This is a genomic window from Kitasatospora sp. NPDC088351, assembly GCF_040685575.1.
Classification (GTDB): Bacteria; Actinomycetota; Actinomycetes; order Streptomycetales; family Streptomycetaceae; genus Kitasatospora.
The window spans coordinates 54,921-235,704 of sequence record NZ_JBFBIL010000005.1; the positions used below are offsets into that span (position 1 = coordinate 54,921).

The 180,784-nt window shown below is 70.7% G+C and carries 175 protein-coding genes, 1 tRNA gene and 7 pseudogenes (1 of these 183 running past the window's edge); 63 read left to right on the forward strand and 120 right to left on the reverse strand.

What is annotated here, in order from left to right; genetic code table 11:
* Positions 1–966: the 3' portion of a hypothetical protein gene (locus AB0P06_RS05390; RefSeq protein WP_363605251.1), read on the forward strand. 117 nt of this gene lie to the left of the window's left edge; 966 of the gene's 1,083 nt are visible here — the last part of the coding sequence; its start codon lies beyond the left edge, outside the window; it ends in the stop codon at positions 964–966.
* A gap of 31 nt (positions 967–997) precedes the next feature.
* Here AB0P06_RS05390 and AB0P06_RS05395 read toward each other — a convergent pair whose 3' ends face one another.
* Genes AB0P06_RS05395 through AB0P06_RS05415 form a run of 5 tightly spaced genes read right to left on the reverse strand, consistent with a single transcriptional unit; the run spans position 998 to position 5,739 of the window.
* Positions 998–1,690, reverse strand: coding sequence for a hypothetical protein (locus AB0P06_RS05395; protein ID WP_363605252.1), 693 nt, complete (start codon positions 1,688–1,690; stop codon positions 998–1,000).
* On the reverse strand, positions 1,687–2,256 hold the full coding sequence (locus AB0P06_RS05400; RefSeq protein WP_363605253.1) for a hypothetical protein: 570 nt from the start codon (positions 2,254–2,256) through the stop codon (positions 1,687–1,689). The genes AB0P06_RS05395 and AB0P06_RS05400 overlap by 4 nt, the downstream gene beginning before the upstream one ends.
* Positions 2,253–3,008 (reverse strand): hypothetical protein, encoded by a 756-nt coding sequence (locus tag AB0P06_RS05405; protein ID WP_363605254.1) that lies wholly within the window; start codon positions 3,006–3,008, stop codon positions 2,253–2,255. The genes AB0P06_RS05400 and AB0P06_RS05405 overlap by 4 nt, the downstream gene beginning before the upstream one ends.
* Positions 3,005–5,293, reverse strand: coding sequence for a hypothetical protein (locus AB0P06_RS05410; RefSeq protein ID WP_363605255.1), 2,289 nt, complete (start codon positions 5,291–5,293; stop codon positions 3,005–3,007). The genes AB0P06_RS05405 and AB0P06_RS05410 overlap by 4 nt, the downstream gene beginning before the upstream one ends.
* Before the next feature lie 14 nt (positions 5,294–5,307).
* Positions 5,308–5,739, reverse strand: a complete 432-nt coding sequence (locus AB0P06_RS05415) for a type VII secretion target (RefSeq protein WP_363605256.1) — start codon at positions 5,737–5,739, stop codon at positions 5,308–5,310.
* A gap of 194 nt (positions 5,740–5,933) precedes the next feature.
* On the opposite strand from AB0P06_RS05415, the gene AB0P06_RS05420 reads away from it, so the two are divergent.
* The 4 genes from AB0P06_RS05420 to AB0P06_RS05435 all read left to right on the forward strand — a co-directional run bounded on the left by AB0P06_RS05420 (position 5,934) and on the right by AB0P06_RS05435 (position 9,591).
* Positions 5,934–6,950 (forward strand): ABC transporter ATP-binding protein, encoded by a 1,017-nt coding sequence (locus AB0P06_RS05420; protein ID WP_363605257.1) that lies wholly within the window; start codon positions 5,934–5,936, stop codon positions 6,948–6,950.
* Entirely contained in the window at positions 6,934–7,836 is a 903-nt protein-coding gene (locus tag AB0P06_RS05425; RefSeq protein ID WP_363605259.1) for an ABC transporter permease, read from the forward strand. The genes AB0P06_RS05420 and AB0P06_RS05425 overlap by 17 nt, the downstream gene beginning before the upstream one ends.
* Positions 7,837–7,845: 9 nt before the next feature.
* Complete coding sequence (locus AB0P06_RS05430; RefSeq protein ID WP_363605261.1) at positions 7,846–8,808, forward strand: ABC transporter ATP-binding protein; 963 nt, start codon at positions 7,846–7,848, stop codon at positions 8,806–8,808.
* 66 nt (positions 8,809–8,874) lie between these two features.
* Positions 8,875–9,591 carry an ABC transporter permease gene (locus AB0P06_RS05435; RefSeq protein WP_363605262.1) on the forward strand — a complete coding sequence of 239 codons (717 nt, stop codon included), beginning with the start codon at positions 8,875–8,877 and terminating at the stop codon, positions 9,589–9,591.
* Between the two features lie 73 nt (positions 9,592–9,664).
* Here the strand turns inward: AB0P06_RS05435 and AB0P06_RS05440 are convergent, their stop codons facing one another.
* The 12 genes from AB0P06_RS05440 to AB0P06_RS05495 form a co-directional block, all read right to left on the reverse strand.
* Entirely contained in the window at positions 9,665–10,897 is a 1,233-nt protein-coding gene (locus AB0P06_RS05440; protein WP_363605264.1) for an MFS transporter, read from the reverse strand.
* Between the two features lie 83 nt (positions 10,898–10,980).
* Positions 10,981–11,712: a FadR/GntR family transcriptional regulator gene (locus AB0P06_RS05445; protein WP_363605266.1), complete on the reverse strand. Its 732-nt coding sequence runs from the start codon at positions 11,710–11,712 to the stop codon at positions 10,981–10,983.
* 184 nt (positions 11,713–11,896) lie between these two features.
* Entirely contained in the window at positions 11,897–13,672 is a 1,776-nt protein-coding gene (locus AB0P06_RS05450; protein WP_363605267.1) for an LCP family protein, read from the reverse strand.
* Between the two features lie 236 nt (positions 13,673–13,908).
* Positions 13,909–14,760 (reverse strand): HAD family hydrolase, encoded by an 852-nt coding sequence (locus tag AB0P06_RS05455; RefSeq protein WP_363605268.1) that lies wholly within the window; start codon positions 14,758–14,760, stop codon positions 13,909–13,911.
* Between the two features lie 49 nt (positions 14,761–14,809).
* Entirely contained in the window at positions 14,810–16,084 is a 1,275-nt protein-coding gene (gene serS / locus AB0P06_RS05460) for a serine--tRNA ligase (RefSeq protein WP_363605270.1), read from the reverse strand.
* 516 nt (positions 16,085–16,600) lie between these two features.
* On the reverse strand, positions 16,601–17,536 hold the full coding sequence (pheA, locus tag AB0P06_RS05465; protein WP_363605271.1) for a prephenate dehydratase: 936 nt from the start codon (positions 17,534–17,536) through the stop codon (positions 16,601–16,603).
* A 118-nt stretch (positions 17,537–17,654) separates the two neighbouring features.
* Positions 17,655–18,965: an iron uptake transporter deferrochelatase/peroxidase subunit gene (gene efeB, locus AB0P06_RS05470; protein ID WP_363605272.1), complete on the reverse strand. Its 1,311-nt coding sequence runs from the start codon at positions 18,963–18,965 to the stop codon at positions 17,655–17,657.
* 5 nt (positions 18,966–18,970) lie between these two features.
* Positions 18,971–20,947 (reverse strand): FixH family protein, encoded by a 1,977-nt coding sequence (locus AB0P06_RS05475; RefSeq protein WP_363605274.1) that lies wholly within the window; start codon positions 20,945–20,947, stop codon positions 18,971–18,973.
* A gap of 14 nt (positions 20,948–20,961) precedes the next feature.
* A complete protein-coding gene (locus AB0P06_RS05480) occupies positions 20,962–21,501 on the reverse strand; it encodes a copper chaperone PCu(A)C (RefSeq protein WP_363605275.1) in 540 nt (179 codons plus the stop codon).
* Positions 21,498–22,169 carry an SCO family protein gene (locus AB0P06_RS05485; protein WP_363605276.1) on the reverse strand — a complete coding sequence of 224 codons (672 nt, stop codon included), beginning with the start codon at positions 22,167–22,169 and terminating at the stop codon, positions 21,498–21,500. The genes AB0P06_RS05480 and AB0P06_RS05485 overlap by 4 nt, the downstream gene beginning before the upstream one ends.
* Before the next feature lie 76 nt (positions 22,170–22,245).
* Complete coding sequence (locus tag AB0P06_RS05490) at positions 22,246–23,007, reverse strand: YcnI family protein (protein ID WP_363605278.1); 762 nt, start codon at positions 23,005–23,007, stop codon at positions 22,246–22,248.
* Between the two features lie 178 nt (positions 23,008–23,185).
* Positions 23,186–24,025: a hypothetical protein gene (locus AB0P06_RS05495; RefSeq protein ID WP_363605279.1), complete on the reverse strand. Its 840-nt coding sequence runs from the start codon at positions 24,023–24,025 to the stop codon at positions 23,186–23,188.
* 228 nt (positions 24,026–24,253) lie between these two features.
* On the opposite strand from AB0P06_RS05495, the gene AB0P06_RS05500 reads away from it, so the two are divergent.
* Positions 24,254–24,925: an ATP-binding protein gene (locus tag AB0P06_RS05500; protein ID WP_363605280.1), complete on the forward strand. Its 672-nt coding sequence runs from the start codon at positions 24,254–24,256 to the stop codon at positions 24,923–24,925.
* A gap of 42 nt (positions 24,926–24,967) precedes the next feature.
* Here the strand turns inward: AB0P06_RS05500 and AB0P06_RS05505 are convergent, their stop codons facing one another.
* Positions 24,968–25,882 (reverse strand): LPXTG cell wall anchor domain-containing protein, encoded by a 915-nt coding sequence (locus tag AB0P06_RS05505; RefSeq protein WP_363605281.1) that lies wholly within the window; start codon positions 25,880–25,882, stop codon positions 24,968–24,970.
* A gap of 114 nt (positions 25,883–25,996) precedes the next feature.
* On the opposite strand from AB0P06_RS05505, the gene AB0P06_RS05510 reads away from it, so the two are divergent.
* Positions 25,997–26,227 (forward strand): hypothetical protein, encoded by a 231-nt coding sequence (locus tag AB0P06_RS05510; RefSeq protein ID WP_363605282.1) that lies wholly within the window; start codon positions 25,997–25,999, stop codon positions 26,225–26,227.
* A gap of 28 nt (positions 26,228–26,255) precedes the next feature.
* Positions 26,256–27,671 (forward strand): amidase, encoded by a 1,416-nt coding sequence (locus AB0P06_RS05515; RefSeq protein ID WP_363605283.1) that lies wholly within the window; start codon positions 26,256–26,258, stop codon positions 27,669–27,671.
* On the opposite strand, the gene AB0P06_RS05520 is transcribed toward AB0P06_RS05515, so the two are convergent.
* On the reverse strand, positions 27,656–28,321 hold the full coding sequence (locus tag AB0P06_RS05520) for a TetR/AcrR family transcriptional regulator (RefSeq protein ID WP_363605284.1): 666 nt from the start codon (positions 28,319–28,321) through the stop codon (positions 27,656–27,658). The genes AB0P06_RS05515 and AB0P06_RS05520 overlap by 16 nt on opposite strands.
* A 185-nt stretch (positions 28,322–28,506) precedes the next feature.
* On the opposite strand from AB0P06_RS05520, the gene AB0P06_RS05525 reads away from it, so the two are divergent.
* The 3 genes from AB0P06_RS05525 to AB0P06_RS05535 all read left to right on the forward strand — a co-directional run bounded on the left by AB0P06_RS05525 (position 28,507) and on the right by AB0P06_RS05535 (position 31,161).
* Positions 28,507–29,373 carry an alpha/beta hydrolase gene (locus AB0P06_RS05525; protein ID WP_363605285.1) on the forward strand — a complete coding sequence of 289 codons (867 nt, stop codon included), beginning with the start codon at positions 28,507–28,509 and terminating at the stop codon, positions 29,371–29,373.
* Positions 29,370–29,993 (forward strand): TIGR03086 family metal-binding protein, encoded by a 624-nt coding sequence (locus tag AB0P06_RS05530; protein ID WP_363605287.1) that lies wholly within the window; start codon positions 29,370–29,372, stop codon positions 29,991–29,993. The genes AB0P06_RS05525 and AB0P06_RS05530 overlap by 4 nt, the downstream gene beginning before the upstream one ends.
* Positions 29,994–30,339: 346 nt before the next feature.
* Complete coding sequence (locus AB0P06_RS05535) at positions 30,340–31,161, forward strand: integrase (protein ID WP_363605288.1); 822 nt, start codon at positions 30,340–30,342, stop codon at positions 31,159–31,161.
* 42 nt (positions 31,162–31,203) lie between these two features.
* Here the strand turns inward: AB0P06_RS05535 and AB0P06_RS05540 are convergent.
* Positions 31,204–31,878 (reverse strand): annotated as a pseudogene (locus AB0P06_RS05540) (pirin-like C-terminal cupin domain-containing protein); the annotation flags it as partial.
* A gap of 14 nt (positions 31,879–31,892) precedes the next feature.
* On the opposite strand from AB0P06_RS05540, the gene AB0P06_RS05545 reads away from it, so the two are divergent.
* Positions 31,893–33,608: a recombinase family protein gene (locus AB0P06_RS05545; RefSeq protein ID WP_363605289.1), complete on the forward strand. Its 1,716-nt coding sequence runs from the start codon at positions 31,893–31,895 to the stop codon at positions 33,606–33,608.
* A gap of 264 nt (positions 33,609–33,872) precedes the next feature.
* On the opposite strand, the gene AB0P06_RS05550 is transcribed toward AB0P06_RS05545, so the two are convergent.
* The 3 genes from AB0P06_RS05550 to AB0P06_RS05560 all read right to left on the reverse strand — a co-directional run bounded on the left by AB0P06_RS05550 (position 33,873) and on the right by AB0P06_RS05560 (position 36,394).
* Complete coding sequence (locus tag AB0P06_RS05550) at positions 33,873–34,481, reverse strand: excalibur calcium-binding domain-containing protein (protein ID WP_363605290.1); 609 nt, start codon at positions 34,479–34,481, stop codon at positions 33,873–33,875.
* 105 nt (positions 34,482–34,586) lie between these two features.
* Positions 34,587–35,282 carry a hypothetical protein gene (locus tag AB0P06_RS05555; protein ID WP_363605291.1) on the reverse strand — a complete coding sequence of 232 codons (696 nt, stop codon included), beginning with the start codon at positions 35,280–35,282 and terminating at the stop codon, positions 34,587–34,589.
* A 554-nt stretch (positions 35,283–35,836) separates the two neighbouring features.
* On the reverse strand, positions 35,837–36,394 hold the full coding sequence (locus tag AB0P06_RS05560; protein ID WP_363605292.1) for a helix-turn-helix transcriptional regulator: 558 nt from the start codon (positions 36,392–36,394) through the stop codon (positions 35,837–35,839).
* A 241-nt stretch (positions 36,395–36,635) separates the two neighbouring features.
* Here AB0P06_RS05560 and AB0P06_RS05565 point away from each other — a divergent pair, with 241 nt between their 5' ends.
* The 4 genes from AB0P06_RS05565 (at position 36,636) to AB0P06_RS05580 (ending at position 41,791) form a co-directional block, all read left to right on the forward strand.
* Positions 36,636–37,571: a DUF2637 domain-containing protein gene (locus tag AB0P06_RS05565; RefSeq protein ID WP_363605293.1), complete on the forward strand. Its 936-nt coding sequence runs from the start codon at positions 36,636–36,638 to the stop codon at positions 37,569–37,571.
* A gap of 427 nt (positions 37,572–37,998) precedes the next feature.
* Positions 37,999–38,562 (forward strand): plasmid mobilization relaxosome protein MobC, encoded by a 564-nt coding sequence (gene mobC, locus AB0P06_RS05570; RefSeq protein WP_363605294.1) that lies wholly within the window; start codon positions 37,999–38,001, stop codon positions 38,560–38,562.
* Positions 38,559–40,328 carry a relaxase/mobilization nuclease domain-containing protein gene (locus tag AB0P06_RS05575; protein WP_363605295.1) on the forward strand — a complete coding sequence of 590 codons (1,770 nt, stop codon included), beginning with the start codon at positions 38,559–38,561 and terminating at the stop codon, positions 40,326–40,328. The genes mobC and AB0P06_RS05575 overlap by 4 nt, the downstream gene beginning before the upstream one ends.
* Before the next feature lie 512 nt (positions 40,329–40,840).
* On the forward strand, positions 40,841–41,791 hold the full coding sequence (locus tag AB0P06_RS05580; protein ID WP_363605296.1) for a hypothetical protein: 951 nt from the start codon (positions 40,841–40,843) through the stop codon (positions 41,789–41,791).
* Positions 41,792–41,817: 26 nt separating this feature from the next.
* Here the strand turns inward: AB0P06_RS05580 and AB0P06_RS05585 are convergent, their stop codons facing one another.
* The 3 genes from AB0P06_RS05585 to AB0P06_RS05595 are packed head-to-tail and all read right to left on the reverse strand — an operon-like array spanning position 41,818 to position 44,211.
* Entirely contained in the window at positions 41,818–42,180 is a 363-nt protein-coding gene (locus tag AB0P06_RS05585) for a hypothetical protein (RefSeq protein WP_363605298.1), read from the reverse strand.
* Positions 42,181–42,184: 4 nt separating this feature from the next.
* Positions 42,185–42,784 (reverse strand): GNAT family protein, encoded by a 600-nt coding sequence (locus tag AB0P06_RS05590; protein ID WP_363605299.1) that lies wholly within the window; start codon positions 42,782–42,784, stop codon positions 42,185–42,187.
* Between the two features lie 23 nt (positions 42,785–42,807).
* Positions 42,808–44,211 (reverse strand): hypothetical protein, encoded by a 1,404-nt coding sequence (locus AB0P06_RS05595; RefSeq protein WP_363605300.1) that lies wholly within the window; start codon positions 44,209–44,211, stop codon positions 42,808–42,810.
* A 379-nt stretch (positions 44,212–44,590) separates the two neighbouring features.
* On the opposite strand from AB0P06_RS05595, the gene AB0P06_RS05600 reads away from it, so the two are divergent.
* The 6 genes from AB0P06_RS05600 (at position 44,591) to alaS (ending at position 51,031) form a co-directional block, all read left to right on the forward strand.
* Positions 44,591–45,424: an aspartyl/asparaginyl beta-hydroxylase domain-containing protein gene (locus tag AB0P06_RS05600; RefSeq protein WP_363605302.1), complete on the forward strand. Its 834-nt coding sequence runs from the start codon at positions 44,591–44,593 to the stop codon at positions 45,422–45,424.
* 36 nt (positions 45,425–45,460) lie between these two features.
* Positions 45,461–46,333 carry a hypothetical protein gene (locus AB0P06_RS05605; RefSeq protein ID WP_363605304.1) on the forward strand — a complete coding sequence of 291 codons (873 nt, stop codon included), beginning with the start codon at positions 45,461–45,463 and terminating at the stop codon, positions 46,331–46,333.
* Complete coding sequence (locus AB0P06_RS05610) at positions 46,330–46,929, forward strand: LOG family protein (protein WP_363605306.1); 600 nt, start codon at positions 46,330–46,332, stop codon at positions 46,927–46,929. Before AB0P06_RS05605 ends, AB0P06_RS05610 begins: the two co-directional genes overlap by 4 nt.
* Entirely contained in the window at positions 46,926–47,477 is a 552-nt protein-coding gene (locus AB0P06_RS05615) for a phosphoribosyltransferase family protein (protein WP_363605307.1), read from the forward strand. The genes AB0P06_RS05610 and AB0P06_RS05615 overlap by 4 nt, the downstream gene beginning before the upstream one ends.
* Positions 47,474–48,142, forward strand: a complete 669-nt coding sequence (locus tag AB0P06_RS05620) for an HAD family hydrolase (RefSeq protein ID WP_363605308.1) — start codon at positions 47,474–47,476, stop codon at positions 48,140–48,142. The genes AB0P06_RS05615 and AB0P06_RS05620 overlap by 4 nt, the downstream gene beginning before the upstream one ends.
* A gap of 228 nt (positions 48,143–48,370) precedes the next feature.
* Positions 48,371–51,031, forward strand: coding sequence for an alanine--tRNA ligase (gene alaS, locus AB0P06_RS05625; protein WP_363605309.1), 2,661 nt, complete (start codon positions 48,371–48,373; stop codon positions 51,029–51,031).
* A gap of 57 nt (positions 51,032–51,088) precedes the next feature.
* On the opposite strand, the gene AB0P06_RS05630 is transcribed toward alaS, so the two are convergent.
* A complete protein-coding gene (locus AB0P06_RS05630) occupies positions 51,089–51,550 on the reverse strand; it encodes a GNAT family N-acetyltransferase (protein WP_363605310.1) in 462 nt (153 codons plus the stop codon).
* A 183-nt stretch (positions 51,551–51,733) separates the two neighbouring features.
* Positions 51,734–52,792, reverse strand: a complete 1,059-nt coding sequence (locus tag AB0P06_RS05635) for a phosphotransferase (RefSeq protein ID WP_363605311.1) — start codon at positions 52,790–52,792, stop codon at positions 51,734–51,736.
* A gap of 161 nt (positions 52,793–52,953) precedes the next feature.
* On the opposite strand from AB0P06_RS05635, the gene AB0P06_RS05640 reads away from it, so the two are divergent.
* Together AB0P06_RS05640 and AB0P06_RS05645 are read left to right on the forward strand one after the other, a co-directional pair.
* Positions 52,954–54,012, forward strand: a complete 1,059-nt coding sequence (locus tag AB0P06_RS05640) for a hypothetical protein (protein ID WP_363605312.1) — start codon at positions 52,954–52,956, stop codon at positions 54,010–54,012.
* A gap of 588 nt (positions 54,013–54,600) precedes the next feature.
* Positions 54,601–55,122, forward strand: a complete 522-nt coding sequence (locus AB0P06_RS05645) for a hypothetical protein (protein ID WP_363605313.1) — start codon at positions 54,601–54,603, stop codon at positions 55,120–55,122.
* A gap of 134 nt (positions 55,123–55,256) precedes the next feature.
* On the opposite strand, the gene AB0P06_RS05650 is transcribed toward AB0P06_RS05645, so the two are convergent.
* Together AB0P06_RS05650 and AB0P06_RS05655 are read right to left on the reverse strand one after the other, a co-directional pair.
* Complete coding sequence (locus tag AB0P06_RS05650) at positions 55,257–55,760, reverse strand: hypothetical protein (protein WP_363605315.1); 504 nt, start codon at positions 55,758–55,760, stop codon at positions 55,257–55,259.
* A 123-nt stretch (positions 55,761–55,883) separates the two neighbouring features.
* Entirely contained in the window at positions 55,884–56,813 is a 930-nt protein-coding gene (locus tag AB0P06_RS05655) for a DUF6192 family protein (RefSeq protein WP_363605317.1), read from the reverse strand.
* Between the two features lie 249 nt (positions 56,814–57,062).
* Here AB0P06_RS05655 and AB0P06_RS05660 point away from each other — a divergent pair, with 249 nt between their 5' ends.
* The 4 genes from AB0P06_RS05660 (at position 57,063) to AB0P06_RS05675 (ending at position 61,164) form a co-directional block, all read left to right on the forward strand.
* Positions 57,063–57,431, forward strand: a complete 369-nt coding sequence (locus AB0P06_RS05660) for an NUDIX domain-containing protein (RefSeq protein ID WP_363605318.1) — start codon at positions 57,063–57,065, stop codon at positions 57,429–57,431.
* Positions 57,432–57,600: 169 nt separating this feature from the next.
* A complete protein-coding gene (locus AB0P06_RS05665) occupies positions 57,601–58,209 on the forward strand; it encodes a hypothetical protein (protein ID WP_363605319.1) in 609 nt (202 codons plus the stop codon).
* Positions 58,206–59,630 (forward strand): hypothetical protein, encoded by a 1,425-nt coding sequence (locus tag AB0P06_RS05670; RefSeq protein ID WP_363605320.1) that lies wholly within the window; start codon positions 58,206–58,208, stop codon positions 59,628–59,630. The genes AB0P06_RS05665 and AB0P06_RS05670 overlap by 4 nt, the downstream gene beginning before the upstream one ends.
* 205 nt (positions 59,631–59,835) lie before the next feature.
* Complete coding sequence (locus AB0P06_RS05675) at positions 59,836–61,164, forward strand: hypothetical protein (RefSeq protein ID WP_363605322.1); 1,329 nt, start codon at positions 59,836–59,838, stop codon at positions 61,162–61,164.
* Between the two features lie 332 nt (positions 61,165–61,496).
* On the opposite strand, the pseudogene AB0P06_RS05680 reads toward AB0P06_RS05675, so the two are convergent.
* The 3 genes and pseudogenes from AB0P06_RS05680 to AB0P06_RS05690 form a co-directional block, all read right to left on the reverse strand.
* A pseudogene (locus AB0P06_RS05680) lies at positions 61,497–62,315 on the reverse strand (MFS transporter); the annotation flags it as partial.
* Between the two features lie 122 nt (positions 62,316–62,437).
* Positions 62,438–63,166 (reverse strand): hypothetical protein, encoded by a 729-nt coding sequence (locus tag AB0P06_RS05685; protein ID WP_363605323.1) that lies wholly within the window; start codon positions 63,164–63,166, stop codon positions 62,438–62,440.
* Between the two features lie 208 nt (positions 63,167–63,374).
* Complete coding sequence (locus tag AB0P06_RS05690) at positions 63,375–64,508, reverse strand: hypothetical protein (protein WP_363605324.1); 1,134 nt, start codon at positions 64,506–64,508, stop codon at positions 63,375–63,377.
* A gap of 194 nt (positions 64,509–64,702) precedes the next feature.
* Between AB0P06_RS05690 and AB0P06_RS05695 the strand changes: the two genes are divergently transcribed.
* Positions 64,703–66,835: a tetratricopeptide repeat protein gene (locus AB0P06_RS05695; RefSeq protein WP_363605325.1), complete on the forward strand. Its 2,133-nt coding sequence runs from the start codon at positions 64,703–64,705 to the stop codon at positions 66,833–66,835.
* Here AB0P06_RS05695 and AB0P06_RS05700 read toward each other — a convergent pair.
* Positions 66,786–68,267 carry a hypothetical protein gene (locus AB0P06_RS05700; RefSeq protein WP_363605327.1) on the reverse strand — a complete coding sequence of 494 codons (1,482 nt, stop codon included), beginning with the start codon at positions 68,265–68,267 and terminating at the stop codon, positions 66,786–66,788. The two genes, AB0P06_RS05695 and AB0P06_RS05700, sit on opposite strands and share 50 nt — an antisense overlap.
* Positions 68,268–68,795: 528 nt before the next feature.
* Between AB0P06_RS05700 and AB0P06_RS05705 the strand changes: the two genes are divergently transcribed.
* A complete protein-coding gene (locus tag AB0P06_RS05705; protein WP_363605328.1) occupies positions 68,796–70,478 on the forward strand; it encodes a PE-PGRS family protein in 1,683 nt (560 codons plus the stop codon).
* Here the strand turns inward: AB0P06_RS05705 and AB0P06_RS05710 are convergent.
* From AB0P06_RS05710 to AB0P06_RS05720, 3 genes are all read right to left on the reverse strand, one after another.
* Complete coding sequence (locus tag AB0P06_RS05710) at positions 70,408–71,250, reverse strand: PE-PGRS family protein (protein ID WP_363605330.1); 843 nt, start codon at positions 71,248–71,250, stop codon at positions 70,408–70,410. The two genes, AB0P06_RS05705 and AB0P06_RS05710, sit on opposite strands and share 71 nt — an antisense overlap.
* 136 nt (positions 71,251–71,386) lie before the next feature.
* Positions 71,387–72,346 carry a pirin family protein gene (locus tag AB0P06_RS05715; protein ID WP_363605332.1) on the reverse strand — a complete coding sequence of 320 codons (960 nt, stop codon included), beginning with the start codon at positions 72,344–72,346 and terminating at the stop codon, positions 71,387–71,389.
* A gap of 122 nt (positions 72,347–72,468) precedes the next feature.
* The gene (locus AB0P06_RS05720; RefSeq protein WP_363605487.1) at positions 72,469–72,903 is read right to left on the reverse strand and encodes an SseB family protein; all 435 of its coding nucleotides are present in this window, start codon (positions 72,901–72,903) and stop codon (positions 72,469–72,471) included.
* A 284-nt stretch (positions 72,904–73,187) separates the two neighbouring features.
* Between AB0P06_RS05720 and AB0P06_RS05725 the strand changes: the two genes are divergently transcribed.
* Complete coding sequence (locus AB0P06_RS05725; protein WP_363605334.1) at positions 73,188–75,017, forward strand: acyl-CoA dehydrogenase; 1,830 nt, start codon at positions 73,188–73,190, stop codon at positions 75,015–75,017.
* A gap of 128 nt (positions 75,018–75,145) precedes the next feature.
* Here the strand turns inward: AB0P06_RS05725 and AB0P06_RS05730 are convergent, their stop codons facing one another.
* From AB0P06_RS05730 to AB0P06_RS05750, 5 genes are all read right to left on the reverse strand, one after another.
* Positions 75,146–76,393 carry an ABC transporter permease gene (locus AB0P06_RS05730; RefSeq protein ID WP_363605336.1) on the reverse strand — a complete coding sequence of 416 codons (1,248 nt, stop codon included), beginning with the start codon at positions 76,391–76,393 and terminating at the stop codon, positions 75,146–75,148.
* Positions 76,393–77,160 carry an ABC transporter ATP-binding protein gene (locus AB0P06_RS05735; RefSeq protein ID WP_363605337.1) on the reverse strand — a complete coding sequence of 256 codons (768 nt, stop codon included), beginning with the start codon at positions 77,158–77,160 and terminating at the stop codon, positions 76,393–76,395. Before AB0P06_RS05735 ends, AB0P06_RS05730 begins: the two co-directional genes overlap by 1 nt.
* Positions 77,157–78,737: a peptidoglycan-binding domain-containing protein gene (locus AB0P06_RS05740; RefSeq protein ID WP_363605338.1), complete on the reverse strand. Its 1,581-nt coding sequence runs from the start codon at positions 78,735–78,737 to the stop codon at positions 77,157–77,159. Before AB0P06_RS05740 ends, AB0P06_RS05735 begins: the two co-directional genes overlap by 4 nt.
* Before the next feature lie 85 nt (positions 78,738–78,822).
* Positions 78,823–79,755, reverse strand: a complete 933-nt coding sequence (locus AB0P06_RS05745; RefSeq protein ID WP_363605339.1) for a hypothetical protein — start codon at positions 79,753–79,755, stop codon at positions 78,823–78,825.
* An 83-nt stretch (positions 79,756–79,838) separates the two neighbouring features.
* Positions 79,839–80,096: a beta/gamma crystallin domain-containing protein gene (locus AB0P06_RS05750; protein WP_363605489.1), complete on the reverse strand. Its 258-nt coding sequence runs from the start codon at positions 80,094–80,096 to the stop codon at positions 79,839–79,841.
* Between the two features lie 186 nt (positions 80,097–80,282).
* Between AB0P06_RS05750 and AB0P06_RS05755 the strand changes: the two genes are divergently transcribed.
* On the forward strand, positions 80,283–80,771 hold the full coding sequence (locus AB0P06_RS05755) for a helix-turn-helix transcriptional regulator (protein WP_363605341.1): 489 nt from the start codon (positions 80,283–80,285) through the stop codon (positions 80,769–80,771).
* A 7-nt stretch (positions 80,772–80,778) separates the two neighbouring features.
* Here AB0P06_RS05755 and AB0P06_RS05760 read toward each other — a convergent pair whose 3' ends face one another.
* Positions 80,779–81,723, reverse strand: coding sequence for a hypothetical protein (locus AB0P06_RS05760; RefSeq protein ID WP_363605343.1), 945 nt, complete (start codon positions 81,721–81,723; stop codon positions 80,779–80,781).
* 312 nt (positions 81,724–82,035) lie between these two features.
* Between AB0P06_RS05760 and AB0P06_RS05765 the strand changes: the two genes are divergently transcribed.
* Positions 82,036–83,331 (forward strand): M18 family aminopeptidase, encoded by a 1,296-nt coding sequence (locus AB0P06_RS05765; RefSeq protein WP_363605344.1) that lies wholly within the window; start codon positions 82,036–82,038, stop codon positions 83,329–83,331.
* Positions 83,332–83,397: 66 nt separating this feature from the next.
* Here AB0P06_RS05765 and AB0P06_RS05770 read toward each other — a convergent pair whose 3' ends face one another.
* Together AB0P06_RS05770 and AB0P06_RS05775 are read right to left on the reverse strand one after the other, a co-directional pair.
* Positions 83,398–85,227, reverse strand: coding sequence for an NHL domain-containing thioredoxin family protein (locus tag AB0P06_RS05770; protein WP_363605346.1), 1,830 nt, complete (start codon positions 85,225–85,227; stop codon positions 83,398–83,400).
* 14 nt (positions 85,228–85,241) lie between these two features.
* On the reverse strand, positions 85,242–85,754 hold the full coding sequence (locus AB0P06_RS05775) for a GNAT family N-acetyltransferase (protein WP_363605347.1): 513 nt from the start codon (positions 85,752–85,754) through the stop codon (positions 85,242–85,244).
* A 103-nt stretch (positions 85,755–85,857) separates the two neighbouring features.
* Between AB0P06_RS05775 and AB0P06_RS05780 the strand changes: the two genes are divergently transcribed.
* Positions 85,858–86,346: an LURP-one-related family protein gene (locus AB0P06_RS05780; RefSeq protein WP_363605348.1), complete on the forward strand. Its 489-nt coding sequence runs from the start codon at positions 85,858–85,860 to the stop codon at positions 86,344–86,346.
* Between the two features lie 121 nt (positions 86,347–86,467).
* Positions 86,468–86,890, forward strand: a complete 423-nt coding sequence (locus AB0P06_RS05785) for a DUF350 domain-containing protein (protein ID WP_363605349.1) — start codon at positions 86,468–86,470, stop codon at positions 86,888–86,890.
* Between the two features lie 107 nt (positions 86,891–86,997).
* On the opposite strand, the pseudogene AB0P06_RS05790 reads toward AB0P06_RS05785, so the two are convergent.
* A pseudogene (locus tag AB0P06_RS05790) lies at positions 86,998–87,255 on the reverse strand (helix-turn-helix domain-containing protein); the annotation flags it as partial.
* Positions 87,256–87,352: 97 nt separating this feature from the next.
* Between AB0P06_RS05790 and AB0P06_RS05795 the strand changes: the two are divergent.
* Positions 87,353–88,252, forward strand: a complete 900-nt coding sequence (locus tag AB0P06_RS05795) for an NAD(P)-binding domain-containing protein (protein ID WP_363605350.1) — start codon at positions 87,353–87,355, stop codon at positions 88,250–88,252.
* 42 nt (positions 88,253–88,294) lie between these two features.
* Here the strand turns inward: AB0P06_RS05795 and AB0P06_RS05800 are convergent.
* Positions 88,295–89,226: pseudogene (locus tag AB0P06_RS05800) on the reverse strand (aldo/keto reductase).
* Here AB0P06_RS05800 and AB0P06_RS05805 point away from each other — a divergent pair.
* Together AB0P06_RS05805 and AB0P06_RS05810 are read left to right on the forward strand one after the other, a co-directional pair.
* Positions 89,136–90,101 (forward strand): NAD(P)/FAD-dependent oxidoreductase, encoded by a 966-nt coding sequence (locus tag AB0P06_RS05805; protein ID WP_363605352.1) that lies wholly within the window; start codon positions 89,136–89,138, stop codon positions 90,099–90,101. The pseudogene AB0P06_RS05800 and the gene AB0P06_RS05805 sit on opposite strands and share 91 nt — an antisense overlap.
* 39 nt (positions 90,102–90,140) lie before the next feature.
* Positions 90,141–91,040 carry a methyltransferase domain-containing protein gene (locus AB0P06_RS05810; RefSeq protein ID WP_363605354.1) on the forward strand — a complete coding sequence of 300 codons (900 nt, stop codon included), beginning with the start codon at positions 90,141–90,143 and terminating at the stop codon, positions 91,038–91,040.
* Here AB0P06_RS05810 and AB0P06_RS05815 read toward each other — a convergent pair.
* Both AB0P06_RS05815 and AB0P06_RS05820 read right to left on the reverse strand, forming a co-directional pair.
* Complete coding sequence (locus AB0P06_RS05815) at positions 91,037–91,897, reverse strand: alpha/beta hydrolase (protein ID WP_363605356.1); 861 nt, start codon at positions 91,895–91,897, stop codon at positions 91,037–91,039. The two genes, AB0P06_RS05810 and AB0P06_RS05815, sit on opposite strands and share 4 nt — an antisense overlap.
* 118 nt (positions 91,898–92,015) lie before the next feature.
* Complete coding sequence (locus AB0P06_RS05820) at positions 92,016–92,321, reverse strand: DUF6087 family protein (protein ID WP_363605357.1); 306 nt, start codon at positions 92,319–92,321, stop codon at positions 92,016–92,018.
* 225 nt (positions 92,322–92,546) lie between these two features.
* Between AB0P06_RS05820 and cutA the strand changes: the two genes are divergently transcribed.
* Positions 92,547–92,891, forward strand: a complete 345-nt coding sequence (gene cutA, locus AB0P06_RS05825) for a divalent-cation tolerance protein CutA (protein ID WP_363605359.1) — start codon at positions 92,547–92,549, stop codon at positions 92,889–92,891.
* A gap of 20 nt (positions 92,892–92,911) precedes the next feature.
* Here cutA and metG read toward each other — a convergent pair whose 3' ends face one another.
* On the reverse strand, positions 92,912–94,669 hold the full coding sequence (gene metG, locus AB0P06_RS05830; RefSeq protein WP_363605360.1) for a methionine--tRNA ligase: 1,758 nt from the start codon (positions 94,667–94,669) through the stop codon (positions 92,912–92,914).
* Between the two features lie 591 nt (positions 94,670–95,260).
* Between metG and AB0P06_RS05835 the strand changes: the two genes are divergently transcribed.
* Entirely contained in the window at positions 95,261–95,425 is a 165-nt protein-coding gene (locus tag AB0P06_RS05835) for a hypothetical protein (protein WP_363605361.1), read from the forward strand.
* Positions 95,426–95,468: 43 nt separating this feature from the next.
* Here AB0P06_RS05835 and AB0P06_RS05840 read toward each other — a convergent pair.
* A pseudogene (locus AB0P06_RS05840) lies at positions 95,469–95,717 on the reverse strand (GNAT family protein); the annotation flags it as partial.
* 206 nt (positions 95,718–95,923) lie between these two features.
* Between AB0P06_RS05840 and AB0P06_RS05845 the strand changes: the two are divergent.
* The gene (locus AB0P06_RS05845; RefSeq protein ID WP_363605362.1) at positions 95,924–96,316 is read left to right on the forward strand and encodes a GNAT family N-acetyltransferase; all 393 of its coding nucleotides are present in this window, start codon (positions 95,924–95,926) and stop codon (positions 96,314–96,316) included.
* 315 nt (positions 96,317–96,631) lie between these two features.
* Here AB0P06_RS05845 and AB0P06_RS05850 read toward each other — a convergent pair whose 3' ends face one another.
* Positions 96,632–97,045, reverse strand: a complete 414-nt coding sequence (locus AB0P06_RS05850) for a hypothetical protein (protein ID WP_363605363.1) — start codon at positions 97,043–97,045, stop codon at positions 96,632–96,634.
* A gap of 214 nt (positions 97,046–97,259) precedes the next feature.
* Here AB0P06_RS05850 and AB0P06_RS05855 point away from each other — a divergent pair, with 214 nt between their 5' ends.
* Positions 97,260–97,469: a winged helix-turn-helix domain-containing protein gene (locus AB0P06_RS05855; protein WP_363605490.1), complete on the forward strand. Its 210-nt coding sequence runs from the start codon at positions 97,260–97,262 to the stop codon at positions 97,467–97,469.
* A 220-nt stretch (positions 97,470–97,689) separates the two neighbouring features.
* Here AB0P06_RS05855 and AB0P06_RS05860 read toward each other — a convergent pair whose 3' ends face one another.
* From AB0P06_RS05860 to AB0P06_RS05890, 7 genes are all read right to left on the reverse strand, one after another.
* Positions 97,690–97,893 (reverse strand): DUF397 domain-containing protein, encoded by a 204-nt coding sequence (locus AB0P06_RS05860; RefSeq protein ID WP_363605364.1) that lies wholly within the window; start codon positions 97,891–97,893, stop codon positions 97,690–97,692.
* Between the two features lie 127 nt (positions 97,894–98,020).
* Positions 98,021–98,146: a hypothetical protein gene (locus AB0P06_RS05865; protein WP_363605365.1), complete on the reverse strand. Its 126-nt coding sequence runs from the start codon at positions 98,144–98,146 to the stop codon at positions 98,021–98,023.
* Positions 98,147–98,376: 230 nt separating this feature from the next.
* The gene (locus AB0P06_RS05870; protein WP_363605366.1) at positions 98,377–99,222 is read right to left on the reverse strand and encodes a cupin domain-containing protein; all 846 of its coding nucleotides are present in this window, start codon (positions 99,220–99,222) and stop codon (positions 98,377–98,379) included.
* Between the two features lie 84 nt (positions 99,223–99,306).
* Positions 99,307–99,552, reverse strand: coding sequence for a DUF397 domain-containing protein (locus AB0P06_RS05875; protein ID WP_363605367.1), 246 nt, complete (start codon positions 99,550–99,552; stop codon positions 99,307–99,309).
* A gap of 123 nt (positions 99,553–99,675) precedes the next feature.
* Positions 99,676–100,056, reverse strand: coding sequence for a hypothetical protein (locus AB0P06_RS05880; protein ID WP_363605368.1), 381 nt, complete (start codon positions 100,054–100,056; stop codon positions 99,676–99,678).
* 651 nt (positions 100,057–100,707) lie between these two features.
* On the reverse strand, positions 100,708–100,977 hold the full coding sequence (locus tag AB0P06_RS05885; protein ID WP_363605369.1) for a hypothetical protein: 270 nt from the start codon (positions 100,975–100,977) through the stop codon (positions 100,708–100,710).
* Entirely contained in the window at positions 100,978–101,409 is a 432-nt protein-coding gene (locus tag AB0P06_RS05890; protein ID WP_363605371.1) for a hypothetical protein, read from the reverse strand.
* A gap of 281 nt (positions 101,410–101,690) precedes the next feature.
* Here AB0P06_RS05890 and AB0P06_RS05895 point away from each other — a divergent pair, with 281 nt between their 5' ends.
* Positions 101,691–102,563: a helix-turn-helix transcriptional regulator gene (locus tag AB0P06_RS05895; RefSeq protein ID WP_363605373.1), complete on the forward strand. Its 873-nt coding sequence runs from the start codon at positions 101,691–101,693 to the stop codon at positions 102,561–102,563.
* The gene (locus AB0P06_RS05900; protein WP_363605375.1) at positions 102,520–102,726 is read left to right on the forward strand and encodes a DUF397 domain-containing protein; all 207 of its coding nucleotides are present in this window, start codon (positions 102,520–102,522) and stop codon (positions 102,724–102,726) included. The genes AB0P06_RS05895 and AB0P06_RS05900 overlap by 44 nt, the downstream gene beginning before the upstream one ends.
* A 100-nt stretch (positions 102,727–102,826) precedes the next feature.
* Here AB0P06_RS05900 and AB0P06_RS05905 read toward each other — a convergent pair whose 3' ends face one another.
* The 20 genes from AB0P06_RS05905 to AB0P06_RS06000 form a co-directional block, all read right to left on the reverse strand.
* Positions 102,827–103,156 (reverse strand): hypothetical protein, encoded by a 330-nt coding sequence (locus AB0P06_RS05905; RefSeq protein ID WP_363605377.1) that lies wholly within the window; start codon positions 103,154–103,156, stop codon positions 102,827–102,829.
* Positions 103,153–103,380 (reverse strand): hypothetical protein, encoded by a 228-nt coding sequence (locus AB0P06_RS05910; protein ID WP_363605378.1) that lies wholly within the window; start codon positions 103,378–103,380, stop codon positions 103,153–103,155. Before AB0P06_RS05910 ends, AB0P06_RS05905 begins: the two co-directional genes overlap by 4 nt.
* A gap of 64 nt (positions 103,381–103,444) precedes the next feature.
* On the reverse strand, positions 103,445–104,569 hold the full coding sequence (locus AB0P06_RS05915) for a peptidoglycan-binding protein (protein ID WP_363605380.1): 1,125 nt from the start codon (positions 104,567–104,569) through the stop codon (positions 103,445–103,447).
* Positions 104,570–104,647: 78 nt separating this feature from the next.
* Positions 104,648–105,379 carry a hypothetical protein gene (locus tag AB0P06_RS05920; RefSeq protein WP_363605382.1) on the reverse strand — a complete coding sequence of 244 codons (732 nt, stop codon included), beginning with the start codon at positions 105,377–105,379 and terminating at the stop codon, positions 104,648–104,650.
* A complete protein-coding gene (locus tag AB0P06_RS05925) occupies positions 105,380–105,979 on the reverse strand; it encodes a hypothetical protein (RefSeq protein WP_363605383.1) in 600 nt (199 codons plus the stop codon).
* A complete protein-coding gene (locus tag AB0P06_RS05930) occupies positions 105,976–106,491 on the reverse strand; it encodes a hypothetical protein (RefSeq protein WP_363605384.1) in 516 nt (171 codons plus the stop codon). The genes AB0P06_RS05925 and AB0P06_RS05930 overlap by 4 nt, the downstream gene beginning before the upstream one ends.
* 27 nt (positions 106,492–106,518) lie before the next feature.
* Positions 106,519–107,667, reverse strand: a complete 1,149-nt coding sequence (locus tag AB0P06_RS05935) for a hypothetical protein (protein WP_363605385.1) — start codon at positions 107,665–107,667, stop codon at positions 106,519–106,521.
* An 11-nt stretch (positions 107,668–107,678) separates the two neighbouring features.
* Entirely contained in the window at positions 107,679–108,626 is a 948-nt protein-coding gene (locus tag AB0P06_RS05940; protein ID WP_363605386.1) for a hypothetical protein, read from the reverse strand.
* Between the two features lie 4 nt (positions 108,627–108,630).
* Positions 108,631–111,075, reverse strand: a complete 2,445-nt coding sequence (locus AB0P06_RS05945; RefSeq protein ID WP_363605388.1) for a phage tail tape measure protein — start codon at positions 111,073–111,075, stop codon at positions 108,631–108,633.
* 231 nt (positions 111,076–111,306) lie between these two features.
* On the reverse strand, positions 111,307–111,783 hold the full coding sequence (locus tag AB0P06_RS05950; protein ID WP_363605390.1) for a hypothetical protein: 477 nt from the start codon (positions 111,781–111,783) through the stop codon (positions 111,307–111,309).
* The gene (locus AB0P06_RS05955) at positions 111,780–112,274 is read right to left on the reverse strand and encodes a hypothetical protein (RefSeq protein WP_363605391.1); all 495 of its coding nucleotides are present in this window, start codon (positions 112,272–112,274) and stop codon (positions 111,780–111,782) included. Before AB0P06_RS05955 ends, AB0P06_RS05950 begins: the two co-directional genes overlap by 4 nt.
* A gap of 11 nt (positions 112,275–112,285) precedes the next feature.
* A complete protein-coding gene (locus tag AB0P06_RS05960; protein ID WP_363605392.1) occupies positions 112,286–112,705 on the reverse strand; it encodes a minor capsid protein in 420 nt (139 codons plus the stop codon).
* Positions 112,698–113,054, reverse strand: a complete 357-nt coding sequence (locus AB0P06_RS05965; RefSeq protein ID WP_363605393.1) for a hypothetical protein — start codon at positions 113,052–113,054, stop codon at positions 112,698–112,700. The genes AB0P06_RS05960 and AB0P06_RS05965 overlap by 8 nt, the downstream gene beginning before the upstream one ends.
* The gene (locus tag AB0P06_RS05970) at positions 113,051–113,371 is read right to left on the reverse strand and encodes a hypothetical protein (protein WP_363605395.1); all 321 of its coding nucleotides are present in this window, start codon (positions 113,369–113,371) and stop codon (positions 113,051–113,053) included. The genes AB0P06_RS05965 and AB0P06_RS05970 overlap by 4 nt, the downstream gene beginning before the upstream one ends.
* Positions 113,368–113,760, reverse strand: coding sequence for a hypothetical protein (locus AB0P06_RS05975; protein ID WP_363605396.1), 393 nt, complete (start codon positions 113,758–113,760; stop codon positions 113,368–113,370). The genes AB0P06_RS05970 and AB0P06_RS05975 overlap by 4 nt, the downstream gene beginning before the upstream one ends.
* A gap of 17 nt (positions 113,761–113,777) precedes the next feature.
* The gene (locus AB0P06_RS05980) at positions 113,778–114,032 is read right to left on the reverse strand and encodes a hypothetical protein (protein WP_363605397.1); all 255 of its coding nucleotides are present in this window, start codon (positions 114,030–114,032) and stop codon (positions 113,778–113,780) included.
* Complete coding sequence (locus AB0P06_RS05985) at positions 114,032–115,042, reverse strand: major capsid protein (RefSeq protein WP_363605398.1); 1,011 nt, start codon at positions 115,040–115,042, stop codon at positions 114,032–114,034. Before AB0P06_RS05985 ends, AB0P06_RS05980 begins: the two co-directional genes overlap by 1 nt.
* A gap of 12 nt (positions 115,043–115,054) precedes the next feature.
* Positions 115,055–115,786 carry a hypothetical protein gene (locus AB0P06_RS05990; RefSeq protein ID WP_363605400.1) on the reverse strand — a complete coding sequence of 244 codons (732 nt, stop codon included), beginning with the start codon at positions 115,784–115,786 and terminating at the stop codon, positions 115,055–115,057.
* 88 nt (positions 115,787–115,874) lie between these two features.
* Positions 115,875–116,036 (reverse strand): Rmf/CrpP fold protein, encoded by a 162-nt coding sequence (locus AB0P06_RS05995; RefSeq protein WP_363605402.1) that lies wholly within the window; start codon positions 116,034–116,036, stop codon positions 115,875–115,877.
* 11 nt (positions 116,037–116,047) lie between these two features.
* The gene (locus AB0P06_RS06000) at positions 116,048–118,264 is read right to left on the reverse strand and encodes a phage minor capsid protein (RefSeq protein ID WP_363605404.1); all 2,217 of its coding nucleotides are present in this window, start codon (positions 118,262–118,264) and stop codon (positions 116,048–116,050) included.
* A 73-nt stretch (positions 118,265–118,337) separates the two neighbouring features.
* Between AB0P06_RS06000 and AB0P06_RS06005 the strand changes: the two genes are divergently transcribed.
* Complete coding sequence (locus tag AB0P06_RS06005; protein ID WP_363605405.1) at positions 118,338–119,342, forward strand: hypothetical protein; 1,005 nt, start codon at positions 118,338–118,340, stop codon at positions 119,340–119,342.
* Here AB0P06_RS06005 and AB0P06_RS06010 read toward each other — a convergent pair.
* From AB0P06_RS06010 to AB0P06_RS06020, 3 genes are read right to left on the reverse strand one after another with little or no spacing between them, the layout of a single operon-like run.
* Positions 119,335–120,801: a phage capsid protein gene (locus AB0P06_RS06010; RefSeq protein ID WP_363605406.1), complete on the reverse strand. Its 1,467-nt coding sequence runs from the start codon at positions 120,799–120,801 to the stop codon at positions 119,335–119,337. The two genes, AB0P06_RS06005 and AB0P06_RS06010, sit on opposite strands and share 8 nt — an antisense overlap.
* The gene (locus AB0P06_RS06015; RefSeq protein WP_363605407.1) at positions 120,788–122,059 is read right to left on the reverse strand and encodes a terminase family protein; all 1,272 of its coding nucleotides are present in this window, start codon (positions 122,057–122,059) and stop codon (positions 120,788–120,790) included. Before AB0P06_RS06015 ends, AB0P06_RS06010 begins: the two co-directional genes overlap by 14 nt.
* A gap of 3 nt (positions 122,060–122,062) precedes the next feature.
* Entirely contained in the window at positions 122,063–122,578 is a 516-nt protein-coding gene (locus AB0P06_RS06020) for a helix-turn-helix domain-containing protein (protein ID WP_363605408.1), read from the reverse strand.
* A 458-nt stretch (positions 122,579–123,036) separates the two neighbouring features.
* On the opposite strand from AB0P06_RS06020, the gene AB0P06_RS06025 reads away from it, so the two are divergent.
* Entirely contained in the window at positions 123,037–123,186 is a 150-nt protein-coding gene (locus AB0P06_RS06025; RefSeq protein ID WP_363605410.1) for a hypothetical protein, read from the forward strand.
* Positions 123,187–123,474: 288 nt separating this feature from the next.
* A complete protein-coding gene (locus AB0P06_RS06030; protein WP_363605412.1) occupies positions 123,475–123,822 on the forward strand; it encodes a hypothetical protein in 348 nt (115 codons plus the stop codon).
* A gap of 425 nt (positions 123,823–124,247) precedes the next feature.
* Here AB0P06_RS06030 and AB0P06_RS06035 read toward each other — a convergent pair whose 3' ends face one another.
* Positions 124,248–124,667, reverse strand: coding sequence for a hypothetical protein (locus AB0P06_RS06035; protein ID WP_363605414.1), 420 nt, complete (start codon positions 124,665–124,667; stop codon positions 124,248–124,250).
* A 266-nt stretch (positions 124,668–124,933) separates the two neighbouring features.
* Here AB0P06_RS06035 and AB0P06_RS06040 point away from each other — a divergent pair, with 266 nt between their 5' ends.
* Positions 124,934–125,746, forward strand: a complete 813-nt coding sequence (locus AB0P06_RS06040) for a hypothetical protein (protein WP_363605415.1) — start codon at positions 124,934–124,936, stop codon at positions 125,744–125,746.
* Between the two features lie 36 nt (positions 125,747–125,782).
* Here AB0P06_RS06040 and AB0P06_RS06045 read toward each other — a convergent pair whose 3' ends face one another.
* The 7 genes from AB0P06_RS06045 to AB0P06_RS06075 form a co-directional block, all read right to left on the reverse strand.
* Complete coding sequence (locus tag AB0P06_RS06045; protein ID WP_363605417.1) at positions 125,783–126,619, reverse strand: hypothetical protein; 837 nt, start codon at positions 126,617–126,619, stop codon at positions 125,783–125,785.
* Positions 126,620–126,704: 85 nt separating this feature from the next.
* Positions 126,705–127,175, reverse strand: a complete 471-nt coding sequence (locus AB0P06_RS06050; protein WP_363605419.1) for a hypothetical protein — start codon at positions 127,173–127,175, stop codon at positions 126,705–126,707.
* 256 nt (positions 127,176–127,431) lie between these two features.
* A complete protein-coding gene (locus tag AB0P06_RS06055; RefSeq protein ID WP_363605420.1) occupies positions 127,432–127,857 on the reverse strand; it encodes a hypothetical protein in 426 nt (141 codons plus the stop codon).
* Complete coding sequence (locus AB0P06_RS06060; RefSeq protein ID WP_363605422.1) at positions 127,854–128,540, reverse strand: hypothetical protein; 687 nt, start codon at positions 128,538–128,540, stop codon at positions 127,854–127,856. The genes AB0P06_RS06055 and AB0P06_RS06060 overlap by 4 nt, the downstream gene beginning before the upstream one ends.
* The gene (locus tag AB0P06_RS06065; RefSeq protein WP_363605423.1) at positions 128,537–128,878 is read right to left on the reverse strand and encodes a hypothetical protein; all 342 of its coding nucleotides are present in this window, start codon (positions 128,876–128,878) and stop codon (positions 128,537–128,539) included. Before AB0P06_RS06065 ends, AB0P06_RS06060 begins: the two co-directional genes overlap by 4 nt.
* A gap of 631 nt (positions 128,879–129,509) precedes the next feature.
* The gene (locus tag AB0P06_RS06070; protein ID WP_363605425.1) at positions 129,510–129,701 is read right to left on the reverse strand and encodes a hypothetical protein; all 192 of its coding nucleotides are present in this window, start codon (positions 129,699–129,701) and stop codon (positions 129,510–129,512) included.
* A 160-nt stretch (positions 129,702–129,861) separates the two neighbouring features.
* Positions 129,862–130,329 carry a hypothetical protein gene (locus tag AB0P06_RS06075; protein WP_363605426.1) on the reverse strand — a complete coding sequence of 156 codons (468 nt, stop codon included), beginning with the start codon at positions 130,327–130,329 and terminating at the stop codon, positions 129,862–129,864.
* A gap of 699 nt (positions 130,330–131,028) precedes the next feature.
* Here AB0P06_RS06075 and AB0P06_RS06080 point away from each other — a divergent pair.
* Both AB0P06_RS06080 and AB0P06_RS06085 read left to right on the forward strand, forming a co-directional pair.
* Complete coding sequence (locus AB0P06_RS06080; RefSeq protein WP_363605428.1) at positions 131,029–131,427, forward strand: hypothetical protein; 399 nt, start codon at positions 131,029–131,031, stop codon at positions 131,425–131,427.
* A gap of 64 nt (positions 131,428–131,491) precedes the next feature.
* Positions 131,492–131,719: a hypothetical protein gene (locus AB0P06_RS06085; protein WP_363605430.1), complete on the forward strand. Its 228-nt coding sequence runs from the start codon at positions 131,492–131,494 to the stop codon at positions 131,717–131,719.
* A 66-nt stretch (positions 131,720–131,785) separates the two neighbouring features.
* Here AB0P06_RS06085 and AB0P06_RS06090 read toward each other — a convergent pair whose 3' ends face one another.
* The 3 genes from AB0P06_RS06090 to AB0P06_RS06100 all read right to left on the reverse strand — a co-directional run bounded on the left by AB0P06_RS06090 (position 131,786) and on the right by AB0P06_RS06100 (position 135,342).
* The gene (locus AB0P06_RS06090) at positions 131,786–133,507 is read right to left on the reverse strand and encodes a recombinase family protein (protein WP_363605431.1); all 1,722 of its coding nucleotides are present in this window, start codon (positions 133,505–133,507) and stop codon (positions 131,786–131,788) included.
* 38 nt (positions 133,508–133,545) lie between these two features.
* The gene (locus AB0P06_RS06095; RefSeq protein WP_363605433.1) at positions 133,546–133,920 is read right to left on the reverse strand and encodes a GNAT family N-acetyltransferase; all 375 of its coding nucleotides are present in this window, start codon (positions 133,918–133,920) and stop codon (positions 133,546–133,548) included.
* Between the two features lie 138 nt (positions 133,921–134,058).
* Positions 134,059–135,342: an adenylosuccinate synthase gene (locus AB0P06_RS06100; protein WP_363605435.1), complete on the reverse strand. Its 1,284-nt coding sequence runs from the start codon at positions 135,340–135,342 to the stop codon at positions 134,059–134,061.
* 126 nt (positions 135,343–135,468) lie between these two features.
* Between AB0P06_RS06100 and AB0P06_RS06105 the strand changes: the two genes are divergently transcribed.
* The 3 genes from AB0P06_RS06105 to purM all read left to right on the forward strand — a co-directional run bounded on the left by AB0P06_RS06105 (position 135,469) and on the right by purM (position 139,380).
* Positions 135,469–136,320 carry a diacylglycerol kinase family protein gene (locus tag AB0P06_RS06105; protein ID WP_363605436.1) on the forward strand — a complete coding sequence of 284 codons (852 nt, stop codon included), beginning with the start codon at positions 135,469–135,471 and terminating at the stop codon, positions 136,318–136,320.
* Between the two features lie 316 nt (positions 136,321–136,636).
* Entirely contained in the window at positions 136,637–138,217 is a 1,581-nt protein-coding gene (purF, locus tag AB0P06_RS06110; protein ID WP_363605438.1) for an amidophosphoribosyltransferase, read from the forward strand.
* A gap of 77 nt (positions 138,218–138,294) precedes the next feature.
* Positions 138,295–139,380 (forward strand): phosphoribosylformylglycinamidine cyclo-ligase, encoded by a 1,086-nt coding sequence (gene purM / locus AB0P06_RS06115; RefSeq protein ID WP_363605440.1) that lies wholly within the window; start codon positions 138,295–138,297, stop codon positions 139,378–139,380.
* Positions 139,381–139,585: 205 nt separating this feature from the next.
* Here purM and AB0P06_RS06120 read toward each other — a convergent pair whose 3' ends face one another.
* Together AB0P06_RS06120 and AB0P06_RS06125 are read right to left on the reverse strand one after the other, a co-directional pair.
* Complete coding sequence (locus AB0P06_RS06120; protein WP_363605442.1) at positions 139,586–139,843, reverse strand: DUF3073 domain-containing protein; 258 nt, start codon at positions 139,841–139,843, stop codon at positions 139,586–139,588.
* A 381-nt stretch (positions 139,844–140,224) separates the two neighbouring features.
* Positions 140,225–141,340, reverse strand: coding sequence for a Glu/Leu/Phe/Val dehydrogenase dimerization domain-containing protein (locus tag AB0P06_RS06125; protein ID WP_363605492.1), 1,116 nt, complete (start codon positions 141,338–141,340; stop codon positions 140,225–140,227).
* A gap of 243 nt (positions 141,341–141,583) precedes the next feature.
* On the opposite strand from AB0P06_RS06125, the gene AB0P06_RS06130 reads away from it, so the two are divergent.
* On the forward strand, positions 141,584–142,480 hold the full coding sequence (locus AB0P06_RS06130; RefSeq protein WP_363605444.1) for a hypothetical protein: 897 nt from the start codon (positions 141,584–141,586) through the stop codon (positions 142,478–142,480).
* 544 nt (positions 142,481–143,024) lie between these two features.
* The gene (bldC, locus tag AB0P06_RS06135) at positions 143,025–143,231 is read left to right on the forward strand and encodes a developmental transcriptional regulator BldC (protein WP_014137253.1); all 207 of its coding nucleotides are present in this window, start codon (positions 143,025–143,027) and stop codon (positions 143,229–143,231) included.
* 383 nt (positions 143,232–143,614) lie between these two features.
* On the opposite strand, the gene AB0P06_RS06140 is transcribed toward bldC, so the two are convergent.
* The 4 genes and pseudogenes from AB0P06_RS06140 to AB0P06_RS06155 form a co-directional block, all read right to left on the reverse strand.
* Positions 143,615–143,688, reverse strand: a tRNA-Asp gene (locus AB0P06_RS06140).
* 106 nt (positions 143,689–143,794) lie between these two features.
* Positions 143,795–147,733, reverse strand: coding sequence for an ATP-dependent RNA helicase HrpA (gene hrpA / locus AB0P06_RS06145; protein WP_363605493.1), 3,939 nt, complete (start codon positions 147,731–147,733; stop codon positions 143,795–143,797).
* 216 nt (positions 147,734–147,949) lie between these two features.
* The gene (locus AB0P06_RS06150) at positions 147,950–148,300 is read right to left on the reverse strand and encodes an SgcJ/EcaC family oxidoreductase (protein WP_363605494.1); all 351 of its coding nucleotides are present in this window, start codon (positions 148,298–148,300) and stop codon (positions 147,950–147,952) included.
* 90 nt (positions 148,301–148,390) lie between these two features.
* Positions 148,391–148,657: pseudogene (locus tag AB0P06_RS06155) on the reverse strand (muconolactone Delta-isomerase family protein); the annotation flags it as partial.
* 207 nt (positions 148,658–148,864) lie between these two features.
* On the opposite strand from AB0P06_RS06155, the gene AB0P06_RS06160 reads away from it, so the two are divergent.
* Entirely contained in the window at positions 148,865–150,145 is a 1,281-nt protein-coding gene (locus AB0P06_RS06160) for a GNAT family N-acetyltransferase (protein WP_363605445.1), read from the forward strand.
* Between the two features lie 589 nt (positions 150,146–150,734).
* Here the strand turns inward: AB0P06_RS06160 and AB0P06_RS06165 are convergent.
* From AB0P06_RS06165 to AB0P06_RS06175, 3 genes are all read right to left on the reverse strand, one after another.
* Positions 150,735–152,180 carry a hypothetical protein gene (locus AB0P06_RS06165; protein WP_363605446.1) on the reverse strand — a complete coding sequence of 482 codons (1,446 nt, stop codon included), beginning with the start codon at positions 152,178–152,180 and terminating at the stop codon, positions 150,735–150,737.
* A 109-nt stretch (positions 152,181–152,289) separates the two neighbouring features.
* Positions 152,290–152,520, reverse strand: a complete 231-nt coding sequence (locus AB0P06_RS06170; protein WP_363605448.1) for a helix-turn-helix domain-containing protein — start codon at positions 152,518–152,520, stop codon at positions 152,290–152,292.
* A gap of 44 nt (positions 152,521–152,564) precedes the next feature.
* Entirely contained in the window at positions 152,565–153,740 is a 1,176-nt protein-coding gene (locus AB0P06_RS06175; RefSeq protein WP_363605449.1) for a hypothetical protein, read from the reverse strand.
* Positions 153,741–153,925: 185 nt separating this feature from the next.
* On the opposite strand from AB0P06_RS06175, the gene AB0P06_RS06180 reads away from it, so the two are divergent.
* Together AB0P06_RS06180 and radC are read left to right on the forward strand one after the other, a co-directional pair.
* Complete coding sequence (locus tag AB0P06_RS06180) at positions 153,926–155,593, forward strand: DUF262 domain-containing protein (RefSeq protein WP_363605451.1); 1,668 nt, start codon at positions 153,926–153,928, stop codon at positions 155,591–155,593.
* Positions 155,594–155,637: 44 nt separating this feature from the next.
* Positions 155,638–156,327, forward strand: coding sequence for a DNA repair protein RadC (gene radC / locus AB0P06_RS06185; RefSeq protein WP_363605453.1), 690 nt, complete (start codon positions 155,638–155,640; stop codon positions 156,325–156,327).
* Here the strand turns inward: radC and AB0P06_RS06190 are convergent.
* The 12 genes from AB0P06_RS06190 to AB0P06_RS06245 form a co-directional block, all read right to left on the reverse strand.
* Positions 156,298–157,434 carry a restriction endonuclease subunit S gene (locus AB0P06_RS06190; protein ID WP_363605455.1) on the reverse strand — a complete coding sequence of 379 codons (1,137 nt, stop codon included), beginning with the start codon at positions 157,432–157,434 and terminating at the stop codon, positions 156,298–156,300. The two genes, radC and AB0P06_RS06190, sit on opposite strands and share 30 nt — an antisense overlap.
* A gap of 2 nt (positions 157,435–157,436) precedes the next feature.
* Entirely contained in the window at positions 157,437–158,930 is a 1,494-nt protein-coding gene (locus AB0P06_RS06195; protein WP_363605457.1) for a class I SAM-dependent DNA methyltransferase, read from the reverse strand.
* Positions 158,931–159,165: 235 nt separating this feature from the next.
* Positions 159,166–159,765: a hypothetical protein gene (locus tag AB0P06_RS06200; protein ID WP_363605459.1), complete on the reverse strand. Its 600-nt coding sequence runs from the start codon at positions 159,763–159,765 to the stop codon at positions 159,166–159,168.
* A 269-nt stretch (positions 159,766–160,034) separates the two neighbouring features.
* Complete coding sequence (gene hsdR, locus AB0P06_RS06205; RefSeq protein ID WP_363605461.1) at positions 160,035–162,503, reverse strand: EcoAI/FtnUII family type I restriction enzme subunit R; 2,469 nt, start codon at positions 162,501–162,503, stop codon at positions 160,035–160,037.
* A 327-nt stretch (positions 162,504–162,830) separates the two neighbouring features.
* Positions 162,831–163,814, reverse strand: coding sequence for an NUDIX hydrolase (locus tag AB0P06_RS06210; RefSeq protein ID WP_363605463.1), 984 nt, complete (start codon positions 163,812–163,814; stop codon positions 162,831–162,833).
* Between the two features lie 28 nt (positions 163,815–163,842).
* Positions 163,843–164,622 carry a hypothetical protein gene (locus AB0P06_RS06215; protein ID WP_363605464.1) on the reverse strand — a complete coding sequence of 260 codons (780 nt, stop codon included), beginning with the start codon at positions 164,620–164,622 and terminating at the stop codon, positions 163,843–163,845.
* A gap of 275 nt (positions 164,623–164,897) precedes the next feature.
* Positions 164,898–165,944 carry a hypothetical protein gene (locus AB0P06_RS06220; protein ID WP_363605465.1) on the reverse strand — a complete coding sequence of 349 codons (1,047 nt, stop codon included), beginning with the start codon at positions 165,942–165,944 and terminating at the stop codon, positions 164,898–164,900.
* Positions 165,938–166,960, reverse strand: a complete 1,023-nt coding sequence (locus AB0P06_RS06225) for a glycosyltransferase (protein ID WP_363605467.1) — start codon at positions 166,958–166,960, stop codon at positions 165,938–165,940. The genes AB0P06_RS06220 and AB0P06_RS06225 overlap by 7 nt, the downstream gene beginning before the upstream one ends.
* The gene (gene serS, locus AB0P06_RS06230) at positions 166,961–168,253 is read right to left on the reverse strand and encodes a serine--tRNA ligase (RefSeq protein ID WP_363605469.1); all 1,293 of its coding nucleotides are present in this window, start codon (positions 168,251–168,253) and stop codon (positions 166,961–166,963) included.
* Positions 168,246–168,956, reverse strand: a complete 711-nt coding sequence (locus AB0P06_RS06235) for a histidine phosphatase family protein (RefSeq protein WP_363605470.1) — start codon at positions 168,954–168,956, stop codon at positions 168,246–168,248. The genes serS (AB0P06_RS06230) and AB0P06_RS06235 overlap by 8 nt, the downstream gene beginning before the upstream one ends.
* Positions 168,953–169,912 carry an aminoglycoside phosphotransferase family protein gene (locus AB0P06_RS06240; protein ID WP_363605472.1) on the reverse strand — a complete coding sequence of 320 codons (960 nt, stop codon included), beginning with the start codon at positions 169,910–169,912 and terminating at the stop codon, positions 168,953–168,955. Before AB0P06_RS06240 ends, AB0P06_RS06235 begins: the two co-directional genes overlap by 4 nt.
* A complete protein-coding gene (locus AB0P06_RS06245; RefSeq protein ID WP_363605474.1) occupies positions 169,912–171,162 on the reverse strand; it encodes a methionine adenosyltransferase in 1,251 nt (416 codons plus the stop codon). Before AB0P06_RS06245 ends, AB0P06_RS06240 begins: the two co-directional genes overlap by 1 nt.
* Before the next feature lie 211 nt (positions 171,163–171,373).
* On the opposite strand from AB0P06_RS06245, the pseudogene AB0P06_RS06250 reads away from it, so the two are divergent.
* From AB0P06_RS06250 to AB0P06_RS06265, 4 genes and pseudogenes are all read left to right on the forward strand, one after another.
* Positions 171,374–171,592: pseudogene (locus AB0P06_RS06250) on the forward strand (helix-turn-helix transcriptional regulator); the annotation flags it as partial.
* A 186-nt stretch (positions 171,593–171,778) separates the two neighbouring features.
* Complete coding sequence (locus AB0P06_RS06255) at positions 171,779–172,765, forward strand: hypothetical protein (protein ID WP_363605496.1); 987 nt, start codon at positions 171,779–171,781, stop codon at positions 172,763–172,765.
* Positions 172,762–173,646, forward strand: coding sequence for an aminoglycoside phosphotransferase family protein (locus AB0P06_RS06260; RefSeq protein WP_363605475.1), 885 nt, complete (start codon positions 172,762–172,764; stop codon positions 173,644–173,646). The genes AB0P06_RS06255 and AB0P06_RS06260 overlap by 4 nt, the downstream gene beginning before the upstream one ends.
* Before the next feature lie 31 nt (positions 173,647–173,677).
* The gene (locus tag AB0P06_RS06265) at positions 173,678–174,841 is read left to right on the forward strand and encodes a damage-control phosphatase ARMT1 family protein (RefSeq protein WP_363605477.1); all 1,164 of its coding nucleotides are present in this window, start codon (positions 173,678–173,680) and stop codon (positions 174,839–174,841) included.
* A gap of 93 nt (positions 174,842–174,934) precedes the next feature.
* On the opposite strand, the gene AB0P06_RS06270 is transcribed toward AB0P06_RS06265, so the two are convergent.
* The 6 genes from AB0P06_RS06270 to AB0P06_RS06295 form a co-directional block, all read right to left on the reverse strand.
* Positions 174,935–175,270, reverse strand: a complete 336-nt coding sequence (locus AB0P06_RS06270; RefSeq protein WP_363605478.1) for a hypothetical protein — start codon at positions 175,268–175,270, stop codon at positions 174,935–174,937.
* A 280-nt stretch (positions 175,271–175,550) separates the two neighbouring features.
* Positions 175,551–177,311: a relaxase/mobilization nuclease domain-containing protein gene (locus AB0P06_RS06275; protein ID WP_363605479.1), complete on the reverse strand. Its 1,761-nt coding sequence runs from the start codon at positions 177,309–177,311 to the stop codon at positions 175,551–175,553.
* On the reverse strand, positions 177,308–177,880 hold the full coding sequence (locus tag AB0P06_RS06280) for a hypothetical protein (protein WP_363605480.1): 573 nt from the start codon (positions 177,878–177,880) through the stop codon (positions 177,308–177,310). The genes AB0P06_RS06275 and AB0P06_RS06280 overlap by 4 nt, the downstream gene beginning before the upstream one ends.
* A gap of 449 nt (positions 177,881–178,329) precedes the next feature.
* Positions 178,330–179,307 (reverse strand): DUF2637 domain-containing protein, encoded by a 978-nt coding sequence (locus AB0P06_RS06285; protein ID WP_363605481.1) that lies wholly within the window; start codon positions 179,305–179,307, stop codon positions 178,330–178,332.
* Between the two features lie 121 nt (positions 179,308–179,428).
* Positions 179,429–180,058 carry an ATP-binding protein gene (locus AB0P06_RS06290; RefSeq protein WP_363605498.1) on the reverse strand — a complete coding sequence of 210 codons (630 nt, stop codon included), beginning with the start codon at positions 180,056–180,058 and terminating at the stop codon, positions 179,429–179,431.
* A 77-nt stretch (positions 180,059–180,135) separates the two neighbouring features.
* Positions 180,136–180,450: a hypothetical protein gene (locus AB0P06_RS06295; RefSeq protein ID WP_363605482.1), complete on the reverse strand. Its 315-nt coding sequence runs from the start codon at positions 180,448–180,450 to the stop codon at positions 180,136–180,138.
* Positions 180,451–180,620: 170 nt separating this feature from the next.
* Here AB0P06_RS06295 and AB0P06_RS06300 point away from each other — a divergent pair.
* A partial coding sequence (locus AB0P06_RS06300; protein ID WP_363605500.1) for a transposase occupies positions 180,621–180,784 on the forward strand: 164 nt, incomplete at its 3' end.

The following is a 180,784-nucleotide window of genomic DNA, read 5'->3' on the forward strand; positions in this document are numbered from 1 at the left end:
AACGTCTGGAGCGCCCCGGAGGCGCCACTCCTGCCGCCTCCGCCGGCGGAGACGCCCGAGGAGCGCGCGGCCCGTCGTACCCGCCGGCGCAAGGCGGCGCTGCGCTGGAGCGCGGCCGTCCTGGTGCTGGCCCTCGCCGGTACCGGCGCCGCGGCGGCCGTCACCGCGCCGGACCGCACCGACCTCCCGGGGCTGGCGACCGAGAGCGACGGCCGGTACACCTTCCCGGCGCTGGCCCTGCCGCCGCTGCCGTCCGGCAAGGCCGCGCCCAGTGCCAAGGAGAGCAAGGGCCGGCACGCCGCCGACCTGCGCCATCTGCTCCTGCCCGTCCCCAAGGAGGCCGGTGGCTCCCTGGCGCCGGTGGTCTTCCCGACTCCGACCGCGAGCGCGGGTTCGAGCGCGGGCGCGGATGCGACCGCGAGCCCGTCGGCGAGTCCTTCCGGGACGGCGGCCCCGAGCGCGAGCCCGTCGGCCGGGGGCACCGCCACCACGGCGGCACCGTCCGCCGGTCCGGCCGTCGCCGACTGGGTCGCCTGCGACGCCGCCGCCGCGGACCAGCTGGACCCGGCCAGGACGCGGGCCCTGCTGCTGCAGGACGCCTGCCGGGCGGCCACCGTCCGGGAGTGGACCGCCTCCGACGGCACCCGCACCCAGATCCGGCTGCTCCGCTTCGGCTCCTCGCCCGAGGCCTGGGACGTCTTCGCCGACCTGCGTTCCAACGGCGAGTGGAAGGACCTGCCGGGTCTCAAGACCGGCTCCGCCCAGGGCTGGGACGACGTCTCCGGGGTGGACCGCACCATCCGGGAGAGTCCGGTGATCACCACCAAGTCCCGGACCAACGGATACCTGGCCTACCTGAACGCCGGGGACGTGGTCGGCATCGTCGTGATGACCAACCCCACGGACGGCGTTCCCGAGGCCGCCTTCCGCCAGGTCGTCACCCTCCAGTCCGACCTGCTGGGCTGACGGACCGGCCGCCACCGTGCGACCGGGCCGGTCACTCCACCGTGACCGGCCCGGCCGGCAGCCCGACGGGGGCGGTGCAGCCGAGCGCCCGTTCGGCGGCCCGGCGCGCGAAGTCCACGGCCAGCCCGGCCGTGCGCTGTCGGCCCGGTCCGGCGGCCGTACCGCCGCCGGCCCCGGCCAGCCGTACGGTCGCCAGGTAGTACCAGGTCCGACCGGCGCCCGCGCCGCCCGATCCTGCCACCCCGCCCGACCCCGCCTCGCCGTCCGCGCCGCCCGACCCCGCCGTGCCGTCCGCCGGACCGGTGGCGCAGGTGAAACGGACCACCGCCCCGTCGGCACCCGCCCGGCCGGCGCCGAACGGGCGGAAGTCCGCGCGCGCCGACGCCGCCTCGTCCCTGTCGCGCTCCGCCTCGGTGGCGGCGCCGCGCGCCGTGACGGTGAGCGTCCGCCCGCCCGGGCCGGTCACCACACAGGCCAGTACGGTGGCGGACTTCGCGTCGCCCGGCCGGTACTGGGTCTCGACCCGGACGCGGTGGGTGGCGCCGAGCAGTCCGGTGAAGCCGGGGCCGTCGAGCGCGCCCCGGCACTCGCCGTGCGAGAGGTCGACGGCCGGCGGCCGGTCCTCGACGGCGTCGAGATGGCGGTGCCAGCCGAACAGGCCACCGCCCAGGACCAGCAGCAGCGCGGCCGGGACCGCCAGGACGGAACGACCGGGCCCGTTCATCCGCAGACGTCCTTCCGCTGCTGCGCCAGCGCGTCCCTGGCGACGGACTCGAGCTCGGCCCGACCGACGCGGGCCGCCGCACCGGCGGTGACCTCCAGCCGTACATGGCCGACCGGCTGGTCCTTGCCGGGGCAGTAGTCGGCGACCGCGGCCCCCCGGGCCCAGGAGGCGGAGAGGCTGCCCGCGCCGAAGCCGTGCGCGTCCGGCTGCCCCGCGGCGGCGGGGGAGAGCGCCGCCGAACCCTCGTGCCGGGCCGCTGTGACGGTCAGCGCGGTCCGCCCGTCGACCCGGATCACGCAGGACCGCGGGCCGGGGCCGCCGTAACCGTTCGCCTCCCGCTCCTCCACGTCCTGGGCGCCCGGGGGCAGCAGCCGCCCGAGCGGGGTGCCGTCGCCGGTGGACAGGCCGCAGAGCCGGGCGGCCCGTCCGGGCTCCTCCGCCGGCTGGTGGGCGCGCCAGTCCAGGTAGCCGACCGTCCCGGCGGCCGCGACCGCCAGCCCGAGCGCCACCGGCAGCGCCCGGCCGACCGGCAGCCGCCCGCGCCGCGGCCGCCCACCGGTGCTCACGCGGTCGGGCTCGCCGAACTCCCGCCGCCCGAAGGCGAACTCGTACCACCCGAGGACGAACCCTCGCCGCCCGCAGCCGAGTTCCCGCCGCCCGCCGGAGTGAGCACGGGCTCCCCGGTGGGCCAGTCGACGGGCGCGGTGCAGCCGAGCGGGCCGCGGGCGGCCCGCTGCGCGGTGTCGGCGGCGAGCCGGGCCCAGTGCTCCGGGGTCCACTTGGGGGAGCCGGCCGGATTGGCCTGCCCCGCCGAGGCGTTCGGGCCGACCTGCACGGTGAAGTACAGCCCCTTCTCGCTACCGGAGCGCCGGTAGGTGCCGTCACAGCGGAAGGTGAGCTCGGCCCGCCAGCGGGTGACCTCGCTGCGGTCGCCGAAGCCCAGGGTGAAGACCGGCTCGCCGGGGAGCGGGGCGTTGGCCCTGGGGCCGCCGCCCGGGGTCTCGCTCCCGGCCAGTCGGACGAGCAGGCCCGGCCCCCGCTTGGCGTCGACCGCGCAGTCCAGCAGCTGGAGCCCGGCCTGGCGCTGCGCGTCGAGCTGCTTGTCCAGCTTGTACGCCGCCGAGGCGCCGTCGCTCAGTACGGCCTCGGCGTAGCTCTCGCGGACGACGCCCTCGCAGGCCGTCTTCGCCCCGGCGCTGCTGCCGCCCTCGCCGCCCTCGCCGGTACCGCCGTCGCTGCCGCACCCGGCCAGGGCCAGGGCCAGGGCGGCGGCCACGACCACCGCGGCGGCGGCCGGTCGGCGCTGTTCGCTCATCATCCGGAGACCTTCCCGTTGGAACTCTGGCTGCCCGAGGAGCCGTCGGTGTAGCCGTCGAGCACCCGGTCTCCGGCACTGTCGGCCAGTCGCCGGATGTCGTCGGCGCTGAGGGCCGTCCCGAACGCGGCGTCGGTGACGGCCTGTTTGGCGCCGAGCGCCGCGCTGCCGCGGCCGTCGGCGACGTAGTCGCGGCCCTGTTGCCGGGCCTCCCCGGTGGTGTCGCGCTCGTTGGCCTTGACCACGCTGTCGGTGATCTCCTCGACCAGGAAGTTCGCCACCTCGCCGGCGACCGGCACCTTCTCGGTGACCGCGCCGATCGTGCTGCTGAAGACCGTCTTGGCGTAGCCGGCGTTCTTCTCCAGCGCCTCGTTGTACTCCTTGTCGGAGGCGGCGTGTTCGCTGTGGACTTCGTTGATCCGGGCCTCGTTGAGGATGCCGCTGACCACGCCGCCGGCCCGCGAGGTGGAGTCGATGTCGGCCTCCAGCCGGGCGAAGTCGGTCTGCCCGCTGTCGATGTGGCCGCGGATGACGGCGGTGGAGTAGGCCTGGTTGGCGTTGACGACGGCGCCGTAGGCGTCCGGGTCGCGGCCGAGCGCGTCCAGCAGGCCGCGGACCGGCGCCTCCCTGAGGTTGGCGGGGGCGCCGTTGACCGGCAGGTCGTCCTTGTGCGGGGAGAGCGCGCGCTGGGTGTCGCCGATGTAGTCGGCGGTCATGTGCCCGAGGCTGTCCCGCAGCGGGGCGAACTTGGCGTCCTCGCCCTTGAGATCGTCGAGGACACCGCCGTTGCCGTGGGTGCCGAAGGTCTGCACGACCCGGTTCATCACGTCGGCCTGGTCGGCGGTGTGCTTGGCCGGCGGGCCCGACGGATCGTCGTACGGGCGGCCGGTGGTGGCCGCCTCCAGGGCGTGGCCGAGGGCGTCGGGGCCGCTGTGCATGCCCTGCCGGCGCAGCTCGTTCTTCTGCGAGACGGTGTCCGGCGTGTACTCCTTGTCGTGCGTGAAGTACGTCAGGTAGTCCGCCGGGGTGGTCCTGCCGTTCGGGTTGACGGTGCCGTCGGTGTTGTACGCGGTCGGCCGGTCGTGGAAGAACCTGGTGGCCGCCTCGGGGCTGTGGCCCAGCGCCTCCAGGATCGCTGTGGTCGGCTCGAAGCCCGAACCGCCTTCCGGGCCCAGCAGGTTGTAGCCGCGCCGGTCGCTGCGCGGGCCGAAGACCGGGGCCGGCCAGTACTTCTCGTCGGTGTCCAGCTGGGTGATGTGCTCGGCGATCGGGTTGAGGAAGTGCGGGTCGTAGTCGCCGGTGCGCAGGATGCCGGAGAGCACCTGGTAGCCGTACGGCGCGTAGTCCATGCCGCTTTGGCGGTAGGGCTTGTCCCACATCGTCTCGGAGCCGGCCTTGCGCAGGTCGGCGGCCCACTGGTCGGACAGGTGCGGCTCGTTGGTGGTGCGGGTGGCGGTGGCCAGGTTGAGGCCGAGGTTCTTCTGCAGCTCCTGGTACTGCTTCCACCGGGCGTCGCTCGCGCCGTTGAACTGCTGTTCGTCGCCGACCATGCTGTTCCAGGCCTGTAGCGTCCCCTTGGGGCCGAGGTCCTGGTAGAACCTGGTCGAGAACTTCGGGTCGTTGGCGTTGGCGGCCAACAGGGAGTTGAGCTCGGTGAGTTCGGCATCCGAGATCTTTCCGCCCTTGGCGGCCAGCTGGGCGGCGCGGTCGCCGTCCCCCTCCGGGCCGCCGCCGATGGCCCTGGCGTTGAAGGACTTCACGTTGTCGGTGGCGGTGTCGGAGCCGAGCGCCCAGGCGGCGCGTTCGTCGGCGGCGGTGGCCTCCTGGACGGCCGCGTCGATCGCCTTCCGGGCGGCTTCGGCCTTGCTGCGGTACTCCGCCTGGTAGGCCTGGTTGGCGTCCGGGTCGTGCCGGGTCGCGTGGTCGGCCGGGGGCCAGCTGACGGTGCCGGTGTCGCTGACGGTCAGTCCGGCGGCCCTGGCGTCGGCCACCGCCTTGTCGAGTCTGGACCTGGCGGCCTGGAAGTCCTGGCCGGCGTCCTTGAGGATCGAGGCGATCGCGCCCGCCTCGGTCACGGCGGCGGTCAGCTGTTCGTTGACGCGCTGGAGTTTCGGCCTGGCCTGATCGGCCGAAGGGCCGGTCCAGTTCGCGGAGTCGACCTTGGCGATCACCGCGTTGTCCCAGTCCTGGTCCATCGACCGCAGCTTCTTGACGACGTCCTCCCAGGCGGAGGCGGCGGTGCCGAGGACGTCCAGCTTGGCGGTGCTCAACTCGTGGAAGTCGACCATCTCGTCCGGCCCCCTCAGGCGCTCAGGTCGTGCTTGACGGCCGATTCGTTGCGGCGGTAGTTGCCGGCGGTCTGGTGCAGCGCCTGGGTGAGCTCGCCGATGGTGCCGCCGAGTGCGGCGATCTGCTGGTCCCAGGTGGCGGCGGCGGCCTGGGCGGCCTTGCCGGTACGCCAGTTGGCGAGCGAGGTGGCGACGGTGGCGGTCTCGTCGTCGGCGGACCGGCCGTCGCCGTTCAGCCGCCCGTGGATCTGGTCGGAGGAGCCGGCGGCGGCCTCCAGCGCGTCCGGGTCGACGGTGACGGTGCTCCCGCCGCCGCCCGGGGCGCCGGCCGAGTTGATCCTGGTGTGCGCGGTCTCCTGCCGCTGGGCCTGTACCGTGAGATTGCCGTCGGCGTCGTAGGCCCAGGGGTTCATCATCCGGTCGAACTCGGTCGCACGATCCGACACTGTGCTCACGTCTCCCTCTCACGCCGGGAGTTGATCCCGACGGCCCCCTGTTAGGAATCTGACAAGAGTACAAGCCGGGTTGGCCGATTCCGACCCTTAGGGGATCAGTACGGGAGTGTCATACCGAAGCATCATGCCGGGTTCGTCATTCCAGCTCATGGCGGGCACGGCGTGCGCACACTACGTTGAGCCCTGTGTCCACTGTCATCAAGACGGACGGCCTCACCAAGAGGTTCCCCCGGGTCACCGCCCTCGACCAGCTCACCGTAGAGGTGCAGCCCGGGGTGGTCGGTCTGGTGGGGGCCAATGGTGCGGGCAAGTCCACACTCATCAAGATCCTGCTCGGGCTCGCCCCGGCGACGTCCGGGAGCGGCCAGGTCCTCGGTCTGGACATCGCCACCCAGGGCTCGGAGATCCGCGAGCAGGTCGGCTACATGCCGGAGCACGACTGCCTGCCGCCGGACGTCTCGGCCACGGAGTTCGTGGTCCACATGGCGCGGATGGCCGGGCTGCCGGCCGCCGCCGCGCGCGAGCGGACGGCGGACACGCTGCGGCACGTCGGGCTGTACGAGGAGCGGTACCGCCCGATGGGCGGGTACTCGACCGGCATGAAGCAGCGGGTCAAGCTGGCCCAGGCGCTGGTGCACGACCCGAAACTGGTGCTGCTGGACGAACCGACCAACGGGCTCGACCCGGTCGGCCGGGACGACATGCTGGCGCTGATCCGCCGGATCCACTCCGACTTCGGCATCTCGGTGCTGGTCACCACCCACCTGCTGGGCGAGCTGGAGCGGACCTGCGACCACCTGGTGGTCATCGACGGCGGCAAGCTGCTGCGCTCCTCCTCCACCGCCTCGTTCACCGAGGCGACGGCGGTCCTCGCGGTCGAGGTGACGGACCATCCGGACGACCTCGCCCTGGACGCGGGCGCGGCCGTGTACGAGCGGCTGGCCGCCGCCGGGCTGTCGGTACAGCCGGACGGCACCCGTGTCCTGCTGGTCCGGCTCGCGGGCGACGACACCTACGACACCATCCGCGACGCCGTCGCGGACCTCGGCCTCGGGCTGGTCCGGCTGGAACAGCGCCGCCACCGGGTCTCCGAGCTCTTCACCGAGCAGGCCGGTACCGGGCAGGCCGGCACCGACGACGCCGGCACCGTGCCGGCCGGCACCGCACCCAGGGGAGGTACCGCAGATGTCGCTGCCTCCTGAGACCAGGCCGGCCGACACCGGCGTCATCCACGACATCGGCTACCGCGGCTACACCGGCCCCCGGCTCGGCCGGGCCTACGCCACCCGCTCGCTGTTCACCCAGAGCCTGCGCGCCGCGTACGGCCTCGGGCGCTCCGGCAAGTCCAAGGTGCTGCCGATGCTGGTGCTCGGCGTGGTCACCACCCCCGCCGTGGTCATGGTCGCGCTCACCCTCGCCATGAGCCGCACCGATCTTCCGGTCGACTACCCGCAGTACCTCGGCTCGTTGGGGCTGGTCGTCTCGATCTTCCTGGCCTCGCAGGCCCCCGTCCTGCTCTCCCGGGACCTCCGCCACCACACCGTCCCGCTGTACTTCTCCCGCCCGATCACCCGCGGCGACTACGTCCGGGCCAAGTTCGCCGCGATGGTCTGCGCCCAGCTGCTGCTGATGACGGCTCCGCTGCTGGTCCTCTACATCGGCGCGCTGCTCGGTGGGCTGGACTTCGGACACCACACTGCGCACTTCCTCTACGGCCTGGTCACGGCCGTGCTCTACGCACTGGTCCCCACCTCGGTCGCGCTGGTGATCGCCGCCACCACCCCGCGCCGGGGCTTCGGGGTGGCCGCCATCATGGGCTACCTGGCGATCAGCACCACCGTGGTGGCCATCATCGTCGGGATCTCCAGCGTCGGCTCCGTCGGGATCCCGGACTCCGCGCAGTGGATCGCGCTGCTCTCGCCGAACGGGCTCGTGGAGAGCCTCACCAACCAGCTGTTCGACATCGGCGGCGACTTCGACCGGATGCACGCGCCCGGTGCGCTCGGTGTGGTCGCCTTCGCCGCCACCGCCGGCGCGATGGTGGCCGGCTCGTACGGGCTGCTGCTGCGCCGCTACCGGGACATCTGAGAGGGCACCATGGCCACCATCACCATCGACAAGGTCTCCCGCTGGTTCGGCAACGTGGTCGCCGTCAACGACATCAGCATGACGATCGGCCCCGGCATCACCGGTCTGCTCGGGCCCAACGGCGCGGGCAAGTCCACCCTCATCCACATGATGAGCGGCTTCCTCGCCCCCTCCACCGGGGCGGTCACCCTGGACGGCGCCCCGATCTGGCGCAACCAGGAGGTCTACCGGCAGATCGGGCTCGTCCCCGAGCGCGAGTCGATGTACGACTACCTGACCGGCTGGGAGTTCGTTCTCGCGAACGCCGAACTCCACGGCCTCGCCGACCCGGCCGCCGCCGCCAAGCGGGCGCTGGGCCTGGTCGAGATGGAGTACGCCCAGGACCGGAAGACCGGGACGTACTCCAAGGGCATGAAGCAGCGCGTCAAGATGGCCTCCGCGCTGGTCCACGACCCGTCCGTGCTGCTGCTCGACGAGCCCTTCAACGGGATGGACCCGCGCCAGCGGCTCCAGCTGATGGAGCTGCTGCGGCGCTTCGGCGCGGACGGCCGGACGGTGCTGTTCTCCTCGCACATCCTGGAGGAGGTCGAGCAGCTGGCCCGGCACATCGAGGTCGTGGTCGCCGGGCGGCATGCCGCCTCCGGGGACTTCCGGAAGATCCGCCGGCTGATGACCGACCGCCCGCACCGCTACCTGGTCCACTCCAGCGACGACCGCAGGCTGGCGGCCGCGCTGATCGCCGACCCGTCCACGGCCGGCATCGAGCTGGACTGGCAGCCGGGGGCGGGCGCGCGGCGCCCCGGTGGAAGGGCGGCGGGCGACGGGAGCGGACTGCGGATCCAGGCGGTCAACTTCCAGGGCTTCACCACCCTGCTGCCGAAGGTCGCGCAGCAGGCGGGCATCCGGCTGTACACCGTCGCACCGGCGGACGAGTCGCTGGAGAGCGTCTTCTCCTACCTCGTCTCCGCCTGACCGCCCGACCGCCCGTACACCTGATCGCCTGATCGCCTGAACCGGACCCAGGAAGGCCGACCAACCATGAACCCGACCGTCGCCAGGCTGACGCTGCGTGGCCTGCTGGGCCGCCGCCGCGGCATCCTGCTGCTGGTGGTCCCCGCCCTGCTGCTGCTCGTCTCGGCGATCGCCAGCGGCTCCAGCGGGGACGAGCACACTCTGACCGTCAGGATCCTCGGCCAGCTGGGCCTCGGCACCCTGGTGCCGATCCTCGGCCTGGTGGTGGGCACCGGCGCCATCGCCACCGAGATCGACGACGGCTCGATCGTCTACCTGCTCGCCAAGCCGCTGCCCCGCTGGAAGATCATCACCACCAAGCTGGTGGTGGCGATCGGCACCACCTGGGTCTTCGCGGGCATCCCCACCCTGCTGGCCGGCCTGCTGATGTACGGCACCAAGGAGAACCTGGCGCTCGGCTACACCGTGGCCACCCTGGTGGCCGGTGCCGTGTACAGCGCGCTCTTCCTGCTGCTCGGCGTGGTCACCCGGCACGCGGTGGTGGCGGGTCTGGCGTACGCGCTGATCTGGGAGTCGCTGATCGGCAACTTCGTGACGGGCGCCCGGACGCTGAGCGTCCAGCAGTGGGGCCTGTCGGTGGCGAAGGCGGTGGCCGCGGACGGCGCGATCACCGCGGACGTCGCGCTCGGCGTGGCCGTCCCGCTGCTGCTGGTGTTCACCGTGGTGGCGACGGCGCTGGCCTCGGTGAAGCTCGCCGGGCTGACCCTGGCCGCCGAGGAGTGACCGGCCAGGGGGCCGCGGCCGGCGGCCTCCCTGGCGGGTGCCCCTGAGTACCTGGGCTGAGTACCTGGGCGCCTCAGAGCGTCCGGTTGCGGCCGGCGCCCCAGCCGGCCACGGCCGCGACGGCGGCCAGCGCCAGCATCAGCGCCAGCGGGGTGTTCCAGTCCCCGGTCAACTGGTGCAGCGCCCCGGCGCCGACCGGGCCGGCCGCCGCCACCAGATAGCCGACCGCCTGCGACATCCCGCCCAGCTGGGCGGCGCCGGCCGCGCTGTCGGTCCGCAGCACGATGAAGGCGAGCCCGAGGCCCAGCGAACCGCCCTGGGCGACGCCCAGGATGGTGGCCGACACCCAGGCGCAGGGCACCGGAGAGATCAGCAGGACGGCGATCCCGAGCCCGTTGAGCGCGGCCATCACCACGGCCAGCGCCCGCTGGCTGGTCATCCGGCCGGCCATCAGCGGCACCAGGAAGGCGCCGGCGACCTGCACCAGGTTGGAGAAGGCGAAGACCAGGCCGGCCTCGCCGCGGTCCATCCCGTGGTCGGCCAGGATGGTCGGCATCCACGCCACCAGGGTGTAGACCAGCAGCGACGAGATGCCCATGAAGAGGCTGATCTGCCAGGCCAGCGGCGAGCGCCAGATCCCCTGGATCGGCCGCCCGGCCGGAGCCCCCACCGCCACCTCCGCCTTCTCCTGCCGCGAGCGCAGCACCTGCGGCAGCCAGGCCACCGCCGCGACCAGCGCGAGCAGCGACCAGGCGCCCAGTGAGGCCTGCCAGCCGCCGCCGAGCGCGTGCTCCAGCGGGACGGACATGCCGGCCGCGAGGGTCGCGCCGACCAGCATGGTGGTCGAGTAGACACCCGTCATGGCCGCGGCCCGGCCCGGGAACTCGCGCTTCACCAGACCCGGCATCGAGACGTTCAGGACGGCGATCGCCACGCCGATCACCACGCAGCCCGCGTACAGCGCGGCCACCGACGGCAGCACCCTCAGCAGCACGCCCGCGCCGAGCACCAGCACCGCGCCCAGAACCACCCGCTCGGTGCCGAACCGCCGGGTCAGCCGGGGGGTGAGCGGCGCGCCGACGCCCTGGAACAGCACCGGGACGGTGGTGATCAGACCGCTCGCGGTGGCGGAGAGGCCGAAGGTGTGCTGGATCTCGCCGACCATCGGCGAGACCGCTGCCAGGCAGGCGCGCATGTTGAGCGCGACCAGGAGGATGCCGGTCAGCAGCAGCGCGGGGTGGGCCGGCCGGGAGCGGACGGGAAGCGGATAGGTGACCACCGGCTGCTGGGCACGGGTGACTGCCATGGGTGCTGCTCTTTCGTGAAACGTGAGATCACGCGAAACGTGAGATCAGGGGCGCGGATCGGGGAAGGAGGGCTCGCGCCGTCTCACTTCCGGGCCGCGATGGCCGCGAGGAGCTGCTCGACGGCCGCGGTCGGCTCGGCGAGCAGCGCGCGACAGGCCGCCTCGGCGCGGTCCGGGTCGCCGCTCTCGATCGCGTCCACCAGCGCCTCGTGGGTGGCCACGACCACCTCGGGCATCTCGTGGTCGCCGAAGGCCGTCCGCATCGACTCGCGCACCGAGGCGCCGAAGTAGCGGTACACCTCGGTCAGCGCCGGGTTGTGCGCGGCCTCGACGACGGCGGTGTGGAACTCCAGGTCGTGCTCGACGGTCGCCTCGCGACCGGTCCGCTCGGGCTGCGTCGCGATCACCTCGGCCTCGTGGGCCAGCGCGGTCCGCATCCGGACGATGTCCTCGGGGGTGTGCCGCAGCGCCGCCAGCCGGGCGCCCTCGGCCTCCAGCGCCGCGCGGACCTCCAGCACGTCCCGGATGCCGGAGCGCTGCACGCCCCGCAGGACGGAGGCCGGGTCGCTGGTGCTGCGGACGAACGTTCCCTCGCCCTGCCGGGAGACCAGCATGCCGGCGTGCACCAGCACCCGGATCGCCTCCCGCACGGTGTTCCGCCCGACCTGCAGCCGCTCGGCCAGCTCGTGCTCGGTCGGGATCCGTGCCCCTACCGGCCAGACGCCGGCGGCCAGCTGCTCGCGCAGCTGGTCGATGGCGGTGTCCACCAGGGAGCGCCGCCCGGCTGCCTGCAGGCTGTCGTTGCCGCTGGTCACGGGGGCTCCTCTCGGGCGGGGACGGCTGGTCATCGGTCATCCTACAACCGCTTGCCCGGTCATCCTACAACTGGAGATGAACGCCCCCGGAACCCTCCGGGACGGGTCGGCTGGGACGACGGGTCGGTCGGGTCGGCCGGGGCGACGGCGGGGCGGGAGGCGGGAAGGCCCGCCTCCCCGGCGGTCAGCCGTAGGAGACGTTGTCGCAGATGTCGTCGTCGGCGGAGCGGGCGTCGTTGACGACCTCGGTGGGCAGCGGGGCCGGGGTGCCGGGCGTGCCGGCGGCGGTGCCGCCGCTGGCGGCGGCGTAGTCCTTGCCGACGATCAGGCTGATCCCGGTGGCCGAGGTCGGCGTCAGGGTGGCGCCCGGGAACATCGCCTGGATCTTCTCCGCGTTGGCCTTCTGGCCGGAGCCGTACTCGATCGTGGTGGTGGCGCGGTTGGTGTTCTTGGCGTCGGTGACGCCGGTGACGGTGACCTTGGCGGCCTTGAGCGTGTCGGCGGCCTTGCCGGCCAGCCCGGTGGCGGTGGTGCCGTTGTAGACCGCGACCTTGATCGGCGCGCCGTTCGCGGCGACCGGCGGGGGCGCGGCCGGGGTGGTCTCGGGTGCGGCGGCCGGGGTCTCCGGCGCGTCCTCCTGCTTGCCGGTGGCGTCCTGGCCGTCGATGGTCCGGTCGGCCTGGAGGGTCTTCCAGAGGTTGTCGACCGCCGGGTGGACCAGGTCGATCCGTGGACCGTTGTAACGCCAGGGCGTGGTGAGGAACTTGACGTCGTGCAGGTCGATGTCCTTCATCGACAGCGCGAAGTCCATCAGCTTCTTGGCCGAGTCCAGACCGGGGTCGACGGTCATCGACTTGGTCGCCGCGTCGGCCAGCGGCAGCAGGGTGGTCGGGCTCAGCCCCTGACTCTTGACCTTGGCCATCAGCGAGCCGAGGAAGGCCTGTTGACGCTTCATCCGGCCGACGTCGGATTCGTCGCCGACGCCGTGCCGGAGCCGGACGTAGTCCAGCGCCTTCTGACCGGAGACCTTCTGCTTGCCCTTGGGCAGGATGACCTTGCCCTTCCTGCCCAGTTTGGGGTTGATGTGCCCCTCGTAGATGTCGTTGGGCAGGCAGACGTCCACCCCGCCGACGGCCTCGGTCATCGCCGCGAAGCCCTCGAAGTTGACCTCTATGGTGTGGTCGACCCGGATGCCGGTCAGTTTCTCCACGGTGTTCTGGGTGCAGGCCGGGTTGCCGGTCTCCGCGTTGCCCACGGAGAAGGCCGAGTTGAACATCTGCCCGGGCGCTTCCTTGCTCCACTTGCCGTTCGGCAGCTTGCACGAGGGGATGGTGACCAGGGCGTCGCGCGGGATGGAGATGCCCACCGCGTGCTTGTGGTCGGCGTAGACGTGCAGCAGGATCGTGGTGTCCGAGCGGGCGCCGCCCTCGTTGCCGCCGCCGAGGTCGCTGTTCTTGCCGGCCCGCGAGTCCGAGCCGATCAGCAGGATGTTGACCGGCTTGTTGCCGTTGGCGTCGGCCTGGGCCTCCGGCGGGCGGTCGGTCGAGATGGCGTCCGCGTCGAAGGACTTGATGTTGCCGTTCAGCTTGTAGTAGATGGCGCCGCCGGTGCCGGCCAGCACCACCAGGACGCCCGCCACCGACCAGGCGGCGATCTTCTTCACCTTGCGCTTGGGCTTGCGGCTGTTGCGCGCGGCCGCGCGGCCGCCGCCCTCGGCGGCGCCGCCCGCCTTGGTGCCGTCCGTCTTGCCGCGTCCGCCCTTGCCCTGGGCGGCCCGTCGGGCCTCGGCGCGGCCGCCGGGCCTCGGCGCGGGGACACGGCCGGAGCCGTCGGACGCCCGTTCGGTGTGCACGTCGCCGCGTGAGGCGCCGGTGCCCGGGGTGTCTCCACCGCGCGAGCTGCCACCGCCGCGTCGCCGCCCGTCCGCGCCCGACGTGCTCTCGTCCCACTGGCCTGACATGCGCGTACCTCTCAGCGGCGGAAGCAGCAATGCTGTGCGTGTCCGGCGGGCACGGCCCGGGCCGGCCGGGAGCACCGCACAGGGGCACCGCACCGGGAGACGCGGGGCTTCAGCGGAGCATACAAACACTTCCGGACGGGTCGGCAGCCGGGTGGTGGTGCAGGCCTGTGGGACAACCGCCGGACAACCGCCGGACAACCGCCCGATGTCTGTTCGACGTCGGCCCGGTGGGTCGGTCAGGCGAGCGGGTAGAGCCGCTCCAGGACGGCGGCCACGCCGTCCTCGTCGTTGCTGACGGTGACCTCGTCGGCGACCGCGAGCAGTTCCTCGTGCGCGTTGGCCATCGCGACACCGTGCCGGGCCCAGCCGAACATCGGCACGTCATTGGGCATGTCGCCGAAGGCGATGGTGTCGGCGGCCCGGACGCCGAGGCGGCGGGCGGCGACGGCCAGCCCGGTGGCCTTGGAGAGGCCCAGCGGCAGCAGTTCGACGATGCCGGCGCCCGCCATGGTGACGCCGACCAGCCCCCCGGCCGCCTGCCGGGCCGCCTCGGCGAGGTCGTCGTCGGTCAGTCCGCGGTGCTGGATGTACAGCTTGCTCACCGGGGCGGCGAGCAGTTCGTCCCTGTCGACCCGGACCACCGGCAGGTCGGAGCCGATCACCAGCTCGTAGCCGGGACCGGCCAGCACCTCGCCGTCCAGGCCGTCCTGGTTGGCCGCGACGGCCATCGGACCGGTCTCCGCCTCGATCTTGGCGATGGCCAGCGCGGCCAGCCGGCGGTCCAGGGTGAGCGAGGTGAGCAGCTTGTGCGCGCCCGCGTCGTAGACCTGCGCGCCCTGGCCGCAGACGGCTATGCCGGTGTAGCCGATCTCGTCGAAGACCGGGCGGGCCCAGGCGGCCGAGCGGCCGGTGACGATGATGTGCAGCGCCCCGGCGCCGGTGGCGGCGGCCAGCGCCGCGCGGGTGCGCTCGGAGACGCTCTCCCCGCTGGTCAGCAGGGTGCCGTCGAGGTCGGTGGCGACCAGCCGGAAGGGCAGGCCGCCACCGTCGTCGACGGGGGAGACGGGGCTGGGGCTGATGCTGCTCATGGGCCGTGCGTCTCCCGGGAGTTGCTGGTGCTGCGGGTGCTGCGGGGTGCTACTTGACGGGCGGGAGGACGGAACGGCCGCCGAGGTACGGCCGCAGCGCCTCCGGGACCACCACAGAGCCGTCGGCCTGCTGGTGGTTCTCCAGGATCGCCACGATGGTGCGCGGGACGGCGACCAGGGTGCCGTTCAGCGTGGCCAGCGGGCGGACCTTGCCCTCCTCGCGCATGCGGATGGAGAGCCGGCGGGACTGGTACTCGGTGGTGTTGGAGGTCGAGGTGACCTCGCGGTACTTGCCCTGGGTCGGGATCCACGCCTCGATGTCGTACTTGCGCGCGGCCGAGGCGCCGAGGTCGCCGGAGGCGACGTCGATCACCCGGTACGGCAGCTCCAGCGCGTTGAGGAAGTCCTTCTCCCACTGGAGCAGGCGGCGGTGCTCGGCCTCGGCGTCCTCGGGCGTGGTGAAGACGAACATCTCCACCTTCTCGAACTGGTGGACGCGGATGATGCCGCGGGTGTCCTTGCCGTAGGTGCCGGCCTCGCGGCGGAAGCAGGACGAGTAGCCGGCGTACCGCAGCGGCAGCTTCTCGGCGTCGATGATCTCGTCCATGTGGTACGCCGCGAGCGGGACCTCGCTGGTGCCGACGAGGTAGCGCTCCTCCTCTTCGAGGAAGTAGACGTTCTCGGCGGCCTGGCCGAGGAAGCCGGTGCCGTCCATGGCGGCCGGGCGGACCAGGGCCGGGGTGATCATCGGGGTGAAGCCGGCCGCGGTGGCCTGGGCGATCGCCATGTTGATCAGGGCGAGCTCCAGCAGCGCGCCAACACCGGTCAGGTAGTAGGACCGCGCTCCGGCGACCTTGGCACCGCGCTCGGTGTCGATCGCGCCGAGGATCTGGCCCAGCTCGACGTGGTCGCGGGGCTCGAAGCCCTCGGCGGCGAAGTCGCGCGGGGTGCCGATCTCCTCCAGGGTGACGAAGTCCTCCTCGCCGCCGACCGGGGCGGCCGGGTCGATGAGGTTCGCCAGCGAGCGGAGCAGGCGGTCGGCCTCCTCCTTGGCCGCGCCCTGCTCGGCGTCGGCGGCCTTGACCTCCTCGGCGAGCGCCTTGGTGCGCTGCAGCAGGGCGGTCTTCTCCTCGCCCTGGGCCTTGGCGACCTGCTTGCCGAGCGTCTTCTGTTCGTTGCGCAGCTCGTCGAAGCGACTGCCCGAGGACCGGCGCCGTTCGTCGGCGGAGAGGAGGGCGTCGACCAGGTCGACGTCCTCGCCACGGACGCGCTGCGAGGCGCGCACTCGGTCAGGGTCCTCACGAAGCAGGCGAAGGTCAATCACGGGCCCAAGCCTACCGGGCGGGGGCCCTTCCACCGGTACGGGTTTCCGGCTGGGGATAACTCCACGGATCCTGTGGATAACTTCTGTGGAGAGCCGCCTCGGGCAGGGTTATCCACAGGCTTGGGGCCGGGGTTGTGGATTGTTGGGCGGCGGTGAGGGGCGGCGGGCAGAACCGGGGAATTGAGGTTTCAAACCTCGGCCGCCCTTCCCGAGTGGGGGAATTGAAGCACTCGGGCGGGTGATTTGATGGCACACGGGTGACTCTGGTCCGATTAGTCATCTCTGCGCCACTAACCGGTGGTCCGACCGATGTGGGCGATGGCTATACCGGTTTGTCGATTCATCCCCAGGCCTGTGGATAACTTTCGGCTGTGGACAGTCCACAGCCCTGTGGACAGCCGCTTCCGGTGGTGGCGCGCCTGTGGACGACGGGTGCGGTGACCCCGACCGCCGTCCGGGCGCTGGGAAAAACGGTCGGAAACAGTCGAATACGGTCGGGAAAACGAAAGCCGTCGATCAGATGTCGCCGCGCCCGTCGAGGCAGCGGGAGAGCCAGTCGGCGGCCTCGGTGAAATCGGTGTCCGAGGTCCCCGGCCGCTGGTGCCTGGAGGTCTGCCGGTCGGCACGCGGATAGGAACCGAGGAAGCGCACCTGCGGGCAGATCCGCTTGAGGCCCATCAGCGCCTCGCTCACCCGGCGGTCGGCGAGGTGCCCCTCGCAGTCGATCAGGAAGCAGTAGTTGCCGAGCCCCTCGCCGGTCGGCCGGGACTCGATCCGCATCAGGTTGACCCCGCGCACCGCGAACTCCTGGAGCAGCTCCAGCAGCGCGCCCGGATGGTCGTCCGGCAGCCAGACCACCATGGAGGTCTTGTCCGCGCCGGTCGGCGAGGAGACCCGCCCCGGCCGGCCGACCAGGATGAAGCGGGTGGTCGCGTTCTGCGCGTCGGCGATCTCCTTGACCAGCGGGTCCAGGCCGTAGATCGGTGCCGCGAACTCGCCCGCGAACGCCCCGTCGAAGCGGCCCTCGGCGACCAGCCGGGCACCGTCGGCGTTGGAGGCGGAGGACTCCCAGCGGGCGTCCGGCAGGTTGGCCGCCAGCCAGCGGCGCACCTGCGGCTGTGCCACCGGGTGGCTGGTCACGGTCGCGATGTCGGCGAGCTCGGTGCCCGGCCGCACCAGCAGCGCGAAGGAGATCGGCAGCAGCACCTCGCGGTAGATCATCAGCGGGGAGCCGGCGGCCAGTTCGTCGTTGGTCGCGGTGACGGCCCCCTCGACCGAGTTCTCGATCGGCACGAACGCGCCGGACGCCTCGCCGCCCCGCACCGCGTCCAGCACCAGCGGTACCGAGGACAGCGGCACCAGCTCCCGGGTCGCCGCCTCGGGCAGGGTCCGCAGGGCCGCCTCGGTGAAGGTGCCCGCCGGGCCGAGATAGGTGTAGCGGGTCGCCGACATACCGCCTCCGTCGAAAGGGGTTACAGAGCAGTCACCTTAACCACTTCGTCCCCGGCCCATGAACGCGTTTCAGCCCCTGGGCAGGGGACGGAGCGGACGGCGGCGGGGGCGGGAGCGGCTACCCCTCCAGCAGCGGCTGGCCCACGTAGCCGCCCTCCCGGGCGCCCGGCGGGACGGCGTACAGGCCGCTGGCCTCGTGCCGCAGGAAGCGGGAGAGGCCGTCGCCCCGGGCGAGCTTGCGCTGCACCGGGGTGAAGCCCTTGCGCGGGTCGGCCTGGAAGGCCAGGAAGAGCAGCCCGGCGTCCGGGGACCCGTCGGCCAGCAGGCCGTCGTGGTACGAGAAGCCGCGCCGGAGCATCGCCGCCCCGCCGTTGGCGGCCGGTGCGGCGACCCGGATGTGCGCGTCGGCGGGGACGGCCAGCGAGCCGTCCGGGCCCTGCGCGGCCAGGTCCACCGGGCTGGACTCGCCGCCCGGGGCGGGCGCGTTCAGCGGGGCGCCGTCCGACTTGCGACGGCCGATCACCCGTTCCTGACGGTCCAGCGGGAGCGCCTCCCAGTTGTCCAGCAGCATCCTGATCCGCCGGAACACCAGGTACGAGCCGCCGGCCAGCCAGTCGGGCCGGTCCGGCCCGGCGGTGCAGAACACCGTGGTGTCGAAGCCGTCCTGGCCCGGCTTGGGGTTGTTGGTGCCGTCGATCTGGCCCATCAGGTTGCGGCCGGTCATCGGCCGGGCGGTGGCGCCGGGCGTCCGGGCGAAGCCGGACATCTGCCAGCGCAGCGCCGCCGTCCCGGCCGCCTGGCGTTGCAGCACCCGCAGCGCGTGGACGGCGACCAGCGCGTCGTCGGCGCCGATCTGCACGAAGAGGTCGCCGTCGCCGCGGGCCGGGTCGAGGGCGTCCGCCGGGAAGGCCGGCAGCGGTTCGAGCGCCGGCGGGCGGTGGTCGGCCAGCCCGGCCTTGTCGAACAGGGGGGCCCCGAAACCGAAGGTGACGGTGAGCGAGCAGGGCCCGGCGTCCAGCGCGACCTGGTTCTCCTGCTCGTCGGTCGGCTCGCCGACGGCCAGCCGGGCGGCCGTCCGGGACCAGCGCCGCAGCAGTGCGCGCAGCCCGTCCCGGCCGGCGCCGTCGGCCAGGTCGAACGCGGCCAGCTGGACCCGGGCCTGCTGCGGTTCGAGGATGCCGGCCTGGTGCTCGCCGTGGAACGGCACCCGGGCCGCGCCGAGCGCCCCGCCGCCCGCCGCGGGCGCGGCGGGGGAGGTCCGGTCCAGGGCGGTGGCCCCGGCCGCGCCGGCGCCCGCCCCGATCACCAGGCCGGCCCCGGCGGTGCCCAGCAGGGCCCGCCGGGTGAAGCCGGTACCGGTCGGCCTGGCGGCGGAGCTGTCGGCGGAGGTACCGGCGGACGCGGTGTCGGCCGTGGTCTCGGTGTTCATCGCGTTCACCCGATCTTCAGCTGCTTGATCTCGGTGGCCTGGTCGATGTCGGAGGAGCGGACCGCCACCGAGACCACCCAGTTCCCGGCCAGCGGCAGCTGTGCGGTGCCGCTCCAGCGCCCGGTGCCCTCGGGGGTCAGCGCGACCGGCAGCGGGCCGAGGTCGCGGTCCGGCAGGGTGAAGGCGAGCTGCACCTCGGGGACCTCGGCCGGCTGCCCGTCCGTGCCGTCCAGTGCGAGGTGCACCTCGTTGGAGCCGGTCCCGGCCGGGTTGAGGGTGACGGTCGCGGTGCCCTTGGCGTTCGGGGTCCGGCCCTTGGTGTCGTACGGGAGCTTGAGCTCCAGGGTCTTGCCGGGCACGGTCTGCGGGGCCTCCGCCGAGCCGCCGGCCGGGGCGGTGCCGGCGGTCGCCGCCGCCGCGACCTCGCCCGCCACCCGGCCGGGCGGCGAGTTGGTGAGCATCGTGGTGACCACCAGCACGGCCACCGCGACCAGCGCCTCGATCAGCACCGAGCGGCGCAGCCCGGCCCGGGTGGGGGTGAGCCCGCGGTCGCGCCCGGCGTTCTCCCGGGCGGCCTGCTGGCGGGCCAGCTGGGCCTGCCGGACGGGGTCGTCCGAGTGCGCCGTGACGGCGACCGGTTCGCGGGCCTCGACGGGCGCGGCGGTCGGCGCCTCGTCCGGGGCGGTCCGCAGCCGGGCCAGCCAGGAGCGGGTGAACCAGGCGACCCCCAGCATGGCGGCCACGCAGCCGGTCTTCACCAGCAGCAGCCGCCCGTACTCGGTGCCGGTCAGCGCGCCCCAGCTGCCGAGGCCGCGCCAGGACTGGTAGACGCCGGTGACGGTGAGCACCGTGACCGAGCCGATGGCGACCTTGGAGAAGCGGCCGACGGCGTCCGCGCCGAGCCCGTGCCGCAGGCCGACCAGCAGCGCGGCCAGGCCGCCCAGCCAGAACGCCATGGCGATCAGGTGCAGCATGCCGAGCGGCAGCGCCAGCCAGACCTGGATGCCCACCGAGGCGTGGTCGGCGCCGGCCCAGGTCGCCGCGAGGGCGACCGCCAGCACCAGCCCGGCCACGCCGAGGCCGAGCCGGGCGTCCCGCTCCGGGCGTTCGGCGGCGCGCTGTTCCAGCCGCCGCAGCTCGGCCTCCTCCGGGTCCTGCGTCCCGGTGACCGCGGGCACCGCGCGCGGCGGCTGGCCGAGCTGGCCGACCAGCAGCGACAGGAACACCCCGCTCGCCGCGAGCAGCAGCAGCCGGGCGGCCAGCGCGGTGCCGATCCGCTCGTCCAGCGTGGCGCGCACCAGCGACAGGTCGAAGGCCTGTCCGAGGCCCGAGCCCCGCTCGTACGGGCCGCGCAGCATCAGCACCGCGACGGTGGAGAGCAGCAGCGCCACCCAGCCGGTCATCAGCAGACGCTGCACCGAGCGCCGGGCCGCCCCGGCCGGCCAGCAGATCAGGACGAACGCGGCCGCGCCGGCGAGCAGGGCGAACGCCCCGTACGCGACGGTCCGGCCGGTGCCGTAGAGGGCGGCGACCACGTCGTCGGCGTCGGCGCTCTGCAGCGAGCCGGCCGAGACGGAGGTGTCCGAGGGCGCGCCGATGGAGAAGGTGAACGCCCCGCCGATCGGGTGCGAGTCCTCGGAGACGGTGCGCCAGGCGACCGTGTACGTGCCGTTGGCCAGCCCGCTGTTCAGCCCGACCCGGACGGTGTTGCCCTTGCCGTCGGCGTGGGCCGGGTTGCCGCTGTCGACCGCCTTGCCGGCCGGGTCGAGCACGCGCACCGAGTCGGCGGAGAGCGAGACGGTCTCGCTGAAGGTCAGCGTGACGGCCTGCGGCGCGGTGGGGACCACCGAGTTCTGGCCCGGGTCGGCGGACTGGAGGGCGGCGTGGGCGGCGGCCGGCCCGGCACCGCCGAGCAGCAGCGCGAGCAGCGCGCCGAGGACGCCCAGCAGTCCGCCGAGCCGGCGGTGACTGACCTTCAGCATGTCGCGGATCCCCTTTACTGCTGACCGGGGCGGTAGGTGAGTTCCTTGACCGGCACCTTGACCGAGATGGTTCCGGCCTTGGCGAAGGTCAGGTCGAGTTCGAGCTCGTCACCGAGGGCGGGGGCCTTCTGCCATCCCATGATCATGAGATGCGTGCCGCCCCGGGCGAGCTGCAACGCGCCGTGCGCGGGGACGTCCAGTCGGTCGACCTGCTCCATGGTGGAGGCGGTGGAGCGGTGCATGGTGACCGACTCGGCGGCCGGGCTGGAGACCTTGACCAGCTGGTCCCCGCCGGTGCCGTCGTTGCGCACGGTCAGGTAGCCGGCCGCCATCCCGCCCGCCGGGGGCAGCGGTATGTAGGAGTCGGCGACGCTCAGCCTGGCGGCTCCGCCGTCGGAGGCGGTGGCGGTGGTGTCCGTGCCGCCCGCACCGCAGGCGACCAGGATGGCGCCGCCGCCCAGTGCCGTCGCCAGTACCGCTCCGGCGAGTGCCGTCCGCCGGAAGCCGAGTGCCTCGCGCCGGCCGGCGGGGCGCCCGGTGCCGGGGCCGTTCATGCCGCGACCCCCTTGGCGAGCAGCGGCAGGTCGTGCTCGTAGGTCTTCTCCTCGGTGCCGCTGAGGTAGAGGACGTGGGCCTTGTCGTCGGAGGGCAGGAAGGCCAGCACCTGCGCGCCGTGGGTGGAGGTGACGGTGCCGTCCGCGTTGACCACCGGGTCCTCGATCATGATGCCGAGCGACCGGGCCGCGGTCTTCACCTTGGCGAGGTCCCCGGTGAGGCCGATGAAGTCGCTGCCCATCGAGTCGAGCCAGGTGCGCAGCACCTGCGGGGTGTCGCGCTGCGGGTCGGTGGAGACGAAGACGACGTTGATCTTCTGCCGTTCCTCGGCGGAGAGCTTCTTCATCGCGACGCCGATGTCGCCCATGGTGGTCGGGCAGACGTCCGGGCAGCTGGTGTAGCCGAAGAAGAGCAGGGTGGTACGGCCGTTGGTCTGCTGGCGCAGGTCGAACGGCTGGCCCGCGGTGTCGGTCAGCTGGAGGTCGGGCTTCTCGAAGTGCTTGCTGAGCACGGTGCCCTGGTAGGGCGAGTCGGCCTTCTGCTGGGTGACCTTGGCGGGGCTGTTGCCGCCACCGCCGTCGGAGCCGCAGGCGGTCAGGGTGAGGGCGACGGCGAGCGCGACGGCGGCGGCGCCGGCCAGACGGGTGGTGCGGGGGGTGCGGGGCATGGGAGTTCCGATCGTGCGCGGTGGTTCACCGGCGGGGCCGTACCCGGGTGCGGGTACGGCCCCGCCGGTGCGAGGGTCAGGAGGCGGCGCTGCCGTCCTTGCGGCGCAGGCCGAGGATGCCGAACGCGGCGCCGATCACGCCGACCACGATGCCGACCACGCCGAGCACCCGGGCGGTGGAGTCGCTGCTCTTGGCGGTGGAGCCGGACGCCTCCGAGGAGGTGCTGCCGCCGCCCATGCCGTGGCTGTCGGCCGCGGCCGGGGCGGCGGTGACGCCGTGGTCGTCACCGCCGGTGGCCTTGGTCAGCTTGAGCACGGGGGCGGGCTTGGCGGGCTCGGGCTGGCCGTCCTTCGCCTCGTCGATCCAGCGGACGACGTCGCCGTTGTCGTAGCTCTGCAGGGCCTTGAAGGTCAGCGTGTCGGTGTCGGTCGGCAGCGGGCCGAGCGAGACGCGGAACTCCTGGAACTGGCCGGGGGCGATCTTGATGCCCGCGTCGGCGGTCCAGGTGATCTTGGAGATGGCCTCGTTGACGTCGCTGCCGTGCACCTTGATCGGCTTGTCGAGCTTGGACTTCTCGACGGTCGTGGTCCACCCCGGCAGCGGGAGGGTCCGGACGGAGGCCAGCGGGTGGTCCAGCGGGAGGTTGATCTCCAGCTTCACGGTGCCGGCGGTGTCGCTCTCGTTCGGCACCCGGAAGTCGACGGCCGTGTAACCGCCCTGCTCGGCGCTGCCCGGGTTGACGGTGACGTGGGCGAAGGCGGGGCAGGCCAGCACCACGACGGAGGTCGCGGCGGCGAGGGCGACGGCGGCGATACGGCGGGTGGGAAGGGAACGCATGATGGGGGGCTCCGTTCGGAGGCTCGGCGGGCAGGCCCGCTCCCGGGCACGGACGAACCGTGTCTCGGCGGGGCCGCGCGGCGGGGGGACGTGGGGGGCCGCAGGCCCGGGTGGGGCGGTTACGGCTCGGCTGATGCGTAGCCCGGAGCCCGGTACGGACGGGGGTACCGAGGTCGGGTCAGTACGCGAGCGCGCCGAGCGGAGGGCCGCGCCGCACCACGCTGTGCCGCAGCGCGGCACCGGCCGGCGGCGGGTTCTCCCCGCCCCGTGCGCCGTACCGGCGGGCCGGGCCGCCTGAGGTGCCGATCAGCCCGCGCAGCAGCTCCGCGACCAGCGCGAACGCCGTCCGCAGCGGCGTCGCCCAGTGCTCCCGGGCGGCCTCGGCGGTGATCCGGAGCAGCCGCCAGAGCGCCGCCTCGCCGCGCCGCAGCCACCAGCCGGCCACCAGGGCGGCGGCCAGGTGGGCGGCGAGCATCGACGAGGTCATGCCGAACACGCCGCCCTGCCACCAGGGCACGACGGCGTACGCCTGCGGGTCCAGGCCCGCGCTGGAGACCAGCTGTTCGACGGAGGGGTTGCCGGGCAGGCCGGTCAGTGTGCCGGGGCGGGCCTCGTTGCAGATCAGCCGGCCGGCCACCTGCGGCAGGGTCAGCGGCCCGGAGCCGCCGTGCTGCATCCCCGCCATGGCACCGGCCGCCGTGCCGGCGTGGCCGCCGAAGGCGTGGAAGAGGCCGTGCAGGCCGAGCTGGCCCGCACCGAGCGCACCGGCGATGGCGGTGAGCGAACGCTCCCGCCCGCCGAGGGCCACGGCGAGCACCAGGACCGCCGCGAAGCCCGTCGCGAGCGCGGGCAGGGCGACGTTCCCGCCGCCGGCCAGCGCGTGCCCGCCTGCCGCTATCAAGGTGCAGACCAGCGCGAACGGCACCGCCCGGGCAAGCCGCAGATCCCAGGCGGCGGCCCCCACCGGCGCATCCGGTGCGGGGGCGCCCGGGAGCGGGGCGGCGGCGAGGGCAGTCATGGCCGGGCCATCATCTCATCGCCTGCCTCGCCCCCGTGGGCAGGGTGGGAAATCCCTACGAATGCCCCGTTCGGTCCCGCGTGCACGCCCCCGCGTGCGCCGCTCGGCACAGACCACGGCGGCAGTCCATCCGCCGAACGGGCGGTAGCGGACCTTCGGCACGGTTCACCACCGGAACGCCCGGAGATACCTAGTTGTATGTGGAGCCGCAGCCAGGAGGGACTTCCCGTGGACATCTGGTGGACTCTGCACCTCAAACGCGACCCGGCCAGCGTGCCGCTGGCGCGGCGGATACTGCTGGGCGCCATGGCGGCGGCGGGCGTCGATCCGCAGATCGCCCAGGACCTCGGGGTCGCGCTCAGCGAGGCCTGCGCCAACGCCGTCGAGCACGGGGCCGGCGGCCGACCGGGCGAGGGCTTCCAGGTGACCGCCTCGATCGGCGGCGACCGCCTGCGGATCGAGGTGACCGACTCCGGCCCCGGCCTGCCCGCCTCGGCCCTGCCGGCCTTGCCGCCCCTGCCGTCCGCAGTGCTGTCCGCGCCGCCGTCGCGCCGGCCGACCGCTCCGCCGTCCCGCCCGGCCGCGCACCGGCACAGCCGCCGGGGCCGCGCCGCCGTCCCGGCCCGCGTCCTCACCGGCCACCGCGTCCGCCACGCCGACCGCCCCTACGACACCCATGTCCTGCCGTCCTGCGGACCGGCCGACGCGGTGCCCGGCCTCCGCCCGGTCGACCTCGACACCCTCCCCGACCTCACCGCCGAGTCGGGCCGCGGCCTCTTCCTCATCCACGCCCTCACCGACCACGTCCAGCTCCGCAACCACCCCCTCCGCGGCGCGATCGTGAGCTTTGACAAGATCCTCCGGTGGCCGGACGACACCCTGCTCCGGTCGGTGTCGTAGCGCGGCTCCGTCCCGGCCGGTCCGCCGCGGGCGGCGCCGGGGTCAGACGTCGGTGCGGGGGCGGCGGCGGGCGAGGAACAGCAGGGCGGCGCCGAGGGCGAGGGCGGCGGCGCCGGTGAGGGCGATCGGACGGGTGCCGGTGCCGGCGCCGGTGTCGGCGAGGTGGGCGGCCGGGGGCGTGGTGGCCGGGCCGGTGGACGCCGGGGTGGTGGCCCCGGTGGCGGGGGCGCGGTCGGCGACCATGAGGGTGCCGGTGGCGGAGCCGGTCAGCTGGGGGCAGGTGTACTTGCGGGCCGGGGCGGAGCCGGACGGCAGGGGCTCGGTGAGCGCGGCGAAGGCGAAGCGGTACTGACCGAGCGGGGCCTTCGGGTCGGCGGCGATCCGCAGCTGGAGGGTGAGCTTCTCGCCCCGGGCGAGCTGGAACGTGCCGGTGTCCAGCGGCTTGCCGGTGAGCCGGACGGGCTTCCAGTCGGAGCCGGGTGCGCGCAGCCGGAGGTCGAAGGAGTCGGCCGGCACCGTGCCGGCGTCGCCCTGGGCGGTGAGCGTCAGGGCGGTGGCGAGCTGTCCGATCGTCGCCGTGCTGCTGTTCTCGAACACCGCGGTGATCTCCTGGGCCTCCCCGCCCGGGACGAGGACACCGGCCGGTCCGGTGACGGTGGCCGGCATCGGGGACTGCGTCACGCCTTCCGGGCAGCCCGGGATGGTGGAGGGTGAGCCGGGCGACTGCGTGGCCGTGGCCGTGGCCGTGGTCGTGGCAGTGGCAGTGGCGGACGGACCGGCGGTCGCGGTCGCCGACGGGCTCGCGGTGGCCGACGGACCGGCGGTGGCCGTGGCGGTGGCGGTGGGGTTCGGTGAGGCGTCGGCGGCCAGGGCGGCCGCCGTGCCGGTGGCCGTCGCGCCGACGGTGAGCACGAGCAGCGTGGACGCGGCCAGCAGGCGGGAGGTGCGCACGGTCATCGCTCCAACGGTGGGTTCGGTGGACGGTCTTCGGGTCGGAAGACCACCGAGAGGCGCGAACGGTTGTCCGTACCCCCGGTTGCCGGTGCCGCACGGCCGCCGGACGATGGGGGAATGATGCACCAGATGCGAGCCGAGTACGGCGCCGACGGCCCGGCCGCCGGGGTGCGGCTCTGGCACATGGTCCGGGCGTCCGAGAGCGTGGCGATGTGCGGCCGGGAGCTCGATCCGGACGCGCCCGTGCGGGAGCCGGCGGACTGGGGGAAGACCCCCGAGCTCTGCTGCCACACCTGCGGCGCGTACTTCCTGCGCGAGACGCCGTATCTGGCCACCGAGCACCCGTGACGCACCGGCCGGGTCTACCGTGACCGGTATGGACGTGATCGGCAGGCAGACGCCCCTGGTCCGGCCCCGGTCACTGGTCCGGGAGGCCGCCGGGCTGCGGGCCGGCGACCCGGACCTGGCGGTCCACGTCGACCGGCTCTGCGCCCGGATCGAGCGGGTGGACCCGCTGGTCCGGGCGTTCCTGCCGGAGTCCGGGCGGCTCCACCGGCTGCGCGCCGAGGCCCGCGCGCTCGCCGCCCGCCACCCCGACCCGGCGACCGCGCCGCCGCTGTACGGCGTGGCGGTCGGCGTCAAGGACATCGTCCATGTGAACGGCCTGCCCACGCACGCCGGTTCGGCGCTGCCGCCGGGCGTGCTGGCCGGGCCGCAGGCCGCGGTGGTGGACCGGCTGCGGGCGGCCGGGGCGCTGGTCGCGGGCAAGACGGTCACCGCCGAGTTCGCGGCCAGCGCCCCCGGTCCGACCCGCAACCCGCACGACCTGGGGCACACCCCGGGCGGGTCCAGCAGCGGTTCGGCGGCGGCGGTCGCGGCCGGGCTGGTGCCGCTGGCGATCGGCACCCAGACCGTCGGCTCGGTGATCCGGCCCGCCGCCTACTGCGGGGTGGTGGGTTTCCGGCCGACGTACGGGCGGATCCCGATGGACGGGGTGATCCCGAACGCGCCGAGCTTCGACACCCTCGGCCTCTTCACCGCCGACCTGGCGGGCGCCGTGCTGGCCGCGCCGCTGCTCTGCGACGACTGGCGGGCCGACGGCTGGCCGGTCGACGACTGCCAGGCCGACGGCAACGGGCTTGCCGGCGAAGGCCGGTGGACGGGCGAGGGGGCCGCGCCGCCGGTGCTGGGGGTGCCCGTCGGACCGTACCTGGAGGCGGCCCGGCCGGAGGCGCTGAAGGCCTTCGCGGAGCAGCTGGAGCTGCTGGCCGCCGAAGGACTGACGGTGCGCCAGGTCGATCTGCTGCCGGACATCGCGGAGTTGACCCGGCAGTTGCAGACGGTCAACCGCTTCGAGCTGGCCCGTAGCCATACCGACTGGTTCACCCGATTCGGCGGCCTCTACCGGCCGGAGACGGTGGCGGGCATCCGGCACGGCCAGAGCGTCGCGCCGGAGGACCACGAGGCGGCGCTGCGCGCCCGTGAGCACTTCCGTGACCGGATCGCCGAGGAGACCGGGCGGGCCGGGGTGGACCTCTGGCTGGCGCCCTCCGCCACCGGGCCGGCGCCGCTCGGGCTGGACAGCACCGGCGACGCCGTGATGTCGCTGCCCTGGAGCTACGCCGGGCTGCCCGCGCTCAGCCTGCCCGCCGGGCCGGCGGCCGGCGGTCTGCCGCTCGGCCTCCAGGTGGTCGGCGCGGCCGGCGCCGACGAGCGGCTGCTGGCCCAGGCGGCCGTGCTGGAAAGGGCGTTGGGCCGGGTCCGGGGGGTCTCGGGTCAGGGCGTCCGGTAGGCGTCGCCCTGAGCGAGCACGGGTGTCGCCGGGTCGGTGGCGTCCGCCCGGAGCAGGCGCAGGGCGGCCAGGGCGGCCCGGTCGTACGGCGTCGCCTCGTCGAACAGCACGGCCTGTGAGTTGGCCGTCTCCAGGACGGCGACGAGACAGAACGCCAGCCCCTCCAGGTCGGCGTCGGCCCGCAGTTCGCCGGTCGCGCGGGCCTCCGCCAGGGTACTGAGTACCAGGGCGTGCCACTCCCGCGCGCAGGCGGCGAGGGCGTCGCGCACCGGGCCGGGGCGGGCGTCGTATTCGGCGGTCACCTCGAAGAAGAAGCAGCCGCCGGGGAAGACCCTGGCCCGCGAGTACGCCAGCCAGCCCTCGCAGAGCCGGCGGGCCCGGTCGAGCCCGGGAGGGAGGTCCGCCACGGGCGTGATCACGGCGTCCGAGAAGATCCGCCGGGCGGCCCGGACGGTGGCCAGTTGCAGCTCCTCCTTGGAGCCGAAGCCGGCGAACACCCCGCTCTTGCTCAGTCCGAGGTCGGTGGCGAGCCGGCCGATCGACAGCGCGTCCAGACCCTCGACGGAGGCGATCTCGACCGCGCGGCGCAATACCGTCCGGCGGGTCTCCTCGCCGCGCAGGACCCGTCCGTCCGTGGTCGAACCGGCCACCGTCCACCTCGGTCTCTCGTCGTGTTCCGTGCCGCCAGGGTAGCGGGGCGCCCGTGCCGCCCGGCCCGGAAGAGCGGAGGAAGGGCCGGGGGCGGCCCTGAAAATGTACGAACGGTCGTGCTAATATCCTCGCGAGTTCGGCCCCCGCACCCAGGCACGCCCGTCAGACCCGACAGGGAGACCCCATGGACCCGGCCGTCGCACTGATCCGCACCACGCTCAACACCACCTCGCTGCTCGCTCCCCGGCTGGCCGGGCGCGGCGCGTTCGAGCTGTTCCGGCACCCGGTCCGGCGCGGCCGGCTGCGCGAACGCGAACGCGACGTCCACCGGCAGGCCGCCACCGAGCGGCTCACCGTCAACGGCAAGCGCGTGGTCGTCTACCGCTGGGGCGACGGCACCCGGCCCGTCCTGCTGATGCACGGCTGGCAGTCCCGGGCCTCCCGCTTCGCGGCCTACGTCCCGCGGCTGCGGGCGCTCGGCCTGAGCCCGGTCGGCTTCGACGCCCCCGGGCACGGCGAATCCGGCGGCCGCGCCACCACGGTGCTGGAGTACCGCGAGATCGCCGGGCGGCTCCAGGAGCGGTACGGCGACTTCGAGGCCGTCGTCGCGCACTCGCTCGGCGTCGCCGCCGCGTTTCTCTCGCTGCGCGAGGGCCTGCGGGCCGGGCGGCTGGTCGCGCTCTCCGGGGTCAGCGAGTTCTCCGGCCTGCCCACCGCCTTCTGCGCCGGCCTCGGGCTGAACGCCCGGATCGCACGGGATCTGCGGCGCCGGGTCGGCGGGGAGATGTTCGCGGGCGTCGACGACGTCTGGGAGTACTTCGACGCCGCCCGCCGGCCCGAGGAGATCGGGCTGCCGATCCTGGTGGTGCACGACGAGGGCGACGACGTGGTCGGCCTGGACCACGCCCACCGGCTGAAGGCCGCCTACGGCGACCGGCTCGAACTGCTGGTCACCCGGGGGCTGGGCCACCGCAGGATCGTCGCCGAACCCGCCGTCGTCGACAACGCCGTCGGCTTCCTGGCGGCGCGCCAGGAGGTGGCATCCGCATGAAGGTGCTCGAACTGCACGCCCGTTCCCTGGAGTTGGCCGCCGAGGTGGTCGACGCCGTCCGGCCGGACCGGTTGGCGCTGCCGACGCCCTGCGCGGGCTGGACACTGGGCCGGCTGCTGGCGCACGCGGTCGGCCAGCACCGGGGCTTCGCCGCGGCGGCGCGCGGTGCCGGCCCGGACCTCGCGCTCTGGGCGGACGCGGAGCTCGGGGGCGACCCGGCGGGCGCGTTCCGGCGCTCGGCGGACGAGCTGGTGGCCGCGTTCGCCGGGGCGGCCTCGGCCGGACGGGAGTTGTGGCTGCCCGAGATCCGGGCCGGCGGCACCTTCCCGCTGCGGCAGGCGGCCGGCTTCCAGTTGCTCGACACGCTGGTGCACGGCTGGGACGTCGCGGCCGCCCTGGGGGCGCCGTCGGGTCTGGTGGCGGCGGTGGAGGCCGACCGTCCGCTGGCCGCGGCCCTGGTGGCGGTGGCGGAGCTGGTCCCGGCCGAGCCGCAGGACCGGGGGCCGGGGCGGGCGTTCCGCGAGCGGCGCGAACCGGGCGGGCTCGCCGGGTCCGCCGGGCCGTTCGACCGAGCGCTCGCGCTGCTCGGACGGGACCCGGGCTGGACGCCCGCGGCCTGAGCGCCTGCGCGGGTGTTTTCAGCGGTCGTCGCGCCGCTCGTCGGGGAAGCGGGGCCCGCCGATCAGGAACAGCAGCGCGGCGGTCGGAAAGCCGGTCGAGGCGGCCAGCAACACGATGAACTGCCAGACCATCCCGTGCTCCTCGTCAGTCCCGGGCCGCCGGAACCCCCGAAGGAGATCCCAAACCTGACAGGCCCTGATCGGCCGAATTGTCCACTCGATATCCGACGGTATGGCCGAATCACCCCGGCTGCCACCGGACGCCGGGCGGCCAGTGCCCCGTCGTCGGCGCCACACCGGTGCAGCGGTCCGGGCACGGGCGGCGGACGGCGGCCACACTGTCGGGATGCAGGTACAGCTCGCAGGGGAAGCACAGCGGCCGGACCGGGAGAACGAGGACTTCGCGGCGGTCTCGCCGGAGGCGTTCGTCCTGCTCGACGGTTCGAGCACGCCGCCCGGCCTGGAATCCGGCTGCCGCCACGGCACCGCCTGGTACGTCCGCCGGCTGGGGGTGCATCTGCTGGCCCGGCTCACCGACCGCGCGGACCGCTCGATCGCCGAGTGCCTGGCCGACGCCATCGTGGAGACGGCCGCGCTGCACGGCGGCCGCTGCGACCTCGCCCACCCCAACACGCCCGCGGCCATGGTGGTCGCGGCCCGGCGGCACGGCGCCTCGCTGGAGTACCTGGTGCTCGGGGACTCCCTGCTGGTGCTGGAGCCCAAGGACGGCCCGCCGAAGGTGATCGGCGACAACCAGCGCTTCCCGGACGGCGAGGAGCTGCGCCGGCAGGTCTGGTCCGCCGTTCCCGGCTCGGTCGAGCGCGCCGCGCTGCACCTGGAGTACGCGCTGGCCGTCCGGGCCGTGCGGAACACCGGCGACGGTCCGTGGATCGCGGCGGCCGGCCCGAAGGCCGCCCAGCACGCCGAGACCGGCTTCGTCGGCCTGGACCGACTGCACGCGGTGGCCGCGCTGACCGACGGAGCCGCGCGCTACACCGAGCGCTTCGGCCTCGGCGGGTGGGCGGACGTGCTGCGGCTGCTCGCCGAGTCGGGCCCGGCCGAGCTGATCGCCCGGGTGCGGGCGGTCGAACGGTCCGACGCCGCCTGCGAGCGCTGGCCGCGCGGCAAGACGCACGACGACGCCTCGGCCCTGTACGCCGTGCTCTGAGGCCTCAGGGCTTGGGCGTACAGGGCCGGGGGAGGTGCCGGGTCAGTCGACCGGGTGGCCGAACGAGCCGGACTGGAAGTCCCGCATGGCCTGCTCCAGTTCGCGGTGGCTGTTCATCACGAACGGTCCGTACCAGGCGACCGGCTCCCGGATCGGCTGCCCGCCCAGGACGATCACGTCCAGGTTGGGGTGCCGGGAGTCCTGCTTGGCGTCGGCGGAGATGGTCAGGGTGTCGCCCTCGCCGAACACCGCGGCCTGCCCGGTGTGGACCGGCCGGCCCTCGGCGCCGACCGTGCCGTCGCCGTTCAGCACGTACACCAGCGCGTTGAAGTCGGGCCGCCACGGGAGGGTGACCTGCGCGCCCGGGGTGATGCTGGCGTGCAGCAGGGTGATCGGGGTGTGGGTGGCGCCCGGACCCTGGTGGCCGTCCAGCTCACCGGCGATCAGCCGGAGGATCGCGCCGCCGTCCGGGGTGGAGAGCAGCTTGACGTGCCCGCCGTGGATGTCCTGGTAGCGCGGTGCGGTCATCTTGTCGGACGCCGGGAGGTTGACCCAGAGCTGGATGCCGTGGAACAGGCCGCCGGTCAGCACCAGCGACTCCGGCGGGGTCTCGATGTGCAGGATGCCGGAGCCGGCCGTCATCCACTGGGTGTCGCCGCCGCCGAGGTGGCCGCCGCCGCCGTGCGAGTCCTTGTGGATGAACTCGCCGTCGATCAGCCGTCATCTCCGGTATGAACGTTCACGCCGGCGTCTACGCCCGTCAGTCCGACGCGCGGGAGAACGGGAGCGAGACGTCCACCACGACCCAGCGCGAGAAGGGCTTCGAGGAGGCCCGGAAGCGTAACTCCGTGTCCATCAGCTACTTCGAGGACCTCGGGATCTCCGCCTTCACCGGTGTGGAGCGACCGGACTTCGAGAAGCTGTTGAAGGCGTGCCGAGAAGGCCGGATCAACCTGCTGATCGTCTACTACATCAGTCGGCTGTCCCGCCTCGACCCGCTCGACGCGATCCCGATCGTCGTGGAGTTGCTGAACCTCGGCGTGACCATCGTCAGCGTCACCGAGGGTGAGTTCCGCAAAGGCAACATGGTGGATTTGATCCACATCTTCATGCGGCTCGACCAGTCCCACAACGAGAGCAAGAACAAGAGCATGGCCGTCAGCGGGGCCAAGGCCACCGCGCGCGAACTCGGCGGCTACCTCGGGGGCAAGGCCCCGTACGGGTTCGAGCTGAAGGCCGTGACCGTGTTCACGGCGGACGGCAAGCCGATCGTCATTCAGACCCTGGTGCACACCGCGGACGAGCCCGAGGTCATCCGTGGCTGGTGGGCGACGATCAAGCGGCACAAGGACGAGCCCTACGACCCCAAGCGGCGGAGGCACCCCGGATCGCTGGGCGGGATCGTCAACAGCATGAACAACGAGGACATCGTGCCTACGCGAGGGGCGACGCACGGGAAGCTGACCAAGGACAGCGCCTGGGACACCAAGACCGTCAAGCGCATCCTGCGTGACCCCCGGATAGCCGGGTTCGCCGCCGTGCCGGTGTACAAGGTCGCGGAGAACGGCAAGGTGACGAGCCAGATCGAGAGTTACCGCATCCTGCGCGACCCCGAGACGATGCTTCCGCTCCGGATCTACGACCCGATCATCCCGTCGGAGGAGTGGTACGAGTTGCAGGAGTGGCTCGACAGCCGAGGGCGTGGAAAGGGCCTGTCACGAGGTCAAGCCCTGTTGTCCGCCATGGACCGGCTGTTCTGCGAGTGCGGAGCGGTGAAGACCTCGCACGCGGACTCCAACGCGATCAAGCGGTCGTACCGGTGTCGTCGCCGCAAGATCCTTCCGGGGCAGCACGCCGGCGACTGCACCATCAGCCAGGCTGCTCTGGACGACCACGTGGTGAGGAGCGTCTTCGCGCTGCTGCGCGAGGTCGAGCACGATCACGAGGCGCTGGCCGTGCTGGCGGAGGCCACCCGTCGATTCGGCGTCGCCAACGAGAAGCCAGAGCGGGTCCGGGAGCGGTCGATGCTGGTCGCGGAGCGGGCCGACGCTGCGCGGGCGCTCGAGGAGCTGTACGACGACCGCAAGGCAGGTGGCTACCGGGGCGACATCGGCCGGCGTCGGTTCCTCAGCGAGGAGTCCGCACTGCTGGCCCTGTTGGAGGCGGCGGAAGAACGAATCGCGGTGCTGCAGGAGGCCATCACGCCGGTGATCCCCATCGCCGAGTGGCTGCCGCAGGACACATCGGCGGACCCGATCGGCCCGGGCTCCTGGTGGCACGGCGCGGACATTGCCGAGCGCCGGAAGTTCATCAAGTTGTTCGTGGACCGGATCACCGTCTTCAAGTCCAAGGAGCGTGGCGGACGGGCACCTGTTCAGGAGCGGGTGAAGATCGAGTTCGCCAAGCGGAACGAGTCGGCCGACGAGAGCAGCGGCCGGAAGCTGTAGCAGTCGACACAGAACAGGCCGTGCCCCCGAACGGAGATGTTCGGGGGCACGGCCATGTCTTGCGACCGGCTGAGATCCAGCCAGGGTGCCCGGGCGCCAGCCCTGCCAGCCGGCGATTTCCGCGCCCACGGTGGGGCGGTAGGGCACCACGGTGGGCGCACCTTGCCCATCATGGCGCGCGCGTTGGGCCTTCTATCCCTGGCTCAGCTCGTCTAGGAGGCTGGACGCGGACCAGCGGGTGGGAGTGCCGGTGGCGATCAGTGGCTACTTCTCGCAGGCGATCCCGTCGCCGTCCCGGTCCAGTGCGGGGCGGTAGCCCGGCTGTCCCCGGTAGATCGGAGCGGCGCCGGCAGCCTTTGCTTCCGTGCAGTTCTTGTAGTAGGCCGCCGGCGGCGCTGCAGTGGGCTCGGACTTGGGGGCGGTCTCGGGTGCCGGAGTCACAGCGGGTCGCGGAGCCTCGGCGACGGCCGGTGCCGTGGGGTGGGGCTGAGCCGGAGCCGGGTTCTCTTGAGCCGGGGCCGGGTTCTCCTGGGTGGGGATGGGCAACGGCTCGGGCGGTGCGGTGGTGGGCTCGGCCGTGGGGCTGGGGCTGTCGCTGGGAGTCGCCTCCGGACTGCTGCTCGGCGGGGCGGTGGTGATGACGGGGGCCGGGGTGTCCTTCTTGGCCGGGCCGGTGATCGTCCCAATCCAGAAGAGCGACATGAACACGCACCACACGGTGAGCAGCACCTTGGCGACGACGTGCACGCGGCGCGACCGCCACGTCATCACGGCGGCGATCGGGGGAAGGAAGATCAGCAGAGCGATCCGTACCAGTCGGTTCCTCGGGGTGCGCTGATGGGGATGAGCGGACGGCGGCTGGTACGGCTGCACTGCGGATCCTCTGGTTTTGTGGAGATACGGTGATCGCATTCTCCCGTATCGACACGACCAGGCGGTCGCAGCAGCACACCAGGTCGACTCCCACGCCGTGGGGCCCTACTGAGCAGAGGGCCGCACGACTGTCAGCCGAGGTGTCCGAAAAGAAAGCTCGATGCCGCCGGTGGCCGGAACAGTGATCAGTTCGAGAGCCAGTTCACAGCGGGTTTCGCCCACAGCCTCAGCGAGCTGGGCACGGACCTCGGCCGCCGAGTCGGCGAACAACCGCGAAGGTGACCGGAACTCGAACCGACCGAGGTACCGGTGCCCGGCGAGCCGGAAGCTCACCGTGGTGTCCGGTTGAGGGGCTTGCAGGGCCTTGGCGAGCGCGGCTCGTTCGTCTGGTGCAGTAGGGCAGCCACACACCGTTCCGTGCCGGTCGGAGGGAGACAAGAATCGCTCCCCGTCGCAGTGGTGGATCAGCCCCTTCGGGCCCCACAGCCGGAACTGGGTCGTGACGGAGTCCGCGCTGTCGAGAACGATCGGCAGCACGGGCGAAGTAGTGATTAGGTCGGCGAGGGCGCCGTCAGTCATCGGCACACCGCCGAAGGCGCGGGCGACCGCCTCGGCGATCTCCTCCGTGGTGTCCGTCAGGCGCCAATTCGGCAGTGACTCGGGCCGGTTGCCGACCCGTCGACCAGTGTGGAACTGCCCAGCAGGTGGAGGGGTGGCTACAGCGCATTGCTCGCGTGCGCCGTGAACCGGTGCGGACGGGATGGTGACGTGGGGATTCCGCGCTACGGCGGTGATGGGCATGGGTCTCCTGTCCGGGGTCGGTTCCCTGGCGGGCAGCGCGAAGGGGCCGATGACGATGTGGGTGGTGTTGGGGTGGTGTTCGCTCCAAGCCGGGAGCGGAGAGACGCGCCGGCTGCTGGGCGTCGTCGTGAAGCCGGACCACGCGACAGACGTCGGGTGCGGCGGAAAAGCTGCGTCGTAGAGCGGGCAGAGTGGAGTCCTGTGCGCGCAGGCGGCGGCTGGGGAGGACCGTCAGACCGGTCTGGGCGCTCCGAGGGCGAAGGCCGAAGAGGCCGGCCGTGGTGAAGGCCTGGTCGCCGTGCGGGGAGCGGTGGTGGTGCGGCGCTTGGTGGGCGGCACGCGGTTCCTTCCTCGGTGGCTGGTGGGCTGCAACCCTGCACCGGGGTCGATCGTCGTGGATGGGCGGTTCGTGCGGTCGGTGGCCGCGTGGGGTGTGACGTTAGCTCTGCTTCCCGGCCGCGCCAAGTGGCGCTTCCGTGGTGCAGTGGGGACTGTAGACGGGGTCCGGCTCGCTCCGAAGAACGATCATGGTCGCGTCGTGGATCGGCCGGTGACTACTCCTGCGCGGCGGCGTCCGACGGCTTCTCGGCCTGCTGGAAGGCCGGGTAGCGCAGGAAGACCATGGGGCTCTCGCGGACGGGGCCGCGGCGGCGGTTCTCCTCGGCGATGGCGCGGGCGATGCGGTTGTTCAGCTCCTGGGCGTGCTGGGGGAGCATCGCGTTGTACTGGTCGACGGCCTTGAACACCGAGCTGGTGCTCTGCATGAGGTCGAGCAGGAAGCGGTATCTGGCGACCACCTCAGTGGTGAGCTGGGTGATGTGCTTGTCGGAGGAGGACTCGGGCGGGCCGAGGAATTCCTCCAGCGGCAGGTCGAAGACCTTGGCGAAGCCGATCGCCTCGTCGAGGTTGATCCGGCGGCGGGGCTCGCCGCTCTCGATCCGCCAGACGGAGGACTGGTTCATCGGGTAGCCGGCAGCAGTCATCCGCTTCGCGAGTTCGCCCGTGCTCCACCCCAGGTACTCGCGCTCCAGGCGGACCCGTTCGGCGGCGTGTTCCTCGCTCAGCGAGGGCGGCGGCGGTGGGCTTTCCGGAGTGGCCGGCTGCTCGGACATTCGATTCACCTCGCATCGATGAGTGATGGCATTTGCATGAGAGCGAGGTCGACTATAGGGTGATCCGCATAGGATCGCAAGTCGATGCAAAGTGCATCGCCTGGGGTCTCTGCTCGCGGAGACGGCGAAGGCCCCCGGCGCTACCAACGCCGAGGGCCTGAAAGGTCCCCAAAACCGCCCATCCACGACGATCGACCCCGGTGCAGGGTTGCAGCCCGAGCGCACCGAGGAAGGAACCTGCGTGCTCCAGCGTACGGTGTTGCCCACCGCCGACGCAGCCGTCCGGCTCAGCCCCCTTGTTGTCTCCCGTCCCCGTGCCACCTTCTGGGACCGCCTCGCCGTCGCCTTGATCGGCCTGGCCGGCTTCGCCCTGTCCTTCGACGCCCTCCAGCAGATGGCCGTCGCGATCCACGTACGCGGACCGCTGACGTACGTCTTCCCGTTCACCCTCGACGGCTTCATCGCCTACGGCGTGCGCGCCCTGCTCGTTCTGCGCGCCGCTCCCTGGACCGCCCGGGCCTACGCCTGGCTGCTGTTCGCCGGAGCGACGGCGGCGAGCGTGTGGGCGAACGCCCTGCACGCGGTCCGGCTCAACCACGTGCTCGACGACGGCGGCCAGCTCCGGCTCGGGGACGCTGCGGTCGGCGTGCTCGCCACGCTCTCGCCGATAGCCCTCGGCGGGGCGGTCCACCTCTACATCCTCATCGCCCGGCACATCCCGGACGGTCCGGTTGCTGATGGCGGACCGTCCGGCGGGACTTCTGCCGACCCCCTGCCGCCGGCCGTCGATGAGCCGGACGGTCCGGTCGTGACCGGACCGGGTTCGGCGCCACGTGATGCCGACGGCCAGCCGTCCGCCGGGACGGACGGTCTCCAGGCGGAGGGGGCGGCGGAACTGCCTGGCCCCGAGAAGCCGGCGGACGGTCACCGTTCGGACGACGGCGAGGAGGTCCGGACGCGGCGGACCGGGCGGCCTCCGGGTGCGTCGATGGACCGGCTGCTGGAGGTTAGCCGTCCGGCGGTCCGGGCGCACGGGCGTCCCAGCCGTCCGGTCGTCGAGCGCGCGGTCCGCGAGGCCAACCTGCCGCTCGGCAGTACGCGCTTCACGGCTTTGATGGACGAACTCCGCAAGGAGTTCCCCGACGATCAGGTCCGCCAGCACCCGCCGGTCGACTGACCGGACGGTGGTGACCGACCGGCCCGGTCCGGTCGGTCACCACGACTTCTGCCGATGCGCGGAAGTCTCCCCGCTCGCCGGTTCCGCCTGCGGTCGATTCCTGACCGGACGGGACCGGCCGCTCTCCCGTCGACCGCGCGGTTCCCGATACCGAGGGGCCGCCAGCCCCTACCAACGATGTTCGGCACCGCCAAGCCGGAACCTGCGCGGATACTGCCTCCGCTTCCCACACACCCCCGTACCCGAGGACCATCCCCTGACCGACATCCGACCCACAGCGTGTCCGCACCCGGCAGGCGCCATCGACTCCGTCGACCGCAACGAGGCCGACCGCCCGCAGGCCGACAGCGGAGCAAGCAAGTGGCTGCGCCCGTCCTACGGACGGTCGCAGCCGGAGGCCCCCGCCCAAGGGGGCGAGGGCCGACCGGTGTTGCCGCGCGCGAGGGCGCACGCGGCAACACCGACCCAGTACTGCGAGGGCGCGGCACAGGGAGAGGAGAAGCCCGACACCCTCGCAGCATCGCCCGCTGCCCCGCGCCCGCTGCGCGCTACCGAGATCGCCGCGAAGCGTCGAAAGCCCAAGCGCCGTACGCGCGATGCCGCGAACCTGAAGAACGCCAAGATCACGGTCCGCTTCAACCCCGACGAAGCCGCGGTCCTCCGCCAGCATGCTGGCGAGCGGGGCATCTCGGTCTCCGCCTACATCGCCCGCAAGGCCCTGGCCGAAGACGGCAGCCTCGCCGACTCCCAAGACGAGCAGCTGGACGCGGCGATCGACGAGCTGGCCGAGACCCGTAAGCAGCTCGCGGGCATGGCCCGGAACATCAACCAGATCGCGCACCAGGGCCACATGGGTATCGCCCCGGAACCCGGTCCGGTCCGCGACGTCTTCATCGCCGGGACGGTGCTGTCCGTCGCGGTGCGCGAAGCGGTGGCGGACATCGACCGTACGGGGATGCGGCTGGCGAAGGCGAAGGCCGGTCGCAGTTGATCAGCAAGCCGGTTCGTGGCAGCAACACCCTTGGCGCGCTGCAGTACCTGTACGGGCCGGGTAAGACCTACGAGCACACCGACCCGCACATCGTCGCGTCCTGGGACGGCTTCGCGCCGGACCCGGGGCGCGACCCGGCGGCGACCCTGGAACAGCTGAGGGATGCCCTCGACCTCCACGTCGTCCGCTACCAGGCGAAGAGGAAGTTCGAGAAGCACGTCTACCACCGACCGGTCCGCGCTGCCCCCATCGACCGGATCCTGACCGACGAGGAATGGGGCGACATCGCCCGCCGGGTCGTGGCCGCCGCCGGCATCGCCCCCGATGGCGACGAAGACGGTTGCCGCTGGGTGGCCGTTCGCCATGCCGACGACCACATCCACATCCTGGCCACGATGATCCGCGCCGACCTCACCCAGGCCGAAATCTGGGGAGACCAGTACCGCGTCGAGGACGAACTCACCAAGATCGAGCGCCAGTACGGGCTCAAGGACCTCTCCGACACCCGGACCCGCGAGTACCGGAACGCGATCCCCAAGCGTGCCAAGGGCGCCGAACTGCGCAAGGCCCAGCGCCTCGGCCGGGAAGGCACCGACCGTGACCGCCTGCGTACCGCCGTCCGCCAGGCGCTTGCCGGGGCCGCGGACGAGGAGGAGTTCACCGCTCGGCTCGCCGCGAAGGGCGTGCTCCTCGGCGTGCGCCGGGCGCCGTCCGGCGACGTGACCGGCTACAAGTTCGCGCTCACCGCCGACGACGAGACTGAGCCGCTCTGGTTCTCGGGGAGCAAGCTCGCCTCCGACCTCACCCAACCCAAGATCCGCGCCCGCTTCACCGCCGGCATCGACCAGCCCACCCACCCCGCGCCCGAAAGCACCACCCGGACCGCCATCGGCCGCCATCGGGCCAGCACCACTGTCGAACTCGCCTACCCGGCCTTCGATGACGAGCACGATGCCGCCCGCGCAGAGGCGGTGATCCGAGGCGGCCTCGAAGTCCTCGACACGCTCGCCGCCACCAGCCCGACCCTCAGCAGGAAGGAGATCAACCAGGCCGCACGGGCCCTGGAGTACACCCGCATCGCCCACACCCGCGCAGCCGACACCGACCTGCGCACGATGCGCTCCGCCGCCCGCGAAATCCTCTACGCCGGCCCCAGCACCGGCCGCGGCGAGGACGGCACGGCCGCCGCCACGATCCTCTCCAGCCTCGTGCTGCTCGTGATCGTGATCGCCAAGTGGCATGCCGCCCAAGGCCACCGGCACCAAGCCGAAGCCGCCCACGCCGCAGCAGGACACCTGCGCGCCGCCTACTTCCGGCACGCGGCCAAGTCGATCGCCCACCTGACCCTCGAAGGCCGGCTCCTCCCGAAGACCGCCCAAGACCGGCAGGCCGACGCCATCCGCCGCACCCTGCCCGCCGACCAGGCAACCCGCCTGCTCGCCGAGGACAACTGGGCAGCCCTCGCCGCCACCCTCGCCCAGGCCGAAGCGGCCGGCCACGACCCGACCGTCCTGCTCACCCACGCGGCCGGACGACGCGAACTGGCCACTGCGGACTCGCCCGCCGCCGTGCTCACCTGGCGCATCCGCCGCGACGCGGGCCTACCCGCTCCGGCGCTGGCAGCCCCCCAGGACGAACTGCGCACCCGCGCAGCCCTGTCCAGGACCTCCACCCGTCGCACCATCGACCCCGCAGCGGGCACAACCGGCCCACCGCCCACGCCACCGGCGCCGCCAGTGTCCGGGCCGTATCGCCCCAAGCGGTAATCGCCACTTACCAGGCCGGGGTGGGAGCGATCCCACCCCGGCCTGGCGGGCCCGAGCATTGCGCCGTCCTCCATGAAGACCCAGACCGCTTGTCCGGTGCCGTCGTTCGCCGAGTGAACGGGTGTGCTGTTCTCTCGATGAACGGCCGCCGTGTTCACCGGGCGAATCGATAGTTCTGTTCAGAGTCCGAACGACGGGGCTGTTCAGTTTCTGAACGGTCGCCCTGTTCAGAAACTGAACAGTGGCTTCTCGGTAAACGTCCATACCCGTGGAACACTCCGGGGTCCTTACCGTCGAACCGTGAGATGGCGGGCGGTGGGAACACCAACTGGACTTTCACCTTTGCCGTTTGGAGATCGAGTTGAGCCGGATCGAGTGTGATGCTGATCGCTCGCCGATCGTGTCGATCTTCGAACGGCGTGTGTGCTACGTTCCGTGGTCCAATCGAAAATAGGCGACCCCGGCAGCGCGCCAACGCTCCGGGGTCCGGCAACAGGAGTCTCAACCTCCCGATGCGCGTCCATCGTAGCGCCCACGTGCGCAACTTCACCGTGCTGCCCAACGCCGTCCTGCAGTACCGACGGCTCTCCTACACCGCCCGCGGCCTGCTCGCGGACCTCCTCTCCCGGCCCGACGGCTGGCGCGAGGACGGTCGGCACATGGCCGACACCAGCCCCCAGGGACGCGGCGCGATCCGCAAGGCTCTGAAGGAGCTGACCGACGCCGGCTTCTACCGGGTCGAGAAGATCCGCATGGCCGACGGCACGATCATCACCGAGACCCACGTCTACGACACCCCGCAGCTCGCGGTGCCGGGTGCCACCCGTCCGGTCGCCGGTGAAGCGACCACCGGCGGTGCTGACGCCCTTGTAAAGGACCTGGTGAAAGAACCCACCCTCCCTGCCGACCGCGTCGACGGCCAGGTGGCCGACGACGCAGTGGAGGAACCGGGCGGGCGGGAGGATGAGCGGCAGGAAGCCGATGAGGCTGCCCCGCTGCCGGACGAGCAGGTCCGTGCGGCGGTTGCCATGCTCTTCCGGGCAATCCGCCCCGAACCGCGCCTGCGCCTCGGTGAGGCCGAGGCCCGGAAGCTCGCCCCGCTGGTCGCCCAGTGGCTGGAGCGCGGCGCGAGCGACGCTGACCTCGCCCAGGCTCTGCTGCCTGGCCTTCCCATCCCGCTTCACTCGGCAGCATCGGTGGTCCGCTACCGCCTGGAGCACAAGATGCCGCCTGTTCCAGCCCCTGCCCGCCCCACAGCGGCCCGCTACGCCGAGTGCGCTATCTGCCACGACCCCGTGCCGCAACCGGGCATCTGCCGCCCGTGCGCCGGCCTCGGCGAGCGCAAGCCCACTGTCGGGGGAGGGGAAGCGGTCGCCCGTGGCGGAGCGGCCCGTGCCCGGGCGGCTCTGCGGGCTACCCGACCGATCGGGCTGGGCCTCGGCACGCTGGTCCCGGTCGGCTGACCGGCGCGTCCGTCCGGCGGCAGGCGCTACCGGGGGATCAGCGACCAGCGCGAACGGCGGTGCCGCCCCGGGCGCCTTGTAGCTGCCCGGGAGCCTCCGCCCTGCGGGGTGGGCTGGGTCGAGCAGGGCGGCTCGTCGTTGAGCAGGATCGAGCGCCAGACCCGTTCCTGGAGTTCGCGGATGCAGGGTTCGCAGGCGTACATGGGTGCCTGGGCGCCGGCGACGTGAGCGGGGCCGATCCACAGGACACGGGTCCACTGCTGGCCGCAGTACAGCCAGCAGAAGCCGTCGACCCAGGTGTTGCCGTCGTCGGTCGCGGGCGGGTCGGGTACGTCGCCGCGGGCGAACCCGGCGATGCCGGGGATCACGATGTGTGGCTCGGGCAGCATGGGATCACCTGCCCGGACTGTGTCCGCCGTCGGCTTCGGCAGCTCCGTCGGAGCCCACTCCGTCGATCGGCGCCCACTCGTGTTCCAGGATCGAGTAGGTGATCGAGTCGCGCCAGGCTCCGTGGACGAAGACGTGGTCGCGGATGCGTCCGTCCTCGGTCATTCCGGCGCGCAGGAGGGTGCGTGCGGAGGCTTCGTTGAGCGGGGAGCGGGCGGCCCAGATGCGGTGCAGGCCGAGGACGTTGAAGCCGAGCGCGCACAGCAGGTGGACGGTCTCGGTGCCGTGGCCCTTGCCCCACGCGGCCTGGTGGAGGGCGAAGCCGATGGTGGCGGCCTGCTGAGGCTCGGTGGCCAGGCGCGCGTAGCCGATCAGCCGGTGTTCGCCGAGGAGGGTGACGGCGAGGCAGTACTCGTCGCGCGGGGTGGCGTGCGCGGAGGCGATGGAGCGGGCGGTGATCGCCTCGACCTGCTGGCGGGTGCGGGGTTCGAAGCTGAGGTGGCGGGTGGCCTCGGGATCGCCGTAGATGGCCAGGAGGTCGTCGGTGTCCTCGGCTTCGACCTCGCGCAGTGCCAGGTTGGGGCCGGTCAGGTGAACTGGGGTCATGGCTGCGGAGCCTATCCGCGGGGTCACCGGACGAGGACCGAGGTCGGGGTGGCGGTGAAGGCCTCGATCTCCTCGCGCAGACCGGCCGCCGCGCCGCTGCCGCTGCGGCGGCCGTCGCCGTGCAGGGCGGCGTGGACGCGCTGGGCGCTGCTCACGATGCCGAAGTTCCGCTGCTCGACGGGGAGGTCGAGAACCGGACGGACAGCCTCGGCGGCGCCCTCGATCTCGCCGCGGGCGATGCGGGCCAGTGCGAGGTCGGTCTGGGCGCCGGCCTGGTCGCCGAAGGCCCACTCGTCCTCGGAGGCGCTGCGGTAGGCGGCGACGGCCGCTTCGGACTGGCTCTCGCCGAGCGCGGCGTCCTGGCCGAGCTGCACGGTGGCCTCGGCGACGTAGTACAGCTGGCGGGGCACCGGGAAGGTCATGATGCCGCCGAAGGCGTCGAGGTCGTCGGGTTCGACGGTCGCGCGGGCGCCCTCGGCCTGCTGGATGGCCGCACGGGTGGCCTCGCCGTCGCCGAGGAGGGAGTGGGCGCGGGCGGAGAGGCAGGCCAGCCAGACGCCGGTGGTGCCGTGGACGTCGCCAGCCACGCTCTGCCCGAGGGCCGCGTACTTGGCGGCCTCGCCGGGGCGGCCGGCCCAGTAGGAGATGAGCGACTGGAGCGAGCGTACCCAGGCACGCATGGCGTGGTGGTCGGCGTTGTCGGCGCAGACGAAGGCGGTACGGGCCTGCATCATCGCGGCGCTCGGGTTGCCGAGGTCGTGGCTGGCCTTGGCGAGCATGCCGGAGGTGATCCCGGCGAGCAGGTACAGCTCCCGGGCCTGCAACGGCTTTACGCGGCCGTGTTCCAGCAGCCGGAAGGTGAGGTCCTGGACCTCGACCAGGTCGCCGAGCAGGGTCGGCAGTGCCAGTTTCGGGTAGGCGGCGGTCAATCGCCGTACCTCGTCGTGGATCTGGCCCAGGGTCTCCGAGCCGATGCTGCTGCCCTCCGCCATCGCGGTGAACCGAAGTGCGCGACGAGCCGCCATCATGACCTGCCTTTCCAATTCCGTGGTGCCCGCGTCGAAGCGGGGTTCGCTGCTGGACGGGCCACCGGCAGGCAGTGCCGCTGCCTGCTCGGGTGGGAGGAGGACAGGGACCGGCCGTGGTGGCGGGACGACGAACGAGGTGGTGCTGGCGTGCGCGGGGCCGGCCGGTGCGGGGGCGAGGAGTTGGTCGACGCCGACGCCGAACATGGCCTCCAGCACCCGGCACTGGTCCGGGTAGGGGCGGGTCTTCACCGCTCCGCCGTACCAGCGCTCGAACTGCCGCTTGGAGACCGACAGTCCCCGGAGCCGGGGGTCGCGTTCCTGCTCGGCGGCCGAGTTCGCCGTCGCCTCGAACCGAAGGCGGAAGGTCTCGTAGACCTGCCAGTGTCGCTGAAGCGTCAAAACCCTTAGGAGTGTGGGAGTTTCAGCCACCGCGGATCATCTCCGTCCCCGTTCGTCTGCTCTGACGATAGCCATGGTTCCTCGACAGGAAACCCGTTCGAGGCCGTACCGGACCAGATGGCGGCGGCCATGACGGCAGTCATGACGCACACCGCCATGACGCCGGTCTCACCGCCCTCAAGGCGACGGGATGGCGACGGCAGCCGTGTCGTATCGGTGCCGCACCCGGCGCCGCCATCCTGAACGCCGCTTCGCTGTCCGTGCATCGTCGACAGCGAAGCGTGAGATCAAGGGCGCTGGGACCGGCGCCCGATCGACCCCATCCAGCACCACGTGCATTCCGGCTCGCCATGCAGTGAGCCGGCCCGGGAGGGAACCGATGGACAGCACCCTGATCGCTCTGGCCGGGCAGATCGCCCAGCTGGACGCCGTGGACTCCGCCCATCTGGAGCGGATGCGCCACGAGGCCCTGACCGCCCAGGCGCCGTGGAAGGCGGAGTACGGCGCCTACCAGTCCGGCGGCTGGTGGACCACCTCGCTGATGAACGCCTCCGGCGACGCCGCCGACGTGACGATCGGCGACTGCGCCGCCAAGCCGACCGACCTGCTGGGGCGGATGCCGGCCACCGCCGCGTTCCTGGCCGACCTCGGCCTGAACTTCATGGGGGTGCGGCTGGCCCGGCTGGAGGGCAACGCCTTCCTCTGGGAGCACCGCGACTACGACGAGCTCCACCAGGTCGAGCGGCACCGGCTGCACGTCCCGCTGCACACCAACACCTCGGCGTTCCTGGTCACCGGTGGCACCAAGGTGCATATGGCCGGCGGGCGGATCTGGCGGCTCACCCCGACGTACGCCCACGGGGTGTGCAACCTGCTCGGCCCCGACCGGATCCACTTGATCGCCGACGTGTACGCCGACGGCGCCTACCGGCACCTGGCCCGCCGGCCGGCGCTCAGCCCGACGGTCGCGGAGCCGTTGCCCGTCGCCGACCAGACGGTCCTCGCGGAGCGGCTGGAGAGCGCCCGCAACATGGCCACCCTCGGCTACACGGAGGCGGCCGAGCGGATGCTGCTGCGGCTCTTCTACACCTACGCCCTGCCGGAGGGCACGGCGTACGACCTGATCGCCGAACTGCACACCTCCCTCGGCGACATGGAGGCCGCGACGCGCTGGGAGACCGCCAAGCGCCGCCTGCTCGCCCTCCCCGCCTGATCCCAGCCCGCACCCACGCCCGGAAGGAAGAAGCGCATGCCCACCCTGCAACTGGCGGCGATCACCCAGGCCAACCGGCCCGCACAGCTGCCGCTGCTGTCGAAGCTCGCCGACATCCTGGCCACCTCCCTGTCGGTGACCCACCTGATGGTCCGCGGCTCCTTGGCCCACGGCACCGCCGACCGCCTGTCCGACGTCGACTTCGTCGTCGGCGTCCACGACGCCCAACTCCCGGCCTTCGTCGAGGCGCTGGACACCCTGATGCCCGTCGAGGCCGGCGCCCTGCTGCCCGGCTGGCGCGACACGATCGTCGCCGACCTCGGTGGAGTCGGGATGGTCTTCCTCGTCCCGGACGAGGGGAAGCTCCACCAGATCGACCTCTACGTCGCACCGGCCTCCCGGATCCCGCGGCTGCAGGCGATGGTCAGCACCGCCGTCCTCCTCGACCGCCGGTCCGGACCGGTTGCCGCGTCGGACATCGCGGCGGCCGAGAGCTTCGTCGCCGCCTTCGCCGCCCGGCCGCGCTCCTGCACCGAGCTGCTGATCGAGCACCTGGTGCTGGCCGTGCTCCTGCACAAGCGGATCCGGCGCGGCCAGCGGTTCGTGGCGTACTCCGAGTGGCACCGACTGCACACGGCGACGAAGGACCTGATCAAGACGGCCCTGGCCCCGGCCTCGCGGTACTGGGGCTGGTACCAGCTGCGCGAGGAGATCGCCGTCACCCCGATCGGCCGGGCCTGCCTGGGCGACCTGGATGCGGCGATCGGCGGCCCGGCCGTCCCGGAGGCGGCCGACGTCACCGAGGCGATCGAGCGGGTGCTCGCCCTGACGGAGCGGGCCTGCCCGCAGGCGCTCGACGGTCTGCGGGACGCTGTCGCCGCCTACCGCACCTACCAGGAGCTGGTGTGAACGCACTCCACCTCGCGGGCCCGGCCGCCAGCCGGGCCCGCGAGGGCCTGAGCGCCGTCTTCTTCGGCGGCGTCGTCCCCACCTCGCACGAGGAGGAGACGCTGGCCGAGGAGATCGGCCGGAGCTTGGCCCAGGCCGGGTACCAGCTCCTGCACGGCGGCTACAACGGGCTGATGGAGGCCGCCGCCCGTGGAGCCGGAGGCCAGGGAGCCACGGTCACTGCCGTCACGCTGATCGGCAAGCACGACGAGTGGGGCGCGTTCAACCCGCACACCACCCTGTCCGTGCACCTGCCCGACCCCGGTGCCCGGCTCAACCACTACCTGGAGAACGCCGACCTGATCGTCGCCATGGGCGGCGGAGTCGGCACCCTCCACGAGCTGACCGCCGCCCTCTACTACGCGACCGTCATCCGGCCCGTCCCGGTCTGTGTCGCCGGACCGGCAGCACTTCGGCTGCTCGCCTTCCTGCGCGAGGAGCGCTGGCTGTACGAGGCCCCGACCCGGCCGCTCGGCTTCCTCGCCACCGCGGAGTCCGCCGACGCCTTCCGCGCCCACCTCGCCACGCTCGACACCGCCCCGATCGGAGGAGCATGACCACCCGCACCCCGCCGGCCGGCCTCGCCGCCCGGCTCGCCGAAACCGCCTGCGTCGACGCCCCGTTCAAGCTCGCCAACGGCACACAGCTCGACGCCTACTTCGACGAGTACCGGATGGCCTCCGACCCCGCGCTCCTTCGCGACACCGCCACCGCCCTGGCCGGCCTGGTCCCCGATGACGCCCAGGTGCTCGCCGGCATCGAACTCGGCGGCGTCCCCCTCGTCGTGGCGCTGTCCGCCGCCACCGGCCTGCCCGCAGTCTTCGTGCGCCGCAAGCCCAAGAGCTACGGCTCGCGACACCAGGTCGAGGGCCTCGCCATCGACGGCCGCCGCACCGTACTCGTCGACGACGTGGTCCGCTCCGGGAGCCAACTGCTCCACATGGCACGCATCCTGCGGATGACGGGCGGACCGGTCACCCACGCCCTGTGCGTCCTGGAACGCCCGCTCGGCGGCCGGGCTCTGCTCGCCGACCACCGCGTCACCCTGCACTCCCTGCTCACCGAGGCCGACCTGCCGACGCCCCGGACGGGTGGTGCCGCGTGAAGCGGGCCGTGCTCTTCGACCTCGACGGCGTCCTCGTCGACAGCCAGGCCGCCCAACTCGCCACCCTGGCGGGCTACGCGACCTCGGCTCTCGGCAGGCGCGTCACCATCGCGGACCTCCCGCCCGCCGCCGCGATCACCCCGCACGAGTACGTCCTCTCCGACCTCGGGCTGGACGGGCCGATCAACGAGGACGGCTGGGCGGCGGCGAGCGCCACCGCCACCCTGACCGCCGAGGTGTTCCCGTACGTCGCCGAGACCCTCGCGTCGCTCCGCGAGGCCGGCGTCGGCACCGGTGTCGTCACCCTGCGAAGCCGCGAACGGGTCAACTGGCTTCTGCCGCAGGACATCCTCGACCAGCTGGACACGGTCGTCTGCTACGAGGACGCCCAGCCCAAGCCCGCCCCCGACGGCGTACTGCTCGCCCTCGACCGGCTCGGCGTCACCCCGAGAGCGGGCATCTTCGTCGGTGACACCGAGACCGACATCCACGCCGCGCACGCCGCGGGCGTCACCGCCGTCGGCGCCGGCTGGGGTTTCGCCGGCCCTGAAGCGCTCACCCGGGCCGGAGCCCACCTCGTGATGCCCCGCGCCGACCACGCCGCCTTCGTCCTGCCCCTCCTGGTCGGCATCGGCCGACAGGAGGACAACTCCAAGCGATCTTGACCCCGGACCCGCTACTGTTGGTGGCGCAGTCGCAGCGGACCGTTGCGTCCCATGTCGGCTGCGCCACCTCAGAGCGACGGATACCGGAGTCATGGTCTACACCGTGGGGGCGCGAGCTATCTGCGCCGAGCTGGAGAACTGAGAACCACTCAGTCCTCGTTCTCGGCCCGGCTCGGCGTGTGATCACCCCACATCTCTCCGCGACTCTTCCGTGAGGGCCATACCGCCATGCGCTCGACGCAGATCCGCTCCACCTTCCTGGACTTCTTCACCTCGCGCGGCCACCGCCACGTCCCGTCCAGCCCGCTCATCCCCTCCGACCCGACCCTGCTGCTGGCCAACGCCGGCATGAACCAGTTCAAGCCCTACTTCCTGGGCGAGGTCACCCCGGAGTACCCCCGCGCCACCACCATCCAGAAGTGCGCCCGCACCTCCGACATCGACAACGTCGGCCGCACCAACCGGCACGCCACGTTCTTCGAGATGATGGGCAACTTCTCCTTCGGCGACTACTTCAAGGCCGACGCCATCGCCTACGCCTGGGAACTCCTCACCAAGGGCTACAACCTGGAGAAGGACCGCCTCTGGATCACCGTCCACCAGGACGACGACGAGGCCGAGCAGTTCTGGCGCAGGATCGGCGTCCCCGCCGACCGCATCCAGCGCCTCGGCGCGGACAACTTCTGGGACATGGGCGTCCCCGGGCCCTGCGGCCCCTCCTCCGAGCTCAACTACGACCGGGGTCCGGCCTTCGGCCGCGAGGGCGGACCGGCCGTCGACGGCGAACGCTACGTCGAGATCTGGAATCTCGTCTTCATGCAGTCCCTGCGTGGCGAGGACGACGACAACGGCACCTTCCCCATCCTCGGCGACCTCGCCCGGCAGAGCATCGACACCGGCCTCGGCCTGGACCGCCTCGCCGCGATCCTTCAGGACGTCGAGAACGTCTGCGGCACCGACCTGCTCCTGCCCACCCTCACCGCCGTCCAGGAACTCGCCGGCCGCGACTACCCCGGCAACGGCCCCGGCGGCGAGGAGAAGGTCTCCTTCCAGGTCGTCACCGAGCACGCCCGCTCCATCGCCTACCTCATCGCCGACGGTGTCCTGCCCGCCAAGGACGGCCGCGGCTACGTCCTGCGCCGTCTGATGCGCCGCGCGATCCGCCACGCCCGCCTGCTCGGCATCGACCAGCCCGTCCTCGCCCCGGCCACCGCCAGCGTCATCGCCAACCTCGGCGACGTCTGGCCCGAACTGGTGGGTCAGGCCTCCCTCATCGAGCAGGTCGTCACCGCCGAGGAGGAGTCCTTCACCCGCACCCTCACCCAGGGCACCCGGCTGCTGAACGCCGCCATCACCCGCAGCCGCGAGGGCCGCTCCACCACCCTCACCGGCGATACCGCCTTCGAACTGCACGACACCTACGGCTTCCCCGTCGAGCTGACCATCGAGGCCGCCCGCGACGCCGGGTTGAGCGTCGACGAGGACCGCTTCACCACCCTGCTCGCCGAACAGCAGAAGCGCGCCAAGACCGGCGGCAAGGCAAAGACCGCCGAAGCCCTGCGCCGCCAGGACGCCTACCGCGAACTGTCCTCCCGCCACGGCCGCACCGACTTCGTCGGCTACGACCGCCTCGACACCGAAGCCACCATCCTCGGCCTCATCGCGGACGGCACCGTCGTGCCCGGCGCCGACCAGGGCAGCACCGTCGAACTGGTCCTGGACCGCAGCCCGTTCTACGCCGAATCCGGCGGCCAGGTCGGCGACACCGGCACCATCCGCACCGCCTCCGGTACGCTCCTGGACGTTCTGGACACCAAGCTCGGTCTGGAGGGCTTCCACGTCCATACCGTCCGCATCCGCGAGGGCGAGATCCGCACCGGCGAACAGGCCGAAGCCCTCGTCGACGGCCCACGGCGCGACGCGGTCGCCCGCTCCCACTCCGCCACCCACGTCCTGCACGCCATGCTCCGCCGCACCCTCGGCGACCACGCCCGCCAACACGGCTCGCTAGTCGACGCGGGCCGCCTCCGCTTCGACTTCGCCCACTTCTCCGCCCTCGACCGCACCCAGCTCGCCGCCATCGAGACCCTCGTCAACGACCACCTCCTCGACGACCCCGAAATCCGCATCTGGCACGCCACCCGCTCCGAAGCCGAGGCCGCCGGAGCCACCGCCCTGTTCGGCGAGAAGTACGGCGACCACGTCCGCATCGTCGACATCGGCGACTTCTCCCGCGAACTCTGCGGCGGCACCCACATCGGCCACGGCGCGGGCGCCGGCCCCGTCCGCATCCTCGGCGAAGCCTCCATCGGATCCAACCTGCGCCGCATCGAAGCCCTTACCGGCCGCGACGCTCTCACCCACTACGACACCGAACGCCGCCTCCTTGAAGAACTCTCCACCCTCCTCGGCACCCGCCCCCAGGACGCCCCCGACACCCTCCGCAAGCGCCTCGAAGCCCTCACCACCGCGCAGCAGGAACTCGCCCGCATCCGCGATGCCGAGCTGCACACCCGAGCCCAGCAGCTCGCGGCCTCCGCCCGCACCGTTCCCGGTGGCAGGATCCTCACCGAGAAGCTCACCGGCCTCAGCCCGGACGAACTCCGCACCCTGGCCACCAATACCGCCGACCTCCTCAACGGCGACCGCGCCGTCGTCGTCCTCTGCACCGAGCACGGCGGCAAGGCCCTCCTCGCCGCCGCGATCACCCGCAGCCTTCACGACACCGGCACCCACGCCAGCCAGATCCTCAGCCCGGCTGCCCGCACGGTCGGTGGCGGAGCCGGCGGCACGGGCCCCGTCGCCAGTGCCGGCGGACGCCGCCCCGAGGCCCTCGACGAGGCCCTCACCATCGCCGGTCAGGACGCTGCCCGAGTCCTCGGCCAGTAGCGTCGGCCGCTGACCTGCGGTCGGTGCCTTTGTTGGGGAGGCACCGACCGCACGTTCTCACCGCTCTCGTCCGGCTGCGGCAAGGTCTTTCAGCAGGACCACGCTCTCGTAGTTGGTCACACCCCACCGCCACGTCCCCACGGGGACGTACCCCCGCCGGCGGTACCAAGCGACCAGCTCAGTGGCCTCGGCCGACGTATCGATGACTGCTTCCGCGGCCCCGAGAGCGAGGATGCGGTCCTCCGCCACGGTCAGCAGCCGGTGCCCGAGGCCTGTCCCCTGACACACGGGATCCACCGCGAGCTGCCAGAACGAGCCCGCATCGGCTGGTGCTGGATACCCCGTGGGCACCGTGTACGGCGCGGCCACTGTCACCGACCCGACCAGCTCAGCACCCCGGAAGGCGAGCCAGCACTCCCCCCTCCCCACCCGGGTAGCCGTGTCCTGCACGGACTGATACGACGCGAAGAAGACCCTGCCAGCCGCTGCATGGGCGGCGTACGCGCGGTGCAGGAGCATGGTGAGCTCCTCGGCCGAATCGCCATCGATGAATCGCCGTATCGAGATGCCTCCGCCGGAGCCAGCCGAACGGCCATGAACGCTGCGCAAGATCACAACGAACAGTCTCGCTCTGATACAGCCGGAGGGCCTCCGGGGACCCGCCGCCCGGTGACCGGTCAGCGCGTAGCGACCGGACACCACTCAGGGCATAGCCGCGAACGCCTCCTGCACGTCCTCGCGCCGCTCCGTCCACCAGGCCAGGAAGCGCTCGGCGGGCAGGAACAGGTGGTCGAAGGAGTGGTCGTCGCGGTCGTAGTGGAAGACCAGCTGCCAGTAGTCCGACATGCGCTTCCACCACAGCCGGTCCACCGCGTCCGCCAGCGCCGGCACGGGAAGCGGCACCACCGACCGGTAGCCGGCCACGAACGCGGACGTCAGCTCCAGATCGAGGAAGCCGTCCTCACCGCCGAACTGCACCGTGGCGGTGCGGGCGACCTCCTCGCCGAACGGCCGGACCCGGATCCGGTCCCAGTCGATCACCCCGACGATCTCGCCGTCCTGCCACAGCACGTTCCGGTGCTGCACGTCACCGTGCGTCCACCCCACCGGGCCGATCGCCACCTCGCCGGCCGGGTGCTCATGCCCGTACGTCTCCAGCAGCACCTTGCGCTCAGCCAGCGCCGATGCAGCCTCGACGTCGAACGCCGTCCGGCTCTCCAGTCCCGCGATCAGGGCGAGGAAGCGATCCGTCTCCTGGTGAGCCTCGGCGGGCGTGGTCACCGAGACGGTCACCTGCTCTGGCCCCGGTGGCAGCAGGCCGGCCGGCCGCTCACCGTTCAAGCGCCGATGGACCTGCCCGAGGAGAACGCCGAGGTCACCGGCCTGCCCAACCGAAAGCGCCGTACCCGGTAGATGGCTCCCCTCCATCCACGGAAGCAGGCAGTACCCGCGGCCGGCGACATCGACCACCGCGTCCCCAGCCGAGGAAACCCGCGCCCTACCCACTGGCAGGCCGTCGTCGGCCAGCTCCGCCAGCGCAGCCAGGTTCCGGCGAGCCAGCGACAGTGGCACATCCATGATCCGCTTTAACGCGAACGAGCCCTCGGCCGTATCCAGCCGCCAGTTCCCGTTCATCAAGCCGTCCGACAGGAAGCGGCACTCCCGCACCTCACCCAGCCCGAAAGCCCGGCCGAGAACCGCCAGATCCTCCGCGATCTCGCTGTAGCGCGCGCCACTTCGGGCGTCGTGAGTCGCTTCCATCACCCCAAGCAGGCTAGTGGAGCAGGGACGCCGATGCGGCCAGTTCGAGAGGTATTCCAGTCGACCTTGTCGTGGTGGATCCGGGCTTAGTCGCGCTCTGTGATCGGCGTGTCAGAGCGAGCCGATAGCTTCGTACGGTCCCATGTAGGAAGGAGTCGGACTTGGCAGGGTTCAAGATCAATCAACGCGGGATCGACCAAATGATGCGCGAGATCCAGAAGGGGGTGGAACGCTCGGCACGGCGTCATCCGATTCGAGTCCCAGTCAGTACGGACCCGTCCAACGGCACGGGCCCGCATGCGCACGGCGGGGTCGCGGAGGACCCGTACCTGTCCAAAGCCCTGCTGTGGTTGGACGATCCGACAGGACGGCAGCGCGGCGGCCTCCGAGACCTGCTGAGCTTCGCTGAGCTGGAGGACCTTCCGAGGGAGGACACCGCTGAACTCGCGCTCCAGTTGGAGCAGCACGGCCTGGTGCAGATCGTTCGCAGCTGGGGCGGAGAACAGACCACAGTTCGACTGATGGATGCCGGCCGAGTTGAGGTGCGGCGGTTGAAGAAGCTTGCTGGTGACAGCGTCGCCCGCGCCAACTACGCCGCTGACGCGGTCCTGCGGTGGCTGTACGACCAGGGTGCCCCGGTGGAGCCCAGCCAGTTCGCCGACGCCCCGGCTGCGTTCTTCGCCGGCACCGTACTCACGGTCGCCGAGATCGCGGAGGCTGCCGTCGAACTCGGAGCACACGGTCTGGCGGACGGCGAGGCCGACTCAGAAGGCACCGGTTCATGCCGGCTGCGGATCACCATGGCCGGCACCGCCTGTATCCGTGGCGGCCACACTGTGAGGAGTTACATGGACAGCCAGCACACCGCATCCACGACGACCAACTACCACGGCACGGTCGTGCAAGGCGGAGTCAGTGGCGGTGTCGTTTCCACCGGCGACCACAACTCGATCAACGTGGGCAACGGGATCGATGCCCAGGCCCTCGCAGGCTTGGTGCAGGGTCTGCGCGATGTCGCCCCGCAGCTCGGCCTCGACCCGGTCGACGCCGAGGACTACGTGGCTGAGGTCGAAGCCCTCGAACGCGACGGCCATGACCCCGAGCAGGGCGGCCGTATCTGGCGCAGGATTATGCGTCTGGCCGGCTCAGAGCTTACGGCTGCTGTAGCTACCGGCGTCGGACAGCAGCTCGTCGAAGTCGGAGCCAATCTCTACAGCTGACGCATGGGCCCGCTCTTGCCCGCGGGACCGGCACAGCCCGGTAGCTCCTTCGGCCCTCGGTCCTCAGCCCCGGGGCCGGGCCAGCTGAGCGACCGGGGCCTCCGACCGCGAGGACACGAACTCGCACACGTCCCCACCGACGACAACGACTGGCACACGCCATCCAGCGAGACTGCAACTGGCCCACAACTGAACCGTCGGGACCGGCCCGATTTCAACCGCTGCCGACAGCCGGGTTGGTCAGCTTGGGCGGGCGTTGGAGTGTCTTCAGCCGAAGTCGGAATGCGCAGTTTCCTCAGGACAAGAGCACCCGCCACAGTGATCACTGGGACGATGGGGACAGGGTCATATAGTCGCGGAATGCGAGTCACTGACATAGCCATGCCGTCCGGTATCACTGCACGTCCACGCGACCCCCGCGGGTACCCCGTCCCGGCGATCACTCCGTGGGAGGACGGCGTCCCGCAGTTTGCCAGCACGAGCATGCGCCGGGTGTTCCTGTGCGTCGAAGAGCGCCGATGCACGGTCTGCGGTAGGGAGATGCAGCCGGGACCAGTGTGGCGCGTCGTGGACGGAGAGGAGGCCGAGATGATCAGCGCGCTGCTGGGCATCGGGAAGGCGTACCGCAACTCTGCGCCCACCGGTGAAGCCCCCGGCCATCGGACCTGCATGATCTACGCCGCTATGGTCTGCCCGTATCTGAGCAGCCCAGAAGGCCGCCGAGGCGAAGCCTCGAACATGTACGGGGCCGAGATCCCCAAGGGGGATGCGCGCGGTATTGGCGGTGGGATCGTGGCCTACAACGACTACGGGTTCGAGCAGACTCCGGCCGGCCCCGGGGTCGTCTACGGCGCGCCCGTCGAGATCATCACGTACAACCGCGCTGAAGACTTGCAGGACGAGATCGCTGCTTCCATCGCGGCCGACGAAACGGTAAGTGGCAAGGCACCGAACTGGCTTGGCGAAGATGAGCAACTGGTTGAGTCCGCGTTCCGCCGTGCCATGCTCTCGCCGGCAGAGCGGCGGGCGCTGGAGGCACAGAAGCGCGCCGCACAAGCCAGGAAGCGGCAGCAGAAGCAAGCGAGGGCGTCTCGCAAGAAGAACCGTTAGAGATGCGCTTGGTGCTCGTTCTGGCCTGGCGCAGTGAGTTAAGCCTTGAGTTGCGTCGGCCCCTGTAGCCAGGGACGCTCGACGTTAGCGGGTCGGGCCCACCCTACCTGTGGGCCCGGCTCGTGCCCTCGGGTTCAATGCCGCCTGGCGGTGCCCGACGTCTTCCGGCCCCTACCCGATGCCGTGGACGTCTTGGCTTTCTCCTGGGAGACTTCCCCAGCGACCTGTGCCGAGAATCCGGCCTCCTTCAGGAACTCCATGGCAGCGAAGATGTCCCTGCACGTCTTCATCAACACCATGACCGACAGGTCGCTCTGCGCCTCAGGTGGCAGGTTGGCCAGCGCGCACTTGTACACGCGCTCCGTGGCCTTGAACAGGCTTCCCAATCTGATCGAGGCGTACAGCTTGCTCATGTCGACGTTGTTGGTGGCCGCGTACCGGCCGTGTACTAGCACGAAGCCCGTCTTTTTGTTCGCGCACTGGTGGTCGCGAATCCATGACTTGCCTCGTTCGAACTGGGCTGTTGTGTTCTCGCCGATGGCCTCCTCTCGGGGAAGGCCGTTGTCACCGGCCTTTGCTACCCGGTTCCAGATATCCTCTCCGCTGTCGTGCGCCGCCTGGCGGCGCGTGGTGGTCATGGCTGCCACCTTCTTTTTAGTTGCCGTTGTCACCCCTTGGTGGCCCGGCGCCCGGACGAACGTCCTTCCGGGCGTGGCCTTTCAGGCAGATGACCCTGTTGTTGCAGCAGCCACTGCCTGCGGCTACTCGCCCTCCTCGTCCTTCAGAAGGCTCGCCAGTGCCTTGTCCATGTCGGTGCGGCCTGTCGTGATTGCGCTCTCACACCAGTCGAGGAGCATCCGCGCTTTGTGGACGTTGTCGAGCACTGCTGCCTTCGTGTCCTCGTTGTAGTCCTGGGCATGGACCTCGGGGATGATCCGCTGCAGGGAGACGAAGAACGATGCGAAGCTTCCGATCAGCCTGAGGATCTCCAGGGGCGCCTCTCTGCCGACCCCTGGGAGGGCCGTCTCCTCGACGACTTCCTCGACCTCCTCGGCCTCTTCAACCGAAGCAAGATCTTCCTCAGCTTCGATCTCGCGGTCGACCTGCCGCCAGTGCTCTCGCTGTGCCTCTCGCAGCATGTTGCGCGAATGAGGGTCGGCCACGACCCGACTGCGCACCTCAGGCCGGGCGATCATCTCCTTCACGGCCTCAGCAGCATCCTCGTCGCTGTGCAGCAGTCGCCGCGTCTTCGCCAGCCGCTCTTCCGAGTTCGTCGGCGTCAGGGGCATGGTTCTGCCGATACGCTGCGCTTCGTTGACCGTCCACCGGTTCTCTTTCGAGAACGGGTCATACGGGTCCTTCCGGATCAAGATAAACCGACTTCGCACCCGTGCGAGTTCTTCGTGGACGGTGAAGCAGACATCCGGGCGCCGCTTCTCCTCAGGCCACTGCGAGGCCACCGAGTAGTACCGACGCAGGGTGGCCTCGTTGACACCAATCTGGTGGGCGAGCAGCTCAATGACCTGCCCCACCTCGCCGTGACCTCGGGGATGGCCGACCAACGCGTTGATCACGAGATCGCCTAGATCGAACTGAATGCTGCTCCTCTGTTTGACCAGCTTCCGGCCCTTGCGAACAATCGGCTCCCACTCAGCGTTCGTGTAGCCCGTGGGAAGTGTCAAGGTTGCCACGAGGCGCCTCCTCACCCGTGCCGCGCACGTGCTGTCGAGCGGGCACCTACCCGCTCGTCTGCCGTCCCGGCTGCCAGAAGCAATAACAACCCATGGCGGCTCTGTGTGCCGTCTACGAATCAATCTACTCCGGCAGTCATGGCCATGCCGGGCGAGCGCCATTGCTCCTGGCTCCTGCCCTGAAGGCACGGGAGAGACCGTGGAAGCACAAACGCACATACCAGCAGCATCGAGGAGGCGCCTTCGTGGATGAGCACTCCGGGATTCCCCAGCCAGACTCTGTCCAGTGGGGGAATTGCGGCTGGCGAGGCCGAGCCCGGCGAAGCCCTCGACGAGGCCGCCGCCCGCGAGCTCAAGGAGGAAACCGGCCTGCTCGTCGACCCTGCCGACCTCCACTTCGTTCACGTCGCACCGGGCTGGGACCAGGTCGATCATTTCGTTCTCTTCGTCGTTGCCACCGACAAGTGGGCCGGCGCCCTCACCAACACCGAACCCGACAACCACCTCACCGCCCGTTGGGTTCCCGCCAGCGACCTCCCCGAGCCGGCGTTCCCCACAGCTGTACAAGCACTCGCCGCCTACCGTAATGGCGGTCCCACCTTCTCTCGCTACGGCTAGGAGCCGACTGCGGCATGACGCGGCTCGTCGAGGATTGTCTCGGCGAGCCAACCCAGCCCTACACGCGCCTCAGGCGACAGCACTGGTCGCTGCCAATCGGACCTTGAGAGCAGCCGTTCCAGTGCCCCGCCCGTGGTGTGAGCTGCTGGAGTCCTCTACGCTGATCAACGTGGCAGTGGGGGAAGACGCCCACCTCAAAGGATTCTCAGGCGCCCGCCGGGCAAAGATGTGGCTTGAGGGCACCATGAGAATCTCGGGCGCGTATGCGAACACCGACTCGCCGTCGTGCGCCCGACGGCTGACTCTGGCATGGCCTCATGGCGGGCAGACGTTCTCCTTCGACCTGGGAGGCGCCATGCGCGGCGCTCCCTACCACGGGGACATGTTCTGTGCCGAGGTGAAGAACTACCAGCAGCCCAGCGACCAGGGAAATCAGTTCGACGAGTTCGTTGCGAAGTGTTACGTCGCGTGCCAGAACGGCCATCTTCTGAGTGATCACCTCATGTGGATCACATGGGCTCCCTTCCGCGCCAACACCTGGTCGCAGTTGGACTCGCCGAAGCATGTCGAGACGGCGGTTCTGCTCCACCACGACCGCGTCTTCGGAACGGCTGACCGAGCTGCCGCTGAGGCGGTGATCGACCCCGAGATCGTTGCGATGGTCGCGTCGCGGCTGTGGCTGATCGTGCTGTCAGAGAAGCAGGAGACGCTGGTCCCCCTCAAGGACTGGGAAGCCATCGTGGCTGCCGAACTGATCCGCAAGGGAGAGCAGTGGTGAATCAGGCATCGCGGGCGATCATGGCCGCGCTCGACGACACGGACCCAAGGCAGCCCTTCGGCCGGGTCAAGGAGATCATCGGGCACCAACTGCGCCGGATGGACCCCCGGGCCGAGGTCATCGCGACGGGCTTCTTCAACCACACCTACGCCCCGGACATGGTGATCCGCTGGCCGCAGGCGACCCGCACCCCAGACCGACACGTCTATCTCCGGACAACGGCCAACCCGGCGGAGCTCCAGGACGACATCGCTCGGCTGCAGACCAAGGACCGACCGATGATCGTGTCCCTGGGGCAGCTCGAAGCGTCCCGTGCGGCGGCAGATCTCCAACCGTCAGCCACCGAACACCAAACTCTGCTTCTTGACACTCCGGCCTTCGGTGAGCTGGTTCCCACCCAGGACACCCCGAGCGTCCCTCGGCTCATCTCCAGCTCGGTGATCGAAGGCGGGCATGGCGCCCTGGACGGCCCTGCGATCACCCGGTTCAGGAGCGCTGTCGTCACCGGCGTGGAAGCTGCCCGTGAAGGAGATGTCGCACCGACGCGTGTGGCAGTGGAAGCGGTATCCGCCCGGATGGTGCCCTTGGTCGCGGACCGGATGACGGCCTTCATGGCTGCTCTGTGGCAGGGCGGAGGCTCCACCCTGGCCAGTTTCCCGGGCACGCTTCGACGCTCCGGCCGTCTGGACGAATCCACCCTCGCTTACCTTCTCAGTGCTGAGGAGATTCCTGACAGCGGCTTCTGGGGTCGCCTGCTTCCCTTGATCAGCCTGCCGCTCCTACTCCGCACACCGGTCCGTGACCCGGAGAACCTTCAGCACCTCATGCGGCCGGCGGCTCAGCAGTGGCAGAGCCACGTTTGCGTGCTTGCTCCGGGGAGCACGTCCAACGCGCCGATTGGCCCTTGGCGCTGGGCAGTGGATCACGGCAACCTCGTTCTGCAGATGTCGCGCTTTCGGGCGTACGTCGCCCAGACGCAGAAGGATCTCGACACGACCGAAAGGTACGACGAGCCCACTCTGGACGAAGTGCGCGCCCGGGCCGACCGGTTCTCCGTCCCGCTTACGTCGATCCGTATGCTCGTCACCGATCGCCGCATCGGTTACGACAGCCCTGGAGACAATGTCGTTCACGACTCCCAGCTCGCCGGCATCAGCGAGGCGCTGGGCCGGGCTGAGGCGGTCATCGAGGCGGATGCGCCAACACCGTCCGGCGCGGTCTTGCACTGCAGCTTCACCTACCGCTTGGCCAGTGCACGAGGTGCCCGCAGCCACGTTCCCCTTGATGAACTCATCGGCACAACGGCGCGCCTCCTCTCCGACCTCACCGAACACGAAGCCGACCAACTGGTACGCCTACTCGGCCCTCAAGGGCAACCCATAGCCTCGCCCTGGAACCAGCCGACCCTGTTCGAGTCGTAATGGCGAGGCGCACAGGAGTACAGCGCTTCGCTCCGGAGAAGGCGCGGATCGAACTGGCGAACCACGGCTCCAGCGTGATGATCTGATCTCAGACAGTAATCGATACGATCTCGACAGTCCCCGCCATCTCCTCATCACGCACTGGCCCTTGCCGCCACGCTGTACCCGCCGCGAGCCCGACAGGCGCGCGAGATCGGGAGGGAATATGGCGAGGGGCACCGCCCATCAGGTCGAACTGCTGCGTGTAGAGGTCGGGGCGGCCCTGCAGGCCGGCCTGGAGGAGATCCGCAACAACACTGACAACCTGCGGACCGAACTCAGCGCCACGCTGGCGGCCGGCCTGAGTGAACACCGCGACGAGTTCTTCGAGGCGATCGCCCGGGAACAGCAGGAAGCCAGCCGCGCCCATCAGGACAACCGCAGCCTCCACCGCCAGCTGGGCAACCTGCGGGCTGAGCTCAGCGCCCTGCAAGACAGCAGCCGATCCTCCTTGGGAGTCGGCCACGACGAGCCGCCTCGGTCCTCCATTGACTCCCCCGAGGCCGTAAGCCAGCCCGCGGGAACCTCCTCGGAGGCGGACGACCAGAACGACGCCGTTCACCCTCCCGGCGACGACGACAGGGACGGTCCCGTCGACATCACCGAGCTTCCCAGCGCCGAGCCCCCGGCATCCGAACAGGCCGCAGAGTCGGCCACCCCCACCGTGACCGGCGAGGCCGCGGAATCCGACAGCGAGGAGACGACCGTGTCCGAGACCACCCCCGCCGACCACACGCCGGTTACCCCGAACGCTCTCACGAAGGACCAGCTCAGCCAGATCGCCGCCGAGGTGGCCGCCAAGCTCGCCGAGCACCAGGGTGCCCTTCCGGAGCCTTCCGCACCCGAACCGGAAGCGCAGCCCGCAGAAGCGCCCGAACCCCAGCCGACCACCGCCACCAGCCCTCCGGAGGGCCAGGCACGGCTGATCGCAACCGAGGTCGTTGCTCAGCTCGCAGATCTCCTGTGCCCCTCCGTCGCCACGGTGCAGGACACGGAGGTCGAACCCGAGCGTACGGATGCAGTCGCACAGGAGCAGGCAGCAGTCGACGATCTCCCGAGCAGTTGCGCCAACGACGTGTCCGGCCTGATCCCGGAGCCCTTCGTCTGGGAGAACCACGTCAACACTCTCCGCAAGGCCGCCGCGGTGAAGACCGTCGCGATCTCCTGCCACCCCGAGACCTGGGACTTCCTGGCTGCTCAGGTCGAAGGCACCGACCACTTCTCGAAGCCGGCCAACGACAGCAACGAGGACACGATCCTCTCCGGCCGCAGCACCCTCGCCCTTCTCAACGCGCTCCGGGAGACCGTGTGCGGCGGCCTCGGCAAGGACACCGGCATCGAGACCTGGACCCTCGCCGTCACCAGCTACGAGCGCATCGCCGCCGTCATCAACAGCACCCGACCCGCTGACGAGGAGGTCGGCAGCGACCGCCTGCAGCAGCCGCACATCGTCCTCGACGACCGCAGCAGCAGCGGCTCGCCCGCCGCCGGCTGACCTGCCGATCAGCGGTCTCGGCCTCCTCGCAAGGCGCTGAAAACCGGCGCGAAGCGAGGGCACATCCAGGGCACATGAGGGTGGAAAACGCCGCTGACCAGCGTCAACCACTGAAGGTAGTTTTCGCTGGTCAGTGGCACTTTGGCAACAAAAGCGCAGGTTGCGGGCTTGCGGGGACCAATAGCTGCACGAGCGGCAGGACTTCGCCAACCGGCTGGACGAGGCGGGCACCAGCTGTACTGCCTGGTCTGGCCGTGACGCCGGGCTCCCCGGGCCGCGCCGAACGCGGGCCGAGGCAAGGCTTGCTGGCCTGGCTCCAACTGCGGCCCTCCGGTCGGGCGCAGGACCGTGGCGGCAGGCAGCAGAGCCACCGTCAGCAGGTCCGTGGACACCGCTAAGGCGAGCCGGAACACGGCTGTGAGCGCCTCGCCCGCCGGGTGCCCGGCCGCCGCGAGGGCCCTGTACGGCCGTCGGCGAGGGTGGTGAGGACAGCGACCCCGAGCGCGCCGCCGACCTGCTGGGTGGTGTTGGAGAAGCCGGAAGCGGTGCCCGCGTCTGCCGGTCCCGCGCCCGACATGCCGAGCACGGTGAGCGCCGAGATCGTCAGGCCGAAGCCGGCCGCGAGCAGCATCGTGGGCGGCAGGTCGAGGATGTAGCTCCCGTCCGCGGGCAGCCGGGTCAGCAGCGCCAGGGCGGCGACCAGCAGCACCAGCCCGGTCAGCAGCATCGGGCGCTCGCTGAAGCAGGCGTTCAGCCGGGCGGACAGCGCGAGCGAGACGGTGCCGATGGTGAGCGCGGCCGGGAGTAGCGCGAGGCCAATCGCGGCGGCGCATAGCCGCGGACGATCTGGAGGTAGAGCGCGACCAGGATCTGGAAGGCGAACAGAGCGGAGATCGTCAGCACCTGCACGGCGTTGGCGCCGGAGACCTCGCGTGAACGGAACATCCGCAGCGGGAGCAGGGGTTGGGCGGTCCTGGCCTGGCGGAGCAGGAAGCCGGCCAGCAGGGCGAGCGAGAGCGCGCCGAGGCGAGGGTGCGGGCGGAGCCTCAGCCGTGCTCGCCGGTGCCGACGATGGTGTAGATGCCGAGCATCAGCGCGGCGGTAATCAGCGCGGCGCTGAGGACGTCGGCGCCGGCCCGCAGGCCGCCGCCGACAGCCGGATGGCCTCCTGGGGTGTTGTCGGGCCCGCCGAAGTCGAGCCGCCCTTTCCGTTGGCCTGGCTCGGTTGTCTTCGAGAGGGCTCTCGATCCCGTAGGTGCCGACAACCGAGCGCTCAAGCCGAGATTCCTTGAGTAGCCGAACTCCGGATCTCAGCGTCAGCAAGCTGCGCAGCGACGATCCGCAGCTTCGGGAGGTAGGTCTCGATGTCGTCGATCACTCGACGGAGGTCGGCGGCGTTGAGGTCCGTCCAGTTGTCGAGGAGCATCCCACAGGTCGGTACGCCGTCGTAGGTTGCCAGGCGCGCGCTGAGATAGGGCCCACCTTGGCCGGGGTTAAGGGAGTCGACGGCCTCAAGGGTGATCTCTGTCCCCTCGCAGTCCGCGTGCGGTGCGGTGCCCTTCACGCACCACGGATGAGCACCGCAGCCGTCGGTGGCTCGCGGGGAGTGGGCGGCGGCGAGGCGCTCGGCCTCTTCGTCGATCCGGGAGGCTTGGTCGCGTAGTTGTGCGGCGAAGTCATGAGCCCCGGCCTGGTTCATCTCCAGGCTGGCGCCGTAGCCCCAGCCTTCGATGATCGGTTCGCAGCCTTCCGCTGCCAGCCAGGTGCGACGGACGGTGAAGACCGGATATCCGGAAGGATCACGGATCGTGTGCTCAGGTCCGTGGTGGTCGAACTGGTTGCACGGAACCACATAGCTGGCCGGGTCCGAGTGATCCATGATGCAGCCGAGCATCTCGGTGCAGGGCTGAGCGCCCGACAGGACGGCCTTTGCACCGGAAGTCGGGCGAGGTGGCACTGATGCCTGCGCAGGGAAGCTGGCGAGGAAGACATTGTCCGGCATATCGCTCCGTAGGTAGCGGGAATCGACGCATTCGTGACTCTTGCATCTGCCATCGAGCGACTGGATCTAGATTGGGAAACCGTGCTGACGCGCGTCGCCGGATAGGTACGCTGCTCGGGCTGTGAGCCGCCTTCGGCTGACGAATTCCGGCACTGCCGGATCCGGACTCATCTGCCGGCGCCTGCGCCAGCGGGGCGGCGGAGACAGGTCACCTCTCGATCCGCGTTGGCGGAACATCCTGTCGTGGAACCTCAGTGTGTTCCGCCGGGGTGCCGGGCTGGTCAGTTTGGGCGGCCGTTGAAGGGCTCTCCGCCGTTGTCGGAATGCGTAGTTTCCTCAGGACGAGGGCACCCGCCACAGTGATCACTGAGACGATGGGGGTCGCCACCACGTCGGGCAGTCCGATGAGATTGATGGCTACGCCTGTGCCGACAAGTGCCGCGACCAAGGCCAGGTTGCCGATCGCGCTGGTCATCGCGGAGGCAGGGCGTGAGTCCCGGTGCCACGCAGGGTCGTCGCTCAGGACCTCATCGTCGGCGAGCTTCACGGTGGCGCCGATCACGTTGGCTGGCCGGGTTGCGTGCCGGAGGACGGACGCCAGGATCCTGGCCAGGTCAGTCCGGGCCACAGTGTCTTCGGACAGCAGCCGGATCTTGGCTGCCTGCACATTGCGGACGATCAGGTAGGCGCGGTCCCGGACCCGCTGTCGGAGGATGTGATCGGCATCCTTCGGCACGAAGCGTGCTTGACGTTCCAGGGTCGAACAGAGCTCACCCATGGCCTTGGACACAGAACCGTCCGCAGTTCGGCCGCGACGCTCAGGCTTGTCCTCGGTGCAACTCTCCAGAGCAGCCAGGGCCGTGTGAACCGTCCACTCCCTCGGAACGGAACGCGTGGTTGCTCTGCGGTCTGCCTCGGCGAGGCACAGGGAGAGGAAGAGCAAGCCCCAAGGAAGCAGGGGCGCAGTGCTCTTGAAGGCATGGTGATCCGGGTCGCCAATGGAAAGACCCAGCCACATGGCGAACGAAGCAAGGAGTGGGGGAGCCCAGACCACACCCATGCCGACCAAGGACCGTGACCGGTCGGCGATGACTCGTTCCAGCAAGGCGACATCGGGGAGTTTGTCGGCACTCACCCCGCTGTCCTCCAGGAGGCGGCGAGCAGTCTGCGCGCGTCTGCGAGCCATGGAACGGAGAAGGGAATCGAGAGGGCGCAGACGGCGGAGCCAGTTGCCGGGCACGCGAGGCCCGCTGATCCACGCAGAGCTCACGGAGAACATGGCGAAGAGCAGGTAGATGCTGACGCAGTAAAAGGTCAGTTCGAGGGCGATGTTTGCTGACATGGGCAGAGCTTCGCAGGTAGGCCTGACACCGACAGAGGAACGCCCGGCGGAGTTCTGGGCGCGTCGCGGAGCAGGATCCTCTCTGCCGTATCGGCGGCCCGCGTTCCTTCGACTGCTTGCTTCGGCAGGCTACCGTTGGGCCGGACGCAACAGGCTGGGGCAGTGGTGAACCTTGCCCCACGAAGGACCGGGGGGTGGGTGCGGTGGATCCGTTGTCGTTGTCGATGGTGACGGCTTTCCTGGGCGCGGCCGGCGCGGGGATGGCCAACGAGGCGGGGAAGCGGGCCTGGGAGACGGTCGGCGGGCTGGTGGCCCGGGCGGTGGGGCGGGAGGTGTCGGCGCCGGTCGGGCAGGCCGAGCGGGAGTCCGTGGCGGGGCTGCTTATGGCGGAGGCGATGCGCAGCCCCGAGCAGGCCAGGGCGCTCGCCGCCGTGATGAGCGGGAAGGGCGCCGGTGGGGCGGCGGCGCACGGGGTGCCGCGGCTGCTGCCGGCCTCGGCCCGCTTCTTCACCGACCGGAAGGGGCCGTTGACGCTGCTGGACCGTGAGGCAGAGCGGAAGCCCGACGGTCTCCCGAAGGTGGCCGTCCTGCACGGCCCGTCGGGGATCGGTACCAGCGCGCTCGCCTTCCACTGGGGCGGCCTCGCGGCCGGCCGGTTCCCGGACGGAACCTTGTACGCGGACCTGCGGGGCGGATCGGCGAGCACCGCTCCGACGGCCGCGACGGTCCTGCGGCACTTCCTGCTGCGCTTGGGCGTGCCGGCGGAGTACGTTCCGCCCGCCTTGGAGGACCGGGTCGACCTCTTCCGCTCCCTGCTCTCCAATCGGCGACTGCTGGTCGTGCTCGACCACGCGCAGTCGGCGGCCCAGATCAAGCCGCTGATCACGGCCGCGCCCGGAGTCTTCACCCTGATCGTGGCCCGCCGTCCGCTCACCGGACTGGACGCGGTCACCATCCCGGTCGGCCCGTTGTCCGACAAGGACGCCAAGCGGCTGCTGGCCGACCTGGCGGGCCGACCGGCCATGGTGACGGCCCGCGCCGCGCTTCCCTCGGTGCTGGAGCGGTGTGCCGGCTCCCCGTTCGCCCTGCGGGCCGCGGCCCCGTACCTGGCGACCGGGCCGATCGGCAACGGCAGCCCGGCCGGCCCGCTGCCCCCGGTTCGGGCGGCGGCCGAGGACGCCTACCGGCGTCTCGGGGCAGAGACGGCGAGGATCTACCGGCTCGGGTCGCTGTGTCCGTGGCCCTCGCTGAACGCGGCCGCGGTGGCGGCGATGGCCGAAGTCCAGGAGGCCGAGGCGGAATCGGCCCTGGCCGAACTGGTGGAGCTCCAGCTGCTGGAGAGCACCGGGGACGGCCGCTACCGGTACCGGCCGGCGGTGCGCGCCCACGCGGAGGAGGCGGCGGCCCGCGAGGACGGCCTGGCGGGGTGTGCCGCGACCGTGGCCCGCGCCGTGGACTGGTACCTGCACTTCGCCGTCCGAGCGGACTATGCGGCGCTGAAGGAGCGTTGGCACCTCGGCCCGCTGTACGCAGAGCTGGGGCCGGGCCCGTACGAGGACGAGGGCGCGGCGGTCGCCGCGCTGGTGGCCGAGTCGGGCAACCTGGTGGAAGCCGTACTCGCCGCCGAGGAGTTCGGCCGCTTCGATACCGTCTGCCAGCTGGTGGAGGCGCTCTGGGCCGTCCAGCTCAAGGCGGGTTGCCACGATGCCCTGCTGCCCGCGCTGAGGGCCGGGGCCCGTACTGCCGGCCGGCACTGCCCGGGCACCCGGACGGCGGGCCGGATGCACACCCAACTGGCCTTCGCGCTGATGGAGTTGCGGCAGGACGAGGAGGCCGAGCGTGAGCTGCTGACCGCTGCGGACGACGAGGCCAGGGCCGGGCACGCCCGCGGCCGGGCGACGGCGGTCGAGTCGCTGGGGCTGCTGCGGCTGCGCCAGTGGCGGTTCCGGTCGGCCTTGGAGTGCTTCGAGGAGGCGGACAGACTGCTGGATGGGATCGGCCCGGCTGGCGACGGTGCCGCCGACGTGCCGCGGGCCCGTGCGCTGCTGCACCGGCACCGGGGGCGGGCGCTACGAGGCCTTGGCCGGTTCGAGGAGTCGGAGCAGAGGCTCACCACGGCACGGGAGTTCTTCCGTGGCAGCGGCGAGCGCTACAACACCGCCCGGGTGTTGACGGATCTCGCGGAGCTTCACCTCGACGTGGTCGATCACGTCGGGGCGCTTCCCCTGATCGACGAGGCCGTCGCGCTGCTGAGCCGGGAGAACGCCACCATCCATCTCACCTACCTGGCCGGGCTGCGTGCTCAGTGTCTTCCCGAACAACCGTGACGTGCACTCGCGCGAGGTGGCTGCCGGTCTTGACGGTCAGGGTGGTGTCCTCCGGTGTCACGATCGGCGGGCCGGTGTGCAGCCGGGCGTAGAGCGCTGAGGCGTGCGCGGCCGGGTCTCCGGCGGTGTCGGAGGTTAGCTTGTACCGCAGTCCGCCGCGGTGCAGCACCTCGCATTCGTGAGGGCTGGTGACGTAGGCGGCGAGCGAGGCGGAACGGTACCGGTCGAGGACGTCGGCCGCCCACTCGTGAGGTGAGTCGAACCGGGGGTCGTCGGCCGCGCCGTACCGGAGGATCACATCGGCAATCGTCAGCGCGCCGGGATCGATGGTTTCCTCGTGCACGGCGAGGTGGCCCTCGCCTTCGGCGTCGTCGGGTTCGTACCGGGGCTCGGCGAAGCGCTGGACGGCGATGGTGTCGTCCGCGGTGGCGCGGGTCAGGACGCGCAAGGGCGCTGTGCGGAGCGGCGGCTCGTACGGTGGCAGCGGCAGCGGGTCGAGCACTGCCGGGGCGGCCGGTTCGGGGATGCCGATCATCCGGTAGAAGAGGTCGCGCAGCAGGGCTGCCGACTCTCCCGGCACCGAGCTGGTCAGCGTGGCCGGCCCTGCGAGGGGACGGTGTTCGGCCACCAGTTCGTCCAGTTGGGGCGGCAGCGCGCTGTACGGATCGAGGCGGGGCGCGTCCCGGACGAACGCCGCCACGGGGGACTCGGGTCCGAGTGCCTCCGGGTCGGCGGCGCCCAGCAGGACCGGCGTGCCGCAGGCGGCGGCGTAGTAGCTGACCGAACCGAAGTCGCCGAGGACCACGTCCGCGGCGATCAGGGCCTGGCGCCAGCCTTCGAGCGGGTCGACGAGGGCGAGCCCGGCTCGACGGGCCTTGTCCAGCCAGAGGCGGACCTGGCCGGGGCCGTGGCCGTGCCAGATGTTCGGGTGGAGGACGGCTGCGACCCGGTACTCGTCGGCGGGGAGCTCGGACGTCAGCCTGGGTAGTAGGAGTGGGAGGACGTCCTCGGGGCCGGAGTCGCCGAAGAGTGAGGTCGGGTTCCAGGTGGAGTTCAGCAGGACGAGACGCTGCCCGGGACGGACTCCCAGGGCCCTGCGGTAGCGGTCGCGGTGGTGCCGGGCGGCGAGGATGCGGTCGAAGCAGGGGTCGCCAGCCAGGACGGCGGTCGACAGGGCCGTGGGGCAGGACTCGGCGAGTCGGTCGATCTGCTCGGGGTGGGAGAAGACCATGGCGTCCGCGATCGGGACGCCTTCCGAGGTGAGGATCCACTCGGGCCCGAGCCCGAAGACGGCGTCCGGCGTCCGGCGTCCGGCGTCCGGCGTCCGGCGTCCGGCGTCCGGCGTCCGGCGTCCGGCGTCCGGCGTCCGGCGTCCGGCGTCCGGCGTGGCCAGCTTCTTATTATATCCGACACCGTGAGATAGGACGGTCAACTTTCCCTTAATGCCGGCAAGTTGGCCGCCGAAGCTTGCCGATATGGCCAAGTCCACAGGAGTCGACATCGCTTGTTCCCAGGGCAGTACCGAAATGCCCGTCGATGCGAGCAGCTCTGTCACACCGGACTGGAATGGGGAAGACCCGGTACAGGTGGCCAGCAGTTGAAGGCGCAGATCGTCGCGGAACAGCGGAAGCACATCGAGCAGCCGCGTCGCGGACGTCACGTTGTGGACGACCAGCAGGACCCGTCGGCACCGCCCGCGGGTGGCCCATCGGGCCGCGTCAGGCCCCACCGGTACGCGAACCCAGTGCTTCAGGTCCTCGCCCACGTTGCCATCCCAACCCTTCCGCTTCGACGTCTGTGCAGCCACCGTGCCCGATCTTGGAATCGGAAGTGCCAACGTATCGCGTTGAGGGGTGAAGCCATGGCGGCTCCGGCATTCCGGCCCTTGCGCTGATGACGTCTCCTGGCTGCGGAGGCAGCACCGAGCCCGGTTCCTGGGGCGACGCAGTTGTCTCCGCTGATGCTGATGGGGTACGACGGCAACATGCTTCGTTGGTCACCGCTCAATGAGCGTCAGCTCGGTCTTCTTGCCCGCATCGGTGGGAGTGGGAGCCCGGTCACTTCTGGTGAGCCTGAGCTCGCCCTTACCGCTCGTGCCTTGAAGGGGCGCGGCCTCATTGCCATGCCGAAGGGCGAAGGGGTGAAGTGGCGGGCGGAGATCACCGATGCAGGCCGGTTCTACCTGGATCACGGGCGTCATCCGGATCGCCCGGCTGCGGCACCCAAGCCCGTGACCAAGGCCAAGGGCCTCGCCGGCCCGGCGCCCCAGAGCAGATCTGCGGAGGCGGGCCCGCCGGAAGCCCAGGCAGGCGCCCAGACGCCGACAGTGCGACAGCAACCGAAGACACCGAAGGAATCCAGGGCGGCGAACGGTCAGGCACTGATCGAACAGGTCCAGCAGGCAGGGGGAATCCTGAAGATCTCCGACCCGTCGCCGGAGGAACGGGCCAGGCTGCGCCGGGCCTTCGACGCGGCTCGTACATGCGCGCCCGACGGCTACCAGCTGAAGTACAGCGGCCGGGAGAAGGGTGACTTCTTCCTCGGTCTGCTACGCGACAACGGGCTGGACGAGACCGAGTGGAACCGGATCCGGCTCCAGCGCAGCCGGGTCATCACGGACGTGGACGATGTGATCGCAGCTCTGACGGCAGACCACAGCGCCTTCGAGATCTCCGAGGAGGTGCTCCCTCGCGTCCTGTCGATCGTCCGCCTCATCGCCCAGGAGGCGCTGGCACGCCATGGTGACGTGACGATCTCCAAGAAGCGGAAACAGCCGCGGCCACTGCTCTCGGTCCACGGCAGGACATGGGAGTTGAGCTTCAAGGAGCGGCAAAAGCAGGTCCAGTTCGTGCCCCGGGCCAATGGACGGCGCAAGACGTACGACTGGCAGCGGGTGACTCCGGCCTACCGATCCGAGCCGTCCGGCGAGCTCGACCTTCAGCTGGTGGAGACGCATGCCGGCGGTTACGGATACGGCGGCGGCTGGAAGAAGGACTGCGCCGACTCGCCGAAGCGGCCGTTGGAGGAGCAGATCACATCGCTCTTCCGGGCGCTGAAGGCACGCGCCGAGGAACAGGAGCGCCTCCGACTGGAGCGCGAGGCCGAGCAACGCCGACTGGGGGAGGAACGGGAGAGGGCCGAGGCCGAGCGACGGCGGCTGGCCGCCGAGGAGAAGGCGCGCAGGCAGCGGGACTGGGAAGCCGTCGTTGCCGCAGCCCGGGGCAAGGCCGCGGAGGCGTCACGCCTGGAGAGGTTCGGGTCAGCTCTGGAACGCTGGCAAGGCGCGCGCGAGATCAGGGAGTTCTGCGCTGCGCTGGACGAAGCCGCCAGCCGGGCCGACGCGGTGGAGGCGCAACGATTCCGGGAATGGTCCGCCTGGGGAAGGGCCGAGGCAGACCGGATCGATCCGACGGCTCCCCGGAGCGGACTCGGCGTCGAGGTCTTCGACACCGAGCCCACCGGTGATGAGCTTCGCCCCTTCCTCGACGGGTGGAACCCGCACCGGCCGGAGAAGGAGGTGGCGCCCGCCGAGCCCGCCGTGTCACGGCAGCAGACCGATCCGTGGCGTGGTGTCAGCGCCGGACCTCGGGACCAAGGGTGGAGGCCCGGACCCCAAGGTCGCGCTCAATGGTGGAGGCGATGACGCCGTGTCCCCGATCGCGCAGCGCTTTCAGCGCCCGTTCGACGATCGTTCCGAGTCGCTCGACTTCGGCCCGCAGAGCAAGCAACTCATCGAAGCGGTCGACCCGATCTTGGCCGCACCACTCCCGGACGGTCCGGAGCATGTCGTCCTCGGCCTGCAGCTTCCGGTCGTCGCGGCGGTTCCACGATTGCCATGAGGGCTGCGCACGGTCTCGGTCGAGAACTTCCTGCCTGCGTTCGACCTCCGGGAGGAGGTCCTCGGCCAGGACCTCTGCGGCGCGCCGGGCGATTCGCTCGGTGACCGGCCAGCCTGCCAGGAACAGGCCGGTCCGGTTCTCATACAGCATCGGGTCGGCCCGGAGCGCGGCAGCATCGAGCCCGAACTGCTCGGCGACGGCGGCCAGAGAGGTGAGCTCCAGAACACCGGCATCGGCCACGGTCGTGCGCAGTCGCAATCGGCTCTTGGGCCGGACGAAGCCGAGAACCATCCGGGCGGTCTCGAACTCCACAGTCTTCCGCACCTGCCGGGACGCCTCGGCCAGGGCGAGTTCGGCATTGTCATCGGCCTGGAAGGCCGCGACGCCGTCCCATGGCGAGACCAGGGATGCCGGAGCGACCCAGTCCTGTAGACCGGCATCCTCGCCTTCGAGGAACCGGACATGCACCTGCGAGGAACGGCGTGGGCCGCCGACACGGACGATCTCCACTTGACGGACCGCACTGCCGAGCAACTTGGGCTGGGCTCGGTAGGCCCACTTCTCGCCGATCTCCATCCTGCTATTGAGCCAGGTCAGGATGGATCTCCGCTACCACTTCCCGGTAGTTCGTCGTGCACGGGACGCCCGCACACGACGGAGCGGCGTACCGGTAGAACCGGTACGCCGCTCCGCCGTTCCGGCTCCGGAGCCCTCAGTGGCCGTCGGCGGGGATGGTGCCGAGGCGGCCGGCCTGGAAGTCCTCCATGGCCTGCTGGAGCTCGCGGTGGCTGTTCATGACGAACGGGCCGTAGTGGGCGACGGGTTCGCGGATCGGGAGGCCGCCGAGGAGGACGACCTCGAAGTTGTTGTCGCGGGAGTCCTGCTTCTCGTCGGCGCGGATGGTGATCGAGTCGCCGTCGCCGAAGACGACGGCCTGGCCGCGGTGGAAGGGGCGGTGCTCGGTGCCGGCCGAGCCGTTGCCGGCGAGGCCGTAGGCGAGGGCGTTGAAGTCGGAGCGCCAGGGGAGGGTGATCTGGGCGCCGGGGCTGATCGAGGCGTGGATCATGGTGATCGGGGTGAAGGTGGTGCCGGGGCCCTGGTGGCCGTCCAGCTCGCCGGCGATGACGCGCAGGAGCGCGCCGCCGTCCTCGGTGCTGAGGAGCTTGACGCTGCCGCCGCGGATGTCCTGGTACTTCGGGGCGATCATCTTGTCCGAGGCGGGCAGGTTCACCCACAGCTGGAGGCCGTGGAAGAGGCCGCCGGACTGCACCAGCGACTCCGGCGGGCTCTCGATGTGCAGCAGGCCGGAGCCGGCCGTCATCCACTGGGTGTCGCCGTCGGTGATGGTGCCGCCGCCGCCGTGCGAGTCCCGGTGGATGAACGTTCCGTCAATGATGTAGGTGACGGTCTCGAAGCCGCGGTGCGGATGCCAAGGGGTCCCCTTCGGCTCCCCAGCGGCATAATCCACCTCGCCCATCTGGTCCATCATGATGAACGGGTCGAGGTACTTGGTGTTGATCTTGGCGAAGGCGCGGCGGACCGGGAAGCCCTCGCCTTCGTAGCCCTCGGGCGCGGTGACCACGGTGAGGACCGGCCGGGCGCTCGTGACGGCGGGGTCGGGGGTGGCGACGCGCGGGAGGGTCAGCGGGTTGTCGACGGTCACGGCGGGCATGTCGGCCTCCTTCGGGAGTTTGTGGCCTGCATGCACGAGATTAGTTCAATCCTCAACAAGAAGCAAGTTGAATTTTGAACCATGTGGTGACGGGGGAGTCCCTGGGCTCCCGTCGCGGCGGATCAGCCGTACATGCGGCGCATGGTGAAGTCGACCATCTGCTCCACCGCCTTGGCGTCGAAGACCATCCGGTGCTCGCCCTCCATGTCCAGCGCGAAGCCGTACCCGGTCGGCAGCAGGTCGAGGACCTCCGCGCCGGTGACGGTGAAGTGCTTGGAGTCCTTGCCGGCGTAGCGGCGCAGCTCCTTCAGGGAGCTGAACATCGGGATCACCGGGGTCGGCGTGTTGTGCAGCGCCAGGAAGCCGGGGCGGTCGCCGCGCGGGCAGTGCACCCTGGAGGTGATGAAGATGGCCTGGAAGTCCTCCACCGCCATCGACCCGGTGGTGAAGGCCCGGACCGCGTCCGCCAGTGAGGGCGGCGACGGCTCGGGGTAGAGGGACTGCTGCGGCGCCTGCTGCTGCTCGCCGTACGGGCCGGGGCCGGGCATGCCGTTCATGCCCGGCTGCGGACCCGCCTGCTGCTGGTAGGGGTCGCCCGGGTATGCGTTCTGGTCATATCCGTACACACGGACAGGCTATCGGGAGCGCACCCGCCCGTGCGGGCGTCGATCCTGACAATGAGTGGTCGTCCCGGCTTGTGGGACGTGACCACGTTCATAGCGGATTCACCGCCAGGGGCTTGAAACAAGTTACCGCTGGGTAGCATCATGATGCTTACTGGTGGGTACGGGGCGCCCGAACGCGGCGGTCTCCCGGAAGCGACGAACCGGAGAAAACGGCCATGGGTCACTACAAGTCCAACCTGCGGGACGTGGAGTTCAACCTCTTCGAGGTGTTCGGCCGCGAGCAGGTGTACGGCACCGGACCGTTCGCGGACATGGACGTCGAGACCGCGAAGAACATCCTGAGCGAGATCGCGCGCCTCGCCGAGAACGACCTCGCCGCGTCCTTCGCCGACGCCGACCGCAACCCGCCGGTCTTCGACCCGGAGACCGGCACCGCTCCGGTTCCGGCCTCGTTCAAGAAGAGCTACGACACCTACATGGCCGCCGAGTGGTGGCGCCTGGGCATCCCGGAGGGCATCGGCGGCCAGGTCACCCCGTCCTCGCTGATCTGGGCCTACGCCGAGCAGGTGCTGGGCTCCAACCCGGCGATCTGGATGTACTCCTCCGGCCCCGCCTTCGCCGGCGTCGTCTACGACGAGGGCACCGAGGAGCAGCGTAAGGTCGCCCAGCGGATGACCGAGCGCCTCTGGGGCGCCACCATGGTGCTCACCGAGCCCGACGCCGGCTCGGACGTGGGCGCCGGCCGCACCAAGGCGATCAAGCAGGAGGACGGCTCCTGGCACATCGAGGGTGTGAAGCGCTTCATCACCTCGGGCGAGCACGACATGTCCGAGAACATCATCCACCTGGTGCTGGCCCGCCCCGAGGGCGGCAAGCCGGGCACCAAGGGCCTCGGCCTCTACATCGTGCCCAAGTTCGACTTCGACTGGGAGGCCGGCGAGCTCGGCGAGCGCAACGGTGTCTACGCCACCAACGTCGAGCACAAGATGGGCCTCAAGGCCTCCAACACCTGCGAGATGACCTTCGGCGCCAAGCACCCCGCCAAGGGCTGGCTGCTCGGCGAGACGGTCGACGGCATCCGCCAGATGTTCAAGATCATCGAGTTCGCCCGGATGATGGTCGGCACGAAGGCCATCGCCACCCTCTCCACCGGCTACCTCAACGCGCTGGAGTACGCCAAGGAGCGCGTGCAGGGCGCCGACATCTCGCAGTTCGGGGACAAGGCCGCCCCGCGCGTCACCATCACCCACCACCCCGACGTGCGCCGCTCGCTGCTCACCCAGAAGGCGTACGCCGAGGGCATGCGCGCCCTGGTCCTGTTCACCGCCTCCACCCAGGACGACGTGCTGGCCGCCCGCCTGCGCGGCGAGACCGACGAGGCCGCCGAGCGCCTGAACGACCTGCTGCTGCCGATCGTCAAGGGCTACGGCTCCGAGCGGTCCTACGAGCAGCTCGCCCAGTCCCTGCAGACCTTCGGCGGCTCCGGCTACCTGCAGGAGTACCCGATCGAGCAGTACATCCGGGACGCCAAGATCGACACCCTCTACGAGGGCACCACCGCGATCCAGGGCCTGGACTTCTTCTTCCGCAAGATCGTCAGGGACGGCGGGCAGGCGCTCACCGCGCTGTCCGAGCAGATCCAGAAGTTCCTCGGCTCGGCCGAGGGTGGCGACGCCCTGGCCGCCGAGCGCGCCCTGCTCGCCAAGGCCGCCGGCGACCTGGAGGCCATCGTCGGCAAGCTGCTGGCCGACCTCACCTCGGTCGAGCAGGACGTCAGGAACATGTACAAGGTGGGCCTCAACACCACCCGCCTGCTGATGGTCTCCGGTGACGTCGTGATCGGCTGGCTGCTGCTGCGCCAGGCCGCGGTGGCCCTGGCCAAGCTGGAGTCCGGCGCCAACGGCAAGGACGTGTCGTTCTACCAGGGCAAGGTCGCGGCCGCCCGCTTCTTCGCCAGGAACGTCCTGCCGACCGTCACCCCGCAGCGGCTGATCGCCGAGGGCGTCGACAATGAGATCATGGAGCTCGCGGAGGAGGCGTTCTGATCCCGTCGGGATGAGTTCCTCCCCTGCCGCACAGGCCGCCTGACCCACCCTCAGCACGAAGGGGGCCCGCCATCACCGGCGGGCCCCCTTCGTGCTGTTCGGATCTTCTCCGCCGTGCCCCGCCGGGCTCAGCCGCTGCGCAGCGCCTTCAGGGGGTCGGTGCGGGCGGCGCGCACCGCCGGGTAGAGGCCGGCCAGCAGGCCGACCACGGTACCGACCAGCGGGGCCGGGAGGGTGGCGGCGGGCTGGAGGACGGCCGTCCAGTCGCGGGCGGCGGCGACGGCGACGACGGTGACCACGCCGAGGCCGGTGCCGATCAGACCGCCGAGGGTGCCCAGGGCCGTGGACTCGGTGAGGAACTGGGCGGCGATGTGCCCGGTCCGGGCGCCCAGCGAGCGGCGCAGACCGATCTCCTCGGTGCGCTCCAGGACGGCGACCAGCGTGGTGTTGGCGATGCCCACCGCGCCGACCAGCAGGCAGATCCCGGCCAGCGCCAGGAAGAGGCCGGTCAGGTCGGAGGTCACCTTGTCCTGGAGGCTGTGCGGGTCGGGTGGCGGGACGACGGTGAAGGAGTCCGGAGCGTCCGGCCGCAGCGCGAGCGGGATCTGCGCGGCCACCACGGAGGCGGCGCCGACCCGGGTGGCGACCAGGCCCTGGGCCGCGCGGTCCGGTTCGGTGCCGGGGTTGCCGTACCGCTCCAGCGCCGTACTGGCCGGGATCACCAGGCCGAGCAGGGCGTTGGGCTGCCGCTGGACGTCCGAGTAGATGCCGATCACCGTGTACGGCATCCCGTTGACGAAGACGGCCGGCTGGGAGTCGAGCCGGCTGACGCCGAGGCGTTTGGCGGCGGCCTGGCTCAGCAGCACCACCGGCTGGGCGGTCCTCTGGACGAAGTCGTCCATGGTGACCCCGGTGGCCAGGGTGGGTTCCATCGCCGCCACGGCGCCGGGGGTGGCGGCCAGCACGGTGAGGCCGGTTCCCTCGTTCTCGCCGTTCGGGCGGGTGGAGACGGTCAGGTTGCCGGGCACCGGCCACCAGACGCCGGCCGCCCGGACGCCGTCGATCGCGGCGAGCCGGCGGTCCGCGTCCGCCGGGAAGTCCGTCGGCGGGTTGGTGCCGGGGGCGAGGCCGTCGGTTCGGGGCCGGTCGGTCACCTGGACGGTGGTCGCCTTGGTCAGACTGAACTGCTCGCCGATCTGGCCGGAGGCCGTCGCGGTCAGGCCGAGGACGGCGACGAAGGCGCCGATGCCCAGCACCGTCCCGAGCATGGTCAGCACCGAGCGGCCGGGCCGCTGGAGGATGCCGGAGACCGCCTCCGAGCCGAGGTCCCTGAGGCCGAGCCGGGAGCCGGGCCCGGGCAGCACGCCGCGGGCCATCAGAGCGGCACCTCGGCTTCAACGGCGGGGGTTTCGGCGGCGGGGGTTTCGGCGGTCAGGGCGGCGGCGCCCGGGGGTTCGGTGGTCCCGGTTTCGCTGAGCACGCCGTCGCGGATGGCGACCTGGCGTCCGGCCCGGGCCGCGACCACCGGATCGTGGGTGATCACCACCAGGGTGAAGCCCTGCGCGTGCAGCTCGTCGAACTGGGTGAGCACCGCCGCGGCGTTGGCCGAGTCCAGATTGCCGGTGGGCTCGTCACAGAGCAGCAGGCTGGGCCGGTTGACCAGGGCGCGGGCGATCGCGACCCGCTGGCGCTCACCGCCGGACATGGTGGTGGGCAGCGCGTCCGTCCGGTGACCGAGGCCGACCTGGCGCAGCGCCGCCAGCGCGGTGGCCCGGCGGGTCCGGGCCGGGGTGCGGTTGTAGACCTGGGCCAGGACCACGTTCTCCTCGGCGGTGCGGTGGGGCAGCAGATGGAAGGACTGGAAGACGAAGCCGATCCGGCTGCCGCGCAGCGTCGAACGGTCCCGGTCACGGAGGCTTCCGGTGTCGATGCCGTCGAGTTCGTACCGGCCCCGGCTGGGGGTGTCGAGCAGGCCGAGCAGGTGCAGCAGGGTGGACTTGCCCGAGCCGGACGGCCCGGTGATCGACAGGTACTCCCCGCGGTGGACGGTGAGATCGGACGGGTGCAGCGCGGTGACCGGGGGCTCGCCCGGGTAGCTGCGGCCGACCCCGGTGAGGGCGATGACCGGTGGTCCGTCGTTCACTTGCCGACCACCACCTGGTCGCCGGGCCTCAGTTCGGTCCCGGCGGCCGGGGTCACGGCGACCATGCCGTCGGCCGTCACCCCGGTGGTCACCGGCACGGTCGTCCGGGTGCCGGCGGCGTCCACCTTGGTGACGGAGGTCTGGCCGGCCGCGTTGGTGGTGATCGCGGCCACCGGGACGGCCGTCACGGGGGCGCCGGCCTTGTCTTTCAGGACGGTGAGGCGGACGTTCTTGCCGTTCAGCGTGGCCGGCAGCGGGGCGGTCGGGCTGATCGTGATCGGGGTGTAACTCACTCCGCTGCCAGGAGCGTTGGGCTGGCCCCCGGCGGCTCCCGGGTTCCCGCCGGCCGTGCCGCCGGCGCCCGCGCCGCCGCCCGCGGCGGCTCCGCCGAGCGTGATCACCTTGCCGGCCGGGGGAGTGGTGGTGGGGGCGCCGACCTCGGCCACCGTGCCGGTGAGCGTGGTGTTGGTGTCCTCGACGAGGATCTCCACGGCCATCCCCGCCTTGACCCCGGCGGCCTGACCCGGGGTCAGCTGCCCGGTGAGGCTCAGGCCTCCGCTGGTGAGCGAGAGCAGGGTGCCGTTGACCGGCGAGCCGACCGAGCCGTTGACCGCCGTGACGGCGGCCGGCAGCGTGGGCAGGAACACTACGTGTGCGGCGGGGACCATCGGGCCGTTCGCCGCGCCGGCCTTGGCGAGGGCGGCCTTGTCGGCGGTCAACTGCTTCTTCGCGTCGGCGATCTGCCGGTCGAGGTCGAGCCCGGCGGTCGGGGCCGGGGCGCCGGTCTGGGGTATGCCGGTCTGGGGCGCACTGGGCTGGGGTGCGCCGGTCTGAGCCGGTCCCGGCGGAGCGGCGGGCGGTGCGGCGCCCGCCTTCTTCTGGGCGGTGAGCGAGTCCACGGCCTTCTGGCTCGCGTCCACCGCCTTCTGGGCGGTGTCGACGGCCTGTTGGGTGGTGGCGCCGGTGACGGGCACGGGATAGCCGAGCTTGCGGTAGAAGTCGCTCACCGCCTGCGCGGTGCCGGGGCCGTAGCTGCCCTTCTCGTCGGGCCTGCTCGAATACCCCAGTTCGGCCAGCGCGTCCTGGAGTTCGGTGACGTCCGGGCCGTTGCTGCCGGGCTTGATGTCGCGGTAGGCGGGCACCGGCCCCCTGAGCGCGAAGAGCGGCTGCCCGGAGACCTCGGCCAGCAGCTTCCCGCTGGCCACGCTGTCGCCCGTCTTCACCCCCAGCTTCGAGACGTACAGCTGGGTGACGTCGGCGGAGGCGGCGGCCGGGACGATGTTGTACTGCGTCGGCGGGTACACCACGCCGCGGGTCGGCACCGACTGGTTCACCACCTGGCTGGTCACCGGCGCGGTGATCAGGCTGTTCGCCGGCGGAGCGGTCCGGGCGGCCCGCTCGGCCGGGGACTTGACCAGTGTCGCGGCCCCGAGCCCGCCGACCGCGACCAGCGCCGATCCCGCCGCCACCGCCAGCAGCACCCGCTTGCGCCGTGCCGCCCGGGAACGGCCCGGCGACGGGGCGGCGGTGTCGTCGGAGTGGGCGTCGCGCAGTCGGTCGGCCTTCTTGCCTGTCATCAACAAAGCTGTCTCCCCGAGGACTTCACTACGGGAGAGTGTCGTCCATGGGTTGTCGGTGGGAGGTAAGGGGGTGGTCCGGAAGTCAGCCCTGGCCGCCGGAGGCGATGTGGGCGGCCCTCCTGACGAGATCCTCGGTCTGCTGGCGGTACGCCGTCAGCTTGGCCGCGTTGGCCTCGATGTACTTCTTGTCGTAGGCGGTCTGCACGGCGACGATGACACCGACCGTGTTGTTGGCGATCTTGCAGTCGATGTCCGCAGTGGCCGCTGCGATCTCATCGGGGTTCGTTGAGCCGTTGGCCGGCCGGCCAGTCTTCCACTTCTGGTCGCCAATGGCGCCGATCGGGTCCTTGTAGTCGAACCCCTTGCTCTTCATGCACTGTGACCATGTGGCGTACGCCTCGACGATCCTGGGATCGTTCACGGGGATCTTCGGCCCTCCCTCCGGGAGGGCGGAGTCGTCGATGAGGAGGCTGTCGTCCTTGAGGGCGTCGCGGCCTTTTTGAAAGCACCCGCCGGGTGGCAGAGGCTTGCCGTTGAGGGTGGTCACCGGCTGCCGAGTGGTCGGGTCGTTGCCGGAGAGCGCCGTTTGCTCCGCCACGGACGCAGGCGGTGCCTGGGCCGCGTCCTGGTTGACCTGGTCGGTTTGCGCGAAGCGGTCATAGCCGAGCGTCTTGGCCTTGGCCACGTCGAAGTACCCGTACAGCCTGCTGCGGGTCAGCCGTGCCATGGCCGCGGTGTCCGCGCCGAGGACGGTGGTTGGCTTGGCGGTGAATCCGAAGTCCCGCATGCAGTCGGCTGTGACAGCGTCCTGAGCCTGTGTCACCTGCTTTATCTGGGCAGATGTGACCATATAGGGGTCTGTCGGGAGAACGATCTGGGTCGGGTCGGTGATGGTCTGTATCTGGCCCAGTGCAGGTGGCTCGGCCGTTGTGGATCCGTGCTGTGAGGTACTGCTGCAGCCGACGGCCACTGCTGTGAGCGCCCCGGCGGCGACGATTCGGTAGCGGGCCACCATCTGACTTCCTCTCAAGGCCGTTCGGTGAGGCCACGGCATGTCGGTGGGCGTCGCAGGGCGCGGCGCCCACCGACACGCCTCGATCAGTGGCCGGTGATGTTGATGCCGGTGAGCTGGACCCGGGGGGAGAAGGTCCAGGAGTACCAGGACGGCGTGGTGGATGTGTACCCCGCCCCGCTCTGGGTGAGGTAGGTGAACTTGCCGCTGTTGTTGCCCGAGTCCACCGTGTAGACGTCGTAGATGGTGACGGCAGGCGCACCGTCACCCGCGAAGCAGACCTTCGGGTCGCCGGAGCGGTTCGCACGGCTTCGATCCTGGTTCGGGAGCGACCTGATGAACAGGAACTTGGGCCGGAACTTCTCTGCGGGTTACCCGTTCATGGGGATGGTCTCGCCATGTGAGACGTGGCGGGCCCAAGTTGCCCTTGTTCGGAGCGGATTGACTTGTGATTCAAGTCATATCAGAGGCTGGTGTCCGATCGATTACCTAAGGTGAGATCGGACGTGGCTGCCTCCGGGGGGACGGGGATGAAAGAGCGGCGGGAGTACTTTGGCGGGCTGCTGCGTTCTACGCGTGAGGCGGCCGGGTTGACACAGGAGGAACTCGCCGAGCGCTCGGGGCTGAGCGCACGGGCCATTGGGAACCTCGAACGCGGCCGGGCCCGCCCGCGGGTGGACTCGCTGCGGCGGATCGTCCAGGCGCTGGGCGTGGCGAGCCGGGAGGAGGCGGCGCTGGTCGCGGCGGCCTGTCCGGGGGTGGATCCGCGCGGCGCGGCAGAGGGGCCGGCCGGGCCGCCGTCGGCCGGCCGGCTGACGGACACCGAGGCGCTGCTGCTGCTGGAGCTGTTGGGCGGTGTCGACCCCGGGAGCTGGGAGCCCGGGGTGCGGGCGGCGTTGTTGCGGGCGTGCTCGGGATCCCCGGCGGCGGTGCGGCTGGCGGGGGTGGTGCTGGCGACGGTGCCGAGCCTGCCGCTGGAAGAGCTGACGCGGCGGCTCGACGGTCTCCAGCCGGTCTGACGGGAATTCAGGAGCCGCCCGCCAGTCGGGCGGCCTTGCGCAGTGCCTCGTCCAGCCTCTGCGCCCGGGCGGCGAGTTGCTGGGCGTGGGAGTCGATGTACCGCCGGTCGTAGGCGGCCTGGACGGCCGTGACCACTCCGACCGTGTTGCCGGTGAGCTTGCACTCCAGGTCGGCGGTGGCGGTGGCGATCTCGTCGGGGCCGATCGGGGTGTCGACCGTGGGGTTTCCCGCTCGCCACTTCGGATCGGTCATCGCGGCGAACGGGTCCGCGTAGCTGTACCCCTTGCCCTGCATGCAGGTGGACCAGGTGGCATGCGCCTCGGTGATCCGCGGGTCGTTCGACGGCACCTGGGGGCCGCCGTCCGGGAGGCGGGATCCGCGCAGCAGGTCGTCGGCGTCGACCGCGGCCCGTCCCTCTTCGCGACAGCCGCCGGCCGGGACGGCCTTGTTCGAGACGTGCGCGTTCTCCGGCCGGCCGCCGCGTACGGCGCCGGTCAGCGCCAGCTCCTCGGCCTCGGTCGCCGGGGTGTCGTCGTCCGGCATGAGCGGCTCGGTGTGGGTGCGCGACTCGTAGCCGTTCCGGCCGCCCGTCGCCGGGTTGAAGAAGCCGTAGAGACCGTCCCGCGCCCGCGGGCCGGGGTCGGGCAGGCCGGTGACCGTGACCGCCGTCGGGGTGTTGCTCCGGCCGCGCAGTCCGTAGCCGCGCATGCACTGGTCGACGGCGGCGTCCACGGCCCGGGCGAGCTGCAGGCGCTGGGCATCGGTCAGTTCGTAGGCGTCGATGGGCAGGGTGATCTGACCCGGTTCGGTGATCACCGGAACGGGCCCGAGCGGGGGCGCGGCGGTGCGGTCGGCGTCGCCGGAACCGCAGCCGGTGACCACTGCGGCGAGTGCGGCGCAGCCGGCGAGTGCGGCGAGCGCGCGGTGCGTCACGGACGGGTTCCTGGTCACGGTGTGCGGCCTCCTGGTCGTGTGCGGGCCGGCCTGCCGCCGGTGCGTACCGGTCCCATCATTGCTTCAACTCGGTGGTTCGGGAGGGAAGTTCAGAAGAGTTCCGGCCGACTCCCGGCGCGCCGAGGATGACCGTCCGCGATCAGTCGAAACCCCTGGGTGCCGGGGGTCCTGAGGCGGCCACTTCACGGTTGTGTCTGCGTTCTGCATCCGTTGGGACGTTCCGAGTGTCATGTCCGTGTACGGGCATATGCTCAAGGTGCGAAGCCGATCCCCCATCCGGCTTCGGCCCTCCCTCGACTCAGGAGCAGCATGTCGACCGCCGCCCGCCAGGCTTTCTTCGACCGGACGCACACCGATGATCTGATCGCCTTCCTCGGCACGTCACCGTCGCCCTATCACGCGGTCGCGAGCGCCGCCGAGCGGCTGGAGAAGGCGGGCTTCCGGCAGGTCGCCGAGACCGACGCCTGGGACGCGACGGCCGGGGGACGCTACGTCATCCGCGGCGGCGCGCTGATCGCCTGGTACGTGCCGCAGGGCGCGGGCCCCGAGACGCCCTTCCGGGTGGTCGGCACGCACACCGACTCGCCGAACCTGCGGGTCAAGCCGGTGCCGGACACCGGTTCGGCGGGCTGGCGGCAGGTCGCGGTGGAGATCTACGGCGGCGTGCCGCTGAACACCTGGCTCGATCGCGACCTCGGCCTCTCCGGCCGGCTCGCGCTGCGCGACGGCAGCTCCCGGCTGGTGCAGCTGGACGAGCCGCTGCTGCGCGTGCCGCAGCTGGCGATCCACCTGGACCGCCAGGTCAACGAGGGCATGAAGCTCGACAAGCAGCGCCACCTCACCCCGATCTGGGGCCTCGGCCCGGTCGACGAGGGCTCGCTGATCGAGTACGTCGCGCAGCGGGCGGGCGTCGAGGCGTCCGAGGTGGCCGGCTGGGACCTCATGACGCACGACGTCCAGCCCGCCTCCTATCTGGGCCGGGACCGCGAACTGCTGGCCGGCCCGCGGCTGGACAACCTGCTCTCGGTGCACGCCGCGACCGCCGCGCTGGCCGCCGTCGCGGGCGCCGACCTGCCGTACATCCCGGTGCTGGCCGCCTTCGACCACGAGGAGACCGGCAGCGAGTCGGACACCGGCGCGCAGAGCCCGCTGCTCGGCAATGTGCTGGAGCGCAGCGTCTACGCGCGCGGCGGCAGCCCCGAGGACCGCGCCCGGGCGCTGGCGGGCACGGTCTGCCTCTCCTCCGACATGGGCCACGCCGTCCACCCGAACTACAGCGAGCGGCACGAGCCGGGGCACCACCCGATGCCCAACGGCGGGCCGATCCTGAAGGTCAACGTCAACAACCGCTACGCGACCGACGGCATCGGCCGGGCGGTGTTCGCGGCGGCCTGTGAGAAGGCCGGCGTGCCGTGGCAGACCTTCGTCTCCAACAACGCCATGCCCTGCGGTACGACCATCGGCCCGATCACGGCGGCTCGGCTCGGCATCAGCACGGTGGACTGCGGCATCGCGGCGCTCTCCATGCACTCGGCGCGTGAGCTGTGCGGCGCGGAGGACCCGTACCTGCTGGCCAGCGCGATCAAGGCCTTCCTGGAGGGCTGAGGCCCCCGGTACGGCGAAGGGGCCCGGCGTGCTGCCGGGCCCCTTCGCGTTCGCGCGGGTACGGGCCTACTCCATCCCGGCCAGGACGAGCGGCAGCCGGCGTGCGCCGTCGGCGGCGAGCTTCACCGGCACGCCCCAGTCCTGCTGGTGGACGTGGCAGGCCGGGTACTCGATCTCCGGGTCGTCGTCGCAGGAGGCGGCCATCGCCGACACGTGCAGCACGCCCTCGGCCACCGCGTCGGAGAGCACCAGCTCGCGGGAGAGCGCCGAGTCGGCCCCCGCGCCGGAGACCAGCAGCTCGGGCGGGGTCGAGCTGACCAGCAGCCGGGTGGACGGGCCGTAGCGCTCGTCCAGCTTCTGGCCGCTCGGCGCCGAGAAGACCACGTCCAGCCGGAACGCGCCCGGCGCGACCTCGGTGGCCGCCCGCTGGGTGCGGTGCGCGACCGACTCGACCCGGACGGCCTCCTCGGGCAGCCGCAGCCTGGTCAGCCGGTGCCGGGCGGACTCGACGACGACGATGTCGCCGTCCACCAGTACCGCCCCGGACGGCTCGCGCAGGTCGGTGGCGAGCGTGGTGACCTCGCCGCGCGCCGGGTCGAAGCGGCGCAGCGCGTGGTTGTAGGTGTCGCTGACCGCCACCGACCCGTCGGGCAGCACGGTGACGCCCAGCGGGTGCTGGAGCAGCGCCTGATCGGCCGCGCCGTCCCGGTGGCCGAAGTCGAACAGGCCGGTGCCGACGGCGGTGTGGACGGTCTTTGTTTCACGTGAAACCGACCGCAGCGCGGAGGTCTCGGAGTCGGCGACCCAGAGCCGCTCGCCGTCCGCCGAGACGGCGAGGCCGGACGGCTGGGCGAACCAGGCCTCGGCGACCGGCCCGTCCACCAGGCCCTCGTTGGTGGTGCCGGCCGCGACGCCGACGGTGCCGGTGGCCGGGTCGTAGGCCCAGAGCTGGTGGACACCGGCCATGGCGATCCAGACCCGGCCGTCGAACCAGGCCACGTCCCACGGCGAGGAGAGGTCCACCTCGCGGGCCGGGCCCTCGGTGGCGGAACCCTGCCACCACTGCCGGCCGGTGCCGGCCAGGGTGGTGACGCCGCCGTCGGCCAGCCGCACGCCGCGCAGCGCGTGGTTGACGGTGTCGGCCACCACCACGTCGCAGCCCAGCGCGTCCCGGACGGGCCCCTCGGGGAGCAGCACCAGGCCCTGCGGCTCGCTGAACCGGGGGGCGGCGCCGTCGACCAGGCCGCGCTGCCCGTCACCGATCCGGCGGACGACGCGCTCGCCGTCCCCGGCCAGCTCGACCAGCGAGTGGTGGCCGGAGTCGGCGACCAGGAAGTGGCCGTTCGGCAGCCGGACGGCCTTGCCGGGGAACGCGAGGTCCCCGGCGGTCGGCTCGGGCGCCACGTACGGGCCGTCGCCGCGCCGCAGGGTGCCCTTGGCCGTGTGCTCGGCCTCCAGCTCCTCGACCAGCCGGGCGATCGCGTGCGCGTGCCCCTCACCGGCGTGCTGGGCCACCACGTACCCCTCGGGGTCGATCACCACCAGCGTCGGCCAGGCCCGCACTGCGTACTGCTTCCAGGTGGCGAGCGCCGGGTCGTCCAGCACCGGGTGGTGCACCTCGTACCGCGCGACGGCGTCCACGACCGCCTGGTGGTCGGCCTCGTGCACGAACTTGGGCGAGTGCACCCCGACGATCACCACGGTGTCGCGGTGCTTCTCCTCCAGCTCGCGCAGCTCGTCCAGGACGTGCAGGCAGTTGACGCAGCAGAACGTCCAGAAGTCCAGGATGGTGATCTTGCCCCGGAAGTCGGCAAGGGTCAGATCCCTGCCGCCGGTGTTGAGCCATCCGCCGTCGCCGACCAGTTCGGGGGCGCGTACCCGTGCACGAGAAGCCATGCCCCAATCAAACCTCACCCGGTCGGCGGGCATTCCAGCCGCCAGCGGAGTTCACCGTCCTGCCACACCTCGGTGGGGGTGAGGCCGAGGGCGCGGGCGATGGCGGCGGAGGCGTGGTGGTCGGGGTGGATGTGGGCGAGGACGGTGGTGGTGCCGGTCGCGGTGAGGTGGGCGAGCAGGGTGCGGGCGGCCTCGGTGGCGAGGCCGCGGCCCTGCCAGGGGGTGCCGAGCACCCAGGCGATCTCGGTGGCGTCCGGGCCGATGGTGGCCTGGACGTAGCCGGTCAGCCGGCCGTCGGCGCGCAGTCGCAGGGCCCAGTTGCCCCAGGCCTCGGCGGGGTCGGGGGAGCCGGCGGCGAGCCGGGCGTAGCGGGTGCGCAGAGCGTCGGCGGTGGCGGGTTCGCCGCCGGTGAAGACGTGCAGGGCGGGGTCGGCGAGGGCGGCGGCCATCTCCTCGGCGTGTTCGGGTCCGACCGGGACGAGGTCGAGGCGGTCGCCGTGGAGGGTCACGGTGGTGTCGGGGCGCATGGGGGCATTCAACACACGTGCGCGGCGGTGCTTTTCGGGGGGTGGGCGGATCGGGTCGAATGGTGCGGGCGTCCGCTGGGGGCGTCCGGACGGAGGAGGCGGGATGCGGTACCTGGTCAGGGAGAAGCTGTTCGCGGTCGGCGACGACTACTGGATCGAGGACGACCACGGGCACAAGGCGTACCTGGTGGACGGCAAGGTGCTGCGGCTGCACCACACCTTCGAGCTGAAGGACGCGCACGGCCGGGTGGTCGCGGTCCTGAAGGAGAAGGCGTTCACCGTCCGGGACGCGATGAGGATCGAGAACGCCGACGGTGAGGTGGTCGCCACCGTCCGGGAGAAGCTGTTCACCCCGTTCCGCGACAAGTACCTGGTGGAGCTGGCCGGCGGCGGTGAGCTGAGGATCCACGGGAACCTGATCGACAAGGACTACCGGATCGAGAACGGCCATGGTGACGACCTGGCCCGGATCTCCCGGAAGTGGTTCCGGGTCCGGGACACCTACGGCGTGGAGATCGCCGACGGCGCCGACACCGGCCTGCTGCTGGCGATCGCCGCCTGCCTCGACCACCTGGTGGCGGAGGACGACTGAGGCCGGTGCCGGCGGAGGGGCGCGGGAACGCTCCGGGTTTCCCGGCCCCGACCCGGTCCGATGGGTTATCTTTTGCCGGTCCTTGACCATCGGACACCGTCGGCGACCCGGGGGACCAGCCATGAACGACATCCTGCACGGCCTCGGTGCGGCGGCCGCTTTCGGCGGCGTCGGCGTGGTGCTGCTGCTCCTCGGCGTCGGCCTGGTGGACGTGCTCACGCCCGGCCGGCTCGGCCACCAGATCTGGGTCGAGCGCAACCGCAACGCCGCCGTGCTGCTCAGCTCCGCGCTGCTCGGGATCGGCGGCATCGTCTTCACCGCGATCATGTACACCTACGAGGACTTCGGCAAGGGCCTGCTCTCGACGGCCTGCTACGGCCTGCTCGGCCTGGTGCTGATGGCGGTCGCGTTCTGGGCGGTGGACCTCCTGACGCCGGGCAGGCTCGGCGCCATCCTGGTCGAGCCCGAGCCGCACCCGGCGGTCTGGGTCTCGGCCAGCTGCAACATCGCGGTGGCGGCGATCGTGTCGGCCGCGATCGCCTGAGCCTCCTCCGGGAGGCGCCGCACCGGGTGCGGGCCGCCGCCCAGGACGTGCTCGCGCCCCCAGGCGCCCAACGGGGCCAGCGCCGCGTTGAGCCGGGCCCCCGCCGCCGTCAGCGAGTACTCGACCCGCGGCGGCACCTCGTCATAGGACTCGCGGTGCACGATGCCGTCCGCCTCCAGCTCGCGCAGATGGGCGGCCAGCACCTTCTCGGTGATGCCCGGCACCAGACGGCGCAGCTCGCCGAAGCGGCAGCTCGGGCGCTCGTCCAGGGCCCAGAGGATCAGCACCTTCCACTTGCCGCCGATCACGTCCATCGCGGCGTCGATCCCGCAGACGTACGCGCCCGGCCTGGGTACGGTCGCCATGCCCCCACCTTTCCGACCTCTTCGCTCACCTCAGGGTAACCACCCACTTCGAAGTGCGTACTTGATCACCAGCGGGCCCGCGCCGAGGCTGAATGCCATGGCACACAACACCGTTGACACCACGGGCACGCTTGCGAAGACCCCCGTCACCCTGCTCGGCCTCGGCGCGATGGGCGGCGCGCTCGCCCGTACCTGGCTTGCCGCGGGCCACCCGCTCACCGTCTGGAACCGCACCGCCGCCCGGGCCGAACCGTTCGCCGCCGGGGGCGCGACCGTCGCCGCCGGCCCCGCCGAGGCGGTCGCCGCCAACCGGCTGGTGGTCGTCTGCCTGCTGGACGACGCCTCGGTCGACGCGTCGCTGGACGGTGTCGACCTGACCGGCAAGGACCTGGTCAACCTCGTCACCAGCACGCCCGGCCAGGCCCGTGCCCGCGCCGAGTGGGCCCGCGAGCGCGGCGCCCGGTACCTGGACGGCGGGGTGATGGCCGTCCCGCCGATGATCGGCGTCCCGGAGGCCGGCCCGTACGTCCTCTACAGCGGCTCGCGCGAACTGTTCGAGGAGCACCGGGCCGTCCTCGCCGTCCCGGCCGGGACCACCTACGTCGGCGAGGACGCCGGGTTCGCGGCGCTGCACGACGTGGCACTGCTCAGCGCCATGTACGGGATGTTCGCCGGGGTCGCGCACGCCTTCGCGCTGATCCGCGGGGAGTCCGTCGCGCCGGGCGGCTTCGCCCCGCTGCTGTCCGCCTGGATCAACGCGATGGCCGGGTCCGTGGCGAGGACCGCCGAGCAGCTGGAGAGCGGCGACTACACCAGGGGCGTGGTCTCCAGCCTCGCCATGCAGGTCGCGGGCACGCCGACCTTCCTGCGCACCGCCGAGGAGCAGGGGGTCAGCACCGAACTGATCGTCCCGTACTTCGATCTGATGAAGCGGCGGCTCGCGGAGGGCGGCGGGGAGGAGGACCTGACCGGGGTGGTCGACCTGCTCCGGCGGTAGCCGCGAATTCCCGGCCGGGTGACGGAAGCCTTCGGCGCCGTCCTACCCCGCCGTCCTACCCCGCCGCCCGGTCGGGGAGGGGGCGGCGGCGGAGGGCGGGGTCGGTGAGGGCCGGGGGGCCAGGCGCCGTCGGGGTGGTAGAGGTTGGTGCCGGGCGGGACGATCCCGTCGATGCGGTCGAGGGCGGCGTCGTCCAGGGCGAGGTCCGCGCCCTTCAGGGCGTCCTGGAGCCGCTCCATGGTGCGCGGGTCGAGGATCACCGGGGTGACGGCCGGGTGCGCCGGGGGGAAGGCGAGGGCCAGTTCGGGCAGGGTGCGGCCGAGTGCGCTCGGCGACGTGGTGGGCCTCCATGAGCTGCTCGGCGGGGAAGGTCGAGCAGCCGAAGGCGCGGATCTTGCCCGCGCGGACGAGGTCACCGAGGACGGCGAGGGTCTCCTCGATGTCGGTGGTGTGGTCGGGCCGGTGGATCTGGTAGAGGTCGATCCGGTTGGTACGCAGCCGCCGCAGGCTCTTCTCCACCGCCCGGACGATCCAACGCTGTGAGTTGCCGCCCCGGTTGCGGCCCCCGACCATCGGGAAGTCACCTTGGTGGCGAGCACGACGTCGCCGCGGTCGCCCCGGCTCTCCAGCGCCTTGCCGACGATCTCCTCGGACTCGCCGGCCGAGTACATGTCGGCGGTGTCGACGAAGTTGACGCCCCGGTCGAGGGCGGTGTGGATGATCCGGGCGGTGGCCTCTCCGGCGGGGGAGGGGGGTTCGTCCGGTCGGCGGGCCCCGTGCTCACCGCACGCGCTTTCGCGGAAACGGCAACAAAGCTTGCCGCAGCGGTAGCGCCGGTCGCAGCCTGGCGACGGAGGTGATCGCCGTGAGCGACAAGAATGTGATGGCAGGCCCCGGGGCCGGCGGGGCCAGCGGGTCCGACGTGTACGACGTGGTCGTGGTCGGCGCGGGCGCCGCCGGGCTGAACGCCGCACTGGTCCTGGCCCGGGCCCGCCGCCGGGTGGCCGTGGTGGACGCCGGACAGCCGCGCAACGCCCCCGCCGAGGAGATGCGGGGCTTCCTCTCCCGCGACGGCATGCCCCCGGCCGCCCTGCTGGCGGTGGGCCGGGAGGAGGTGGCCGGGTACGGCGTCGACCTGATCGACGCCCGGGTGGACCACATCGACCCCGGCTTCCTGGTCCACCTGGCCGGCGGCCCGGTGCTCCACGCGCGCCGGGTGGTCGTCGCCACCGGTCTGCGGGACGGGCTGCCCGAGATCCCGGGCCTCGCCGAACGCTGGGGCCGGGACGTGCTGCACTGCCCCTACTGCCACGCCTACGAGGTCCGCGACCGGCCGCTCGGCGTGCTCGGCACCCACCCGGGCGCGGTGAACCACGCCCTGCTGCTGCGCCAGTGGTCGGACGACGTCGTGTTCTTCCCGCACACCATGGACCTGGCGGACGGCGAGCGGGAACAGCTCGCCGCCCGCGGTGTCCGGGTCGTCGAGGGCGCGGTCAAGTGGCTGGTGGTGGACGGCGACCGGCTGCGCGGGGTGGAGCTGGCGGGCGGCCGGGTCGTGCCCCGCGAGGCGGTGTTCGTCTTCCCGCGGATGGTCCCGCGGGACGCCCTGCTGTTCGGCCTGGGCTGTGCCCGCGACGGGAACGGCTGGGTCACCACCGACCGCTTCGGCGGCACCAGCGTGCCCGGGGTCTGGGCGGTGGGCAATGTCGCCGATCCGCGCGCGCAGGTCGTCACCGCGGCCGGGCAGGGCTCGGCGGCGGCGTTCGCGATCAATCACGACCTGGTGGAGGAGGACGTCCGGCAGGCCGTCGAGGCCCACCGTGCGGCAGCCACCGCAGTCACCGTCTGAAGTCCCCGAGAGAACCGCCCCTCCCGATCGGAGCGCACGATGCACGGCCACAACCACAAGCAGGACCACAGCCACAGCCACGAGCACAACCACGGCCACGACTACGACTGGGGTGCCCTCGGCGACCACCTGGAGCGCGAGGCCGAGCTGAGCGCCCCCGCCATCACCCGGGCCGCGCACTGGCTGCGCGAGCTGCTGAGCACGGACGGCGGGCCGGCCGGCGTCGGGCGGGTCCTGGACGTCGGCAGCGGCCCGGGCGTGGTCACCGGTCTGCTCGCCGACACCTTCCCGGACGCCGAGGTGGTCGCCGTCGACCAGGCGCCCGCCCTGCTGGCCCGGGCCCAGGCCCGGTCCGCCGGCCGGATCACCACCCACCGGGCCGACCTGCCGGGCGACTTCGGCACGCTCGGTACCGCCGATCTGATCTGGTCCGCCAACGCCGTCCACCATCTCGGCGACCAGCAGGCGGCGTTGACCGCTCTGGCCGCCTCGCTGCGGCCCGGCGGCCTGCTGGCCATCGCCGAACGCGGCCTGCCGCCGCGCTTCCTGCCCCGCGACATCGGCCTGGGCCGCCCCGGCCTGCAGGCCCGCCTGGACGCCGCCTGGGAGGGTGGCTTCGCCGACATGCGCGCAGACCTGCCGGATGCGACCGAGGAGGTGGAGGACTGGCCGGCCATGCTCACCCGGGCCGGTCTCACCCTCAGCGGCACGCGGACCTTCCTCACCGACTGGCCGGCCCCGCTCGCCCCGTTGGCCCGCGAGCACCTGCAGGCCCATGTGACCCGCCTGCGCGACCGGTTCGGTGAGTACCTGGACGCCGGGGACCGGGCCGCGCTGGAGGCCCTGGTGGACACCGACGCACCGACCGGTCTCCTGCACCGCCCGGACGTCTTCTTCCTCACCGCCACCACCGTGTTCACCGCCCGGGCGTCTTCCTAAGGCCGGTCGAGAGGCCGGTCGAGGAACCCCGCCAGCGTGCGGACGAACGCGTCGGCGTCGTCCAGCCACGGGTAGTGCCCGCCGGCGGGCAGGACGGCGGTCTCGCCGTTCGGGAAGAGCGCGGCGGCCTCCTTGGCGGCGTCCGGGCGCGGGACGGCGTCGAACTCGCCGGCCAGGATGAGGACGGGCGACGCCACCCCGGCGGCGGCCGCCCGGATCTCGTCCGGTCGGCAGCCGCCGCTGTAGTAGATCCGCGCGGCCTCGGGGTGGAGCTGGCCGGGGGCGACGGCGGCGTGGGCCTGCGCGGTGGCGTCCCAACGGCCGTAGTACAGGGGCGACAGGGTGGCCTCGTCGGCCTCGGTGGCCGTCCCGGCGAACGCGGCTTCGAGGGCGGCCCAGGCCGCCGGGAACCACGGTTCGCCCTCGACGCCGCGGGCGGCCGTGGCCGACCGGTAGTCCTCCTCGGTGGTGTCGAACCCGAACGCCCGCAGGCTCGGCGTCACCAGCGCCAGCTTCCCGGTGCGGTCCGGGTGGCGGAGCGCGTACAGGGTGGCCAGGATCGCTCCCGCCGAGTGGCCGAGCACGTCCGCGCGCTCCAGGCCGAGGTGCGCGCGGAGCGCCTCCACGTCCGCCACCTGCCGGTCGCACCGGTACGAGGACGTGTCAGCCGGGGTCTCCGACCGCCCCGTGCCGCGCAGATCGAGCATGTGCAGCGCGCGGTGCGCCGAGAGCCCGCCGAGGTCCCCCAGGTACGCGGAGTCGCGCATCGCCCCGCCCGGGAGCACGAGCAGCGGCTCGCCCTTGCCGATGACGTGGTAGGCCAGCCGGGTGCCGTCCGGCGCGGTGAAGGTTTCCATGGCGAGATCGTGCAGCGTCCGGGCCGCTCCCGCAACGGAGTTCAGCGGCGGGGCGGAACCGGTTTCCGGGGCCGGAAGGGCAGTCGGCGGCGGGGGAGACGCACTTCCGCGCGCCCTGTCACGCCCGGCGGTGCCGCCCGGTCCCCTTCCGCAGCAGCGGCACGGGCGTGTCCGCCTGCGGGAAGGCCTCCGCCCGGTCGACCCTGGCGATCAGCGGGTACGCCTCCCCGTAGTTCTCCGCCACGGCGACCGGCTGCCACGCGAAGCCGTCCCACTCGACCACCAGCCGCGGCTCGTCCGCGAACACGTGCGCCCCGCGCGGCGGTCCGTCGGCCAGCGTGATGGCGTCCCTTGTCCCGGGCGTCCGCCGTCGCTTCGACCGTGCGGCGTACCACTCGGCCAGCGGCTCGTCCTCGGCGTCCATCGTGACCTCCTCGCGTTCGTCGGGCGGGGCCCGTCTCGCCGATGCCAGTGTCGCGGATGCCGGCCGGGCGGGACGATTCCACGAACGGGTGAAGACCGCGGGGCCGGCCGGCCGGTGGGCCGGTCGAGGCGGCGGGCGCGCCAGGGCGAATGACCCGTCAGACACCGCCGGAGGGCGTCGGGGTGAGGCCGCCGCACCCGGCGCGGCGGCGGTACTGTCCACCCCATGGCAGCTACCGACCACGCCGTCGTCGTGGTGACCACCAGCACCGAGACCGAGGACCAGGCCCGCGCCCTCGCCGCCGCCGTCGTGCGCGAGCGCCTGGCCGCCTGCGCCCAGATCCACCCGATCCAGTCGCTCTACCGGTGGGAGGGCACCGTCCGGGAGAGCCCCGAGTGGCGGGTCGACCTCAAGACCCGCGCCGACCTCGCCGACCGCCTCACCGCGTTCGTCGCCGAGCACCACGACTACGACGTCCCCGAGATCATCGTCGTGCCGGTGGTCGGCGGCGGCCCGGCCTACCTGGGCTGGGTCGCCGCCGAGACGGTCCCCGGGGAGGCCTCCGTCTGACCTTCTCCCGGGCCGGTGCGCTACTCGCCGCCGAACCGGGTGGTCCAGGCGGCCAGGTCCTCGTCCGTGATCTTGGCGAAGAGCACCGGCGGGACGGTGAAGGCGGTGCCGGCCGGCAGGAAGTCCAGCGCCCGGGCCTGCTCGGCGCTCACCCAGGCCGCGGTACGGGCCGGGGCGTCCTCGGCGAGCGCGAACGACTGCCGCATGGCCGCCGCCGCGGTCGGGATGAACGGCTCGGAGACCACCGCGTAGAGGTGGATCAGGTTCATCGCCGTGCGCAGGGTCAGCGCGGCGGCCTCCGGGTCGGTCTTCGCCTGGAGCCAGGGCGCCTTCTCGTCCAGGTAGGCGTTGCCCGCGCTCCACAGCGCGCGCAGACTCCGCGCGGCCTTGCGGAAGTTCAGCGCCTCCAGATCGCCCTCGTAGTCGGCCAGCAGCCCGGCGATCTGCGCGCCCAGCCGCTGCTCGGCCTCGCCCGGCTCGTGGCTGCCCGGTCCGTGGCCGCCCGGTCCGTGGCCGCCCGGGACCGCGTCGCCGAACCGCTTGCGGCTGAACGACAGCACGCGGTTGACGAAGTTGCCGAGGGTGTCGGCCAGGTCCTTGTTCACCACCGAGGCGAAGAGGTCCCAGGTGAAGCTGGAATCGTCCGACTCCGGTGCGTGCGCCATCAGGAAGTAGCGCCAGTAGTCGGCCGGCAGCAGCTCCAGGGCGACGTCGGTGAAGATGCCCCGCTGCTGGCTGGTCGAGAACTTGCCCCCGTAGTAGGTGAGCCAGTTGAAGGCCTTGACGTAGTCGACCTTCTTCCACGGCTGCCGGGAGCCCAGGAGGGTCGCCGGGAACATCACCGTGTGGAACGGGACGTTGTCCTTCGCCATGAACTCCGTGTACCGGACGGTTCCGTCGGCCTCGTACCACCAGGACCGCCAGTCCCGGACCTCGCCGGCCGGGGCCGCGTCCGCCCACTCCCTGGTGGCGCCGATGTACTCGACCGGGGCGTCGAACCAGACGTAGAAGACCTTGCCCTCGGCCGCCAGCTCCGGCCAGGTGTCGGCGGGCACCGGGACGCCCCACTCCAGGTCACGGGTGATCGAGCGGTCCTGGAGGCCCTCGGTCAGCCACTTGCGGGCGATCGAGGAGGCGAGCACGGGCCAGCCGTCGCCGTTGGCCGCGATCCACGCCTCGACCTCGTCGGTCAGCTTCGACTGGAGCAGGAAGAGGTGCCTGGTCTCGCGGACCTCCAGGTCCGAGCTGCCGCTGATCGCGGAGCGCGGCTCCAGCAGGTCCGTGGGGTCGAGGACACGGGTGCAGTTCTCGCACTGGTCGCCGCGGGCCTTGTCGTAGCCGCAGTGCGGGCAGGTACCGACGATGTACCGGTCCGGCAGGAACCGCCCGTCGGCGATCGAGTACACCTGCCGGATCGCCCGCTCCTCGATGAAGCCGTTGGCGTGCAGCTCGCGGGCGATCTCCTGGGTGATCTCCCGGTTCTGCGGGGAGGAGCTGCGGCCGAAGAAGTCGAAGGACAGCCGGAAGCCGTCGTACACCGCCTTCTGCCGGTCGTGCGCCCGCGCGCAGAACTCCGCGACCGGCAGGCCCGCGTCCTGGGCGGCCAGCTCGGCCGGCGTCCCGTGCTCGTCGGTCGCGCAGATGTACAGCACCTCGTGGCCCCGCTGACGCAGATAGCGTGCGTAGACGTCCGCCGGGAGCATCGACCCGACCATGTTTCCCAGGTGCTTGATCCCGTTGATGTAGGGAAGGGCGCTGGTGATCAGGTGCCGAGCCATCCTCGGATGCTCCGATTTCTCCCGCACGCACCCCACCCGGAGTGCCATGACGGGCGCAGGCTCTGGGGGCCGCGACGGGAACCCGACGCGTGGCCGGCTCCCGGGCCGCCGCACAGAGCGACGTTCCACTGTGGGCGGCCCGATCGTACCGAAACCGGCCCTTTCCCCTCCTCCCCATTTTCCGGGCCCGACCACCCGCGAAGCGCTTCGGCGGCTCAGCCCGTGTCCTCCCCGCAGGCAGGCAGGCAGGCGGGTCGGCAGTGCTCCGAGTTCTGCTGAACCGTGCGGGCCTGACCTTTTCCGGCGCGGGAGTTCGCCGGCCGGCCCTGGGTTCCCACGCCTCAGCCACAGTGGCCGCTGTCGCCGATCCGGCGCACGAGCTTGTCCGAGGGGACGGTCCGACACGGCCCGTCCGGCTCGAACAGCGGGTGCACCACGGCCATCCCGCCTTCCTCGCTGACCAGTTCGACCAGCGATCCGGGCTCCAGTGAGCCCGGATCGCTCGCGCAGTTCCCTCAGTGCTTCAGGTGCCGACCGGTGGCCCTTGCGGTGAGCAAGGGGCCACCGGGGGAGGCTTGTCCAGGCGCAGAAGTGGTCGAACTCGCCGACCTGGACGCCGAGGACGAAGGCGGCCCACGGGGGGCCGGTGGCCGGGGCCTGGGCATCGTCGACGTGCTCGCCGAGGAGTGGGGCGTCGAGCCCATCGGGCAGTACAGCAAGGCGATTTGGGCCGTCGCCGCAGTCGGCGTCCGGTGAACGGGCGGGTCGTCACCGGCTGGCCGACCTGGCTGGTCGGCGCTCAGCCGCGGGCGAGCCGTTCGACCAGCCGTGACTTCGCCGCCGGCCACTCCTCGGCCAGCAGCGAGTAGTAGGCGCTGTCGCGCCAACTCCCGTCCGGCCGCCGCCGTTCACGGCGGTGGACGCCCTCGAAGGTGGCCCCCAGCCGCAGGATCGCGCTGCGGGAGCGCTCGTTGAGGCTGTCCGTCTGCCAGCAGACCCGGCCCATGCCCAGTTCCTCGAAGGCGTGGGTGAGCAGCAGCAGCTTGGTAGTCCTCGTTTAGAGACGCACGTTACGTGACGGGCGTTCGAGCTGCAAGGGTGAACAACGGTTCCCGGGTGCTGCTGCTGACCGACTCGGTATTCGACCTGGTCAGATGGCAAATGGCCGAGTTCAGAGACGCGCACGTCAGGTAGGTTCAGCCAGGTCAGGGCGGCCCGGGTGCCGCCGTAGCGCTCGAACGGAGGGGTAGCCCAATGTGGAAGTGCGAGGTTGTTGTCGGGGCCGAGCTCGACGTCGAGGAAGTCGCCGAGCTTTACCGTGCCTCGACGCTTGCCGAGCGTCGACCGGTGGATGATCGCGAGCGGTTCGCCGAGATGCTTCGTGCTGCCAACCTGGTAGTGATCGTACGGTCCGAGGGTCGGCTAATCGGTATCGCACGCAGCGTGACCGACAACGTGTACGCGACGTACCTGTCTGACCTGGCGGTCGATCGGGAATTTCAGCGGCAAGGCGTTGGTCAGGCCCTGATTCGAGCGACGCAGGAAGCAGCGCCGCCGGCCAAGATCATCCTTCTTGCGGCGCCTGCGGCCGTGGACTACTACCCGAAGATCGGTTTTACGCAGCACCATTCGGCGTGGGTGCTCTGACCTGGAACAACGTCTCTAAAGCACTCGCAGCCTGACCTGCGGAAACGAGGCCGGCGGTACCGGCTGCAGCGGGCGGAACAGCGAGAAGCCCCCTCCCAGCAGGGAGGGGGCTTCTCGTGTGGCTACCGCGAGGTGACTACGGGTTTGTCTATCGCAGCAGGCGGCGTACGGCGGGTGCGCACGCGTTGCACGCGTAGAGGGTGTGCGCCGGGCCGCTCGTTCGCTCAACGGACCCCACGGCGGTCACGGGGCAGTCTTCCGCCTGGCACCTGCAGCACTGGCCGATGATGGCCGGAGCAGGGAGAGGCGTCGCGGTCATGCTGCGGTCCCGGAGCGGGCGAGCGTCTGTGCTTCTGGGTAGGTGTAGCCGGTATCGGGGAGGCCGGACGAGGCGGCGGCGAGCGCTTCGCGGCGGAGGGCCTGCTGTCCGGCTTCCCGTTGGACTTCCCGCTCCATCTCGTCGAGCTCGGCCAGCCACGCGCCCCAGTCGATGTACGGGCGGACGCTGGCACCCTCGCCGTAGGGGTGTGGGCGGTGTGCCCCCGCGCTGCAGCGCAGGCCGTCGACGACGGGGCGGATCGGGTCCGCGGTCCGCGCGGTCGGGGTGATCAGTTCGAGCGTGTGCTCGCGGATGGCGGAGAAGTAGCGGGGGCGGCGGGCTCGGCGGCCGGAGCCGGTGGCAAGGAAGGTGCGGGCATGGCTGAGCAGCCAGCCGATAAGCTGAGTCACGTCTTAGCTCCGAGAAAGCTAGGGCCTCCCCCGGAGCGGTTGCCGCCGCTGCCGGGGGTTTCTTTTGGGCCTCGACCGTAGCCCTTACTTGTCTAGCTTGTCTAGGTTGTCTAGGTTGTCTCGCTCGTCTAAGTAGCTGCCCGGCGAAGCGAGTGTCTACCCTCTCCGTATGCCTGAGAGCCCGGTCGACCCGCACAAGCCGAATGCCCCGTATATGCGGATCGTGGCGGAGCTGACGACGGAAATTCGAGACGGCCGGTATGCCCCGGGTGATCGGATTCCGTCAGAGAGCGAGTTGTGCAAGCGGTTCGGGGTGGCGCGGGAGACGGCCCGTCGAGCGGTTGCTGCGCTGAGAGATCGAGGGATCGTCGAGACGGAATGGGGCCGAGGATCGCGCGTGATCGGCTCAGCTAGCACCGAGTAGAGAAGGCCCCGCCCGACTCGTTCGGGCGGGGCAGTTGTGCTTAGTGCTCGCGCGGCCGGTACGGCTGTCGAGTGGATCTCATGTTCGGCTGCGGACCCGGGCACGCTAGCGGTTGGGGGACTCGCACCCATCCGCCGCAGCGGAAGCAGAACCCCATGCCGGTGTCAGGATCTGGCACGGTGGCGGTGCTGCACTGTGGGCAGGAGTCCATACGAGCAGACTAGGCGGAGAGGCCGCCCTGCTGCGCCTGCTGAACGACGAGCGCCGTCCAGTCGTCCGGGGTGAAGGTGACCACCTCGTCTGGGCGGGCGGAGTCGCGGACGGCCACGACGCCGGCGATGTTGACGGCTACCTGCGGGCAGTTGTTCGCCTTGGGGTCGCGGCACGCGACGGTGACGAACTCAAAGTCGGTACGCTCGGCCATGCTGTTCCTTCCGTTGAAGGGGAAGTGGACCCCCGGGTCCTGAGGGTTCGAGCCGATCAGGACCCGGGGAACCCGGCCATGGGGCCGGGAGTCTGGGTGTTGTGCAGGGAGCGCTCGCTGGGTCGGGTCAGGAGTCGTCGGGGCCGGTGGGGCTATCGCGCCGACGGTACGAGCGGCTGAGCAGTAGCCGCGTGTACTCGGCGGCCTCGGGCGACAGTTCGTCGTAATAGTCGATCGGGTCGCCCTTGTACACCGTGTCTCCAGCGCAGCCAACGCACCATTCGCGGCCGGTGTCGCGGTCGCGGATCGCAGGTTCTGCGCGCTTGCACCAATAGCACTTGCCGACGAGCAGAGTCTCGGTGAGGCACTTGGTGCACCAGTCTTGGCGGCTCTCGTGGTCGTGGAACCGGGGCCCGTCCGCGCCGCACCGGTGGCAGGTTCGACGGTGCTTTCCCCGAGCGACTGACGAGAGGTTGCCACTCATTAGCGTCGGACCCCCAATACGGCAAGCTGCTGCTTCGTGCTGATCGGCACGCCGGCCTGCGCGGGGTCGAGCGAATCGAGGAACTGCAGGAGCGTGTTCCGGGCGTCCTCGACGATGCTCTCGATCCTGTGCTCGCTCAGCGCAGGGGGAAGGGCGGCGCGCGCGACGGACCACTCGGCCGCCTGCTCGACGAGTTGCTCCAGTACCCAGTGACGGGTGAGCAACTGCACGCCGAACGTGATGTGCAGGGAGTGCTCGTCTCCGGTGCTTCCGAAGTGCACCCATCCACGCGGGATGTAGAGCACGTGGCCAGCGGTGAGGGTGATGGTGTCGGCGTCGCGGTGGACCTGGTCGAGCTGATAGGGGGTGAAGCCGACCGCGGTCCACCGGTGGCGGTCGAGGGGGTCCTCGACGATCGGCGGATGCAGCTGCCATGTCTTGGCGCCCTCGGCCTGGGCGATGAAGACATGGTGGGTGTCCCAGTGCGGCCCGTAGCCGGCAGAGCCCGGGGGCGTCAGGTACACGTTCGCGGTGACCGGGTGGCCGATCTCGGAGGCGAGCTGCGTGGAGGCTTCCCGGAGCGGCGGCCACGTGAGGTGCAGCCCGTTGAGCACGAGCGTCTCGCTCGGGTGGTCGGCGTCCGGCTGCGTCTGCGTGGGAGCGCCCTGCCGGACCATACCCATTGCGATCGGTCGCACGGAGGGATCGGCGACGATCCGTCGCGCGTCGCTGCGATCGAACAGCGTGGCCAGCAAACCGCGATCAACCGCGTGAACGGTGGGGGTGTCGGGCCAACGGGCGAGGAAGCTCGTCGGGTCCTCGACGAGCAGCGGCAGGACTGACATTTCGATCTCCAGACGTCGCGCGAACTGGGGCGGCGGCCTCCCGCGGCTGCGCGCCGCCGCGGGAGGCCGTACGTCAGCGGGGGATCAGGCGACGAGGTGGTCGAACTCGCCGGCCTTGGCGCCGTCGATGAACGCCTGCAGCTTGCTCTGGGTGGCGATGAGCGGGACCTGCTGCGGGTCGGTGGTGATGCCGATCGCGATCTGCCCATCGGCGGTCATGGCCAGGCCGATCGAGTCGTCGAGGTGTTCCCGCACGGAGCGGCTCGACTTGATCCAGTCGAGGCCGGGCAGCGCCTCGGGGTTGTAGTTGGGGACGGCGACAGCGGTCATTGTCTGTTCTCCATTCGGTTGTGGTCGCGCGCAGGTGCGAGTCGACCAGGTTGGTTGTGCGGTGTCCCTGCTGCCGGCTGCAGGGGCCCACCTCTGACGAGGAGGGAGTCTGAGAGACGAAGTTCAACCCGAACTGGTCGGGGACTCCGGGGGTTCGAACGGGCAGGGCGTGCCATCCGGGCTGTCCGCCGAAAGGCAGACCGTGACGCGCAGCGAGACGTAGTTGCCGCCGGGCTGGAGGCCGGCGAGGAGGATGTCTCGCTGTTCCTTGAGGTCGACCTCGGCCCGGTACCGGCGGACCTCCGGTGAGCGCAACCACGTCAGGTCGGTGGGCGTAGGCGTCCCGGCCTTCTGCCACTGCGTCTCCAGCCAGTCGACCGCGTCAACGACCGTTTCCCACCTGCCTTTCAGCTGCCATTGATCGGGCTGGTCGACCACCGTCGCTTCGCCGTAGGAGAGACAGGTATTGCTGCTGTCGCGTCGGTGGCCGTGAAAGTGGGTCATGAGGCGGGGCCGGCGGGTATCTGCCTGCTGGCGCGGTGGTGCCTCTGCCATCTGAGTGCCTGCGCCTCCGACCGGCCACGCACGCGCACACCCCACCGGGCAAGGCGAGCACTCAACCATCCGTCTGAGCGCCCGCATTCGGCTGCTAGCGATTGAAGGCTCTCGCCCGCGTTGTACCGACTGATGATCTCGGTGCGTTCCGCCGGGGTGGGCTCGGTCGGCGAACGTGCCGGCCGATGGCGGGTCAGGACAGGCAGCAGCATCATGCCTTCTTCGTCTGGTCGGTTGGGAGGCCCCGCCCCGGTCGTCCGTCGTGACCGGGCCGTCACCGGGGCGAGGGGTTCCCGGCCGGATGGTCAGGACAGCCGGCCGGGGATGGTGCCCGCTCTGGACACGGCGGAAGGTTGCACGGCACGCCGAACCCGGGGTTGACGGTGTTGGCGTGCTCTCGTGTCCAGAGCGGGAGTTCTGCCCGCCCCCTGCTGGCAGCAGTCCAGAAGGGGGCGGTGCTCACGGGGTCCTATCAAGCCCCGGAGCGTCCCACCGCGCCACCCGGACCCTCGACCGCGGGCACGGTGGGAAGTTGAACCCGCCCCGGGCGGAATGGACCTCGACCAAGGCCCGGGGCGGGAGAAAAAGGGGACGGCCGTATCAGAGCGGCTCGACCTCGGGCACCATCACCATCGGCACGTCGGCCAGCAGGCGGAAGGACCGGTGGTCAGGGTGCGCCCACCCGTGCCTGCGAGTCCACTCGGTGGATTCGGCAAAGGAGTTGACCTCACCGGAGTCTTTCCCACACGGGGTGCCATCCTCGTTCTCGGACTTGCACACCATGAGGTAGGCGGGCGGGTCGATGTCGGGTCCGGTGTCCTCGCGCAGCATCCAGTCGCCGAAGCGAGTCACCTTTGCAGATCTGCTCATTTATCCCGTCCTCGGCTGGTTGCAGCCGGCCGCGTAGGGGATCGGGCCGCCCCGTGCGCGGTCCGTTGGGGCCGTGAACCGCACGTCGACGGGATCGGCCGTCCACTCGTTCCCGCCGGCCAGCGGGGCGAGTCGCCACCGGTCGCCGTCCTCGCCGCAGAACTCACCGACCAGTCCGGCCGAGATGTCCACCACCAGGTCGCCGAAACGCGGCGCCCAGAGGTGCGTCACCGTTCCCTCGGGCCTGTCGGGGTCGTCGGGCGCCTCGGCGGCGAGGGCCGCCGTGCCCACCCGGATGACCTCCGCGAGACGCGTGATCACGTCCGGGGCGGCCCGACCCATGTCCACCAGCACTTCACCGGTGATGCCCGACGGGGTGTCAAGGCCAATTGACGGCAGCCGACATCCGGCTCCTTCCGTGGCCTCGCGCATCTCCGCACACGCCTTGCGGGCCGCTCTTCGCTGCTTCCCGACGATGCGGGAGAGCAGAGAGTCACCCGATCCGGGTACCCCTCCGGCTGCACTCACGACCGCTCCCTTCCGGAGCTGCCAAGACAGGACGGCTCATCCGTACGAGTCTTGTTGCTCAACGCTTCTGACTCTCTGTGCTCCTAGCGTTGCGCCTCGGCGCTACTCTGAGAAGCAGCGGCATGTTTCGCAGTAGATCGCGCAACGTCGGGGCCGCTGCGGGAAACATCAGAGGAGGTCCCCGGATGGCTTGGCCGGAACGCGAGCTTCACCCGGGAAGGTCGGCACGAGACTTCTACGGGGCTGAGATCCGATGGCACAGGAAGAACGCCGGTGGCATGTCGCTCGCCGCCCTGGCCCAGATCGTTTGTTTTTCGAAAGGGCATCTATCGAGGATCGAGGCTGGTGAGTCCAAGGTCCCGGAGGGATTGTCTGAGAAGCTAGACGTAGCTTTCGGCACTGATGGCTCGTTCCTTCGTCTCTACGAGCTGGCCAGCCGGGAAGACTTCCCGGACAAGTACAAGCGGTTCATGGAGCTGGCTGAACAAGCCATCGGCCACGAAGCGTATGAGACGACCGTGCCGGGCCTTCTTCAGACGGCCGACTTCGCCAGTGCTGTGCTGCAGGCAGGCGAGCCGTTCGCGGCGGAAGAGGAAATTGACGACTGGCTGACAAAGCGACTCCGGCGTCAGGATCGCCTCAGTCGGCAACCCTCGCCGTGCAGGTACTGGTTCATCCTGGACGAAGGGGCCATCCGTCGCCCGGTCGGTGGGCCTGCGGTCATGGTGGTGCAGCTCACCCGACTACTTCATGCAAGTCGGCTGCAGCATGTCACAATCCAGATACTGCCGTTCAGTGCCGGGGCGCACTCTGAGATTGGCGGCTCCCTAACACTGCTTACCCTGCCGGATCGGGCTGTGGTCGCCTATGAGGAGGGGAGTAGGTCCGGGCACCTCTTCGAAGAAACTGACGAGGTGCTGCACCGCCAGGCGCTCTACGATCTGCTCAGGGCTCAGGCTCTGTCTCCAAGAGACTCCGAGGCGATGATCAGCGCGGCACTGGAAGGAACCACCGATGCACTTCCCCGACGAGACGCCCGCCCGGTGGCGGAAGAGTAGCTACAGCAACGGCAACGGCGGAAACTGCATCGAGCACGACGACGCCAGCCCGGGCCGTGTGCGCGACTCGAAAGACCCCGATGGTCCGGCGCTTGCCTTCTCCCCCGATGCTTGGCAGTCGTTCGTCTCCGCCGTTCGTAGTGGTGAGTTCGGCACGTTCTGACCCTGTGGCCCGAGGTTCCACCCATCTCTGGAAGACGGGTGTCAAAGCACGAAGGCGCCCCCTGTGCCGGCCGCAGCCGGTGCAGGGGGCGCAGTTGGTTCTACGGGGGGTCGAGATGGGCGGTGCGCTGGTCGACGCGGTCGACGGCGTCGCGGAGGCTGCTGCCGCTATTGGGGTGTAGCTCGTGCTCGACGGCGGCGAGCTTGTGCTCGATCTTGTCGAGTCGGGTCATGACTCCGGGGCGGCCAGGGACGCCCGGGCGGTCGTCGGTGCCGGTCCAGTCGTCGACGAAGTCCTCGACCTTGGCCGCGAGGCGGCGGGTGCCGCGGGTGGCGCGCCAGAGTAGGCCGAGCGCGGCGGAGAGGGTGACCAGCGCGCCGGCCCACAGCAGGACGTCGTCGAGGTGGCCGGCGCCGGTGGGGTCGCTCACTCGGTGGGCTCTCCCTCCGTGGCGCGGAGCCACGCGGGCAGCAACTGCTCGACGACGTCGAGCGCCATCACACGGGTGATCGCGCCGGAGACGGTGAGTGCGACGGCGATGCCGGGCAGAGTCTGCGGCAGGCCGGCGGTGGAGATGAGCAGGGGGAGGGCGGCGAGCAGGCCGAGTACGGCCTGCAGGCCGGTGCGGATGGTGCGCCGGGTGGCGTCGGTCATGGGTGGTACCTCCTGTTGGGCGGGTGGCCCGGGGCGGGCCGGTCCCGGGGTGGGGTGGGGTGGGTCAGCGGACGCTGAAGCCGTGCCGCGCGCCGAGCGCGTCGAGCGAGCTGCGGCCGGGGATGCCGTCGGCGGCCGCGCCGCGGTAGCCGAGGGAGCGCTGCCACGCGGCGTAGGCGGTGACGGTGCGGGAGCCGAACGAGCCGTCGCCGGCCCACTGCGGGTCGAGCAGGCGCTCGGCGGCGAGCGCGGCCTCGACGGGGCGCACGGCGGCGGGGTAGGTGGTGGCGCCCTGCGGGAGGCCGGGGTCGCGGCGGGCCGCGGCGATCACCTGGTCGAGGTCGACGACCGTCTGCTCGCCGGGGAGCGCGCCGCCGAGCAGGCGCCGCAGCGACTGCTCACCGGGGACACCGTCGGCGTCGCTTCCGCTGAAGCCGAGCGACTGCTGATACTCGGCGTAGTTCTCGGTGTCCGGGTCGCGCCAGTCTTCATCCGGACCGGCGACGTAGTGCCGACCGTGGCCGGCCGCGACGAGAGCCTCGCCGACCTGCCGCACGTGCGGGCCGTGCGCGCCGTAGCCGTACTCCAGTCCGCCGATGGTGACCCGGTACCGGGCGGGTCCGGCCGCCTCGGGCCGCGGCGCGGGGGCCGGCTCCGGGACGCCGGTGGCACGGGCGACAATCGAGGGAAACACGGCGTTGTGGAACTGCTGCGCGCGGGCGTCGCCGGGGCAGGCGGTGCCGGACGTCGACCACGACCGGTGCAGGCGGTGATAGCCGTACCCGGGGTCATCCGGGGTGCGGCAGATTCGCAGGGGGATGCCGTGCTGCTGGTGGAGCCAGACGCCGAGCGCGACGAGCTGTTCGATCTGTGCGGGTGTCCACGGGTCGGTGTGCTGGCTGTTGCTCTCGGTCTCGATGCTCACAGCGCCGGTGCCGTCCGGCCGGCGGTTGGCCGCGGCGTTTGCGTCGGTGCGGGTCTGGGTGCCGATGTACTGGGCGATGCTGCCGTCGTAGCCGAGGCCGAAGTGCGATTCGAGGTTGGTCGAGTCGCGCCAGTACTCGTAGATGCGGCGCGGCCCCCACTCGGCCGCGATCGAGTGCAGGATGAACTGCGTGGGGCGGATGGCCGGTTGGGCGTCGCTCTCGGGCTGCAGCTCGATGCGTTCGGCGCCGGGGTACCAGGACATGAGGACGTCTCCAGACATGGGAAAGCCCCGGGGCCGGCGGGCCGCGGGGTGAACGGTCTTGGTGGGGTGTGGAGTTGGTCAGAGGGTCTGTGACCCGATGCAGCCGTTCGGGCAGGCGTAGAGGGTGCCGCCGCCGCTGGTGCGCCACAGCTTGATTTCGACGGTGGCGACGGTGGCGTACGAGCCGGGGCAGAGAAGGGGGCCGTCGTCCCAGTGGAACCAACTACCGGCGCCGATGTTGTGCTGCTTCCCCCACGGCGAGCCGTTGACGTAGACCTGCAGGACACCGGTCGTGCCCTGGTCCGCGGCCGCGTAGCCGGCAACGGTGAGCATCGGGTGGTACCGGATGTGTGCGGCCGTCCACACGGCGTCGGGGCTGGTGGCCTGGGTCTTGGCGTACTGGTCGAGGTCCTGGTCAGGGTAGAAGGGGGTGTGGATGTACGGCACGGCGAGACCGCCGTTGATCCGGTCCTCGGTGAAGATCGTTGAACCGCGCGAGTCGTAGATGTCGATGCCCTGCGGCATGGTGCCCGGGGACCACATCGACAGCGCGGGCGACCCGTCCTCGCGCCGGATCAGTACGCCGTACTGCGGGGAGCCGTCCGGCCGGGACGGGCTGATCTCCCCGATGTAGACCATGTCGGTTCCGTCGGCGTCCTTCACCGTGAGCGTGCCGCCCTCGGCGATGATCACGGGCCCGTGCTGGATCTGGTCCATCGCCGGGCGGGTCTGGGCCCGGCCGGAGAGCTCACGGACCTGGCGCTCCAGCGCGCGGATTCGGTCGAGTAGATCCTGCGGAATCGCAGCCAACTAGCTTGCCTCCAGTACGAGTTTTGCGGTCTCAGGGCGGCCGCGCTCCGGGGGCGTGACGGCGATGCCGATGATCCGATGGCGGGCGGTCATGCCATCGGGCCACCACAGGTCGGTGATCCGGATACGGGCGGTGGCGCCGAGCAGGGCGGGGGAGATCTGGCCGTCAAGGCGCACGGTGATCTCGGGCACGGTGCGGGGGGTGAGGTGCGCGTCGGCGTCGGCGCGGGCGTGCGCGTCGAGCGTGCCCTGCTGCTCAACCGTGCTGTAGTCCGAGCTGCCATCGGTCCTCGGCCAACCAGCCTCGACGTCAGCCGAGTTGGCGATGAGCGGGGACAACAGGGGGACCGAATCGGACGCCTGGTTGCGGTTGACGCTCGCACCCCGCGACTGCCACGCGGTCGCCTTGCCGGTGGCGTCCACCGGCCACCTGTACGAGAGGATCGGCCCGGGGTGGGTGAGGACGATCTCGCCCGTGCCGGCCCGGATGATCGGGTGGCCGAGCTGCAGCGCCTTGACGCGCCGGCCCGTGGCCGGGTCTCGGTGTGAGGCGATCCGCCACTCGAAACCGCCTTCCACGCGGGAGAGTTGCTCGATCAAGTCCCGGACGAACGGAAGGTCGTACCGGCTGTAGAACCGGTCACGGGCGATGCCGCAAAGCTCGGTGCCGGCCTCGATGCCGATGTCGCCCCCGGGCTGCTCGGCGGTGTAGAGATCAGGTTGCGCACGATGTCGAACTGATCTACCCCGGTCGCCTGTTGGGAGTCGTAGAGCATGCGGTGGGCGAGGTAGCTGTCCCACGTGGCGGCCTGCAGTGCGAGAGAGAGGAACCCGCGTTCGTCGCTCTGCAGGTTGGTGGTCCACAGGATGCCGCCCCACCAGAGGTCGCCGCCGCGCTCGACCCACAGAGCGGTGCGCCCGGGGATCAGGGCGGCGCGGGCGCGGGCGGCGAGTTCGGCCGTCACGATGTGCACGGTGGCCTGCAGCGATCCTGTCTTGCCCAGGAATTCATCGAACGACACCCCCCAGAGCGGCAGGACGTCGAGCAGCTGATCGGACCGAAGATCGCAGATCAGCGCGCGGTAGGGGGTGGGCGGGAGCAGCGCGACCACCCCCAGCCGTTGCCAGGGGCGGGAGCCCTAGGCGCACTCGTAGCTGATGTGAATGCGCATGCTGGCGCCGGGGCTGTTCCAGATGTAGCCGGCCGCGCCCGGGGTCACCCATGAACCGTCGTTCCACCGGGTGGCGAGAACCTGCGCGGCTGTCTCGGCCCGGTCGATGACGGGAATCAGTGCGCGCCAGAAGGTGACGGCATCGAGGTGACGGCCGGTGCCCTGCCATCCCAACGGCGAAGTGCCGGGATCGGCGGCGGGGGCCGGTAGGGACACGCGGATCGACCCTGAGCCGAGTGAACTGCCAGTGCCCCAGGTGAGCCAGGCCGTGACCTCGACGTGGCGGCCGATCCGGCAGTACCGGCCACCGGCCGTTGCTGCGCCGAGTGACGCCAGACCGGTCCATGTGGGCGTGTACGAGGTCCAGTTGCCGAGCGGCATCCACTGGACACCGTTCCACCGTTCGAGGCCGGTGCCGGTGTCGCGCCACTGCCCGATGTAGCTGCCGAACGGGACCGCGCCGGCCGGGGCGATTCCGCCGAGCGCGGCCGGATACGGTACCCACGTCGTTCCGGACCACCGCTCAACGCGGGTGCCGGTGTCGCGCAACTGCCCGACGTAGGCCCCCGGCTCGGTCGAGTTGTCTGGTCGGACTCCGCCGGCCGCCACGGTGTAGGTACGCAGATCGGTGACGGCGGTTGCCCAGGGGATACCGCCGGTGCCGGCGGACGCGCCGACCGGCACCCGCACCGCCCACAGCGGGAGCGAGCACGCGGGGAGCGGCGCCGGGGCCGGGTCGGCGGCCGGGGTGCCCTGCAGGATCTCGACCGCGGCCAGAGCCTTGCCGCTCTGGTCGTAGAGCCCGTCGTAGACGTGCAGCAGCACGACGTCGATCCGGTCCCATTGCGTGTGGCCGGGCGTGAAGTCGAGCGTCTCGGGCAGGGCGAGCGTCACGGGGTAGGCGCCCTGCAGGGCGGTGCCCTGCACGACGGCCCGGCCGGCGCCGAGCTGCGCCTGCATGGGTGCCGTCGAGGTGAGTGAGAGGGGGGCGCCGCCGGGGATCACTCCGGGGGCGGTGGTGGTCGCCCCGGTGGGTGTCATGGTGCCGACGGGGGCGAGGCGGGTGTCGGTGCGGGTCTGCCCGGTGGGCGGGAGCCACGCGGCGCGCACGGGCATGCGGTGCCTCCTTACCAGTGGGCATGGCGCCAGCGCAGTTCGGCGCGGGCGGCGGGGTGCGGAACGGTGTCGGGGGCGCCGGCGAACGCGTAGTCGGTCGTGCCGGGCGCGACGGCGAGAAGCTGCTCGGGGGCCGAGCGGTCGGTCACGGTGTGGAGCCGGGACGAGGCGGACAGGGTGACCGTGCCGGCCGCCCCGTCGACGACGAGCTGCTCGCCCGTGCCGAGCGTGATGTCGTACTCCCATCGCCGGCCGGTGCGCAGGTCGACGAGCGAGGGCTGCTCGACCGGCCCGGTGAACACCAGGACGGCGGGCGCGGGTGCCTTTCCGGCGTTGGTGGCGGTGAGGATGCCGGTGGAGCCGCCGGACCCGAAGGTGATCCCGTCTTCGGTCGGTGGTGCGCCGCCGGGCGGGGTGGCGAGGTGCCAGTCGAGGCCGCGCTCGGCGGCCGCGTCGAGGTGCCAGTCGAGGCCCTGCTCGTCGATCGGCAGGCCGGTGTCGGCGTGCTGCTCGGTGAGGCTGTAGCGGCGGGGGTCGGTCGCCTCGAACTGCAGCGAGCAGCCGGTGATGGTGCCGACCCGGTACCCGCGGCTGACCGGCACCGACCAGCGCAGGCACCGGGCCCATACCAGCAGCGGGCCGCGCTCGTCGACGCACACGACGAGGGGTAACTCGTCGTCGAGCGACACCGCGCCCGCCTCGAAGGCGGCGACGACAGCGCCGATCCGGGACGCCGGCGCCCGGATCACGATGTCGTCGATCGAGATCGTGCGCGGCTGCGCCCACAGAGCACCGGGGTACGCGCCGTGGCCGGCCGGCCGGTTGGTGGTGCCCGAGTCCCACGCGGGGGAGTCCGACCACCCGCTCAACTTGCGCCACCGGTAGGGGGTGCCGGGGCCGAGCAGCAACTCGCCGAACTGGACATGCCCCGGCAGGGTGACGCGGTCGCCCGCGGTCACAGCCTCACCCCCTCACCTTGAGCTCCCACCCGAGCGCCGCCGCGAGCTGCTCGGGCGACTGGCCACCGGCGTTGAACTGCTCGATGTGCAGCAGCGGCCCGCCGCCGAGGTGTCCGGCGGGGGCCGACCCGTAGGCGGCCGGGAGCGGCGCGGCCACCGCGGGGAGCGGCGTGCGCGCGGCCGCGGTGAGCGCGGGGGTGTCCGGCACCTCGACGAGATCCCGCATGGCGGCGGCGAGCTCGGGCTGCGCGCCCTCGATCCCCGACACGATGCCGGCGGGAATCCAGCGGCCCACCTGCCGGGCCATCACGCGCGACGGCGAATGGATTCCCAGCGCCTTGGCGATCGGGCCCGGAATGAGATTCTTCGCCCAGCCCATCAGCGTGTCTCGGAGCCATCCGCCCATGGACTGGATGCCGGACCACAGGCCGCGCACGATGTCGCGGCCCTTGTCGACGAGCAGCGAGCCCAGATTTCCGAGCCCCTCGGCGATGCGGCCGGGCAGTGCCTTGACGTCCGAGACGAGTCCGGACGCCTTCTCGGCCACGCCGGAGCGGATCGAATCCCAGTGCCTTATCAGCAGCCCGACGAGAGTCCAGTTCAGGAAGAACTCGACGATGCGCCCGGGAATGCCGCGGACGAAATCCACGGTCGCATTCCAGCCCGTGACGGCGCCCGATTTTATGGAATCCCAATGCTTGATCAGGAGTCCGATCAACGTCCAGTTCAGGAACACGTCGACGAGCCAGCCGGCCGCCGACTTCACAAAGCCGACGATCCAGTTCCACGCGGCGGCCGTCGCGCTGCTGACGGTGTCCCAGTTGCCGATCACCAGGGCGACCAGGCCGACCACGGCGGCGATGATCCACCCGACGGGCCCGAGCGCGATCACCCACGCGGCCGCCATGCGGGCGGCCTGCAGCAGGCTCTGTGTGCCCATGAGCACCCACGCCCCGACCACCCGGGCGCCAGCCGCAACGGCGGCGACGCCCTGCGCCAGCCAACCCGCGATCATCTGCGCGTTGGTGACGAGGTAGGTGGCGCCGGTGGCCACCGCGGCAGCGCCTTGCGCCACCCAACCCGCCACCGTGGTAGCGGTGGTGACGGTGGCCTGCACCCCAAGCGCGATGAGCGTGGGCAGCAGGACGGCACCGATGACGCCGGCCGCGATGCTGAAGGCGAGGCTGTGCTCGCCCACGTACTTGCGGGCGGTGTCGTATTTCGTGCCGAGTGTGCCGACCCAGTCCGCGGCGGACATGAGGGCCGGCACGACCTTGGAGCCGAGTATGTCGACGGCGCCCTGCTGCAGGCCGCGGGTGAACTGCGTCCACCGGGTGGACGCGTTGTCCCGCATGGTGTCGCCCGCCTTGGCCGCGGCGCCGTCGACGGCGCCGAGACCGGCGACCGCGCTCGACGGGTCGAGCGAGAAAAGCGCTTTGGAAAGGTCTTCGGCCTGCGTGCCCAGCAGCGAGAAAGCGAGCTTGGATCGCTCGGACGGGTCCTTGACCTGTCGCAGCCGATCCATGATCTGATCAAGCGCGGCGTTCGCCTCCGGGCCGCCCTTGTTGAAGGCGGCGGCCATCTTGTCCGCGTTCAGGCCGATCGACTTAAGGCCGTCGGCTGCACTGCCGTCCTTGACGCGGATATTCAGTTCTTTGAAAGCGTCGGCGACGATATCGGCGTCGCGCGCTCCCGCTTCCAGGCCCTGATGGATAAGGCCCATGGCCTGTTTTCCATCAATGCCCAGATCCCGAAATTGCGTCGGGTATTCATTAAATATGTCGAGCAGATCCTCGGCCTTGTTTGCGCCGAGCTGGGTTCCCCTTACGAGAATGTCGAAAGCTTCGTCGGCGTCTTTAGCCATTCCCGTTTTGAGCATTTGCCCAACGGATTTGGCGACCGGCCCGACTTCCTCGCCGAGAATATCGGCGACCTGCTGCGCGCGGCCGCCGACCTGCTGCAGTTGCTCGGCGGTCGCATCGGCCGGTACGAGCCCCTGCTGCCACAGGTGCTGAAGCGCTTCGTTGGCGGCCTCGACGGACTCGGAGTAGCCGCCGGTGAACAGCTTCCCGGCGGCCTTGCCGAGCCGCTCGGACTGCTCCGGGGTGGCGCCGAGCCGCGCCGCGAGAAGGTCGGTCCCCTTGTCCTGCTCGACCGCCTCGGACAGTCCGGCCATCAGGGCGGCGCCGATCGCGCCGCCGATCAAGGCGCCCTTGACGGCCCCGAGCGCGCTGGTGATGCCGGAGCCGGCGCGCGCGGCGCCGCGCTCGGACTCCTCGGCGAGCTGCTCGCCGAGCTCGCGCCCGGCCGCCTGCCCGGCCCGGCCGGCCTCGTCCTCGATGACCCGCCCGGTACGGCGGATGCCTTGTTCGGTGCGACGCAGCCCAGCCTCGGCCGGGGCGTCGTCGACGGTGATGGTGGCGAGCAGCTCGCCGACGGTGAGCGCCAAATCGGCTCACCCCCTCGGCGGTCTACCCTCCGGCGGGCAGTCCGGTGATAGTCGCGATCTCCGCGGCCAACGAGACGGTGCGGGGGGTGCGCGCCCACAGCTCCCGGAAGCGGCTGTGTTCGTCGAGCCCGCCGAGCAGGACCACGAACCGCCGCTCGCTGAGCGCGGCGATCTCGGCGGCGGTGAGGTGGTAGGTCCGGGTGAGGTCCGCCTCGACGGCGGCCCAGTGCGTCAGGACCGCCGACCAGAGCCCGCCCGCCGCCGTCCCGGCTTCGCCCGGCGGGTTGCCCGGTTCGGCGCCGCCGGAGCCGGGGCTTTTCCCACAGCCGCGTTCTGCTGGTCGTAGAGCTCGGAGGCTCGCTGCATGGTGACGCTGCCGGGCCGGCGCACGGTCGCGGCCGCGTAGATGAGAACGATCCCGAGCTGCTTGTTGGTCATGCCCTGCTCCGCCCAGTGGTCGAGGGCATCCTCGCCCACCAGGGTCCGCAGCATCGCGCGCACGTCGTCCGGATCGTCGGACGCCTGCAGCCGCTCCATCTGCAGCGTGAACATCAACGGCAGGGCGTCGGGGAGCCGGTACGTCTGGCCGTACAGCTGAATCGTTTCTGCAGGCCCGTTGGCGGCCTGCTCGGCAAAGAACGCATCGAAGTCCGCGCACCCGTCGCCGGGCTGGTCCTGGTGGTCGAGGTCGAGCTCGTCGTCGGTCACGAGCCACCCCCGGCCGGCGGCGGGGTCACCGCGGCGGTCGACGGCTTGCCGCACCGGGTGATCGTCGCGGACCACGACGTCTTCTCCGTGGTCCCGCCGCCCTGCTCGCCCGGGCTGACCGTGGCATCCCACAGCACCCACGCGGTCTGGGATTTGTGCCGCCAGCGCACCGGGTTACGGGAGTCGGCGCCGAGACGCGACACCCAATCCTCGTCGACGTACGCCTGCCCCGGATCGCGCTTGCCGGCCTTGTCGGCGGCGTACTTGGACTCAAGGCTGATCGACGCGCCGCGCTGCATGACGTCCTGCTCGTAAAAGCCGTCCGAATCGAACGAGGTAGTGTCCTCGGTCTCTTCGTTCTCACCCGGCGAGTGCGAGAACGATGTCAGCAGGCCGATACGCAGCCATGTCTCGGTGCTGGCCTTCAGGTCCTGCACCTCGAACAGCCAGCCTCGGGCGTCGATCGGGCGCGGGGTTCCGGGAACCGCCATGGGGTCACCTCCTAGGTAGGTCGGGAAGTCGTCGCCTCGACGTCGAGGCGAAAGTTCGTGGTGTGCTCGTGCCGGCCGGCGGCGTCCACGCCGAGCGGGGCGGGGGTCTGCTGCGCGATGCACAGCACGAGCCAGAGCCCGCCCGGGAGTTCGACACCGGCGAGCCCGTGCAGCGCCCCGAAGATGGCTTCGGCGCGGGCGCGGGACACCCGGGGGTCGGCGGTGCCGCGGACGCGCACCTGCAGGCTTCTCTCGTCCCACGCGTTGAGCGGGTCGGGAGTGCCGGCGCCGTAGAGGGAGAGCTGCACCGCGCGGTCGGGCGCCGGGGGCAGCAGCTCAATGAACGTGTCGCCCTTGATCCCGTTGGGGTCGTAGGTGAGCAGACCGGCGGCCTGCAGGTAGCGGGCGAAGGAGTCGAGGACGTCAGCCACGAAGCGCCCGCCGGACCGCGGCCGCGATGATCTGCTCGACCGCCGCGGCTTCCTCGGTGGCCGGCCGTTCGAGGTACTTCGCCGTCCGGCCTTGGTCGTGGCGGGCGTTGAGATCTTCGTGCACGCGGGCCGCGTAGAGGGTGTCGTAGGAGACCGCGGCGGTGAGCTGCTGCTCGTCAACGCTGGCGACGCCGGAGCGGGCGAGGGTGCCCTCTTCGATCGGCACCACCTCGCGCGACTTCTGCAGCACGTGCTCGGCGGCGGCGAGCAGGCCGTGCGCGGCGCCGGCGCGCTCGGCCCGCAAGACAGCGTCACCGGTCCACTCGATCCGGGAGCGGGGACGGCTCATTCGCAGGTCACCTCCTTGTGGGCGGGCACGGGCAGGCCCGGCGCGTTGACGGTCGAGACAGTGATCGGGACGGTTGTGCGGCCGGTCGGCAGGGTGATCCGGGAGCCGGCGGGCACGTCGGTGTCGAGGTCGAGCACGACCTGCGCCGAGCTGACGACTTGGCGTCCGTCCGGGGCGCGCACGAGCTTCGTTGTCTCGGACACCAGCGCGGGCACGTCGTCGACCGGCGGGCCGTAGACGGGCCCGTACGCGGAATCCCCGACGTACGGCTCGATCACGATGCGGTGGCGCAGCAGCCACCGGGGGACGCGGGTCACCACGGGGCACCCACCCCGTGACCGGTGAGCTCGGCCCGCTGCAGAGCACGCAGTGCCCGCGGCGCCAGATCGAGCGCACCGGCCGGTGCCGAGCTGCTCGCCGAGAGACTGATCGATCCGGCGCTCACACTCGACCAGCGCGCGGCCGCGCCGGTCCCGTCCTCGCCCGCGGCGAGTTGGTACTCGACCTGAGCGCACGCGGCATCGGCCAGCGCTTGCGTGTGCGCGGGGTCGGTGGGGGCGCCGGTGGAGTCGACGGGGTAGCAGGCGGTGAGCAGTGCGGCGTCGACGTCCTCGGACGCGCGGGCGAGCAGCCGCTCGGCGTCCGCCGGCGCGGGCCGGCCCAGCCACGTGGCGAGCTGCGCGGGGGTGGCGTAGGTGAGCGCCACGATGCCGCCACCCCCGATCACTGGGGCGGCGCGGGCTGCGCCGTCCCCTCCTTGGCGCGGGCGCGCCCCTTGGCGGTGGCGGGCGGGGCCGGCGGGTCTTCGCCCGTCGGGCCCTGCTCGTCGGTGTCGTCGAGCTGCTCGATCTCGTAGCCGTACCGCAGGAAGTACAGCCGGGCCCCGACGTCGAGTTCGTCGACGGTGGCCCGGCCGGCGGTGAAGCGGACCCCGGCAACGGTGTCGTCATCCCCGAACGGGGAGGTGATCGCGTACATCACTGCACCTTGACGTTTCGCAGTACCGCCGCCGCCCGGGTCGCCTTGAGCACCACGGCCACCGGCCCGAGTTCCACCTCGCCCACCTTCACGGCGCCGGCCCGCTCGAAATCGGGCAGCCACTGGCGAACGAGCTTTCCGCTGGTGGTGGTCACGCCGTGGAATCCGTCGATCCCGAGGCGGACGGCGTAGATGTCGGACAGGCCGGTGATCTGCCCGCCGGGACCGGCGCCGTCGACGTCGCGCGACTCGATCGGGATTACGGGGTTGTTGCTGCCGGCCACCGCGCCCAGGTCGACGAACGGAATCCCGTTGTAGGACTCGACGGCCTGCCCGAACGCGTTCTCCGTGCGGCTGTAGTAGCCGGCACGGCGGGCGAGCGAGCGCACCCGCGCGATGGTCTTCTTGTTGCCCAGCAGCGCCGACGGCACTCCGTCGAGCAGCCCGAGGAACTCGTCGAGGACGTCGAGCGCACCGTGCACCTTGGCGGCGTCGGCGCCCAGGGTGGTGCCGGTCCAGTCGAGGGACGCGCCGGCGCCCATCTCGGTCACGGAGCCGGCGAGCGCCTTGTCGAGGCCGTCGAACCCCTGCTCTGCGCCCGGCGTGTTGACCCGCTTCCCGGTGATCACCTGCTCGGAGAAGAAGGCGTTCGCTGCCTTGATGGTCTGCAGCATCTGAAAGTTGACTTCCGCACTGGCGGCCGGGCCGAGCTCGGCGATCGTGCGGTCGATCTCGAACGCGCCGCCGAGCGGGGACAGGTCGACGCTGTACCGCTGGCGCTTGGCCTGGCCCTTGGCGTACTCGGTGTTCAGCGGGCGGAAGGCTGCGCCGCGCTCGGCGACGAGCCGGGTGTAGCCGTAGGACAGGGTCGCGCCGCCGCCGGCGGGGTTGACGGCAGGGTCCCAGATCATGTTGTCGAGCAGCCAACTCGACTTGGCGAACTCGTCGATCACCTGCAGGTCGACGGCATCCTGCGTGTTGAGCTTGGCGTCAGCCAGCGTGATAGCCACGGGGCGGCCTCCTTACTTGGCGAGCCGCGCCGAGATCGCTTCGAGCAGCGACGCGGGTTCGGTACGGGTGGTGGGGGCGCCGCGGAACTCGCCGCCGGAGCGGGCCGGCGGTGCGCCGGCGGCGCGGTAGAGCTCGGGATCGGCCTCGACCGCCGCAGTGATCGCGGCCGTGAGCGCCTCGCCGAACGTCGCGTCGGACGGGTCGAGGCCAGCGACCGCGGCCGCGAAACTGCGGGAGTTGAGCAGCCGGTCGGGGCGGGCACCGGCGGCCTCGGCGGCCTGGTGGGCGGCGAGCTCGACCCGCGCGGTACGCAGCTGCGCGCCGAGCTCGGCGAGCTGCCGGTCGCGGTCCGCGACGGCGGCGGCAAGCTGCGCCGGGTCGGACTCCGCGCCGGTGCCGGCGTCCGGGTTGATGGCCTTGTTGATCGCGTCGAGGGCGGCCTGCAGCTGGTCGCGCTGCGCGGCCGCCTCGGTCGCCTGCTGCTGCGCTTCGGCGAGCTGCTCAGCGGTCGGCCCGGCCGGGGCGGGCGGCGCGGCGGGCGGCGCGACCGGGGCCGGGGCCGGTGCGCCGGTGGGCTCGATCGAGCCCGGGGCGGGCGGCGTGGTCGGCTCGCCGGCGGGCGTGCCGGTGGGGCCGGTGTCGCCGGAGCCTCCGAGCACGGGCCAGATCGGGCGGCCGTCGCGGCGCAGTCCGAGGGCCTGCAGCCCGGTGCGGGGGTGGTACGGAAGTGCGCTGGTGGTCAAGGTGGGTGGTCCCTCCGGGCCGGGGTGGAAAAGGAAATGGCCCGTGCCCCGGGGCGGGGTACGGGCCTTGGCGGGGCGGGGTGCCGCGCTACGGCGGCGCGGTGAGCGGGCGGGCGGCGGCATAGCCGCGGACCCATGCGGAGCGCAGCAGGCTGTCGCGCGGGTGGGGGCAGGCGGTGATCGGCTGTCCGCCGCGGGCCGCATCGCGGCCGGCGGCGACGGCGCGCACGATGTCGGCGCGGAACCCCAACGCCTCACCCCCTAAAACCTGTTGGAGACGTCCGAACTGGTCTTGCGGGCGGTGTCGGCGGCGGCCGAGCGCACGCCGGTGAGCTGCTCGGTGTACTCGGCGAGCGTGGTGCGGGGGGACACCTCAGCCCAGTAGCGGCGAAGCTCCTCGGACGCCCGGGCGTAGGCGACGTGCGCCGGACCGCTGAACAGCGACAGGGGGTCGACACCGTCGAGCTCGGCGCGCTTGGTCAGCAGCACGCCGCGGCACCACTCCTCGGCGTCGAGCCACTGCGCATAGACGTACTCGTCGTACATCTGCCGGACCTGTTTGGCGGTGAACGCGCCCTTCCGTCCGGCCTCGGCCCACTCCCGTTCGGCGAGCCACCGCTCGGCGGCGGGTAGCCGGTCCCAGGGATGTTCGTCGGGCGCCTGGTCGACCCACGACCAGTCGTCCATCCGGGAGCCCGGGCGCAGCGCGCCGTCGAGGGCGGCCCGGTCGGCGAGCTGCGCCTCGATGCCGCGGTCGGCGGCGGCCGGCGGCGGCGGGTCGAGCGGGTAGCGGCGGTCGAACTCGGCGGCGATGCGCTCGGCCCCGGCGGGGTTGGTGTAGCGCAGCGCCCACCCGAGACGGTCGTCGGCCACCTTCGAGAGGTCCGCGAGCAGCCGGCCGCCGGGGAACAGCTCGGCGAGCAGCTGCCGGCGGTCGGCCTCGGCGGCCAGGGCGGCGAGCTCGTCGCCAGTGGCGTGCCGGGCGCGCTCGGCGAGCTGCCGCTCGGACATGCCGATCAGGTCCCGGCGGGCACCGGGCAGGGCGGCGTCGATGTCGCGGCGGTCGAGCTCGGCCGCCACCCGCAGCACGTCGGCGTCGCCGAGCATGGGCAGGGTCCGGGCGAGCTCGTCGTCGCTGAACTCGACCAGGTGCTCGGCCAGCCGGCCGCCGGGCCGCACGCGGTCGAGCAGGGCCTGCTCGTCGCGGCGGTTCGCTTCTGCCTCGACCTTGGCGCGGTCGCGCTCGTCGAGGCTGCCGTGCCGCAGGGCGGCGCCGAGCTGCTCGTCGCTCATCTCGGCGGGCGTCCGGTGGTCGCCGGCGCGCACCCGGGCGGCCTCGACTGCATCCGGGTTGAGCGGCTGGCGTGGTTCGGGGAGGTTCCCCGCCCCCGGCTGCTCCCGGTAGCGGAGTCGCTTCAAGTCGGGGTGGGCGGTGAGGTGGTCGCGCATCCGGCCCTGCCAGTCGCGCACCCGCTGCTCGGCAACCTGCCGGGCCTCGGGCGTCGCGGCCGCCGCGGCACGGCGCTTGTACTTGCGGATCTGGCGCTCGATGGCGCGTTGCCTCTGGCCTGCCTCGTACCCGGTGCCGTCGGACGGCTCTGGCGGCTCCGCGGTGGTGACACCCGGAGTGAAGGCGGAGAGGCTGTGTCGGCAGTTGGGGTGTTGGAGTCCGGCGCGGCGGGCCTGCTCGACGCTGCCGGCCACCCGCACGCGGACGGTGCGGCCGTCGTCGACGGTGTGCTCGACCTCGACCTCGCGCGGCCCGTCCGGGCCGTCGAGAGAGAGAATCCGGCCTTCCCACTTGCGGCAGAGCGGGCACTCGCGCGGTGCGGTGGACACCTTGACGAGGTCGACGCCGGCGGCGCGTAGCCGGTCGGCCTGGCCCTCGACGGCTGCCCTGCCGACGGCGGTTCGCACGGCCATCTCGGCATAGCTGGTCATCTGCCAGGGCCGGCCCGACTTGTCGACGAAGGATCGGAGCCCGCGGTCGGCGAACCGTTCCATGGCCCGGGCGGTGGCCTGCCGGCGGGTGTTGATGCCGAGAAGTGGAGTTGCGGCCACTTCGGAGACGACCTGTCGGTATCCGTCCTCGACGCCGCGCAGAATGCCGCGGTGGGTGGCGGTGACGAGCTCGATGGTCTCCATGGCGAGACGGTCGACGGCGCGGCCGGCCGGCGTCGACTCCGCGATGCGCGCGGCGTCGACGTCGGCCAGGGCGCCGAGCTCGGTTAGGCCGGTCCGGGCGCCGCGGGTGAACGCCTCGGCGACGACGTCGTGCACTTCGGTGGTCATGGCGGTGGCGAGCGCGTCGACGACGCCCTGCGCCGCGCGGCGCAGGGGCTGCACGTCGGCGAGCTTGGCGGTGGCCCAGCCGGGGGCTTCGAGGCCGTCGGCGATCTGCCGGGCGACGATGCCGAGCAGGCGCTGCTCGGCGTCCTCGTACAGGGCCCGCACGCGGTCGGCGAGATCTTCGGCCATCCACGGGGAGACCGGCACAGCGCACCCCCCACCGACCGAAGGTGTTGTCAGCGCGGACCGATACCGTCGGCCCATGACGAATGCGCCCGCCGAGTTCAAGCTCGGACAGATTGGTACCCGCCCTGAAATTTGCGCCGTCTACGGGGGAAGCCGCCACAGCGGCGGGATTGTGCCGTCCCGGAAGCCCAAGAACGTGACGCTGTTTTCCGATCACGAGGTCGGCCAGCAGTTCGGGTACCACGACGGTTGGCTCGCCGAAGAGGACGAGATCGGCCCCGTCTTCGAGTACACCGGAGCAGGAAAGAAGGGCGACCAGACGTTCGGCGGTGACTACGGCAAGGGCAACTCCGCCGTACTCCATCACGCCCGGGACGGGCGCACGCTTCGCCTGTTCGTCGCAGTCGGAACCGTGGAGGGTACCGACACCAAGCTGCACCGCTACGTCGGTGCGTTCGAGCTCGACAAGCGCACGCCGTACGTTGTCCGCGAAGCCCTCGACGAAGACGGCCTGAAGCGTCGGGTGATCGTCTTCCGACTCCGTCCGGTGGGCACGGTCCAGCACGAGCCGGAGGACGAGATCCCCCCGGCGGAGACCACTCTTGCCCGCCTGGTACCGGCCAACACGACCGAGAGCAAGCTCGTCGAACCGGAGAAGAACACCAAGAAGGAGAGCAAGCGGGCCGCCGTCCCGGAGACGGTCGCCAAGCGGCGTGAGGGTGAGCTCAGCGACGCATTCGAGGCCCACCTCACGGCACTTGGCCACGAGGTCCGCCGCTTCCAGATCAGGATCAAGGGCAAGACAGGAACTCTGCTGTCCGACCTGTACGACGTCACGGATCATGTGCTGTACGAGGTGAAGGGCACGCACCGCCGGGAGGCGGTCCGCATGGCGCTGGGGCAGCTGCTCGACTACAGCCGCTACACCCGCACCGACGACCACCCGGAACCGCCGCGCCGCGCCGCCGTCCTTCCGGCGCTTCCCGACGAGGACCTGCGGGAACTCCTCGCCGAGCACGAGATCGTCGTCGTACACCCCTCGGATGACACCTTCCTCGGAGTGCCGTCCTCGCTCAACTGACGAAGTCGGGCACCGGGTCGGGCACAGCCTGCCCGGTCTCGACACGGATCCGAGCCACCTCGGCGGCGACCGCATCGGCATCCCACTCCGGATTGACCATGCGGACCTTGGTCTCCGTGCTGACGGCCTGTGCCTGGCCGAGCAAGGAGAGCGTCTGCGCCTGCGTCTGGGCGTCCGGGGCGACCGCCGCCCCGAATGCCACGACCGGCCGCTCCGGGGTGAGCCTGGACCAACCGAGCGCCCGGTCGAGCTGCAGCATGGCCTCGACGATGTCGGCCACGGCCGGGGACGCGTAGCTGATCTTCGCCCTGCGGGTCACCATGCTGTCGTGCCCGCGGGCCAGAGTCTCCGTCGCGGTGACCGGCGGGCCGCCGTCGAGCCCGAACGTGGACGGGGAGTAGCCGGCGGCCTCGACAATCTGCCGAACGAGCGCGTCGGACGACGCCTTGTGCTCCGCAACCCGGATCGCGAACTGCGACATCGTGATGCCGGCGCCCGTGTCGGTCGGCGGGATGTCCAGCGTCGACCAAATCTCCTGGTCGTCGTCGAAGCTGGCGCCGTGGCCAGGGCCGCGGTTGCGCAGGTAGCCGGCAGGGACGATGAGGCGTGCGCGGGCGAGCCGGATGTCGCGCATCCAGCTCGACCACACCTCGTCGAGCGCGTCGCACATGTCGCGCGCCGGGCCCTGCAGGTCCGAGCGGCCGAGCGGGCTCCCGCGGTGGGAGCGGTTGGGGCCGATGTTGGGCCAATAGGCCGCGGTGAGAGCGGGGATGCCGGTCTCGATCGCGCCGGACGGGCCGAGACTGTCGACGACCGCGGCCGTGGTCGGGTGCTCCGTGAGGGGCACCTGCCGGCCGATGTTGTCGGCGGTGCCCTCGTAGAGGGCGTGCTCGATCCGACCCCGCTCGTGCCGCTCCAAGCGGCGCAGCACCGTCGAGCCGCGCCGCTCCAGCTCCTCCCAGCAGGTCAGGGCGACCAGGTGCCCGTATCGGGCCTCGGGCAGAGCGGCGTCATGATGCACGGTGGTGAGCAGCGGCCGGGGGCCGATCTCGGCATCCCACGCGGCCACCAGGTACACCCCGCCGAGCGCGGCGGACACCTCCGCCGCCTCCAGCAGGGTCCGCTCGGCGCGCGGGCCGAGCAACTCGTCGAGGCGGGCCTGCAAGGCGCTGTTCTGAACGGTCACCCGCGGGGGCTCACCCATCAACAGACCGGCGGAGCGGCGGGCGACGTCGGCCGGCATCGGGATGTGCAGGCGCGACTCGCGCCGGTCGGGGGTGGACGCGCGGTCTCGCCCCCACAGCCGACGCCGGCCGTCGCGCCGCCGGGCCTGCCCCTGGTAGACCGCGGCGAGCCTCTTCGGGTCGCCGGAGTACCACGCATCATCGACCGCGATCTCGGCGAGCTCGGGCGCCCACCGGCGCGGCGGCCAAACGGAGTTGGCTTCAGGAAGCGGCATCGGTCACCTCCTCCGGAAGCAGATCGGGGACCAGGTGACGCCACTCGGCGGCGGTCGAATGCACGACGTACCGCAGCGCATCGCACGAGTGATCGTTGATCTTGAGCGGGCGATCTTCGCCGGCGACCGTCGCGGCCGGATCCCAGACGTAGCCGGGCAGTTCGGAGAGCAGGCCCTCGCACGAGCGGTGTACGAGCAGCAGGTCGGCCGAGAACGCGGTCGACGTCGAGCGGATGCCGTCGAGTACCTCGTTCCGCGCGCGGGCGGTCCCTTGGTGCCCGTCCTCCCAGAGCTGCGCGAGGAAGCTCGCGGCGGAGGGGTCGAGGAACGTCCACTCGGGGTCGACGCCGAGCCCGGCCAGCCAGCCGCGCAGGGCCGCGCTGTACTGGGCATCGGTCATCTGCCGGCGGCGGGCGCGGGAGTCGTAGCGCCACTCCGCGCACGCGTACAGCCGGCCGTCTTCGCCGAGCCCCAGCAGGATCGCGGCGAAAGGGTTCGTGGTGCCGTAGTCGACCCCGGCCCAGTGCCGGACCATGGGCGGCAGCTCGTCGACGACGTGCCGCTGCTCGTCCCAGCAGTCATAGATCGAGCCCTCGGCGATCACCCACGCGCCGTCGATCATGCGCCGGCGCCACAGCCCGACGTACTCGGCGTTCAGCGAGCGGACGTAGGCCGGAGACAAGCTCGGGTTGTCGTGCAACCCGAAGTGCCAAGCGCGCAAGTCCAGTTGGCTGGCGCGGTCGAGGTACCCGGTCCGCAGCCAGTGCCGCGGCGAGTCCGGGTTGGTGGTGGCCAGCACGCGCGCGCCGTCGACGGACAGGCGGGCGAGCAACTGCACCCAAAAAGCCTCGGGCAGCAGAGTTGCCTCGTCGACGTACGCGAGGTACGCCGTCAGGCCGCGCAGGCGGCCCTCGGCCCGGGCGTCCGACGCGCCGATCAGGTGGACCGTACGGCCCAGGACGACGGCGGTGGTGGCGCCGCGGGTGTGCCGCACCTGCCCGGCGGCGACCGGCCCGAACAGCGCCGGATCGGCCAGCGGCTCCAGCACGTTGCGCTCGATCGTCTGCATGCTGCGGCCACAGATGATGATCAACCCGGACGGTGGAGCTTCCGCGATGGCCAGCAAGAACGCCAGCAGCGAGGCGACGGTCTTCCCGGAGCGCACCGCGCCGTGCCACACGTTGATGCGGGCGGTCGCGCGGGCGACCGACCGCAGTTGCTTGCGGGAGAGAGGGAGATCGGTGGCGGGGGCGGGCACGGCTCACCCCCCGTCGGCGGCCGCCTCGTCCTCGTCGGCGAAGGCAGCCCGCAAGCCCTTCGCCAAGTCGGTAAGCATGCTGCGCACCTCGTGCCCGGACGTGCCGGCATCGATCTCCGCCAGCCGCGCCGCGCTGGTCAGATAGCCGCCGATGGCCTGTGAGTGGTGGCGCTCGTCCTGCGCCGGCGGGTCGTCGCTGACCAGCTCGACCGTGTCGCCGGTCGGCAGCAGCTCGACGCGCACGTACTCGTCGGCTTCGACGCGGTCGAGGTTCGATGCCGCCCTGCGGTACAGCCGGGCCGTCAGGTCCCGGCGCAGGGCGGCTAGGTCTTCCTGCCGGGCCGCGGTCGCCGGTGCCACCCGGGCGCCCCCGCTGAACGCGAGCCCCTCGTCGGCTGCGATCTTCGAGACGGTCGAGCTGCTGCGCCCGATTCGGGCGGCGATCGCGTTCCGGGACAGGCCGTCGGCGTGCAGGCGGCGCACCTGCTCGCGGTCCTTGTCGCGGATCGGTTCCCTCACTTGCCACCCCCTTCCCAGCCCGGCTAGCAGGGCATTTACAAATCGGATTCCAGAATCGGGCATCCGATTCCGATATAAACGACTTGCAATTCGGATGCTGTTTTTGCGGGGTCGGGCTGCTGGAACGGATCGATGGCGGCCGGAAGCCTGGGCTTGTTGTACGGCCGGGTAGAAACCCTAAACTGAGTTGAGGGTTAAGGTTTTAGGGCCTTTTGATCTTGGATTCTATGTTGCAACATTAGAGTCGGGATGCCCTCGAAGGCGTGTTTCGTCAGCTGCCTTTGAAGCGGCGGGGGCGGCCATTTTGCCAGCCCAGTGCACCTAATCCGGCATGCCAGAATTGGGTTCGGAGCGGCGCCGCCCCGTACTCGGCCGAGGCTGACGAAGGGTGCTCTGTGGAAGAGGTTGAACAGCGACGGCTTGACGTGCCGTCGGGAGGTGGATGGACGCCATCCGACGTGATCGAGCTGGCACGCTCGGCCATGTCAGCAGGTGTGATGGTTGTGATCCTCCTGGTGCATCCGCAGCTCGACTCGGCCGCCATGACCTTGCTCGGCACGGGGTTCGCCGCGATCGCGGTTCCGGTCCGGCGGGCCGGCCGTCGGTAGGAACGGCTGCGGCCCGCCACCGGGGGAGGGTAGCGGGCCGCGGGCCTGAGGCGCTTCCGGGCACGCCGGAAGCGCCTCCAACTCTAGGTCACGAACAGATAACGACGCAAGGAGTTAGGTCCGGGGACGCTCCACAACCGCGACGGCGTCCTCGTCCCGCCCGGGGCGCTCGATCCAGATCAGGACCCGCGCGGCTCCTCTCGGGGGTACGGGGCCAGTAGATCCCGCAGCAGTGCCGCGAGGTCTTCCTGTCGGGCTGCAGTGGCTGGCGCCACCCGGGCACCTCCGGTGAACGTCAACTTTTTATCCCTGGCGATCTTCGGCACGGTCGAGCTGTTGCGCCCGATCCGGGCCGCAGCCGCGTTGCAGGACAGGCTGTCGGCGTGCAAGCGGCGAACTTCCGCCCGGTCTTGCTCGCCGATCAACTCGCGCACGGTCGCCGCCTCTCTGGGAGTCCGACCCGCCGTGTCGGTGGTTGAGCCGGACATCTATAACAGGCGCGGGGGCGCCTTAGCCTCCGAAAACAGCTTTCAGAGCGCAGGTTGTTTATGGGCTGTCGCGAGTTTTATCGATTTTTCCTTTGAATCTAAAATCGTCACCGACCGCCCCGTGGGCAGTTCAAAGGGTGACGAGTGAAAAGATCTTGGAATCAGCGAATGCACCTAAACGGCGTACTTCAGGACCCTCCGAGACCCTGTCAGACTTGATGCCGGAGCGGCGCCGCCCCGCATCAGGCCTCAATGGCTCATGAGAGGGGTTGCTCTGTGGGAAGTGTGGTGAACGGCCCGGCGGACGACGGGCCCGGCGGTGAAGGTGTGCCGCGGTGGGTTGTCGAGTTGGCGCCCACGGTCGCGGTGGCAGCCGTGATGGTGGTCATCGTGCTGGCTCAGCCGTTGGATGCGGCGTCGGGTGCACTGCTTGGTACCGGCTTCTCGGTGCTGGGGGCGCGCGGTCGCGGCCGGCGAGGGTAGGAACGACTGCGGCCCGCCACCGGGGGAGGGTGGCGGGCCGCAGGTCTCGGAACCACGTCCGGCCATGCCGGATTCGGCCTAGACCCTAGGTCATGACGCATGCTTGTTCGGGATAAGTCCTGACTCCCACCCGCGGGTGAAGGCACCAAGGTAGCCGAGGGCGGCCGCGATGCCGCCGTCCACGCCCTTGGGGGCTGCGAGCACGGCTTCGATCAGCCTGCCGGTCATCGAGTCGGTGCGGTACAAGCAGACCAGCTGGCCTCCGTCGTTGGGGAGCTGTTCCGGGAAGTGGCGAACATGAGGAATTGCTTCCAAGCGTTGGGTTACGTTGAGCACCACTCGACGCATGGCCCTCTGGTGGCCAGCCAGGCGAACGAGGGTGGACATGCGCACAAGGCACAGGCCCGGAGTGTCGCCGAACACCGAGGACGCCGCAGCGTGCTTACCGGTGTCGATCAGCTCGGTGATGCTGTCGCGAAACGCGCTGTCAGCCATAGGGGTTGTGGTCATCCGCCGAGTGTGGCGCAGTGCGGCGGCGCGGCGCTGGCAGTTTGACCGATCGCTCCCGCCGTCGTAGGTGGCGCACTGACTACTCGATCCAGGCGTAGCGGGCCAGGGTGACAGCCCGGGCCCGACGGCGGTGGTGTGCCCTAAGGTCACGTGGCCTGGTTGCTGGTCGTCCGGTCGAGGGCGGCGAGCAGTTCGACGAGCTTCGATCCCTCGTTGGCTCTTCCGAAGCGCCGCGGCGCCCAGTCGGGCTACGTCATGATCGCTACATGGAAGTTGCCAAGCTGGTCCTTGAGTATGTGCAGGCGTTGGTATGGCCCCTGTTCGTGCTGATCTTGATGATCTTCTTCCGGAGCGAGTTCAAGGGGCTCCTGCACAGGCTGAGATCCGCCAAGGGCGCCGGCTTGGAAGCCGAGTTCGGGGACGAGTTCGAGCATGCGGAGGCGGTGAGCCGAGATGCTGTTGAGGAGGAGGCCGCGGCCCTCGCGGAAGCAACAGACGGTTCGCTGGGAGAATCGCCAGGTGAGCCGGGGCCGCGACCCGTCCCGCGTCCCGCTAACCCGGAGCTCGGCGCCGCCGATGCGTATCGCCAGTATCTGGACTATGTAGGGGCCGGTCGACCGGCCGAACCGAGCACGATCGAGGGGGCTCTATTTGACATGGCGCTGCGGGCGAATCCGACGGCGCCGCAGAGGATCAGTCGCAACCTGGGGCCTCTGGTTCGCGAACACCCGGAAGCGGCCATCCTGAGCGGATGGCGGGATGTTGAGATGGCGATCAACCGAGTGTTCGACAGCGTCAAGAGGCACGGTGAAGCGGTGCCACCCAGTCGTGAGGCGCGTCGTTTTCTCTCGGTTCGACACAAGGTCGATGAGCTAAGGGAGATCGGCCTCGGCGTCAACTCGGCAGAGTCGATCCACGAACTGGCGAAGCTAAGGGGCCTGGTCGCTCATGGCGGCTCTCCAAGCATTGTCGATGCGTCCGACTACCTCGCTGCATGCGACAACGCAGTCTGGGCGCTGAAGCTGTTCGCGGCCAGCCACGGGGTTCACATCCGCGCCGATTCCAACCCTGAGAACTGATCAAGGCCCGGACCGCTTCACGGTCCGGGCCCCGGTCTATCCCGCGCAGGATGAGGCTGGCCGGTCGAGGGCGGCGAGCAGCTCGACGAGCTCGGCCCCGCCCCACGACCGGCGGCTGCGGCGGTCGAGGGCGGCGGGGGCCGGGCAGGCCGGGCCGGTCGCGCACGTCACGGTCGGGGCGGTCTGCGGGTCGGTGCGCAGGGTGAGCTCGCCGGCGCACCACGGGCAGGGCCGGCCCTCGATCACGGTCTCGCGTCGGTCGAGGCCGAGCGCGCCGAGTACGAGCCGCTCGGCCTGGCCGGCGACGCGAACCGCCTCGTGTGCGAGGTGCTCGGGCAGCAAGCCGAACAGGGCCGGCGCCCAGGTGGGCGCGCCAGCGCGTTGCTCGGGTTCGGTGTCCTCGTTAAGCAGCCGGCCCTCGACGTACAGCGCGGCCCAGTGCAGGCCGTGCCGACGGCTCCCGGGGTCGTTCGGGCTCGCGAAGTGCCACCGGCGGGGATCGCTGGCGTCCGCTTCGTCGGGGGCCCACACGACCGGCCGGCCGGGGGTGGAGACGGGCCGGCACTCGATCGGCCGCTGCACCGCGGCGGCGAGGATGTCGGCGGTCTCGAACATGCGCCGCTCGACGCGCATCGCGGCGTCGAGGGCGGACAGGTTGGCGGGGGCGGGGTGCTGGCGCAGGGTGAGCGGCACGCGGTCGTCGACGAGCAGCTCGGCGTCGTCGGCGGCCTGCCTGGCAAGGTGGCTGGACAGCTGGGCGGGCGGCCACGCGGGGGCCGGTGCGGTCTCGATCGCGACGAGCAGCGCCCCCCAGTGTGCGCGCACGGTGCGCAGCTGCTCGACCGCGTGACGGATGCGGGTGGACGGGTACACGGTGCTCTCCCAATCAGGCTGTGCAGGTGGCGAGTTGGTGGGTCCGGGCGCCCCTCTGCGGTGGAACGGGGGCACCCGGACCGGTCTAGGAAGCCGGCCGATCGGCCGGCAGCGGGGTGGAGTTGGCGGTGTTCACCGCGACGTCCACCTGCAGGCCGGCCGCGGCGAGCTCGACGGCGGTGCGGCCGCGGGCCAGTGCCCACCCGTCGAGCAACTCGGCGGCGAGCAACTCCTCGTAGGCGGCCTGCTCGACGACGGCCGGCTGCGCCACGGCTTCGAGGCGCTCCCGCAGCAGGGCGAGCTCGGCCTCGACGAGCCGGCCGCGCTGCGCCCGGGCCAGTGCCCGGCGCAGGGCCCGCAGCCGCTGATAGGCCGTGCGGCGCAGCCGGCTGTGAAGCCTGCTCCACTCGGCGCACCACTCCCGGTAGCGGGCGAGCTCGCCGATCCCCTCGCGTAGCAGCTCGGCCTCACCGGGCAACAGGGCGCCGCGCTGGGCGCGCTCGACCAGGTGCAGCAGCAGCTCGACGTCCGCCCGGCCGGCGGCGGCCGCGCTCACGGGATGTCCCGCGGGTCGAGGACGTAGGCGACGACGAGCAGCCCCTCGACGGGGTCGACGGACACCTCGGCGCGCACCGTGTCGAGCAACTCGGCGGCCACGGGCAGGGACACGGGGAAGGGCGCCGCGTGAACGGCGCGGGTCTCGTGTACGAGGTAGCGGGAGGGTAGGGCAGGCACTGTGTGTGACCTTTCGGAAGGGGCGGTGCGGACACCCGCGCGCATGGGGGGTACATCGACCGGTCGCGACGGGAGAATCATCGAATTCCCTTACCACGTGCGACAGTTCTGGCCCGCGGGTGGCCGCCGTTGCGGGGGATCGGAGGCTGCACCATGACGGCCTCGACGGCGGCGAGTTCGACGGCCCGCTGCTCCTCGCGGCGCTGCTCGGCGAGCAGCTCGGCCTCGGTCCGGCGGGCGGCGAGCTCGGCCTCGCGCTGCGCCTGCAGCAGGGCCGGGCCGTCGAGCCGGTCGACGACGCGCCACCGGCCGTACCTGAGGGACTCCTCGCAGAGCACGACGGCGCCGGTGGTGGCGAACTTGCTCGCCACCCGTCGGAACTGGCGGCGGTCGGACGACTCGAACAGGGCCGGCCGCTGCTCGCGGGCCGGCCACGTGGCGGTGAGCCGGTAGGTGGCGGTGGGGATCGGGTGGCGGGCTCCCCGACGGTGGCGGGACTTCATGCGGCACTCTCCTGTCGGCCAGCCGCGGCGGCGGCCTTGTCGGTGCGGGTTGGGTGGACGGTCCGGCGCCGGGCCCAGGTGCCGGCCTGCGCGCCGGGCGCGAGGGTGCGCCGCCGGCACGGCTCACCGGCCGGTGCGCGGCACCAGTCGCAGGAGACGGCCAGCGCATCCGGGCGCCCGGCGGCGGCCGCGGCCTCCCGCGCCGCCCGCACCGGCCGGTAGGCGGCGAGCTGCTCCGCGGCGGCCGCCGGCAGCGCCCGCCCGGCGCCGATCCGGGCGGCCACCGACGCGGCCGGCCCGCCGGTCAACTGCCGGGAGCAGTTCGGCGCGGCCTGCCCGGAGGCAACCGCCGCCCGCTGCGCCCGGATCGCCTCCCGGTAGGCGCGGTCGTCGTCGGGGTCGACCTGCGGGCGCGGGTCGGTGTGCCGGGCGAGCAGGGCCCGGCGGTGCGCGGCCCACGGCCGGGCCACGTCCGCCGCGATGATCGGCCACGGCGACGACGCGATGTGACGGCGCACCACCGCCGCGGCGTCCCACCCCTGGACCGTGACGGCCGGAACGTCCTGCAGCAGTTCGCACCACCGTCGAAGCTGCGCCGCGGCTTCCTCGGCGTCGGCGTTGGCGTTGCGGGGGTCGAGTTCGCCGGCGTAGGCGAGCAGCGCGGCCACCTCGGCGGGGTTCATCGGGCACCCCCGCGGGCCTGCAGGTCGTCGAGCGCGGCCTGCAACAGCTCGGCGTTCCGGTTGGCCGGCGGTGAGGGGTGGGAGGCGCCCCCGGGCACGGCCCGCAGCGACGGGCGGCCCGTCGGGCGCTCCCGGCCGATCCACTGCTGCCAGTCGGCGCGCCACTGGGCGGGGGTACGGGCGGGCGCAGTCGCCCTGTGCCGCGCCCATTTCACGGTGGCGTGGTCGAGGCCGTCGGGCCCGAGGCGCTGCAGGTGCCCGGCGACAGCGGCCCATCCGAGCAGCTCGTCGTCGGGCTGCCAGTCGGCAGGCAGAGCAATCGCAGCAGGCCCACCCACAGGCGCAGAGCCCGCGCGCCCGCGCGCGCTCCTCTGGTTCCCTCCCGTTCCACTCTCGTTCTTCTGGTTCTGGGGGGCAGAATCTTCACCCCCCGCCCCGCAGGAACTGCACCCCTGCCCCGAAGAATCTGCACCCCCGGGGGTGCAGTTCTCGCACCCCCCATCGGCGGGGGCGGAAGAATCTTCCTCCCCCTCGACGGCGGCGCCGGGGGTCCATCCGACCGCCTTCGGGAGGCGGTAGACGCGGGCACCGTAGGGGCCGCGCCGGCCCTCGACGAGCTGCAGCTCGCCGAGTCGGATCGCAGTCTTGATCGCGTCGCTCACCGCGCGCTCGCTCGCGTTGGCGCGCAACGACAAGGCGCGCGCCGAACCGAACGCGACGCAGGACTCTCCGGCGCGCTCGGCCAGGGCGAGCAGGACCAGCCGGGCTGTGCCGCGGGTGTCCGAGCACTCCCACACCCACTCACGGGCAAGATGGCTCAACGGGGTTTCCTCCCTTGGGTGTTGGGCGTAGACGGGGGATCGGGGCGGCCGGCGACGGCGGCCGGGGAATGGGCGGCGCACCGCGGCCCGCACGGGTAGGGGCGAGCCGGTCGACCGCACGGGCCCGGGCCGGCACCGCAGAACGGACTCACGAGCCGTCGGCGCCGAGCGCGTCGAGCTGCCCGGGCACCGGGGTGACGACGTCCTCAACCACCGGACGGCGCCGCGGCCGCCGGCGCACCGGCGGCGGGGTGGTCGGGTACGGCTGCGCGCTGCCGTCGAGGGCGAGCTGCACCGGCCGCTCGATCCGGCCCTCGACGACCGACCGCCGGCCGCTCACGAGCCGTCCCTCGACGGCCCAGCGGCGGCCTGCCGACCGATGCGCGCGATCAGATCGAGGTACCACCGCGGCTCACCCGCCGCCCGCGCCGCGCGCCAGAGCCCGCGGACCTGTTCGACGTCCGGCGCGCCGCTGGCAGCGGCCAGCCAGCACCGCCGAATCATTGCCCGTACTCCAGTTCGATTAGGTGTCGACCGGCGACCGTGCGCTCGGCGAGCTGCTGCAACTGCCGGCCGAGCTCGGCCGCCGCCCGGTAGGACAGATCGGCAGCGAGAAGGCCGTCACGCGGAAGCTCGTCGACGAGCGCGGCCCGGCGGCGCCGCAGCACCCCAGTTCGGCGCCGCCGGTGGGCCCAGCGCAGCAGCGCGCCGCGCACCCCCGCCCGGGCCCGAGCGCGGGAGGCATCCAACGCGGCCACCGACCAGTCGAGGGCGACGTCGTCGGCGCGCGGGTCGGTCTTCCGCGCGCGGTGGTGGTCCGCGGCCGCGGCGAGCTCGCGCAGCCGCTCGCCGACGAGCAGCTCGTCGGCCACGAAGGCGAGCGCGACCAGGTCGAGCAGGCGCTCGGCCCCGTCCGTGAGGTCGAGGCGGACGGTGTAGCCGTCAGGGTGAAGCTCGGCCCGGATCACTGGGCACCACCACCGACCACCGGCGGCCGGCGTTGGTCCCCAACGAACCGGGCGTACACCCGGTGCTCGCCGTCCACGGTCCGGGCCACGGCCTGAAAGGAGCCAGGCGGCCCATAGGCGGTGAGCTTCGCCGACCGGATCGCTTGCGCTGCCGAGGCAGCACGGCCAATGGTTGCGGACCGCTGGACGACCGCCCACTCGCCGGGCCGCGCACGAAGCGCCGCCGCAATTTTGCCGTGCTTCGACGTTGACGGCGGCGGTGGCCCGAGGAACTCGACCGCGCCCGTTGCGGCCGGCGGGGCACTCATGCCGCCACCTGGTCAGCGGTGCTCCGCGGCGAGGCCTGTTCGGCTGCGAGCCGTTCAGCGCGTGCCCTCAAGACGTGTGGGCCGAGGATGCGAGCGACGATCGAGAGCTGTTCGGTGGTCGGATCAGGCCACCTCTGCGCCCGGATCAGTGGGGCGGTGTGGTCACGGTCGGACATCAGTTCCCCCCTCATCTCTACGTTGTTGTAGAACGAAGACAGGAGAGGCTGAAGGCTGCACTAGATGCGCCAACCATGCTGTCTTCGTTCTGAGACACGTACGACCGTAGGTCGGCTGAATCTGCACGTCAACGAAGTTCCAAGGTTGGGTAAATCATCCGCATGTGCGCTTCAATGGGGGTGTTCTCGTACCGAGACACGAACGGAGATGAGAAGTGACGTGGGAATCGACGCCGTTCGCCGACATGGTGCGCGAGGCCCAGGCGCCGGAGGGGATGACGTGGCGGAAGCTCGCGGAGCGGGCGACTGACCCTCGGACCGGCCAGAGCTTGACCCATAACGTCCTGTGGAAGATTGCTCAGGGTGACATGGTCAAGATTGCCCCATGGATGATGAGAGCGATCGCCGCCGCACTAGGTAGGCCCGTGAGGGAAGTGCAGGCGGCCGCCGCCGAGCAGTACATCGGCCTGATTGCCGACGATCCATTTGACGTGAGCAGTGCAGATGCGGCTGTCGTGGTCGCGCACGTCCCGGGTCTCCGGCGGGCGGACATGCCGCAGGTCGAGGCTCTCCTAAGGAACTGGGCGGCCGCTCCGGAGCGTGCTGAACCATAAGCGCCGTCACGGAACGTGCTCGACTGGGCCGGGAACGTGCCGGTAATGTGTGCACGCTCGATTCGTGCGTCAGTTCGAATCGGGCGCCGCGCATGTCCACAAGGGGGAGCACTCCATGATCAAAGTGACCCGTACTCGACTCGACCCCGGCGCCCCGGCCGTCGCTCGCGCAACCTCCGAGATGCTCGAACTGGCCGTCGACGACCGACACATCACCCCTACCGGCGCCGCAGCCATTGAGGCTGTTCTCAATGGCCTTGCCGAGGGTCCGAACGAGGACGAGGGCTGTTGATCAGGCCCCCCCGAACATGAGCGGGCCGCACAGCAAGCGCTGTGCGGCCCGTTCAGCTTGCTGACCCTACGCGGCCATCGTCACCCCCCTGGGGGTGACGATCACGTACCGCGCGATGGTCTCCTCGATAGGTCGAACGCCCTGCCCCGGACTCTTCAAGCGAACGTCAAGCAGGGTGCTGGCGATAAGGCGCCGCTGCTCCAAGTCCAGCTGCTTCCAGGCCTTTGCGACGTCCTCTCGGCTCCCGACCGCTAGATCCTTGACCACCGACGGAACCTGAAGGCTCGTCAGCTCCCTTTCGAGTTCCTTGATCTTGGGGTCGAGCTCTCGCTCGATGGACGCCAAGGCCGCCGGCGAAGTCTCGCCAGATGCGGCCGACTTGTAGAACGCATCGAGGCGCGCTCGCAGGATGACGAGTTCGCCCTGCTTGTCGGCGTGCTTCTTCGCCCGCTGCTCGTCGGCTGCAAGGTACGCAGCAAACCACTTCGGTTCTGACAGCCAGTCAAACAGCTGTCCCTCGACGTGCTTGTCGACGAGGTCCACGTCGAGCGAAAAGTGAAATCCCTTGATCTCGCCGACTGCTGGAGTCTTGCACTTGTACTGAATGGTCCTCTTGCCTTCGCCGGTCTTCGGGTCGATCGTTCGATGCCTTCGCCCGCTGGTGTAGAAGATGAAGCTGCACTTGTCGCAGCGCCCGATGCCCGAGAGCCAGTGCACTGCCGCGGTGGGCCGTGAGGCCTCGCGCTGCGAAGCGCGCTTCGCAGTGATCGCCAAGCAGCGCGCATGCGTTGCCGGAGTGGTAAGCGCAGGCCACGCGTTCTCTTTGGTCGCAACACCGTGACTGACCCGAGTCCCCAGATAGCGGGGGTCATTCGCGATCTTCTTGATCGTCCACGTGTTCCACTCTGCGGCTACGGTCGGCAGATCGCGTTCGTTGAAGTCGGCGGCGATGTCCGCTGCCGGCTCCTCGTCCCTGAGTAGACGGGCGATGGCCTCGGACTGGATCTCGGCATGCATGGGGTGATCCCCGGCCGGCCCCAAGGCGACTTTCTCGACTTGCTTCGCGGTCCACCGGTCGGCCGGTGGCGGAATCTTCTTGGCTGCCAACGCTCGCTTGATCTTGGCCGGCCCGTCGCCGTCGCCGTAGTGGGTGCAGATGAACCCTACGACCGGGCCCTCCTCCTCATGCGCCAAGATTTCAATGAACGCGCCCGACCGCTCGTCGTAGACGCGCCGGTACCCGTAGGCAGTCGGACCGTGCGGCCGACCTGCTGCGGCATTCGCGCGAAGCGATCGCTTGACGTTGTCTCGGAGCTCATCGACCTCGCGCTCACCGACAAGGGCGTCAAGGCCGGTCCTGAAGCGGTCGTCTTTCGAGGCCATGTCGTAGACGCGGCCGCCGTAGACCAGGAGCACACCAGCGGCAGCGCAAGCATCGCGAAGGCGGACGTAGACCGCCAAGTCACGCTGCAGCCGGGTGGACGCCCAACTGATCACCATGTCGAGCCGGCGGTGCTCGATGTCGTCGAGCAGGCGCTCGAACTCGTCCCGTTCGCCGCGGCTGTACCGCGACGCCGAAATCCCGTCGTCGACGTACTCGCACCCCGGGCCGACCGTGACCCCCAGGCGAGCAGCGTCCGCGTGCGACGCGTCGAGTTGCTCGGCGACCGACCGGTGCTTCGACTTCTTCTTGCCCGCGTAGTTGGACTTGCGGGCGTAGATGCCCGCCTGCATCCCTTCGTAGGTCACCCGCTGCCCAGGTGAGCCAGTGAACGTGTCCAGCCCCATGCGACCCCCTCTGATGATCGCACCATATAGGTGCGTCTCTAAGGAAGGACTACCTTGGACTCCGTGTTCACCGCCGTCCGCCAGACCGACCGGGCGTGCCAGGTGCCGCCGATCTCGACCAGCTCGTCGACGGCGCTGAAGGCGTAGTACCCGGTGATGCCGACGGCGCGGCCGGACGGGAGGTCGATGACGGCGAACTTCACTGCCCGCCCGGCGGCCACCTCGGCGAGCCGGATGTCGAGGATCGCGCCCAGCTCCTCCTCCGTCGTCGGGGCGCTGAACGGGATCCACCGCCAGACCTCCGGGTCCGCGCCCACGCCGGCGAACAGCTCGGGCAGGTGGTGGCGCCCCAGGGGCTCCAGACGGACATGGCGGCCGGTCAGGGTGACGGGCGCGGGCAGCTTCGCGGTCATGGCCGCAAGGTAGCGCCACTCTGCACTAGATGCAATGGGATATTGGACTAGTGCAAAATTGCGCAACAGGCGAGAGGGGATGCGGAAGGGCCCTGCGGGACGCATCCCGCAGGGCCCTTCACACGACCGAAGGCAGGCCTAGATGAACGAGTTGATCTCGATCGTCTCGGTCCGGCCCGGGCCGACGCCGATGGCCGAGATCGGAGCGCCGGACATCTCCTCCAGCGCCTTCACGTACGCCTGGGCGTTCTTCGGCAGGTCGGCGAAGGTCTTCGCCTTGCTGATGTCCTCGGTCCAGCCCGGCAGCGTCTCGTAGATCGGCTTGGCGTGGTGGAAGTCCGACTGGTTGTATGGGAGCTCCTCGACGCGGCGGCCGTCGATCTCGTACGCGACGCAGACCGGGATCTGCTCCCAGCCGGTCAGCACGTCGAGCTTGGTGAGGAAGAAGTCGGTCAGGCCGTTGACCCGGGTCGCGTAGCGCGCGATGACCGCGTCGAACCAGCCGCAGCGGCGGTCACGGCCGGTGGTCACACCGCGCTCGCCGCCGATCCGGCGCAGCGCCTCGCCGTCGGCGTCCAGCAGCTCGGTCGGGAACGGGCCCGAGCCGACGCGGGTGGTGTACGCCTTCAGGATGCCGATGACCCGGTCGATCTTGGTCGGGCCGATGCCGGCGCCGGTGCAGGCGCCGCCCGCGGTCGGGTTCGACGAGGTGACGAAGGGGTACGTGCCGTGGTCGACGTCCAGCAGGGTGCCCTGGCCGCCCTCCAGCAGGACGACCTTGTTCGCCTTCAGCGCCTCGTCCAGGACCAGGGTGGTGTCGGCGAGGAACGGCTTGATCTTGTCCGCGTAGCCGAGGTACTCCTCCAGCACCAGCTCGGCCGGGATGGCGCGGCGGTTGTAGAGCTTGACCAGCAGCTGGTTCTTGTCGTGCAGCGCGGCTTCGATCTTCTGCTGCAGGATCGACTCGTCGAAGAGGTCCTGGACCCGGATGCCGACGCGGTTGATCTTGTCCGCGTAGGACGGGCCGATGCCGCGGCCGGTGGTGCCGATCCGGCGCTTGCCGAGGAAGCGCTCGGTGACCTTGTCCAGGGTGCGGTGGTACGGCGTGATCAGGTGGGCGTTGCCCGAGATCAGCAGCTTGGAGGTGTCGATGCCGCGCTCGTCGAGACCCTTGAGTTCGGAGAGCAGCACGCCCGGGTCGATGACGACGCCGTTACCGATCACCGGCGTCACATTCGGGCTGAGGATGCCGGAAGGCAGGAGGTGCAGGGCATACTTCTGATCGCCGATGACCACCGTGTGACCGGCGTTGTTGCCGCCCTGGTAGCGAACGACGTAGTCGACGGAGCCACCGAGGAGGTCGGTCGCCTTCCCCTTGCCCTCGTCTCCCCACTGAGCGCCAACGAGCACGAGTGCCGGCACAGGCGTACACCCCTTCCGGTTGGGGCATCCTGCGTAGGCCGCAGTCTGCCCCGAGATAGACGAAGCCCCTGGCGCAATAGCGCAAGGGGCTCTTGCACCGAGAGATTACCTGAGGAAGGACCGGTCGTGTCGTCCCTGTCCACGCCTGCAACCGGCGGCCCCGAGCCGCTCCTGCTGCTCCTCGACCCGGCGGCCCGGCAGTCCGACGGCGAGTCGGTGCGGATCGCGAAGGACGTCCTCTGCGGAGGTGCGGACGTCAAGGTGGCCTATCCGGAGAGCCCGTCCGAGCTCGACCGGGTGCTTTCGCACCGGGGTCGCCGCCGACCAGTGGTGATCGGATCCGACCTTGCGCTGCAACGGGTGCTCCAGGCCCTCTACCGCCAGCGTGAGCTGGGGACGGACCCGGTGGGCATGGTCCCGGTCGGGCGGGCGAACGAGCTGACGGCGGCCCGCGCGCTCGGCGTGCCGGGTGCGCCGGTCCCGGCCGCGCGGGCGGTGCTCTCGGGCGCGCCGCGCAAGCTTGACCTGCTGGTGGACGACGGTGGCGGGGTCGCGCTCGGCGGGGTCCGGATCTCCGGGAGCGGGGTGCGTCGAATGGTCGGCCGTACGGGTGGTTGGCGTTCGCTATGGGCGAAACTGGCTGCGGCCGAGCAGGCGAGTCCACTCACCTCCGAGAACGGCAAGAACGACCACGGCTCCCGGATCCGGGTCGAGGCGGACGGACGGCTGCTCGCGGACGTCCACCGGCCGGTCCGGCTGGTCCAGGTGACCCTGCCGGGCGGCGAGGCGGCCGGCGCGGGCGTGATGGAGGTCGTGGTCCGTGCGCCGGGCGCACTGGTGCGCACCCGGGCGGCGACCGTCTCGGTGGCCGGACGGGGCTTCGGCTACGAGGCGGACGGCCACCCGGTCGGCCCGGTCCGGACCCGCACCTGGACGGTCCACCCGGGCGCCTGGGGCCTGCTGCTGCCGGCCGTGTGAGCGGGGCGGGCACCCGTGAGCGGTGCGGGCGCCGGGGGCCGTGAGCCCGGCGCCCCCCGCGAGCGGTGCGCACCGGGTGCCCCGGCGTCCCGGGTGAGCAGGCTCACGTTCGCCGCCGCCCGCCACCGGGCGGTCCGTGCACGGAATGCCCCAACGGGCGCGAACCGCAAGGCCAAGCGGCCCCTCGGCGAATTCCCGGACCCTCAATTACGCGTTGGGTAAGGGGTTTCGTCTACGCGCGTTACTGAACGTTCGGCCAACAATCCGCGCCTCCCTGGTTCCGGAAGCCCGCGCCAACTGCCCTAGACTCGAAGGCGTGCCACGTGGTGACGGAAGACTCAACCACGATCTTCTTCCCGGTGAGAAAGGCCCCCAGGACGCTTGCGGCGTCTTCGGTGTCTGGGCTCCCGGCGAGGAGGTCGCCAAGCTCACGTTCTTCGGCCTTTACGCCCTGCAGCACCGCGGTCAGGAATCCGCGGGCATCGCAGTGAGCAACGGCTCCCAGATTCTCGTCTTCAAGGACATGGGGCTCGTTTCCCAGGTCTTCGACGAGGCCTCCCTGGGGTCGTTGCACGGGCATATCGCCGTCGGACACGCCCGCTACTCGACCACCGGTTCCTCGGTCTGGGAGAACGCCCAGCCGACCTTCCGGGCGACCGTTCACGGTTCGCTGGCCCTCGGGCACAACGGAAACCTGGTGAACACCGCCGAACTGGCGGCCATGGTCGCCGAACTGCCCGGTGAGGAGCACGTCTCCCGCTCGGGCCGGGCCGCCGCGACCAACGACACCGACCTGGTGACCGCGCTGCTCGCCGGCCACCCGGACCTCTCCATAGAGGAGACGGCCAAGCTCGTCCTGCCCAAGGTCAAGGGCGCGTTCTCGCTCGTCTTCATGGACGAGCACACGCTCTACGCCGCCCGCGACCCGCAGGGCATCCGCCCGCTGGTCCTCGGCCGGCTGGAGCGCGGCTGGGTGGTCGCCTCCGAGACGGCGGCGCTCGACATCTGCGGCGCCTCCTTCATCCGCGAGGTCGAGCCCGGCGAGCTGATCGCCATCGACGAGAACGGCATGCGGACCTCCCGCTTCGCCGAGGCCAAGCCCAAGGGCTGCGTCTTCGAGTACGTCTACCTGGCCCGCCCCGACACCTCCATCGCCGGCCGCAACGTGCACCTCTCCCGCGTGGAGATGGGCCGCAAGCTGGCCGCCGAGGCGCCCGTCGAGGCCGACCTGGTGATAGCGACCCCGGAGTCCGGTACTCCGGCCGCCATCGGCTACGCCGAGGCCAGCGGCATCCCGTACGGCTCCGGCCTGGTGAAGAACGCCTATGTGGGCCGTACCTTCATCCAGCCCAGCCAGACCATCCGCCAGCTCGGCATCCGCCTCAAGCTCAACCCGCTGAAGGAAGTCATCGCGGGCAAGCGCCTGGTCGTGGTCGACGACTCGATCGTGCGCGGCAACACCCAGCGCGCGCTGGTCCGGATGCTGCGCGAGGCCGGCGCGGCCGAGGTGCACATCCGGATCTCCTCGCCGCCGGTGAAGTGGCCGTGCTTCTTCGGCATCGACTTCGCCACCCGCGCGGAGCTGATCGCCAACGGGATGACCGTCGAGGAGATCGGCCGCACGCTCGGCGCCGACTCGCTCGCCTACATCTCGATCGACGGCATGATCGAAGCCACCAAGCAGCCGAAGGACCGGCTCTGCCGGGCCTGCTTCGACGGCGAGTACCCGATGGAGCTGCCCGACCCGGCGCTGCTCGGGAAACTCCTGCTGGAGGCCGAGATCAAGGGCGGCCAGCAGCCGCCGGCGGTCCGCGGCAAGCCGACCGGCAGCGATCTGGACGGTGTCCAGTCCCTGCTCGGCGGAGCGGGCGCGGCCGACGCCCTGCGCCGCCCCTAGCAAGCCCTGGTGGGGTCCCGGAACCGGGGCCCCACCGCTGTTCCATCCCCCCACTGACCCGAAAGGGCCGCACCGCAGTGACCACGAACCAGAACGGCGCCACCTACGCCGCCGCCGGCGTCGACATCGAGGCGGGCGACCGCGCCGTCGAGCTCATGAAGCAGTGGGTGAAGAAGGCGAGCCGCCCCGAGGTGGTCGGCGGCCTCGGCGGCTTCGCCGGGCTCTTCGACGCGTCCGCCTTCAAGCGCTACGAGCGGCCGCTGCTGGCCTCGGCCACCGACGGTGTGGGGACCAAGGTCGCCATCGCCGCCGCCATGGACAAGCACGACACCATCGGCCACGACCTGGTCGGCATGGTCGTCGACGACCTGGTGGTGTGCGGTGCCGAGCCGCTGTTCATGACCGACTACATCTGCGTCGGCAAGGTCGTGCCCGAGCGGGTCGCCGCGATCGTCAAGGGCATCGCCGAGGGCTGTGCGCTGGCCGGCTGCGCCCTGGTCGGCGGGGAGACCGCCGAGCACCCGGGTCTGCTCGGCCCGGACGAGTACGACGTCGCGGGCGCGGGCACCGGCGTGGTCGAGGCGGACGCGCTGCTGGGCGCGGACCGGGTCCGGGCCGGCGACGTGGTGATCGCGATGGCCGCCTCCGGCCTGCACTCCAACGGCTACTCGCTGGTCCGCCACGTGCTGCTGAACGAGGCCGGCTGGAAGCTGGACCGCAAGGTCGAGGAGTTCGGCCGCACCCTCGGCGAGGAGCTGCTGGAGCCGACCCGGATCTACTCGCTGGACTGCCTGGCGCTCACCCGCGCCACCGAGATCCACGCCTTCTCGCACGTCACCGGCGGCGGCCTGGCGGCCAACCTGGCCCGGGTCATCCCGGAGGGCCTGCACGCCCGCCTGGACCGCGGCACCTGGACCCCGCTGCCGGTGTTCCAGACCGTCGCCCAGGTCGGCAAGGTGGCCACCCTGGAGATCGAGAAGACGCTCAACATGGGCGTCGGCATGGTCGCGGTCGTCCCGCCGCACTCGGTGGACGTCGTGCTGTCGGTCCTGGAGGACCGCGGCGTCGAGTCCTGGCTGCTCGGTGACATCGTCGAGCGCGCGGACGGGCACGAGGGCGGCGCGGCGCTCTACAACGCGTACGAGGGCTTCACGGCGGGCTGAGCAGGCCGCCGGATACCCGAAGAGCCCCTCCGGTACCGGAGGGGCTCTTCCCGTCGGGGGCGGACCGCCGGTCCGGCGTCGGACCCGCGAGCCCGGGAAGCCCGGTGCGGCGGAACGGTCACGGAACAACCCGCCGAACGGCCGCGGGGACGCCGAAAACCGGCCCGGCGCTCTGAGCGCCAGGGCCGGTCAGGCCAGACTGTGACTACGCGCGGCGGCGGGCCTGGGATGGCCCGGTACCCGACTCGGTGTCGTCGTCCTCGTCGTCGTCGGCGTAGCGAGCCGCGTATTCCGCGTAGGGGTCGTCGTCCTCTTCTTCTTCGATCGGCTCTGGCTCGATCGAAGCGGTAGAGGGCGATACGCCCAGCTCGTTGGACAGACGATTGGCGTCAAACCCGCCGCTGTTGTACTTCAGCTCGCGGGCGACCTTCGTCTGCTTGGCCTTGGCCCGGCCGCGCCCCATGGGTCGACCCCCTCAACGATGGGGCTCACGGCCCCGAGTCTGACACGTGTTCATGATCAGGAGCGGCCTGCCCGAATGGGGAGAACCGTCCCTTGGAGCATTAACGGTACCTGTTTCTGCCGCTGGACGGTACGTCGTCAGTGTGACGTGGCGCGCACCTGCCGCACCCGCGACCAGGTCGTCCCAGGTCAGGGGAGGTATTGCGGCGTTTTGCGCGCTGTCCGTAGGTATCTCAGGTCCGTCGTTCCCGGATCGATTATCCCCCCAAGGGGGGCGTTGGATCACCCGATCGGGCGCAGAAGTGAGAATCCGGTTCCACATTGTGATGCGCGGGGGACGGAAGGGACCGTCCCCCGCGCACCGGGGTCACGTGAGCGGGCGTCAGCCCCGGCGGGAAGCCGGCAGCAGGACCGAGCGCAGCGCGCTGATCTCCCGCATCCGCTTCTCCGCCAGGCGGTCGGCGGCGACGGCCGGCGGGACGCCGTCGGCGGTGGCCCGGGTGAAGATCTCCAGAGTGGTGTCGAAGATCTTGGTGGCCTTGTTCTTGGCCCGCTCGAAGTTGAAGCCGTCGATCTCGTCGGCGACCTGGATCACGCCGCCGGAGTTCACCAGGTAGTCCGGGGCGTAGAGGATGCCGCGGTCGGCGAGGTCCTTCTCGACGCCGGGGTGGGCCAGCTGGTTGTTGGCCGCGCCGCAGACGACCGCGGTGCCGAGCTCGCCGAGGGCGGCCACGGTGTCGTCGGTGAGCGCGCCGCCGAGGGCACAGGGGGCGTAGACGTCCAGCCTGGCCCGGAGCAGGGCGGCGGTGTCCGCGACGACCTCCACCTCCGGGTGGGCGGCGCGGACGCGGTTGACGGCGGCCTCGGCGACATCGGTGATGACGACGGTGGCGCCGTCCGCGACCAGGTGGCCGACCAGGTAGTGGCCGACCTTGCCGACGCCCGCGACGCCGACCCGCTTGCCGCGCAGCGTCGGCTGGCCCCAGCGGGCCTGGGCGGTGGCGCGCATGCCCTGGAAGACGCCGAAGGCGGTCAGGATGGAGGAGTCGCCGGCGCCGCCGTGCTCGGGGGAACGGCCCGTCACGAACTCGGTCTCGCGCGCGATGACGTCCATGTCCTGGACGTAGGTGCCCACGTCGCACGCGGTGATGTAGCGGCCGCGCAGCGACTGCACGAAGCGGCCGTAGGCGCGGAGCATCGCCTCGTTCTTGTCCTTGCCGGGATCGCCGATGATGACGGCCTTGCCGCCGCCGAGGTCGAGCCCGGCGAGCGCGTTCTTGTAGGACATGCCGCGCGAGAGGTTCAGCGCGTCCTCCAGTGCCGCCTCCTCGGAGGCGTACGGGAAGAAGCGGGTGCCGCCGAGGGCCGGGCCCAGCGCGGTGGAGTGGATCGCGATGATCGCCTTGAGGCCGGAGCTGCGGTCGTGGCAGAGAACGACCTGCTCGTGGCCGTCGCCGGGGACGCCGTCCTGTTCGGTACGGAAGATCCTGCCGAGCACGCCGGGTGCGGGGTACGTGGCGGATGCGGTCTGTACGTCGGTCACTGTGGTGACTCCAGTATCCGAGGCCCGCTGCTGTGGTGCGGGCGCCTAGGGCGAAGCGTAGTCGTGGGGGCGCCGCCGATCCGCCCTCTTGTCCGAGCTTGCCCAGGTTGTCCGAGGAGTGAGACGGGGGCATGGGGAGAGGGGCGGCGAACGGTTCCCGGCCCGCGCCCTCCCGGGCGGAGGGTGGCGCGTGCGACGATGCAGAACGTGACCGTCGTACGCACCTCCGTACTTCCGCCCTACGCCGCCCACCTGCGGGTCTACGAGCCGCTGGCCGCCTACCCGGAGCCCGACCGCACACGCTGGCAGGTCTATGCGGCGGAGCACGGCCCGGACGCGGCGGCGGCGGAGCGGCCGGTGGCGGCAGCGGTGCTGGAGGAGCAGCGGGAGGCCCTGGCGGAGCTGGTCGGCCGCACGCCCCGGGCGCTGCCGGAGCGGGAGAGCGAGCGGGCCTTCGTCCGGGCCCTGGACGGGGTGCTGTACGTCTGCCCGTGGGCGACCAGGCTGCGCAGCTGGCAGGCGCTGGAGGAGCTGCGGTCGGGGGCGCCGGTGGCGCTGGTGGACACCGCGCTGCCGCCGGCGACCCGGGAGGCCGCGGAGGCGGACCGGGAGCGCTGGCGGGCCGAGCACCCGGACGCCCGGCCGTGGATCCTGACCAGCCGGTGGGAGGTGCCGGTGCGGTGGTTCCTGCCGTTCGGGGAGGAGGACCGCTGCTTCGTTCCGGCCGTGGAGGGGGAGGAAGAGGAGGGGGCGGCGACACTGTTCTATCTGACGCCGATGGCGCAGGCGCGCCGGCGGGTGGCCCGGGCGTACCGGGCGCTGCGCGAGGCGGTGCCGGAGGGGGAGCTGGTGCGGGGGGCGGAACAGGTGGGCCGGTGGCTGGAGGAGTTCCATCCGCGTTCGCTGGTGGAGCTGGACTACGGGGGGCTGGTGCATCTGCTGGGGCCCGAGCGGCTGCTGGCGGACCGTTCGGCGGGGGAGCTGGAGGGCGGGCTGCGCGCGCTGCGGGCGGGGGACATGACGGAGGCGCTGCGGGCGTACGAGGAGCTGACGGCGCGCTGGCGGCGGGTGCTGGCGCTGCGGTACGCGAACTGAGCGGTCCGGGCCGGTCCGGACCGGCCCGGTTGAGGAGACGTCATCGCTGGCCGGGCCCAGTGTCGGTGGTACTTGTAAGACTGTAAGAGTCCTACGGCCTGAGCGTTATGACCAAGGTCCTGGTTCGGGTCAATAGCTATCGAACGTGACACTACTCACCGTTGACGCGAACTCACCCCTATGTGCAAAAATGGGACAACCAGCCCAACTTCACGTGAGCGTGCCCACTTTTGGGTGGTTCTGGAGTCGATGCGTGCTTTGCGGGGAAACGGAGGGTCTGGTCCCCTCGTAACCGGATGTCGCGATAGCGTGACCGTCCGTTATGGGGTGGTCCATCGCCATCCGTCGGCCTTGAACCCGTGAGGGGTCAATTTTGGCGGTTTGGTCGATAGGGCTGGACGGATGGTGTAGTTGTAGACACCAGGACAAGCCGTTCGTCCTATAACCGACTCGGCCCGTCTATGCCATTTCGGGCATCGCGGGCCAAGGTGCAGAATTTGAAGGATAGAACCGCCCTGGTTCGGTTCTCCCGAGGAGGCCGCTCATGACCGCTCGTACCCCTGATGCTGAGCCGCTGCTGACGCCGGCAGAGGTTGCCACCATGTTCCGCGTAGACCCGAAGACGGTCACCCGCTGGGCCAAGGCGGGCAAGCTGACATCCATTCGCACGCTTGGCGGGCACCGCCGTTATCGCGAGGCGGAGGTGCGTGCTCTGCTGGCCGGCATTCCGGCTCAGCGCACCGAAGCCTGATAGGCCAAAGGCTCTTTAAAGGGGCTGCTAACCGGACTCCGCCGGGTCCGGTAAGCGGCCCCTTTGCCATGCCCGGAGGGCGGTCCGGACGCCCGGCCGGATGTGTCCGGCGGGTTCCGCTCCGACCGGTCGGAATGTTGAACTCCGGATAACGATTTGATGGTTATGAGGTGGGGGGGATTTACTGGTAATGGATGTGCAATTTTATATATTAAATTAGTGCCCGTGCGGAGGGGGTGCCGGCTGCCCGGTTTCAGGGAAAGATAAGTGACGACCATCACACGCACGGTCACTTGTGGTCTAGACCTAGTGCGAGGTAATGCGCTGCGCGGTGAAACGCGAGAGGCCCGGAACCAATACGGTTCCGGGCCTCTCGGCTACGGCGATCCCGACGGGACTTGAACCCGCGACCTCCACCTTGACAGGGTGGCGAGCTAACCAACTGCTCCACGGGACCAGAGTGTTCTGATCTCGTTCACTCGCTTGCTGCGCTGCGAACAAGACAGATCGTAGCCCATGGTGGGCCCCCAGGTCGAACTGGCTCCTGAGGGCCCCCGCCCAGCTCAGAGAGCGGCCCGGGCCGCCTCCATCGCCTTCATGATCCGCTTCTCCGAGACGGGCGTCGGCGTGCCGAGCGCCTGGGCGAAGAAACTGACCCGCAGCTCCTCGATCATCCACCGGATCGACCGCAGCTCCGGGGACGGCTGCTGCCCGGCCGGGACGGCCGCCAGCAGCTCCCCGTAGGCCTGCTGCACCTGCTGGACCTTCAGCAGCTGCTGGGCGTCCCGCTGCGGGTGGTTGGGCAGTGCCTCCAGCCGGCGGTCCACCGCCAGCAGATAGCGCTTGAGGTCCGGCAGCCGCTGCCAGCCGGTGGCCGTGACGAAGCCGGGGTACACCAGCGAGGCCAGATGCAGCCGGATGTCGTTCACGGCGTTCAGCAGCACCGGGCTGCTCACCGACTTCAGCCGGGTCGACGCCTTGTGGAAGGCGATCAGGGCGGTGGCCGTCTTCAGCGTGGTGTCCGCCGAGAGGTCGTACAGATCGGCCCGCACCTTGTCGTGCAGCTTGCCGAAGGCCGCCTCGTCCCAGGCCGGGCCTCCGGCCAGGGTCATCAGCCGGTCGGTGGCGCAGGCGACGACGTCCTCGAACAGCGCCGGGATCGAGCCGTGCGGGTTGTAGGAGAGCGCCAGCTTCGCCTGGTTGCCCAGCCGGCCCTGGATCGACTTGGCGGGGGAGTTGGTGGTCAGCGTCAGCAGCCGCCGGGTGCCCTCCCACATCGCCTGGGCCTGCGCCTGCGGGGTGTCGAACAGCTTGATGCCGACGGCCTCGCGATCGTCCACCAGCGCCGGGTAGGCGCGCAGCGAGTGGCCGCGCGAGCGCTGCTCGAAGGTGCGCTGGAGCACCGGCAGCGAGGCCGGCCAGGCGGTCAGCCCGCTCTGCTCGATGCCCTGGCCGGAGGCGGCCGAGGAGAGCGTCTCCTTCAGCTTGGGCTTCAGCAGCAGCCGCAGTTCCTCGAGGTCCTTGGACTCGGCGAGCTTCTTGCGGCCGTCCACCACCCGGAAGGTCACCCTGAGGTGGTCGGGCACCCGCTCGTCGTCCCAGGCCTCGGGCGGTACGGTGACCGCCGTCAGCCGCTTGAGGACGTGCTCCAGGGTCGGCAGCAGCGGCTCCTGCCGGTCCTTCACCTGGCGCAGCGCGGCCTTCGCGAAGTCCGGGGCCGGGACGAAGTTGCGCCGGATCGCCTTGGGCAGCGCCCGGATGTAGGCGGTGACCAGCTCCTCGCGCAGGCCAGGGATCTGCCAGTCGAAGCCCTCGGCGGTGACCTGGTTGAGCACCGGGAGCGGGATGTGGACGGTCACGCCGTCCGCGTCGCTGCCCGGCTCGAACTGGTAGGTCAGCTTGAAGCGGAGCTTGCCCTGCTGCCAGTAGTCCGGGTAGTCCGCCTCGGTGACGCCGTCCGCCGAGTCGTTGATCAGCATCGACTTCTCGAAGTTGAGCAGGTCCGGCTGCTCGTGCCGGGCCTTCTTCCACCAGGAGTCGAAGTGCCGGGTGGAGACGATGTCGTCCGGCAGCCGGCTGTCGTAGAAGTCGAACAGGGTCTGGTCGTCGACCATGATGTCCCGGCGGCGGGCCCGGTTCTCGAGCTCCTCGACCTCGCTCAGCAGCTTGCGGTTCTCGGCGAAGAACTTGTGGTGGGTCTCCCAGTCGCCCTCGACCAGCGCGTTGCGGATGAACAGCTCGCGGCAGAGCTCGGGGTCGATCCGGCCGTAGTTGATCTTCCGCTGGGCGACGACCGGCATCCCGTAGAGGGTCACCTTCTCGTACGCCAGCACCGCGCCGGCCTTCTTCTCCCAGTGCGGTTCGCTGTAGCTGCGCTTGATCAGGTGGCCGGCCAGCGGCTCCACCCACTCGGGCTCGATCTTCGCGTTGATCCGGGCCCAGAGCCGGGAGGTCTCGACCAGCTCGGCGGACATCACCCAGCGCGGGGGCTTCTTGAACAGGCCGGAGCCGGGGAAGACGGCGAACCGGGCGCCGCGCGCGCCGCCGTACTCGCGCTTCTCCACGTCGTACAGGCCGATGTGCGAGAGCAGACCGGCCAGCAGGGACTGGTGGATCCGGTCGGCGTCCGGCTCGGCGTCCGGGTGCGGCTCCTCGATCGTCACGCCCAGCTGCCTGGCGACGGTGCGCAGCTGGGAGTAGATGTCCTGCCACTCCCGTATCCGAAGGTAGTTCAGGAACTCCGCCTTGCACATCCGGCGGAAGGCGGAGGAGGAGAGCTCCTTCTGCTGCTCCCTCACATAGCGCCACATGGCGAGATAGGCGAGGAAGTCGGAGGTCTCCGAGGCGAAGCGGCGGTGGCGGTCGTCGGCGGCCTGGCGCTTCTCGGTGGGGCGTTCGCGCGGGTCCTGGATGGAGAGCGCGGCGGCGATCACCATGACGTCGCGGACGCAGCCGTTCTTGTCGGCCTCCAGCACCATCCGGGCCATCCGCGGGTCCACCGGGAGCTGGGCCAGCTGGCGGCCCAGCGGGGTGAGGCGCTTGCGGACGTCCTGCTCGGCCGGGTCGAGGGCGCCGAGCTCGTGCAGGAGGTTGACGCCGTCCTTGATGTTGCGGGAGTCCGGCGGGTCCAGGAACGGGAAGGCGGCGATGTCGCCGAGGCCGGCGGCGGTCATCTGGAGGATGACCGAGGCCAGGTTGGTGCGCAGGATCTCGGCGTCGGTGAACTCGGGGCGGGCGAGGAAGTCCTCCTCCGAGTACAGCCGGATGCAGATGCCGTCCGAGGTACGGCCGCAGCGGCCCTTGCGCTGGTTGGCGCTGGCCTGGCTGACCGCCTCGATCGGCAGCCGTTGCACCTTGGTGCGGTGGCTGTAGCGGGAGATGCGGGCGGTGCCCGGGTCGATCACGTACTTGATGCCCGGGACGGTGAGGGAGGTCTCGGCGACGTTGGTGGCGAGCACGATCCGGCGGCTGCTGGAACGCTGGAACACCTTGTGCTGCTCGGCCGAGCTCAGCCGGGCGTAGAGCGGGAGGACCTCGGTGAACTTCAGTTTCAGTTTGTTGAGCGCGTCGGCGGTGTCGCGGATCTCGCGCTCGCCGGAGAGGAAGACCAGGATGTCGCCCGGGCCCTCGGCCTGGAGTTCCTCGGCGGCGTCGCAGATCGCCTGGATCTGGTCGCGGTCGCGGTCCACGTCGGAGGCCTCGTCGGCGTCGTCCGTCTCGTCGACGATCGGGCGGTAGCGGACCTCGACCGGGTAGGTGCGGCCGGACACCTCGACGATCGGGGCATCGCCGAAGTGGCGGGCGAAGCGCTCGGGGTCGATGGTCGCCGAGGTGATGACGACCTTGAGGTCCGGGCGGCGGGGGAGCAACTGCTTGACGTACCCGAGGATGAAGTCGATGTTGAGGCTGCGCTCGTGCGCCTCGTCGATGATCAGGGTGTCGTACTGGCGCAGCTCGCGGTCGGTCTGGATCTCCGCGAGCAGGATGCCGTCGGTCATCAGCTTGACCAGGGTGTCCTGGCCCACCTGGTCGGTGAACCGGACCTTCCAGCCGACCGCCTCGCCGAGCGGGGTGCGCAACTCCTCGGCGACGCGCTCGGCCACGGTACGGGCGGCGATCCGGCGGGGCTGGGTGTGGCCGACCAGGCCCTTGACGCCGCGGCCCAGCTCCAGGCAGATCTTCGGGATCTGGGTGGTCTTGCCGGAGCCGGTCTCGCCCGCCACGATCACCACCTGGTGGTCGCGGATGGCCGCCAGGATCTCGTCCTTCTTCTGGCTGACCGGCAGCTCCGCCGGGTAGGTGATCTCCGGTACGGCGGCGCGGCGCTGCTCCACCAGCAGCTCGGCCCGGTCGATGTCGGCGGCGATCTCGGAGGTGATCTTCTGCTGGGCGTCGGGCTTGCGGACCCGCCGGGCGCCCTCCAGCCGGCGCCCGATCCGTACCTGGTCGCGCAGGGTCAGCTCGGGCAGACGGGCGGCCAGCTCGCCGATGCCGAGGCCCACGATGGGCGCGTTGGCGGACTGGACTGCGGGAGAACTCACTGCGGGCATCCCTCTAGGTTCGCAAGGAGGTGCGGCGGCGCGCACCTCAGTTTTCGAGCTCCTCCAGTGTCACAGCCGGTGGCGGAGAAGTGCGAACCCCGGGCGGGCGGGGCGCGCGAGCCACCCGGAGGCGTGCGGTACGGCGGCGCGCCGGGCCGTGCAACGGAACCGACGGATTCAGGGCCGGTCGAGGCGGGACACCTGGTAGTGGCCGATGAACCAGCCGCCCTCCGCCGCGCGCCGCACCAGCACGCCGAGGCGGACGCCCAGCGTGGGCCGGTCGGTGAACGAGAAGTCGACGTCCAGGTAGCCGAGCACGAGATCGTCGGCGAGCCGTCTGGTCTCCAGAATCCGGTACTCGGCCGTCATCCCGAGGGGCTGGGAGTCGTAGTAGTCGGCGACGCCCTGCCTCCCGACGCTGTAGGGGTGCAGCCCCTGGAAGATCGCGTCCTCGGTGAAGCAGGCGGCGACCCGTTGCGGCTCGTGCGCGTCGACGGCGGCCTTCCAGCGGTCGAGGACGCCGCGCAGGACCGCTTCGGGGCCGGCCGTGCCGCTGGTGGCCGTCGGAGTGTGCTCCTGGGCCGGTCCGGGCGCCGGGCGGCCCGGGTCGCTCGGGTGCGGGGACAGCGCCGTCACCGTGTCGTGCCGCCACACCCGCAGCGGCATCGACGCCAGCACCTGCTCCAACCGCTCGGCGTCGTCCGCGCTGAACAGCCCCCAGGTGCGCCACTCACCCGGGGCGAACGGCGGCCGCCAGAGGCGCAGCAGGCTTCCCCGCGCGGCCAGTTCCCGCGCCCGCACCGACTCCCGGGTCCGGATCTCCGCCACCTCCTCCTCGGAGGTGCCCTCCGGAACAGCGGTCACCATGTCGACCAGGAACTCCATGCGTGGCTCTCCTCATCACGGCAGCCCCCTCCGACACCGCAGACCCTAACGCCGGAACCGGACCGCCCGGCGGTCACACCCGGGCACGGCGCGGCTCGGTGCGGTGACGGCCTCCACCGCCACCGTGCCGGGCGCGTCGGGGTGCGCCGGGCGGGCGGCGGGCCGGCGGGGGAGAATGGAGCCTCCGGATCCGGGCAGGTGGTGACGATGCCAGCGTGGCGTCTGCGCGACTATCACGACGACGACCTGGACCAGGCGATCCAGATCTGGGACCAGACCCGCCAGGCCGACGACGGGGATCCGGCGTTCTCCGTCTCCGAGGCGATGGCCGCGGGCCAGTCCGGCCGGACGGCGGTGGTCGCGGTGGTCGGCGACGAACTGGCCGGCATGGTGGCGGCGCAGGCGAACGGTGAGCGGGCGTGGATCCTGCTCGTGGCACTGGCGTCCCGGTGGCGCAACCGGGGGATCGGCAGCGCCCTGCTCGCCGAGCTGGGAAAGCGGCTGCGGGCACTGGGCGTGCGCCGGATCGGCGCCCTGCTGCCGGCCTCCGCCACCGGCGCGAAGGCCCTGGAGAACTCCGGCTACCTGCCGCGCGACGGCCTCACCTACTACGAACGGCTGGAGCCGCCCGAAACCGCCAACGCCGACGTGATCGCGAGCCTGGGCGGACTGATGCTGCCCCCGGGCCGCTGGGAGGCGATGGCGGGCATGGAGCGGGAGAAGCGGGTCGTCGAACGCCGGATCGTGCTGCCGCTGACGGAACCCGCGCTGGCCGACCGCTACGGCGTCGCGCCACCGAAGGCGGCCATTCTCTTCGGCCCGCCCGGCACCGGGAAGACCAGCTTCGCCAAGGCCGTCGCCTCCCGGCTGAACTGGCCGTTCGTGGAGCTGTTCCCGTCCCGGCTGGCGGCCGACACCGATGACGGCCTGGCCGCCGCGCTGCGGGACGCCTTCGCCGAACTCGCCGGGCTGGACGCGGTGCTGGTGTTCATCGACGAGGTCGAGGAGATCGCCGGGACACGCTCGGGCCACGCCGTCGACGCCAGCCACGGGGTGACCAACGAACTGCTCAAGCTCATCCCCGGTTTCCGCGAGCACGACGCCCGGCTGCTGATCTGCGCCACCAACTCCGTACGCTCCCTCGACCAGGCCTTCCTGCGCCCGGGCCGCTTCGACTACGTCATCCCGATCGGGCCGCCGAATCCGGCGGCCCGGAAGGCGATCTGGGTCCGGTACCTCGGGGCGTCCGCCGAGGCGGTGGACGTGGACGAACTGGTGCGGGCCAGCGAGCTGTTCACCCCGGCCGACATCGAGTTCGCCGCCCGCAAGGGCGCGCAGACGGCGTTCGAACGTGAGGTCGTCCACCGCCGTGGCGAGCCGGCCACCACCGAGGACTATCTCACCGCGGTCGCCGACACCCGGCCGACCCTCACCGCCCAGGCGATCCAGGAGTTCACCGAGGACATCGAGACCCGCAGCCGCCTCTGACCCCGCCGGGCCGCCCGGCGGGGCCCCACCGCCTCGTGGCCGGAGCCGGGTGGTGTCCTCCCGGTTCGGTCCTGGCGATGCCGCCGATTCACTGCGCTCGGTGGGGTGAAGACCGCACAGAGCCTCGCGGCCTCGCTTGCCGACCGCGATCCAGCCGGCGAGGCCTCGGACCTGTTCGACAGTGGGTGGCCGCTCGCGTTCCATCGGCGCTTCCTGCCTGCCTTGGGCCTGACGGATTCCGTCATCGAGGACCGGCGCGCCGCCCTTCCCGAGGCGGAGAAGAACGACCTTCTGCTGTGCCTTGCACGTACTTGCTGCGGGGGAGGGGAGCGTGGCCATCCGCTGTCCCGGTGGCGCCGAACAGCACAAAAAAAGATGCCCCGAAGCGAATCGCTTCGGGGCATCTTGCCTTTTCAGGCCTTTGTGGCCAGGGCCGGGGTCGAACCGGCGACCTTCCGCTTTTCAGGCCAAGCCGGGGCGGTGAGATGTCCCGTTTTGGGTGATTCTGCCGTCCGTGGACGGCTGTCCTCGGACGCCGCCATCCGGGCCGATTGGCGTCAGCGTTGGCGTCAACCGGTGCGTGGACGGATCAGTGGTTCGGGAACGGCCAGGGGTAGGCGTGGGCGTTCTGTGAGCCGAGGTAGGGCGCGAGGTTCTGCCGGCTGGGTGGCGGGTCGGGCGGCAGGGCCACGCCAGCGATCACCGGGTCAATGGAGTCGGCGTGTGCCTCCGCCCAGCGAAGCCACTCAATGGTCGCGTCGCTGGGGGTACCGGTGGCGCTCTCCCGTACCGCGGCGCAGAGGGCGCGGATCTCGTTGGCCGTCCGCCGGGTTTCCAGTTGCTGTTCGAGCGCCTTGATCCTCTGGTCGCGGATCAGCCTCTGGTGAGCTTCGTCAACGGCTTCGAGCCAGCGCTGTTTCCGTAGCAGCTCTGCCTGCTCGGCCCGGACGCGTTCTTCTTCGGCCCGTTCAGCCCGCTCCTCGATGGCTGCGAGGAGATGGCCCAGGCGGGATTCGAGGGTCCAGCGCGTTCCGTCCGAGCAGTCGTAGTGGCGGTATCCGTAGGTCTGGTCATGACCAGGAGCGTCGATCATGAGCCGTCCGTCGGGCACGTGGTCGTACTTCGGGATGCGCTTGCGCAGCCACGCCGGCTGTCGCTCGGCGTCGCGCAGCTCGCTGGCCGTGGGCTCATGCGGTTGCTTGGTGGTGCGTTCGCAGATCTCCAGAGGGAACGCATGCCCCTTCACGATGATCACGACCGCGCTCCTTGGCTCGGCCCGTCGCCGGAATGCCTCTACCGGGCGGGCCTCCACTGTGTAGCCCCGTTGCTCGGCCTCGCTGAAGAGGCCCTGCATAATCCGCAAGGCCCGGTCGACGAGCGGGCTGGAGACATGGATCGGTATGACCCCCTGTTGTCCACGAGTGTCGGCCGTCCCCGTCTGGCGTCGCCTCAGGGCCTTGCGCGTAGCGGTGATCAAGGGGTGCGCATGCGCGAGATCGGCAGGCACCTTGACGACTGGCACCGGCGGGGGTGGTGGAGGCTCCTTCGCGGGGTCGAGGAGCCGCAGCTTGAGGTCCCCCTTCTCGCGACCGGTGAGCCTCAACTTCTGCCCTGGTGGCAGGAGGTCGTTGTTGACCGCGTGGTAGAACGCCCTGGTCCACCGGCCTCGGGTCGCGACGCCTGGGTCCGTGACGGTGATGCTCCCGGCGGCGGCTTCGAGTCGGCGAATCAGCTCGGCCCCGTCGGCCGGGGCATCCTTCGCCGTTTCCGGGTCGCGGGCGCTGCGCCGGGCCTCGCGTTCGACCTCTTCCGGGTGCCGTCCGTGCTTCAGGTAGTACTTGCCCTGCTCGGTGACGGCTGCGGTCTGGACTTGGTAGCCCTGCTTCGTGATGGAGAACTTCCGCTTGACGAGCTTCCGCTGCTCGAGAGCCCACAAGGTGTTCGACTTGCGCGCCTCGATCTCGGCACCGGGGTTGGCAGCGACCCAGCGCAGCAGTTCGGCCTGGATCTCGGTTGGAGCCAGCGAAGACTTCACGTGCCGCACCATACGGGGGAGCTGGCGGCGGCGGACGACTTCCGACAAGCCTGCGGAGCGAGCCGGGGCCGGGTGGTATCGGGGCGGTGCCGGAGGGACGCCTGTGGCTTCATCGTGGTTGGGGTCGGCGGGGCTCGTGCGGTTGCCGGGTCGGGTCGAGCTCCAGGTTCGAGCGCGAGTCGTTGGCCTCGCCTTCGGCCAGCCAGGCATCGAGCGCCGTTCGCCGGTAGTAGACGCGGCCAGCCAGCCGAAAGCTCGGAGGCCCTGACCTTCGGTCACGCAGGTTGTACATGGCCTTCGGCGTCCTGCGAACGTAAACGGCGGCCTCCGCCAGCGTCATGACTGGCGACTCTGCATAGGGCCCGTGGTTCGAGTCCGCCCCGCTCACGTCAGGTTTCCGTCGTCAGCTCTCGAGGTGAGCTTCGCTCTGATCTCGTCGATACGGCTCTGTGTCGCAGCAGCGCTCTTCTGCTGGCGCTTGAGTTTCGCTTGCGCGGAGGCCAACTCGGAGGCTAGGCGCTCGCGTTCAACTGGGCCAGGAGTGCCGGGCTCGCGTATGACCTCCTGGTCGCAAAGCGGCCCGACGCGCTCGGCGGACACCACCCCCCAGTCGGTCTCGCACTCCGAGCAGCGGGTGATCCCCATCGAGTAGGTGTTATGGCTGTTGTGCTGCGTCCTCTCGATCACGTGGTCGCAGGTCAGCGTCAGCCTCCAGACGTCCAGCTCCTTCTTCCGGTCCTCGGACCGAGAGGAGAAGAGGATCTTCGCGAGCTCTTCGGCCTGCTTCGGACCCATCGGCGGTGTCGGACAACAGGCGAAGCAGTGCTCTACCGGACAGCCCGAGATCAACCAGCGCCCTTCGTGACACTCGCCGTGCCGCTCCTGGAACTGCTTCTCGGCGATGTCGCGCTCCTCGCGCTCCCGATTCGTCATCCTCGACTGCGGAGGCCGATCGCTTGCGTGGCCGAGGAGAGGTTGCCCGCAGCCGCGGCACGGCACGCCAGCCTTGTACTCCTCCCAGCTGAGATACGTGCCCTCGCGCCGCCATCGCTGGCGTCGCTCTTCGGCCCGTTGGTGCCGCTCCTCGCGGGCCAAGGCCTCACGGCGAGCCCGCGCTGTGGCTCGTTGCTGTCGCTGCTCCTCCGTCAGTTTCGCCATACTGCCACCCGCATCCACGCCTCCGAGTTCCAGGCCAGTTGCAGCATCGTGGGTAGGCGATTGGCCCGTCTGGGAGGCTTGCGTCAAATAGGCTGAAATTGGCGGAATTCGCTTGCACTTCGCCCGAACGTGATGGGTAAGCGTCGATGGGCGATCATCCGGCGATCGTTCGATCTCGGCCGGGACAGTTGGGTCTTCGAGGCTCGCCCACATGCTGGCTGATCCTGCCGGGATCTCGCCGCCGCACTCGTCGGTGAGGGCGGTGAGCTGTTCCCAGGTGAACATGCGGCAGACGTGGGTCGCGTCGGGCACTTGGCGCAGGTTGCCGGTGCGGATCACGGCATCTACTTCGAGGAGGTCCTGCGCGGCGGTCTGCCGATCCGCGAGCTGGTGGCTTGGCACGACCCGCGTGATGAGCAGTCACCGCGAACTTCAGCAGGCCATGGAGAACTTCCAAGCCAGCATGCTGACGAAGCGCCGTCATTTGTCAGTCGGGGCCTCTACGATCGGCACAACCGATGCGATGGGGGTTGGGCATGACGGTGACAGGTCTCTCAGGGGCTCGGGTACAGGATCCAGAGCCTACGGTGTCGCGTGTCGCAAAGTTGGCCGACCGTGTGCTCTCCGGAGACATCGTCCTACCGAAGTTCCAGCGGGGATTCGTCTGGACGCCCCAGCAAATCCTCTACCTGTTGGACTCGGTGGCGCGGAACTATCCGATCGGGAGCGTGCTGCTGTGGCAGACCGCGGAGGAGATGGCCAGCGAGCGCACGGTCGCCGGCCTGACTGTCGATGCGCCACGCCACGGTTACCCGGTGAACTACATCATCGATGGGCAGCAGCGGCTGGCGAGCATCTTCGGCGCGCTGCACTGGCAGCCAGGCCGTGACCCCGAGAGCAAGTGGAACATCGCCTACGACCTCGAGCAGCAGAAGTTCCTGCACCTCAAGAGCTTCGACCCAGCGCCGATGAATCTGATGCCGATGTGGTTGATCGCGGACCCGTCCTCATTCTTTGGTCGGGTAGCCGACATCGAAGAACCTGAGCTCCGCGACCGGGCGAAGCAACTGTTCAGCCGCTTCAGCGACTACCAGGTGCCAGTGGTCACGCTGCGGGAGATGTCCTCCGGCGAGGTGGCGAAGGTGTTCGAACGGATCAACAGCACCGGGACGGACCTCACCATCGTCGACCTGGTGCGAGCCGCGACCTGGAGCCCGGAGTTCGACCTCAAGGACGAGATCGAGACCTTGCTGTCGGTCCTCGACGAGAAGCGGTACGGCCGGATCGACACCAAGACGATGTTGCGGACGATCTCAGCTGCCTCTGGCTTCGGGTTCTCGAGGACGGACATCGACCGCTTGAGGGAGCTGCCGAAGGAGGAACTCCGGGGCGCGGTTGAGGTCGCAGCTCAGGCCTCACGCCGTGCCGTGGATTTCCTGAGCACGCAGATCCGCGCGCCGCGCGCAGAGGCGCTCCCCTACTACAACCAGTTCGCTGTCCTTGCTGATGTGTTCCGGCAGCTGCCGAAGCCCTCCACGGTGCAGTACGAAGCGCTGCACCGGTGGTTCTGGCTGACTGCCAGTGGAGAGTACTTCAAGGGCTGGAACGAGTCGCAGATGGCGGCGGACCGCCAGGCCGTAACTGCCTTTGCCGAGGGACGTGCGACCGAGATCGAGGCCGGCGCTGGGATGCCGCGCAGCGTTCTCTGGCGCCGTAGTGCCTTCCGAAGGACGAACGCGCCCAGCAAACTGCTGGCCCTGCTGTTGGCGTATGCGGCGCCACTCGACCTCCGGACAGGGCAGCGGATCGACGTGGACAAGGCGCTGTCCTGGCAGAACGACAAGGAGTTCCATCACTTCTTCCCCAAGGCGTTCCTGAAGGGTCAGGGAGTGGGTGCGGCGCAGGCGAACGTCTGCGGCAACCTGGTGATGCTCAGCTCTGTGTCCAACATCTGGGTGAGCGACAAGCCGCCGTCGCAGTACCTGAAGGACATCTGCGCCACCGATGGGGAGAAGGCAGTGCGCGAGCGACTGGCGAGCTGCCTGGTGGACGAGGATGCCTTTCAGGCAGCAATGCGGGACGACTATGAAGCGTTCCTGCGAGCGCGGTCGGAGACGTTGCACGAACGGTTGATGGCGCTGATTGGCTCGCCGGAAGGGGCGTTGGCAGGTGACCTCGCGCCGCTGCTGGAGGAGGGCGGGGAGGAAAGCGACTTCGATCCGGATGAGCCGGTGGACCGGGACTCTGCTGACTGAGCCTTGTCTTCCGGGCAGCCGAAGGGCGGTGATGGCGGATGCGTATGAAGGATCTGCCTGAGCAGGACAGACCGCGTGAGCGGCTGCTCGCACGTGGAGTAGAGGCGTTGGCCGACCGGGAGTTGCTGGCACTCCTGCTGGGGTCAGGAGTTGGTGGTTGTGACGCCGTCGAGCTAGCTGGGCAACTGATCGCGCGCCATGGAGGGTTGTACGAGCTCTCCCGGGCCGCACCACACGAGCTTACGGTCGGGCTCGTGGGCATGGGGCCGGCCAAGGCGGCGCGGGTTGCGGCGGCGTTCCAGCTGGGGAGGCGAGCCTCGCCGCCCGCTGCCCCGGGCCGGCAGAGAGTAGCTGGATCGGCCGACCTCGCAGCTGTTGCCGCACCAATGCTGCGTGGACTACGGCATGAGCGGGTCGTCGTCGTAGTGTGCGACGGTGCGGGTTCGGTGATCCGGACGGCGCTGCTGACGGAGGGTGCTGCGGATCGAAGTCTGGTACCTGTACGGGATGTGCTGGCGCTGGTGCTGGCGGCGGGAGGTGCGTCATTCGGGGTGGCGCACAACCATCCAACGGGGCGTGTTGAGCCGAGCGAGCCCGATCGCCTTGCCACCGCGCGGCTGAGGGCGGGGGCAGAGGCGGTCGGGCTACGGTTCCTGGACCACGTGGTGGTGACGGAGAGTGCTTGGAGGCGAGTGCCCCCGCTACTACAGCCTGCCGGCGAAGGCGGCGTTTAGTAGGGCAGGGCGAATAGCGCCAAGGGAGGGTGTTCCGTGAACTTTACGGATCCTATCGGCGAGATCGTCTAGGGTAGATGCAACCCTGTCTTGCTCCTCGCGCGGAGGGAGGGCAAACTCGATATTCTCGAATCGTTTCACACCGAGAGTCCGATTGCGATCAGCCGCTCCTGGCGAACAGGCCGAGATCTGAGCGAGGCCCTGTTTGCTCAGGAAGTAGTGACGGAGATAGCTCACGTTCACTCGCTTATCAAGCGGTCGATAGAAGAGGAATCGATTTGAGGCGATATGAGTGGCGTCCTCAATGGATGTTACGCTGATTGCCCCCTCCCAGGCCTTGATATTGCTGAGGGCGAGAGCATCTGCGGGAAAATTGAAATAGCGCAGTTTGCTCAGCTCGGAACTGGGCGCGCTAGGGTAGTGAATCATCCCCTTGCCGAATGAGCGCATTCCGATCGCTCGATAGTGGGCGCCCGGGTCGACCTCAATGGGCTCGCGAGTGAGAGTGAGAACCTCACCCACGCGTACCGTGGTTGTGGCTGCTTCCTGGGCGGCATGAACCATCGACTCGAAGAGGCTCGACTGCAGATCGGACATCCGCGTGCGCAGTGACTCAATCCGAGTAAGCCGGCTAATGGCTGCATCAAGTTTAGCAGCGAGGCGACGCTGTTCGGCGAGGTCTGGGAGCGGAACCATTGTGGCAAGGAATGTGTCTGGGTTGGTCCTCTTGCGCCTGACCATTGATCCGCGCGGCGTTAGAAACTCCCATAGGGCCGGCCACGCTACGAGGTGCTTGATGTAGTTAGAATCGGCGGATGCCGAGATGCTGAAAACTGGATACTCGGGGGAGACATAGGTGTCGCCGAAATCCTCGGTGACGACAGCGAGTGCACCCTCCCAGGCATTTAGTTTGCTGATTACCAATTGGCCGACTCTGAGCTTGGCCATCCTCTCGTAGGCGGTGTCGCTGCCAAGGATAGGCGAGCGTTTGATAAGCCCCTTGCCGAAGCTGTAGATACCCGTTACAGGGTAGTGAGAATCAGGGGAAAGAGGAACCATCTGAGGGGCGAGTGACAGGACATCGCCGAGGGGGCGCAGGGGGTACACGCTCACTGTCCGCCCGCCAGCCCTGCTCGCAGTTCTTCGAGTAGGCTCAGGATTTCCTGCTCGCTCTCGATGAGCTCGTTTACAAGATCCTCTGGCGAACGGTGAGCCAGGTCGTCTCCGGCATGTGGGTTGCTCAGGTCGAGGTTATATCCGCTCGCCTTGATGGTCTCAGCGGATACACGCCAGGCGAATTCCGTTTCCTCGCGTCCATTCCGCGCCTCTCCACCCCACCATGTCGTGCAGGCTGCGAATTCCTCAACCTGCATGGGCTTAGTCTTGGTGTACCCTCGCCGCCCAGCTGGGAGCGGAATCTCGTAGAACCACGTTTCCTCGGTCGGCCCGGTCTTCTCGAAGAAAAGAAGGTTCGCCGGGATCTGCGTATAGGGCGCGAAGACGCCCTGAGGCAGCCTGACGATCGTATGTAGGTTGCACTCCTTCATCAGCTTCTCTTTAATTCGGGCTCCGATCCCCCCGCCGAACAGACTACCGTTTGGTAGAACGATCGCGCATCGCCCACCCCGCTTTAGCTTTTCCAGGATCGAGTGAACAAATAGCCAAGCCGTTTCCTGGGTGCGATACCCTTCCGGAAAGTTTGCGACCACCGATGCCTCTTCTTCGCCGCCGAATGGCGGATTAGTGAGTACAACGTCCACCTTGTGCGCAGGGCCGGTCTCGTTACGCATTCGGAGGAGGGCATTGTCCCGGATCAGGCGAGGGTTATCGATCCCATGCAGCAGAAGATTCATGGTGCACAGCAGATATGGAAGCGACTTCTTCTCAATGCCTCGGATGTCATCATGTAGCTGCTTCTGCTTGGCAGAAGTGTCTGCCTGCTCACGCAGTTCGTCATACGCCTGGGTTAGGAAGCCGCCGGTTCCGCTTGCGGGGTCGAGGATTGACTCGCCGAGCTTCAGGAATGACTGCTGAACCATGAACCGGTTTACAGGGCGAGGAGTGTAGAACTCGCCCGAGTCGCCAGCGGCATCCCGCATCTCTTTGAGGATGGATTCATAGACGAAGGCCATGGTGTGGATGTCGTCTTCAGAGGTGAAGTGAATCTGGTTGACGATATTGACCAGATCCCGTAGCAACACCCCAGACAGCATCCGGTTGTGGATCTCCTTGAAGACGGTTGAGATCACGTTTCGGGGATCGTCACTGTCCTTGCCTTCAAGTCCACGCAGGTATGGCAGCAGCTCGTTGTTGACGAAAGAGGTCAGTTCTTCGCCGCTGAGGTCTTCGTCGGTGGCCCAGTCCTGCCAGCGGTAGGGCCCCTCGATGGCGGGCCGAAAGTCCAGGTTCAGCACCGAACCAGCCTGTTCCACCCGCTCGTCGAAAGCCTTGAGGAACATCAGCCACGACAGTTGCGGCAACCGGTCGAGGTCACCGTTGAGGCCAGCGTCCTTCCGCATGATGTCGCGGGCTGACTTGATGGTTGAAGCGAGTTTGGCCCGCGTGGTGGTCGGTGCACCCTTGCCGGCGCTGCGTGATGCCATCTCAGTCTTCCAATCCAAAATCATGGTTCAGTGCTGCAGGCGAGAAGTCGTACAACAGCTTCAGTGCGGGACGGGCCATAGCGAGCGCCGCATGAGGTCCTGGCTGGTTCTGGAGGCAGAGCGTGGCACACCTAGCGCACATTGAGCTGCGGGACTCGTCGCGGGGTGAATGCCCGGCAATCGATGACTGACCACCACTCAACTGCTGTGATGGAGAATCCGATACACGGCTTGGTCAATGTTCTGCTCTCAGTGCCCGCTCGACGCCTAGCTCCGCCCGTGGCCCGAGTTGCTCGGCTACGTGCAGCAGCTCCTGCTGTGTCGCCTGCCCATGTTGCATCAGGTGGGCGATGGCAGACGCGATCACGCTCTGCTCTAGGCCGGCTGCTGCGCAATCGACGACTGCCCGCACTGGCGTCGTTAGCCGGTAGCCGGCACGCTGCTCGATCTCCTCCGGCCTCAGATCCGCCTTGTGGAGCACCACCGCCGAGTCCCTCTGGCGGAACCCGGGAGGGATCGTCAGGTGAATCTCATCGGCATTAGCGATTCCCAGGCCGTGGGCTGCGAGGGAGGTTGTATGGGAGGCAACGGCCCGACCTCGGCTCCACAATGACCACCGGACCAGATGCTCATCCCCCTCGCTGGGCATGTGCCCGAACTCGCGGAACCGATAGATGCCGCGATCCACGCGAAGCCAGTTGCCGCGCTGGGCATGGAACCGATGAGACTGGTAGGAGTAGCCGACATCTAGCGCCTGAGCCGCGGTAAAGAAGCCGCGCTGCTTGCTGGCAATCCTCCAGAGAGTGTCCCGGGTGTCGGTACGGTCTCTGAGCACAGCACTAGCCTAGCATCATGAATCCTCAAACTTGATTTTAGTTTTCCACTCACCGATGACGCCAAACTAAAACTAATATCTACCTAAATCTGGACAAACTGCCTAGTCATGCAGTGGTTTCGCGTGCGGGTTCGCCCCCGCAGCCCGTATGGCGACGAACCGTCGACGGTGCTGAGCGGGCCGACCACGCTGCCGCCGCCCTATGGTCGGACGAACGAAAGTCCTCGGCCAGCTCAGTGGGCTGACCGAGGACGCGCGATCCGACTCGCCTACGCAACCTCGAACAGGTGCTTCCCCAGCTCGTCGATCGCCGAGTGCAGTTTCTGAGCGTCGCCGAACCGTGCGGCCAGTTCGGTGACGCTGCCCATGCCGGTGAACGGAGGCACCTGCAGCGTCTGAGCGGAAAGCTCAGTGGAGCCGTACTCCACGAACTTGAGCAGCATGGCGTCGAGCACCTGCTGGGCCTCTGGGGCGAACGACGCGAAGAACTCCCGTTGCTCCCGGCGAACCCTGACTACCCGCTCCTCGCGGCTGACCAACGGAAGTCCCCAGGCCGCGTTCAATAGTAGATCTACTGGGTCTACGTCCGGATTTTGGAGCTTGGCGGCAAGCTCCTCCACCTCGATGTCTGCCTTGGCCAATGCGTCCACCAGTACCCGACGGCTTCGCGCGCTGGCCCACTGCGCGCGAAGCTGTCCGGGCTCCAGATTGAGCTCCAGGACCCGATCGTGCACCCATTGCCGATAAGTGATCAGCTTCATAGTGCGACCGTCGGAATCAAGCTGAAAGTGAGCCTCGCCCCACTTGAAGACCTCGACCCCATTGACGACGAACCGCTTGCCACCTGCTCGAATCTGGTCGACTCGATCCGGGTCGTCCACGATGCTGCCGGAGGTGGCGGAGCTCTCGGGAGGCAGCTCTCCACCTTCCTCCTCCTCGTAGCCAGGATCCGGTTCGGCAACCTCTTCCTCGACTTCCGAGCCAGCGGTCTCGGTCGGTTCAGGGGTGAGAAGATGGCCTTGCTCGTCGACGGTGTCCCGCCGCACATGCAGCGGCGGTCCGTCGAAATCGGGGTCGTTGAAGAGCACCGTCGCTTCCACGAAGTCGATGATGTCGAACGAACCCTTGCCTGCCTCCAGGCACAGCCGAGTACCACGCCCGATCGTCTGCTTGAACTCTGGCATGGAAATGATCCGGCGGAGTAGAACGATATTGCGAACCGAGGGCATATCAACGCCAGTGGTCAGTAGCTTCGAAGTGACCGCGATCACCGGTTCCTCGGTGTCCTGCTTGCGGAACTCATCAAGCTTGGCCTTGCCATGCGGACCGTCCGCATCAACGATGCGGAAGACATAGTCGGGGTACTGGCGGACTAGGTCGGCATTGGCGTTATGGAGGGCCATGCGCATGCGGTGGGCATGGTCATTGTTTTCGCAGAAGACAATCGTCTTCGCCATGGGATCGGTCGCGCGCAGATACTCGGTGAGATACTGGGCCGCCGCCTCGGTGCGCTCCAGGATGACCATGACGCGCTCATACTGCTGTGGGGTGTACAGCTTCTCGGGGATCTCGTTGCCATACTTGTCGAGCTGCCCGGGCGCCGGCTGGTAGCCGGTCATGTCGACGTTCAATCGGACCCGCCTGACACGATATGGGGCCAGGTAGCCGTCACCGATCCCATCGGCCAGAGAGTAGGTGTAGACCGGCTCGCCGAAGTACTCGTAGGTGTCCGCGTCCTTATTGCTAACCGGGGTGGCAGTGAGACCGATCTGGACGGCGGAAGAAAAGTGCTCCAGGATCGCACGCCACTTGGACTCCTCGCGTGAGCTTCCTCGATGACATTCATCGACGATCACTAGGTCGAAGTAGTCGTGGTCGTACTGCTTGAAGAGCGCCTCTTCGTCACTCTTGCCGCCATTGTCGAGTGACTGGTAGAGGGCAAAGAAGATCTTCCGCCCCCTGACAGCCTTCCCTCCGCTGATCTTATGAACGTCTTCTCCGAATGCCGGCGTGAAGTACTCATCCTTGGGCTGATCGATCAGCAGATTGCGGTCAGCAAGGTAAAGAACGCGAGGCTTGCGGTCGCCGGTCCACCGCGAATTTCGAAGTTTGGCGACGACCTGAAAAGCGACCATCGTCTTACCTGTGCCGGTGGCGAGAGTCAGCAAGATGCGCTTTTGGCCCCGGGCAATAGCGGCGAGAGTGCGGTTCACGGCGATCCGCTGGTAATAACGTGGCCGTTTGATGGAGTTGTCCCAGTTGCGCAGCGAGCGGTCGTACGGGGCGCGGATCAACTCGGCGCCGAGTGGCGTGTCCACCGTCTCCCCGACCTGATAGCGGGCCCATAGCTCGTCGGGAGAGGGGAACCGGTCAATTTCCCTCATGCCCGGGTTCTGCATGTCGATCTCGTAGATGACCTGGCCGTTGGTCGCGTAGGCAAACGGGAGTCCGAGCTTGCGGGCATACCGCTGGGCCTGCTGGATACCGTCCGCGGCGCTGATACGAGTCCGCTTGGCCTCGACCACGCCGATGGGCAAGTCGGGGCTGAGCTCAAGCACATAGTCAGCGATGAGCGGGTCGCCAGGAGCATGGCGCCGAGCGGTGGCAACGATTCTGCCGTTGTTGATCCGGTACTGAGAGCGGATCTGGTCGTCCTGCCAGCCAGCTTCTGCCAGTGCTGGCAGCACGAAGGCTTGGCAGGTCTCCTGCTCGTTCATCCCGTACGCATCGTTGGCCATGGTTAGATTCCTACCGCAGAAAGCTGACATGCGGGCCCGGTCGGCGTAATCGTGATCAGCTTTGGGTGCAACACCGAGTAGGGTCTCGATGTCGGGCGGGCGACGGTGCGATGGGCGACTGGTCCAGGTGCCGACGCTCGACTACGGCACCGGGAAGAGCCTCATGGCGCGGCAGGCGCGGCTCTTGCTGAAAGCAGCCAGCGTGGGCTGGCTGCGCGCGCTGTAGGTGCTGGCCCTGGCGATGGGGCTCCGGTCTGGTGAGCTGCCGGGACTTCACTGGTCGGCGATCGACCTGGAGCGCGGAACGCTGATCGTGCCCAGCAGCCTTCAGCGCGTGGAGGGAACCCTTCGGCTCGGGCCGAACAAGACAGCGTCCTCGCTCTGGACGCTGCCGCTCCCGCCGTTGGTCCTGGCGGCCCTCCGGAGCACCGGGAGCGGCAGGCCCAGGAACGTGTAGCGGCCGGCGACCGGTGGAAGGACACGGGGCTGGTGTTTACCAGCCGGGTGGGAACCGCGATCTAGCCGGACAACCTCCGCCGGAGTTGGTACCCGCTCCGGGATCGGCTCGGGCTCACGCTCCGGTTGGCGAGTCGGTCCGAAGCGCCGGGCCCCCTTGGAGGGGAAACGATCAAGGTGCTGCCGCACAGGATCTTCGCTGCCCATGTCTTGGCTTACGGGCGAGTCGCCCCCATGCTCCAGGTACACCGTCTCGGAATGCGTCCAGGCAGCCCAGGCGGCGTGGACACGGCGGGCGAGGCGAGGGATGAGGAGTTCGTCGAGTTGGTCGCTCGGATGGAAGGCGTACTCGCCGATCTCCACCTGGTCGACGGTGATGCGCTCGAGCTCGTCGGCGGGGAGGACGCCGCCGTCGAAGACGAAGAGGAGCTTGTCGCCCTCCGTGGGATGGGGCGCCCAGTCGGCGATGAGCAAGTGGCCGATCGGCGGGGTGATGCCGAGCTCCTCCTTGACCTCGCGGGCGGCGCCCTCGCTCGGGGTCTCGCCGGGGTGGAGGTACCCGCCCGGGATCTCCCAGCCCGGCTTGTATGTGGGCTTCACCAGGAGCACGCGGTCAGCCTCGTCGAAGAACAGCACGCCGGCGGCGGTGCGTGGCTGGGCAACGGCCTCGGGTGCGTCAAGGGTGCACGTGGGTTCGGCGCCACTCACGGATTCGGGTTTCCTCGCGTTGGGGCGCAGGCTTCGGCGCGCTGCCGCAGGCTCCGGGCGGCCGGACCGCGGGAGCGACCTGGATGACCGGGCGGCCGGGCCCACTGACTCGGGTGGCGGATTCGACGACAGTCTGGTGGGTCTCACTACGGCGTGAGGAGGAGGCGTCGCCGGATCACCCAGTACGCGGACGACCGGTTTTCCGGTAGCGAACGGCTACACCGGACGCGGTGGTGAGTTCCACCAGCTCAAGTGCGAGGTCGCACGTCGTGGGGCCATCGGTCTCGGTCAGGGCACGCTGAAAGTCGGCAACCGTCTTGGCCAGCTCCCAGGAGCTGCTCACGAAGCGGAAGCGCCCGAGTGCCGGCTTCTCGGCGAGCTTGAAGCCGATGCCGATGCTGGGCAGGGGGCCTCGACCGGACTTCGCCGCCAGCCTACGTTCCTCGATGCTTTCCGGACACCCGCACGGCTTATCGGCGTCCGCCTCCGGTGCGAGGAGCCGGGCGCCGTCGCAGTCATGGAGTACCTGGCCCTTGTAGCCGAAGAGCAGCATGCGGGCTTGGACTGCGGATGGTCCTTCAACGGTGATCCGCACCGTGTCGTAGTCGGTCAGCACCTCCAAGGAATCCTCGGCCGTCGTCTCCCATTCCACGGGCTCACCGCCAAGCAGGCTCGCGACACCTGCGGCAACGTCCGGGGAAGCCATCGTCACGCGCCATGCGTCCAGCGACTGCGGTCGGTTGTCCACCAGCCGCCCCGCCCGAAAGCGGCCGACGTAGTCCGACTGGCTCTCCGAGCCGCGGTCGGAACCCTGTCCTCTGCCTGCCACAGTCAGCAGCTCCTTCTCGCGAAAGCGACGACCCGTCAGGTTGGACGCCGAACCTCCCGGCCGGTGATGAGCGTATGCCGGGAAGGGGCAGCCTTGGCGCGGTGCGCTGTTGCTCCTCGTCCGCATGCCGCCTCCTCACATGCAGGCTGCTGCCCGTCTCGTAGCATCAGCCCACGCACAGGCGAGCTGGGCGCGGAGGTGGGCCTGGCGGGCGTGGTGGTGCTGCCGCTCCAGCCGCCAGGCGCAGAGGTGACACGCCGCGAGTGTGACGGTCTCGCCTTCGACGGTGAGTGTGCCCAACTCGGCGACTTGGGTGACTTCCTCGCACTTGAAGCAGAATCCGGTCGTCCAGGCGAAGCGGAGTCGGAACTCGGCGGGCGGGTTCCGGTTACGTCGGGGCTTCACGTTCTGTCGCTCCAGCTCGACCGAGGTAGGGGGAGGGACGTGGCGGAGGTGACGTCTCGGCGGTGGATCTCGCGCTCGATGACGAAGGCGACCTCGGGCCACGGCAGGGCCATCGGTGAGGTGAGGCTCCAGAATCCGTGGCTCGCCCGAACCAGGGTGCTGACTCCGAGAGGTGCGGCGTCGACGGGGACGGCAGAAAGGATGCGGCGGAGTACACCGCCGGCCCCTCGTGCCGCAGGGGCGATGCCGTTACCGACGAGCAGGGTCGCGGTTCGAACGGCGTCGAGCACGTCGGCGGCCACACCGGCCGTCGCGAAGCGGCCGAAGGCCAGCTCCCACCAGGGGCGACGGGTGCGGGCCCAGGCCAGGCGCTCAAGGCCGGAGCCGAGGTCCACCGCCATGCAGCTGGGATCCGCAGCGTTCCAGAGCAGGACGATGTCACCGATGGGAAGGTCCAGGTGCCGGAAGTGCACCGTGAGGCCGCAGACTTCGCGGCGTTGCCAGACGGCGTTGCGGCCATGGATGGTGAGGTGTCTGGCGTGGAGGCCGATGCCGGACAGCAGTGTGAGCCAGTGGTCGAAGATCCCGGTGAACTCGGCTGTCCGAGTGACGGGTTCGATGCGCGAGACGTTGACGAACGAGGTGAGGAATCCCTCCCTCAGGGCGCCGACGTGGTCCCGCTCGCCGGTCAGTCGGACGACCGGCTGGGGCAGGTAGCCCCGGCGGAAGACGTATGGCTTGCCGTCCTTGAGGAGGGGGTCGACTGCCTGGACGGCGGAGATCGTCAACTCGGTGTCCCGGCCCCACCGCATGGGCAGCGGTCTCGCGCGAGTGACGCCTGCCGCACGGAAGCCGCTCTCCAACTGATTCAGCAGACCGGCCCACTGGAGCGGTCGACTGGCCGGCCGGTACGGCGTCCCCTGGTCGCGGTGGCGGATCTCGAAGCGGCCGTTGGCGTCGTGCTCGATCTCCCACTGCGTGCCGAGCCCGAGGCGGTCGCTCAGGAGATCGAGCGGCCTCGACGGTGGGTTCGCGGTCAGCACGGCCTGGTCGCCAGAGCTCGGAAGTGTCGCTCGGGGTCGAACCGGCTCAGCCCGATGTCCTGCACGGTCGGCGCGTCCAGTTCCAGGCACCGCTCGATCGCAGTGGCAAGCGCCAGGGCCGCGTCCTCGTCGTCGTGCTCAGGATCGACCCTGGCGACGGCTCCGGTGCTCTCGCACAGAGCCGCCTCCGCGCAGGTGCCGTCTCGCCAGCAGAGCGCGGCGACGGGCGTGCCGGCACGCAGTGACTCCCCGAACACGGCGGCGCCGGCCTCCACGTAGCTTCGCGAGCAGGTGTAGACGTAGACCGAGGCGTCGGAGAAGGCGGCCGTTTTGGCCGCCCCTCCGACTTCGCCGACCCAGCTGACGTGATCAGCCACGAAGAGTGCCTGGTGACGGCGCACGTAGTCGTTGTCGAAGACAGGTCCGACGATGTGTATCCGCCGGCCGAGCAGTTGGGCCGCGCGTACCGCGAGGTGCGGCGACTTCTCCTCGTCGATCCGGCCGAGCCAGACGAGGTCGCGGCCGGGCCGGGCGGGAGGTTCGGCTTCACCGAGCCCGAGGTGGACCGCGTGCTCCAGCACCGGCGTGTGGGCGGCGTACAGCCCTGCCATCTCGGGCGAGTAGCAGTACAGCCGGGAGCGCTTCGCGTCGAAGGCGTCGGCGGCGTGCCGGAAGACCGGCGAGTGCTGGAAGGTCGCGACGTCGCAGTCGAGATCGGCCCAGACCCGACGCCACTCGGGGAGCGATGGGTACTCGTGTCCGACCACGAGCAGGTCGTAGCCGGTGGAACGCAGGTCACGAGTTTGCCGGGTACCCGGCTGGAGGTCTTCGAGGCGGATCGGACGGGTGGTCCAGTCCGCTCCGAGGTCGGTCCTCCAGCCGGGGCCGAGGAGGTGTACGTCGGCGCCTGCGGCTCGGGCGCCTTCCGCCACTGCCCAGAGCCAGCGTTCGATCCCGCCGTAGCCGACGGGCGGGAAGGTGTAGCTGCTGGGGAAGTCGCAGATGCCGACTAACACTTATGCCTCCGTTGTTCCGTCCGCCGAGATCCGGCGGAATCCGAGGTAGGGCACCAGGGCCTCGGGCAGGACGATGGAGCCGTCCTGCTGCTGGCACTGTTCGAGAAGGGCGGCCAGGGTGCGGCCGATGGGCAGCCCGGAGCCGTTGAGGGTGGCGACGGGCTTGGTCTTGCCGTGCTCGTCCCGGGTGCGGATGCCTGCGCGGCGTGCCTGGAAGGTGCCGCAGTCCGAGACGGAGGAGATCTCGCGGTAGGTCTGCTGGCTGGGCAGCCAGACCTCGATGTCGTAGGTGATCTGGGCGGAGAAGCCGAGGTCGCCGGCGGCGAGCTGGACGACCCGGTAGGCGAGCCCCAGCTCCTTGAGGCAGGCTTCGGCGTGGCTGAGCATCTTCTCCAGCTCGGCCTGGGAGTCCTCGGGGTCGCAGATGCGGACCATCTCGACCTTGGAGAACTGGTGCTGGCGCAGGATGCCGCGGGTGTCCCGGCCGTAGGAGCCGGCCTCCGAGCGGAAGCACGGGGTGTGCGCGGTGAGGGCCAGGGGGAGTTCGGCGGGCGGGATGATCTCGTCCGCGTAGAGGTTGGTGAGCGGGACCTCGGCGGTCGGGATCAGGAAGAGCTCGCGCTCGCCCATGCCGGTGGCGAAGAGATCCTCCTCGAACTTCGGGAGCTGGCCGGTGCCGGTCATCGTCTGCCGGGTGACGAGGTACGGGACCGCGTGCTCGACGTAGCCGTGCCGCTTGGTGTGCAGGTCCAGGAAGAGCGTCGCCAGGGCGCGCTCGATGGCGGCGCCGGCATCGCGCGAGACGCTGAACCGGGAGCCGGAGAGCTTGCTGGCACGGGCGAAGTCGAGGATGCCGAGGGCCTCGCCGAGGTCCACATGGTCCTTCGGTTCGAACGAGAAGGACGGCGGCGCGCCGAAGCGACGGATCTCGACTGCGTGCTCGTCCGAGTCGCCCTCGGGGGTGCTGTCGAGCGGCAGGTTGGGAATGGTCAGCAGGAAGTCGCGCAACTCCTGCTGCACCTGCTCCTGCTCCGCCTCGGCCGACCGGATCTGTTCCTTGAGGTCTCGGGCCCGGTCCTTCAGCGTCTCGGTGTCGCCGCCCTGGCGGGCCGCCTGCTGGACCTCCTGGGCGACCCGCTTCGACTCGGCCCGCAGCTCGTCCACGCGAGTGATGAGCTGGGATCGGCTGGACTGAAGAGACTCCAACGCAGAGAGATCCAGGGTGTAGCCGCGGCGGGCGAGGCGGCGGACCGCCTCGGAGCCCATCTCGATGAGGGCGCGGGGATCATGCATGGGAGTTCGTCTCCTCCAGCTGGACAGATGGTCCACCGAAGGTAGCAAGCGTGCGCCGGTCTTCTGGCCGGGATGACCATCCGCCCGCTGCGGCGGTCTCCTGTTCCTCCGCATCCAGGACGTCGAGCAGGGACGCGGTGAGGTCTTCGAGTTCGCGGTCCTCGATCCTGACCAGGTACAGGCAGGGAACCTCGTCGAAGAAGATCGGCATGGCCCGCCCGGGGGCGTCGTGCGCGGCCCGTCTGTGCCACCGCAGCACGGAGGCCAGCAGCCCGTGCGCGACGACCGTCCGAGGCGAGGGCAGCTGGAGTGCGCTCCGGAGGCCGGCAAGCATCCTGCGGATGGCCTCGCGCTGGGACTCGGCGGCCCCGGGCGGGTTCTCCCATGGTCCGGCGGCGACGAGCCAGCGCGCGTACTCCGTGAAGGGGCCGCCTTCGAACTGCCCGTAGTCGACTTCATTGAGGGCGGGCTCGACCCTGACGGGCTGATCGGCATCGCCCATCAGCAGGCGTGCTGTCTCACCCGTCCGGGCGAACGCCGAGGTGAGCCAGATCTTCGGTTGAACGGCAGTGATCACGCCGCTACCGGTCCGGCAGGCGACGCGTCCTGCCGGATCCAGCGGAAGATCGACAGTCGGGTCGCCGTTGACCCGGTGAGCCGCGCTGTAGTGGGTACTGGAATGGCGCAGGAGGTAGGTGGTCACGTCTGGCCGTCCTTCTCCGGCACCGCAGTGAGATCGAGGTCGCCGGCCAGCCCTGCGATTACCCGCTCCATCACGGAGGCGCGGTGGTCTCCCACCTCGCGGTAGTAGAGGAGCCCGTCCACGCAGAGCGCGAGGCTCCAGTGGCGTAGCCGCCGCGGGTCGAGGCCGGCGGTGGTGACGGCGATCTCGAAGCGGTCCCGGGTGTGGGTGCCCAGGTCGTAGTAGACGGTCCAGAACGCCCAGTCGAAGACCTCGTCGCCGACCATCGGCAGGGGGTCCGCCAGGACTGGCTTCCGTCGGTCGTCGAAGAGGACGTTCTCGCGGTAGACGTCCGCGTGAAGAACCGATGCCCGTGCCGCGTCCGGGTGCAGTCCGGTGACCAAGCGCTCGCCGAGTCTCGCCCAGTCGACCTCCAGCTGGGGGCGTTGCGCCGCCAGGCGTCGGTGGACTCGCGGGACCAACTCGCATTCGAGGAAGTCGTGGAGGCTGGGAAGTGCTGCGGCTGTGGTGTTCGTGCCTCGGCCGAGGCGATGCAGTTGCCGCAGGGCGGTGGCCACCGCCTCGTACTCGTGCGTCTCCGGTCCGACGGAACCTCCGGGTACGGCTGCCACCATCTCCAGGGCGGCGACGCCGAGGTCGTCCGCGTTTTCGAGCACCCTGACGGCCGGCCCGGCCGCCCAGATTCCCAGCGCGATCATCTCGTTGCGGTAGCGGCTGTGGTCGGGCCATGCCTTCAACAGGACCTCGCGCCCGCTGATTCGCTCGCGCGCCACCATCAACAAGGAGGCGTGGCCGACGTCGTGGTAGCCGTCGGGGGTCAACTGCCAGCGGCGTGCGGCTTCGTCGAGGAGCTCGGGGGCGCGGGCCAGCCACCCGTGCACCTCCGGACCGTAGTGCTCCCGGAGCCGCTGCCAGGCGCTGCGCGGGGGCAGGAGCGTGGGCGATCCGGTGTGCATCAGCTGAGCCGGACGCCGTGGTGGACCAGCTCGGCGGTGAGCTCCGGGAAGCCCCCGAGGGCCAGGGCGACCTGGGCTTGTACCTTCTCGATCTCCGGGTCCTCGGCCGCGAGCCGGACCAAGACCTTCCAGGGCTGGTCGAGCCGGTGGCCGGTCGCGCTGACGAGGTGGACCTCGGCGTAGCTGCCGGTCTCGTCGTACAGGCGCTGGGCGAGGCGAGTGGCTGCGAGGTTGTAGAGCTTCCCGACGTGGTAGACGGGGTTCTTGCCGCTGGCCCCTTCCAGGTTCATCGGGCGGAGCGGGGTGATGAGACCGTTGACCCGGTTGCCGCGGCCGACGACGCCCTCGTCGCCCGACTCGATGGAGCTGCCGGTGTAGGTCAGGTAGAGCTCATCCTTCTCAGGGACGTCACGGGCGTTGAGGAGGAAGGTGATCTCGACACCGGGGAGGTTCTGCTCGGCGAACCGGGCGCACTCGGCCAGGACCTCCTCCTTGTTGGCGAGGTACGAGGCCCGGTCGGGCACGTGCTCGGACTTCTGCGGGACGCACAGGATGGCCTCGGCCTTGGCGCCGTCGAAGTGCCCCATCAGCTTCACGTCGGATCCGCACCAGGGGTTCGCCCGGGTGAACTCGCTGACTCCAGACAGGTGGTTGACGAGTGCGTGGGCGAACTGCTCGAACGGGGCCATCGGGGCCCAGCCGGTGCCGAGCGAGGTGTCGTTGGCGATCAGGGTGTGGCGCTCGCGCAGGTCGTCAACTGAGCGGGGCGCGAACCAGCGCGACCGGTCGGTGCCGCTCTCATCGGTGACCACCGCGCCGGGGCTGGGGTTGCTGGTGATGTTGAAGACCAGGTCGAGGTGGCCGGCGATCTCGGGCAGCCGGTCGTGGAAGAAGGCCAGGACGGCCTGCTCGACCAACTCCCGCACCGGGATGTCCTCGCCGCCGCAGGCGTACGCGGCCCGGCCGTTGACCAGGACCTTCACCGGAGCCGTCATCCGGCCGGCGCCGTAGCGGACCTCGCAGGAGCCGCCGAGCAGGGCGAGCTTGTCGAAGTTGTGGTGGAGCACGGCGCCGAAGCGGTCGAGCGTGTAGCGGCTGTACGCGCGAGAGAGCTCCTCGGCCAGGTGGTCGGCGAGGGTGTCGGGGTGGCCGAGTCCCTTGCGTTCCAGCAGGACGAGGTCGGTGGGGAGCGGACGCCCGGTCTCGATGGTGATGCTGCTGTGCTCCACGGTCGTGCTGACTCGCTGCATGGCGATCTCCTCTTCCGTCGGTCCGGCTACGGCGGCAGCCCGCGGGGGGCGTTCGACGCGTAGTTGTGCCGAACACCTGCACGTCAGGCTCGTAGCGGTGTGTAATGGGCGCTTAGCGCTCGGAAACATTCAGCCCTGCCGGTGAACGGCCCGACCAGTACCGGCATTCGGACAGCGACCGCTGTCCACAAGAGACGCCCTGGGGGATCAAGTGCCGCGACCACTCAAGCCTCTGGACCCCACCCGGTCTGCGGCCCACTGGTTCGGTGCGGAACTTCAGTACTGGCGAAAGCTCAGGGGGCTGAGCCAGGACAGGCTCGGGCAGTTGGTCCACCTGAGTGGGGACCTGATCAGCAAGATCGAGCGGGCGGAGCGGCCCTGCAAGCTCCACCACGCCCAGGCGTTAGACGCGGTCTTGGACACCGGCGGAGTGCTCGCGCGAAGCGTCGTGCTGGCCGCGGCTGAATTGGACAACCGCTCAGAGGTAATGGACAAACGGCGCAACGGGGCCGTCAAGCCTCCCCGAAGGGAGGTGCTCGGGGGCACGCTGGAAATGCCACCGCCAGCCTCCGAGTGGAATGAGTCCGACCCCGTGGAACGACGCAACTTCCTTGCCGTGACGAGTGCAGCTCTCGCCGCCGGCCCTCTGGCCCAGCTCCTGACCTCCACCCCAGCCGCCGCGGTACCCGCAGTTGTCCGGCCCGCCGACGTCGAGCAGATCCGCACCGCAGCGACCACACTGCGCAGCTGGGACAACCTATACGGCGGTGCCGGCGTCGTCCGTGACACGGCGCTCGCCCAACTGCGCTGGGCGGCAGGTCTCCTGAAGAGTCGCTGCCCCGCTCCGTTGCGGGCTGAACTGTTCGGAGCCGTCAGCCGCCTGGCGACCGTGGTCGGCGCCTCGGCCTTCGACGCCTTCGCCCACGAAGACGCCCGCCGGCTCTTCGCCTTCGCCACCTCGTGCGCCGAGGAAGTGGACAACTGGCCGCTACGCGCCATCTCCTACAACCTCCGCTCCCGCCAAGCGATCTGGTGCGGAGATCCCGATGCCGGTCTCACCTTCGCCGAACTCGGCCTGGCCCGCGCCGACCGACTCTCCCCCGCGGAGCAGTCCATGCTCCACAACGCTCGCGCGCGGGCCCTGGCCAAGATGGGACGAGCCCAGCAGACCCTGGCCGCGATCGGCGCGTCCGACAACTCGTACACCTCGATCACCCCGGCCACCGAGGGGCCGTGGATGACGTACTACGACGGCGCCCAGCACCACGGCGACACCGGCCACGCCTTGTTCGACCTCGCCCTCGCCGGCCATCCGCCGCAGGAAGCCCTCCGGCGACTCCAGGCAGCGGCCGACGGCCACGGCGACGGATTCGCCAGATCCCGCGCGTTCTCCCGAACCAAGCTCGCCACGCTCCAGATGGCTGCCGGTGACCCTGAGCAGGCGTTGGCCGAGGGCCGGACCGCCCTCGCCGAGGTCAGCGACCTCCGCTCGCTGCGTGCCAACCACGAACTGGCTGAACTCGGCCGGGTCGCCCATCGCCACCGCAACCTCGGCGACATCCGGGACCTGCGGGAACAGATCGCCGATACGGTGGCAGCGTGAGCAACATCGAGGACTCCCACTCCCTACTGCTCAAGGCGTGCGCGACAGTGGGCCTGTCCGCAGCGGGAGCCGAACCGATCCGGATCGGGGAGAACGCGCTGTGGCGATTGCCGCTGGGGATCGTGGCTCGCATCAGCCGCCCCGGGCAGTCGGCTGCCGCCGGGCGCGAACTGGCGGTCGCACGCTGGCTGCGCGACTACGGGGTTCCTGCGGTTCGCCCGCTCGAGCACCTGCGGGAGCCAGTGGATGTCGACGACAACCCGGTGACCTTCTGGCACGAGCTGCCCCAGCACCGGCCAGGAACCGCTGCCGACATCGCGCCGCTCCTGCGGCGTGTCCACAAGCTTGCCGTTCCTGACTTCCCGTTGGGCCAGCTGGACCCGTTCGTTCGGCTGGCCGCCAGGATCGACGGGGCCGCCACCCTCGACGACACACAGCGGCAGTGGCTGCGGGACCGCTTGGCAGAGCTCCAGGCGGCGTGGCGGAGCCTCCCGCCTGGTCTGCCTGCGAGCGTCATTCACGGTGATGCCTGGCGCGGCAACGTGGCGGTCACACCGACCACCACCTACCTGCTCGACTTCGAACGAACCTCCCTCGGGCCTCCCGAGTGGGACCTCACCGCTACCGCGGTCGGCTACGGCACCTTCGGCACCGTTTCGGACAGCGAGTACACCGCCTTCTGCGAGGCGTACGGTGCGGACGTGATGACCTGGGCCGGCTACCCGGTACTGCGGAGTATCCGTGAGCTCCGGGTCACCTGCTTCGCTCTCCAGCACGCGGCAGCCGATCCGGCTCGACACCGGACGGAAGCTCATTACCGCCTCTCCTGCCTGCAAGGGCAGAACGGTCCACGCCCGTGGGGTTGGACAGCTGTCAGCTGAGACGTCGATGAGAGGGACGAGCCCGACCGTGATGACTGCACCCGTGATCCGCAGTGATGTCCCCGGATCCTTCGCTTGGGGTGTCTTCCACGAGCGGCACCCGAAGCTCGTCCAGCAGGTGCTCGATGCACTGCCGTACGGGCCGTGCGAGCGGGCCGCGGTCGAGGAGCTCCTCGCCGAGAGCACCGGCGGTGTGCTGCAACCGGTGAGCACCAGTGCCCACGACCACCAGCAGTGGCTGGAGTGGGGCGAGGACCTGTTCGGACGGCCGTGGGGCGAGGCGCCGTTCCTGTGGGCCGAGAGCTACTTCTACCGCAGGCTGCTCGAAGCCACCGGCTACTTCCGGCCCGGCACTTGGCAGGGCATCGACCCGTTTGCACCGTTCAAGGACGTCGAACTCGCCGGCCCGGCCGTCGACGCCGAGCTGGCGGCCCTCGGCGACCTGCCCTCGGACTTCACCGACAAGCGAGCTGCCGCGCTTCTCTCCTCGGCGCTCTGGGGCAACCGCGCCGACCTGAGCTTCCAGATCACGGCGGAGGCCGGAGGGTCGATCGCCTCCGACCTGGTGGCCGACGACAGCGAGTCGCTCTTGGCCGAGCTGGAGCGGGCCGAAGGCGGGCGTGTCTGCATCATCGCGGACAACGCCGGCCGGGAGCTCCTGCCGGACCTGGTGCTGGTCGACCATCTGCTGGCTTCCGGCTTGGCGGCGCAGGTCGTCGTGTACGTGAAGCCGCAGCCGTACTACGTGTCGGACGCGACGATGGCCGATGTTCTCGCCACCGTCCAGCGCCTGCGCACCGCCACCAGTGCGGCTGCCGTGACGATCGGCGAACGGCTGTGGCGAGCGATGAACAGCGGCGCGCTCGTGGTCCGCACGCACCCGTTCTTCTGCGCGCCGCTGCCGTTCCACGACATGCCGGCCGACCTCCGGTCCGAGTTCGTCGGTGCAGCGATGACGATCCTCAAGGGTGACCTCAACTATCGTCGGCTGGTGGGCGATCAGCTGTGGCCGCCCACCACTTCGTTCACCGAGGTGGCCAGCCACTTCCCCTCAGCCGTCACGGCGTTGCGGACGCTGAAGTCGGACGTGATCGTCGGCGTCGACGCTGCCGTCGTCGCTCAGCTCGACAGCGCCGGGACGGCGTGGCGCACCAACGGCCGCCACGCCGTGATCCAGGTCGACCTCCGCCGGTAGCCGAAGCGCCGCCCGTGTGCCCCGCTGTCCTCGCTCGTCCGGGCGTGACGCGGCAAGCGTCGGAGGTGAACAGCGGCGGGTGCGGCGTGGACCTCAGTCCAGGTTCCAGGTCGTTCCGGCGAGGAGTCCGTCGAAGGCGAGGGCTCTCATGGCGGTGTCGAAGTCGTCCCATTCGTGCTCGGGTTCGACGTAGTGCTGGTCGAAGTCGGTCCGGGTGAGGTCGGGCTCGCGCCATTCGTGGGCGCAGCGGCAGCGGACGAAGATCTGGTGGTGGACGGCGAGGAGGAGCCAGTCGCGGCGGGCGCCACAGGCGGTGCAGGTGATGGCGATGCCGCGCGGGTTGAGCTCGGCGGGGTGCGGGACGGCGCGGATGACGGCACGCGCGGGTTCGGGGGCGGGGTTGTAGAAGTCGTGGTCGTAGTCGGTCATGCGGTCCCTTCGGGTCGGCAGCGGGGCAGCAAGGGACCATACGACGTGCGCTGCCGGAATGGATCCCTCCCTGCGAGAAGGACATCGAATCGACACCGCCGCCTTGCTGCACGGTAGTTGTGGCGATCCGGCCGCCGGGTTTCCTCGGGAAGTCCCGGCGGTCTGCTTCGTTGGCTGGGTCCTGCTTTCGGCGGCTGACGGGTGACCTGTACTTGGCGGGATCGGTGGGTGGGGGCTGGTGGGCGGGTACGGAGGCTCCGTACCCGCCCACCTGGGTTGGTCAGCGCGTCCGGCGTACCTGGTCGGGTGCAACCGGCGCCGGCGGTGTGATGAGCGGGGCAGACGGTGTGCCGGCGGTGCGGCTGGTGGTGCGGGCGCGGGCTGCCCTGGTGCGCAGTTCGTCGGGGGTTGCGGCCGGTGCGGGGGTGGGGAGGCCCGCGTCGCGGCGGATGCGCCAGGTGAGGACGGCGGCGGGTGAGTCGGCGGTGGCGAGTTCGCGGCGCCCGGCGGCGTTGGTGAGCAGGGCGGCCGGGTCGTGGCCGGCGGCCTCGGCCTGGGCGAGGGTGGCGGCGAGTGCTGCCCAGTTCTCCTCGGTGAGGAGGCGGGTGGCCTGGTCGGCGGGCAGGGTGCGGCGGACGGCGTCGGCCTGCCGGTCGTGGTCGGGCTTTGGGAGGAGTCGGCCTTCGAGGGTGAGGTGGGCGATCGGCTTGGCCGCGTGCCGGGTGTAGGCGGCGCGCAGGTGTTGGGCGGCGGTTTGGGCGGCGTCGGCCTGGTGGCGGTGGCCTTGGGCGGCGTGCCACTTGGCGATCACGATGGCGAGCAGGACGAGGCTGGTCAGGGCCGTGGCGGCGGCCGTGCCGTCCTCGCCCCGGCCGGTGGCGGGTCCGGCGTGGAGGAGTTCGCGGGCGGCGGAGCGCATCGCGCGCAGGTCGGCGCCAGCGGCGCGGGTGTGGGCGGTGCGGGTGCACTCCAGGGCCCGTGCGGCCTGGTGGAGTTCCTTCCTGCTGAGGGTGGGGCTGGTGGCGGCGAGCGTGTCGAGGACTTCGAGGCCGCCCCGGATCACCGCTTCCGCGCGGGCGACGTCCTGGTCGTCGTCGAAGGCCGGGTAGGCGCGTTCGATGGTGGTGCTGGCCCGGTTGCGCCCGTCAGCTGGCCAGGTGCGGGGGTCGGGCGTGGGGAAGGCGGGTTCGTCGACGCCGAGGGCGAAGCGTGCCTGGATCTTCGGCTGGGTGAGGTCGGAGGCGAGCTTGCTGCCGGAGAACCAGATTGGCCCGCTCTCGCCGCTGGCGGGGAGGGCGAACTTGTAGCCGGTCACGTCGCCGGAGGGTGCGCGGCGCACGGCGAGGAGCACGCCCTTCGCGGTGAGTCGGGCGGTGAACTCCTCCTCGTCCGCGGCCCCGGCCAGGGCCTGGCGTACGGCGGTTCGCAGGCGGTCGCGGTCGGTGCCCTCCTGGCCGAGGCGCTGGGCCTTGTGCAACTCCGCGCCCTTGGCGCGCTTGGGGATCGCATCCCGGTACTCACGGGTGCGAGTGTCGGAGAGGTCCTTGAGTTTGTACTCGCGTTCGATCTTCGTGAGTTCGGTCTCGACGCGGTACTGGTCGCTGCGTAGGCGGGCCTGCGTGAGGTCCGCCCGGACAACGGTCGCGAGGATGTGGATGTGGTCGTCGGCGTGGCGCACGGCGATCCAGCGGCAGCCGTTCGGGTCGCCTTCGGGCGCGATCCCCGAGGCGGCCACAATCCGGCGGGCGATGGTGCCCCATTCCTCGTCGCTGAGGATGCGGTCGGTCGGGTCGGCGCGCACGGGCCGGTGGTAGACGTGCTGGGTGACCGGCTTGCCGTAGCGGACGACGTGCAGGTCGAGCGCGTCGCGGAGCTGGACCAGGGTGGCATCTGGGTCGCCTGGGTCGCGGCCGGGGTCGGGGACGAAGCCGCCCCAGGACGCGACGATGTGCGGGTCGGTGTGCGCGTTGGCCTTGCCGGGACCGAAGAGGTACTTGAGCGCGCCGTGCGTCTTGGACCCGCGTATGGGCTTGCTGATCATCGGCGCTTCGCCTTCGCCAGGCGCATGGCCGACGCGTCGACCTCCGCGACGGCCGCCCGGACCTTGGCGACCAGGGCCAGGGCCCTGTCGAGGACGGCTGCCGCAGGTCCCGGTTCGACGGCGATGCCGGCGTTGAGCCGGTAGGCGATCTGGTTGGCGTTGTTGCCGACCGGCGCCAGCTGGCCGCGTGCCGCGTCGAGCGCCACGATGGCCCGCTCCAACTGCTCGTCGCGGGTGGTGATGCCGGCGAAGTCGTCGGCCAGCGCCTTGCGCTCCAGGTAGGCGGCAACGTTCAGTTCGGCTGCGGCGGCCAGCTGCTCGATACGCGCTTTCTGGGCTTCGGTGCAGCGGAAGCCGACCTTCTTCGGCAAGGGGTTCTCGGGGTCACGGCGGCGACGCTTTGGGGCGCGCCGTACGCGGCGGGCGGCGCTCGCGGAAGAGCTGGCATCGGGGAGCGTCAGCACGTCGGCGGTGGGCTCGGACGGCGTGTTGGTGGGCTTCTCCTGCTTCGCCGCGCCCTCGCGGTGAAGCTCCGGTGCTGCCGCCCTCGGCAGCACCGGCTCGTCCACGCCCCCCTGGGCGGGGACGTCCGCGTGCGTGGCCCCGTAGGGGCCCCGTACGCACTCGCTTGCTCCGCCAGGGGCAGGGAGGTGGTCAACTCCGTTGCGGTCCTGGGAGTTTACAGGCTTCCCGAGCAGGCTGTGCAGGGTTCGTCGGACGGGGTTCAAGCGTGTCGTTCCTCGGTGGCGGCTGGCGATTCGGGCTGGTCGGTGTCTGGGTGGGCAGTGTCCGGGTGGTTGCCGGTTTGGCCATGCCGGATTTCACAGGTATGGGCGGCGTGTCAGGCACGGCCTTCCCGGAATCGGAAGCGGCGTGGGAATGGTGTCCGCGGTGCGAGTCGGGTCCGGCCGGGTGCAGTGCCCTGGCGGCGGTGGCCTTCTGCCGACTGCGGGGGTGGGTCGGCAGAAGTCGGTGTCCGGCTGACCGACCGGGCCGGTCAGCCGGACACCAGGGCCGGTCAGCCAGCCTCGGGGCGGGGAGGGTTCTGTTCGTCGGCTTGCTCCTCGCGGAGCCTTCGCATCAGCTCGGTGAGGCGGGTACTGCCGAGCGGAAGGCCGGCGTCGCGGACAGCCTGTTCGACGATCGCGCGGGTGAGTCGGCCCTCGGCAGCGACCGCTGCGCGGCCCACCTCCAGCAGCCGCTCCATCGGCGCGCCCGGCGGGCGCCCGGTCGGCCTGCCCTTCGCATCGGAGGCGCCTTCGCCGGTGCGGCTCTCGTCCGCGGGGTCGGCGGCATCCGTCTGGTGATCCGGATCGCCGACCGGCTGGTCGTCGTGGACTTCTGCCGGTTCGGGGTCGGGCAGCGCGTCGCGCCACTCGGTGGGCAGAAGTCCGGCGGCGGACATCAACGTCAGGAGCGCGGTCTCGTCGCTGCGGTCCCCGGCCTGTGCCGGTCGAAGTGCCGGTTCGCGGTCAGCGGTCACCGGACCGGCAGAAGCCTCGATGATCGGAAGGGCGTTCTGCTGGGCGGGAGCGGCTGGGGTGTCGTGGCCGTGGCGGGCGATGAGGATGTAGAGGTGGACGGCGCCGCCGAGGGCGAGCGGGGCGAGGGTGGACAGGATGCCGACGACGGTGTCGGTGAGCTTCAGCCCGCTGCCGGTGGTGGGCAGTTGGGTGAGGCGGACGGCGTGCAGGGCGTTGGCCCAGACGCTGGTGGCGGTCGCTGTGGCGAAGAGCGTCCAGGTGTAGGCGCGGGCGGGCCAGCGGGCGTCGCGCAGGACGAGCAGGGCGCGGACGCCGTAGGCGATGAAGCCGTCGATGATGAGCGGGAACAGGTAGGTGAGCGGGCCGCGCACGTGGGTCGCGCCGGCCATCTGCCGCAGTGCGTCGTAGGACAGGACGAACCCGAGGACGCCGAGCAGACCGACGGCGAGGCGGTCCCAGATGGTGGCCCGAGCAGACGGGGTGCGGGCAGGAGGTATCGCAATGGTGGTCAAGGGTGGTGCTCCAGGGGTGGCCTCGCCGCAGGCGGGCATGGCGAAGCGGCGAGGCGAGGGGCGGGGTGAAGTTCGGGGAAGGCCGGCGCGCTGACCGGGCGGCGCTGAGCGCCAGCGCCGGTCAGGCGACGCGTAGCCTGCGGCGGTCGGTGTCGGTGAGGATGGCGCGTTCGCACATCTCGGCGAGGCGGGAGGCGGTGCGGTCGCCGAGGGCGTTCTTGATATCGCCGGGCGCCAGGTTGGTGGTGAAGATCGTCGGGAGCAGGTGCTCGTAGCGGTGGTCGACCAGCCGCAGGGTGAGCTCCTCGGTCCACTCGGACGCCTTGGCGGCCCCGAGGTCGTCGAGGACCAGCAGGGGACAGGTCATCAGATCGCGCATTTCCCGCTCGCTGTCCGTGCCCTGGCGTGGCCGCTGGGAGGCGTACAGCTCGGTGGCGGTGAGCTTGTTCCAGCGCAGGCGCACCCCGGCCTTCAGCAGGTTGCGGATCGCTCCGTACGCCTGGTGGGTCTTGCCCGAGCCGGTGGGTCCGGCGATCAGGAGCGAGGGCCCCTGGGCGATGCCCAGGGTGCCGCCGGGGCCGGGTCGGCAGGCCAGGGTGACCTGCTGGACCCAGGTCGTGACCTCGGGGTGGTCGGCTTCGGCGAGGCGGTAGCGCGGCGGGATGCGCTGGTCGGCGAGCTCCAGCGCGGTGGAGGGCTGCTCGGTGTCGGGCAGCGGCCGGTCGGGGTCGATGCCCTTGGCGGCCAGCATCCGTTCCAGGCGCAGGACGGCGCCGGAGGCCGGCTGCGGGTCGCGACCGTCGGTGCGGCGGGGGTTGGGCAGGCTGGTCACAGGTCCCCCTCGTAGTAGTCGCGGGCGTCGGCCGGGTTGGCGAAGGGCCGGTACGGGGACCGGGCAGCGCTCTGCCCGGCGCGGGACACCCCGGCGGGCTGGGCGTTGATCGCCTCGTGGACCATGCTCGGCAGCATGCTCGGGCTCATCGGCTTCGCCGCGTACAGCCGCAGCCCGGCGCGGATGTCGTCGTCGCTGGTGCCGCCGTCGAGCAGGTCCTTGATGACCTTGCCGAGGTGCCCCCGCACGTTGGCCGGTACAGGCTTCGGGCAGGCGGCGACGTACTCGGCCACCAGGTCGCCCGCGTTCACCGGCGGCTTGCCGGTGGGCGTGCCGACCAGGACCGGGCCGTCCCGGTCAGGCGCTGCCGACGAGGGTGCCGGAGTGGGCGCGGCGCCGCCGCCCCCTTTACTGATCGTTTCAAAATGAGTTCAGCTCAGGGGCTTGGCAGTTGATGTGTTCGGGCGGCAGAGTGCTCCACGTGTCGGATGATCTTGTGCCTGATGACCTGTGGGAGCGGGTGGCTCCGCTGCTGCCGCCACGTCCGCCGCGACGCCACCGCTACCCCGGCCGGCTCCCCGCGGACGACCGTGCTGCTCTGCGCGGCATCGTGTACGTGCTGTGCAAGAGCGTGAGCTGGCGGGA

Coding starts and splice junctions, on each gene's coding strand:
- AB0P06_RS05395 (WP_363605252.1), bottom strand. CDS start 1,690: ATGAACGGGCCCGGTCGTTCCGTCCTGGCGGTCCCGGCCGCGCTGCTG.
- AB0P06_RS05405 (WP_363605254.1), bottom strand. CDS start 3,008: ATGATGAGCGAACAGCGCCGACCGGCCGCCGCCGCGGTGGTCGTGGCC.
- AB0P06_RS05410 (WP_363605255.1), bottom strand. CDS start 5,293: ATGGTCGACTTCCACGAGTTGAGCACCGCCAAGCTGGACGTCCTCGGC.
- AB0P06_RS05425 (WP_363605259.1), top strand. CDS start 6,934: ATGTCGCTGCCTCCTGAGACCAGGCCGGCCGACACCGGCGTCATCCAC.
- AB0P06_RS05430 (WP_363605261.1), top strand. CDS start 7,846: ATGGCCACCATCACCATCGACAAGGTCTCCCGCTGGTTCGGCAACGTG.
- AB0P06_RS05435 (WP_363605262.1), top strand. CDS start 8,875: ATGAACCCGACCGTCGCCAGGCTGACGCTGCGTGGCCTGCTGGGCCGC.
- AB0P06_RS05440 (WP_363605264.1), bottom strand. CDS start 10,897: ATGGCAGTCACCCGTGCCCAGCAGCCGGTGGTCACCTATCCGCTTCCC.
- AB0P06_RS05450 (WP_363605267.1), bottom strand. CDS start 13,672: ATGTCAGGCCAGTGGGACGAGAGCACGTCGGGCGCGGACGGGCGGCGA.
- AB0P06_RS05455 (WP_363605268.1), bottom strand. CDS start 14,760: ATGAGCAGCATCAGCCCCAGCCCCGTCTCCCCCGTCGACGACGGTGGC.
- pheA (WP_363605271.1), bottom strand. CDS start 17,536: ATGTCGGCGACCCGCTACACCTATCTCGGCCCGGCGGGCACCTTCACC.
- efeB (WP_363605272.1), bottom strand. CDS start 18,965: ATGAACACCGAGACCACGGCCGACACCGCGTCCGCCGGTACCTCCGCC.
- AB0P06_RS05475 (WP_363605274.1), bottom strand. CDS start 20,947: ATGCTGAAGGTCAGTCACCGCCGGCTCGGCGGACTGCTGGGCGTCCTC.
- AB0P06_RS05480 (WP_363605275.1), bottom strand. CDS start 21,501: ATGAACGGCCCCGGCACCGGGCGCCCCGCCGGCCGGCGCGAGGCACTC.
- AB0P06_RS05485 (WP_363605276.1), bottom strand. CDS start 22,169: ATGCCCCGCACCCCCCGCACCACCCGTCTGGCCGGCGCCGCCGCCGTC.
- AB0P06_RS05490 (WP_363605278.1), bottom strand. CDS start 23,007: ATGCGTTCCCTTCCCACCCGCCGTATCGCCGCCGTCGCCCTCGCCGCC.
- AB0P06_RS05495 (WP_363605279.1), bottom strand. CDS start 24,025: ATGACTGCCCTCGCCGCCGCCCCGCTCCCGGGCGCCCCCGCACCGGAT.
- AB0P06_RS05505 (WP_363605281.1), bottom strand. CDS start 25,882: ATGACCGTGCGCACCTCCCGCCTGCTGGCCGCGTCCACGCTGCTCGTG.
- AB0P06_RS05510 (WP_363605282.1), top strand. CDS start 25,997: ATGATGCACCAGATGCGAGCCGAGTACGGCGCCGACGGCCCGGCCGCC.
- AB0P06_RS05515 (WP_363605283.1), top strand. CDS start 26,256: ATGGACGTGATCGGCAGGCAGACGCCCCTGGTCCGGCCCCGGTCACTG.
- AB0P06_RS05525 (WP_363605285.1), top strand. CDS start 28,507: ATGGACCCGGCCGTCGCACTGATCCGCACCACGCTCAACACCACCTCG.
- AB0P06_RS05530 (WP_363605287.1), top strand. CDS start 29,370: ATGAAGGTGCTCGAACTGCACGCCCGTTCCCTGGAGTTGGCCGCCGAG.
- AB0P06_RS05535 (WP_363605288.1), top strand. CDS start 30,340: ATGCAGGTACAGCTCGCAGGGGAAGCACAGCGGCCGGACCGGGAGAAC.
- AB0P06_RS05545 (WP_363605289.1), top strand. CDS start 31,893: ATGAACGTTCACGCCGGCGTCTACGCCCGTCAGTCCGACGCGCGGGAG.
- AB0P06_RS05555 (WP_363605291.1), bottom strand. CDS start 35,282: ATGCCCATCACCGCCGTAGCGCGGAATCCCCACGTCACCATCCCGTCC.
- AB0P06_RS05560 (WP_363605292.1), bottom strand. CDS start 36,394: ATGTCCGAGCAGCCGGCCACTCCGGAAAGCCCACCGCCGCCGCCCTCG.
- AB0P06_RS05580 (WP_363605296.1), top strand. CDS start 40,841: ATGCGCGTCCATCGTAGCGCCCACGTGCGCAACTTCACCGTGCTGCCC.
- AB0P06_RS05585 (WP_363605298.1), bottom strand. CDS start 42,180: ATGCTGCCCGAGCCACACATCGTGATCCCCGGCATCGCCGGGTTCGCC.
- AB0P06_RS05590 (WP_363605299.1), bottom strand. CDS start 42,784: ATGACCCCAGTTCACCTGACCGGCCCCAACCTGGCACTGCGCGAGGTC.
- AB0P06_RS05600 (WP_363605302.1), top strand. CDS start 44,591: ATGGACAGCACCCTGATCGCTCTGGCCGGGCAGATCGCCCAGCTGGAC.
- AB0P06_RS05605 (WP_363605304.1), top strand. CDS start 45,461: ATGCCCACCCTGCAACTGGCGGCGATCACCCAGGCCAACCGGCCCGCA.
- AB0P06_RS05615 (WP_363605307.1), top strand. CDS start 46,926: ATGACCACCCGCACCCCGCCGGCCGGCCTCGCCGCCCGGCTCGCCGAA.
- alaS (WP_363605309.1), top strand. CDS start 48,371: ATGCGCTCGACGCAGATCCGCTCCACCTTCCTGGACTTCTTCACCTCG.
- AB0P06_RS05630 (WP_363605310.1), bottom strand. CDS start 51,550: ATGCTCCTGCACCGCGCGTACGCCGCCCATGCAGCGGCTGGCAGGGTC.
- AB0P06_RS05635 (WP_363605311.1), bottom strand. CDS start 52,792: ATGGAAGCGACTCACGACGCCCGAAGTGGCGCGCGCTACAGCGAGATC.
- AB0P06_RS05645 (WP_363605313.1), top strand. CDS start 54,601: ATGATCAGCGCGCTGCTGGGCATCGGGAAGGCGTACCGCAACTCTGCG.
- AB0P06_RS05650 (WP_363605315.1), bottom strand. CDS start 55,760: ATGACCACCACGCGCCGCCAGGCGGCGCACGACAGCGGAGAGGATATC.
- AB0P06_RS05660 (WP_363605318.1), top strand. CDS start 57,063: ATGAGCACTCCGGGATTCCCCAGCCAGACTCTGTCCAGTGGGGGAATT.
- AB0P06_RS05675 (WP_363605322.1), top strand. CDS start 59,836: ATGGCGAGGGGCACCGCCCATCAGGTCGAACTGCTGCGTGTAGAGGTC.
- AB0P06_RS05685 (WP_363605323.1), bottom strand. CDS start 63,166: ATGCCGGACAATGTCTTCCTCGCCAGCTTCCCTGCGCAGGCATCAGTG.
- AB0P06_RS05690 (WP_363605324.1), bottom strand. CDS start 64,508: ATGTCAGCAAACATCGCCCTCGAACTGACCTTTTACTGCGTCAGCATC.
- AB0P06_RS05705 (WP_363605328.1), top strand. CDS start 68,796: ATGCTGATGGGGTACGACGGCAACATGCTTCGTTGGTCACCGCTCAAT.
- AB0P06_RS05710 (WP_363605330.1), bottom strand. CDS start 71,250: ATGGAGATCGGCGAGAAGTGGGCCTACCGAGCCCAGCCCAAGTTGCTC.
- AB0P06_RS05715 (WP_363605332.1), bottom strand. CDS start 72,346: ATGCCCGCCGTGACCGTCGACAACCCGCTGACCCTCCCGCGCGTCGCC.
- AB0P06_RS05720 (WP_363605487.1), bottom strand. CDS start 72,903: ATGAACGGCATGCCCGGCCCCGGCCCGTACGGCGAGCAGCAGCAGGCG.
- AB0P06_RS05725 (WP_363605334.1), top strand. CDS start 73,188: ATGGGTCACTACAAGTCCAACCTGCGGGACGTGGAGTTCAACCTCTTC.
- AB0P06_RS05730 (WP_363605336.1), bottom strand. CDS start 76,393: ATGGCCCGCGGCGTGCTGCCCGGGCCCGGCTCCCGGCTCGGCCTCAGG.
- AB0P06_RS05740 (WP_363605338.1), bottom strand. CDS start 78,737: ATGACAGGCAAGAAGGCCGACCGACTGCGCGACGCCCACTCCGACGAC.
- AB0P06_RS05745 (WP_363605339.1), bottom strand. CDS start 79,755: ATGGTGGCCCGCTACCGAATCGTCGCCGCCGGGGCGCTCACAGCAGTG.
- AB0P06_RS05755 (WP_363605341.1), top strand. CDS start 80,283: ATGAAAGAGCGGCGGGAGTACTTTGGCGGGCTGCTGCGTTCTACGCGT.
- AB0P06_RS05765 (WP_363605344.1), top strand. CDS start 82,036: ATGTCGACCGCCGCCCGCCAGGCTTTCTTCGACCGGACGCACACCGAT.
- AB0P06_RS05770 (WP_363605346.1), bottom strand. CDS start 85,227: ATGGCTTCTCGTGCACGGGTACGCGCCCCCGAACTGGTCGGCGACGGC.
- AB0P06_RS05775 (WP_363605347.1), bottom strand. CDS start 85,754: ATGCGCCCCGACACCACCGTGACCCTCCACGGCGACCGCCTCGACCTC.
- AB0P06_RS05780 (WP_363605348.1), top strand. CDS start 85,858: ATGCGGTACCTGGTCAGGGAGAAGCTGTTCGCGGTCGGCGACGACTAC.
- AB0P06_RS05785 (WP_363605349.1), top strand. CDS start 86,468: ATGAACGACATCCTGCACGGCCTCGGTGCGGCGGCCGCTTTCGGCGGC.
- AB0P06_RS05795 (WP_363605350.1), top strand. CDS start 87,353: ATGGCACACAACACCGTTGACACCACGGGCACGCTTGCGAAGACCCCC.
- AB0P06_RS05805 (WP_363605352.1), top strand. CDS start 89,136: ATGGCAGGCCCCGGGGCCGGCGGGGCCAGCGGGTCCGACGTGTACGAC.
- AB0P06_RS05810 (WP_363605354.1), top strand. CDS start 90,141: ATGCACGGCCACAACCACAAGCAGGACCACAGCCACAGCCACGAGCAC.
- AB0P06_RS05815 (WP_363605356.1), bottom strand. CDS start 91,897: ATGGAAACCTTCACCGCGCCGGACGGCACCCGGCTGGCCTACCACGTC.
- AB0P06_RS05820 (WP_363605357.1), bottom strand. CDS start 92,321: ATGGACGCCGAGGACGAGCCGCTGGCCGAGTGGTACGCCGCACGGTCG.
- cutA (WP_363605359.1), top strand. CDS start 92,547: ATGGCAGCTACCGACCACGCCGTCGTCGTGGTGACCACCAGCACCGAG.
- metG (WP_363605360.1), bottom strand. CDS start 94,669: ATGGCTCGGCACCTGATCACCAGCGCCCTTCCCTACATCAACGGGATC.
- AB0P06_RS05845 (WP_363605362.1), top strand. CDS start 95,924: ATGTGGAAGTGCGAGGTTGTTGTCGGGGCCGAGCTCGACGTCGAGGAA.
- AB0P06_RS05855 (WP_363605490.1), top strand. CDS start 97,260: ATGCGGATCGTGGCGGAGCTGACGACGGAAATTCGAGACGGCCGGTAT.
- AB0P06_RS05860 (WP_363605364.1), bottom strand. CDS start 97,893: ATGGCCGAGCGTACCGACTTTGAGTTCGTCACCGTCGCGTGCCGCGAC.
- AB0P06_RS05870 (WP_363605366.1), bottom strand. CDS start 99,222: ATGTCAGTCCTGCCGCTGCTCGTCGAGGACCCGACGAGCTTCCTCGCC.
- AB0P06_RS05875 (WP_363605367.1), bottom strand. CDS start 99,552: ATGACCGCTGTCGCCGTCCCCAACTACAACCCCGAGGCGCTGCCCGGC.
- AB0P06_RS05880 (WP_363605368.1), bottom strand. CDS start 100,056: ATGACCCACTTTCACGGCCACCGACGCGACAGCAGCAATACCTGTCTC.
- AB0P06_RS05885 (WP_363605369.1), bottom strand. CDS start 100,977: ATGAGCAGATCTGCAAAGGTGACTCGCTTCGGCGACTGGATGCTGCGC.
- AB0P06_RS05890 (WP_363605371.1), bottom strand. CDS start 101,409: ATGCGCGAGGCCACGGAAGGAGCCGGATGTCGGCTGCCGTCAATTGGC.
- AB0P06_RS05895 (WP_363605373.1), top strand. CDS start 101,691: ATGGCTTGGCCGGAACGCGAGCTTCACCCGGGAAGGTCGGCACGAGAC.
- AB0P06_RS05900 (WP_363605375.1), top strand. CDS start 102,520: ATGCACTTCCCCGACGAGACGCCCGCCCGGTGGCGGAAGAGTAGCTAC.
- AB0P06_RS05910 (WP_363605378.1), bottom strand. CDS start 103,380: ATGACCGACGCCACCCGGCGCACCATCCGCACCGGCCTGCAGGCCGTA.
- AB0P06_RS05915 (WP_363605380.1), bottom strand. CDS start 104,569: ATGTCCTGGTACCCCGGCGCCGAACGCATCGAGCTGCAGCCCGAGAGC.
- AB0P06_RS05935 (WP_363605385.1), bottom strand. CDS start 107,667: ATGCCCGTGCGCGCCGCGTGGCTCCCGCCCACCGGGCAGACCCGCACC.
- AB0P06_RS05955 (WP_363605391.1), bottom strand. CDS start 112,274: ATGGCGGTTCCCGGAACCCCGCGCCCGATCGACGCCCGAGGCTGGCTG.
- AB0P06_RS05965 (WP_363605393.1), bottom strand. CDS start 113,054: ATGAGCCGTCCCCGCTCCCGGATCGAGTGGACCGGTGACGCTGTCTTG.
- AB0P06_RS05980 (WP_363605397.1), bottom strand. CDS start 114,032: ATGTACGCGATCACCTCCCCGTTCGGGGATGACGACACCGTTGCCGGG.
- AB0P06_RS06000 (WP_363605404.1), bottom strand. CDS start 118,264: ATGGCCGAAGATCTCGCCGACCGCGTGCGGGCCCTGTACGAGGACGCC.
- AB0P06_RS06005 (WP_363605405.1), top strand. CDS start 118,338: ATGACGAATGCGCCCGCCGAGTTCAAGCTCGGACAGATTGGTACCCGC.
- AB0P06_RS06010 (WP_363605406.1), bottom strand. CDS start 120,801: ATGCCGCTTCCTGAAGCCAACTCCGTTTGGCCGCCGCGCCGGTGGGCG.
- AB0P06_RS06035 (WP_363605414.1), bottom strand. CDS start 124,667: ATGACCACAACCCCTATGGCTGACAGCGCGTTTCGCGACAGCATCACC.
- AB0P06_RS06040 (WP_363605415.1), top strand. CDS start 124,934: ATGGAAGTTGCCAAGCTGGTCCTTGAGTATGTGCAGGCGTTGGTATGG.
- AB0P06_RS06055 (WP_363605420.1), bottom strand. CDS start 127,857: ATGAAGTCCCGCCACCGTCGGGGAGCCCGCCACCCGATCCCCACCGCC.
- AB0P06_RS06060 (WP_363605422.1), bottom strand. CDS start 128,540: ATGAACCCCGCCGAGGTGGCCGCGCTGCTCGCCTACGCCGGCGAACTC.
- AB0P06_RS06090 (WP_363605431.1), bottom strand. CDS start 133,507: ATGGGGCTGGACACGTTCACTGGCTCACCTGGGCAGCGGGTGACCTAC.
- AB0P06_RS06095 (WP_363605433.1), bottom strand. CDS start 133,920: ATGACCGCGAAGCTGCCCGCGCCCGTCACCCTGACCGGCCGCCATGTC.
- AB0P06_RS06120 (WP_363605442.1), bottom strand. CDS start 139,843: ATGGGGCGCGGCCGGGCCAAGGCCAAGCAGACGAAGGTCGCCCGCGAG.
- AB0P06_RS06130 (WP_363605444.1), top strand. CDS start 141,584: ATGCAGAACGTGACCGTCGTACGCACCTCCGTACTTCCGCCCTACGCC.
- bldC (WP_014137253.1), top strand. CDS start 143,025: ATGACCGCTCGTACCCCTGATGCTGAGCCGCTGCTGACGCCGGCAGAG.
- AB0P06_RS06160 (WP_363605445.1), top strand. CDS start 148,865: ATGCCAGCGTGGCGTCTGCGCGACTATCACGACGACGACCTGGACCAG.
- AB0P06_RS06170 (WP_363605448.1), bottom strand. CDS start 152,520: ATGACGCTGGCGGAGGCCGCCGTTTACGTTCGCAGGACGCCGAAGGCC.
- radC (WP_363605453.1), top strand. CDS start 155,638: ATGAAGGATCTGCCTGAGCAGGACAGACCGCGTGAGCGGCTGCTCGCA.
- AB0P06_RS06195 (WP_363605457.1), bottom strand. CDS start 158,930: ATGGCATCACGCAGCGCCGGCAAGGGTGCACCGACCACCACGCGGGCC.
- hsdR (WP_363605461.1), bottom strand. CDS start 162,503: ATGGCCAACGATGCGTACGGGATGAACGAGCAGGAGACCTGCCAAGCC.
- AB0P06_RS06215 (WP_363605464.1), bottom strand. CDS start 164,622: ATGCGGACGAGGAGCAACAGCGCACCGCGCCAAGGCTGCCCCTTCCCG.
- serS (WP_363605469.1), bottom strand. CDS start 168,253: ATGCATGATCCCCGCGCCCTCATCGAGATGGGCTCCGAGGCGGTCCGC.
- AB0P06_RS06240 (WP_363605472.1), bottom strand. CDS start 169,912: ATGCACACCGGATCGCCCACGCTCCTGCCCCCGCGCAGCGCCTGGCAG.
- AB0P06_RS06245 (WP_363605474.1), bottom strand. CDS start 171,162: ATGCAGCGAGTCAGCACGACCGTGGAGCACAGCAGCATCACCATCGAG.
- AB0P06_RS06265 (WP_363605477.1), top strand. CDS start 173,678: ATGACTGCACCCGTGATCCGCAGTGATGTCCCCGGATCCTTCGCTTGG.
- AB0P06_RS06270 (WP_363605478.1), bottom strand. CDS start 175,270: ATGACCGACTACGACCACGACTTCTACAACCCCGCCCCCGAACCCGCG.
- AB0P06_RS06275 (WP_363605479.1), bottom strand. CDS start 177,311: ATGATCAGCAAGCCCATACGCGGGTCCAAGACGCACGGCGCGCTCAAG.
- AB0P06_RS06290 (WP_363605498.1), bottom strand. CDS start 180,058: ATGCTGGCCGCCAAGGGCATCGACCCCGACCGGCCGCTGCCCGACACC.